This is a genomic window from Bacillus sp. VA13 (assembly GCF_055710085.1).
The window spans coordinates 1-230,686 of record NZ_JBVQPP010000005.1; the positions used below are offsets into that span (position 1 = coordinate 1).

231 protein-coding genes, 1 other RNA gene, 2 pseudogenes and 3 riboswitches are annotated in these 230,686 nt (G+C 45.2%); of the genes and pseudogenes, 173 read left to right on the forward strand and 61 right to left on the reverse strand.

The genetic code is table 11. From position 1 onward, the window contains the following. Positions 1–214: 214 nt before the first annotated feature. Positions 215–748, reverse strand: coding sequence for a GbsR/MarR family transcriptional regulator (locus tag AC0C66_RS17595; RefSeq protein WP_014115190.1), 534 nt, complete (start codon positions 746–748; stop codon positions 215–217). Positions 749–1,032: 284 nt separating this feature from the next. Here AC0C66_RS17595 and opuBA point away from each other — a divergent pair, with 284 nt between their 5' ends. From opuBA to AC0C66_RS17645, 10 genes are all read left to right on the forward strand, one after another. Beyond that, positions 1,033–2,178, forward strand: a complete 1,146-nt coding sequence (gene opuBA, locus AC0C66_RS17600; protein ID WP_090557061.1) for a choline ABC transporter ATP-binding protein OpuBA — start codon at positions 1,033–1,035, stop codon at positions 2,176–2,178. Between the two features lie 14 nt (positions 2,179–2,192). Next, a complete protein-coding gene (gene opuBB, locus AC0C66_RS17605) occupies positions 2,193–2,846 on the forward strand; it encodes a choline ABC transporter permease OpuBB (RefSeq protein WP_072181752.1) in 654 nt (217 codons plus the stop codon). A gap of 11 nt (positions 2,847–2,857) precedes the next feature. Continuing rightward, positions 2,858–3,778: a choline ABC transporter substrate-binding lipoprotein OpuBC gene (gene opuBC / locus AC0C66_RS17610; protein ID WP_472973649.1), complete on the forward strand. Its 921-nt coding sequence runs from the start codon at positions 2,858–2,860 to the stop codon at positions 3,776–3,778. A gap of 16 nt (positions 3,779–3,794) precedes the next feature. Further along, positions 3,795–4,466: an ABC transporter permease gene (locus AC0C66_RS17615; protein ID WP_014115185.1), complete on the forward strand. Its 672-nt coding sequence runs from the start codon at positions 3,795–3,797 to the stop codon at positions 4,464–4,466. 361 nt (positions 4,467–4,827) lie between these two features. After that, positions 4,828–5,319: a NisI/SpaI family lantibiotic immunity lipoprotein gene (locus AC0C66_RS17620; protein ID WP_072181750.1), complete on the forward strand. Its 492-nt coding sequence runs from the start codon at positions 4,828–4,830 to the stop codon at positions 5,317–5,319. Between the two features lie 13 nt (positions 5,320–5,332). Beyond that, on the forward strand, positions 5,333–6,049 hold the full coding sequence (locus AC0C66_RS17625) for a lantibiotic protection ABC transporter ATP-binding protein (RefSeq protein ID WP_014115179.1): 717 nt from the start codon (positions 5,333–5,335) through the stop codon (positions 6,047–6,049). Next, positions 6,046–6,801 (forward strand): lantibiotic immunity ABC transporter MutE/EpiE family permease subunit, encoded by a 756-nt coding sequence (locus AC0C66_RS17630; protein WP_472973650.1) that lies wholly within the window; start codon positions 6,046–6,048, stop codon positions 6,799–6,801. The genes AC0C66_RS17625 and AC0C66_RS17630 overlap by 4 nt, the downstream gene beginning before the upstream one ends. Position 6,802: 1 nt before the next feature. Continuing rightward, the gene (locus AC0C66_RS17635) at positions 6,803–7,573 is read left to right on the forward strand and encodes a lantibiotic immunity ABC transporter MutG family permease subunit (RefSeq protein ID WP_472973651.1); all 771 of its coding nucleotides are present in this window, start codon (positions 6,803–6,805) and stop codon (positions 7,571–7,573) included. A 17-nt stretch (positions 7,574–7,590) separates the two neighbouring features. Beyond that, complete coding sequence (locus AC0C66_RS17640; protein WP_472973652.1) at positions 7,591–8,253, forward strand: response regulator transcription factor; 663 nt, start codon at positions 7,591–7,593, stop codon at positions 8,251–8,253. Beyond that, on the forward strand, positions 8,244–9,614 hold the full coding sequence (locus tag AC0C66_RS17645; RefSeq protein WP_472973653.1) for an ATP-binding protein: 1,371 nt from the start codon (positions 8,244–8,246) through the stop codon (positions 9,612–9,614). The genes AC0C66_RS17640 and AC0C66_RS17645 overlap by 10 nt, the downstream gene beginning before the upstream one ends. 40 nt (positions 9,615–9,654) lie before the next feature. Here the strand turns inward: AC0C66_RS17645 and AC0C66_RS17650 are convergent, their stop codons facing one another. From AC0C66_RS17650 to rghR, 4 genes are all read right to left on the reverse strand, one after another. Further along, entirely contained in the window at positions 9,655–11,355 is a 1,701-nt protein-coding gene (locus AC0C66_RS17650) for a methyl-accepting chemotaxis protein (RefSeq protein ID WP_472973654.1), read from the reverse strand. 134 nt (positions 11,356–11,489) lie between these two features. Next, complete coding sequence (gene catR, locus AC0C66_RS17655; RefSeq protein ID WP_003220037.1) at positions 11,490–11,816, reverse strand: catDE operon transcriptional regulator CatR; 327 nt, start codon at positions 11,814–11,816, stop codon at positions 11,490–11,492. A gap of 91 nt (positions 11,817–11,907) precedes the next feature. After that, positions 11,908–12,327: a helix-turn-helix domain-containing protein gene (locus AC0C66_RS17660; protein WP_061187922.1), complete on the reverse strand. Its 420-nt coding sequence runs from the start codon at positions 12,325–12,327 to the stop codon at positions 11,908–11,910. 28 nt (positions 12,328–12,355) lie between these two features. Continuing rightward, positions 12,356–12,763, reverse strand: a complete 408-nt coding sequence (rghR, locus tag AC0C66_RS17665; protein ID WP_003220034.1) for a transcriptional repressor RghR — start codon at positions 12,761–12,763, stop codon at positions 12,356–12,358. Positions 12,764–12,914: 151 nt separating this feature from the next. On the opposite strand from rghR, the gene AC0C66_RS17670 reads away from it, so the two are divergent. Beyond that, positions 12,915–13,148 (forward strand): helix-turn-helix domain-containing protein, encoded by a 234-nt coding sequence (locus tag AC0C66_RS17670; protein ID WP_003220031.1) that lies wholly within the window; start codon positions 12,915–12,917, stop codon positions 13,146–13,148. A gap of 38 nt (positions 13,149–13,186) precedes the next feature. Here AC0C66_RS17670 and AC0C66_RS17675 read toward each other — a convergent pair whose 3' ends face one another. Continuing rightward, complete coding sequence (locus AC0C66_RS17675) at positions 13,187–13,957, reverse strand: alpha/beta fold hydrolase (protein WP_061187923.1); 771 nt, start codon at positions 13,955–13,957, stop codon at positions 13,187–13,189. A 150-nt stretch (positions 13,958–14,107) separates the two neighbouring features. Here AC0C66_RS17675 and secG point away from each other — a divergent pair, with 150 nt between their 5' ends. The 13 genes from secG (at position 14,108) to azoRB (ending at position 25,645) form a co-directional block, all read left to right on the forward strand. Then, entirely contained in the window at positions 14,108–14,338 is a 231-nt protein-coding gene (secG, locus tag AC0C66_RS17680; protein ID WP_003220028.1) for a preprotein translocase subunit SecG, read from the forward strand. A gap of 130 nt (positions 14,339–14,468) precedes the next feature. Then, on the forward strand, positions 14,469–15,209 hold the full coding sequence (locus tag AC0C66_RS17685) for an alpha/beta hydrolase (protein ID WP_472973655.1): 741 nt from the start codon (positions 14,469–14,471) through the stop codon (positions 15,207–15,209). Positions 15,210–15,227: 18 nt separating this feature from the next. Next, entirely contained in the window at positions 15,228–17,567 is a 2,340-nt protein-coding gene (rnr, locus tag AC0C66_RS17690; protein ID WP_472973656.1) for a ribonuclease R, read from the forward strand. Between the two features lie 144 nt (positions 17,568–17,711). Further along, positions 17,712–18,182 carry an SsrA-binding protein gene (gene smpB, locus AC0C66_RS17695; RefSeq protein WP_003220025.1) on the forward strand — a complete coding sequence of 157 codons (471 nt, stop codon included), beginning with the start codon at positions 17,712–17,714 and terminating at the stop codon, positions 18,180–18,182. Between the two features lie 176 nt (positions 18,183–18,358). Beyond that, positions 18,359–18,720: a transfer-messenger RNA gene (gene ssrA / locus AC0C66_RS17700) on the forward strand. A gap of 183 nt (positions 18,721–18,903) precedes the next feature. Then, complete coding sequence (locus AC0C66_RS17705; RefSeq protein ID WP_472973657.1) at positions 18,904–19,698, forward strand: SDR family NAD(P)-dependent oxidoreductase; 795 nt, start codon at positions 18,904–18,906, stop codon at positions 19,696–19,698. A 110-nt stretch (positions 19,699–19,808) separates the two neighbouring features. Beyond that, entirely contained in the window at positions 19,809–20,381 is a 573-nt protein-coding gene (locus tag AC0C66_RS17710; protein ID WP_061187926.1) for a TetR/AcrR family transcriptional regulator, read from the forward strand. Next, positions 20,378–20,737, forward strand: a complete 360-nt coding sequence (locus AC0C66_RS17715) for a DMT family transporter (RefSeq protein ID WP_014115165.1) — start codon at positions 20,378–20,380, stop codon at positions 20,735–20,737. The genes AC0C66_RS17710 and AC0C66_RS17715 overlap by 4 nt, the downstream gene beginning before the upstream one ends. After that, entirely contained in the window at positions 20,734–21,135 is a 402-nt protein-coding gene (locus AC0C66_RS17720; RefSeq protein ID WP_461845732.1) for a YvaD family protein, read from the forward strand. The genes AC0C66_RS17715 and AC0C66_RS17720 overlap by 4 nt, the downstream gene beginning before the upstream one ends. A 99-nt stretch (positions 21,136–21,234) precedes the next feature. Next, the gene (locus AC0C66_RS17725; protein ID WP_461845733.1) at positions 21,235–22,182 is read left to right on the forward strand and encodes an EamA family transporter; all 948 of its coding nucleotides are present in this window, start codon (positions 21,235–21,237) and stop codon (positions 22,180–22,182) included. Between the two features lie 7 nt (positions 22,183–22,189). After that, the gene (locus AC0C66_RS17730; protein ID WP_326198564.1) at positions 22,190–22,846 is read left to right on the forward strand and encodes a GntR family transcriptional regulator; all 657 of its coding nucleotides are present in this window, start codon (positions 22,190–22,192) and stop codon (positions 22,844–22,846) included. A gap of 105 nt (positions 22,847–22,951) precedes the next feature. Next, positions 22,952–24,850, forward strand: a complete 1,899-nt coding sequence (locus tag AC0C66_RS17735; RefSeq protein ID WP_461845734.1) for an FUSC family protein — start codon at positions 22,952–22,954, stop codon at positions 24,848–24,850. A gap of 159 nt (positions 24,851–25,009) precedes the next feature. Continuing rightward, positions 25,010–25,645: an FMN-dependent NADH-azoreductase AzoRB gene (gene azoRB, locus AC0C66_RS17740; RefSeq protein WP_014115159.1), complete on the forward strand. Its 636-nt coding sequence runs from the start codon at positions 25,010–25,012 to the stop codon at positions 25,643–25,645. A gap of 37 nt (positions 25,646–25,682) precedes the next feature. On the opposite strand, the gene AC0C66_RS17745 is transcribed toward azoRB, so the two are convergent. Next, positions 25,683–26,759: an oxidoreductase gene (locus AC0C66_RS17745; protein WP_461845735.1), complete on the reverse strand. Its 1,077-nt coding sequence runs from the start codon at positions 26,757–26,759 to the stop codon at positions 25,683–25,685. Positions 26,760–26,885: 126 nt separating this feature from the next. On the opposite strand from AC0C66_RS17745, the gene csoR reads away from it, so the two are divergent. The 11 genes from csoR to AC0C66_RS17800 all read left to right on the forward strand — a co-directional run bounded on the left by csoR (position 26,886) and on the right by AC0C66_RS17800 (position 42,753). Further along, on the forward strand, positions 26,886–27,191 hold the full coding sequence (gene csoR, locus AC0C66_RS17750; RefSeq protein ID WP_014115157.1) for a copper-sensing transcriptional repressor CsoR: 306 nt from the start codon (positions 26,886–26,888) through the stop codon (positions 27,189–27,191). A gap of 74 nt (positions 27,192–27,265) precedes the next feature. Beyond that, the gene (gene copZ, locus AC0C66_RS17755) at positions 27,266–27,475 is read left to right on the forward strand and encodes a copper chaperone CopZ (protein WP_014115156.1); all 210 of its coding nucleotides are present in this window, start codon (positions 27,266–27,268) and stop codon (positions 27,473–27,475) included. Between the two features lie 83 nt (positions 27,476–27,558). Beyond that, complete coding sequence (gene copA / locus AC0C66_RS17760) at positions 27,559–29,970, forward strand: copper-exporting P-type ATPase CopA (RefSeq protein WP_472973658.1); 2,412 nt, start codon at positions 27,559–27,561, stop codon at positions 29,968–29,970. Between the two features lie 157 nt (positions 29,971–30,127). Next, positions 30,128–32,236, forward strand: a complete 2,109-nt coding sequence (locus AC0C66_RS17765; protein ID WP_472973659.1) for a heavy metal translocating P-type ATPase — start codon at positions 30,128–30,130, stop codon at positions 32,234–32,236. Between the two features lie 120 nt (positions 32,237–32,356). Continuing rightward, entirely contained in the window at positions 32,357–33,025 is a 669-nt protein-coding gene (bdbD, locus tag AC0C66_RS17770; protein WP_072565263.1) for a disulfide bond formation protein BdbD, read from the forward strand. A gap of 4 nt (positions 33,026–33,029) precedes the next feature. Next, positions 33,030–33,446 carry a disulfide oxidoreductase gene (locus AC0C66_RS17775; RefSeq protein ID WP_003235152.1) on the forward strand — a complete coding sequence of 139 codons (417 nt, stop codon included), beginning with the start codon at positions 33,030–33,032 and terminating at the stop codon, positions 33,444–33,446. A 184-nt stretch (positions 33,447–33,630) separates the two neighbouring features. Beyond that, positions 33,631–34,239: a trimeric intracellular cation channel family protein gene (locus tag AC0C66_RS17780; RefSeq protein ID WP_409509180.1), complete on the forward strand. Its 609-nt coding sequence runs from the start codon at positions 33,631–33,633 to the stop codon at positions 34,237–34,239. A gap of 192 nt (positions 34,240–34,431) precedes the next feature. Beyond that, positions 34,432–36,756 (forward strand): RNA polymerase recycling motor HelD, encoded by a 2,325-nt coding sequence (helD, locus tag AC0C66_RS17785; RefSeq protein ID WP_472973660.1) that lies wholly within the window; start codon positions 34,432–34,434, stop codon positions 36,754–36,756. 170 nt (positions 36,757–36,926) lie between these two features. Further along, positions 36,927–38,744 (forward strand): assimilatory sulfite reductase (NADPH) flavoprotein subunit, encoded by a 1,818-nt coding sequence (locus AC0C66_RS17790; protein ID WP_079288373.1) that lies wholly within the window; start codon positions 36,927–36,929, stop codon positions 38,742–38,744. 25 nt (positions 38,745–38,769) lie between these two features. Further along, positions 38,770–40,485 (forward strand): assimilatory sulfite reductase (NADPH) hemoprotein subunit, encoded by a 1,716-nt coding sequence (gene cysI / locus AC0C66_RS17795; protein WP_079288372.1) that lies wholly within the window; start codon positions 38,770–38,772, stop codon positions 40,483–40,485. A gap of 255 nt (positions 40,486–40,740) precedes the next feature. Continuing rightward, complete coding sequence (locus AC0C66_RS17800; protein ID WP_061187937.1) at positions 40,741–42,753, forward strand: Na+/H+ antiporter; 2,013 nt, start codon at positions 40,741–40,743, stop codon at positions 42,751–42,753. 43 nt (positions 42,754–42,796) lie between these two features. On the opposite strand, the gene yvgO is transcribed toward AC0C66_RS17800, so the two are convergent. Beyond that, the gene (gene yvgO, locus AC0C66_RS17805; RefSeq protein WP_472973661.1) at positions 42,797–43,282 is read right to left on the reverse strand and encodes a stress response protein YvgO; all 486 of its coding nucleotides are present in this window, start codon (positions 43,280–43,282) and stop codon (positions 42,797–42,799) included. A 222-nt stretch (positions 43,283–43,504) separates the two neighbouring features. Here yvgO and pgoN point away from each other — a divergent pair, with 222 nt between their 5' ends. Then, a complete protein-coding gene (gene pgoN, locus AC0C66_RS17810; protein WP_003221597.1) occupies positions 43,505–44,335 on the forward strand; it encodes a glyoxal/methylglyoxal reductase in 831 nt (276 codons plus the stop codon). A gap of 29 nt (positions 44,336–44,364) precedes the next feature. On the opposite strand, the gene modB is transcribed toward pgoN, so the two are convergent. After that, complete coding sequence (modB, locus tag AC0C66_RS17815; RefSeq protein WP_133058570.1) at positions 44,365–45,057, reverse strand: molybdate ABC transporter permease subunit; 693 nt, start codon at positions 45,055–45,057, stop codon at positions 44,365–44,367. Continuing rightward, a complete protein-coding gene (gene modA, locus AC0C66_RS17820; protein ID WP_072181909.1) occupies positions 45,029–45,811 on the reverse strand; it encodes a molybdate ABC transporter substrate-binding protein in 783 nt (260 codons plus the stop codon). The genes modB and modA overlap by 29 nt, the downstream gene beginning before the upstream one ends. A 110-nt stretch (positions 45,812–45,921) precedes the next feature. Here modA and AC0C66_RS17825 point away from each other — a divergent pair, with 110 nt between their 5' ends. After that, positions 45,922–46,848: a substrate-binding domain-containing protein gene (locus tag AC0C66_RS17825; RefSeq protein WP_072181928.1), complete on the forward strand. Its 927-nt coding sequence runs from the start codon at positions 45,922–45,924 to the stop codon at positions 46,846–46,848. Positions 46,849–46,874: 26 nt separating this feature from the next. On the opposite strand, the gene AC0C66_RS17830 is transcribed toward AC0C66_RS17825, so the two are convergent. Together AC0C66_RS17830 and AC0C66_RS17835 are read right to left on the reverse strand one after the other, a co-directional pair. Continuing rightward, entirely contained in the window at positions 46,875–48,728 is a 1,854-nt protein-coding gene (locus AC0C66_RS17830) for an LTA synthase family protein (RefSeq protein ID WP_072181910.1), read from the reverse strand. Positions 48,729–48,827: 99 nt separating this feature from the next. Further along, positions 48,828–49,310 (reverse strand): metal-dependent hydrolase, encoded by a 483-nt coding sequence (locus AC0C66_RS17835; RefSeq protein ID WP_061187941.1) that lies wholly within the window; start codon positions 49,308–49,310, stop codon positions 48,828–48,830. 168 nt (positions 49,311–49,478) lie between these two features. Here AC0C66_RS17835 and sspJ point away from each other — a divergent pair, with 168 nt between their 5' ends. Both sspJ and AC0C66_RS17845 read left to right on the forward strand, forming a co-directional pair. After that, positions 49,479–49,619, forward strand: coding sequence for a small acid-soluble spore protein SspJ (sspJ, locus tag AC0C66_RS17840; protein WP_003240697.1), 141 nt, complete (start codon positions 49,479–49,481; stop codon positions 49,617–49,619). Between the two features lie 118 nt (positions 49,620–49,737). Next, positions 49,738–49,917, forward strand: a riboswitch (Lysine riboswitch). A gap of 104 nt (positions 49,918–50,021) precedes the next feature. Continuing rightward, a complete protein-coding gene (locus AC0C66_RS17845) occupies positions 50,022–51,431 on the forward strand; it encodes an amino acid permease (protein ID WP_072181911.1) in 1,410 nt (469 codons plus the stop codon). A 354-nt stretch (positions 51,432–51,785) separates the two neighbouring features. Here the strand turns inward: AC0C66_RS17845 and AC0C66_RS17850 are convergent, their stop codons facing one another. Next, complete coding sequence (locus AC0C66_RS17850) at positions 51,786–52,733, reverse strand: iron-hydroxamate ABC transporter substrate-binding protein (protein ID WP_061187944.1); 948 nt, start codon at positions 52,731–52,733, stop codon at positions 51,786–51,788. A 204-nt stretch (positions 52,734–52,937) separates the two neighbouring features. Here AC0C66_RS17850 and AC0C66_RS17855 point away from each other — a divergent pair, with 204 nt between their 5' ends. The 6 genes from AC0C66_RS17855 (at position 52,938) to AC0C66_RS17880 (ending at position 59,080) form a co-directional block, all read left to right on the forward strand. Next, positions 52,938–53,984 (forward strand): FecCD family ABC transporter permease, encoded by a 1,047-nt coding sequence (locus tag AC0C66_RS17855; RefSeq protein ID WP_014115136.1) that lies wholly within the window; start codon positions 52,938–52,940, stop codon positions 53,982–53,984. Beyond that, positions 53,984–54,994, forward strand: a complete 1,011-nt coding sequence (locus AC0C66_RS17860) for a FecCD family ABC transporter permease (protein ID WP_014115135.1) — start codon at positions 53,984–53,986, stop codon at positions 54,992–54,994. Before AC0C66_RS17855 ends, AC0C66_RS17860 begins: the two co-directional genes overlap by 1 nt. 15 nt (positions 54,995–55,009) lie before the next feature. Beyond that, positions 55,010–55,819, forward strand: coding sequence for an ABC transporter ATP-binding protein (locus tag AC0C66_RS17865; RefSeq protein ID WP_061187946.1), 810 nt, complete (start codon positions 55,010–55,012; stop codon positions 55,817–55,819). Between the two features lie 172 nt (positions 55,820–55,991). Further along, the gene (locus AC0C66_RS17870) at positions 55,992–57,185 is read left to right on the forward strand and encodes an efflux RND transporter periplasmic adaptor subunit (RefSeq protein ID WP_072181912.1); all 1,194 of its coding nucleotides are present in this window, start codon (positions 55,992–55,994) and stop codon (positions 57,183–57,185) included. Further along, a complete protein-coding gene (locus AC0C66_RS17875) occupies positions 57,169–57,858 on the forward strand; it encodes an ABC transporter ATP-binding protein (protein WP_014115132.1) in 690 nt (229 codons plus the stop codon). Before AC0C66_RS17870 ends, AC0C66_RS17875 begins: the two co-directional genes overlap by 17 nt. Further along, positions 57,851–59,080 (forward strand): ABC transporter permease, encoded by a 1,230-nt coding sequence (locus AC0C66_RS17880; protein WP_061187948.1) that lies wholly within the window; start codon positions 57,851–57,853, stop codon positions 59,078–59,080. Before AC0C66_RS17875 ends, AC0C66_RS17880 begins: the two co-directional genes overlap by 8 nt. A 33-nt stretch (positions 59,081–59,113) precedes the next feature. Here the strand turns inward: AC0C66_RS17880 and AC0C66_RS17885 are convergent, their stop codons facing one another. From AC0C66_RS17885 to AC0C66_RS17895, 3 genes are all read right to left on the reverse strand, one after another. Continuing rightward, positions 59,114–59,524, reverse strand: a complete 411-nt coding sequence (locus AC0C66_RS17885) for a regulatory YrvL family protein (RefSeq protein WP_014115130.1) — start codon at positions 59,522–59,524, stop codon at positions 59,114–59,116. 60 nt (positions 59,525–59,584) lie between these two features. Then, on the reverse strand, positions 59,585–60,742 hold the full coding sequence (oxdC, locus tag AC0C66_RS17890) for an oxalate decarboxylase (RefSeq protein ID WP_014115129.1): 1,158 nt from the start codon (positions 60,740–60,742) through the stop codon (positions 59,585–59,587). Between the two features lie 120 nt (positions 60,743–60,862). Continuing rightward, positions 60,863–61,018: a YvrJ family protein gene (locus AC0C66_RS17895; protein WP_003221632.1), complete on the reverse strand. Its 156-nt coding sequence runs from the start codon at positions 61,016–61,018 to the stop codon at positions 60,863–60,865. 203 nt (positions 61,019–61,221) lie between these two features. Between AC0C66_RS17895 and sigO the strand changes: the two genes are divergently transcribed. From sigO to AC0C66_RS17920, 5 genes are all read left to right on the forward strand, one after another. After that, on the forward strand, positions 61,222–61,758 hold the full coding sequence (gene sigO, locus AC0C66_RS17900) for an RNA polymerase sigma factor SigO (RefSeq protein WP_072181930.1): 537 nt from the start codon (positions 61,222–61,224) through the stop codon (positions 61,756–61,758). Then, positions 61,755–61,991: a sigma-O factor regulator RsoA gene (gene rsoA, locus AC0C66_RS17905; RefSeq protein WP_003221636.1), complete on the forward strand. Its 237-nt coding sequence runs from the start codon at positions 61,755–61,757 to the stop codon at positions 61,989–61,991. Before sigO ends, rsoA begins: the two co-directional genes overlap by 4 nt. Positions 61,992–62,145: 154 nt before the next feature. Next, the gene (gene yvrH / locus AC0C66_RS17910; protein WP_472973662.1) at positions 62,146–62,859 is read left to right on the forward strand and encodes a two-component system response regulator YvrH; all 714 of its coding nucleotides are present in this window, start codon (positions 62,146–62,148) and stop codon (positions 62,857–62,859) included. Continuing rightward, positions 62,856–64,598: a two-component system sensor histidine kinase YvrG gene (gene yvrG / locus AC0C66_RS17915; RefSeq protein ID WP_072181914.1), complete on the forward strand. Its 1,743-nt coding sequence runs from the start codon at positions 62,856–62,858 to the stop codon at positions 64,596–64,598. The genes yvrH and yvrG overlap by 4 nt, the downstream gene beginning before the upstream one ends. A gap of 68 nt (positions 64,599–64,666) precedes the next feature. Next, positions 64,667–65,545, forward strand: coding sequence for an SMP-30/gluconolactonase/LRE family protein (locus AC0C66_RS17920; protein WP_014115125.1), 879 nt, complete (start codon positions 64,667–64,669; stop codon positions 65,543–65,545). A gap of 37 nt (positions 65,546–65,582) precedes the next feature. Here the strand turns inward: AC0C66_RS17920 and AC0C66_RS17925 are convergent, their stop codons facing one another. Continuing rightward, entirely contained in the window at positions 65,583–66,374 is a 792-nt protein-coding gene (locus AC0C66_RS17925; RefSeq protein WP_072181915.1) for an SDR family NAD(P)-dependent oxidoreductase, read from the reverse strand. 154 nt (positions 66,375–66,528) lie between these two features. Continuing rightward, positions 66,529–66,668: riboswitch (cobalamin riboswitch) on the forward strand. A gap of 105 nt (positions 66,669–66,773) precedes the next feature. Between AC0C66_RS17925 and AC0C66_RS17930 the strand changes: the two genes are divergently transcribed. The 10 genes from AC0C66_RS17930 (at position 66,774) to pdxA (ending at position 79,226) form a co-directional block, all read left to right on the forward strand. After that, positions 66,774–67,721, forward strand: coding sequence for an ABC transporter substrate-binding protein (locus AC0C66_RS17930; protein ID WP_072181916.1), 948 nt, complete (start codon positions 66,774–66,776; stop codon positions 67,719–67,721). Further along, positions 67,684–68,748, forward strand: coding sequence for a FecCD family ABC transporter permease (locus AC0C66_RS17935; RefSeq protein WP_080376102.1), 1,065 nt, complete (start codon positions 67,684–67,686; stop codon positions 68,746–68,748). Before AC0C66_RS17930 ends, AC0C66_RS17935 begins: the two co-directional genes overlap by 38 nt. Beyond that, entirely contained in the window at positions 68,741–70,024 is a 1,284-nt protein-coding gene (locus AC0C66_RS17940; RefSeq protein ID WP_072181917.1) for an ABC transporter ATP-binding protein, read from the forward strand. Before AC0C66_RS17935 ends, AC0C66_RS17940 begins: the two co-directional genes overlap by 8 nt. 188 nt (positions 70,025–70,212) lie before the next feature. Further along, positions 70,213–71,115 carry a 4-hydroxy-tetrahydrodipicolinate synthase gene (gene dapA / locus AC0C66_RS17945; RefSeq protein WP_019715693.1) on the forward strand — a complete coding sequence of 301 codons (903 nt, stop codon included), beginning with the start codon at positions 70,213–70,215 and terminating at the stop codon, positions 71,113–71,115. 4 nt (positions 71,116–71,119) lie between these two features. Then, a complete protein-coding gene (locus AC0C66_RS17950; protein ID WP_072181918.1) occupies positions 71,120–72,292 on the forward strand; it encodes an iron-containing alcohol dehydrogenase in 1,173 nt (390 codons plus the stop codon). 68 nt (positions 72,293–72,360) lie between these two features. Further along, complete coding sequence (locus tag AC0C66_RS17955; protein WP_019715691.1) at positions 72,361–73,764, forward strand: sodium:solute symporter family protein; 1,404 nt, start codon at positions 72,361–72,363, stop codon at positions 73,762–73,764. Continuing rightward, the gene (locus tag AC0C66_RS17960; protein ID WP_072181919.1) at positions 73,764–74,942 is read left to right on the forward strand and encodes a sialidase family protein; all 1,179 of its coding nucleotides are present in this window, start codon (positions 73,764–73,766) and stop codon (positions 74,940–74,942) included. The genes AC0C66_RS17955 and AC0C66_RS17960 overlap by 1 nt, the downstream gene beginning before the upstream one ends. 155 nt (positions 74,943–75,097) lie before the next feature. Beyond that, positions 75,098–76,882, forward strand: a complete 1,785-nt coding sequence (locus AC0C66_RS17965) for a sigma-54-dependent Fis family transcriptional regulator (RefSeq protein ID WP_072181920.1) — start codon at positions 75,098–75,100, stop codon at positions 76,880–76,882. A gap of 20 nt (positions 76,883–76,902) precedes the next feature. Next, the gene (locus AC0C66_RS17970) at positions 76,903–78,243 is read left to right on the forward strand and encodes a four-carbon acid sugar kinase family protein (protein WP_072181921.1); all 1,341 of its coding nucleotides are present in this window, start codon (positions 76,903–76,905) and stop codon (positions 78,241–78,243) included. Then, a complete protein-coding gene (gene pdxA, locus AC0C66_RS17975) occupies positions 78,219–79,226 on the forward strand; it encodes a 4-hydroxythreonine-4-phosphate dehydrogenase PdxA (protein WP_072181922.1) in 1,008 nt (335 codons plus the stop codon). The genes AC0C66_RS17970 and pdxA overlap by 25 nt, the downstream gene beginning before the upstream one ends. 240 nt (positions 79,227–79,466) lie before the next feature. Here pdxA and AC0C66_RS17980 read toward each other — a convergent pair whose 3' ends face one another. Beyond that, positions 79,467–80,213: an SDR family NAD(P)-dependent oxidoreductase gene (locus AC0C66_RS17980; RefSeq protein ID WP_072181923.1), complete on the reverse strand. Its 747-nt coding sequence runs from the start codon at positions 80,211–80,213 to the stop codon at positions 79,467–79,469. A gap of 192 nt (positions 80,214–80,405) precedes the next feature. On the opposite strand from AC0C66_RS17980, the gene AC0C66_RS17985 reads away from it, so the two are divergent. The 8 genes from AC0C66_RS17985 to liaR all read left to right on the forward strand — a co-directional run bounded on the left by AC0C66_RS17985 (position 80,406) and on the right by liaR (position 87,307). Further along, positions 80,406–80,969, forward strand: coding sequence for a cob(I)yrinic acid a,c-diamide adenosyltransferase (locus tag AC0C66_RS17985; protein WP_072181924.1), 564 nt, complete (start codon positions 80,406–80,408; stop codon positions 80,967–80,969). Positions 80,970–81,161: 192 nt separating this feature from the next. Continuing rightward, a complete protein-coding gene (locus AC0C66_RS17990; protein ID WP_072181925.1) occupies positions 81,162–82,430 on the forward strand; it encodes an MFS transporter in 1,269 nt (422 codons plus the stop codon). Between the two features lie 365 nt (positions 82,431–82,795). Next, positions 82,796–83,176 carry a cell envelope stress-induced membrane anchor protein LiaI gene (liaI, locus tag AC0C66_RS17995; RefSeq protein WP_003221659.1) on the forward strand — a complete coding sequence of 127 codons (381 nt, stop codon included), beginning with the start codon at positions 82,796–82,798 and terminating at the stop codon, positions 83,174–83,176. 26 nt (positions 83,177–83,202) lie between these two features. Next, positions 83,203–83,883 carry a stress responsive protein LiaH gene (liaH, locus tag AC0C66_RS18000; protein WP_061187958.1) on the forward strand — a complete coding sequence of 227 codons (681 nt, stop codon included), beginning with the start codon at positions 83,203–83,205 and terminating at the stop codon, positions 83,881–83,883. Positions 83,884–83,983: 100 nt separating this feature from the next. Further along, positions 83,984–84,856 (forward strand): LiaG family protein, encoded by an 873-nt coding sequence (gene liaG / locus AC0C66_RS18005; RefSeq protein WP_072181926.1) that lies wholly within the window; start codon positions 83,984–83,986, stop codon positions 84,854–84,856. Between the two features lie 33 nt (positions 84,857–84,889). Next, on the forward strand, positions 84,890–85,615 hold the full coding sequence (gene liaF, locus AC0C66_RS18010; protein WP_088679738.1) for a LiaRS two-component regulatory system accessory protein LiaF: 726 nt from the start codon (positions 84,890–84,892) through the stop codon (positions 85,613–85,615). After that, on the forward strand, positions 85,612–86,694 hold the full coding sequence (liaS, locus tag AC0C66_RS18015; protein ID WP_072183664.1) for a two-component system sensor histidine kinase LiaS: 1,083 nt from the start codon (positions 85,612–85,614) through the stop codon (positions 86,692–86,694). The genes liaF and liaS overlap by 4 nt, the downstream gene beginning before the upstream one ends. Beyond that, positions 86,672–87,307, forward strand: coding sequence for a two-component system response regulator LiaR (gene liaR, locus AC0C66_RS18020; protein ID WP_072183665.1), 636 nt, complete (start codon positions 86,672–86,674; stop codon positions 87,305–87,307). The genes liaS and liaR overlap by 23 nt, the downstream gene beginning before the upstream one ends. Before the next feature lie 7 nt (positions 87,308–87,314). On the opposite strand, the gene AC0C66_RS18025 is transcribed toward liaR, so the two are convergent. The 3 genes from AC0C66_RS18025 to gerAA are packed head-to-tail and all read right to left on the reverse strand — an operon-like array spanning position 87,315 to position 90,947. Further along, positions 87,315–88,436 carry a Ger(x)C family spore germination protein gene (locus AC0C66_RS18025; RefSeq protein ID WP_072183666.1) on the reverse strand — a complete coding sequence of 374 codons (1,122 nt, stop codon included), beginning with the start codon at positions 88,434–88,436 and terminating at the stop codon, positions 87,315–87,317. After that, positions 88,433–89,530: a spore germination protein gene (locus tag AC0C66_RS18030; protein WP_072183667.1), complete on the reverse strand. Its 1,098-nt coding sequence runs from the start codon at positions 89,528–89,530 to the stop codon at positions 88,433–88,435. Before AC0C66_RS18030 ends, AC0C66_RS18025 begins: the two co-directional genes overlap by 4 nt. Continuing rightward, the gene (gene gerAA, locus AC0C66_RS18035; RefSeq protein ID WP_072183668.1) at positions 89,499–90,947 is read right to left on the reverse strand and encodes a spore germination receptor protein GerAA; all 1,449 of its coding nucleotides are present in this window, start codon (positions 90,945–90,947) and stop codon (positions 89,499–89,501) included. The genes AC0C66_RS18030 and gerAA overlap by 32 nt, the downstream gene beginning before the upstream one ends. A 116-nt stretch (positions 90,948–91,063) precedes the next feature. On the opposite strand from gerAA, the gene AC0C66_RS18040 reads away from it, so the two are divergent. Together AC0C66_RS18040 and fumC are read left to right on the forward strand one after the other, a co-directional pair. Then, positions 91,064–91,249 carry a YvzF family protein gene (locus AC0C66_RS18040; RefSeq protein WP_014115109.1) on the forward strand — a complete coding sequence of 62 codons (186 nt, stop codon included), beginning with the start codon at positions 91,064–91,066 and terminating at the stop codon, positions 91,247–91,249. A 66-nt stretch (positions 91,250–91,315) separates the two neighbouring features. Beyond that, positions 91,316–92,704 carry a class II fumarate hydratase gene (fumC, locus tag AC0C66_RS18045; RefSeq protein ID WP_014115108.1) on the forward strand — a complete coding sequence of 463 codons (1,389 nt, stop codon included), beginning with the start codon at positions 91,316–91,318 and terminating at the stop codon, positions 92,702–92,704. Between the two features lie 38 nt (positions 92,705–92,742). Here the strand turns inward: fumC and AC0C66_RS18050 are convergent, their stop codons facing one another. Next, positions 92,743–93,618 (reverse strand): TetR/AcrR family transcriptional regulator, encoded by an 876-nt coding sequence (locus AC0C66_RS18050; protein ID WP_061187963.1) that lies wholly within the window; start codon positions 93,616–93,618, stop codon positions 92,743–92,745. Between the two features lie 168 nt (positions 93,619–93,786). Here AC0C66_RS18050 and spxO point away from each other — a divergent pair, with 168 nt between their 5' ends. Continuing rightward, positions 93,787–93,951, forward strand: coding sequence for an anti-adapter protein SpxO (gene spxO / locus AC0C66_RS18055; RefSeq protein ID WP_003221681.1), 165 nt, complete (start codon positions 93,787–93,789; stop codon positions 93,949–93,951). Positions 93,952–93,979: 28 nt separating this feature from the next. On the opposite strand, the gene cssS is transcribed toward spxO, so the two are convergent. Beyond that, entirely contained in the window at positions 93,980–95,335 is a 1,356-nt protein-coding gene (gene cssS, locus AC0C66_RS18060; RefSeq protein ID WP_061187964.1) for a two-component system sensor histidine kinase CssS, read from the reverse strand. Beyond that, positions 95,332–96,009: a two-component system response regulator CssR gene (gene cssR / locus AC0C66_RS18065; protein WP_003221685.1), complete on the reverse strand. Its 678-nt coding sequence runs from the start codon at positions 96,007–96,009 to the stop codon at positions 95,332–95,334. Before cssR ends, cssS begins: the two co-directional genes overlap by 4 nt. 277 nt (positions 96,010–96,286) lie before the next feature. On the opposite strand from cssR, the gene htrB reads away from it, so the two are divergent. Beyond that, complete coding sequence (htrB, locus tag AC0C66_RS18070) at positions 96,287–97,663, forward strand: serine protease Do-like protein HtrB (RefSeq protein ID WP_014115104.1); 1,377 nt, start codon at positions 96,287–96,289, stop codon at positions 97,661–97,663. 42 nt (positions 97,664–97,705) lie between these two features. Here the strand turns inward: htrB and mrgA are convergent, their stop codons facing one another. Continuing rightward, complete coding sequence (gene mrgA, locus AC0C66_RS18075) at positions 97,706–98,167, reverse strand: metalloregulation DNA-binding stress protein MgrA (protein WP_003221689.1); 462 nt, start codon at positions 98,165–98,167, stop codon at positions 97,706–97,708. 76 nt (positions 98,168–98,243) lie between these two features. Further along, positions 98,244–99,098 carry an oxidoreductase gene (locus AC0C66_RS18080; protein WP_014115102.1) on the reverse strand — a complete coding sequence of 285 codons (855 nt, stop codon included), beginning with the start codon at positions 99,096–99,098 and terminating at the stop codon, positions 98,244–98,246. A 133-nt stretch (positions 99,099–99,231) separates the two neighbouring features. Between AC0C66_RS18080 and AC0C66_RS18085 the strand changes: the two genes are divergently transcribed. The 4 genes from AC0C66_RS18085 (at position 99,232) to AC0C66_RS18100 (ending at position 102,986) form a co-directional block, all read left to right on the forward strand. Further along, positions 99,232–101,040 carry a M3 family oligoendopeptidase gene (locus tag AC0C66_RS18085; RefSeq protein ID WP_472962884.1) on the forward strand — a complete coding sequence of 603 codons (1,809 nt, stop codon included), beginning with the start codon at positions 99,232–99,234 and terminating at the stop codon, positions 101,038–101,040. A 149-nt stretch (positions 101,041–101,189) separates the two neighbouring features. After that, positions 101,190–101,627, forward strand: coding sequence for a YusW family protein (locus AC0C66_RS18090; RefSeq protein ID WP_041906010.1), 438 nt, complete (start codon positions 101,190–101,192; stop codon positions 101,625–101,627). A 217-nt stretch (positions 101,628–101,844) separates the two neighbouring features. After that, the gene (locus AC0C66_RS18095; protein WP_079288351.1) at positions 101,845–102,672 is read left to right on the forward strand and encodes an ABC transporter ATP-binding protein; all 828 of its coding nucleotides are present in this window, start codon (positions 101,845–101,847) and stop codon (positions 102,670–102,672) included. 26 nt (positions 102,673–102,698) lie between these two features. After that, positions 102,699–102,986, forward strand: a complete 288-nt coding sequence (locus tag AC0C66_RS18100; protein ID WP_014115097.1) for a YusU family protein — start codon at positions 102,699–102,701, stop codon at positions 102,984–102,986. Between the two features lie 20 nt (positions 102,987–103,006). Here the strand turns inward: AC0C66_RS18100 and AC0C66_RS18105 are convergent, their stop codons facing one another. Beyond that, a complete protein-coding gene (locus AC0C66_RS18105; protein WP_087987503.1) occupies positions 103,007–103,894 on the reverse strand; it encodes a LysR family transcriptional regulator in 888 nt (295 codons plus the stop codon). 133 nt (positions 103,895–104,027) lie between these two features. On the opposite strand from AC0C66_RS18105, the gene AC0C66_RS18110 reads away from it, so the two are divergent. Together AC0C66_RS18110 and AC0C66_RS18115 are read left to right on the forward strand one after the other, a co-directional pair. Then, positions 104,028–104,768 (forward strand): SDR family NAD(P)-dependent oxidoreductase, encoded by a 741-nt coding sequence (locus tag AC0C66_RS18110; protein ID WP_087987502.1) that lies wholly within the window; start codon positions 104,028–104,030, stop codon positions 104,766–104,768. Positions 104,769–104,786: 18 nt separating this feature from the next. Then, the gene (locus tag AC0C66_RS18115) at positions 104,787–105,170 is read left to right on the forward strand and encodes a tautomerase family protein (RefSeq protein ID WP_072183517.1); all 384 of its coding nucleotides are present in this window, start codon (positions 104,787–104,789) and stop codon (positions 105,168–105,170) included. Between the two features lie 36 nt (positions 105,171–105,206). On the opposite strand, the gene mdtP is transcribed toward AC0C66_RS18115, so the two are convergent. From mdtP to AC0C66_RS18135, 4 genes are all read right to left on the reverse strand, one after another. Then, positions 105,207–106,823 (reverse strand): multidrug efflux MFS transporter MdtP, encoded by a 1,617-nt coding sequence (mdtP, locus tag AC0C66_RS18120; RefSeq protein WP_014115093.1) that lies wholly within the window; start codon positions 106,821–106,823, stop codon positions 105,207–105,209. A 1-nt stretch (position 106,824) separates the two neighbouring features. Continuing rightward, positions 106,825–107,295: a MarR family transcriptional regulator MdtR gene (gene mdtR, locus AC0C66_RS18125; RefSeq protein ID WP_072183518.1), complete on the reverse strand. Its 471-nt coding sequence runs from the start codon at positions 107,293–107,295 to the stop codon at positions 106,825–106,827. A gap of 160 nt (positions 107,296–107,455) precedes the next feature. Then, positions 107,456–107,788 carry a spore coat protein gene (locus tag AC0C66_RS18130; protein WP_003222766.1) on the reverse strand — a complete coding sequence of 111 codons (333 nt, stop codon included), beginning with the start codon at positions 107,786–107,788 and terminating at the stop codon, positions 107,456–107,458. A gap of 12 nt (positions 107,789–107,800) precedes the next feature. Further along, complete coding sequence (locus AC0C66_RS18135) at positions 107,801–108,046, reverse strand: hypothetical protein (RefSeq protein ID WP_014115091.1); 246 nt, start codon at positions 108,044–108,046, stop codon at positions 107,801–107,803. A 94-nt stretch (positions 108,047–108,140) separates the two neighbouring features. Here AC0C66_RS18135 and AC0C66_RS18140 point away from each other — a divergent pair, with 94 nt between their 5' ends. Next, a complete protein-coding gene (locus AC0C66_RS18140; protein ID WP_014115090.1) occupies positions 108,141–109,049 on the forward strand; it encodes a proline dehydrogenase family protein in 909 nt (302 codons plus the stop codon). 24 nt (positions 109,050–109,073) lie between these two features. Here the strand turns inward: AC0C66_RS18140 and AC0C66_RS18145 are convergent, their stop codons facing one another. Next, positions 109,074–109,220, reverse strand: a complete 147-nt coding sequence (locus AC0C66_RS18145; RefSeq protein WP_003240817.1) for a YuzL family protein — start codon at positions 109,218–109,220, stop codon at positions 109,074–109,076. Positions 109,221–109,395: 175 nt separating this feature from the next. On the opposite strand from AC0C66_RS18145, the gene AC0C66_RS18150 reads away from it, so the two are divergent. From AC0C66_RS18150 to AC0C66_RS18250, 21 genes are all read left to right on the forward strand, one after another. Then, the gene (locus tag AC0C66_RS18150; RefSeq protein ID WP_472973663.1) at positions 109,396–111,765 is read left to right on the forward strand and encodes a 3-hydroxyacyl-CoA dehydrogenase/enoyl-CoA hydratase family protein; all 2,370 of its coding nucleotides are present in this window, start codon (positions 109,396–109,398) and stop codon (positions 111,763–111,765) included. 10 nt (positions 111,766–111,775) lie between these two features. Further along, positions 111,776–112,951, forward strand: a complete 1,176-nt coding sequence (locus AC0C66_RS18155; RefSeq protein WP_061187974.1) for an acetyl-CoA C-acetyltransferase — start codon at positions 111,776–111,778, stop codon at positions 112,949–112,951. 14 nt (positions 112,952–112,965) lie between these two features. Beyond that, positions 112,966–114,750, forward strand: a complete 1,785-nt coding sequence (fadE, locus tag AC0C66_RS18160) for an acyl-CoA dehydrogenase FadE (protein WP_472973664.1) — start codon at positions 112,966–112,968, stop codon at positions 114,748–114,750. A gap of 108 nt (positions 114,751–114,858) precedes the next feature. After that, a complete protein-coding gene (locus AC0C66_RS18165; RefSeq protein ID WP_003222779.1) occupies positions 114,859–115,215 on the forward strand; it encodes an arsenate reductase family protein in 357 nt (118 codons plus the stop codon). Between the two features lie 66 nt (positions 115,216–115,281). Then, positions 115,282–115,665 carry a glycine cleavage system protein GcvH gene (gcvH, locus tag AC0C66_RS18170; RefSeq protein WP_072183522.1) on the forward strand — a complete coding sequence of 128 codons (384 nt, stop codon included), beginning with the start codon at positions 115,282–115,284 and terminating at the stop codon, positions 115,663–115,665. Positions 115,666–115,720: 55 nt separating this feature from the next. After that, positions 115,721–115,957 carry a YusG family protein gene (locus AC0C66_RS18175; RefSeq protein WP_003222783.1) on the forward strand — a complete coding sequence of 79 codons (237 nt, stop codon included), beginning with the start codon at positions 115,721–115,723 and terminating at the stop codon, positions 115,955–115,957. A 77-nt stretch (positions 115,958–116,034) separates the two neighbouring features. Then, positions 116,035–116,397: a toprim domain-containing protein gene (locus AC0C66_RS18180; RefSeq protein ID WP_014115086.1), complete on the forward strand. Its 363-nt coding sequence runs from the start codon at positions 116,035–116,037 to the stop codon at positions 116,395–116,397. Between the two features lies 1 nt (position 116,398). Then, positions 116,399–116,719 (forward strand): thioredoxin family protein, encoded by a 321-nt coding sequence (locus AC0C66_RS18185; protein WP_014115085.1) that lies wholly within the window; start codon positions 116,399–116,401, stop codon positions 116,717–116,719. A gap of 107 nt (positions 116,720–116,826) precedes the next feature. Next, a complete protein-coding gene (locus AC0C66_RS18190; RefSeq protein WP_014115084.1) occupies positions 116,827–117,171 on the forward strand; it encodes an SCP2 sterol-binding domain-containing protein in 345 nt (114 codons plus the stop codon). Between the two features lie 114 nt (positions 117,172–117,285). Further along, positions 117,286–117,392: riboswitch (SAM riboswitch) on the forward strand. A gap of 105 nt (positions 117,393–117,497) precedes the next feature. After that, on the forward strand, positions 117,498–118,523 hold the full coding sequence (gene metN, locus AC0C66_RS18195; RefSeq protein WP_014115082.1) for a methionine ABC transporter ATP-binding protein MetN: 1,026 nt from the start codon (positions 117,498–117,500) through the stop codon (positions 118,521–118,523). Then, positions 118,516–119,184: a methionine ABC transporter permease MetP gene (metP, locus tag AC0C66_RS18200; protein WP_014115081.1), complete on the forward strand. Its 669-nt coding sequence runs from the start codon at positions 118,516–118,518 to the stop codon at positions 119,182–119,184. The genes metN and metP overlap by 8 nt, the downstream gene beginning before the upstream one ends. A gap of 13 nt (positions 119,185–119,197) precedes the next feature. Next, on the forward strand, positions 119,198–120,022 hold the full coding sequence (gene metQ / locus AC0C66_RS18205; protein WP_472973665.1) for a methionine ABC transporter substrate-binding lipoprotein MetQ: 825 nt from the start codon (positions 119,198–119,200) through the stop codon (positions 120,020–120,022). Positions 120,023–120,106: 84 nt separating this feature from the next. Then, positions 120,107–120,484, forward strand: a complete 378-nt coding sequence (locus tag AC0C66_RS18210) for a carboxymuconolactone decarboxylase family protein (RefSeq protein ID WP_003222796.1) — start codon at positions 120,107–120,109, stop codon at positions 120,482–120,484. Positions 120,485–120,676: 192 nt separating this feature from the next. After that, a complete protein-coding gene (locus tag AC0C66_RS18215; RefSeq protein WP_014115079.1) occupies positions 120,677–120,814 on the forward strand; it encodes a YuzK family famiily protein in 138 nt (45 codons plus the stop codon). A gap of 193 nt (positions 120,815–121,007) precedes the next feature. Then, positions 121,008–121,793, forward strand: coding sequence for a Fe-S cluster assembly ATPase SufC (gene sufC / locus AC0C66_RS18220; RefSeq protein WP_003151872.1), 786 nt, complete (start codon positions 121,008–121,010; stop codon positions 121,791–121,793). Positions 121,794–121,810: 17 nt separating this feature from the next. Beyond that, on the forward strand, positions 121,811–123,124 hold the full coding sequence (gene sufD, locus AC0C66_RS18225) for a Fe-S cluster assembly protein SufD (protein ID WP_014115078.1): 1,314 nt from the start codon (positions 121,811–121,813) through the stop codon (positions 123,122–123,124). After that, positions 123,124–124,344 carry a cysteine desulfurase SufS gene (gene sufS, locus AC0C66_RS18230; RefSeq protein ID WP_072183527.1) on the forward strand — a complete coding sequence of 407 codons (1,221 nt, stop codon included), beginning with the start codon at positions 123,124–123,126 and terminating at the stop codon, positions 124,342–124,344. Before sufD ends, sufS begins: the two co-directional genes overlap by 1 nt. Then, on the forward strand, positions 124,334–124,777 hold the full coding sequence (sufU, locus tag AC0C66_RS18235) for a Fe-S cluster assembly sulfur transfer protein SufU (RefSeq protein WP_003222809.1): 444 nt from the start codon (positions 124,334–124,336) through the stop codon (positions 124,775–124,777). The genes sufS and sufU overlap by 11 nt, the downstream gene beginning before the upstream one ends. Positions 124,778–124,797: 20 nt before the next feature. After that, positions 124,798–126,195, forward strand: a complete 1,398-nt coding sequence (gene sufB / locus AC0C66_RS18240) for a Fe-S cluster assembly protein SufB (protein ID WP_003228608.1) — start codon at positions 124,798–124,800, stop codon at positions 126,193–126,195. A 453-nt stretch (positions 126,196–126,648) separates the two neighbouring features. Beyond that, positions 126,649–126,927 (forward strand): ArsR/SmtB family transcription factor, encoded by a 279-nt coding sequence (locus AC0C66_RS18245; RefSeq protein ID WP_061187981.1) that lies wholly within the window; start codon positions 126,649–126,651, stop codon positions 126,925–126,927. Between the two features lie 110 nt (positions 126,928–127,037). Then, complete coding sequence (locus AC0C66_RS18250; protein WP_072183528.1) at positions 127,038–127,421, forward strand: VOC family protein; 384 nt, start codon at positions 127,038–127,040, stop codon at positions 127,419–127,421. Between the two features lie 163 nt (positions 127,422–127,584). On the opposite strand, the gene AC0C66_RS18255 is transcribed toward AC0C66_RS18250, so the two are convergent. After that, complete coding sequence (locus AC0C66_RS18255) at positions 127,585–127,857, reverse strand: hypothetical protein (protein WP_003222817.1); 273 nt, start codon at positions 127,855–127,857, stop codon at positions 127,585–127,587. Further along, the gene (locus AC0C66_RS18260) at positions 127,857–128,006 is read right to left on the reverse strand and encodes a hypothetical protein (RefSeq protein WP_003240873.1); all 150 of its coding nucleotides are present in this window, start codon (positions 128,004–128,006) and stop codon (positions 127,857–127,859) included. The genes AC0C66_RS18255 and AC0C66_RS18260 overlap by 1 nt, the downstream gene beginning before the upstream one ends. Before the next feature lie 158 nt (positions 128,007–128,164). On the opposite strand from AC0C66_RS18260, the gene AC0C66_RS18265 reads away from it, so the two are divergent. The 7 genes from AC0C66_RS18265 (at position 128,165) to AC0C66_RS18295 (ending at position 135,017) form a co-directional block, all read left to right on the forward strand. Next, entirely contained in the window at positions 128,165–129,289 is a 1,125-nt protein-coding gene (locus AC0C66_RS18265; protein WP_072183529.1) for an NAD(P)/FAD-dependent oxidoreductase, read from the forward strand. A 95-nt stretch (positions 129,290–129,384) separates the two neighbouring features. Continuing rightward, positions 129,385–129,759, forward strand: coding sequence for a nucleotide excision repair endonuclease (locus AC0C66_RS18270; protein WP_472973666.1), 375 nt, complete (start codon positions 129,385–129,387; stop codon positions 129,757–129,759). A gap of 212 nt (positions 129,760–129,971) precedes the next feature. After that, the gene (frlB, locus tag AC0C66_RS18275) at positions 129,972–130,958 is read left to right on the forward strand and encodes a fructosamine deglycase FrlB (RefSeq protein WP_326198190.1); all 987 of its coding nucleotides are present in this window, start codon (positions 129,972–129,974) and stop codon (positions 130,956–130,958) included. A gap of 80 nt (positions 130,959–131,038) precedes the next feature. Further along, positions 131,039–132,307: an ABC transporter substrate-binding protein gene (locus AC0C66_RS18280; protein WP_014115071.1), complete on the forward strand. Its 1,269-nt coding sequence runs from the start codon at positions 131,039–131,041 to the stop codon at positions 132,305–132,307. A 57-nt stretch (positions 132,308–132,364) separates the two neighbouring features. Further along, complete coding sequence (locus AC0C66_RS18285) at positions 132,365–133,243, forward strand: carbohydrate ABC transporter permease (RefSeq protein ID WP_003222831.1); 879 nt, start codon at positions 132,365–132,367, stop codon at positions 133,241–133,243. A gap of 3 nt (positions 133,244–133,246) precedes the next feature. After that, complete coding sequence (locus AC0C66_RS18290) at positions 133,247–134,149, forward strand: carbohydrate ABC transporter permease (protein ID WP_472973667.1); 903 nt, start codon at positions 133,247–133,249, stop codon at positions 134,147–134,149. A 13-nt stretch (positions 134,150–134,162) separates the two neighbouring features. Further along, positions 134,163–135,017 (forward strand): fructoselysine 6-kinase, encoded by an 855-nt coding sequence (locus AC0C66_RS18295; RefSeq protein ID WP_061187988.1) that lies wholly within the window; start codon positions 134,163–134,165, stop codon positions 135,015–135,017. 24 nt (positions 135,018–135,041) lie between these two features. On the opposite strand, the gene frlR is transcribed toward AC0C66_RS18295, so the two are convergent. Beyond that, positions 135,042–135,770, reverse strand: coding sequence for a transcriptional regulator FrlR (frlR, locus tag AC0C66_RS18300; protein WP_472973668.1), 729 nt, complete (start codon positions 135,768–135,770; stop codon positions 135,042–135,044). A 180-nt stretch (positions 135,771–135,950) separates the two neighbouring features. On the opposite strand from frlR, the gene AC0C66_RS18305 reads away from it, so the two are divergent. Beyond that, positions 135,951–137,054: an ABC transporter ATP-binding protein gene (locus AC0C66_RS18305; RefSeq protein ID WP_472973669.1), complete on the forward strand. Its 1,104-nt coding sequence runs from the start codon at positions 135,951–135,953 to the stop codon at positions 137,052–137,054. A 32-nt stretch (positions 137,055–137,086) separates the two neighbouring features. Here the strand turns inward: AC0C66_RS18305 and AC0C66_RS18310 are convergent, their stop codons facing one another. After that, positions 137,087–137,953 carry an endonuclease I family protein gene (locus AC0C66_RS18310; RefSeq protein ID WP_014115066.1) on the reverse strand — a complete coding sequence of 289 codons (867 nt, stop codon included), beginning with the start codon at positions 137,951–137,953 and terminating at the stop codon, positions 137,087–137,089. 81 nt (positions 137,954–138,034) lie between these two features. Beyond that, the gene (locus tag AC0C66_RS18315) at positions 138,035–138,463 is read right to left on the reverse strand and encodes a hypothetical protein (RefSeq protein WP_472973670.1); all 429 of its coding nucleotides are present in this window, start codon (positions 138,461–138,463) and stop codon (positions 138,035–138,037) included. 196 nt (positions 138,464–138,659) lie between these two features. Here AC0C66_RS18315 and allC point away from each other — a divergent pair, with 196 nt between their 5' ends. From allC to pucE, 7 genes are all read left to right on the forward strand, one after another. Continuing rightward, positions 138,660–139,898, forward strand: coding sequence for an allantoate deiminase (gene allC / locus AC0C66_RS18320; RefSeq protein WP_472973671.1), 1,239 nt, complete (start codon positions 138,660–138,662; stop codon positions 139,896–139,898). Between the two features lie 16 nt (positions 139,899–139,914). After that, on the forward strand, positions 139,915–141,165 hold the full coding sequence (gene pucG / locus AC0C66_RS18325) for a (S)-ureidoglycine--glyoxylate transaminase (RefSeq protein WP_090557126.1): 1,251 nt from the start codon (positions 139,915–139,917) through the stop codon (positions 141,163–141,165). A gap of 229 nt (positions 141,166–141,394) precedes the next feature. Next, entirely contained in the window at positions 141,395–142,387 is a 993-nt protein-coding gene (locus AC0C66_RS18330; RefSeq protein WP_327816455.1) for an XdhC family protein, read from the forward strand. Next, complete coding sequence (gene pucB, locus AC0C66_RS18335; RefSeq protein WP_079288336.1) at positions 142,384–143,001, forward strand: xanthine dehydrogenase accessory protein PucB; 618 nt, start codon at positions 142,384–142,386, stop codon at positions 142,999–143,001. The genes AC0C66_RS18330 and pucB overlap by 4 nt, the downstream gene beginning before the upstream one ends. Beyond that, a complete protein-coding gene (pucC, locus tag AC0C66_RS18340) occupies positions 142,998–143,831 on the forward strand; it encodes a xanthine dehydrogenase subunit C (protein ID WP_061187996.1) in 834 nt (277 codons plus the stop codon). Before pucB ends, pucC begins: the two co-directional genes overlap by 4 nt. Next, positions 143,832–146,069 carry a xanthine dehydrogenase subunit D gene (gene pucD / locus AC0C66_RS18345; RefSeq protein WP_088679751.1) on the forward strand — a complete coding sequence of 746 codons (2,238 nt, stop codon included), beginning with the start codon at positions 143,832–143,834 and terminating at the stop codon, positions 146,067–146,069. After that, a complete protein-coding gene (gene pucE, locus AC0C66_RS18350) occupies positions 146,060–146,581 on the forward strand; it encodes a xanthine dehydrogenase subunit E (protein WP_072182705.1) in 522 nt (173 codons plus the stop codon). Before pucD ends, pucE begins: the two co-directional genes overlap by 10 nt. Before the next feature lie 310 nt (positions 146,582–146,891). On the opposite strand, the gene AC0C66_RS18355 is transcribed toward pucE, so the two are convergent. Then, the gene (locus AC0C66_RS18355; RefSeq protein WP_003222857.1) at positions 146,892–146,990 is read right to left on the reverse strand and encodes a YjcZ family sporulation protein; all 99 of its coding nucleotides are present in this window, start codon (positions 146,988–146,990) and stop codon (positions 146,892–146,894) included. Between the two features lie 1,081 nt (positions 146,991–148,071). Between AC0C66_RS18355 and AC0C66_RS18360 the strand changes: the two genes are divergently transcribed. Then, positions 148,072–148,452 (forward strand): hypothetical protein, encoded by a 381-nt coding sequence (locus AC0C66_RS18360; protein WP_041521061.1) that lies wholly within the window; start codon positions 148,072–148,074, stop codon positions 148,450–148,452. A gap of 38 nt (positions 148,453–148,490) precedes the next feature. On the opposite strand, the gene AC0C66_RS18365 is transcribed toward AC0C66_RS18360, so the two are convergent. Further along, on the reverse strand, positions 148,491–149,204 hold the full coding sequence (locus AC0C66_RS18365) for a cytochrome c biogenesis CcdA family protein (RefSeq protein ID WP_014115057.1): 714 nt from the start codon (positions 149,202–149,204) through the stop codon (positions 148,491–148,493). Positions 149,205–149,244: 40 nt separating this feature from the next. On the opposite strand from AC0C66_RS18365, the gene resA reads away from it, so the two are divergent. Further along, a complete protein-coding gene (resA, locus tag AC0C66_RS18370; protein ID WP_014115056.1) occupies positions 149,245–149,784 on the forward strand; it encodes a thiol-disulfide oxidoreductase ResA in 540 nt (179 codons plus the stop codon). Between the two features lie 32 nt (positions 149,785–149,816). On the opposite strand, the gene AC0C66_RS18375 is transcribed toward resA, so the two are convergent. After that, positions 149,817–150,581, reverse strand: coding sequence for a hypothetical protein (locus tag AC0C66_RS18375; protein ID WP_240510054.1), 765 nt, complete (start codon positions 150,579–150,581; stop codon positions 149,817–149,819). A 258-nt stretch (positions 150,582–150,839) separates the two neighbouring features. Here AC0C66_RS18375 and AC0C66_RS18380 point away from each other — a divergent pair. Continuing rightward, a pseudogene (locus tag AC0C66_RS18380) lies at positions 150,840–151,157 on the forward strand (aspartate phosphatase); the annotation flags it as partial. A 356-nt stretch (positions 151,158–151,513) separates the two neighbouring features. Here AC0C66_RS18380 and AC0C66_RS18385 read toward each other — a convergent pair. The 6 genes from AC0C66_RS18385 to pucR form a co-directional block, all read right to left on the reverse strand. Continuing rightward, a complete protein-coding gene (locus AC0C66_RS18385) occupies positions 151,514–151,630 on the reverse strand; it encodes a YjcZ family sporulation protein (protein ID WP_003240909.1) in 117 nt (38 codons plus the stop codon). A 299-nt stretch (positions 151,631–151,929) separates the two neighbouring features. Beyond that, complete coding sequence (gene uraH, locus AC0C66_RS18390) at positions 151,930–152,280, reverse strand: hydroxyisourate hydrolase (protein ID WP_072182305.1); 351 nt, start codon at positions 152,278–152,280, stop codon at positions 151,930–151,932. Next, positions 152,280–153,764, reverse strand: coding sequence for a factor-independent urate hydroxylase (gene pucL / locus AC0C66_RS18395; protein ID WP_472973672.1), 1,485 nt, complete (start codon positions 153,762–153,764; stop codon positions 152,280–152,282). Before pucL ends, uraH begins: the two co-directional genes overlap by 1 nt. Positions 153,765–153,776: 12 nt before the next feature. Continuing rightward, complete coding sequence (gene pucK / locus AC0C66_RS18400) at positions 153,777–155,069, reverse strand: uric acid permease PucK (protein WP_472973673.1); 1,293 nt, start codon at positions 155,067–155,069, stop codon at positions 153,777–153,779. A gap of 5 nt (positions 155,070–155,074) precedes the next feature. After that, the gene (pucJ, locus tag AC0C66_RS18405) at positions 155,075–156,424 is read right to left on the reverse strand and encodes a uric acid permease PucJ (RefSeq protein WP_072182308.1); all 1,350 of its coding nucleotides are present in this window, start codon (positions 156,422–156,424) and stop codon (positions 155,075–155,077) included. A gap of 146 nt (positions 156,425–156,570) precedes the next feature. Beyond that, positions 156,571–158,166, reverse strand: a complete 1,596-nt coding sequence (gene pucR, locus AC0C66_RS18410; RefSeq protein WP_014115048.1) for a purine catabolism transcriptional regulator PucR — start codon at positions 158,164–158,166, stop codon at positions 156,571–156,573. Positions 158,167–158,341: 175 nt separating this feature from the next. On the opposite strand from pucR, the gene AC0C66_RS18415 reads away from it, so the two are divergent. The 7 genes from AC0C66_RS18415 to yunB all read left to right on the forward strand — a co-directional run bounded on the left by AC0C66_RS18415 (position 158,342) and on the right by yunB (position 164,471). Further along, positions 158,342–159,682, forward strand: a complete 1,341-nt coding sequence (locus AC0C66_RS18415; RefSeq protein WP_072182302.1) for an allantoinase — start codon at positions 158,342–158,344, stop codon at positions 159,680–159,682. Positions 159,683–159,777: 95 nt separating this feature from the next. Then, positions 159,778–160,125, forward strand: coding sequence for a YunG family protein (locus AC0C66_RS18420; protein ID WP_072182301.1), 348 nt, complete (start codon positions 159,778–159,780; stop codon positions 160,123–160,125). A 37-nt stretch (positions 160,126–160,162) separates the two neighbouring features. Beyond that, positions 160,163–161,011: a DUF72 domain-containing protein gene (locus tag AC0C66_RS18425; protein WP_072182307.1), complete on the forward strand. Its 849-nt coding sequence runs from the start codon at positions 160,163–160,165 to the stop codon at positions 161,009–161,011. A gap of 17 nt (positions 161,012–161,028) precedes the next feature. After that, positions 161,029–161,850 carry a sulfite exporter TauE/SafE family protein gene (locus AC0C66_RS18430; protein ID WP_014115044.1) on the forward strand — a complete coding sequence of 274 codons (822 nt, stop codon included), beginning with the start codon at positions 161,029–161,031 and terminating at the stop codon, positions 161,848–161,850. A 19-nt stretch (positions 161,851–161,869) separates the two neighbouring features. Beyond that, positions 161,870–163,258, forward strand: coding sequence for a bifunctional metallophosphatase/5'-nucleotidase (locus AC0C66_RS18435; RefSeq protein ID WP_072182300.1), 1,389 nt, complete (start codon positions 161,870–161,872; stop codon positions 163,256–163,258). 64 nt (positions 163,259–163,322) lie between these two features. Next, on the forward strand, positions 163,323–163,628 hold the full coding sequence (locus AC0C66_RS18440; RefSeq protein WP_072182299.1) for a YunC family protein: 306 nt from the start codon (positions 163,323–163,325) through the stop codon (positions 163,626–163,628). Between the two features lie 69 nt (positions 163,629–163,697). Then, a complete protein-coding gene (gene yunB / locus AC0C66_RS18445; RefSeq protein ID WP_072182298.1) occupies positions 163,698–164,471 on the forward strand; it encodes a sporulation protein YunB in 774 nt (257 codons plus the stop codon). Positions 164,472–164,498: 27 nt separating this feature from the next. On the opposite strand, the gene lytH is transcribed toward yunB, so the two are convergent. After that, positions 164,499–165,479, reverse strand: a complete 981-nt coding sequence (gene lytH / locus AC0C66_RS18450; RefSeq protein WP_041521059.1) for an L-Ala--D-Glu endopeptidase — start codon at positions 165,477–165,479, stop codon at positions 164,499–164,501. Between the two features lie 234 nt (positions 165,480–165,713). On the opposite strand from lytH, the gene lipA reads away from it, so the two are divergent. Further along, positions 165,714–166,610 (forward strand): lipoyl synthase, encoded by an 897-nt coding sequence (gene lipA / locus AC0C66_RS18455; protein WP_003222888.1) that lies wholly within the window; start codon positions 165,714–165,716, stop codon positions 166,608–166,610. Between the two features lie 15 nt (positions 166,611–166,625). Here lipA and AC0C66_RS18460 read toward each other — a convergent pair whose 3' ends face one another. Continuing rightward, the gene (locus AC0C66_RS18460) at positions 166,626–167,261 is read right to left on the reverse strand and encodes a YhcN/YlaJ family sporulation lipoprotein (protein ID WP_472973674.1); all 636 of its coding nucleotides are present in this window, start codon (positions 167,259–167,261) and stop codon (positions 166,626–166,628) included. A gap of 113 nt (positions 167,262–167,374) precedes the next feature. On the opposite strand from AC0C66_RS18460, the gene AC0C66_RS18465 reads away from it, so the two are divergent. From AC0C66_RS18465 to nucF, 3 genes are read left to right on the forward strand one after another with little or no spacing between them, the layout of a single operon-like run. Continuing rightward, positions 167,375–167,650: a YutD family protein gene (locus AC0C66_RS18465; protein WP_003228682.1), complete on the forward strand. Its 276-nt coding sequence runs from the start codon at positions 167,375–167,377 to the stop codon at positions 167,648–167,650. 23 nt (positions 167,651–167,673) lie between these two features. After that, entirely contained in the window at positions 167,674–168,108 is a 435-nt protein-coding gene (locus AC0C66_RS18470; protein WP_072182297.1) for a DUF86 domain-containing protein, read from the forward strand. 28 nt (positions 168,109–168,136) lie between these two features. Beyond that, positions 168,137–168,907: a 5' nucleotidase NucF gene (nucF, locus tag AC0C66_RS18475; protein WP_072182296.1), complete on the forward strand. Its 771-nt coding sequence runs from the start codon at positions 168,137–168,139 to the stop codon at positions 168,905–168,907. 25 nt (positions 168,908–168,932) lie between these two features. Here the strand turns inward: nucF and AC0C66_RS18480 are convergent, their stop codons facing one another. After that, positions 168,933–169,433 (reverse strand): phosphatidylglycerophosphatase A family protein, encoded by a 501-nt coding sequence (locus tag AC0C66_RS18480; RefSeq protein WP_014115036.1) that lies wholly within the window; start codon positions 169,431–169,433, stop codon positions 168,933–168,935. Positions 169,434–169,585: 152 nt separating this feature from the next. Here AC0C66_RS18480 and cotNH point away from each other — a divergent pair, with 152 nt between their 5' ends. From cotNH to AC0C66_RS18505, 5 genes are all read left to right on the forward strand, one after another. Then, the gene (gene cotNH / locus AC0C66_RS18485) at positions 169,586–170,614 is read left to right on the forward strand and encodes a spore coat-associated protein CotNH (protein WP_072182306.1); all 1,029 of its coding nucleotides are present in this window, start codon (positions 169,586–169,588) and stop codon (positions 170,612–170,614) included. A 167-nt stretch (positions 170,615–170,781) separates the two neighbouring features. Next, positions 170,782–172,083: a homoserine dehydrogenase gene (locus AC0C66_RS18490; RefSeq protein WP_061188012.1), complete on the forward strand. Its 1,302-nt coding sequence runs from the start codon at positions 170,782–170,784 to the stop codon at positions 172,081–172,083. Further along, a complete protein-coding gene (thrC, locus tag AC0C66_RS18495; RefSeq protein WP_061188082.1) occupies positions 172,083–173,141 on the forward strand; it encodes a threonine synthase in 1,059 nt (352 codons plus the stop codon). The genes AC0C66_RS18490 and thrC overlap by 1 nt, the downstream gene beginning before the upstream one ends. After that, entirely contained in the window at positions 173,138–174,067 is a 930-nt protein-coding gene (gene thrB / locus AC0C66_RS18500) for a homoserine kinase (protein WP_072182295.1), read from the forward strand. Before thrC ends, thrB begins: the two co-directional genes overlap by 4 nt. A 108-nt stretch (positions 174,068–174,175) precedes the next feature. Next, positions 174,176–176,149 carry a S9 family peptidase gene (locus AC0C66_RS18505; protein WP_072182294.1) on the forward strand — a complete coding sequence of 658 codons (1,974 nt, stop codon included), beginning with the start codon at positions 174,176–174,178 and terminating at the stop codon, positions 176,147–176,149. Positions 176,150–176,190: 41 nt separating this feature from the next. On the opposite strand, the gene AC0C66_RS18510 is transcribed toward AC0C66_RS18505, so the two are convergent. Further along, entirely contained in the window at positions 176,191–176,526 is a 336-nt protein-coding gene (locus AC0C66_RS18510; RefSeq protein ID WP_171017000.1) for a NifU family protein, read from the reverse strand. 98 nt (positions 176,527–176,624) lie between these two features. Between AC0C66_RS18510 and AC0C66_RS18515 the strand changes: the two genes are divergently transcribed. After that, complete coding sequence (locus AC0C66_RS18515) at positions 176,625–176,951, forward strand: YuzD family protein (protein ID WP_072182293.1); 327 nt, start codon at positions 176,625–176,627, stop codon at positions 176,949–176,951. 223 nt (positions 176,952–177,174) lie between these two features. Here AC0C66_RS18515 and AC0C66_RS18520 read toward each other — a convergent pair whose 3' ends face one another. After that, positions 177,175–178,242 carry an NAD(P)/FAD-dependent oxidoreductase gene (locus AC0C66_RS18520; RefSeq protein WP_061188016.1) on the reverse strand — a complete coding sequence of 356 codons (1,068 nt, stop codon included), beginning with the start codon at positions 178,240–178,242 and terminating at the stop codon, positions 177,175–177,177. A 262-nt stretch (positions 178,243–178,504) separates the two neighbouring features. Here AC0C66_RS18520 and AC0C66_RS18525 point away from each other — a divergent pair, with 262 nt between their 5' ends. The 6 genes from AC0C66_RS18525 to paiB all read left to right on the forward strand — a co-directional run bounded on the left by AC0C66_RS18525 (position 178,505) and on the right by paiB (position 183,225). Continuing rightward, a complete protein-coding gene (locus AC0C66_RS18525; protein ID WP_003222913.1) occupies positions 178,505–178,741 on the forward strand; it encodes a YuzB family protein in 237 nt (78 codons plus the stop codon). Positions 178,742–178,879: 138 nt separating this feature from the next. Next, positions 178,880–180,094: a NupC/NupG family nucleoside CNT transporter gene (locus AC0C66_RS18530; RefSeq protein WP_014115028.1), complete on the forward strand. Its 1,215-nt coding sequence runs from the start codon at positions 178,880–178,882 to the stop codon at positions 180,092–180,094. A 122-nt stretch (positions 180,095–180,216) separates the two neighbouring features. Next, a complete protein-coding gene (dapF, locus tag AC0C66_RS18535; protein WP_072182289.1) occupies positions 180,217–181,071 on the forward strand; it encodes a diaminopimelate epimerase in 855 nt (284 codons plus the stop codon). Positions 181,072–181,149: 78 nt separating this feature from the next. After that, positions 181,150–181,512, forward strand: coding sequence for a HesB/IscA family protein (locus AC0C66_RS18540; RefSeq protein WP_003222918.1), 363 nt, complete (start codon positions 181,150–181,152; stop codon positions 181,510–181,512). Positions 181,513–182,059: 547 nt separating this feature from the next. After that, positions 182,060–182,578: a spermidine/spermine N(1)-acetyltransferase gene (paiA, locus tag AC0C66_RS18545; RefSeq protein ID WP_072182288.1), complete on the forward strand. Its 519-nt coding sequence runs from the start codon at positions 182,060–182,062 to the stop codon at positions 182,576–182,578. 23 nt (positions 182,579–182,601) lie between these two features. Beyond that, positions 182,602–183,225, forward strand: a complete 624-nt coding sequence (gene paiB, locus AC0C66_RS18550; RefSeq protein ID WP_061188019.1) for a protease synthase/sporulation negative transcriptional regulator PaiB — start codon at positions 182,602–182,604, stop codon at positions 183,223–183,225. A 72-nt stretch (positions 183,226–183,297) separates the two neighbouring features. Here paiB and guaC read toward each other — a convergent pair whose 3' ends face one another. After that, positions 183,298–184,278, reverse strand: a complete 981-nt coding sequence (guaC, locus tag AC0C66_RS18555) for a GMP reductase (RefSeq protein WP_014115023.1) — start codon at positions 184,276–184,278, stop codon at positions 183,298–183,300. A gap of 277 nt (positions 184,279–184,555) precedes the next feature. Between guaC and AC0C66_RS18560 the strand changes: the two genes are divergently transcribed. After that, positions 184,556–184,696: a hypothetical protein gene (locus AC0C66_RS18560; RefSeq protein WP_003220614.1), complete on the forward strand. Its 141-nt coding sequence runs from the start codon at positions 184,556–184,558 to the stop codon at positions 184,694–184,696. A gap of 38 nt (positions 184,697–184,734) precedes the next feature. On the opposite strand, the gene yumC is transcribed toward AC0C66_RS18560, so the two are convergent. Then, entirely contained in the window at positions 184,735–185,733 is a 999-nt protein-coding gene (gene yumC, locus AC0C66_RS18565; RefSeq protein ID WP_003220618.1) for a ferredoxin--NADP reductase 2, read from the reverse strand. A gap of 331 nt (positions 185,734–186,064) precedes the next feature. Here yumC and AC0C66_RS18570 point away from each other — a divergent pair, with 331 nt between their 5' ends. From AC0C66_RS18570 to spsC, 4 genes are all read left to right on the forward strand, one after another. After that, on the forward strand, positions 186,065–187,285 hold the full coding sequence (locus AC0C66_RS18570) for an NAD(P)/FAD-dependent oxidoreductase (RefSeq protein WP_472973675.1): 1,221 nt from the start codon (positions 186,065–186,067) through the stop codon (positions 187,283–187,285). 172 nt (positions 187,286–187,457) lie between these two features. Then, positions 187,458–187,601 carry a YuiA family protein gene (locus tag AC0C66_RS18575; RefSeq protein WP_003220621.1) on the forward strand — a complete coding sequence of 48 codons (144 nt, stop codon included), beginning with the start codon at positions 187,458–187,460 and terminating at the stop codon, positions 187,599–187,601. 52 nt (positions 187,602–187,653) lie between these two features. Continuing rightward, entirely contained in the window at positions 187,654–187,974 is a 321-nt protein-coding gene (locus tag AC0C66_RS18580; RefSeq protein WP_014115020.1) for a YuiB family protein, read from the forward strand. 103 nt (positions 187,975–188,077) lie between these two features. Then, positions 188,078–188,734, forward strand: a complete 657-nt coding sequence (gene spsC / locus AC0C66_RS18585; RefSeq protein ID WP_072182286.1) for a stationary phase survival protein SpsC — start codon at positions 188,078–188,080, stop codon at positions 188,732–188,734. Positions 188,735–188,964: 230 nt separating this feature from the next. On the opposite strand, the gene AC0C66_RS18590 is transcribed toward spsC, so the two are convergent. After that, the gene (locus tag AC0C66_RS18590; RefSeq protein ID WP_072182285.1) at positions 188,965–189,441 is read right to left on the reverse strand and encodes a divergent PAP2 family protein; all 477 of its coding nucleotides are present in this window, start codon (positions 189,439–189,441) and stop codon (positions 188,965–188,967) included. Positions 189,442–189,598: 157 nt separating this feature from the next. Here AC0C66_RS18590 and AC0C66_RS18595 point away from each other — a divergent pair, with 157 nt between their 5' ends. Together AC0C66_RS18595 and AC0C66_RS18600 are read left to right on the forward strand one after the other, a co-directional pair. Continuing rightward, positions 189,599–191,101 carry a leucyl aminopeptidase gene (locus AC0C66_RS18595; protein WP_072182284.1) on the forward strand — a complete coding sequence of 501 codons (1,503 nt, stop codon included), beginning with the start codon at positions 189,599–189,601 and terminating at the stop codon, positions 191,099–191,101. 144 nt (positions 191,102–191,245) lie between these two features. Then, on the forward strand, positions 191,246–192,574 hold the full coding sequence (locus AC0C66_RS18600) for a Na+/H+ antiporter family protein (RefSeq protein ID WP_072182283.1): 1,329 nt from the start codon (positions 191,246–191,248) through the stop codon (positions 192,572–192,574). A 69-nt stretch (positions 192,575–192,643) separates the two neighbouring features. On the opposite strand, the gene AC0C66_RS18605 is transcribed toward AC0C66_RS18600, so the two are convergent. Beyond that, positions 192,644–193,246, reverse strand: coding sequence for a biotin transporter BioY (locus tag AC0C66_RS18605; RefSeq protein ID WP_014115015.1), 603 nt, complete (start codon positions 193,244–193,246; stop codon positions 192,644–192,646). 102 nt (positions 193,247–193,348) lie between these two features. Between AC0C66_RS18605 and AC0C66_RS18610 the strand changes: the two genes are divergently transcribed. From AC0C66_RS18610 to AC0C66_RS18645, 8 genes and pseudogenes are all read left to right on the forward strand, one after another. Further along, positions 193,349–193,945 carry a sulfite oxidase-like oxidoreductase gene (locus AC0C66_RS18610; RefSeq protein ID WP_014115014.1) on the forward strand — a complete coding sequence of 199 codons (597 nt, stop codon included), beginning with the start codon at positions 193,349–193,351 and terminating at the stop codon, positions 193,943–193,945. Between the two features lie 213 nt (positions 193,946–194,158). Further along, on the forward strand, positions 194,159–195,025 hold the full coding sequence (gene besA / locus AC0C66_RS18615; protein WP_072182282.1) for a ferri-bacillibactin esterase BesA: 867 nt from the start codon (positions 194,159–194,161) through the stop codon (positions 195,023–195,025). A gap of 201 nt (positions 195,026–195,226) precedes the next feature. Then, a complete protein-coding gene (locus AC0C66_RS18620; RefSeq protein ID WP_014115011.1) occupies positions 195,227–196,012 on the forward strand; it encodes a 2,3-dihydro-2,3-dihydroxybenzoate dehydrogenase in 786 nt (261 codons plus the stop codon). Between the two features lie 25 nt (positions 196,013–196,037). Beyond that, complete coding sequence (gene dhbC, locus AC0C66_RS18625) at positions 196,038–197,234, forward strand: isochorismate synthase DhbC (protein ID WP_072182281.1); 1,197 nt, start codon at positions 196,038–196,040, stop codon at positions 197,232–197,234. A gap of 28 nt (positions 197,235–197,262) precedes the next feature. Continuing rightward, positions 197,263–198,876 (forward strand): annotated as a pseudogene (locus tag AC0C66_RS18630) ((2,3-dihydroxybenzoyl)adenylate synthase); the annotation flags it as partial. A gap of 37 nt (positions 198,877–198,913) precedes the next feature. Continuing rightward, positions 198,914–199,849 carry an isochorismatase gene (locus AC0C66_RS18635; protein ID WP_072182280.1) on the forward strand — a complete coding sequence of 312 codons (936 nt, stop codon included), beginning with the start codon at positions 198,914–198,916 and terminating at the stop codon, positions 199,847–199,849. 19 nt (positions 199,850–199,868) lie between these two features. Then, positions 199,869–207,008 (forward strand): amino acid adenylation domain-containing protein, encoded by a 7,140-nt coding sequence (locus tag AC0C66_RS18640; protein ID WP_461845895.1) that lies wholly within the window; start codon positions 199,869–199,871, stop codon positions 207,006–207,008. Positions 207,009–207,022: 14 nt separating this feature from the next. Next, the gene (locus tag AC0C66_RS18645; RefSeq protein WP_014115006.1) at positions 207,023–207,232 is read left to right on the forward strand and encodes an MbtH family protein; all 210 of its coding nucleotides are present in this window, start codon (positions 207,023–207,025) and stop codon (positions 207,230–207,232) included. Positions 207,233–207,481: 249 nt separating this feature from the next. On the opposite strand, the gene AC0C66_RS18650 is transcribed toward AC0C66_RS18645, so the two are convergent. From AC0C66_RS18650 to adeR, 3 genes are all read right to left on the reverse strand, one after another. After that, entirely contained in the window at positions 207,482–208,159 is a 678-nt protein-coding gene (locus AC0C66_RS18650; protein WP_072182278.1) for a YukJ family protein, read from the reverse strand. Between the two features lie 111 nt (positions 208,160–208,270). Then, on the reverse strand, positions 208,271–209,407 hold the full coding sequence (gene ald / locus AC0C66_RS18655; RefSeq protein WP_014115003.1) for an alanine dehydrogenase: 1,137 nt from the start codon (positions 209,405–209,407) through the stop codon (positions 208,271–208,273). Between the two features lie 101 nt (positions 209,408–209,508). Beyond that, on the reverse strand, positions 209,509–210,738 hold the full coding sequence (gene adeR, locus AC0C66_RS18660; RefSeq protein ID WP_250540705.1) for a sporulation transcriptional activator AdeR: 1,230 nt from the start codon (positions 210,736–210,738) through the stop codon (positions 209,509–209,511). Positions 210,739–211,309: 571 nt separating this feature from the next. Here adeR and AC0C66_RS18665 point away from each other — a divergent pair. From AC0C66_RS18665 to AC0C66_RS18705, 9 genes are all read left to right on the forward strand, one after another. Beyond that, a complete protein-coding gene (locus AC0C66_RS18665) occupies positions 211,310–211,603 on the forward strand; it encodes a WXG100 family type VII secretion target (protein WP_003220661.1) in 294 nt (97 codons plus the stop codon). A gap of 70 nt (positions 211,604–211,673) precedes the next feature. After that, on the forward strand, positions 211,674–211,913 hold the full coding sequence (gene yukD / locus AC0C66_RS18670) for an ESX secretion system protein YukD (protein ID WP_010329928.1): 240 nt from the start codon (positions 211,674–211,676) through the stop codon (positions 211,911–211,913). A gap of 14 nt (positions 211,914–211,927) precedes the next feature. Continuing rightward, the gene (gene essB / locus AC0C66_RS18675; protein WP_072182276.1) at positions 211,928–213,259 is read left to right on the forward strand and encodes a type VII secretion protein EssB; all 1,332 of its coding nucleotides are present in this window, start codon (positions 211,928–211,930) and stop codon (positions 213,257–213,259) included. A 60-nt stretch (positions 213,260–213,319) separates the two neighbouring features. Beyond that, positions 213,320–217,807 carry a type VII secretion protein EssC gene (essC, locus tag AC0C66_RS18680; protein ID WP_072182275.1) on the forward strand — a complete coding sequence of 1,496 codons (4,488 nt, stop codon included), beginning with the start codon at positions 213,320–213,322 and terminating at the stop codon, positions 217,805–217,807. Next, a complete protein-coding gene (gene esaA / locus AC0C66_RS18685; RefSeq protein ID WP_461845896.1) occupies positions 217,804–221,055 on the forward strand; it encodes a type VII secretion protein EsaA in 3,252 nt (1,083 codons plus the stop codon). The genes essC and esaA overlap by 4 nt, the downstream gene beginning before the upstream one ends. Positions 221,056–221,086: 31 nt before the next feature. Further along, the gene (gene essA / locus AC0C66_RS18690) at positions 221,087–221,542 is read left to right on the forward strand and encodes a type VII secretion protein EssA (RefSeq protein WP_072182292.1); all 456 of its coding nucleotides are present in this window, start codon (positions 221,087–221,089) and stop codon (positions 221,540–221,542) included. A gap of 63 nt (positions 221,543–221,605) precedes the next feature. Further along, positions 221,606–222,337: a (S)-benzoin forming benzil reductase gene (locus tag AC0C66_RS18695; protein ID WP_072182273.1), complete on the forward strand. Its 732-nt coding sequence runs from the start codon at positions 221,606–221,608 to the stop codon at positions 222,335–222,337. Between the two features lie 196 nt (positions 222,338–222,533). Next, a complete protein-coding gene (locus AC0C66_RS18700; protein ID WP_014114996.1) occupies positions 222,534–223,064 on the forward strand; it encodes an HD domain-containing protein in 531 nt (176 codons plus the stop codon). A 186-nt stretch (positions 223,065–223,250) separates the two neighbouring features. Continuing rightward, positions 223,251–223,487: a YuzF family protein gene (locus AC0C66_RS18705; RefSeq protein ID WP_014114995.1), complete on the forward strand. Its 237-nt coding sequence runs from the start codon at positions 223,251–223,253 to the stop codon at positions 223,485–223,487. A 40-nt stretch (positions 223,488–223,527) separates the two neighbouring features. Here the strand turns inward: AC0C66_RS18705 and AC0C66_RS18710 are convergent, their stop codons facing one another. After that, a complete protein-coding gene (locus tag AC0C66_RS18710) occupies positions 223,528–223,914 on the reverse strand; it encodes a DUF2283 domain-containing protein (protein WP_072182272.1) in 387 nt (128 codons plus the stop codon). 113 nt (positions 223,915–224,027) lie between these two features. Here AC0C66_RS18710 and AC0C66_RS18715 point away from each other — a divergent pair, with 113 nt between their 5' ends. The 7 genes from AC0C66_RS18715 to pdeH all read left to right on the forward strand — a co-directional run bounded on the left by AC0C66_RS18715 (position 224,028) and on the right by pdeH (position 229,704). Next, positions 224,028–225,137, forward strand: coding sequence for an AI-2E family transporter (locus AC0C66_RS18715; RefSeq protein WP_014114993.1), 1,110 nt, complete (start codon positions 224,028–224,030; stop codon positions 225,135–225,137). Between the two features lie 59 nt (positions 225,138–225,196). Continuing rightward, complete coding sequence (locus AC0C66_RS18720) at positions 225,197–225,418, forward strand: spore germination protein (protein WP_014114992.1); 222 nt, start codon at positions 225,197–225,199, stop codon at positions 225,416–225,418. A 72-nt stretch (positions 225,419–225,490) separates the two neighbouring features. Then, positions 225,491–225,739, forward strand: coding sequence for a YueH family protein (locus tag AC0C66_RS18725; RefSeq protein WP_014114991.1), 249 nt, complete (start codon positions 225,491–225,493; stop codon positions 225,737–225,739). A gap of 71 nt (positions 225,740–225,810) precedes the next feature. After that, complete coding sequence (locus AC0C66_RS18730) at positions 225,811–226,209, forward strand: YueI family protein (protein WP_072182271.1); 399 nt, start codon at positions 225,811–225,813, stop codon at positions 226,207–226,209. A 96-nt stretch (positions 226,210–226,305) separates the two neighbouring features. Next, on the forward strand, positions 226,306–226,851 hold the full coding sequence (locus AC0C66_RS18735; protein WP_088679774.1) for a cysteine hydrolase family protein: 546 nt from the start codon (positions 226,306–226,308) through the stop codon (positions 226,849–226,851). Positions 226,852–226,866: 15 nt separating this feature from the next. After that, entirely contained in the window at positions 226,867–228,339 is a 1,473-nt protein-coding gene (locus AC0C66_RS18740; RefSeq protein WP_014114988.1) for a nicotinate phosphoribosyltransferase, read from the forward strand. Positions 228,340–228,474: 135 nt separating this feature from the next. Beyond that, positions 228,475–229,704 (forward strand): cyclic di-GMP phosphodiesterase, encoded by a 1,230-nt coding sequence (gene pdeH / locus AC0C66_RS18745; RefSeq protein ID WP_014114987.1) that lies wholly within the window; start codon positions 228,475–228,477, stop codon positions 229,702–229,704. Here pdeH and AC0C66_RS18750 read toward each other — a convergent pair. Continuing rightward, a complete protein-coding gene (locus AC0C66_RS18750) occupies positions 229,680–230,048 on the reverse strand; it encodes a YuzC family spore coat inner layer protein (RefSeq protein WP_014114986.1) in 369 nt (122 codons plus the stop codon). The genes pdeH and AC0C66_RS18750 overlap by 25 nt on opposite strands. Positions 230,049–230,162: 114 nt before the next feature. Then, positions 230,163–230,288 (reverse strand): hypothetical protein, encoded by a 126-nt coding sequence (locus AC0C66_RS18755; RefSeq protein WP_133063238.1) that lies wholly within the window; start codon positions 230,286–230,288, stop codon positions 230,163–230,165. 221 nt (positions 230,289–230,509) lie between these two features. Between AC0C66_RS18755 and degQ the strand changes: the two genes are divergently transcribed. Then, the gene (degQ, locus tag AC0C66_RS18760) at positions 230,510–230,650 is read left to right on the forward strand and encodes a degradation enzyme regulation protein DegQ (RefSeq protein ID WP_003220708.1); all 141 of its coding nucleotides are present in this window, start codon (positions 230,510–230,512) and stop codon (positions 230,648–230,650) included. The last annotated feature ends 36 nt before the right edge of the window (positions 230,651–230,686 follow it).

Sequence of the window (230,686 nt, forward strand, 5' to 3'; positions counted from 1 at the left end):
TAATATTCAATTTCTGCATGATCTCTTTCATAGGCACGCCTGCCAATCTCATTTCTACAGCCTGCTGTTTCACTTCAACCGGATAACTCACTCTTGTCCCCATAGAAAAAACACCTCCAAGTCTAATTTCGGATAACAATCATCCGTTTTCAAACTTGAAGGTGTTTTTATTTGTCTCATCTTATGGGGTCAGTCCCAATGACAGGGCGTTTTTTTACGGCTTCGGCACATATTTAAAAATCTCTTCGCTTTCAAAAAACTCAATCAATCGCCCGAGCCAATTATAATAATCGAGCCATTCTTTTAATTCCTTCAGAAGCTCATTCACTTTTTCTTCCGCTTCAGGGGTAAGCTCTTCATCCAAGACGCTGAGCAGTTCCCGATTGAGTTTTTTATGCATCATTTTGTTTTTGCTGACGACTTTGCTCCAAGTGGCTGTAAACAGCGTGATAAACGTTTGGTAGTAGTCCTGCTCAACCTCATATAAATCTTTTCTCACGCCCTTTTCGAACACTTTTTCGGCAATGTTGGCATCTAGCATTTCCCGCACAACCTGGCTCATGCGTGTTTTGCTCATGCCGGTCGCTTCAGACAATTCGGTCAGCGTCATCGGTTTTCGATTCATATAAATAATGCCCAGCACACGTCCGACGGTAGAGGGCATTCCAAATGCATGCATGTTTTCTGCGATTCTTTCTATTAAATGGTCCTCAGCTTGTTCAATGATCGTTAACGGATCTTTCTCCAACGGTTTCAATCCTTTCAGCTAACAATTCCGATGTCAATATACCACATTTTTGATACGGCGGAAATGCTGCAACAAGAGAATTTGGCAGGAAATTGGAGCAATAAGGAGATCATCACAGGTCAATGCGGGTAAATCAGCGCTTACACATACTTTATAAACAATATGAACAAATTGTAAACTTTTTATTTTATAAACTTTATTCTATAATGGGAAGCATTCAATTGTCTGAAAAATTAAATATAAACTGAACGAATTGAATAAACTTAATTTTGGAGGTGCGATGTTTGCTGACATTAGAAAATGTCTCGAAAACATACAAGGGCGGCAAAAAAGCCGTGAACAACGTGAATCTTAAGATTGCAAAAGGCGAATTTATCTGTTTTATCGGTCCGAGCGGCTGCGGGAAAACGACAACAATGAAAATGATTAACCGATTAATTGAGCCTTCCGCCGGCAAGATTTTCATTGACGGCGAAAACATCATGGAACAGGACTCTGTAGAGCTTAGGCGTAAGATCGGCTATGTCATTCAGCAGATCGGCCTGTTTCCCCATATGACCATTCAGCAGAACATTTCTCTTGTCCCTAAACTGCTGAAATGGCCGGAGCAGCAGCGGAAAGAACGGGCGCGTGAGCTTCTGAAATTGGTCGATATGGGGCCAGAATATTTAGACCGTTACCCTCATGAATTAAGCGGGGGACAGCAGCAGCGAATTGGTGTATTACGGGCACTTGCCGCGGAGCCGCCGCTTATCTTAATGGATGAACCGTTTGGGGCACTCGACCCGATTACGAGGGATTCCCTTCAGGAAGAATTTAAAAAACTGCAAAAAACCTTACATAAAACCATCGTATTTGTTACCCACGATATGGATGAAGCGATTAAGCTGGCAGACCGGATTGTGATTTTAAAAGCGGGAGAAATCGTTCAAGTTGGAACGCCCGATGATATTTTGAGAAAACCGGCAGACGAATTTGTTGAGGAATTTATCGGCAAGGAGCGGCTGATTCAGTCATCCAGCCCGGATGTGGAACGGGTTGACCAGATTATGAACACGCAGCCTGTAACGATTACCGCGGATAAAACGCTTTCTGAAGCGATTCAGCTGATGAGGCAGGAGCGTGTCGATTCATTGCTTGTCGTTGATGACGAGCACGTTCTCCAAGGCTATGTGGATGTTGAAATCATTGATCAATGCAGGAAAAAAGCCAATCTCGTAGGAGAGGTTCTGCATGAAGATCTTTACACAGTATTGGGCGGCACATTGCTGCGCGACACGGTCCGCAAAATTTTAAAACGGGGTGTCAAATATGTCCCTGTTGTAGATGAAAATCGGCGCTTAATCGGAATTGTGACTAGAGCAAGTCTGGTCGACATTGTGTATGACTCCCTCTGGGGAGAAGAAAAGCAGCTCGCGGTATTGTCATAGGGAGGCGATAAGTCATGCATCAAATTATTCAATTTTTGCAAACCAACGGGGGCGAACTCCTTTATAAAACATTTGAGCATATCACGATATCGCTCATTGCTGTTATCTTAGGCGTGCTCGTTGCCGTTCCCCTCGGGGTTGTCCTTACTAGAATGAAAAAGGGAGCCGGCACCATTATCGGCATCGTCAATATCATTCAAACGCTGCCGAGTCTGGCGATTCTCGCCTTCTTTATTCCGCTACTGGGTGTCGGGAAGGTTCCAGCTATTGTGGCATTGTTTTTCTACTCCGTTCTGCCGATTCTGCGCAACACGTATACCGGCATTCGCGGTGTCAACAAAAATCTGCTCGAGTCTGGCAAAGGCATCGGAATGACGCCGGCTGAACAAGTCCGCCTGGTGGAGCTGCCGCTTGCCGCACCTGTCATTATGGCGGGAATCAGAACATCGACGATTTACTTAATCGGCTGGGCTACGCTTGCTTCCTTTATCGGAGGAGGCGGATTGGGTGATTATATTTTTATCGGACTGAATTTATATCAGCCGGAATATATCATCGGGGGCGCGGTGCCCGTTACAATATTGGCAATTGTGATTGATTATGTGCTGGCAGTGACTGAACGAAAACTGACACCTGCCGGCATGCAGAGATTGAAGGAAGTTTCATAAGGAGGCGGCTCATGAAAAGAAAATATCTCAAATGGATGATCGGGTTAACGCTCGCAGCAATGCTGACGTTGAGCGGCTGTTCGCTTCCGGGGCTCAGCGCCGCTTCAGACCAGACCATTAAAATCGGCGCGCAAAGCATGAGCGAATCAGAAATCATCGCCAGCATGCTTGGCCAGCTGATCGAACACCATACTGATCTTAAAACAACAACCATTAAAAATCTCGGCTCCAACGCGGTACAGCAGCAAGCCTTAATGAACGGGGAAATCGACATTGCGGCCACAAGATATACGGGAGACGCGCTGCCAGGAACGCTGCGAATGGAACCTGAGAAAGATCCGGAGAAAGCGCTGGCGCTAACACAGCGGGAGTTTAAAAAAAGATATGATTTAAAATGGTATGACTCCTACGGGTTTGATAATACGTATGCCTTTACGGTCAGCAAGGAGCTGGCGGATCAATATCATTTAGAAAACGTATCAGATGTGAAAAAATGGGCACCGCAATTAAAGCTGGGTGTCGATAACTATTGGATGAAGCTCAAGGGAAACGGCTATCAAGATTTTACAAAAACCTACGGCATGACATTCGGCGGCACGTATCCAATGCAGATCGGGCTTGTGTATGATGCGGTAAAAAGCGGAAAAATGGACATTGTCCTCGCGTATTCGACTGATGGAAGAATCAAGTCCTATGTTCTCAAAATGCTAAAGGATGATAAGCAATTTTTCCCGCCGTACGATTGCTCTCCGGTTGTTCCGGAACAAGTGCTCAAAGAACATCCTGAGCTTGAAGGCACCATCCAGAAAATGATCGGGAAAATCGACACAGCCACAATGCAGGAGCTTAACTATGAAGTCGACGGCAATCTAAAAGAACCGTCTGTCGTTGCCAAGGAATATTTAGAAAAACACCACTACTTCGAATCGTGAAAGGAGGACGAAGCCAATGAACGTGCTTGATCAGTTAATGACATATTACGCGCAAAACGGCAGCTACGTCATGGATGAATTCGGCCGCCACTTTCTCATGTCGGTTTACGGCGTATTGTTTGCTGCTGTCGTCGGGGTTCCGGTCGGAATCCTCATTGCGCATTATCGCCGCTTATCAGCCTGGGTGTTCGCCGTAACAAATGTCATCCAGACAATCCCTGCGCTCGCGATGCTGGCCGTTTTAATGCTTGTCATGGGGCTCGGCGCAAACACCGTGATTGTATCATTATTTCTGTATTCCCTCCTGCCGATTATCCGAAACACGTATACAGGCATTGTCAGCATTGAACACGCCTACTTAGAATCGGGAAACGCAATGGGCATGACGAAATTCCAGGTGCTCCGGATGGTTGAGCTTCCGCTCGCGCTTTCTGTTATTATGGCAGGCTTGCGCACGGCTCTCGTCATTGCCATCGGGATTACAGCAATCGGTACATTTGTCGGCGCCGGGGGGCTCGGGGATATGATCGTCCGTGGCTCAAATGCGACAAACGGAACTGCGATTATTCTCGCTGGCGCGATCCCGACTGCGGTGATGGCCATAGGAGCAGATCTGATAATGGCCTGGATTGAAAGGTTGTTGAATCCAGTGAAACAAAAAAATAGAAAAAAGTTAATAAGTGTATAGAGTTAAGCAAAATGGATTCTTTTCTGAGAGGGAAAAGAGTCCTTTTTTTATGAGGCTTAATAAATAATCTTGATGAAAAAATTGAGGGGATCTGCAAATGTATTTTAAATTGTCGGACTCTGGCATTAGTGCATTCCCTGCCCTTATTTATCTAAACAACGGTGATCAAAAAATGAGATTGATTTTAATGTGTGGAAGTGTCACCAATTGCACTCTTTTTTTATCGCTTATTTACCTGCTAATGTATTTTGATTAAATTCTGATAAAAGTATTTTACAATGATCATCATTCAGAAAGTGAAGTTCTGTCATGTAGATAAAAGAACTCTATTTTTATAGAAATGTAATAAGTGGAGGGGTGTATGTTGAAAAGATGTATATACATTTTAGGCTGTTTTATTGTTTTATTTATGTTATCTGCTTGTCAATCATTAATAAAGTTTAAAGATAAAGTTGTTGAAGAAACAAAAAAAACAATGCATTTTACTGATGATAATGAAAACGATACATCTGAAACAATGGAGAGCCTGATTGATAAGGGAAAACTCGATCAAGTGGTCTATGACGATAAACTTTATCAGCTGAAAGATAAAGTTGATGAAGACAAAAAAGGAAAAGTAATAGGGGCAATAGGCCAAACTTTCTTTGTAGATGGTGATGGAAAGAGATGGTCGGAAGAAGAACTGAAAGAACCGTATATCTCTAATGACCCGGATGAAATCAGAGAGAAAAAACCATTACGCTATGGGAAGGTTTACAGTACAAACGAGGATCCTGATGCCAAAAATGAAATCATTGTTGAGTTTAATCGTGAGTATTATCGAGCGGTTTTAATAAAGAATGAAAAGGAATAAGGGAGAGAGTGACATGAGTACAGTCCTATTAGAAACCAAAAGCCTTACAAAAAAGTTTGGCAAAGAAACAGCTGTTTCAGATGTTTCATTAACTGTTCAAAAAAACAGCATTTATGGTCTGCTGGGACCAAATGGAGCTGGAAAATCGACAACACTTAAAATTTTAACAGGAATTTTACGGAAGACTTCTGGTGAGGTTTTCTTCGACGGACATAAATGGAAACGATCTGATTTACAAAATATCGGATCGTTAATAGAAACTCCACCACTTTACGATAATTTAACTGCATTTGAAAATGTGAAAGTCCATGCCACGCTGCTCGGTCTTTCTGAAGATCGCATTCACAGTGTGCTAAAGACTGTGGATATGGAGCATGCTGGAAAGAAAAGAGCAGGGCAGTTTTCGATGGGAATGAGGCAGCGGCTTGGAATTGCAATCGCCTTATTAAATCATCCTAAATTATTAATTCTTGATGAACCTACAAACGGGCTAGATCCAATAGGTATACAGGAGCTTAGGGACCTAATTCGCTCATTTCCTCAGGAAGGAATAACGGTGATTTTATCTAGCCACATTCTTTCAGAAGTCGAGCAAATAGCAGATCATATTGGGATTATTATCGGCGGTCACCTTGGGTATCAGGGTGAAATAAACAAGGCTGATGATTTAGAGCACTTGTTTATGGAAGTTGTAAAGTCAAGCCGTGAAAAAGAAGGTGTAGATAGATGATGAATTATATAAAAGCCGAAAACCTGAAGTTTAAGAGGACGTTTTCCAGAAAAATGATTATCTTTGTACCTCTTCTTAATATAGGTTTTTCTTTTTTAATGAACATTCAATTTTTTGTATCCGGTACTTTTAACTGGTGGTCTATTATATTTATGCCGGTGATGATTGCTTTATTTTGTTCTTTATCTCATCAAAAAGAAAAAAAGGCTTCTAATTATAATGGTACGTATTCATTACCTATAGATTTAGGGAGATTATGGTATGCAAAGATTATAATTATCATGTTTTATTCGCTATTATCTCAGATTGTATTTTTAGTTTTTATGTTACTCATGGGATTCGTCATAGCTGATTTTGCCATTATTACGCTTTCTACAATTGCCGCGAGTTTGTTACTTTGGATGACAAGTCTTTGGCAAATTCCACTCTGTTTATTTGTGGCCAAAAAGTGGGGGCTTACAATAGCGGTAATGTTAAATCTTATAGGAACCTTCGTTCTGGGCATTATGCCGGCATCTCGTTCCTTTTGGTGGTTTATTCCTTGGAGCTGGCCAATTCGAATGATGAGTCCAACTATTGGTATTCATCCTAACGGCCTGTTGCTTGAAAAAAATGATCCTTTGTTGAGTTGGCTGGTCGTCCCTCCTGCTATATTGATTTCTATTCTATTATTTTTGATACTGTCATTTTTAAACAGCCGTTCATTTGCCCCTTCAATCGATTACAGAACAAAAAAGCAGGGGGCGATGTAAGGTGAGATTGCTTTTGAGGTGTTTACAAGCTGATTTCCAGAAAAGCAAGCACACCTCCTTTATGTGGCTGCATTTTATTATTCCTATAGTTTGTTCATGTGTATTGATCTTGTATTTTTATGGGAGAGATCAAAGCCAATTTCACTTGTATAAATCTTTTATGGAAGCTGTTGCAGTAGCATTGCCGCTGCTCATCGGGGTGCTATGCGGAATGACTGCATCCTTAGAAGAACAGGCAGGGAAATTTCAAGTGTTACTAGGGAGCACATCTCCGAAAGTCATTGCTTATGTGAGTAAAATGTTAATGCTGCTTTTCATGGGGTTGTGCTCTATTGGTTTAGCGCTATTCATCTATATAATAGGATTAAAGTTTATTTTAAAAGTGCCGGATTTGTCTTACGGTATTTTTATAATGGGTGGTGCCTGGCTAGTTGCGGGCAGTGTAGTCCTGTATTGTATTTACTTTTTTATCAGCTGTATGTTTGGAATGGGGGCTTCTGTCCTGATAGGAGGAGCCGGCCTGCTCATGACAGCTCTAATGAACACTGGATTAGGGGATATAATGTGGAAATTTAACCCGTGGGCTTGGGGGATTCGATTGTCAGGTTTAAATGGAGTACTTCACTTTAAAGAAGTAAATCAAGGTGATAATCCTTTGTTAATGCATGAAATGAATTCAGGGGAATTGATTATGGTTTTTGGTATAATATGTACAATCATTGCCAGTCTTATATGGTTTAGTATATGGGAAGGCAGAAAAACGTTTGAATAGTATGAGGGGGCCGGGAAATGGCAAAAATCCTTGCTATCGATGATGAAAAAGATATTCTTGTACTGATACAAAATATTTTGCGCCGTGATCAGCATCAAGTTGACACTTTAGATCGTGTTAAAGGCCAGCCGCCTGATTTATTTCAAGGGTATGATTTAATTTTGCTTGATGTTATGATGCCGGATATTGACGGTTTTGAGTTATGTAAACAGATACGGCCTTTGGTTGATTGTCCAATTTTATTCCTCACAGCTAAAACGGAAGAGGAAGCGATAGTAAAAGGCCTCATTACCGGCGGAGATGATTATATTACTAAGCCGTTCGGCGTTAGAGAGCTTAGTGCCCGAGTTAATGCTCACTTAAGAAGAGAACGGAGAGATAAACATCAATCGAAGAGAGTTATCTCCGGTTTTTTATTTCATTTTGATAGTAAAGAAGTATTTATTAATCACAACAAACTCAACCTAACAAAAAATGAATATAAAATCTGTGAATTTTTAGCTCAACATAAAGGGAGAACTTTTTCAAGAGAACAAATTTATGAGGAGATATATGGATTAGAGGGGAATGCCTTGTATTCAACAATTACTGAATTTATTCGAACGATTCGAAAAAAATGTAAAGAGCATAATGCAGACCCCATTAAAACGGTATGGGGCGTTGGATACAAATGGGAATAGGTTTTAAGGGGCAGAAAACACTTCTTAGAGAACTGATAAAGTATATGGTGACTCTATGTATTAGTTTGGTCATACTTGCTCTGCTATATTTATTTATGAATACGATCGCAATGAATACAGGTTTCTCACACCCAGCGAATTATAACGAACGAGAAGCAGAAAAACTGGCGGTGAAGCTGGAAAGCATCGACAAAGTAACTGCTGATATGATTCCTGATACAATGTCATATGCCATCCTTGATAAAGAAACAAAACAAAAAACAGCTGGAAATATTAAAGAAAAAGATTTGCAGCTTGTAAAAAAGAAGATTGAAAAAAAACCGTATGTCAATTATAAGCAAAAAGGATATTTGGTTATAGAAAGAAACGATGAATATTGTGTTTTGCAATATTCATTGCGTGCAGATTTCACTTCGCCTTTACTAAGAAAATACCTTCCTAATTATGAATTAACGAGTATTTGTATATTGATTATCTTGCTCATTATAGTTATCTCTATTATAACAACTTACTTTGCGAATAGATTAAGAAAACATTTTGAGACATTGAACTTAATCACTCGATATATAAAAGAGCAAAATTTGCAATTCACTCCCGAATTTACACATATTAAGGAATTCGATGATGTGATTGACTCCTTGATTGAAATGAGAGATGCCCTCCAGTCCTCACTTGAGGCACAGTGGCGTTTAGAAAAAAACAAGAAAGAACAAATAGGTGCTTTGGCACATGATATCAAGATTCCGATTACCATTATTAAGGGGAATGCTGAATTACTCAGCTTGTCAATACAAAACGAGGAACAAGCTGAGTATACAAAGTATATTCTTGGAGCAGGAAATCAGATTGAACAATATATTTATCAGCTGATTCATCTTTCGAAAACGGAGGATGCCTTAACTGTTCATTTGGAGAAAGCATCTGTAGATAAGTTGACAGAAACCCTACTGAAAGATATATCCGCCTATAAAGGAAATAAAAATATAAACATTTCGCTCAAAAAAGAAAATCTAATGAAAGAAGCGAAAATAGACTGGCAATTGTTACATAGGGCATTATTGAATATCTTAACAAACGCAGTTGATTATACACCGGAAGGCGGCACTGTCTCGGTACATGCAGAATGCGATTCTGAGATATTTTATTTTTTTGTAAAAGACACGGGAAATGGATTTTCGGAAATGGGATTAAAAAAAGCCACAGAACTTTTTTATATGGATGACAAGAGCCGTCATTCTAAAGGTCATTATGGAATGGGATTGACTTTTGCAAAAAATGCAGTGAATCTACATAATGGAGAACTTACTCTTGGGAACACTATAGCGGGTGGAGCAGAGGTTCGAGTAAAAATACCCTTATGAAACGAATAAAGCCCACGTCCTATCTGGACGTGGGTTATTTTTAAATGGTAAACTGATTCATCTTCTCATTAAGCTCTTTCGCCAGCTGCTCAAGCTCTTCGGCATTCTGGAGCACTTGATCCATGGAATGGGCGGATTGCTCGGTAATTGAAAATGTTTCTTCAATGCCAGCGGCCGACTCTTCAGATACAGAAGCGATATTTTCAATCGATTGATTGATGGTAATCGATTGGTTTGTTAACTGTTTCAGGCCATCCGTTACTTCCTTAATGCTGTCTGCAACATGAGTGACGGAGTGTTTGATATGCTGCATAGCTTGTCCGGTGTCTGTCAGGTTTTCCGTTCCTTTTTCGACTTCTGTAAAGCTGCTTTCCAAGTATTCAATAACGGTGTAGATTTCCTGCTGTGTGCCGTTGACAATCCGGGTAATATCCTGCACGGAATCAGAAACGCCGTCAGCCAGCTTTCTGACCTCCTCTGCCACAACAGCGAAGCCTTTGCCGCTTTCTCCTGCGCGGGCAGCTTCAATCGCAGCGTTAAGTGACAGCAAATTCGTTTGCTCGGCAATGCCGTTGATGACCTGAACGAGCTTGTTGATATCCTGAGAATGCTGTTCCAGTGATCTCACTTTATGCACGGCTTCCTGAACGATATGATGGATGGTTTTCATTTGCTGTAATGACGTATCCATATTTTCGTTTCCGCTCACTGCGAGTTCGAGAACGTTTTGAGACGTATCGCTGATTGTGATGCCGTGATTATAGGCTTTATCAATGCTTTCTGTAAACTCATTCATTGATTCGGCAATTGTCACCGCGTCTTGGGCCTGCTGTTCAGAGCCCTCAGCCATTTCGTTCATCGTCTCGGTAATATGTTTGCTGCCGGATCTTGTTTCATTCGTTGCAGTTGCCAGCACTTGTGAAGAAGAAAGCACCCGGCTTGATATTTCTTTGGAGTATCCGACAATATCTCTCAGATTGCCTACCATTTTTTGCAGCGCTTCGTTCAGATCACCCAGCTCGTCTTTTGAATTGAGCGGCTTTATGTCACTCGACAGATCTCCCTCGGCAATATGATTGGCAGATTCCTTCATACGAATGATAGGCTTTACAATGTTTCGCGTGATATAAAGCCAGATGAAAATGCTGATAATGATCGAAGCTGCCACAAGCGAAGCCGTGTAAATGAGCCCTTTATGGTATACATCCTTCGTTTCTTTTACCGCTGTGTTGCTGCCTTCTTTATTAAAGTCAACGAGATGAGTGACTGATTTTTTCATATTCTCAAAGCTGGCCTCAGTCTGTACCAATAAACCTCTTGCTTTGTCCATGTCATTCGTGCGGCCGCTTTCTATAATTTGCGCATGAATATCAGCATAGGTATTCACTTCATTTTGAAGCTCCTCGAACAGTTTCTGTTCTTTATCATTGGAAATCGTTTTTTCGTAGCTATCAAGCTTTTGATTGATGTCTTCAAGGATCTGATTCATTTCTTGATCAAGCGTATCCATTTTGCTTTTGTCTGTGAAAATCAGAAAATCCTTTTCTTTAGAAGAGAGATGCTCGGTCAAATAATTAATCGATGTAATTTCTTTGATGCCGTCAATCCATTTTGTGTTGATTTCATCTGTCTTTTGAATGATATGCTGCATATTAAAAGCGCCTATTCCGCCGACAAGTAAATTGATCAGGATCAGTGTCAAAAATACCAGGCTGAATTTGCGGGAAATCGTCAGTCGCATATAAGTGGTCTCCTTTAAAATCGTAATGTGTGTGGATGTACTATATATCGGCTGAGAAATCGTTTTTTTACCTGGAAAATGAAAAATAAAAAACGGCTCTTTTCTCGCCTTTGAGATCAGAACCGTTTTAGCAATTAGTCAAGAAAGGAAGGGTCAATCCAATCCGTCGCCCATTTAGAAATCTCACCCAAAATGGGGGCTAACGCCTTTCCTTTATCGGTCAATGAATATTCGATGCGAACCGGAGTTTCAGGGATGACATCCCGCTTCACCACTCCTTCAAGCTCAAGTTCTTTCAGCCGTTCTGACAGAACTCTGCCGCTTAGATTTGGAAGTGCTGCTTCAATTTCGCTAAATCGCTGCGACCCGTTCAAGAGCTGAAATACGATCAAAGCGACCCAGCGTTTACTCAAGATGTCGACTGCTTTTTCAAATCTAGGACACATTTCTGATTGGTTCATACTTTTCACCTCGTCTGACACTATTATAACGCAAATAACGAGGGAAGGTATGCAAGCGTGATTGATAAAATGCAGAAAGAGATACAGGGGATTATGAAGAAGAGGTTCGTTTTTTTGCTTCCGAGGCTAAAAAATCGAAGTATTTGCTGAGATTTTCAATATCCTGCTTTGAGAGATATCCCCATTTTTGGCTATTGAAAATCGGGAGGTGCTCCGCTCCTCGAGTGACAGCCGTTTGGTAAATTTCATATATGGACTGATAGCTTTCCGAAGCTTCGCGGATTTCTTCTGGAAAGGCCCGAATATGGCCTGCGGCAGCCATCAGGTTTTCGTAGGGAACTTTCAGTACGGCCGCCAATTTTTTGATAGTGGCAGGTTTTGGCGTGCCCCGCTTGCCGTTTTCAATTTTTGAAATGGTGGCTGAGCTGATGCCTGAGTACACCGCAAGCTGATTCACTGTCAGTTTGCGGGCGCGGCGCAGCTCTCGTAATTGCTGTCCGAACGGTGACATGGTGATCGCCTCACATTTCTATCAAGAGTTAGTCATCAGCAGACCGTTTTTTGGCTTCGTCTGAAATAAACGAAAAATAATGATCCAGCATGAGCAAATCTTCTTTATTGAGATATTGCCACTTTTCGTTCTCAAGAAGAGCAAGGTTTTTCAGATCATAGGCCTCCGCTTTTTCAAGCAGCTTGCACTTCGTTTCATAAGGAGCCCTGGCTTCATGCACTTCTTCGATGTAACCAGCCTTATACATAAGCCCTTCATAAGGAATTTTTAAAGCTTCCGCCAGTTTTTTTATGGTGGCAGGTTTGGGAACGCCCCGTTTGCCGTTTTCGATTCTGGAGATGCCGGCTGCGCTGACGCCTGAATAAGTCGCCAGCTGGTTGACTGTTAATTTTCTCTCTTCACGCAATGCCCGCAATTGTTCGCCGAAGCTTTCCATGTATCTCACCCCGTCCCTCACTGTTACTCATATTTTAGTATGTTTATTGACTAAAGGGAATAGGTAGGCTGGAAAAGTATTGACAAAAGTTAACATAAGCCGTAATGTAAAAGTATAGAAAAAAGTTTTCCAGGAATGGAAGGTGAGGAAAGTGCCAGTAGAAAAGATACAGATTAGACGTGATTATGTATTGCAGTATATGGTCAATAACGATTATTCCCTTAATCAGCTTGCGCTGGAAATCGGAGTCTCACCCGCCACACTGAGCCGCGTGCTGAATGGAGAAAGACGGCCGGGGCAGCTTGTGATCGGTAAAATGCTTCACTATTTTAATTTGAAATTTGAGGATCTTTTTTACTATGATTTTATTGACAAAAGTCAATAAACAGCAGAAAACGCAAGGAGACCAAGCGTTTTCTATCCCTATGAATGATGTGTCAACACAAACCCTGTCACCAGTTCGTTGCATGTTTTATATTGTTTTGTCGGCAGCTGATGCCCCTGATATTCCAATCTGAAAAATTCGGCATGGCTGCAAGCTTTGCGGTAATAGCCTGAGGCTGAGAAGGTCCAGTCCCGAAGGCCGCCATACATAAACAGCATTGGCATGTGTAAATGAGGCAGCTGTTCAATGCAGTTGTAGCGGAGCGAATCCTGATAATATTGATGCCAATGGGCAAGGTCCGCTTTTTTCATATGGCCTGTTAATAGGTTTCGAAGTTCTTTGTTTTTTGTGTGGCTGACAGCAAGGATTTTGATGAGCAAACCGGCGTTTTTCTCGAGCAGATACATCCCCGTCTTGTGAATCTTCTCTCCGATTACGTTATGAACAGCGGGGTAAGCGCCGGACAGAACAAGATGAGATACTTTGTCCGGGCGGGTAAAGCCGATATGCTGCGCAATTAAGCCGCCTGCGGAATACCCAAATAACACAGCCTTATCAATGTGCAGAGCGTCTATGAATTGCACGATCTCGTTTGCGTAATAAGAAATAGAGGCGGGCTGATCCGCGTGATCACTGTCGCCGTGGCCGCTTAAATCGGGAAAAATCACCCTGAAATGCTCGGAGAGAAGGCGCTGATAATAAAAAACCTTGCGTCCCATGCCCGGCGGATGGATAAAAATGATAGGAATTCCCTGTCCATATTCCTCATAATAAAGATGTTTTCTGCTGGCTATGCTGATAAGGGGCATTGTTTTTCTCCTTTTGACCTTTTCATATGAATAGGGTAACCAAGATAATACGTCTTATCCCGCCTTTTGGCGTCTGATACAGCGTGACATGCCAACCCTTTTCATGTAAAATAGAAGTAATGTAGGCCAGTGAGTCTGGAGGTGTGAGGGATGCACGCGGTTTTGATTACCTTATTGGTTATCGTCAGCATTGCACTTATTATTGTCGTTTTGCTTCAATCCAGTAAAAGCGCCGGATTATCTGGTGCGATTTCAGGCGGAGCGGAGCAGCTCTTCGGGAAACAAAAAGCAAGAGGTCTTGATTTGATTTTGCACCGCATCACGGTTGTGCTGGCAGTCTTGTTTTTCGTGTTAACGATTGCGCTTGCTTATATCCTATAGGGCAATGTTTGTATAAGGTCTGATGTGAAGTCAGGCCTTTTTCACGTTTCTGGTGATATTCAGAGCGTTTTTTTCTGATCAAACTGTGGAAAACTAAAATGATCGTGCAGATAGAAAGGGAGACATGAGCATGAAAGTTGTGACACCAAAACCATTTACATTTAAAGGCGGAGACAAAGCGGTGCTTTTGCTGCATGGCTTTACAGGAAATACAGCGGATGTAAGAATGCTGGGGCGTTACTTGAATGAACGGGGCTATACGTGCCACGCGCCTCAATATGAAGGACACGGCGTGCCCCCTGAAGAACTAGTACATACGGGGCCTGAAGACTGGTGGAAAAACGTGATGGATGGCTATGAATACTTAAAATCTGAAGGCTATGAGAGCATTGCTGCCTGCGGACTGTCGCTTGGCGGGGTTTTTTCGCTGAAATTGGGTTACACTGTACCCATAAAGGGAATTGTTCCAATGTGCGCACCGATGCATATTAAGAGTGAAGAGGTCATGTATCAGGGCGTCCTTTCATACGCTCGCAATTACAAAAAATTCGAGGGGAAAAACCCGGAGCAAATTGAAGAGGAAATGAAGGATTTCGAAAAAACGCCGATGAACACTCTTAAGGCGCTGCAAGACTTAATTGCCGATGTGCGGAACAATGTCGATATGATTTATTCACCGACATTTGTGGTGCAGGCACGTCATGATCACATGATTAATACTGAAAGCGCCAATATTATTTACAACGAAGTGGAAACTGATGATAAACAGCTGAAATGGTACGAGGAATCTGGCCATGTCATTACGCTAGACAAAGAACGTGACCTCGTCCATCAGGATGTGTATGAATTTTTAGAGAAGCTCGATTGGTAATCAACAGGAGGTTGGATAATGGAAAAAGAAGCATTTATGGATAAGCTTCTCTCGTTTATGAAGGAAGAGGCATACAAGCCTCTGACTGTTCAGGAACTTGAGGAGATGTTAAATATTACGGAAGCTGAGGAGTTTAAAGAACTCGTCAAAGCGTTAGTCGCCTTGGAAGAAAAAGGGCTTATCGTACGGACGAGAAGCGACCGCTACGGCATTCCGGAGAAGATGAATTTAATAAAAGGTAAGATTTCAGCACATGCAAAAGGATTTGCCTTTTTACTGCCTGAGGATACGTCGTTAAGCGATGTGTTTATTCCGCCTAATGAGCTCAATACGGCAATGAACGGCGATATCGTTATGGTTCGTCTGAATTCACAGTCAAGCGGCTCCAGACAGGAAGGAACCGTCATCCGCATTTTAGAAAGAGCGATTCAGCGGGTTGTCGGTACGTATACTGAAACAAAAAACTTCGGCTTTGTCATTCCGGACGACAAAAAAATCACGAGTGACATCTTTATCCCGAAAAACGGGAAAAACGGAGCTGCGGAAGGGCATAAGGTTGTTGTCAAGCTGACGAGCTATCCTGAAGGCCGCATGAACGCAGAGGGCGAGATTGAAACCATTCTCGGCCACAAAAATGATCCGGGGATTGATATTTTATCGGTCATTCATAAGCACGGCCTGCCGGGAGAATTTCCTGCTGATGCGATGGAACAGGCATCAAGTACGCCTGACACAATTGATGAAAAAGATCTGAAAGACCGCCGTGATCTCCGTAACCAGGTGATTGTCACCATTGATGGTGCGGACGCGAAGGATTTGGATGATGCAGTTACCGTGACGAAGCTTGATGACGGAAGCTACAAGCTTGGCGTTCACATTGCGGATGTCAGCCATTACGTAACCGAAAACTCGCCGATTGACAAAGAAGCGCTCGAAAGAGGGACGAGTGTGTATTTGGTTGACCGTGTCATCCCAATGATTCCGCACAGACTGTCAAACGGCATTTGTTCCTTAAATCCAAAGGTTGACCGCCTAACACTTTCTTGTGAAATGACAATTAACAGTCAGGGACAGGTAACAGAGCACGAGATCTTCCAAAGTGTCATCAAAACAACGGAAAGAATGACGTATTCAGATGTGAATAAAATTCTTGTTGACGATGATGAGGAGCTGAAACAAAAATACGAGCCTCTTGTTCCAATGTTCAAAGACATGGAGCGTCTGGCTCAAATTCTGCGCGATAAGCGGATGAACCGCGGCGCCGTTGATTTTGATTTCAAAGAAGCCAAAGTGCTTGTCGATGATGAAGGCGCGGTTAAAGACGTTGTCATCAGAGAACGTTCAGTCGCCGAGAAGCTGATTGAAGAATTTATGCTTGTGGCGAATGAAACGGTAGCGGAGCATTTCCATTGGATGAACGTACCGTTTATATACCGGATTCACGAAGAGCCGAATGCTGAAAAGCTGCAAAAGTTTTTAGAGTTCGTAACGACCTTTGGCTATGTGGTGAAAGGAACCGCAGGAGATATTCATCCGCGCGCGCTTCAAAGCATTCTGGACGCTGTGCGTGACAGACCTGAAGAAACAGTTATATCCACTGTCATGCTCCGTTCGATGAAACAGGCGAAATACGACCCGCAGAGCTTGGGGCACTTTGGCCTGTCAACGGAATTCTATACTCATTTCACATCGCCGATCCGCCGTTACCCGGACTTAATCGTCCACCGTCTGATCAGAACGTATTTAATCAACGGCAAGGTCGATGAAGCGACACAGGAAAAGTGGGCTGAACGCCTGCCGGATATCGCCGAACATACATCAACGATGGAGCGCCGTGCAGTTGACGCCGAGCGTGAAACGGATGATCTGAAAAAAGCGGAATACATGCTTGATAAAATCGGTGAAGAGTTTGACGGCATGATCAGCTCTGTGACAAACTTCGGAATGTTCGTCGAGCTGCCGAATACAATCGAAGGACTCGTCCACGTCAGCTTTATGACGGATGACTACTACCGCTTTGACGAACAGCATTTTGCGATGATTGGCGAGCGGACAGGCAACGTCTTCCGCATCGGGGATGAAATCACAGTCAAGGTCGTCGATGTCAACAAAGACGAGCGCAACATCGACTTTGAAATTGTCGGCATGAAGGGCTCTCCGCGGCGTCCGAGAGAACTGGACAGCAGCCGGAGCCGAAAACGCGGAAAACCTGCCAGAAAACGCGTCCAAAGCACCAATACACCTGTTTCTCCAGCTCCGTCTGAGGAAAAAGGGGAGTGGTTCACTAAGCCGAAGAAGAAAAAGAAAAAACGCGGCTTTCAAAACGCGCCGAAACAGAAACGGAAAAAGAAGAAATAGCAGCTCAACCAGCAAATAGGGCCGCAGCGCTCTATTTGCTTTCTTTCGGAAACAGCTTTTCATTGTAGCAGTACGTGTCATTTGGTAAAATAGAGCGTATCGCAAAAGGTGGACAGTTTTTCCTTAGAGAGAGGGGGTTCTGGCATGCCAAAAGGGTCAGGAAAAGTATTATCTCAAAATAAGAAAGCCAATCACGATTATTTTATAGAAGAAACCTATGAAACAGGCATCGTTCTGCAAGGAACCGAAATTAAATCGATTCGCGCCGGCCGCGTAAACCTTAAGGATTCCTTCGCCAAAATCGAACGGGGAGAAGTGTTTCTCCACAATATGCACGTCAGCCCGTATGAGCAGGGAAACCGCTATAACCACGATCCGCTCCGGACGAGAAAGCTGTTAATGCACCGCAAGGAGATTAATAAGCTGATCGGATTAACAAAAGAAAAAGGCTATTCTCTCGTTCCGCTGAAGCTGTATTTGAAAAACGGCTTTGCCAAAGTGCTTCTCGGCCTTGGAAAAGGGAAGAAGAACTATGACAAACGGGAAGACCTGAAGCGCAAGGACGCGAAGCGTGAAATCGAAAGAGCGTTCAGAGACAGTCAAAAAGGCTTCTAAAGGCATAGTGCTTGATTCAAAAATCAGGCCTGTGCTATACTGTGTTCACGAACAAATCATAACGCTTTTCTTTTGAAGGATTTGACAATTGAAAAGAGACGTGATCATGTTATAATAAGACTATAGCCAGTTTGAGTGAGAGCTTGATATTTTCTCCCGTATTTCCCTTATAACAAGGGGACGTTACGGATTCGACAGGGATGGATCGAGCTTGAGCTGCGAGCCGAGAGGCGATCTCGTAAACACGCACTAAATATAACTGGCAAAACTAACAGTTTTAACCAAAACGTAGCATTAGCTGCCTAATAAGCGCAGCGAGCTCTTCCTGACATTGCCTATGTGTCTGTGAAGAGCACATCCAAGTAGGCTACGCTTGCGTTCCCGTCTGAGAACGTAAGAAGAGATGAACAGACTAGCTCTCGGAAGGCCCGCCCGCAGGCAAGAAGATGAGTGAAACCATAAATATGTAGGCTACGCTCGTAGACGCTTAAGTAATCGATGTTTCTGGACGTGGGTTCGACTCCCACCGTCTCCATACATACTGACAATAAAGCAGAACCTCTTAAGGGGTTCTGCTTTATTTTTTCTCCAGATCACAGGCACCAAAAAGTGCGTACTTCCATTTCAATCCCAGCTGTTTCATACTGATTGCAGAGCAGATGTTTAGACCAATCAGATTTCTGTCAATAAATAAGAGGAATCAAAAACGGAGGGATGAAAAATGAAGCTGAATTTACAAGGAAAAACCGCACTGGTGACCGGTTCGACATCGGGGATCGGGAAAGCCATTGCCTCTTCGTTAGCTGAAGAAGGCGCGGCGGTGATCATTAACGGACGCCGGGAAGAGAAAGTGAATCAGACGATAGAAGAATTGAAAACACAACATTCTGAAGCGGTCCTTTATCCGGCTGCATATGATTTGGGAACAGAAGAAGGCTGTAATGAGCTGTTTCAGGCATATCCAGAGGTTGATATTTTGGTCAACAATTTAGGGATTTTTGAACCGGCGGAGTACTTTGATATTCCTGATGATGAATGGTTTCGTTTTTTTGAAGTGAACATTATGAGCGGGGTAAGGCTGACACGCAAATATTTGCACAACATGATAGAGAAAAAAGAAGGGCGTGTGATTTTCATTGCCAGTGAAGCGGCGATTATGCCGTCACAGGAAATGGCCCATTACAGTGCGACAAAAACGATGCAGTTGTCCATTTCCCGCAGTTTGGCGGAGCTGGCAACCGGTACGAATGTCACGGTCAACACCGTCATGCCGGGCTCTACCTTAACAGAGGGTGTGGAAACAATGCTGAATTCGCTGTATCCTGGTGAAAACCTGACTGTTAAAGAGGCTGAGGCACGTTTTATGAAAGAAAACCGGCCGACATCCATTATTCAAAGACTGATCCGTCCGGAAGAAATCGCCCACTTCGTTACATTTTTAAGCAGTCCGCTTTCCTCTGCGATCAATGGCGCGGCACTTCGGGTGGACGGCGGTTTGGTCCGCAGTGTCTTTTAAACCTCTCCTTTTGGAGAGGTTTTTTTATATGATGTTGATTTCCATAAATTGCTGTCGTATAATTTTGGTACCAACATAGTTTTTTTAGTACCGGAAGCGAGGGGATTGATTTGGAAAAAAGAATTCTTGAGGAAACCATCCGGCTGATCCGGCAGAAAGGATTTTCATTTACGATGAATGATTTGGCGGCAGCGCTGGGAACGAGCAAGCGGACGCTCTATGCGCATTATTCATCAAAAGACAAACTTGCGGAAGCGGTTGTCGAGCAATTTATCGCAGAGATGAAGCAAATGGAAAGAGACATTTATGAGAATGAAAGTTTAGATGTGCTTGAAAAAGTGAAAAAAATGCTGATCGGTCTTCCGCAGGGAATGGAACTGCTGAACATGGGATTATTAAGTGAACTGAAGAAATACCATTACGAAGCGTGGCTTACATTAGATACGTTTATTAAGGAAGAATGGACGGTTGTCCTAGAGTTATTAAACGAGTGCAAACAGCAAAAAAGAATCAGAAACATCAATCCGGACTTGTTTGTTCATATGTATATAGGAAGCATCAACCAAGTGTATGACCCTGAATATCCGCTCAAACATCAATTCACGACAGGAGAGGTTCTTGAATCAATTGTAGATGTATTGTTTAACGGCATAACAGCTGATGAGGAGGCTGATGCGACGTGAATTGGGTGTTTCTATGCTTAGCGATTCTGTTTGAAGTTGCCGGAACGGTCAGCATGAAGCTATCGTCAGGTTTTACAAAGCTTACTCCCAGCGTGCTGTTGATTTTCTTTTATGGCGGCAGTCTTTTCTTTCTGACGCTTACACTAAAATCCATTGATGTATCTGTTGCTTATGCTGTATGGTCAGGGATGGGGATTGTCCTGATTACAGTCGTTGGTTTTTTGTTTTTTCAAGAACATGTTAGTGTCATGAAACTCATTTCAATTGGATTGATTATTGCCGGTGTTGTGTCTTTAAATCTGATCGAGCATGCTGCGGTGTCTGAGCCGGTACATAAAAGCGGGCAGTACAAATGAGATATATGAAACCGTTTTTTCTCGTGACTGATATCGGTTTTATCTTGTACTGGCTGTCAGCCGGGTTTTCACTGATACCGGAAAGCTGGGCTTTTAAACATCATGACCATCCGTTTATGATCGCCTGGAACTGGTCTTTTTTTCCACTGGATATCTTAATCTCTTTAACAGGGTTGTACAGCTTGTACTTACATCGGGTGAATCGTGCTGACTGGAAGCTGATGGCGCTGATTTCACTTGTGCTGACCTGTTGTTCAGGCCTTCAGGCGATTTCATTCTGGACATTCAGCAGGGACTTTGATCTTGTTTGGTGGCTGTTTAACGGATATCTGTTAATTTATCCTTTATTTTTTATTCATCTTCTCTTAAAGGAGAGTAATGCAACAAAGCAGTGCTGACAGGCACTGTTTTTATGTTTGTAAAAAACCTTTGTTTTCTGAAAAGTGAAACGATATAATATGTAATATATTGCATATTACCTGTCAGGAGGATGTACGTTGGCGACTCAAAAACAACGGATGTACGGATTTTTTATGGTCATTGTTGGAGCTGCTTTTTGGGGATTATCGGGAACTGTTGCCCAGCATTTGTTTGAAACAAGTGATGTGTCGGTAGAGTGGCTTGTCACCGTGCGTTTGCTTTTATCTGGCTTGCTTCTGCTGATGATCATATCTGCCGGTAAAAACAGACGTGCTGTGTGGGAGATATGGAAAGATCAAAAATCGGCTATCCAGCTGATTGTTTTCGGGATTGTCGGCATGCTGGGCGTTCAGTATACATTTTTAGCTTCAATCGGAACTGGAAATGCAGCTGTAGCTACGCTTCTTCAGTACTTGGCACCCGTGATGATTGTGCTGTTTATGCTTGTGACACGGAAGAATTCCTTTCAGTCTGCAGATATTTGCGCACTTGTGCTGGCTATGGGAGGCACTTTTTTATTGCTGACCAATGGAAGTATTAATAATTTAACTGTCTCGCCTTTGTCTGTCATATGGGGCTTGCTTTCTGCTGCGGCTCTTGCCTTTTATACGCTGTACTCCAGTTCTCTCTTGAAAAAATGGGGATCTGCTCTCGTGATTGGCTGGGGAATGCTGATCGGAGGCATTGGCATGAGCTTTATCCATCCCCCATGGGACGTTGATGCACAGGGATGGACGATTTCTGAGAACGTATCAGTCGGTTTTATTGTCATTTTCGGAACGCTATTGGGTTTTTATATGTATTTGACAAGCTTGAAATACTTATTTCCGCAAGAAGCGAGCATGCTTGGGTGCTCTGAGCCGGTTGCGGCAGTGGCATCCTCCATTCTGTGGCTCGGTGTGTCCTTTGGATTATATCAAGCGGCAGGAGCAGCATGTATTTTGGTAATGATTTTTGTTTTATCGCAAAAGAAGAGTGCCGGCAAATCGGCGACGTTAAAAAAACAAACCAATATTCAGAGGTGATGCTTTTATGCCAATCCCGTCAAATACCCCGAAGCCTGTCAGGCAGACAGCTAAAACGATTGCATTGGAACAAATTCAAAAATGGATCGTGGAAGGCATTCTTGCTCCTGGAGAAAAAATCAATGACGACAAGTTAGCGAAAGCGCTTGGCGTCAGCAGAACGCCAGTCAGAGAAGCTCTGCAATTATTGGCAGTACAAGGCTTTGTTGAAATGTCACCGGGGAAAGAAACAAGAATTTCACAAATTGAAAAAAACGATGTTTTCAAGGTGTATCCGCCAATGGCGGCTCTGCAATCCACCGCTGCCGAACTGGCTATTGAAAACATTCAGTCATCCCACTTGGAGGAGATGGCGGCGATCAATCAGCAAATGAAGGCGGCTATTGACCGAAATGAAATCTATGAAGTGCTTGGGCTTGATAAAACGTTTCATGATGTCATGATTGATGCGGCCGATAATGAATATATCCGCAATTTCACATCTGTTCTTCATATGCATATTCTTCGGCTCGAATATCTTTTTTTCAAATCGCCGCAAAATTCGATTGAAGAGCATGAACAAATCATTCAGGCATGTAAGGAGAAGGATCGAAAAAAAGCGGCCGAGCTGACGTACAGCAACTGGATCAAGCCAATTCAGGATATTGCGAATAAATTGATGTAAGACAGGCAGAGACGGTACGGTCTCTGCTTTTTTAACGTTTTTTGGGCATACTATAGCGGATAAACGGGAAGAGTTCTACACATTCATTGAAAAGGATTTTGTCATATGAACAAGACTGCTGAGAACAATCAAAGAACCATGCCAAGCATCGTGAAAGATGCCTTTCGCATTCATGCACATCCCTTTCCATGGAAAAAGGCAATCGGATCAGGCATCGCTTCGGGGTTTCCTGTGCTGATCGGCGCATTGGCGGGTCACACGGATTACGGTTTAACTGCAAGCATCGGGGGCTTTGTTTATTTATATGCGGGCGGTGAATCGTATAAAAAGCGCGCTTTGAAGCTGCTCTTGGTTTCCATTGGGATCGCCCTTTCATTTGGATTAGGCACACTTTTGTCCGATACGGTTTGGATGATGGCGGCTGTTCTGGCGCTGATCGGTACAGCGGCGATGTTTATTTTTAGCGCGCTCGGTATACAAGGCCCTGCGCCGATGTTTTTTGTCCTTGCTTTTTTAGTTAGCTCAGGGCTGCCGGCCGACCCTTCACAAGCGCTGTTCAGAGCGGGATTGACGTTTCTCGGCGGCATTTTCGCCATGAGCATCGCCTTAATCGGGAGGTTAAGGAACAAACATGGACCGGAGGAAGCAGTGCTGCAAAAAACATATCATCAGCTGGCAGCATGTCTTTCGGCCGTTGGGACATCAGGATTCCATAACGCGCAGCATCAGACGGTGCTCATGCTCAGAACAGCTCGTCAAACGGTTCTCGGCAAGGGGAACAGGCGGAAAAAATCACAGCATGATGAACGATTTTTCCGCCTGCTCGAAAAAGCTGACAACATATTCCTTGCCATCATTCATTTTTCAGCTGAAACGCCAGACGGAGAGAAGGCACAGATTGAAAAGACACTCCGCCAAACCGGAGATATGCTTGGGCATGCCCGTGTTTCCAGTGCATTTCAGATTAACGAGAATGAATCAGAGCCAAGCCGGAAGCTGTTTGGAGAAATCAATGAGGCTTTGCATATCGCTTTAGGGCGGTTTGATAAGCAGCTGGACGGGGAACCGAGCCGCCTGCCATCCTCTTTCTACTTTTTGAGAAATGCCTTTGACTGGCAGTCTCCCGTTTTGATACGGTCGTTAAAGTACGGGATTGTGCTGTTTGCCGCCGATATGTTTGCCCTTACATTCGGTTTTGCACGCTCCTATTGGATTCCGCTTTCGGCAGCAGCGGTCATGCTTGGCACTACTGTTGTCTTTACGCTTCACAGGGCCATTCAGCGTTCGGCCGGAACTGTGATCGGTGTGGGGCTGGCAGGCGCAATCCTGTTTGTTAAACCGGGCGGTGTTTATATTGCGTTATGTATTGCAGCGCTGCAATGTCTTCTTGAGATGCTGATTGTCCGCAATTATGCGCTGGCCGTGCCTTTTTTGACCGCAAATGCGCTTGTCATTACAGAAAGCATGCATGGCGGCGCGGACGTCGGTTATTTTATGATAGCGAGGCTGACGGATGTAGCTGTTGGCAGCGTGATCGGACTATTGGGAACGATGCTTTTGTGGAGGCGGTTTTCAACGAAGCGGCTGCCTGAACTGATGCGGGACGTAATCCGGATGGAAGGGCTTTTTATGGAGAAACTGTTAACCGGGCAGAAAGCAGATGAACACAAGTTAAGGGTGAGCCTGGTCAGGCTTCGGGATGCGTATGACAAGGCGCTTGGGGAATTTCCCAATACTCATGCGGATGCGCTTTGGCCTGCCATTTCCGGTGCTCAGCACTTAGGGTATTATTTGCTTTCGGCACAAGCCCATCATCGACCGCCTGCTCCGTTTTCTGAAGAAGAGATGAAGCAGCTAAGGGCATTTTTTGAACAGGCTGAACAATCCGCTTTGATGAAAAGGATGCCTGCGGACATACAAGTACCGAATGTTCCTTATTATCCGCGGATCAGCAAGGAGCTCTCTGCACTGTATTCCGGCTTGCGGACCGCTTTTGAAAAGTGAACAGTTTGGAAGAGTTAAATAATCTTTAATTCGAGATATTTTACTTGAAAGTAATTTTTGTTGTCTCTATAATAAAGCGTAAGAGAGAAAGAATAATGGCAGTGCATCTGTATGATAATAATTGATGTGTGATTTTTAAAAACGAAAGGGCTGGTTAAAATGGCAAAAGTATTGTATATCACTGCTCACCCGCATGATGAAGCAACTTCTTACAGTATGGCAACAGGTAAAGCATTCATTGAATCTTACAAAGAAGCGAATCCAAATGATGAAGTTGTACATATTGATTTGTACAATGAAGACATCCCGCACATTGACGCAGATGTATTCAGCGGCTGGGGCAAGCTTCAATCAGGAACAGGCTTTGAAGAGCTTTCTGAAAGCGAAAAAGCAAAAGTCGGCCGTCTGGGAGAGCTTAGCGATCAATTTGTATCTGCCGATAAGTACGTATTCGTTACTCCTTTATGGAACTTCTCATTCCCGCCAGTAATGAAAGCGTATCTTGATTCTGTTGCAGTTGCAGGAAAATCATTCAAATACACTGAACAAGGCCCTGTCGGATTGTTAACTGATAAAAAAGCGATTCATATCCAAGCACGCGGCGGTTACTATTCTGAGGGTCCTGCGGCTGAAATGGAAATGGGCCACCGCTACATCGGCATCATGATGAACTTCTTCGGTGTACCATCCTTCGATGGCATTTTCGTAGAGGGACATAATGCGGAGCCTGATAAAGCACAGCAAATTAAAGAAGACGCGATTGCGCGTGCAAAAGAAGCAGGAAAAACATTTTAATGAAAAAGCCTCCCCTAATTAATGGGGAGGCTTTTATTTAGTGCTCCAGCATAATGGTTCGTTTCTCTTCACTGCTTTTCATCGCGGCTTCAATGATGCGGATGACATCAATACCTTCTTCAGCGGTGACTGGCAGCGCTGCGCCTTCCCGTATGCTTTCCGCTATTTTGCGGTAATAGGTAAGGTAGGAGCCATTTACTGATGGGATGGTTTCTGTTTTTTTATCCGTGCCATGAACGGTTGTCAGCTGTCCATAATACTCCGGATCATCCGCGCCCCAGCTGTCATCCTCCGGTTTTCTGCCCGCTCTGAGTGCGTCTTCCTGTCCGTCGATTCCGTATTTTATAAAACTGGAATGCTGTCCGTGGATTTGATAACGAGGGCCGTTTGCCGGAACGATCGATCCTCCGTATAGAATGGCTTGGAGCTTGCCGTAATCTAGAGTTAAATGAAAATAGTCAACTGTTTCGGCATTTTCACGCTGGGCCATCACGTTTGCAGTAACGGCTTTAGGCATCCCGAACAAATGCAGGGCTTGGTCAATGACGTGGGAGCCGAGATCATACAGTGTACCAGTGGCAACGCCTTCTTTTTCCCGCCACCGTGCTTGAACCTCAGGTCTGTAGCGGTCATAGGAGACTTGATATGTATTGATATCTTCAAGCGATCCGTCAGCGATCAGCTTTTTAATCGTTAAAAAGTCGTTATCCCAGCGCCGATTATGATAAACACTTAACAATACACCTTTTTCATCAGCAGCCTTCTTTAATTTCTCCCCCTCTTCGGCCGTTGCTGTCATCGGTTTTTCCATCACAACATGTTTTCCGGCCTGTATGCATGCCATAGCATGCTCGTAATGAAGGCCGCTCGGGGTGGTGATAATGACAAGCTCAATGGCCGGGTCATTTGTGATTTCCTCAAGCTCATGCACAACTTCAGCATCCGGGAAATCCCGTATCACTTCTTCTGTCCGCGATGTCATGACTTTGCTGATGTGATACTCATCCAGAACAGCAAGCAGCGGTGCGTGAAACACAGAACCAGAAAGTCCGTATCCTAATATTCCAACCTTTATCGTATCCACTTTTCTTCTCCCCTTTAAAAGCGTTTTCACAAGAAGTATATACCCTCCTGATTAAATGGTAAAACCTAACTGATTCATTTTTTGCCGCGGCATGCTTAGACAACAGTTTGGACAATCAGTATAATGGGAATTAATATAAGGAACAGAGGTGTACGTATGGAGAAACATAACGAACATAAAGCATTAAACCATAAAAGCTCGAAAGAAAAGGATCAAATCACAAACCGGCTGAAGCGGATAGAGGGCCAAGTCAGAGGCATTCAAAATATGGTGGAAAACGATAGATATTGTGTAGATATTCTTGTGCAGATTTCGGCTGTTCAGGCGGCAATGAAAAATGTGGCGCTTCACTTGCTTGAGGACCACGCCCATCATTGTGTAGCAGATGCAATCAAAAGTGGAGACGGGGAACAGGCCATTTCTGAGCTTTTGGACGTATTTAAAAAGTTCACAAAATCATAAAGTCTTTTTTTATTGTAATACCCTACGGGGGTATGGTAGGATGAAAACAGAAAGAATAAACAGGAGGAATTCATATGGAACAAAAAACATTGCAAGTTGAAGGAATGTCTTGTCAGCACTGCGTCAAAGCAGTGGAAACGAGCGTGGGAGAACTGGATGGCGTCAGTGCTGTTCATGTCAACCTAGAAGCGGGAAAAGTCGATGTTTCGTTTGATGCTGACAAAGTATCAGTCAAAGACATTACGGATGCGATAGAAGATCAAGGCTATGATGTAGCCGATTGATTCAAGGTATCGCGCCTTTATGAAGGCGCGATATTTCTTTCATTTTTATATACCCCCCGGGTGTATATAAAGGAGTGAGTATGTTGAGTGAACAAAAGGAAATCGCGATGCAGGTATCTGGGATGACCTGTGCGGCATGTGCATCCAGAATTGAAAAAGGCCTCAAGCGGATGCCGGGTGTCACAGATGCCAATGTCAATCTGGCAACCGAAACGTCAAATGTCATCTTCGATCCTGCTGAAACAGGGGCTGCAGCGATTCAGGAAAAAATTGAAAAGCTGGGCTATCACGTTATAACAGAAAAAGCTGAATTCGATATTGAAGGCATGACCTGTGCGGCCTGCGCAAATCGGATTGAAAAGCGGCTTAACAAAATAGAAGGCGTCACCAATGCTCCTGTAAACTTCGCTCTAGAAACCGTTACAATCGAGTACAATCCAAAAGAAACGTCTGTCACCGATTTCAAAGAAGTGGTAGATAAGCTGGGATATAAGCTTCAGCCCAAGGGCGATGAGGAACGTGAAGCAGCAGCTTCTAAAAAGAAAGAAGAACGGAAGCAAACGGCGAGACTGATTTTTTCAGCGGTTCTGTCATTCCCATTGCTTTGGGCGATGGTGAGCCATTTTACGTTTACATCGTTCATTTGGGTGCCGGATATTTTCCTCAATCCGTGGATGCAGTTTGCGCTGGCGACACCAGTCCAGTTTCTGATCGGCTGGCCGTTTTATGCGGGGGCGTATAAGGCGCTCAGAAATAAGAGCGCCAATATGGATGTATTGGTTGCGCTTGGAACGTCGGCTGCTTACGCTTACAGTCTTTATCTTACGATTCAAAGCGTTGGTTCCCATGGGCATACAGATGGTCTTTACTATGAAACAAGCGCAATTTTGCTGACGTTGATTTTATTAGGCAAGCTGTTTGAAACAAAAGCAAAGGGCCGTTCTTCGGATGCCATTAAGAAGTTGATGAAGCTTCAAGCGAAAACAGCGACTGTCGTAAGAGACGGACAGGAGCAAATCATTCCAATTGATGAAGTGCTTGTCAATGACATTGTTTACGTCAAACCGGGCGAACGAATTCCTGTCGACGGAGAAGTAGTTGAAGGCCGCTCGGCAGTAGATGAATCCATGATTACAGGAGAAAGTCTTCCTGTTGACAAAAATCCAGGTGACAGCGTGACAGGTGCAACCGTCAACTCAAACGGCTTCCTGAAAATCAAAGCTGTCAACGTTGGAAAGGATACGGCACTTTCTCATATCATCAAAATTGTCGAGGAAGCACAAGGATCAAAAGCGCCGATCCAGCGTCTCGCTGATCAGATTTCCGGCATTTTTGTACCCATCGTATTAGGGATTGCCGTTCTCACTTTCCTCATTTGGTATCTTTGGGCGGCTCCCGGCGATTTTGCCGAAGCGATCAGTAAGTTTATTGCCGTTCTCGTCATTGCCTGCCCGTGCGCCTTGGGCCTTGCCACTCCGACGAGCATTATGGCTGGATCTGGGCGCGCTGCTGAATTCGGGATTCTTTTTAAGGGCGGCGAGCATTTAGAAAAAGCACATCATCTCGATACGATTGTTCTCGATAAAACCGGAACTGTGACAAACGGGAAGCCGCGACTGACAGATGCCATTCCGTTCGGCCGTTTTGAAGAAACAGATCTGCTTCAATTTGCGGCGGCAGCTGAAATGGGATCGGAGCATCCGCTCGGTGAAGCGATTGTTGCCGGCGTGAAAGAAAAAGGGCTTGAGATACCGAAGATGACCCGCTTTGAAGCAAAAATCGGCGCAGGCATTTTGGCTGAAGCCGGAGGAAAAACCATTCTCGTTGGCACAAGAAAGTTAATGGAGAGCGAACAGGTTGAGCATGGAGCCCTTCTTGCCCAAATGGAAGAACTTGAGGCAGAAGGGAAAACAGTTATGCTTGTCTCCATTGATGGTGAAGCCGCGGGCCTTGTAGCGGTTGCCGATACGATAAAAGACACGTCACGGGCGGCAGTAGCCCGTCTGAAAGAGTTGGGCCTGGATGTCATCATGATGACAGGAGACAACCGCAGAACCGCTGAAGCCATCGCCAGGGAAGCGGGGATTACGAGTGTCATTGCGGAAGTCCTTCCTGAACAAAAGGCAGCAGAAATTTCCCGCTTGCAAAAAGAAGGCCGCCAGACGGCCATGGTAGGCGATGGAATTAACGATGCGCCGGCGCTTGCCACTGCCGATATCGGCATGGCGATTGGAACAGGCACGGACATTGCTATGGAAACAGCAGACATTACGTTGATTCGCGGCGACCTGAACAGCATTGCCGACGCAATCCACATGAGCAGACTGACAATGAAAAACATTAAACAAAACTTATTCTGGGCGCTTGGCTATAACAGCCTCGGCATCCCAATCGCGGCGCTCGGATTTTTAGCGCCATGGATAGCGGGAGCAGCAATGGCGTTTAGTTCCGTTTCCGTTGTTCTGAATGCGCTGCGTCTGCAGAAAGTAAAATAAAAACCGGCTATATGCCGGTTTTTGTTTTACATTGACACTTTCTTGGAAAACGACATATAATAGATGTAACCGATATATGAGTATGTGCTCATATATAAAAACAATACCAACACTCATTGATACGCTTTGAAGAGGGAATCCTAAATCGGAAGGTAAGGTGAGACTAGTGAAACAGGAATACGTTCTGGACGGTTTGGATTGCAGCAATTGTGCTCAAAAAATCGAAAATGGAGTCAAAGGCATAAAAGGCATTGACGGATGCGCGGTAAATTTTGCGGCAAGCACCTTAACTGTCTCAGCCGATGGGAAAGAAGAGCAATGGGTCACCAATAAAGTGGAGAAAAAAGTAAAATCAATCGATCCGCATGTAACGGTTCGTCAAAAGCATAAAAAGAAATCAGCTGATGACGGCTATCGTAATCGAATGATCAATATGCTGATCAGAATGGCAGCGGCTGTCATTCTCGGGGCAGCGGCATATTTGGTTCATTCCGGAACAATCGAATTTTTCCTTTTTCTCGCTGCCTATTTGATCATTGGCGGTGACATTATCATCCGTGCGGTCAAAAACATCAGCCACGGTCAGGTATTTGATGAGCATTTCTTAATGGCTCTTGCCACGATCGGCGCTTTTCTGATTCAGCAATACCCTGAAGGCGTCGCAGTTATGCTGTTTTATCAAATCGGTGAGCTTTTTCAAGGAGCCGCTGTCAGCCGGTCCAGAAAATCAATCAGTGCGTTAATGGACATCCGGCCTGATTACGCCAATGTCAAAACAGAGAACGGCATCGAACAGGTTTCTCCGGAGGACGTAAAAACAGGAGACATCATTGTAGTCAATCCGGGAGAAAGCATACCCCTTGACGGTAAGGTCGTGCAGGGATCAGCGATGGTTGATACGTCTGCTTTGACAGGTGAGTCCGTTCCGAGAAAAGCTGCAGAAGGACAAGATGTGATGTCAGGCTTCATCAATCAAAACGGCGTTCTGCATATTGAAGTCACAAAGGGCTACCAAGAGTCTGCAGTATCAAAAATATTAGACTTGGTTCAGAATGCGAGCAGCCGTAAAGCCCGGACAGAAAACTTTATCACGAAGTTTGCTAAGTATTATACACCTGCTGTTGTAATCATCGCGGTATTGCTGGCCTTTGTCCCGCCGCTTGTTCTTCCTGGCGCCGCACTTTCTGATTGGGTGTACCGCGCACTTATTTTCTTAGTGATTTCTTGTCCATGTGCGCTTGTTGTCTCTATTCCTCTTGGTTTCTTCGGCGGAATCGGAGCAGCCTCAAAGGCCGGAGTACTTGTGAAGGGAAGCAATTATTTAGAAGCCTTGAATCAAGTCAAATATGCTGTGTTTGATAAAACAGGAACATTAACAAAAGGCAGCTTTGAAGTGACAGAAATCAAACCTGCTGAAGGATTTACAAAGGAAAGTTTACTTGAAGCGGCGGCATATGCTGAGCTTCATTCCCAGCATCCGATTGCCGAATCTGTGCGTAAAGCTTACGGGAAAATGCTCTCCTCTGACGCAATAGAGTCATATGAGGAAATATCCGGCCACGGCATTGTTGCAAAAGTAAACGGAACAGAAATCCTTGCTGGAAATAAAAAGCTCATGGAAAGAGAACAGATTGAGAGCGTCCCGGATGAATATGCCGGAACAATCGTACACATTGCTGTTGATCAACGCTATGCCGGAGCAATCATCATAGCGGATGAAGTAAAAGAAGATGCAGCACAGGCGATTGCTGATCTGAAATCGTTTGGAATCAAACAGACAGTTATGCTGACAGGTGATTCGAAACAAACGGGAGAAGCCGTCGGAAAACAGCTTGGCATCGACGAGGTATATGCGGAGCTGCTGCCGCAGGTTAAAGTCGCACGGGTCGAAGCATTAGAAGCCAAGCTTTCGCCAAATGAAAAACTCATTTTTGTTGGTGACGGCATCAATGATACGCCGGTGCTTGCGCGCGCAGATATCGGAGCGGCCATGGGCGGCCTTGGCTCAGACGCCGCGGTAGAAGCCGCAGACGTCGTGCTGATGACAGATCAGCCGTCAAAAATAGCAGAAGCGATTCGGATTGCGAAACGGACACGGCGAATCGTGTGGCAAAACATCGGCTTTGCTTTAGGTGTGAAAGCGATCTTTCTCATTCTTGGAGCATTTGGAATTGCAACCATGTGGGAAGCGGTTTTCTCAGATGTCGGCGTTACACTGCTCGCTGTGGCAAACGCGATGCGCGTCATGCGTCTCGAAAACAGATAAATTGTCGGAGAGAATTCATTTTTTCGGGGTTTTCTTATAGGCACTTGTCTTGTTAAAATAAAGAAGTGGGTCTATTGCGATCCGCTTCTTTTTTTAATTTTAAAACGATGAGGTGTCGGAGTGAAAAAGAAACAGCAGTCTTCTGCGAAATTCGCGGTCATCCTTACGGTAGTGGTTGTTGTCTTGCTAGCAGCCATTGTCATCATTAATAACAAAACGGAACAAGGCAATGAAGCGGTTTCCGGACAGCCGTCTATCAAAGGCCAGCCTGTGCTTGGCAAGGATGATGCGCCGGTAACTGTAGTAGAATTCGGAGATTACAAATGTCCGTCTTGCAAGGTGTTTAACAGTGACATCTTTCCAAAAATACAAAAAGACTTTATTGATAAGGGCGACGTGAAATTTTCCTTCGTGAACGTCATGTTCCATGGAAAAGGTTCGAGATTAGCGGCTCTTGCATCAGAAGAAGTATGGAAAGAAGATCCTGACTCTTTCTGGGCATTCCATGAAAAGCTGTTCGAAAAACAGCCGGACACAGAACAGGAATGGGTGACCCCAGCCGTTCTCGGTGATCTTGCAAAAAGCACCACAAAGGTAAAACCTGAGACGCTCAAGGACAATCTTGATAAGGAAACATTCGCTTCTCAAGTGGAAAAGGATTCTGACCTAAATCAAAAAATGAACGTAAACGCAACACCGACGATTTACGTAAATGATAAAGTGATCAAAAATTTTGCGGATTATAATGAAATCAAAGAAACGATAGAAAAAGAGCTGAAAGGGAAGTAATCATATGAAAAATAGAATTGTATTTTTATATGCTTCCTGGGTTGTGGCTCTTGTCGCTATGCTGGGCAGCCTGTATTTCAGTGAAATCAGAAAGTTCATTCCATGTGAACTGTGCTGGTACCAGCGTATCCTCATGTATCCGCTCGTTCTGATTTTAGGCATTGCCACCTTTCAAGGGGATACACGCGTGAAAAAATATGTGCTCCCGATGGCGATTATCGGAGCATTTATTTCGATCATGCACTACTTAGAGCAAAAAGTGCCCGGCTTTACCGGCATTAAGCCGTGTGTAAGCGGTGTGCCGTGCTCAGGCCAATATATTAACTGGTTTGGTTTTATTACCATTCCATTCCTGGCCCTGATTGCTTTTATCCTGATTATTGTATTTATGTGTCTGCTGAAAGGCGAAAAATCTGAATAACAAAAAAGCGCCCGCGTATGCCGGGCGCTTTTTTAATTTCGCAAACTCATGTCCATCAGCAATAGCGGTATTCCCTCTAAATTTATCTTTTTTTCTCATAAAAATGTTATTGCTTTTACGCTGGAGCGATTATAAAATCTAGAGGTCGTCAGAAAATTTAACAAACATAAAGGGAGTCATCAGAATGGCTTGGGAGCTGCTCAGTGTGATAGGCATCATTGCGTTTGCAGTCAGCGGCGCAATTGTTGCGATGGAAGAGGAATATGATATTTTAGGAGTTTATATATTAGGGATTGTCACAGCTTTTGGAGGCGGAGCGATCCGCAATTTGCTGATCGGTGTTCCGGTGTCAGCACTATGGGAGCAGGGAGCATACTTTCAAATCGCGCTCTTATCCATTACGATTGTATTTCTGTTCCCGAAGCTGCTGCTGAAGCATTGGAATAAGTGGGGAAATTTATCAGATGCGATCGGTCTCGCAGCCTTCGCCATCCAAGGTGCACTGTATGCCGTCAAAATGGGCCATCCGCTTAGTGCTGTCATCGTGGCTGCGGTGCTGACGGGAAGCGGCGGCGGAATCATCCGTGATCTTCTTGCCGGACGCAAACCGCTTGTGCTGAAAGCAGAAATTTATGCAGTCTGGGCGGCTCTCGGCGGTTTAATCGTCGGCTTGGGTTGGCTGGGAAACTCATTTGGCTTGTACGTCCTGTTTTTCGTGCTCGTTGTTTGCCGCGTTTGTTCTTATATGTTTAATTGGAAGCTGCCAAACCGTCCTTTTCGTTTAGATAACTAACATCAAAAAAACCGATTTCAATTTGAAATCGGTTTTTTTGCATATAAATAACCCAAACCTTGATTGATATTGGGTGAATGTGCTAAGATGAATTGTATTTGCCTATTTTCATCATATATTTTATATATGTATCCAATTATATTTTACAGTATTTCATCTGTGTTTGTCAACTATTTTCTGGAGGTGCCGTTCATGAATCAGCAAGATAAGGAATGGAAGGAAGAGCAGTCAAGAATAGATGAGGTGCTGCAGGAGCTCGGCAAAAAAGAGCGGTTTCTCGAAACGTCTGCAGGCGGGTTAAAGCATGACATTATCGGATTAAGAAAAAGCTTTTGGGAGGATGTTACGGTTAATCTTGATGATGCCCATGAAGCGGTTGAAACGATGGCAAGCATTAAGCAGCAGGCAGAGCTGCTGTCTGATCGGGAACGGAATCATCGGCGTATGGATCAGCAGCTCAAACGAATTCATCGATTAAAAGCATCGCCTTATTTCGGGCGGATTGATTTTATTGAAAACGGCGAGGAGCGGGCAGAGCGAATTTATATCGGTTTAGCTTCTTGTATGGATGAGAAGGAGGAACAATTTGTAATCTATGACTGGAGGGCGCCAATATCAAGTATGTACTACAATTATTCCCCAGGAAAAGCGGAGTACGAAGTGCCCGGCGAAACGATAGAAGGGGAAATGGTGCTGAAACGCCAGTTTATCATTAAAAACGGCGCTCTTAAGGCGATGTTTAATACTGATATGACGATTGGCGATGAAATGCTGCAAGAGGTATTAAGCCATCAGTCTGATACTCAAATGAAAAACATCGTGTCTACGATTCAGAAAGAACAAAATCAGATTATCCGTAATGAAAAAAGCAAATTCCTGATCGTGCAGGGAGCGGCCGGGAGCGGAAAAACATCGGCAGCGCTTCAGCGTGTCGCTTATTTGTTATACAGGCACCGCGGCGTCATTGATGCCGGACAAATCGTTTTATTTTCTCCTAACTTCTTATTTAACAGCTATGTCTCCTCAGTTTTGCCTGAGTTAGGAGAAGAGAATATGGAGCAGGCGACGTTTCAGGAATATATCGAGCATCGGCTTGGCCGCAAGTTTCAATGTGAAAGCCCCTTTGACCAGCTTGAATATTGCCTGACCGAAACAAAGGATGACGGTTTTCCTTCAAGGCTTGCGGGAATTACATGGAAGGCGGGCTTATCTTTTCAGCAATTCATTGATGAATACGTCAGCCGGCTGTCGTCTGAAGGGATGATTTTTAAAAATATCATCTTCCGCGGGCAAAAACTGATCACAAAGGAACAGATTCAATCCTATTTTTACTCACTGGATCAAGGCCAGTCCATTCCAAACCGAATGGAGCTAACGGCGAGGTGGCTGCTGAGTGAGCTGAACAAGCTTGAGAAAAAGGAACGGCGTAAGGATTGGGTCGTTCAGGAAGCTGAGCTGCTCGACAAAGAGGATTACTTGGACGTGTACAAAAAACTGCAGGAAAGGAAACAGTTCAGTGAGAGTACTTTTAACGATTATCAAAGAGAGCAACAGCTGCTTGCCGCCATCATTGTGAAAAAGGCCTTCAAACCGTTCAAACAGGCGGTCAGACTCTTTGCGTTTCTTGATGTTACACAGCTGTATCTGCAATTGTTTTCTGGCTGGGGAGGGAAATGTCAGCATGAGGAGACGGCAGCGATAGGAGAGCTGACCCGATCGGCATTCGCGGAAAATAAATTGCTCTATGAGGATGCGGCACCGTTTCTTTATATGCAGGATCTGATTGAAGGCAGAAAGAAAAATACGAAGATCAAACATCTTTTTATCGACGAAGCTCAGGACTATTCACCGTTTCAGATGGCTTACATGAGAAGTATTTTTCCATCTGCCAGCATGACGGTGCTCGGTGATATCAATCAGTCCATCTACGCCCACTCCATACATGGCGTAAAGCGTATGGATGCGTGCTTTGAAGGTGACCCGGCTGAATATGTTCGTTTAAAGAGAACGTACAGATCGACAAAGCAGATTGTCGAGTTAACAAAAGCGATGCTTCAGGACGGAGCGGATATTGAGCCTTTTAACAGAAACGGGGAAATGCCTCTCGTTTTCAAAACCGAAGGACATGAGGACCTTTGTCAAAAACTCACGAAAGAAATTGACCGTCTCAAGAAGCAAGGGCACGAAACGATAGCCGTCATTTGCAAGACTGCGCAGCAATGCATACAGGCGCACGCTCACATGAGCGAATATATAGATGTTCGTCTGATTCATAAAGAAAATCAAACATTCCAAAAGGGAGTTTGTGTCATTCCAGTATATTTAGCGAAGGGAATTGAGTTTGACGCAGTGCTTGTCTATGATGCATCAGAAGAACATTATCAAACAGAGCACGACCGCAGGCTGTTATACACTGCCTGCACCCGAGCAATGCATATGCTGACGGTATTTTATACAGGTGAAGCCAGTCCGTTTGTAACAGCTGTGCCGCCTCATTTATATCAGAAGGCTGAATGAAGAGAAGGGAGTCCTTCTCTTTTTCTATTTATAATGAAACAAAGCGGTTTTATCATTAGGATTCCTAATAGTTATCATCATGTAAATATATTTTACTTAAGCCTAGTATTCCGGTAAAGTTCAATTAGATGCAATTTTCGATCAGTTTATAACTTTGTGAGGTGGATACGTTGCAACTTCAGGTAATGAACAGTCCGTTTAATCAGGAGCAGGCAGAGCTCCTTAACCGCCTTCTGCCAACCTTGACCGAATCTCAGAAAATCTGGCTGAGCGGATATTTATCCGCGCAAGCTGTTTCCGCCCAAGAAACAGCGGAGGCGCCGGGGGCTGCTGTGTCTGCGGAAGTGGCGGCACCAGCCGTTTCAAAAGAAGTGACCGTTCTTTACGGTTCACAGACGGGAAACGCACAGGGTCTTGCAGAAAATGCCGGCAAGCAGCTTGAGCAGCGCGGTTTTCAAGTAACCGTCTCATCCATGAGCGATTTTAAGCCGAATCAGCTGAAGAAAGTAAACAATCTTTTGATCGTCGTCAGTACGCACGGTGAAGGCGATCCGCCAGATAACGCACTGTCGTTTCACGAATTTCTGCATGGTAGACGGGCGCCTAAGCTTGAAGATCTTCGTTTTTCTGTTTTGGCGCTTGGTGACAGCTCGTACGAGTTTTTCTGCCAGACAGGGAAAGAATTTGATCAGCGCTTAGAAGAACTCGGCGGAAAACGGATTTCTCCGCGCGTTGATTGCGATCTTGACTATGATGAGCCGGCAGCTGAATGGCTGGAAAGCGTTTTTGATGGCTTAAGTGAAGCTGAGGGCGGAAGTGCCGCGCCTGCGCCGGCAGCAGTGCCTCAAACAGTTGAATCTGCGTATTCAAGAACAAACCCGTTTCGGGCTGAAGTGTTAGAAAATTTAAATTTGAACGGCCGCGGATCAAATAAAGAAACACGCCATGTGGAGCTGTCTCTTGAAGGATCTGGCCTGACTTATGAGCCTGGTGACAGCCTCGGCGTCTATCCGGAAAACGATCCGGAGCTTGTCGAGCTGCTGCTTAAGGAAATGAATTGGGACCCCGAAGAAATTGTGACGCTTAATAAGCAAGGTGATGTCCGCCCGCTGAAAGAAGCGCTGATTTCTCACTATGAGATTACCGTTCTCACAAAACCGCTTCTTGAACAGGCAGCCCAGCTGTCTGGGAGCGATAAGCTTAGAGAGCTTTTAGCCCCAGGAAATGAGGATAATGTAAAAGCGTATCTTGAAGGGCGCGATTTGCTTGATCTCGTTCGTGATTATGGCCCGTTCAGTGTATCGGCGCAGGAGTTTGTTTCGATTCTGCGAAAAATGCCGGCCCGCCTCTATTCGATTGCGAGCAGTTTATCAGCTAATCCGGATGAAGTGCATTTAACGATCGGTGCAGTCCGCTACGATGCGCATGGCCGTGAACGAAAAGGCGTCTGCTCAATTTTATGCGCGGAGCGTCTGCAGCCGGGAGATACACTGCCGGTTTATGTCCAGCATAATCAAAACTTTAAGCTTCCGAAAGATCCTGAAACACCGATTATCATGGTCGGCCCTGGGACAGGCGTTGCTCCGTTCCGTTCCTTTATGCAGGAGCGTGAGGAGACGGGAGCGGAAGGAAAAGCATGGATGTTCTTTGGCGATCAGCACTTTGTGACAGATTTCCTTTACCAGACAGAGTGGCAAAATTGGCTCAAAGACGGTGTGCTGACAAAAATGGATGTGGCGTTCTCACGTGATACGGAAGAAAAAGTATATGTGCAGCATCGCATGCTTGAGCAGAGCGCAGAATTGTTCGAATGGCTTCGAGAAGGCGCGGTTGTTTACATTTGCGGCGATGAAAAGCACATGGCGCATGACGTCCATAACACATTGGTTGAAATTATCGAGAAAGAAGGCAATATGAGCCGCGATGAAGCGGAAGCTTATCTTGCCGATATGCAGCAGCAAAAACGCTATCAGCGTGATGTATATTGATTTGACTTGAAAGGAGTTTTTCAACATGGTGACCAAAATCTTAAAAGCACCGGACGGCTCTCCAAGTGATGTTGAACGCATTAAAAGAGAAAGTGATTATTTGCGCGGCACACTGAAAGAAGTCATGCTGGATCGGATCAGTGCCGGAATTCCGGATGATGACAACCGCCTGATGAAACACCACGGCAGTTATTTGCAGGATGACCGTGACCTCCGCAACGAACGCCAAAAGCAAAAGCTGGAGCCTGCATATCAGTTTATGCTGCGCGTGCGTATGCCAGGAGGCGTTTCAACGCCTGAGCAATGGCTTGTCATGGATGACCTTTCTCAGAAATACGGGAACGGCACATTAAAACTGACGACACGTGAAACGTTCCAAATGCATGGGATTCTGAAATGGAACATGAAGAAAACCATTCAGACGATCCACTCAGCTCTTTTGGATACGATCGCAGCCTGCGGAGACGTAAACCGCAACGTCATGTGCGCATCGAATCCTTATCAGTCTGAAATCCACTCTGAGGTATACGAGTGGTCTAAAACATTAAGTGATGATCTGCTGCCGCGGACGAGAGCATATCATGAAATTTGGCTAGATGAGGAAAGAGTGGCCGGCACGCCTGAGGAAGAAGTTGAGCCAATGTACGGACCGCTCTATCTGCCGCGGAAATTTAAAATCGGTATTGCAGTTCCGCCGTCTAATGATATTGACGTCTTTTCACAAGATCTGGGATTCATTGCGATTGTTGAAGAGGGCAAACTGATTGGTTTTAACGTGGCGATCGGCGGCGGTATGGGAATGACGCACGGTGACACAGCGACATATCCGCAATTAGCCAAGGTGATTGGGTTCTGCCGTCCTGAGCAAATGTATGACGTTGCTGAAAAAACGATTACGATTCAGCGCGATTACGGAAACCGTTCTGTCCGCAAAAATGCGCGGTTCAAATACACGGTTGATCGCCTCGGTTTAGAAACCGTAATAGAAGAATTGGAAAACCGTCTTGGCTGGAGCTTGGAAGAAGCGAAGCCGTATCACTTCGACCATAACGGCGACCGTTACGGCTGGGTGGAAGGCATTGAGGATAAATGGCATTTTACACTGTTTGTCGAAGGCGGCCGTGTAACGGATTACGATGATTATAAGCTGATGACAGGCTTGCGGGAAATCGCCAAGGTTCATACAGGCGAGTTTCGTCTGACATCCAATCAGAACTTGATTATTGCGAACGTTTCAAGCGATAAAAAAGATGAAATTAGTGCGTTAATCGAGCAATACGGACTCACTGATGGCAAGCATCATTCAGCGCTCCGCCGCAGCTCTATGGCGTGCGTCGCTCTTCCGACCTGCGGATTGGCAATGGCTGAAGCAGAACGTTATTTGCCGACCCTTTTAGATAAGGTTGAAGAGATTATTGACGAAAACGGCCTTCGTGATCAGGAAATCACCATTCGCATGACAGGCTGCCCTAACGGCTGTGCACGCCATGCGCTTGGTGAGATCGGATTTATCGGAAAGGCGCCGGGCAAATATAATATGTATCTTGGCGCTGCATTTGACGGAAGCCGTTTAAGCAAAATGTACCGTGAAAACATCGGTGAAGAAGACATTTTAAGCGAGCTGCGCGACCTTCTTTCCCGTTATGCGAAAGAACGTGAGGAAGGCGAGCACTTCGGTGATTTTGTCATCCGCGCAGGCATCATTAATGCAACGACTGACGGCACAAATTTTCATGATTGATAAAGAAAGACGAGAGATAGGGGATAACTCCCTGTCTCTTTTTTTCTAGAATTTGCTCTGCTGCAAAAAAGTTCACTATGAGCATTTCATGAGAAATAATACCCTAAAAAGGGTACTATAAAAGAAGACAAGTGTGGAGAGAACTCCTGCGAAATCACATAATGGATGCAAGGCCATCCTATCCTCAGCCTCTTATAGACAATCAGACATCGAGTCATCATGCACGAAACACAACAGACGAAGGAGGTCATGCATTTGGACATATTTTTAGTTGTTCTCGTTTTATTAACGATTATTGCGATATCCAATATCGTGAACCGGTTTATTCCATTTATTCCAGTGCCTCTTATTCAGGTGGCGCTAGGGATTCTTGCGGCCTCATTTCCACAGGGGCTTCATTTTGAATTAAGCACCGAATTGTTTTTTGTTTTGTTTATTGCGCCTCTTCTATTTAATGATGGGAAGAGAACGCCGCGGGCAGAGCTTTGGAATTTACGAGCTCCAATTTTATTGCTAGCACTCGGCCTTGTATTTGCGACTGTGATTGTAGGAGGCTACACGATTCACTGGATGATTCCTGATATTCCGCTGGCAGCGGCTTTTGGACTTGCGGCCATTCTTTCACCGACTGATGTTGTCGCTGTCAGCGCATTATCAGGAAGAGTGAAAATGCCAAAAGGGATTCTTCGATTGCTTGAAGGGGAAGGGCTGATGAATGACGCATCAGGTCTGGTGGCCTTCAAGTTTGCGATTGCAGCTGCAGTGACCGGTGCATTTTCATTAGCACAAGCGGCTGTCAGCTTTGTATTTATTTCTCTCGGGGGATTGCTGTGCGGGGTTGTCATTTCGTTTTTGATTATTCGTTTTCGCCTATTCTTGCGCCGCCTTGGTATGCAGGATGTCACGATGCATATGCTGATTCAAATTCTGACGCCGTTTGTGATTTATTTGGCAGCGGAAGAAATCGGCGTTTCCGGCATTTTAGCCGTTGTAGCGGGAGGCATTACCCATGCGGTTGAACAGGATCGTCTGGAATCAACGATGGTCAAACTGCAAATCGTCTCCTCAAGTACGTGGAACATTATTTTATTTATTTTGAACGGTCTTGTCTTCGTTATTCTCGGGACGCAGATTCCGGACGTCATTTCTGTCATCTTTAACGACACCGCAATCAGCAACTTGAAGGTGATCAGCTATATCCTTGTGATCACATTTACGTTAATGCTTCTCAGATTTCTGTGGGTGCTGTTCTTCTGGAATGGCAAATGGTTCTTTAATAGGGATCAGAACATCTATAAACCGGGTCTTCGTTCAACGCTGTTACTTTCGATTTCCGGTGTGCGCGGAGCTGTAACGCTTGCGGGTTCTTTCTCCATTCCGTATTTTCTGGAGGACGGCACACCGTTCCCGGAAAGAAATCTGATTCTTTTTTTAGCAGCCGGCGTCATTTTATGCACACTTGTCATTGCCACTGTTGTACTCCCGCTTCTGACTGAAAAAGAAGAAGAGGATGAGAAACGAAATGAAAAGCTGCTGACGGCAAGGCGCAAATTGATTAAAACAGCTCTCCGAACGATTAAAGAGGACATGAACGATACAAACAAAACAGCCTCTCTTGCGGTTATAGCTGAATACAATGAGAAAATGAAAAATCTTCGTTTTCAGCAGTATACATCATCTAATCGGATCAAAAAGCAAGAGCGAAAAGTCCGTGCGCAAGGGGTTAACGCTGAGCAAGAGGCACTGGTGAAAATGCTGGAGCGGGGAGATATCCCAGAAGAAACGGCAAATGTGCTGCAAGAACGGTTTAACGAATTAGAAATTTTGTATGGCAACCCATTTAAAGTCGGATTATCAAAAACAAGGCTCAAGCGGCTGATGTATTGGATTTTCTTCGGTGAACATAAAAAGCCGGAGATGTCGATTTTAAATGAAGCGGGATTGATACGGGCAACGAGAGTGAAAACAGCAAAAGCAGCGATAGAATACTTGGAAAAACATAAGACGGAAGAACATAAAGAAGTGTTTTTATCTGTCATTACGTTTTATAAACAATTAATTTTCAGGCTGGAGCACAGCCATCATGAGCTGAAATCAAGCGCTCATTTTGAAAATCAGAAGCTGGAAGTGAAGCTGAAGGCTGTGCAGGCGATCAGAAATGAAATTCAAACGCTCTTCGAGGAGCGGGAAATTTCCCGGGACATCTCCCATGAGCTTCGCCAATACATTAATGATGTGGAAGCCGCCATGCTTGAAGGCGGCGAATAAATACAGCAAAAAAGCTGGCGTCTAACGCCAGCTTTTTTCTATATTAAGGGCGATGGAATTCGACAGTGCTGCCATCCCGGTCGAACCAGCCTCTGAAGGCCCAGTTGATCCAGCCGCCATCACCTTCGTTTGTAAAGGTTCCGTCTTCAAATACCCAAATGCCGTACGTAATGCCGTCGTAAACGGCTGAACCGTAAAATTGTACACCGTTCAAGTGATCTTCATACTCCTGGCTTAAATTAAATACCATGACGTTATATTTTTGGCCGGATGCGTAGAAGGAAGACTCCATGAGGTTTTTCACAAATCCATCCCGGTTCTGTGAGGATTTGATGGCATCGGCAATCTGATTGGCAATGCCAAGCACATCAAGGTTTACATTTAAACCGACCTCAGCCGCAGTTGCTTCGGCTGTTGTTGTCTGCGAGATCTTCGGAGCGGGGGTTTCTTCAGCGGAAGCAAAGGACAAAGGGGCAATTGTCAAAGCGGCACCAAGAGCAAGTGTCATTGGGATACGAATCCGTTTCAAGTTGTTTCCTCCTTTGTTTTTATGTGGTTACACTACACGCATACCCTGCTAAATGTATTGATAATCTCAATATTGTTAAAATAGGAAAAAAATAGTGTTTGGGTTTGCCTGTGCTGTGAAAAAAGAAGCAAAAAGAGGCTCTTAAGCGTATTATTGGTATCGGCTGAGAGGAATGTGAGATAATATAGACGCTTACATTTCAGTGAAAGGGTGGATGTTCAAGTGCCAACAAGTTTAAAAGATACTGTAAAGTTACATAACGGAGTGGAAATGCCTTGGTTCGGTCTTGGTGTTTTTAAAGTAGAAAATGGAAGTGAAGCGACTGAATCAGTGAAAGCGGCGATTAAAAACGGCTACCGCAGCATTGATACAGCAGCTGTCTACAAAAATGAAGAAGGCGTTGGCATCGGGATCAAGGAATCCGGTGTGGCAAGAGAAGAGCTCTTTATTACATCAAAAGTATGGAATGAAGATCAAGGCTACGAAACAACGCTTGCTGCCTTTGAAAAAAGCTTGGAAAGACTTCAGCTTGATTACTTAGATCTATATTTGATCCACTGGCCTGGCAAGGATAAATATAAAGATACATGGCGTGCGCTTGAAAAGCTGTATAAAGACGGCAAAATCCGCGCAATTGGTGTCAGCAACTTCCAAGTTCATCATTTAGAAGAACTGCTGAAAGACGCAGAAATCAAACCGATGGTGAACCAAGTAGAATTTCACCCTCGTTTGACGCAGAAAGAATTAAGAGATTACTGCAAAGCGCAAGGCATTCAGTTGGAAGCGTGGTCTCCGCTCATGCAGGGACAGCTTTTGGATAACGAAGTGCTTGCACAGATTGCTGAAAAACACAATAAATCTGTGGCTCAAGTCATTTTGCGCTGGGATCTGCAGCATGAAGTGGTAACAATTCCAAAATCCATCAAAGAACACCGTATCATCGAAAACGCTGATATTTTTGATTTCGAATTGTCTCAGGAAGACATGGACAAAATTGACGCGTTAAACAAAGATGAGCGTGTCGGTCCAAATCCCGATGAGCTCCTGTTCTAATGAAAAACTCCCCGTCACGGGGAGTTTTTTTAGTGTGTTTTTTTCTGTTGAATGAAAAACAGCATCAAAAAGGAAATGACGACAATACAGACGACCCACGCCCAGGCTAGGGTATTGTTGCCGGAATCCAATGCGACATAAATGGCCGTCGGCAGTGTTTGCGTAACATCGGGGATGTTCCCTGCAAACATGAGTGTTGCGCCAAATTCTCCGAGCGCCCGCGCAAGGCTGAGGATGCTTCCGGTCAGCAATGAAGGATAGGCGAGCGGGACTGAAATATGGATAAATACCTTCCATCTGCTTGCGCCGTCTAGCATTGCCGCGCCCTGTATATCGGGATCAATGTCAGCAAATCCGGTTTTGGCGGATTGATACATGAGCGGAAAGGCTACAACCGCCGAGGCGATTACAGCGGCCCACCAGGTGAAAATGACAGGCTGCTGAAAGACCCACTCGATGGCTTGACCGATAAAACTGTGCTTTCCGAAAATGACGATCAAGATAAAACCGACAACAGTAGGCGGAAGAACGAGCGGAAGCATAAAAAATGTTTCGAGCGCCGTTTTTCCGAAAAATGATGCCCGCGACATCCATGCTCCAGCCAGTGTTCCGAGAATAATGACAACAATTCCGGCAACTGCCGCCACCTGAAAGGAAAGCAAAACAGGTGTGAAAAACTCTGAAGCGCTTATGCTACTCAGCAGTAAAACCATATTTCTCAAATACTTTCATTGCTTCATCAGATTGCAGGTACTCGTAAAATTCCTTCGCTTCCTTACGGTGTTTTGTATCTTTTACAATTCCTAACGGATAGACAATCGGGCTGTGTGTATCTGCTTTTGCCTCGTCAATGATTTTAGCCTTTTTTGAGATCAGAGCGTCTGTTTTATAAACAACGCCTGCGTCTACATTGCCTGTTTCAACATAAGAAAGAACTTGGCGAACGTCTTTTCCGTATACGATCTTATCCTTCACTTTGTCCCATAGAGACAGCTTTGTCAGTGATTCTTTCCCGTAAGCTCCTGCCGGCACGGATTCCGGCGTTCCGAGGGCGATTTTTTCTGAATCAGCCAGATTGCTGAAGCGAGTCACAGGCGAATCGCCGTTTTTCGGCACGACCAGCACAATTTCATTGCCGACTAAATCAGTGCTGTCTTTTTTGGCGATATCCCCATCATCCACCAGCTTTTGAAATTTATCCTCAGCAGCTGAGAAGAACAGGTCAGCTCCTGCTCCTTGAGAAATCTGTTTTTGCAAGGCGCCGGATGAGCCATAGTTATCTTGGATTGTAATGTTTTGATGTTCTTTTTCGTAATTCTTTTGGATTTCCTCAAGTGCATCCTGTACACTGGCGGCAGCTGAGATGGTTAACGTAACTTTTTTCTCGCTGTCCGTTGAAGACTGGTTTGAAGAACAGCCTGCTGCAAGCAGAAAAGCGGTTAAGGCTGCGATTAAAATAGAATACTTCTTAAACATGATTGCACCCCTTATCATTAGATATAACTAATTATAACTGATTATGTTTGGTTTATGTGGGTTTTTTTACATTCGACGAAAAGGTATAATAAAATAGGAGAGTGATGATGATGAATGAAACCTCTTCCTATACGATAGAAGAAGTTGCAGGTCTGCTGAAGGTATCAAAGCTGACCGTTTATGATTTGATTAAAAAAGGCGTGCTGCCTGCTTACCGTGTCGGAAGGCAGATGCGTGTGGATGAAGAAGATTTAAAGCAATATAAAACGAATATGAGAATGTCTCAGCCCATCGCTGCAACAGAAGCGCTGAAACAGGTGCAGGAGGCTGAGCCGGACGGCAGACCGAATGTCATGATCAGCGGACAGGACATTTCGATGGATATGCTCAGTAAGCATTTGGAGAATGCCATTCAGGAGACGCCGCTCCGCAAATACAAAGGAAGCTTAAACAGCCTGATTGATATGTATCAAGGAAAGTGTGACATTGTCAGCCTCCATTTGTACGATGCAGAAACCAGCCAGTATAACGCGCCTTATGTGAAACGGATTTTGTCAGGTGAACCGTTTTGTCTGATCAATGTCGTTCTCCGCAAAGCAGGACTGTATGTTCAAAAAGGGAATCCGAAAAACATTCAAGGCTGGGAAGACTTGAAAAGGACCGATATCCGGATTATCAACAGGGAAAAGGGTTCGGGCGCAAGGGTGCTCCTTAATGAACAGCTTGGCTTGCTTGGTGTGAATCCGGCTGATGTAAAGGGATACGGCGAAATCGTGACCGATCATTACGCTGTCGCTTCACAAGTCTCAAGCGGACAGGCTGACGCAGGAATCGGGGCGCAGCACGCGGCACATATGGGCAGTGTTGATTTTATCCCGCTTATCGACGAACAATATGATATCGTCGTTTTGAAAAAACATGAGCAGCTGCTGAAGGCAGTGATGGAGATCTTGAATTCTGAGGAATATAAGGCGAATCTGTCTCATTTAAACGGCTATCACACAAAGCTGACCGGTAAAGTAATGTTTGAAACGTAAAAAATCCCTCTGTACAGAGGGATTTTTTATTCATAAAAACGGAGCAGGTCGCCGTTTAAGATTTTATCAGAGAAAGACAGCTCTTCGTTTGCTTTCTCCTTATAAGGGAGGCACTCATTCTGATCTTCCAGCGCTTCACCTGTTTTTTGGCTGTAGCACGTGTTTTTCGTGTATACATAGTCGTTCGTTATAAAACTGCCGTTTCTCAGCACGGCGAATGGGGTGCGGTCATCTGACAGCAAATCGTTGCCGAATTGAATATCGCCCTTTGTTTCAATGCCTAGCAAATGCATCAGTGTCGGCCTGACGTCGACCTGCCCTCCGGCGTCAGAGATGGTTTCCGGCTTTTGATCGGTAATTCCCGGGATATGTATAATAAACGGTACCCGCTGGAGCTGAACGTTGTCATACGGCGTGATTTCATCTTTCCCTAAAAACTCAGCCATCGCATCGTTATGGGCTTCTGAAATCCCGTAATGATCTCCCATAAACACGATCATCGAATTTTCGTATAAGCCCTCGTTCTTCAGTTTTTTGATAAAATGCTTCAATGCCTCATCTTCATAGCGAACCGTTGTCACATAACGGTTTAGCAGGTCGCTGCTTGAATCGTATTCATCAATCAGCTGATCCTTTTCATCAATCTCAAACGGAAAATGATTCGTTAATGTGATGAAACTGCTGTAGAACGGCTGCGGCAGGCTTTTCAGCTTTCCGGCTGACTGCTCTAAAAATTCCTTATCCTTTAAGCCCCAGCTTGTTGATGTTCCGGGAGTGACATGGAAGTCATCAACATCAAAAAAGCGGTCAATCCCAAATGTATCGTACATCACATTTCGGTTCCAAAATGTTTTATGATTGGCGTGAAAGACGGCTGAATAATAATCATGTTGTTTCAGCGATTTGTACATCGTATGAAATTGATGGTCGCTTTTCGTGAAAAAGACGGCGCCGCTAAGGGAAGGATACAGCGAGTTAGCGACGATGAATTCTGAATCAGATGTTTTGCCTTGTTCGGTTTGCTGATAGAAATGATCAAAGTAATAGCTTTTTTTGATGAAATCATTCATAAACGGGGTAATTTCTTTTCCATTTACCTTTTCATTCAGAACAAAGCTTTGGGTCGATTCAAGCGTCACAAAGATGACGTTGCGCCCCTTTGCCAGCCCAAACTTGCTTTGGTCAGGCTTGCTGTAATCAGCCTCTGTGTAGTTTTTAATGGCAGTCATGCTGTCTTCATCTGCAAATGCTTTCGCGCTTATATTCACAGTCTGAGATATCGTATCGTAGATATGAAATTGAAACAGACCGATGCTTTTGACGAGCATTTCCCGGTCAAAGGAATGTGCCAAAAGCCTCGGCTGCTGTACTTCTGCAAGTGCCAGGGTGCATAAAATCATGCCGCAGGAAGCTGCATAGTACCGTTTGACCGTGCGGGATGCGGCTTTTGTCTGCGAGTGTTTCTCTTTTCGGGCAAGCAGCAGAAGAAAAACCAAATCCGCAAACAGGGCGATAAACAGAGGGTTGAACAGTTCTTTTACACTGCTGCCCATATCGCTCATGTTACTGGCCTGAAACAAAACCGGGATGGTAATAAAATCGATATAAAAGCCGTAAAAAATCGTGTTGGAAATCAAGATTACAGTCAGAACCAAATTGGCAATCAGCAAAAAGACCCGCTGCTTATTTTCTTTCAGAAGCAGGCCGATCCCGAATAAAGGAAGGATAAAGCTGAGCGGGTTGATCAGCAACATCAGCTCCTCCAACAGAGAATCGATCTGCAAATCAAAGCCGAGTTTATAGATCGCATACGTTTTGATCCACATGAATACGATCGAAATACATAAAAACCGCTGATTGTGAAAAAAGGTTCCTTTCATTAATATGACTCCTCACGTTTTCTTGATCATCTGCATGAAATGCTTCTTATGTAAAACCTACTAAAAACAGCCCGTTCAGACAAGTGTCAGCACTCACGTTTAAAACATGCGTCCATGAAACAGCATATAAAAGTAGTAACATGAAGCAATTGTCAGCCCGGCTAACACGAGCTGCTCGGAAAAACTGCCTGTCTTCATATATAGTGGGAGCCGCACGCGGATCGTTGAAGGGAATAATAATTTGATTCCGTTCACCGTCCAAGCGTCAAGAATCAAATGGCTCGCCATTCCGATCATCAGTCCGGTTGATATGTTTTTATCTGGAATATATGTGCCTGTGATAAAAAACATGATGAGCAGAAACAGCAGGCTGTGCGTAAAGGTTCGGTGGCCAAAAACGGAGCTGACCACTTTCGATAAAATAGGAAATCTTCTCCCGATTTTGCTTTGCGTGTGGCAGATATCGGGTATCAATGCCCCAACCGCGCCTGACGCAGCCATAAGCACTGGATCAAATCCATAATAATAAGCCACTGCCGTACAAGAAGCGATGCCTCCCATGATGTGTGTTTTTCCTGTCATTTCCCGCTTCTCCTTTTATCTTTTGCAAAAAATCTCTGAATTACAAATATATCAAGAGAATGTATGTTTGATCAACAGGACTTTGTACGATAAAAAATTTCCCGCATAATTTCTCAAGGAAAAAGGCATCTTAAACATGTACCTATTTTCTATAAAGAGGTGATACGAATGGGTTTCTTTAATAAAGATAAAGGAAAACGTTCTGATAAAGAAAAAAACGTAATCCAGGGAGCTCTTGAAGATGCCGGTTCAGCTCTAAAAGATGATCCGCTTCAAGAAGCTGTGCAAAAAAAGAAAAATAATCGATAAACCACAGTGCGGATAGGGCTTGTCTCTATCCGTATTTTCCATCTGTTCCCTTTGACAGATCATCCTTTCTTTGATAACCTTCTGGGAGTAACTGAATATTTAAATCCTCACTCTTTCTCAGTGAGGTAGAGGTTGCGCGGATGATGAGTCACACATGCTAGGCTGACAGGAGCTGTTAAACATGTGTAAAAGGCATCAGCGCCGAAGTGTGGAGAAAGCCGATCCTTCTCTATGCTGGGACTGTATCTGAATAAGTGCAGGACTGCCGCGTGCTTTTTCGCGGAGGGCTATCCGGAGATCAAGGGTGTGTGTTTCTTTAAGCATGGACTTTTGTTCAGGCTTTTTTTGCGTTTATATGATCTCGGGGTCTGGTCCGTACAAAGAATCATTGGAGGTACTGGAATGGAACAGACGAAAAAATGGGGTTTTTGGTTATTAACGGCGTTTGTCGTTGGAAATATGGTTGGATCAGGAATTTTCTCCCTGCCGAGTTCGCTTGCTACGATCGCAAGTCCGCTTGGCGCTACGTCCGCCTGGCTTTTGACGGGTGCCGGCGTGCTAATGATTGCGCTTGTCTTCGGGCACTTGTCCATTCGCAAGCCTGAGCTGACAGCGGGACCGCAAAGTTATGCGAGAGCGCTGTTTTCTGATCCGAAGAAAGGGAACGCTGCCGGATTCACAATGGTGTGGGGCTACTGGGTGGCGAGCTGGATCAGTAACGTGGCGATTATTACAAGTCTTGCCGGTTACTTGACTTCGTTCTTCCCGGTCTTGGTTGATAAACGTGAAATGTTTTCAATCGGCGGGCAAGAGGTGACACTCGGCCAATTGCTGACGTTTGCTGTATGTACAATTTTGTTATGGGGAACGCACACGATTCTTGTTTCAAGCATTAACGGTGCAAGTAAATTAAACTTTATCACAACGTTTTCGAAAGTATTAGGTTTTGTCTTCTTTATCGTTGCCGGATTGTTTGTATTTCAAACGACATTATTCGATCATTTTTATTTTCCAATTCAAGGCGAAAACGGCACAAGCATCGGAATTGGCGGCCAGGTTCACAACGCCGCAATTTCTACTCTTTGGGCGTTTGTCGGAATTGAATCAGCGGTTATTCTGTCCGGACGCGCGCGTTCTCAGCGTGATGTAAAACGTGCGACAATTACCGGATTGCTGATTGCATTGAGCATTTATATTATTGTGACTTTAATTACGATGGGCGTTCTGCCGCATGATAAGCTTGTCGGCTCTGAAAAACCGTTCGTTGATGTGCTGTATGCGATTGTCGGGAACGCGGGAAGCGTGATCATGGCCCTATTGGCGATTCTTTGCTTATTCGGAACGATGCTCGGATGGATTTTGCTTGGCTCTGAGGTTCCTTACCAAGCTGCTAAAGCAGGAGATTTTCCGGCATTCTTTGCGAAAACGAATAAAAAGGGAAGTCCGATTAATGCGCTGATTATTACAAATGTGATGTCACAGGTCTTCATTTTCTCTGTTATTTCCCGGACAATAAGTGACGCATTTACGTTTTTAACGACAGCGGCAACACTTGCGTATTTAATTCCGTATTTGGTATCAGCGATTTACAGCTTGAAGCTTGTCATCAAAGGTGAAACATATGACCAGCTAAAAGGCTCCCGCGTAAAAGACGGATTGATTGCGATTTTAGCGTGCGTATACTCATTGTTTGTGATTGTAACAGGCACAGCGGATTTAACGACATTTATTCTCGGCATCGGTTTATTCTTTGTCGGGTTGATCGTTTATCCATTTGTGGTTAAAAAGTTCCAGAAAGAAAAACAAGCATAAACAAAAGACACCTGATTTTCAGGTGTCTTTTTTATCGAAATGCAATTTCTCCTGTTAGTAATCCGATCGTTAAAATAGCTGACAGGAAAGCTGAAATAGAGAGAAAAACCTTTGCGGATAATCGCATATGCAAAAACCGTTTTTTCAGTCTCTCCAGAAAACTAAACACGACTAACACTATGATGAATACCAAGAGCACATGATAAAAAGGTTTTCCGATATAGAGCCTGTTAAAAAAACTGATCGCGATGATCATGCAGCTAAATATGACGCAAGAAAATATCCGATATGGTTCAAAATGAGCCGCTCCTTTTAATGGATGGAAAAAGAGCCGCAGGCAGGCGGCTCTTTTGTTTATTTTGTTAAGCTTTCCGTAATAAACTTCAGCTGGCCCTCTAATGAAATCGGGTCTGTAAAATAGAAGCCAATTGGGTCAATCTTATAGACATGGTCATTTTTAACGGCGCTTAGGTTCTTCCATATGGAGCTGTCAAAAACGCCGCCATCATCACCGCCTGATTGCCATGGTCCTGCGAAAATATAATCTCCGGCGAAGTCAGGGAGCTTCTCTAATGAAATACTTGTATATCCAGGACCCTGGTCAATGGCTTTTTCTTTTGTCAGCTTTGTAGCCTGCAGGCCGAGATCTTTGTAAATAATGCTTCCGCCTCTTCCAAAATCTTTACCGAATACGTAAATGTCTTTTCCATTCGTTTGCATAATGGAAATTGTTTTGTCACCGACGGCTTTTTTGATTTTTGTTTTAGCTGCCGCAACTTTGTTATCCCACTCAGCCAGCCATTTTTCCGCTTTATCTTCAGTTCCCGTCATTTTTGCGAATTCTTTCAGCTGTTCGATATTGTCGAGCTTATCGTATTTTACCGCGACAGTCGGCGCGATTTTCTCAAGCTTTTTAATATCAGCGCCTTGCGTTGTCCAGACAATAATCAAGTCAGGATTCAAATCAATGACTTTTTCAATGGACGTGCCGTCTCCGATGTTTGTGACACCATCGGTTTTTCCTTTGTAGTAAGGGTTTTTAAATACATTCTCAGGCGCACCGACGACGTTGATGCCCAGTGTTTTGAAGTAGCCGTAGTAGCCGTCAGCCATGACAACCACCCGTTTAGGATGTTTAGGAATTTTCACATTTCCGTTTTCAGCCTTGTATGTAATGGTTTCTTCGTCTTTTGAATCAGAGGAAGAGCCTTTGCTTTCTGAGTTATTTCCGCAGGCTGCCAGCGCTGCAATTAATAGCATGGCAAAAAATGCGGCTCCGAGTTTCTTATAGATATGGGTCATATCTCATACCTTCTTTCTGGAAAATAGGTGATAAAGAGAATCATTATCAATGTGATTATACCATCGCAAGAGCCAGTTGACACGATATTTTTGCAATTATATTCTCATTTTTGTTTAAAACGCTCTATTAAATCAGCGGAAAAAAGTGATATACTGGAACAGCAATTGATAATCATTATCAGTATCGGAAAGGAAGTACGGCTGTTGAGTCAAAAGAAAAATAGACAGACCACATCAGAAGAAATCCAATGGACGTCAAGGTCATATGGCGCGGTCATTGTCCTTATTGCAGGGATATGCTTACTATGCCTTGGCGCGCTTTTATCCATATCTCTCGGTGCAGCGGATATTCATTTGCGCACTGTGTGGGACGCCATCTTTCATTTTCAGCCGACAGAGACGTCCCACCAAATTATACACGATCTTCGGCTGCCAAGAACGGCTGCTGCCGCACTTGTCGGCGCATTGCTAGCAGTGTCGGGAGCGATCATGCAGGGGATGACGAGAAACCCTTTGGCAGAGCCTTCGATTATGGGCGTTACATCGGGCTCCGCGTTTGCCGTTTCGATTGCGTTTGCCTTTTTCCCCGGACTTTCTGCTATGGGGCTTGTGCTATGGTCCTTTGCAGGAGCGGGGCTGGGGGCATCGACGGTAATGGGTATCGGCATGTTTTCAAGGGGCGGACTTACGCCTGTAAAACTTGCTCTCGCGGGAACGGCTGTTACTTATTTCTTTACGGGCATTTCAACCGCCATTGCAATCCGCTTTGATGTCGCTCAGGATATCAGTTTTTGGTACGCAGGCGGAGTAGCGGGCGTGAAATGGTCAGGTGTCCAGCTTTTGCTTCTCGCAGGGGCTGTCGGTTTAACGCTGGCGTTTATCATCGCCCGGTCTGTGACAGTGTTAAGTCTCGGTGATGAGCTGGCGAAAGGGCTTGGACAATATACATCAGCGGTAAAACTGGTTGGCATGCTTGTCGTTGTGATTTTGACGGGAGCTGCGGTTTCCATAGCTGGCACCATCGCATTTATCGGACTGATCATTCCGCATATTACCCGGTTTTTGGTCGGTGTAGATTATAGGTGGATTATTCCTTGCTCGGCAGTGCTCGGCGCTGTTTTGCTTGTGTTTGCTGACATTGCGGCAAGACTCGTAAATGCGCCCTTTGAAACGCCTGTCGGCGCGCTGACTTCTCTAATCGGCGTTCCCTTTTTCTTTTATTTGGCACGCCGTGAAAGGAGAGGGCTGTAATGAAAACAAAAACGAAAAAGCCATTCTTTGTGATGGCTGTGACCTTTCTGCTCATCGTGCTGGTATTTTTTATCAGTCTAAATTTGGGCGTCATCAAAATTGCACCGCTTAAAACGCTTCAGGTCTTTTTCGGCCAAGGAACGGCGCGTGACGAGCTTGTTTTATTTGAGTTCAGGCTTCCCCGGATCATCCTTTCCTTGCTCGTTGGGGCAGGAATCGCTGTTGCTGGAGCCATTTTGCAAAGCGTGTCTCAAAATGATCTGGCTGAGCCCGGTATTCTCGGAATTAACGCCGGCGGCTCTCTTGCTGTTGTGCTTTTTATTTACTTTTTTCAAGAGTCAGCTTCAGACCTCAGCTTTTTCGGTACATTTATGCTGCCGTTCAGTGCGTTGGCGGGTGCGATCCTCGCCGCGTTTCTCATTTATCTTCTGGCTTGGAAAAAAGGCGTGACCCCGATTCGCCTGATTTTAGTCGGCATTGGTGTGAATGCCGGATTTAACGCCCTGTTGCTGATTTTTCAGCTCAAGATGGACCCTCATGATTTTATGCAAGCCGCGGTTTGGATATCCGGCTCGATATGGGGGGCGAACTGGAATATGATCTGGGCGATTCTCCCTTGGATTGTGATCTTGCTTCCGTTTACTTTATATAAGGCACGCTATTTGAACATTTTACAGCTTGGAGACCAATTAGCGACCGGGCTGGGCACTGCTGTGGAAAGGGAAAGACGGATTCTTCTTCTGGCAGCGGTCACACTTGCCGCTTCATGCGTGGCAGCTGCAGGGGGCATTGCGTTTCTCGGATTGATCGCGCCCCACGTGGCAAGAAGGCTTACCGGTCCCCGTCACCAGACGCTGATACCGGTCTCCGCCTTCATCGGCGCATTTCTGTTTTTGCTCGCAGATACGCTGGCGAGAAATGTATTGGCACCGTCAGAAATTCCGGTTGGACTTGTCATTTCCGTGTTAGGTGCGCCTTACTTTATTTATTTATTGATGAAAGCGAATTAGAGGAGGGGGCCGAATATGAATTCATTATCAACAGATCAGCTTGGAATCGGTTATGGCGACAGGGTGATTGTAGAAGAGTTAAATATATCGATTCCTAAAGGGAAAATTACCACCCTAATCGGCCCGAACGGCTGCGGGAAATCAACGATATTAAAAACAATGTCCAGAATTATGCGTTCACATGCAGGGACCGTCTATTTAAACGGCAAAGCGATTCATAAAATGTCTACAAAGGACATTGCGAAAGATATGGCGATTCTGCCGCAGACACCTGAAGCGCCGAGCGGTTTAACGGTGTATGAATTGGTATCGTACGGCAGGTTTCCGCATCAGTCAGGATTCGGCAGATTAAATGATGAAGACCGCCGGATTATCAAATGGGCGCTTGAAGAAACAGGCATGGCTGAATTTGCTGAAAGGCCGATTGAGGCACTGTCAGGCGGACAGCGTCAGCGCGTGTGGATTGCCATGGCGCTTGCACAAGGGACTGAATTGCTGCTGCTGGATGAACCTACAACGTATCTTGATCTCGCACACCAGCTTGAAATTCTTCAGCTGCTTGACAGACTCAACAAAGAGCAGGGGCGGACGATTTTAATGGTCATTCATGATCTTAACCACGCAGCCCGTTTTTCTCATTATATGATCGCGCTCAAAAAAGGCACGGTCATCAAGGAAGGCACCGCACTGGAGGTCATGACACCGGACATTTTGAAGCAGGTATTTCAGATTGATGCCGAAATCGTGACTGATCCCCGTACAAATAAACCTGTATGCTTGACCTATGATCTGATTAAAAATGAAAAAGCGCTTGTTTCTGTGTAAGAAAAATCCCGGTTCAGAGCCGGGATTTTTTTATTTTCGGCCGTGAAAATACAATTTTTCTATTTGATCCCATCATTTCAATAAAAAGATTGCAAGTCTTTTTGAATTAATAGATAATATTGGTTAGAATGTTTCGAAAATATTACATAGTTTACAGAAAGAGGAGATCGTTGTGTCCAAGAAGAAAAAATGGCTTATTGGCGGTGCGATATGTGCCGGTGTGCTTGTATTAGCTGGGATCGGTGCCGGCGGTTTTTACTTTTTTACCCACATGAACCAAATTGCCGTATCATCGGAGCCCTATGCTGAATCGGTAGCGGTATACATGGGAGGAGAATCAGAATCAGGCCAAACGTTTTCTGGAAAGGTAGAACCTGAGAAACAGCAGAAAGTATACATAGATTCAGAAAAAGGCAACATTAAAAAAACATACGTCAAAGAAGGCGATCAGGTCAAAAAGGGCGATAAACTTTTTGAGTATGAGGGTGAGGATCATTCTGACGAAGTTGAGCAAGCCAATTTGCAAATTGAAATGACCAACCTGCAAATCGGCCGTTTACAAAAAACAATAACGGAAACGGAAAAGCAGCTGAAATCGGCCGGAAAGGAAGAGAAATCCCAGCTTCAAGATGAGCTTGATCAGGCCAATTTCGAATTAAAAACAAGCCAGCTTGAGCTGAAGCAGCATCAAAAAGAGCTGGCTGCCCTGACGAAAAACAAAGGTTCCAATGTCATTACAAGCAAGCATGATGGGATCGTTCAAAGCGTCAATCAGGATATCGCTGACGGAGCAACAGGTGACCAGGCAGCAGGTCCGTATATCCAGATTGTTTCGACGGGCAAATATCTAGTCAAAAGCCAAATCAATGAGCTGTTAATGGACACAATCAAAAAAGGCAGCAAAGTCAGAGTCACGCTGAAAACAGGCGGTGAAGGCGAGTGGAAAGGAAAGGTCACCTCGATCGGCAAGCTTCCAGCAGGAGCAGGCGAGGGTGAGGAATCAGAAAGTTTTGCTGAAGAAGAAATGAACCCTCAATCCTCTAACTATCCTTTCTCAATTTTATTAGATAGCCATAAAGGTCTCGAAGTCGGCTATCATGTCAACATCGAAGTGATGAGTGATGAGGCTGATGCGGATAAGATCAAGCTGCCGTCTGACATGGTCATTCAGGATGACGGCGAACCGTACGTGTGGAAAGCTGATGAGAAGCAGAAAGCGGTCAAACAGCCTGTTGAAATCGGGGAAACTGATGAAAATGATATGGTGGAAGTCAAGAGCGGCCTGACGCCGGAAGATTATGTAATCTATCCTGACCCCGCAGTCAAGGAAGGAAAGCAGGTTACAGTCAATGCTGACACTGAATAATATTTCGAAATCGTACAAGCTGGGAAAAGAAGAAGTTCCAATCTTGAAACATATCAATCTGACTGTCCAGGCTGGTGAGTTTCTGGCGATTATGGGGCCTTCCGGTTCTGGAAAGTCGACGTTAATGAATATCATAGGCTGTTTGGACAGGCCAACCTCCGGAACCTATACGCTTGACCAGATAGATATATTGAAAGGGAAAGACGGTGCCTTAGCCGAAATCCGCAACGAATCAATCGGGTTTGTGTTTCAAACCTTTCATCTGCTGCCGCGTCTCACCGCGTTGCAAAATGTCGAACTGCCCATGATCTATAATAAAGTGAAGAAAAAAGAAAGAAGGCAAAGAGCCTATGAAGCGCTGGAAAAGGTCGGTTTAAAAGACAGAGTCGCCTACAAGCCTCCGAAGCTGTCCGGCGGGCAAAAGCAGCGGGTGGCGATAGCGAGGGCCCTTGTCAATCAGCCGAGGTTTATTTTAGCTGATGAACCGACCGGGGCGCTTGATACCAAATCAAGCGAACAAATTTTGTCGCTGTTTTCTGAACTGCATCAGGAAGGCAAGACAATTATTATGATTACCCATGACCCGGACGTCGCCAGAAAAGCTGACAGAACGGTTTTTATCAGGGATGGAGAATTGGTATTAGATGAGAGAGGGGATATCAGCCATGCTTGAACATATTCGAATCTCCTTTCAATCCATTTTCTCTCATAAATTAAGATCCATACTGACAATGCTTGGGGTCATTATCGGCATAGCGGCAATCATTGCAATTGTTTCGATGCTAAAAGGCCAAAGCGAACAATTAAAGCAGAGCATGATCGGCATGGGAAATAACGCGATCAATGTTGTCTACCAGCCGTCGGGCGGAGAAGAGGAGGGCGGAGGCTACCAAGTTTCCTATACGTCCGCGCCGCCTGTAGCAGAGGAAACAGTAAAGGCGATCAAATCTGATCCTATGGTCAAAGGATTATCCTTATATTACTTGTCTGAAGGCGCGAGCGTTTTTCATTTAACAAACGTTTCGTACCCCCAAGTGTACGGAGTCGACGGTGATTACTTTGATATGTTCCCAATCCGTATAACCGAAGGGAGAAAGCTGACGGAAAACGAACTAAACAGCACACACCAAGTGGTGATGATCAATGAAGCTGCCAGAGATGAACTGTTTCCAGACGGAGACGCTCTGCATCAAAACATTGAGATGAATGGTGTGCCGTTTAGGGTTGCTGGTGTTTTTAAAGAAAAAGATCAGCAGGAAAGCATGTTTGAAGGCGACTACGCGAACCCGGTTTTGTACGTGCCGAAAAAAGTGTGGCCGCTCATTGAAGGCTTTGATGCGCCAACGCAGATTGCCGTGCAGGCTGATTCTTCTGAGCATATTCAAGAAGCCGGTGTAATGGCTGCGGATCTTTTAAATCAGGGACTGTCTGAAGCTGAGTTGGAAAAAGCAGAGTACAGTGTGATGGATCTTCAGGAGATCGCGCAGGAAGTGGAGTCCTTTAATCAGTCATTTGCATTGCTGCTTGGCGGAATCGCCAGTATTTCACTTTTGGTAGGCGGTATTGGCGTCATGAACATTATGCTCGTTTCCGTCACGGAGCGCACGAGGGAAATCGGGATTAAGAAAGCGCTCGGGGCTAAGCGGCGTGTGATTTTATTTCAGTTTTTAACTGAGGCTGTCGTGCTGACAAGCATTGGCGGAATACTCGGTGTGCTGGCGGGCTTCGGCATCGCTAAGCTGCTGACGGTCGTTTTTCCGATGCCTTTTATCGTCTCCGTTCCGGCTGTTGTCGGAGCACTCATCTTTTCAATGGCAGTCGGCATTATTTTCGGCTTGCTTCCGTCCATCAAGGCATCTAAGCTTCAGCCTGTAGACGCGCTTCGCTATGAATAAAAAGAACGCATCCATTTGGAATGCGTTCTTTTTTTAGCTGGGAATGGCCGAATTGCATTTATCTAAAATAAGAAAAACGGCTGCGACGATCATTTCTTCTGTGGTGGACAGCCAGATGTCGCTGATCATTTCGTCTGTTGTATGAGCAGTCATCCACAAAAACAGCAGCTGTACGATGCCAGCAAGGAGAATGAATAAGCGTTTGTCTGTCTTGAAAAAAGTAAAACTATGTACCATCAGGCGTTCAAATGGTTCTAAGAATAGCCCAAGGACAAGAAATAACACGGCAAAAAGCAGGACATGAGCTACTGAACGGTAGCTCGTTCCTGCTAAAGAAAACAATATAAACATGACGGCAAAATAGGTGAACACTACTGCTGTCGCGGCCAGCAAGTACTTTATAAAGAGCCGCAATAAGCGTTTGGAAGAAATTTGATATTTCACTGGTACATCTCCTTATAAAGGCTTGCAGAGAACGATTGCTCTCTGCAAGCTGGTCGTTTTTTATTTACTGCTTTTCTTTTTCACAACCGGATGCTTTTCTTTTGAAAGAATATCAGTAAAGTCTTTTCCTAAATCAAGATGCTGTTGAACTAATGTTTCAGGAAGCATTGCAAGCCATTGGTTTAAAGATACATCGGCATAATGATCGTCTTTAAAGATTTCTAAAAAGACAAGCGGTTCGTCCCCGATGTTTTCAACGTAATGACCCATTGCAAATGGAACATATCCGACATCACCGGCTTGGTAGTTAAATGTTCTGGCATGGCCGTCAGAAGCAAAAACGGTCATTCTTGCTTTGCCGGAGATGTAGTATTGCCATTCGTGAGTATTCGGATGCCAATGCAGCTCTCTCATGGCGCCGGGTTCCACTGTTACGAGCGCAGATGCAATCGTTTTAGACACTTTGAAGTTTGTTGAATCTGCAATGTATACTTTTCCTCCCTCTGATTCAATTGGCTTCTGTTCAAGAAGGCGGTAAGTAAACGGATAAGGCGCTTCGCCGTTCGGTCCTTCTACAATGTCATCTTTCAAACATCCTGGGACTGGTTCTTCAAAAATATATTTCTCTTCCCCTGGCAAATTAGCAATATCTTCTTGTGTTACGCCAAAGTTCGCAGCAATGACTTCTTTAGGCGTGTGGGCAAGCCAGTCTGTCAGCTGGAACGTGCTGTTTTCAGAGAATGAGCCATCGTCAAACACGAGCAGGAACTCGGCTCCTTCATCCAGCGCTTGAATGGAGTGCGGCAGGCCTGACGGGAAGTACCAAAGATCTCCTTCGCCAACATCATCAATAAAGCTGCGCCCTTTTTCATCCACAATTGTGACTCTTGCACTTCCGTAAATCATATAAGCCCACTCTGCTTCTTTATGCCAATGCAGCTCGCGAATGGCACCTGGCTTCAGCCGCATATTTACAGATGCAAGGTTTTCTGAAATTGGCAGCTCCCGTACTGTCACTTCACGGGCATATCCGCCTTTTTCTAAGCGGTTATGAGTATCAGAGAACGAAAACTTCATATTGCTTACGGTACCATTATCAGTCTCCGGCGGAACAAGCATGTCCGGATTTTGGCGGTCTCTTTCAATATTGCGCGGAATTTTTACTGTTGCTCCTTCGTCTCCTCTAATTGGCTGTGGAATGTCATTTTGTTTTTTCATGAAATGTTTCCTCCTTGAAATTTAAATGTGATAGCAGAAAGAGAAGGTGAAAGGCCTTTCGTTTTCCCTTCTGCCTTGTTAAGTGAAAAAAAACAGTGAAAAGTCAACTTCGATTGAAAATTAATTTTTTGCTTTCTGATCTTTCAACTCTGTCATCAGTTCGATAAGCTGATCAAACTTTTTTTCAAATCGGGTCAGCAGGTACATTGCAATTAACGCAGGAAACCCCAGATTGCCGATCTGTTTCACGACTTCCTCTATAAAAACCTGATCCATAGGAAAATACCTCCCTTCTTTTTTTGCAGTCATGTATGTAAGTGAAGGAAATCCAAGAAAACGTAAACTGCGGCTGGAGTATTTAAGACAAGCGCTAGTCTGAAAGTAGTAGTTTACTTTTTTTTGCTTTCCTTCATTTAATTTAGTAGGGAGGCGGTTTGATGGACTATCAAGGTCTTTTACGGTCAAAATGTAAGGAGATAATGAAGCATCCCATCGTGAAGCATTTTTTGAGCAATCCTCAGCATTACCGTTTGTTCAAAAACGTAATGGAAAGCCCGAACGAAAAAGATGCAAAATCATTGGACGAGCAATTTAAGCAATTTTATAAGGAAATCCGCATCGTCAAGTATATGAATTCAATGATTCGGATCTTTTCTATTGATTTTGATAAGCGGGTTCGCAAAAACCAAAAACGGTATCCGCTGACGGTCGATCATCCGGATGCAGGAGAACGACTTCCTTCCGAAACTGGAAGCGATGCGTTTGAAGCATTTTTAGATATGCAGGATGATTTGAGCCAGCATGTTCAGGATTATCAGCTCTACCAAGCGATCCAGAAGCTGACTGACAAACAAAAAAGCGTGCTGACGAAAGTCTATCTTCATGGTGCCACGATGCAAGAGATTGCCGATTCACTAGGAGAGTCCCGGCAAAACATCTCCAACATCCATAAAAAAGGGCTTGAGAATATCAGAAAACAGCTAGCGGCGCAAAAAAAGGGGGAAAGTAAGCTGTGAACGGCCAGTTTGAACAAAAGAACCAAAAAGACGATAAATTTGACATTGAACATCTGATTGAATGCTTTTCACCGATGATCAGAAAAAAACTCTGCAATACGTCCTATCAAGAAAGAGAAGATTTAGAGCAAGAGCTGAAGATCAAAATGTTTGAAAAGGCTGATATGCTTTTGTGCCAGGACGTTCCAGGGTTTTGGGAGTTTATTTTGTATATGGTAGACGAGAACTCATAACCATTTATCATCTGAAAATACGAAAAACGGGAACTGCCACGTTCCCGTTTTCTATTTGTTTCTGCCCGGCAAGACTCTTCCCATTCAAAAATGTACCAAAAATAAACGATATAATGATAAGATGAAAAAAACAGTGACAGAAAGGAACATAAAAGTGGAAAATGCGTCAATTTTAATCGTAGACGATGAGAAAGCGATTGTGGACATGATCAAACGCGTTCTCGAAAAAGAAGGTTATCGAAATTTACTGGATGCGGCAAGCGCAGAAGAAGCGATTCCGGTTGTGAAGGCCAATAAGGTTGATTTGATTGTGCTTGATGTCATGATGGGCGGAATGTCCGGTTTTGAAGCCTGCACGCTGATCAGAGAGTATTCAGACGCTCCGATTTTTTTCCTGACGGCAAGATCATCCGACGCGGATAAATTGTCCGGCTTTGCGGTTGGGGCTGATGACTATATCACAAAACCATTTAATCCACTGGAATTAGCGGCGCGGATCAGGGCGCACCTCAAGCGGACATATCAATCGAAAGAAACGAATTCAAATCAAACCTATACATATGATTATTTTACATTTTCTCCGCAAAATGCCGAGCTGATTGTAGGCGGGGAAACCGTCGCTTGTTCAGCCCAGCTTTTGCAGCTTTTGCAGTATTTTTGTGAACACCCCAATGTGGTGCTTTCCAAAGATCAAATTTATGAAAAAGTTTGGGGCTATCCTTCTTACGGCGACAACAACACCGTTATGGTTCATATTCGCAAGCTTCGGGAAAAAATTGAGCGCGATCCGAGCAATCCGGAGTATATCGTAACCGTTCGCGGTCTCGGCTACCGTTTTATCCCGAATCCTGAAGGCAAGCGGTCATGAGATTAAGATGGAAGTTTTTGTTTCACTTTTTTGGGCAGATGCTGATTGTGATCCTGCTACTTACGGTTATGCTTGTCGCTTCATTTTTCTATTTAGACGCTCGATTTAGCGATGCGGAATCGAATTCTGGGCTGACAAAGGCAACCACCGACACACTTGAGGCATATCTCGATGTAAACGAAAACGGGACATGGGAAGTCGATAATTTTCTGAAGAAATCTGTCGATAAACAGCATGGCTGGATGCAAATCATTGATTCCGATGGGAAAACCGATTATTCCTACAGCGTGCCGAAAGACGTGCCCGGCACCTATACCAAGAAAGAGCTCTTGTCTATTTATAAAACCAAAAAGCTTAATAACTATAAGCTGAATTATTGGGCCATCAATATTGAAGATAAGTCGTATCTTCTATTGTCCGGCTGGAAATCAAAGAGCGAACAGCTGTTGACTTCCGTTGAAAAGCGCGAACAAAAGATAGATTCTCTAGCACATTATCAGTCCAGCACCATCGACTATATTAAGCGGGAAAAAGGAGCCATTTACTTATTAGACAGCGATGGAAACATTCTCGACAGCATTAACAGCACAAAAAGTGAAAGAAAAACGATGAACCAGCTGGAGCTGCTCAAATACAGCTCTAAACCTTGGAACTATAAACGGGAAATTTCCGTTAAGATCCTCAATAAAGACAGATGGATGGTCGCTACGGTGCCAAACCCTGTCTATGTAACCGATCAGGAGTTTAATAAATCGTTTCTGAAGGTTGTGCTAAAGGCGATGTTCCTGATTATGGGTGTCCTGTTCCTGTATATCATTTGGATGACCGTTTGGTATATGTTCCGGTTCGGGCTGCCGATTTTTCACACGATTAAATGGCTGGTCAATCTATCAAAAGGGAAGCTTGAGGAACCGAAAAACCGGAAAGGCCTTCCTGTCAGCAAAAACAAAAAGGGGAAAATCAAACAGCCGTACCGCTTCTTCGGTGAGATATTTGAATCAATGGATCAGTTGACTGAAACGCTGAGACGGGATAAAAGAAACAGAGAAAAAATCCAGGCGACAAGAGAAGAATGGATTGCCGGTTTGTCGCATGACTTAAAAACACCGCTCAGCAGTATTTACGGTTACAGCATGATGCTTGAGTCGAAGCAGTATGATTGGTCGCCGGAAGAAGTGAAAGAAATGGGACAGGTTGTCAGAGAAAAATCCGAATACATGTCCAAGCTGATTGAAGACTTAAATTTAACGTATCGGCTGAAAAATGATGCTCTTCCAATTGAGAGAAAGCACACAAACCTGATCCCGTTTTTTAAAAATGTCATTGAGGATTTCAAGAAAAATCCGTTTTCTGAAGGGTATGATATCTCCTTTGTATCCAAAGAAGAGCATATTGAATTTGCGCTTGATGAAGCATGGTTCAGGCGCATATTAGAAAATCTGCTTGGGAATGCCGTCAAGCACAACGACAAAGAAACAGAAATTCAGGTCATTCTGGAACAAACAAAAAATCATATTTCGTTGAAGGTTAAGGACAATGGGAAAGGAATGGATGAAGAAACGATTACCCATTTATTTAACCGTTACTACAGAGGGACGAACACAAAAGATCCATCTGCCGGAACGGGCCTCGGGCTCGCCATTGCCAAGGAGCTTGTCCACCTGCATAACGGGACGATTCATGTAAACAGCAGAATGAACATTGGAACGGTCATTACCATCCTTTTCAAAAAACAATAAACATGTGGTTTGGACACCTTTTTGCCGGGAATAACAATATATAGACTGAAGCTAAAGAGGTGTAACACATGGACGCAGTATTGGAAGCAGACACTCGGGCAGTGATTGGTGAAGGCCCGTTATGGGATGAAGAAAACGGCCGCTTATATTGGGTCGATATCTTAGGGAGCGAGCTCCACATCTTCGATCCTGAAGAAAAAATCAACCGGTCGATCAAATTCAAGTCCTTTGTGACCGCGCTTGCGAAATATACAAAGGATGAGCTGATTATGACGATGAAGGACGGGTTCTACCTGTATCATGTTCAGGATGACAGCTTGGAAAAGATCAAACAGCCGAAGGATATGGATGAGAGCCTGCGTTTTAATGACGCGAAATGTGACCCGTACGGAAGACTTTGGGCGGGGACGACGAGCATGGAAGGCGAACAAAAACAGGCTTCGTTATACCGTTTGGATCCAGACGGCAGACTTATCAAAATGAAAGATCAAGTCTCCACCTCGAACGGTTTGGATTGGGATCGCGAGCGGAATTTGATGTATTACATCGACACGCCGACACAGGAAATTGTGCGCTACAGGTATGATCCTGAAAGCGGAGATGTCTCAAATCCAGAACCCGTCTATCGTTTTGATCAATCAGAAGGATTGCCGGACGGCATGACAATCGACCAAAATGGCATGCTGTGGGTGGCGCTGTTTGGCGGCAGCCGCGTGGTACACATTGACCCGTTTCAGAAAAAAGAAATCGATTCAATCAGCGTGCCGGCTAAATATGTCACGTGCTGCGCGTTCGGAGGCAGAGACTTAAAAACCCTTTACATCACAACGGCAACGGAACAAATGACAGAAACAGAAAGATACGAGCAGCCTCACGCGGGAGGATTGTTTTCAGCAAAATTGGAAACAGGCGGCTATCAGCCGGTTCCATTCGCTGGAGATGTATAAAAAAACGCATCCGAAACACGGATGCGTTTTTTGTATATTACAGAGAACGGATAATGCCGCCTTCCACACGCTGTGCCGTGCCGTTGATGGCGGATGCGGCGTCAGATGCGAGGAATACGATCGTGTTGGCGACTTCTTCTGCTGTCGCGTATCGCTGAATAAGAGAAGTCGGCTCATTAACTTTAAAATAGTCTTTGATGAATGTATCTGTATCCTGGCCGGCTGCTTTTGCGGCACCTTCCATATAGGATGCCACGCCCTCTGTCCAAGTAGGTCCCGGAAGCACTGAGTTGACTGTCACATTCGTGCCTTTCGTCATTTCAGCCATCCCTCTTGAAAGGCTGATCAGCGCCGTTTTTGTCATGGAGTATGGAATCATTGTTGGAAGCGGTTTGATGCCTGCTTCACTTGCGATATTTAAAATGCGGCCGCTGTTTTTGGCAAGCATTTTTGGAAGGAAGTGACGGCTTGTCCGAACCGCGCTCATCACGTTCACTTCAAAATATTGATTCCACTCCTCATCTGTCACATCTGCAAAGTCTTTTACCTCGAAGAAGCCAAGGTTGTTGACAAGGATATCGATATCACCGATTTCATTTACTTTTTCAATAAAAGCCGCTGCTTCATCTGTTTTTGACAAATCGGCTGCCACGCCGTGCACCGTTCCGTATCCAGAAAGCTCTTCAATCGTGCGATCGACAGTCTCCTGTTTGCGTCCGTTAACAATTACTGCCGCTCCCTCTTGCAGAAAGCTTTTTGCTGCGGCTTTCCCGATGCCGGAAGTCGAGCCGGTGATTAAGACGAGTTTGTCTTTTAGCTTTAAATCCATAAGAATCATTCCTTTTTATAGATGATGGTATTAAGTATACAAGAACAAAATTAGTGTTTACGAGGATTTTGCTTCCATACATATACCGGGGGAAAAGTCATTCAGGGCGCATATACAAGCCTGTCAGTCATATAGTATAATTACTCCGAAAAAAGGATACGAATGTCAAATAGGTGCCGGTCCGTGAACAACAGCCGGCTTAATAGGGAAACCGGTAAAAGCCGGTGCGGTCCCGCCACTGTAATTGGCCATAGCGTCAAGAGCCAGGATACCTGCCTATTTGATCAGCACGAAGTCTGCGAGGACAGATGATGTGTAAACAATAGGCTTTTTTGTGTTGTTTACAGCATCTTTACCATCGTAGAGATGCTTTTTTTAGTTCACTTAGGAGGAAAGGTTATGAAAAAACTAGCCGGAATATGGACTGCGCTTCTGCTGGCTGCCGTTATGATGGCAGGCTGCGGCAATACTGCGGATCAGAAGGATTCCAAGGCAAAACAAAAGACAGAAGTGTTCCCTGTCACCATTGATGATGCGTCAAATCAAGATGTGACCATCAAAAAGGAGCCGAAAAAGATTGTTTCATTAATGCCGAGCAACACAGAAATCACATACGCTCTCGGACTCGGTGACAAAGTGGTCGGTGTCACCACGAACGATACATATCCAAAGGAAGTCAAAAAGGTTGAGAAGGTCGGAGACATGAATGTAAACGTTGAGAAAGTCATTTCTCTAAAGCCGGATCTTGTTCTTGCCCATGAGTCTTCCATGTCAGCGTCAGCGGATGCCATCAAACAGCTGAAGGACGCGGGCATTACTGTACTGACTGTCAATGATGCACAATCATTTTCCGAGGTGTACAAATCAATCGAAATGATCGGAGAATCTGCCGGGGCAGAGAAAAAAGCCGATCAGCTCGTAAAAAGAATGAAAACAGACTTGGCTGCTATAAAAGAAAAGGCCACCGGCATATCTATTGCCGATCAAAAGAAAGTATTTGTCGAAGTGTCTCCGGCTCCGGACATTTATACGACCGGGAAAGGCACCTTTATGGATGAAATGCTTGAAGCGATCCATGCGGAAAATGCCGCTTCCGCTCAGAAAGGCTGGGCTAAGATGACCGAAGAAGCGATCGTAAAGCTGAACCCCGATGCGATTGTGACGACAAACGGTGAATCTGCTGTCAGCGAAATAAAAAAACGAAGCGGCTGGAGCGGTGTAAAAGCCATCAGACATCACGAAGTATACGACGTGGACCCTGACCTCGTGACCCGTCCGGGACCGCGATTGATTAAAGGGGTCGAAGAGCTTGCTGAACATATTTACCCTGATGTTTTTAAAAAATAAACGCTTTGTGGCATATGCCCTCAGCCTGATGTTTTTGTCGGTATCTGTTCTTTTGGGAATCTCTATCGGGTCTTTGGAGATTCCCATTCCTGCTATTATCAAGGTTTTTTTGGGAGAATCGTTTGGCATTCAAGGGCTAAATCTTGATCCGATAGAGGGGAACATCATCATGAAAATTAGGCTGCCGAGGGTGATATTGGCCGCTCTTGTCGGCGCGGGGTTGGCTGCTGCGGGAGCCGGTTTTCAGGGGCTCTTGAAAAACCCGCTCGCAGATCCGTATACGCTCGGCATATCGTCAGGCGCTGCTGTCGGTGCAGTGGTCACATTGTTTTTCGGGATTGAGTTGCCGGTGATCGGAAGTTTTACACTGCCGTTTTTAAGCGTTGGAGCGGCTGTTGTCGTGATTTTTTTGGTTTTGTTCTTTGCGCGGCTTGTTCACCCTTCATTGACCCTGTCTGCATTGATTTTAACAGGGATCATCTTCAGTTCGTTTTTGGGTGCGCTTACTTCTCTCATGATCGCATTGTCCGGCGATGATTTAAAACCGATCGTCCACTGGCTGCTCGGCAGCGTATCAATGAGGGGCTGGGGCTATGTTGCACTGTTTCTGCCCTTTTTTGCTGCGGGCGCTGCCGCGCTTTTGATCAGCGGCAGAGAACTAAATGTGATGACTTATGGCGAGGAAAAAGCGAGGCTGCTCGGTGTGAATGTGAAGCGGAGTAAATATGTCGTTCTGTTGGCGGGAGCTATTTTAACTGGCAGTGCGGTTGCGGTATCTGGAACCATTGGATTTGTTGGTCTCGTCATTCCGCATTTTATCCGGCTTCTGTCTATTACGGATCACCGGCATCTTCTGCCGCTCTCGATGCTGAATGGCGCTTCGTTCCTTGTGCTGTCAGATCTTTTGTCAAGAACCATCATTGAGCCGTCGGAGCTGCCGATCGGCATTATTACTGCACTGGTAGGAGCACCAGTTTTCGGGTTTATATTGATTCGGCGTTACCGGGGAGGGCGAGTTCATGATTGATGTCATCAGAGTGTCCGGCGGCTATGGAAGAAAGGATGTCTTACAGGACATCAGCTTTGCAGTAAAACCGGGTGAATTTTTAGGAATCCTTGGTCCGAACGGCAGCGGAAAAACCACCTTGTTGAAAATGCTGTCGGGAAGCATCACGCCTCGAAGCGGGGAAGTGCTGCTTGAATGCCGTTCAGTCGGGTCGTACAAAACGAAGGAGCTCGCCCGCAAAGTAGCGGCCCTTCCTCAGAAAACGGAGCAGGCCTTTTCCTTTACGGTGGAGGAAACGGTACAGTTTGGCCGCTACGCTTATCAATCAGGTCTTTTTCGGCAGCTCACAGGGGAAGACCACGATATCGTAAAAAGGGTGATGAAGCAGACAGACATCCTCCGCTTTGCCAAAAAATCCATTCATGAGCTGAGCGGCGGAGAGCAGCAGCGGGTATATGTGGCGCAGGCACTTGCCCAGGAACCCCGATATTTGTTGCTTGATGAACCGACAAGTTTTCTCGATTTGTCATTTCAAAAAAGTCTGCTAGATTTAATGAAACAAGAAACGGTCGCGTCAAAACTCGCAGTCATTGGGGTGTTTCATGATGTGAATATTGCGAGTTTATACTGTGATCGTTTGCTGTTATTAAAAGATGGAAAAGCAGAAGTGCTTGACCGCCCGGAAGCTGCCCTCTGCGCCGACCGTATTGAGCGGGTGTATCATACTGACATCACAGCGCTGGACCATCCAGAACGTGCAAATCCGCAATTTACGATCAAGGCGAAAACCATCCCGGAGAAAGCCGAGCCCCTCTTTCTAAAAGAACGAATTGAACAATACTTGCCGCGTGGCATCACATTTTCAGCAGACCGCCCGATGCGCGTTCTGTCCTCTGAAGAGGGCTTTGCTTGGAGACGAAAACTTGTTTTCGACAGCGGAAACAACTCTGGATGGCCGCATGACTTGTCAACCGTTGAACAAGAAGCGCTGTTTATCCAACATGATTGTAAATTGGCTGCCTGTCATATTGTGTCGGAAAGCAATGATCTCTGCATCATCGGAATGAAAGATGCGAAGGGGCGTTTCATCATGTGGGTGGTAGTCAGCGGCTGTTTGCACGATGGTCAATTTGTGAAGGTGATAAGCGCTACAGCAAAAGCTGCAGCTCAGCACCGTGTTTTCTGCAGTGATGTGCTCATCGCGGCCACTCACTCCGGCCGGTTACCGGATCAAACCATTTTATTGACACAAATACAAGATCAAACAGCGGCTTGTGTGAAAGCTTTAAAAAATTAATTCGACCTGTCTTTGGACAGGTTTTTTTATTGTTTTAAAACGCATCAGATGAGGGTGAGACGTCATTTTTTTATCCTAAATACGAAAAATATGTTGCTAAATGAATCAGTATAGATTTATAATTATTACATGAAAGCGTTTTATTATATATGATTGTTTAAAAATGCAACAGATGGGAGCGGAATCATTTGAAAGTAGAGGGGATTATTCCAGCCATACTGACACCGATTACAAAAGAACAGGACTTTCATCCAGGTGTAGCCGAAAAGCTGGTGAATCATTTAATTGATTCAGGTGTCCATGGCATTTTTGCTTTAGGGACAAATGGCGAATTTCATTTATTCTCGCAAGAGGAAAAGCTTCAAATTGCGGAAACTGTCGTGAAAGCGGTTAATAAACGTGTGCCTGTTTTTATCGGAGCAGGAGAAAACAGTACTGAGGCAACCATTTCCTTATCTAACCAAATGGCGGATATTGGAGCTGATGTTCTTTCGATCATTACGCCATACTTTGTCGCACCTTCGCAGGAGGAATTGTATCAGCATTTCCGCACGATATCTGAAAATGTCGCGCTTCCTGTCCTGCTCTATAACATTCCGTCGAGAACAGGTGTATCACTTGAGCCTGAAACCGTTGAAAGGCTGGCGGCATTGCCGAACATCATCGGCATTAAAGACAGCAGCGGCAGCTTCGACAATATTAAGGCGTATCTTGAGCGTACAAAAGACCAGTCCTTTTCCGTTCTGGCAGGAACCGATTCATTGATTTTAGACACATTGAAGGCGGGAGGAACAGGGGCTGTGGCTGCAACAGCAAATGTGCTTCCGCAGACCGTTGTTTCAATCTATGAATCTTATAAACAAGGAAACATTGAAGAGAGCGAGCAGTATCAAAAGCAGCTAGACCCGCTTCGTGCCACTTTTTCACTCGGTTCACTGCCAGCGCCGCTAAAAAAAGCAACGGAGCTTGCCGGAATCGACGTCGGACCGCCTAAACATCCAATTGCAGAGCTGTCAGGAGAGGGTTTGCAAAAAGTGAAAAAGATGCTGGAAGGCTACGGAATTGAAACAAAACTGGCAAAGGAGCAGTGAGGATATGAAGACGCTTTATCATTTTCAAACGGCCGCCCGAATTGAGGCTGGCGCACATTCACTCAATTTCCTTGGTGATCATTTGGATCAGACAAGCGGATGGAATCAGATCCGTTCGGTGTTTATTTTAACTCAGCCGTCGATCGTTTCTCTCGGTTATGCAGACCAAATCAAAGAGGTGCTGGCTGAAAAAGGCATCTCAAGTGAAATCAATACGGACATACAGCCGGAGCCGACGGAACAAAATATCGAAGAGGTTTTTCAGCTTTTTTCTGCAGGAAGCCATGACGCAATTCTAGGAATTGGAGGAGGCAGTGTGCTTGATGCGGCTAAAATCCTCTCTGTTCTGAAAACAAATAAAAAACCGATTTCCGAGTTGGTTGGCACGAATCTCGTTGAAAAGCCCGGTGTTCCGCTTGTGCTGATTCCGACAACATCTGGAACAGGGTCGGAGGTGACGCCGAATGCGATCGTGACATTCCCTGAGAAAGAATTAAAGATTGGTATGGTCAGTCCCTATCTGTTGCCATCACTTGTGATTTTAGATCCGGTTTTGACGACTGGTCTTCCAAAGGCGATCACGGCCGCAACCGGAATGGATGCATTTACACACGCGCTCGAATCCTATATTTCCAACAAAGCAAATCCATTCAGTGACATGTTTGCGCTTGAATCTATGAGACTGATTTCCTCCAGTATTCAGGAGGCTTATCACCATGGAGATAAACTAGAAGCGAGAGAAAAAATGCTTATTGGCGCCATGTATGGCGGAATGGCTTTGACAAGCGCAGGGACAGCGGCGGTTCATGCGATGGCTTACCCGCTTGGGGGGAAATACAAAATGTCTCACGGTGTGGCCAATTCCATGTTGCTTCCGCATGTAACGGCCTTTAATGCGGATCATGTGACTGACCGCCTTTCGGATGTCGCTGGTGTAATTGGAATCGAGCAAAAAGGTTCGAAGGCCAGCCAAGCAGAGCGGGTCATACAGAAAATTGAAGAGTGGACCGCCAATTTAAATATTCCGCAAAATTTAAAGGCATTCGGAGTATCAAAAGAGGATGTGCCGACGCTTGCTGAGGCGGCAGCCGACGTCAAACGGCTCATGGACAACAATCCAAAGCCGATGTCTGTTGCGGAAATTGAAGCTGTCTATTTGAAATTGCTTGAGGTGTAGGTCATTGGGATCTGTACTTGTTTTCACCATGAGCCTGTAGGAGGCTTGCAAACAAAGGGGGAGTTTGGGTGGATGTCTTAAGCGGTTCGGTCATAACATTTATTTTGGCAGTGATTGTGGTTTACATTCTTTTTACGACGTGGCTGACGATGCGCTTTCGCAGTAAATCCAGTGCGGAATTCAACAATGCCGCCAAAACACTGCCGGCCATTGTTGTCGGCATTCTGCTAATGAGTGAATTTATCGGCACCAAATCGACAATTGGGACCGCTGAATCAGCTTATACACATGGTTTGGCAGCTTCATGGTCGATTGTAACGGTCTCTATTGCGTTTTTTATTTTTTCCTACTTCTTAGTAGGGAAATTTTATAAAACAGGCCAATATACGATTTCCGGTATTATTAGTGACAAGTTTGGCCGATCGACCAAACTTGTCGTTTCTACTATTATGATTGTGGCTCTTTTACTAGTGAATCTAGGGAACTATTTAAGCGGATCGGCGGCGATTTCGTCTATTTTAGGTCTTCCGCTCATGACGTGTGCCATCATTACAGCGATTGTCAGCACCTTTTATTTTACATTCGGAGGAATGAAGGGCGTTGCCTGGGTGACGATTCTGCATTCTCTTGTTAAATATGTGGGGGTTCTAATTACATTAGGGGTTGCACTCTATTTGACAAAAGGCTGGGAGCCGATGACGCAGCAATTGCCCGAGCATTTCTTCACATGGGACGGCAGTATCGGATGGGGGACAATCGGTGCTTGGTTTATCGGCAATATGGGGGCGATTTTTGCAACGCAGTTTATTATTCAGGCCATTACCTCATCGAAAAGTGAGAAAGAGGCAAAGAGATCGACGCTGTATGCGGCACTGCTTTGTCTGCCGCTTGCGATTGCCATTGGAGTCATCGGCGTTGCCGCACGGTATTTGTACCCGGACATTGATGCCATCTATGCATTCCCGGTATTTATGCAACAAATGAATCCCGTGCTGAGCGCCATTGTGGCAACATCGCTTGTGGCGTCCATTTTCGTCGGCGTCTCGACTGTTGCGCTTGCGACAACAACTTTGATTATGGATGACTTTTATGTGCCTAAAGCAAAACCGACACCGGAACAGCGCATGAAAGTTACGAGATATGCATCCATTATCATCGGTTTTATTCCGTTGCTCGGTGTTGCATTGGCGCCAGAATTGTTAACGCTTTCTTTCTTTACGAGGGCGCTTCGTACATCAATTGCCGTTGTGGCGGCGATGGGTTTTTATTTGCCATACTTTAATTCAAACCGCGGGGCAACCATAGGCCTGGTGCTTTCCGGAATGGCGACAACGGTCTGGTATTTGTTAGACAATCCGTTTGGCATTGATAACATGTACATTGCCATCATTGTTCCGTTTGTTGTGCTCGTATTAGACCGTCTGATCAGCTCGCCTGCGAAAAAAGAGTCAAATGTAAAGGAGGAATTGTAATGAAACAAAGTGAAGTTTCCTTGCTGATAGATGGGCGCATTAGAAAAAATGAAACAGATGAGGCCAGAAAGGATGCTTTTTTGCCGACAGACTGTCCGCAAAACCATGCAGCCAACTTGCTGGAGCTGGACAATGGTGATCTATTGTGTGTCTGGTTTGGGGGTACGCAGGAAGGCATTGCGGATATATCGATTTACATGTCAAGGCTTGCAAAAGGGAGCAGTGAGTGGACACAGATAGAAAAGCTGTCGGATGATCCTTCCCGTTCCGAACAAAACCCTGTGCTTTTCCAAGAGCCGTCCGGCCGGCTCTGGCTCATGTATACGGCACAGGTGTCCGGTAATCAGGATACAGCTATTGTCAGATACCGGACATCGGATGACAGAGGCCATACATGGAGCGGCATTGACACATTGTTTGGCGAAGCCGGCACCTTTATCCGCCAGCCGCTCGTTGTCCTGGATAACGGCGATTGGCTGCTTCCCGTCTTTTACTGCATCACCTTGGCGGATGTGAAATGGACTGGAAACCGTGACATCAGCGCGGTGAAAATTTCATCTGATAAAGGCAAGACGTGGGAGGAAGTGAAGGTGCCGGGCAGCATGGGCTGTGTTCATATGAATATTGAAAAACTGCATGACGGGACATTGCTTGCGCTGTTTAGGAGCCGTTTTGCAGACTCGATTTATGCGAGCCGCTCTATTGACAACGGCCGCACCTGGTCAGAGCCTGAGCCGACGGAGCTGCCGAACAACAACTCTTCCATTCAATTTACAGCGCTTCAAGATGGGACGCTCGCTCTCGTATACAATCATATGAAAGCGAATGAAACGACCGAAAGAAGAGCATCTCTATACGATGAAATTGAGGATGAGGATGATACAAGAACAGGTGTAGACACAGAAGCGCGTCCAGCCTTCTGGGGAGCGCCGAGGGCGCCGATGACACTGGCGCTTTCACATGATGGCGGTGTCACATGGCCTGTCAAAAGAAATATTGAAGTCGGCGACGGGTATGCGATGACGAACAACTCAAAAGACAAGCTCAACCGCGAGTTTTCTTATCCATCGATCAAGCAGGGGAAAGACGGCGACCTGCATATTGCCTTTACGTATTACCGTCAGGCAATTAAATATGTACGCGTACCGCAAATGTGGGCCTCGGCCGATCAAGAATAAAGCCGTTTGAACGGGCGCACCGCACTGGACAGAATGAATTGTATCCCTATATCGCATCATTTATAATTTAAGTTCGAGGGGCTGTCCCAATGTTTGAACGGACTCCCTCACTGTCTCATTGACCTGAGGGAGAATGAAAGAGGGGGTCCATTTTCATGAAAATTAAAGTGCTTGGCATTGCGCCATATAAAGGTTTAGGGGATTTATTGACAGAGCTCGCGAAGGAAGAACAAGATATTCAATTTCAGTTGGAGGTCGGCGATTTGCGCTCCGGCGTCGCGATTGCAGAGCAAGCGGTATCACAGGGGATCGATATCATGATGAGCCGCGGCGGTACAGCCTCGCTCATTCAAAAACACGTGCGCATCCCTGTCGTAGATATCCCTGTTTCCGGGTATGATCTGCTGCGGGCGTTGACACTCATTAAAGATTATCAAGGGAAAGCAGCCGTCGTTGGCTTTGAGAATATTACCCAGGGGGTTCGCACCATCAGCGAGCTTTTTGGAATAGAAGTTGATTTATATACGATTAAAGAAGAAATGGAAGTATGGGATCTGCTGAGGGACATTCAACAGCAGGGGACACAAATCGTATTAGGAGATGTGATTACTGATAAAGCGGCAAAGGAGCTAGGCATGCAAAGCATGCTGATCACGTCCGGCCGTGAATCGGTTAAGGAAGCGTTTCACACTGCAAAGCAAATGTACCGGCTCTTTAAGGAGGCATCCGAGGAGCAGCGGATGTTTAGAGACATGATTGATCAGGAAGAAAAAGGGATGCTCGTCATTGATGATAACAGCCGGGTCCGCTTTGTAAACAAAATGGTAAAAAATTGGATGAAAGAAGGTCTTCTTGAGCCTATAGCACCCGCCGCCGCTGTCAATGAATGGTGGGATGAGCTGGCTTTTGCCGTACAGTCAATAAGAGAAGGCAAACTAAGCGGGTATTTTCAATTAGAAACAGGAGAAGTTGTCTGGCATATGAAAGGTTCCTTTCTTTCAAAAGGAGAGTTGTTGATTGCCATTGAACAATCGTCGTCATCACGCGATGATCGTAACCATCCTGTATGGTCGTTTGCGGCGCCCGTCCATTCATTGCATCCATTCTCATCATTTACACAACAAAGCAGTTCTATGAGGGACACCGTTCAGCAAGCGCAGGCATTCAGCCAGACGCATAAACCTATTTTGCTGTACGGAGAGGAAGGAACGGGGAAATCAGACCTCGCCTTAGCGATTCATCAAATGAGCCCTCGGCGGCAGCATACGTTTATGACCATTCATTGCAGCAAGGTGAAAGAGACCTCATTGCTGAAGGCCCTTCCGGCTGTTCAAAACGGGACGATTTTTCTTCGGCATGTCGAGCATCTGCCGCTTGAAGTCCAGCATGATCTCGCCTTGCAATGGATGAAGCCGGATCAGCAAATACGCTGGCTCGCCTCTTCCTCTGCCGATTTATGTGAAGAAATGAAAGCAGGGCGATTTGACCCTGATTTATACAGTTGTTTACAAGGATTGACGCTTTATGTCCCGTCGTTGTCAGAGCGGGTGGAAGACATGGAGGACATGAGCAGACTGTTTATTGCTGAATTTAATTCAGTTTATGGCACACAAGTGGTCGGACTTGCGCCTGAGGTGATGGACGCGTTTCGCAATCGGACATTTCGGGAGAATGTTCGGCAGTTTAAGCGAGTACTTGAGGAACTTGCGCTGACGGTGAAAAGCGGATATATCACATTGGCTGAAGCCGCGCCGCAGCTTGACCGTCTGTCCAATGAGAAAAAGGAAGAGAGCTTAAAGGGCTATACTGAAGGGACGCTTGAGGACATCGAACGGCGCATCATTCAAGCGGTGCTGCAAGAGGAGAATATGAACCAATCCAAAGCAGCGAAGCGATTGAATATCAACCGCACCACCTTGTGGAGAAAACTAAAAGAATAGCATGAGACCGAGGTGTCGATATGACAAACATACGATGCAAAAAAGGAGCAAACATCAGCCAAAAAATATTGATTGTCGCCGACGATTTAACGGGTGCTAATGACACAGGCGTTCAGTTTGTTAAAGCAGGAATGAGCGCCGCTGTTCTTTTTGACCGGTCTGGTGCAAATCCAGGGGATATAAAAGAAGATGTCATGATTTTAGATACGGACACGCGCGGTGTGTCGCCGAGCGAGGCTTACAAAGAAGTCAGTTCAGCATCGCATCCGTTCGCCCGCCTTGAATCACACCTTTTTTTAAAGAAAATTGACTCCACATTAAGGGGAAACATCGGGATCGAAATCAAGGCGCTGATGGATCTGGGGCGTTTTGATGTAGCAGTCATCGCCCCTGCTTTTCCTGATGCGAGGCGGATTACTGTGGATGGCATGCATTATGTCAATGGCCTGCCTGTTCATGAAACTGAAGCAGCCGTTGATCCGAAAACACCGGTTGCCGAATCGCGGATCGCTGATTTGCTTTTCGGGCAGACGAATATACAGCCAAAAACGATAGGCATCAAACAGCTTCACAAACCTGATGAGCAAATACAACAAGACCTTAAAGCGTGGAAAACCCAAGGACATGAATGGTTTGTCTGCGATGCAGAAACAAATGAGGATCTGCGCCGCATCGTGCAAGTGTTTATGAACAGCGGGCAGTCCGTTTTATGGGTCGGCGCTGCCGGACTGGCCGGTGCACTTGCCCAGCATGTCAGAAAGAGGGCATTGCAGACAGGCAAGCGGAATGAACCGGTAATGATCGTATCTGGCAGTGCATCGAACACAACAAATAGACAGCTAGCATATGTAAGAGAGCAGCGTGACCTCCTTGACGTGCGCATCAATCCGCTGAACGTATTGAATGGATGTGAAGCATGGGAGCATAAGCGCGCGATCGATCAAGTGGTGGTTCATCAAGGGAAAGATGTTCTGCTTTATACTGATGCGAAGCCGGAAACCGTACAGCGCATCATCGCTCTTGGGAGAAAACAAGGGCTTGACCGGCAGGCTGTAGGCGAAAAGCTCTCACTATTTCTTGGTGCAGTCACGAGTGAAATCGTCAAGTTGACAGGATTAAAACGCCTTGTGTTGACAGGAGGAGACACTGCGCGCGCGATTTGCAACGAGCTTGGCGCAGACGGCATTCAACTGCTGGGTGAAATTGAAGCGGGGATACCGCTCGGCAAGCTGCTCAACGCAGATATATATGCGGTGACAAAGGCGGGCGCATATGGTCAAACCGATTCTGTTCTAAGAGCCGTTGAGGTGCTGAGAAATGTAGAGGAGGAAGACAGATGGCAAAACCAATCATTGCGTTGACGATGGGGGATGCGGCCGGTGTCGGCCCGGAAATTATCATCAAGGCATTTGAGCAAACCAATTTGCATGAAAACGGGACATTGTTTGTCATTGGGGATTACAGCATTTTAAGCAGAGCAAAGACGTTCATTGGCTCAGATGCAGACATTGTAAAAATCAACGAACCGGAAGAGGCGGCAGATGTAAAGCCCGGCGTCATTCCTTGCCTGGACCTTCAGTTGCTAACCGATGAACTGAGAGTGGGAGAAGTATCGGCTGAAGCGGGAAACGCAGCGTTCCGCTATCTTGAAAAGGCGATTGCCCTTGCCAACGAGAATCAGATTGACGGCATTTGTACAGCGCCTTTAAATAAAGAAGCCCTCCATAAGGCGGGGCACATGTACCCGGGCCATACCGAAATTTTAGCGGAATTGACGCAAACAAAGGACTATGCGATGATGCTGGCTGCACCGAACCTGAAGGTGGTGCATGTCACAACCCATGTCGGTCTGCTTGACGCCATTCATCTCATTGATGCGAAACGGGTATACACGACAATACAATTGGCGCATGATACGCTCATTCGCTCAGGCATACCACAGCCTAAAATCGCGGTATGCGGTATTAACCCTCACGCCGGTGAGAATGGTTTGTTTGGACATGGAGAAGAAGAAGAGAAAATTGTCCCTGCCGTTGAACGCGCGCAAAGTGAAGGTATACAGGCATTCGGCCCGCTGCCTGCTGACACGCTATTCTTTAGAGCAGTGAGAGGCGATTTTGATATGGTGGTGGCGATGTATCATGATCAGGGACACGGACCGATTAAGGTGCTCGGTCTTGAAGCCGGGGTGAACATTACAGTCGGCCTGCCAATTATCCGTACGAGTGTTGACCACGGAACAGCTTTTGATATTGCAGGAACAGGCAAAGCCGATCCCGCGAGTTTAGAAGAAGCGGTGAGACAGGCAATCATGCTGTCTGGAACGCGTAATCGGCATGCATAAAAAGAAGAGCCTTCTATCATAAACGAGCACCTCCAAATTTCAAATTTGGAGGTGCTTTTCTTTTAGCGCATTTTTAAGTGCAGATAAGATCAAGGCGATCTTATCTGCATAAACGAAAGTGAGACTACAATCAAAAACGAATAAGACAAAACGGCATGAGTCCGATTCCATACCGGACTCATGCCTCAGCCTCATGAGAATCCTCAAATTTAAGAGTCGTCTCATAAAATAGCTCTTTTTTTAGTTCATGTAGGTGCCGCCGTTAATATTAATCGTTTCGCCCGTCATAAAGTCAGATTTGTCAGAGGCTAGGAAGGCGACAACGTTTGCGACATGCTCGGGTGAGCCGATCATTTTCAGCGGAATCCGTTCGACGACTGCTGCACGATACTCCTCGCTCCACTGCTTGCTCATATCCGTTTCAATCGGTCCCGGGCAGACAGCGTTGACATGAATGCGGTGTGCAGCAAGCTCCTTTGCCAAATGCATCGTTAAATAGTTGATGCCTGCTTTCGATGCACCATAAGCAGGAGAGGCGTTGTGATGCGGTGTTTTGCTGGTAGTTGAGCTCATGTTTACGATTTTTCCGCCGCCCTGCGCGGTCATTTCTGGGATGACGGCCTGACACATGAGGAAAATACCGGTTAAATTCAAATCTATCACTCTTTTCCACTCTTCAAGCGACGTATCAACAGTTGTTTTGCGCAAATTGATGCCGGCATTGTTGACCAAAATATCGATCTGCCCAAACTGCTGTTTTGCCTCAGCTATGAGAAGCGAGGCTGTTTCTGGCAAACTTGCATCACCAGCAACATAAGAAGCGCACTTTCTCTCAGTATTCAATTCTGTGCACATGGACTTGAGCAATTCTTCGTTTGTCCCATTGATGACGACATTTGCTCCTTTATCCGCAAGCGTCTCCGCAATGGCTCTGCCGATGCCGCGGCTTGCACCGGTGATAATGGCCGTTTTTTTGTAAAATTCCATCCCCATCCCACCTTCTTTGAATAAAGCGTTTACATTTAAATTATAAAAGCTAGTGTTTCTTTATTCAACAATACTTTTTTGTAATGATGATGCAAGGACTTTATGTTTCAAAATGAAACAGATGTAACAGCTCTATGCCGCTGTTAAAACAGGGTATACTATAGGGACAAGTGATAAAGGGAGGAGAACAAAATGAAACTATATACCAAAACAGGCGATAAGGGACAAACGAGCTTAGTCGGAGGCAGAACGGACAAGGACAGCCTCCGCATTGAAAGTTACGGCACGATTGACGAGCTGAATAGCTTTGTCGGGCTAGCTTTGGCAGAGCTTTCCGGGCAGCCCGGCTTTGAAGATTTGACAGCCGAGCTGCTGATCATCCAGCATGAGCTGTTTGACTGCGGAGGCGATCTGGCAATTGTCACAGAAAGAAAAGACTATAAACTAACGGAAGAATCCGTTTCCTTTTTAGAAACGCGCATTGATGCCTATACATCAGAAGCGCCGGAACTAAAGAAATTTATTCTTCCAGGCGGCTCGAAGGGTGCTTCGCTTCTCCATGCGGCGCGCGCCATAACAAGGCGGGCGGAACGCCGAGTGGTGGCGCTGATGAAATCGGAGGAGATTCATGAAACAGTGCTGCGTTATCTCAATCGTCTTTCCGATTATTTCTTTGCTGCCGCACGGGTTGTGAATGTGAGAAGCGGCATTGGAGACGTGGAATATGAAAGAAGTGCTATTGTGTTTCGGGACTAAAACAGCAGCGAATCATAAAAAAAGAAAATGAAAGCCGGCGTGTTCTCTACATGCCGGCTTTTTTGTTTTTCATTCTGTCAATCTCCCATTTTACGACAAAAAATGAACCTTATGAATTATTGACTGAAAAGTGGGAAAATGAGATATTGTAACAAATAGATGTAAAAAATAGGCAGTGGGGGGCTCTGATAGATGGTGAATTTAATTGAAAGTGATAGCATCTGGAAGAGAAATTTCAATTATCTTTTTTTCTCAAGAATAGTCAAGATATCCGGCGATATGTTCGCATTTAATTCGATATTATGGTTTTTAATTTATGACGGTAAAGGTGCGATCGGCACTGCTTTATTGATTGCTGTTACTTTTTTGCCGGAAGCTGTGCTGGCGCCTGTGACGGGTCCTTTCATGAAACAGAATACGCTGAAATTTTGGATGTACTTTTCAGATCTGACAAGGGCTGCGATTGTCTTGATTATTCCTCTTTGTCATTTTGCGGGCTTCTCTCCGCTGTGGTTTGTCATGACACTTATGATTGTCCATTCTGCTACAGGGGCTGCCTACAATCCCGCCTCCATAGCTTTAATTCCCCAAATCGTAAATGAACAGGGCATTCAAAAAGCAAACGCCGTGCTGCAATCCTCCGCTCAAATTGTCCGGCTCGGAGCTGTCACGTTATGCGGCGCTTTTCTTACATTTATCAGCCCTTCTTATACAATGCTTATCGCACTTTTTCTCTATTTGGTTTCTGGTTTTCTCGTCCTTTTTATTAAGTACACTGCGGTTGAATCCCAATCAGAGTCTGCTGTCGTTACGCAGAGAGGCACATATACCGGCAGACTGAAACGCGGTTTTACGCTCGTGAGAAGACATCAAATTTTATATCCACTCGCCATTTATTGTATCTTTATGAATTTCGCGGCTGCCCCTTGGGAAGCGCTCTCAGCAGTTTACGTTGCGGAAGATTTAAATGGCCAGCCGATCGTTTACTCGCTTTTAAAGGCCACCACCGCCGCAGGCGCGTTTTTATTGGGATTTGTGCTGGCGAAAGTCAAAGTAAACAGATACGGCCTGTTATTCGTAACTGCCGGCATTATTGAAGGATTCGCTTTCTTTATTACCGGTATGAATACCTTTTTGCCGCTCGTCTTTCTCGCTGCGTTTACCTTTGGCGCCGCAGTCAGTGCTGTTAATGTTCCAGAGTACACGATTATCCAGACCTCTGTGGATAGTGAGGATCAGCCGCAGGTATATGCCGTTATACATATGATCTCTAATATTTCCATACCTGCCGGAGCTGTCATTTGCGGGTATGCTGCAAACGCTTTTGGCTCAGGAACTGTGATCGCTGTCGGAGGGGTTGTCGAAATTATTGCGGGTATTGGCATTTTGCTGTTCACAAAGCTGGCTAAAGCAGAACGGTCCGACCTGATCAAAGAAAGGGAAGCAAGTGTTCATCTGTAAAGGGTTTTGAAACGCCATGCCCCGTGCATGGTGTTTCAGCGTGTAGACAAACCCTCACATTCGTTGTCAAGCCTGCGCTTCGGTGCTCGCGAATTCCAACATTCGCTGTGCTCCGATGCTCGCCTTTCCTAAACTTCAAGGGTTTTCAATCACGCTGAAAGGATGACAAAATCCTAAAACTATAAACCGTTTTAGAATTTTGTCAACAATCTTAAACGCCATGCCTCGTGCATGGTGTTTTTTTGTGTCCATAGGTCCGGCACGAGATACGACTCCGGTCTTATATAAAAATCAATCTCTGATTCGTTTTGCGCAATTGCCAATTTGTTTAAGATGAAGACAAGGAAAACGAAAGGAGGATCTGCATGAAGATAAACAAGAAAACAATAGGCGGATTCTTATTAATTGTATTTGGGATCTCCGTCTTTTTTGGAGGAGGAAGCTTCGGCTTTATCATCCCGCTCGCCATAGGGAGCTTGATGACATACGCAGGAATGAAAAGATTTGCCGCAGGGAAAACGATCACAGGAATCATCTTGGGCGGTATCGGAGCGATCATGCTCATCTGTTCACTTCCGTTTGTCGTCGGAATTGCGCTGGCGGCCGCTATGGTGTATTACGGCTGGAAGCTCATGAAAAACGGATCAGCTGATAACGGTGTGTCATCTTTTGATCCTGAACCGGCTTCGGCTGCCTACCAATCTCACTTTGATGACGAATGGGAAGAATTTTTGAAGAAAAAATAATATCAGCATATTAGGAGGAATCAGGTATGGTATTAAAAAGAATGAGAGACATGTTTGTTGCGTCAGTTCATGAAGGTCTTGATAAAATGGAGAACCCAAAGGTGATGCTGAATCAATATGTCCGTGATATGGAAAGCGACATTGCAAAAGCAAAACAAACAATTGTGAAACAGCACACGATTGCCTATCAATTTAAGAAAAAATATGAAGAAGCAGCTGAAATGGCTGGAAAACGCCAAAATCAGGCACAGCTCGCATTTGACGCAGGCGAAGAAGAGCTGGCGAAAAAGGCGCTGACTGAAATGAAGTATTTAGAAGAGAAGGCGGCTGAACATAAAACGTCCTATGAACAAGCGAACAGTCAGCTGGCTGATCTGAAAGAACAGCTGGCTGCACTTGAAACAAAGCTACAGGACGTAAAGGATAAAAAGCAGGCGCTGATTGCCCGGGCAAATGCCGCGAAAGCAAAAGAGCATATGAATACGACATTTGACAAAATTGACAGCGAAAGCGCGTATCGTGAATTTTTGCGTATTGAAAACCGTATTGAAGAAATGGAAATCCGCGCGAATTATTCAAAGTCAGCGGAAGCCGGCACAGAACTCACGCGCAAAGAATTTGCAGACGATGTGGAAGCGGAGATTGAAAAAATGCGGGCGCTCTCACTGCAAAAAACAGATCAGACATCACATGCAGCAAATGAATAAGCGGAACGGGGAAGGATTTGCGGTCAAGTCCTTCCCTTCCGCACGTATCAATTCACAGGCTTTTCCTTTATAATAGAATGAATGAGAAGGATGAAATCGAATGAAAAAAATGCTGGGCAAACTGTTGATCACTGCCGGTATTCTTATATTTTTCGCCGTCGTCGTAAAAGACGTGTTTGCTGCAGGCTTGGGTTTCGTAAACGGCACAGAAGCCGATTCAGCCAGCGCATCGCCGCGAGACATCGACAGCGTAGTCATTGAGTCAGATAACAAGGATGTCCAGATCATAGCAGAAGAGCGAAATGACATATCGGCAGGCATTTCAGGAGACTCAGGAAAGTTATTTGTTACTGAAAACAGAAGAAAACTGGAGCTGACCACAAAGGAAAAAGAATTTCAATTTTTGAATGGGTTTAATCGCTCTTCCCTTATTGTCCGGATTCCATATGAGTATAAAGGGCATCTGACGGTGCGAACCTCAAGTGGTGACGTGTCAGTGGACGGGAATCATCATCTTGTGCTTTCCGGGCTGAACGCAGTATCTGCGAGCGGAAATATGAGAGTGACGGACGTCCGCCTTAAAGACCTGAAAGTAAAGGGGTCATCCGGAGATGTTACCATTTCAAACACCATCTCCAAAACAACCGGCATTGACTTAGCTTCAGGAGACGCAAATCTGGCTGATGTATCAGGCTCTCTTGATGTAAGGATGACTTCAGGAAACCTAGATGCTGCATCGAAAAAGGTAACGGGTCCTTTATCTGTCACACTGACAAGCGGTGATGCGGATTTGAGCCTTCCCCAAAATGGCAGCTTTACAGTCAACGCAAAATCAACGAGCGGAGAGGTTAGTTCGCCGTATTCATTTGCTGATACAGCACATAAAGAACATCATCAAATCACAGGCTTGCAAGGAAGCGGCCGGCATCAAATCGATATCAAAACGGACAGCGGGGATCTAACGATACGGTAGCACCAGGCAGAAGAAAGGAGGCGGACACCAGGAATGACAAAAAAACAGCTTCTCGGATTTATCATTGCTTTATTCGGCGTCAGCATGTTTTTGCAAATTATCGGAATAGGCGATCTGCTGTTTTGGCCGCTCTTTTTTCTGATTGCCGGCTATTTCTTGAAAAGATATTCCCGTGATTGGCTCGGTTCCGTCATGTACATCTTTGCCGCATTTCTATTCTTGAAAAACCTCTTCAGCATCACCTTTAATTTATTCGGCTATGCGTTTGCCGCATTTCTGATTTACGCCGGCTACAGGCTTGTCAAAGGAAAGCCAATATTTGAATCGAATGAAAAACGGATCGATCTCACTAAAAAAGAACGGCATGAGCCGCCAAAAGATGAGAAACATCCTGACATGCGCAGCTTTTTTATCGGAGAGCTGCAAATGATGAAGCAGCCGTTTGACCTGAATGATTTAAATGTCTCTGGTTTTATCGGTGATATCAAAATCGACTTGTCTAAAGCGATGATTCCCGAGGGAGAAAGTACAATCGTCATTAGCGGAGTCATTGGAAACGTTGATATTTATGTGCCATCAGACCTTGAAGTGGCTGTCAGCTCGGCTGTTTTTATCGGAGATATCAATCTGATTGGCTCGAAGAAAAGCGGATTAAGCACGAAGGTATATGCCGCGTCATCCGATTTCAGCGAGTCAAAGCGCCGAGTCAAAGTGTCCGTTTCCTTATTTATCGGTGATGTGGATGTGAAGTACGTATGAGAAAAAAACTGCTTGCCAGCCTTCAGTGGCGCGCCATCCGCATGACAACGGGAATCAGCCTGCTCCTTTTTGCCTGTTTGATTTCCTTTATGATGTTTTATTATCGGCTCGATCCGCTTGTTTTGCTGTCATCAAGCTGGTTCGGAATTCCGTTTATCCTGATATTGCTTCTGATCAGTGTGACGGTTGGTTTTGCCTCAGGGTATATGTACGGCAACCGGCTGAAGACAAGGGTTGATACATTAGTCGAATCGATTTTAATCTTTGAAAACGGTAATTTCGCTTATCGAATACCCCCGCTTGGAGATGATGAAATCGGCCTGGCCGCCGATCAGCTGAATGAAATGGCGAAGCGCGTGGAGCTTCAAGTCGCTTCCTTGCAAAAACTTTCAAATGAACGTGCGGAATGGCAGGCGCAAATGAAGAAGTCAGTCATCTCAGAAGAACGCCAGCGATTGGCAAGAGATCTTCATGATGCAGTCAGCCAACAGCTCTTTGCAATATCAATGATGACATCAGCTGTGTTGGAACATGTCAAGGATGCTGATGATAAAACGGTCAAGCGGATCCAGCTGGTCGAGCATATGGCAGGTGAAGCCCAAAATGAAATGAGGGCGCTGCTGCTCCATTTAAGGCCTGTTACCCTTGAAGGAAAAGGACTGAAAGAGGGGCTTACGGAGCTTTTGGACGAGTTCCGGAAGAAACAGCCGCTTGATATTGAGTGGGATATTCAGGACACGCCGATATCTAAGGGGATGGAAGATCATTTGTTCAGGATCGTTCAGGAGGCCCTTTCGAATGTATTTAGACATTCAAAAGCCTCAAAAGTATCCGTGATTCTGGGCGTAAAGAACAATCAGCTCCGGCTAAAGGTGATTGATAATGGAAAAGGCTTTAAAAATGATCAGGTGAAAGCATCCTCATACGGCTTGAACTCTATGAAAGAACGTGCAAGCGAAATCGGTGGGGTCGCCGAAGTGATTTCAGTAGAAGGAAAAGGCACACAAATCGAAGTGAAGGTTCCGATTTTCCCGGAAGAAAAAGGAGAGAACGAACGTGATTCGAGTATTATTGATTGATGATCATGAAATGGTCAGAATGGGGCTCGCGGCTTTTTTGGAGGCACAGCCCGATATTGAAGTCATCGGCGAAGCGTCTGACGGCAGCGAAGGCGTGCGGCTTGCTGCGGAACTGTCGCCAGATGTCATTTTAATGGATCTTGTCATGGAGGGCATGGATGGCATTGAAGCCACAAAGCAAATTTGCCGGGAGCTTCCAGATCCGAAAATTATAGTGCTCACAAGCTTCATTGATGATGACAAAGTGTATCCGGTCATTGAAGCTGGTGCGCTCAGCTATCTATTGAAAACCTCAAAAGCTGCGGAAATCGCCGATGCCATCCGCGCCGCAAGCAAGGGAGAGCCAAAGCTCGAATCAAAAGTGGCGGGAAAAGTATTATTCCGGCTGCGCCACACAGGTGAAAACGCGCTCCCGCATGAATCACTTACGAAACGGGAGCTCGAAATTCTCTGCCTGATCGCAGAAGGAAAAACAAACAAAGAAATAGGCGAGGAACTGTTTATCACCATTAAAACAGTCAAAACCCATATCACCAATATTTTATCAAAACTGGATGTCAGTGACCGGACGCAGGCGGCGGTGTACGCACACCGAAATCACCTCGTGAAATAGGCGTCTGCTATTTGTTTGCGCCTTTCGTCCCGAAGTCTCTGACAACCACATTGACCCGGTAGTCTATTTCCGCATTGCTGAAATAATCATCATCCCATTTTCTTGCAATCTTTTTCCACTTTTGAGGATAATGAATTCTGACCTCGTTTCCCAGCCCGGTGACATCTGCTTTGATATCTTTCTGCAGTTTGCCTGTAATAAATGCTGTTACTGTTTTGTGTAATCGTTTTTCGACTGTCTTTTCAATATCTTTGATATATGAATCCTTAAATGAATCTTCATTCGGATTCCAGTCCTCTGATAAACGGCCTTCAATATTGCGTGTGACGGTGAATTTGAACGTTCCGTCCTTGTAGTCTGTCTTGATCTTGCGATTGCTGGAGTACACTTCATAAGAAAAAAGATTGCCATTATGCCTCATATCAATGACGCCTCCCTCGACAGTGCCTGTAAATAAGTTGATATTTTGAACCTCAACCGGTGTTAAATTCCGGTCCCATAATTTATTTTTGATGATAGCAGCACCGTTTATTGCGAGTTTGCCGTTTTCCTTACCGACATGAGGGATGAGGAACGAATCGTCAGAGGTCAAGTGTTCTGAGATCTCCCCCAATGTAACAGGTTCCATCATTCTGATCGTTACCGCATTATTCTCTGTCAGATCATAAATTACATTGGATGCGGGCTCGCCTTGATCATTCATTTTAAATATATCCTTAGTTCTGCCATCGGTGACAAAGACGTACGAACTCCTCCTTGTTCCGTTGTCTCTGACAAACTGGTTAATGATCGCGTCCATTCCAATATGATCCGCAATCACGCTCTTGGAAAGCAGAATGAGACGCAAATGCTGTGAAAACGTAGGGTTATGTTTTAATGCAGATGTTCTCATCATTTGATGGACAGTTTCCCCCTTTGTGATAGCAAGCTGTGTCGGGTCAGATGAAGAGCCTTCCTTGGAGCTGATTTTTTTCGGGACGAGAATCTGCTGTGTCAGTTCTAAATTTTTATCATCAGGCTTGTCTAGACCTACTCCGATCACCAAGCTTAATTCCTCAATATTCCGGCTGTCCCAGCATCCGGCCAGTAATAGGGTGCATATGAACATACATAAAATCCGGATTTTCATTTTGCTGTAATCCTCCTTTTGAGAGCGACAATGAAAAAGAGAATGAAGGGAAGCAGAAACAGGCAGACGAAAATGTATCCGAGATAATCGCTGTACATCATGACCTGATTAGAGTCATCCGGCCATAAAGAAAAATAATAGACAGCCGCACCGATGATCACCATGCTTTTTTTAGTCGATAATCCAAACGTCTTCTTCAGCCCGTTAGCGGCAAAATACCCGTAAATGACAAAAGTTGTAAAAAATTGAATGATCCAGACGACCAGTAAAAACGATTCAAACCTTTCAATGAATATTCCTTTGAGCTCAAAGGACTGAAAGAGAGAAATCGTCGGCCAGATCAGCGTTTTTACCTCAGGAGCGGTCAAAGCCCCAACAACGATGATATACGTCAGGATATATAAAATAATCGGGATCGAAAAGCCGACAGCCGCGTATCTGAATGTGTATTTCTTTTTCTTCATATGTTCAGGAAGAAACAGCATCACTTCCATTCCTAAAAAAGAGATGGAAACGACAGTAAGGGAGTTTGCAACGGGTCCAAGGCCCTCACCTAAAACAGGGCGCAAATTATTGATGTCAAAAATTTTAAAACTGATCCCAAATACAACAAGCAAAATAATAATCGTTATCATTAAATAAAAGGGAAACAGCCGCGATACATCACTTAACCCCCCAACAATTAAATAGATGCCACAGCATATAAACGTTAAAATAATGATCTGAATCGGCGTCCTCTCCAGCAGGAAAAACTTTACCATTTCAGCCATTGCCCTGGTTTCAAAGCTGGCCACTCCGATAAAATAGCAGCTGACCAAAAGGCCGAGAATGCTACCGATCCATTTACCAAGCCCTTCCTGCAAATACTCAAACAGAGAGGGGTATTGATGTTTCTTCTGAATGAGCGTGTTTAAATAAATAAAAAAGATAAAAATGATACCTTCTAATATCAGCACGATCCAGCCGTCAGGAGTATTAGCCTTACTGGTCAGCGCTCGCGGCAATGTTAAAAGACCGGCCCCAAGCATCGTATTTGCAACAATAGATATACCTTGAAAGGTATTAAGTTTTAGTGGAGTCTGTTTTTGGCTCATTTGGATTATTCGCCTCTTTTGGTTTGTTTTTAATTGGGAGACGGATAATGGAATCCTCCTTGTTTTTCAGGCTGAAGAATCCGTTTGGCGAAAAATAAGGAGATCCAAAGCTCGTTTGTCTCGTTAAGTGCGTATAAATGACAAGCATAAACAAAATAATCCCGTACAGCCCAAGAATAGCAGCGGAAAACATCGAAATAAAACGCAGGACCCGAAAAGACAGACCCATTCCGTATTGAGGAACGGTAAAGGATGCAAGGGCAATGACGCTGACAACGATGACCATAATCGAACTGACGAGATTCGCCTCTACAGCCGCCTGTCCGATGACAACGCCACCAACGAGCCCGATTGTCTGGCCGAGCGGGTTTGGAAGACGCAGCCCGGCTTCTCTGAGCAGCTCGATGGTTACTTCCATCAGCAGGGCTTCAAATATCGGCGGAAACGGCACGTTTTCCCTGTTTGCCGAAATCGTGACGGCGAGCGCGGTCGGCAGCAGCCCCTGATGGAAGGAAACGAGTGCAATATAAATCGATGACAAAAACAAGGTAATGAAGATAGAAGCAAACCGCAGCGACCGGATAAGAGATGCTGAAATCCAGCGTTCATAGTAGTCATCCGGGGACTGCATCAGGACACCGAGAGAAACCGGCACCAGCAGCACAAATGGTGAACTGTCGACCAAAATCGCCACACGGCCGTTAAACAGGGCCGACGATACCTTATCGGGTCTTTCCGTATTTTGAATCTGCGGAAACGGCGAATATTTATTATCTTCAATGAGCTCCTCAAGCGTTCCGCTGTCCTGGATATCCTCGAGTTGAACATTTTTAAGCCGCGCTTTTACTTCTTTTATGACGGACTTTTTTGCTTTGCCCTCAATGTACATAATGGCCGCCGACTTCAGCTTGTTTTTGCCGATCATGATTTTTTTTGTAATGAGTTTTGGATGGGGGGTCCGTTGTCTAATCAGAGCCATATTTGTATCGATATCCTCTACAAACGCAACTTTTGGTCCGCGAACCACTTTTTCTGTTGTCGGCTCTGCCAGGCTTCTTGTTTTTTTCTTTTCTGTGGACAGGATGTAGGCTTTGTCCAAACCGTTGACAAATACAGCACAATTTCCGCTGAGAATCTCCTCGACCGTTTTTTCTGCTGTTTCAACGGGTCTTGCGTCAAGCTGGTCAAGGCGTTTTTTGACTTGGTCAAGCGTGAGGGTCTCTTCATCTTTGATTAAGGTTTTAATCGATTCTGCAACCTTCTTCTGATCATTCAGTTCACTAAAATAGAGATAGTAAAAAACAAGACCGTTGGAGAGCATTTTTTTATTTTTCACCAGATCATCGTTTTCTTTTAATTTTGGAAGCACCAATGCTAAATTATCGTGTATATATTCCTTAAACTCTGTTTGTTCCAACAAGGTCACCTCTTATCCAAAACCTTAGTAGAGGTTATCTTTTCCTGTTAAAAAAATGATATACTGTGTTAGAGTATTTTATGGTGTAAGTTTTTTATGAAAGCGGAGGATACAAAGTGGCACAGGTAAGGCTTGCTGGAAAACAAGAAGAAATAGAACAGCTCATCAAATCATTTGAAAAGCATTATGACGTCTCTTATACATCAAAGGAGTACGGCAGGACGAATCCGAAGTACAAATATTCAAAGGATTCCCGCGTATATCTTGAATTAAAATTAAAATCTGCCAAGATCGAAAAATAAAAAGGATTTTTTGTACCACTGGCGAATTATGATCTATTGAAGCAACCGTTATGGAGGGATACATAAATGGAATACAGAATTGAACGAGACACCATGGGAGAAGTAAAAGTTCCTGCTGATAAATTTTGGGGCGCCCAAACACAGCGAAGCAAGGAGAACTTTAAGATCGGTTCTGAAAAAATGCCGATGCGTGTTGTGAAGGCGTTTGCAATATTAAAACGAAGCACAGCTCTCGCTAATAAACGCCTTGGCAATCTGGATGCAGAAAAAGCGGAAGCGATTGCAGCGGTTTGTGATGATGTGCTCAAAGGCAAATACGATGACAACTTCCCGCTTGTCGTATGGCAGACCGGAAGCGGCACACAAAGCAATATGAACATGAACGAAGTGGTAGCCAACCGCGCGACTGCTTTATTAAAAGAAAAGAACTCAGATCAAACGATTCATCCAAATGATGATGTGAACCGCAGCCAAAGCTCAAACGACACATTCCCGACTGCGATGCATGTTGCCGCTGTTTTGGCTGTTTACGAGCAGCTAGTGCCTGCGCTTGACCAGCTTCGCAATACATTGGATGAAAAAGCGAAAGCATACAATGATATTGTCAAAATCGGACGCACGCACCTTCAGGATGCTACGCCTCTGACGCTTGGACAGGAAATCAGCGGATGGGTTTACATGCTGGACCGTTCGAAGGAAATGATATTGGAAGCGACAGATAAAATGCGTGCGCTTGCAATCGGTGGAACGGCTGTCGGAACGGGGATCAACGCTCATCCAGAGTTTGGAGAGCTTGTCTCAGAAGAGATCACAAAACTGACCGGCCAAACGTTCAGCAGCTCGCCGAATAAATTCCACGCGCTGACAAGCCATGATGAAATCACTTATGCGCATGGCGCATTAAAAGCGCTTGCGGCTGACTTAATGAAAATCGCGAACGATGTCAGATGGCTTGCAAGCGGGCCTCGTTGCGGCATCGGGGAGATCGTCATTCCTGAAAATGAGCCGGGCAGCTCCATTATGCCTGGTAAAGTCAACCCGACACAAAGTGAAGCATTGACAATGATCGCAGCGCAAATCATGGGGAACGATGCGACAATCGGCTTTGCGGCGAGTCAGGGGAACTTTGAACTGAACGTGTTTAAGCCTGTTATCATTTACAACTTCCTGCAATCTGTGCAGCTGCTGAGTGACGGCATGAATTCATTCCATGATAAATGTGCTGTCGGTATTGAGCCTGACAAAGAAACCATCCAAGAAAACCTGTCAAATTCATTAATGCTTGTTACGGCGCTGAACCCGCATATTGGATATGAAAACGCGGCGAAAATCGCCAAGCTCGCCCATAAAGAGGGATTGACGCTGAAAGAAGCGGCTTTGAAGCTTGAATTGCTGACAGAGGAGCAATTTAACGAAATGGTTAAGCCGGAAGATATGGTAAAACCAAAGGCGTAAGAGAAAGAAAAACGGCTGCTTTTTAAGCAGCCGTTCTTCTAAATATGTTGCTGTTTTAATAGATATTTAAGCTGCTCCGCATCTTTGGCGAGAGCTTCAGACTCCGTCAGGTTATGGATCATTCCTTTTATGATCGCCAGCTTCGGTGTTTTTTTCTTCATTTCTGCTTCAAGTATGTCCAAGCTCTCCGATAATTCAAGAGAGGAGTTTGTGTTTAAGCTGTTAATTTTGTCACGAAGGCTTTTCACAATCGATTCAGTCAGCGGATCAGGCCGTCCGTGCGTAAGAGGCCCAAATAAAGAGCTTGCCTCTTCCAATGTGATGAAAGGCTTATCGTTTCGTTCAGACATGCCTTTTACCATATCATCAATTCTATTAATAATGATATCGGCTAATTGATCCGGCTTCACATTATAGCCGAACAAAATCATGCATTCCAGGTAAATCTGGCTGATGCCCTCTATTAAAAAACAAAGCTCTGCAGTATACGGTTCCGCTTTTTTTCCGTAAATGTTCAGCAGGCTGTCGATATGAAATTGAAGTGAGGACTGGCGGATTTTTTTGGCGCATTGCTCCACTTCCTCCGTGTAAGGCAGAGAACCTTCCTTCATCTGCATGCCGATAAAATCCTTGTGTTCAAGGATGTTTTCATAGAGCACGCTCAGCTGTTTGCGGTAAGCCGTTCTGGGGCTGTCGCCCTTCGTTTTAATATTTAAAATTCGGGTAAACGTTTTATCATAATAGTAGTTCAGCATAGACAGAAGAAGCGCTTCTTTCGAAGGAAAATAAATATAAAAAGCGCCTTTAGATATTTTGCATTCTTTTGCGATTTCCTGAACTGATGTTGAGTTGTATCCTTTTTGGGCAAATAGTTTTAAGGCTGTTTCAATAATCAGCTTTTCTTTTTCCTTCAATGGTTCCACCCTTTCGGAGCCCGGAGGCCTGCACAGGATATGACCATATAGTCACACCTTCTGTTATAAAATTAACCTTATTGTAACTTGTTTTTTTATCATGTATTATTTATATTATAAATTGAGATGACCGAATGGTCAAAGCTCAAGCGAAAGGGTGAATCTAGAATGAGAGAATTGGACGAAATGATCAGCCGCTTGCGAAACAGAGGAATTAAAGTGGAGAAAGTCAAATATCCGAAGCAGACCTTGTCAGAGAAAAAATGGGTTCATCAATGCAAACAGCCGCTCAAAACAAATTATAGAGATTTTAACGGCTATTCTTTCACATAAAAAAATAGACTGCAAAAACATCTACAGTCTATTTTGGCACTGCTATGCGGTATGTTACACCCGTTTTGTCATTTTCAATTGAGATAGACGCCTTATGAAGAGTTAAAATTCGTTTTACGATGCTTAGACCAATGCCGAATTCGCCTTTCTTCCCTTTATTAAAAGGCTCATAGAGGCTGGAGAGCATCTCATCTTCAATATGCGGTCCGTCATTTTTAATGGTGATCACAATATTCCGATCATCTTGTTTCATGCTGATTTCTATCTTTGTCTCAGCATAGCGGATTTGATTTTCCAGAATATTTTCAAGGAGTTTGTTCCATTGCTCCGGATCGCCCGGCATCAGAATGTCTTCTTCTACATCAATTTCCCACAATAATTCTTTCCGCGCCCACTTCAGTCTTTCGATGACTTCTTCTGTCACTTCTACGATACTGAACATGTCGTGCTGCACTTTTTGCTTCGCTAAATAATCCAGCTTCGTTAAATATAATAAATCCTTTATTTTCTTCTCCAGCTTAAGAGCTTCGCCTTCAATGACATCTACTGTATTTTCAAGATCTCCTTTAGGGAAAATTCCGTCTTTAATCGATTGCGTATAGCCTCTGATGACCATAACCGGCGTTTTCAAATCGTGAGAGATATTTTGCAATAGGGTTCTTTCTGTTTCGTCCTTTTGCACAAGCTTTTGGCGCATCTCTTCGATGGTATGGCCCAATTTGCCGATCTCATCTTTCCGATCCACTATCACTGGGTCATCCCAATCCTGTTCGGAAATCCGTTTGACGTGCTTTTCAAATGACACGAGAGGCCTTGATAAATACTTCGCAAGCCAAATGGCCGGAATCCAGCTTAATAAAATGACAACAGCTATAATAAACAGAAGCTGTTTGAACAGGGTATAGGCCAGATCGTCCCGATAAGAATCAAGCGCGTAAGAGAGCATCATAGCTGATTGCCCATTGACGGAAAGCCCCTTTTTAATGACAAAAAACACTTTCTCTCCATTGACGTCGGCGCTATACCGTTTCTTTTTGGCCTCCTGTTTATCGGCCAGCTTGTACACTTTATGGATAAACGAAGACGAGAGAATGCTTAAATCCCTGTCTGAAGAAGCATCTTCATTTTCAGGCAGAAGCACGTGCTGTACGGATCGAACGGTTGTCGGTGCCGTGGCTTCTTCGCTGTAATAGCGCCGTTCAATTGAACCCGGCAGGCGGTATTCCGTCAGAACATGCTGCTCATTTTCAATCGTCGTATACGTTTCATTGGTGAAGAAATCGCGCAGTGTGTTTGAAAATAACACAAGCAGTAAAAGGGATATCCCTAACAGAATGCCGGATATGACAACCCATATTTGAAACGAGAGCGGCTTGTTTTTCATGATGTCATCATCCTGTAGCCGAACCCGTAAATCGTCTCCACCTTCAATTCAGGCATCTTTTTGCGCAGTCTCCGGACGAGGTCATCAACGACCCGGTCTGTTCCGAAGTAGTCATGCCCCCATACTTTTACGAGAATATCCTCACGTGAGTATGGATGTCCTTTATGATGGATAAATAATAGCAGCAGATCAAATTCCTTCGACGTCAAATTGATGATATTTCCGTTTTCATCATAGACCTCGCGAGCGTCTTCAGCGACCCGATACGAGGAGACGGCGATTTCATTTTTTTGTACAGGCGGAGCTTCCTTATAAACGAGCTGCAGCAGTTTTTGCACACGTATGATCAGCTCCCGCGGCAGAAACGGCTTTGAAATGTAGTCATTGCTGCCAAGCTCTAAGCCAAGCACTCTGTCAATATCTGCATCACGGGCGGAAATAAAAATGACCGGTACGTCAGGATCTTTCGCTTTGATTTCTTTTATTAATGTATAGCCGTCGGTATCCGGCAGCATGATATCGAGAATCCACAGGTGGGGAGACGGCGTCATTTTCTTTCTGGCGTCTTCACCTTTCGTAAAAGATGTAATGTTCCAGCCCTCATTCTCTAAATACTTCGTCAGCAGTTCATTCAGGTTATCCTCATCTTCAACTAGATAAATGGTGTATGACAAGGCTCTTCACATCCTTTCAACGTCATTATAAACTAGTTTTAACATACGGCAGGCAATTTTCATAATTTCACATATTCTTTTCATTTTTATCCCACAATGTTTGTTTATGATATGTATAAGGGAAGAAAGGAAGAGAAAAAGAGCGAGGAAGATGTAGGATGATCAAACATATTCTATTTTGATGCTTTGCTTTTCTCCTCATTATTGGGACAATTGAACTTGTACATGCGATGAATATGTAACGATAAATGAAAAACCGTTAAAGGAGTGTAAGAACATGGATTATCGACGTGATGACCAAAACGATCAACATCAAACAGAATCTTCACATACAGAACATCAGAATACAGAAAACCGGCAGCTGATTGAACATCCCGAACAGGAATTGCTTGACGAGCCGGTTTCGTATGAAGCGGGAAAACAAGAAACAGCTTCTTCTTTAGAAATGGAAAAGACAGAAACGGCTGTGAAAAAAGAAAAGAAACGGAGAGCCGCATGGCTTAGCCCGATTTTAGGCGGGATTATCGGCGGGGGCCTGATGCTCGGCATCGCGCCTTATCTGCCATCAGACCAAGATCAGGCGACCGAGGCCGTTTCTGCAAATAAACAGGTGCAGTCAGGTAATTTTAAAACGACACCGATAACGAACGCTTCAAACGTCGCTGATATGGTGGAGGATTTAGAGCCGACGATTGTGGGAATCTCAAATATCCAAACCTCGCAAAATAACACATTCGGCACGGGAGGCGGCTCCAGCTCAGAAAGTGAAAGCGGAACGGGGTCAGGCGTCATTTTCAAAAAAGACAGCAATAAAGCGTATATCATTACAAACAACCATGTCGTTGAAGGCGCAAATAAATTGACTGTCACGCTTTACAACGGAGAAACGGAGACTGCCAAGCTGGTCGGCAGCGATACGATAACGGATTTGGCTGTTCTGGAAATCAGCAGCAAGAACGTCAAAAAAGTGGCGAGCTTCGGTGACTCTTCACAGCTGCGCACAGGCGAAAAGGTCATCGCTATTGGAAATCCGCTCGGACAGCAGTTTTCCGGTACGGTGACACAAGGCATCATCAGCGGACTGAACCGGACGATTGATGTGGATACAACACAAGGTACGGTGGAAATGAACGTGCTGCAAACTGACGCAGCGATCAACCCGGGGAACAGCGGAGGCCCGTTAATCAATGCAAGCGGCCAGGTCATCGGCATCAACAGTTTGAAGGTGAGCGAAAGCGGCGTGGAGTCACTTGGATTTGCGATCCCAAGCAATGATGTCGAACCCATTGTTGACCAGCTGCTGGAAAACGGGAAGGTAGACCGTCCGTTTTTAGGCGTGCAAATGATTGATATGTCTCAAGTTCCTGAAACGTATCAGGAAAATACACTCGGCATGTTTGGAGATCAATTAGGAAAAGGTGTTTATGTAAAAGGAGTTCAAGGAAATTCACCTGCGGCAAAAGCCGGCATCAAATCTGAGGATGTCATTGTCAAACTAAACGGTAAAGACGTGGAAAGCAGCGCGGATATTCGTCAGATCCTATACAAAGACTTGAAAGTCGGAGATAAAACGACAATTCAAGTGCTGCGGAACGGAAAAACGAAAACGCTAAACGTGACACTGACCAAGCAGACAGAAAGCAGCTCAAGCTAAGCGGTAATCAAAAAGCTGAACCCGAAAAGGGTTCAGCTTTTTTTATCCTAAATAAGCGGAAAGCATCCACACTTGTTTTTCAACTTCATCAATTAATCCGACAAACAAGTCCGCTGTCGCATTATCTTGATTTTCTTCAGCCAGGCCGATCACGAATTTAGATTCGCTGCTGATTTGTTTGTAGTCGTTTACCAATGCTTGTACCATTTCTGACGCTGATGTTTCGTTTCCGCCGTCTGTGATAGACGCATGCTCAGTGTATTCTTTCAATGTGGCAACAGGCTGTCCGCCGATCGCCAGCAGGCGTTCAGCAATGGTATCGACTGTTTCAGCCGCATGGTCATACAGTTCTTCAAATTTCTCATGCAATGTAAAGAAATGCGGCCCTTTTACATACCAATGGAAACGGTGGAGCTTAGAGTATAAAAGGAACCAGTTTGATAATTGTGTGTTCATTGAATTCTCAACTAATGTTTGATTTGTTTTTGCGTTTTCAGTTTTCATAAGTTACGTCCTCCTTGTGATCTGTTAATTTAATTATACCACGTATTAATTAAAAATCAATACTAAATTATAATAATTATAATTTAGATGAACTGAATAGTTTTTTCTTCAGGATAGATTCCCACGCAGACCAGGGAAAAAGCGATCGGAATAACAAGGTAAGCTTGATGCCTTTTCCGATCGGGTATCGCAATTTCTTTACGTGCTGTTTTGTTGCCAATTGATAAATGAGGTCGGCAACCTCTTGGGGATCTCCGCTTTCATCTGCGTTTTTTTCAACGTAGGAAAGGATCTTTTTATAGTATTGATGATAAGCTGAATCGTCAGCAGGCACCGACATATAATTTGATAATGATGTGGACCAGATCGATGTCTTGTATGAGCCTGGCTCGATCAAAGCGGTTTGGATACCGAACGGAAGCAGCTCCACACGCAGGCTCTCAGAAAAACCCTCCAATGCATGCTTGGAAGATGCATAAGGCGACATCGCAGGGAATCCGGTCAGACCGCTGATGCTGCTCACGTTTATAATCTTTGCTCCGCTATGCTTTCTTATGTAAGGCAGAACGGTTTTTGTCACATGGATCACTCCGAAGACATTCGTTTCAAATTGTTGTCTGAAATGTTCCATCGGCACATCCTCGACAAATCCTCCGTAAGCCGTTCCGGCGTTGTTGACGAGAAGATCAATAGGACCGTAAGCGCTAATGGCTTTTCCGAATGAGGCTATGGATTGCTCATCTGTGACGTCGAGAGCGGTAATGTGAATAGAATCAGCCACATTGTGTGCTGCGGCCAATTCCCGAAGCTGTTCAGCTTTCTCAGGCTGTCTTGTTGTAGCAATCACGAAAAATGACTTGGCGAGCTTTACGGCTGCCAGCTGACCAAAGCCTTTTGACGCTCCTGTTACGATCGCGATTTTTTTATTCATGATATACCTCCTATTTAACTGCTACAGCTATTGTACAATCATGAACGGAAAATGACGCCTATAAAAGAAATTTTTATACAATAATTCAGAATTGTTCTATAATAAAACGAAAGAAGGAAAGGGGTTTTGTATTATGGCGTTGCAAGGGGTAGACCAAAGATGGGATCTTGATTCATTTTTTAAGGGCGGGAGCCAATCAGAAGAATTCAAGAAATATATCGAGAAGCTGTCACAAAGTCTGAGTGCCTTTCAAGACATGACTGAGGCGTTTCAGGTGCCTGAATCGCCTGAAGATGCTGAAGGACTGATTGCTTTGCTTGATTTATTCGAACAGACATCTGTCAAGCTTCAGCAGGCCGGCGCTTTTGTTGCTTGCCTTCAGGCCCAGAATATCAGTGATCAAAAGGCTACTGAGCATCAGTCACTCATGAATCGGCTTTCCGCAGATTTTCAATCATCCCTCGTCACATTAGATCATAAACTGGTGGCCATTGAACAAAACGTGTGGAATGAATTATTAACAAAGCCGGGGTTACGCGATGTATCGTACATATTAAATGAAAGAAGACAGAGGGTTGCCGAAAAGCTCAGCCCGGGTAAAGAAAAACTGATTGGAAACCTTGCGGTGGACGGATATCATGCTTGGAGTGACTTATACAATATGGTTGTCGGAAAAATGACAATACCGTATGAGGAAAACGGTGTGAACAAGCAATTGTCTGTCGGTCAGGCTGAAAATGTGATGGACCATCAAGACCGCGCTGTCAGAAAAACAATATATGAACGTTTGCATCAAGCTTGGGAAAGCAAACAGGATATTTTCAGCAACACGCTCAATCATTTGGCGGGGTTCCGGCTTGAAACCTATAAAGCGCGCGGCTGGGAGAATGTCCTGAAGGAGCCGCTGCAGATCAACAGAATGAAAAAAGAAACACTGGATACGATGTGGCAGGTCATCACTGAAAACAAGCAGCCGTTCGTTCAGTTTTTGAACCGGAAAGCATCCATGCTCGGCCTTGAAAAGCTTAGCTGGTACGATGTTGAGGCCCCAATTGGTTCTGATGGAAAGGTCTATTCATATGATGAAGCTGCAAATGTCATTGTCAGCCAGTTTTCAACGTTTGGCAAAAAGCTGTCCTCTTTCACAGAAAAAGCGTTTCGGGACCGCTGGATTGAAGCGGAAAACAGGAGCGGAAAAAGAGTCGGCGGCTTTTGCACGAGCTTTCCGGACAGCGGAGAATCGCGGATTTTCATGACGTTTTCGGGAAGTGCCTCAAATGTCTCAACGCTTGCACATGAGCTCGGACACGCGTTCCATCAGGAATCGATGCTCAACGTCAGGCCGTTAAACCGTTCCTACGCTATGAACGTCGCGGAAACGGCCTCGACGTTCGCAGAGATGATTGTGGCGGACGCGACTGTCCAGCAAGCGGAGACGAAGGAAGAAAAGCTTGTCCTTCTTGAGGATAAAGTGCAAAGAAGCGTTGCGTTCTTCATGAATATACATGCAAGGTTCTTATTCGAAACGAGATTTTACGAAGAACGAAAGCGGGGAGTCGTCCCGGCCGGCCGTTTGAATGAGCTGATGGAAGAGGCGCAAAAAGAGGCATACTGCAATTCGTTAGGAGAGTACCATCCGCTCTTTTGGGCATCAAAGCTGCACTTCCATATCACGAGGGTGCCATTTTACAATTTCCCTTATACGTTCGGCTATCTGTTTTCTCTGGGCATTTACGCACTGGCGCTTGAAGAAAAAAACGGGTTTGAAGAGAAGTATATCGCACTATTGCAGGATACGGCTTCTATGACTGTGGAAGAGTTGGCGATGAAGCATTTGAGTGCTGATATCACGAAGCGCGATTTCTGGGAGAATGCCATCAAGCTAGCCGTGCGTGACGCGAAAGACTTTTTGCAACTGACTGAATCTTTTGAGCGTGAATGAAAACCCTTGAAGTCTAGGAGGGCGAGCATTTGTCGACACGCTGAAGCCGTGGCGTTATACACGCCCCGGCTTTTTCAATTCTCCTCTGAATGAGGATTTCATTCTCTGGATATACCTAAAATAAATGGAATCCTACAGGGGGGAAACATATGCGTTTGATCAGAGCAGCCGGGGCTGTTTGTCTCGCAGTGGTTCTGATTGCGGGCTGCCGTCTCAATGAAGATCAGCAGCAGGCAGAAGGAGAAAATACAGCCGTCACCCAGCAAAAGTCCGTTCCTTACAGCAATTTCTCGCTTCGCGTGAGCTACGGAGATGGTGAGCATAATCGTTATGAAAGTATATATACAAAAAATGGGACTCAGGAAACAGCGGAAATACAGGATAAGCTCTCCGGCGTCAAACAGGAGGGAGAAGAAGCACTAGATGAGATGAAAATGATCCTGAGCGAGCTTTCCGTGACAGACCAAATGGCAGAAACAGAAGTGATCCACAGTGTACTGGCAGCATTTAATCTGGACAGCCATTATGATCATATCAACTTAAAGCTGAAGCTGAAGAACGGCTCAGTCAGAGAAATTAAGAAATAACCTTGTGCTAAATACCCCATAAACGCCAATTATGTCCAAAAAACTAATTGAAAATGATTTTCAAAGTCATTGTTTTCTGCTACAATGAGGGATATATGACCATATCAAATGGCTGAATATCGAATCACTTGCATTGATGACAATTGACTTAAAACGCATGTATATAGAAAACGTGCAATACATAGTGCTGCTAAAAAGCCAGCAAAAAGGAGCGGTTATGGGTATGAGTGCAATTTCTACAGAAACGCTGAGCTTAGGATACGGGGATGCCGTTATTATTGATGAGTTGAATTTAACAATTCCCAAAGGTGAAATTACCGTATTTATTGGCAGCAACGGCTGCGGAAAATCGACACTTTTACGTTCATTAGCGCGATTGATGAAGCCGAGAGGCGGTTCAGTGCTGCTGGAAGGAAGAGCGATTGCCAAGCTTCCGACAAAGGAAGTCGCAAAAGAGCTCGCAATCCTGCCGCAGGGTCCTTCGGCTCCAGAGGGGCTGACAGTACATCAGCTGGTGAAGCAAGGAAGATATCCTTATCAAAATTGGCTGAAACAATGGTCAAAAGAGGATGAGGAAGCAGTTGAGCGAGCGCTTAAAGCAACAAAGCTTGAGGACATGGCTGACCGCGCCGTCGATTCTTTGTCAGGCGGACAGCGCCAGCGGGCTTGGATCGCGATGACGCTTGCACAGGAGACTGACATTATCCTTTTAGACGAGCCGACGACGTATTTAGACATGACGCACCAAATTGAAATTCTTGATTTGCTGTTTGAGCTGAATGAAAAGGAAGAGCGGACGATTGTCATGGTTCTCCATGACTTAAACTTGGCATGCCGCTATGCGCATCATCTTGTGGCCATAAAAGATAAACAGATTTATGCTGAAGGCCGTCCGGAAGAGGTCATCACTTGTGATCTTGTGCAAAATGTGTTTTCTATGAACTGTCAGGTCACACAGGACCCGCTGTTCGGAACGCCTCTTTGCATTCCTCATGGCAGGGGCAGATGCATTGTCCAGGAAGCGGCTTTCACATCACATGGATAAATAACGCCAGCGAAAGGAGCTTTCACTTGAGAAAGCTCCTTGCTGTTTTTTCGAAAGGAAGATGGAAAATGGAACAAAAACTTCAGGAGCAGCTGGATGGATTGCTGGAGAAGTATACTGAGCTTCTGCTTGGTGACACAAACAATGAGCTAAAAGAAGAAGTGAAGCAATGGATTTTGTACACGCATATAGCCAAAAGCATGCCGCCGCTCGCTAAACATTGGAATGCGACATATCCTGACGCGAAGCAGGGCATTAAAGATATCATTCAGCATATTAAGGAATTAAATGAAGCGCATCGAAACAAACAATAGCTAAAAAAGCAGTCTGCCAATTATAGCAGTCTGCTTTTTTGTGATTCTGGCGTTTTATCTGGCGCAAAGGAATCCATAAAGGTCCGCAGCGCGCTGCTGATAAACGAATCCTTTCGGACAATAAATTCTGTTTTCATCTGTCTGAGAGCTTCGGGCAGCGGGTACAATCGAATCGACCCTTCAGCCTCGTGTTTCTGTACAACCGTTCTCGGCAGCAACGAGATGCCAAGACCTGCTGTAACCCCACCGATAATCGCTTCAAGCGTACCAAATTCCATAATGACCGGCTGTGTGACACCGACAGTTCGCAGCCATTTTTCAAGTGTCTCTCGATAGGAACAGCCTGTGCTGTAAACGAGAATCGGCTTTTTGATGGCTTCCTCTGCATCGGATATGGAGGCAGCTGAAACAACTACTGGTTCTTCCTCAAATGCAGGGTAGGATTCGAGCTCAGGATGATTGCATTCGCATCCGATAAATGCGCCATCTAATTCATACCGGAGAACTTTATCAAGGAGGAATTGTGTATGTCCTGTTGTTAAAGACAACTGGACGTTTGGGTGTTCTTCATAATAAGAAGCCAGAAGTTTCGGAAGCCTTACCGCGGCTGTTGTCTGAGTGGAGCCGATCATAAGCGGTCCGCTTGGCTCTACAGTAGATAAGAGCGCTTTAGACGCTTCATCCAGCAGGCCGATAATTTTATTTGCGTAGTTGAGCAGCAGTTTTCCGCTTGCAGAAAGTGTCATACCCCGATTGTGGCGCAAAAACAGGATGGTGCCCAGCTCAGCTTCCAATTGCTGAATTCTGGCTGTGACATTCGATTGCACATAGCCAAGCTGCAGGGCTGCTTTCGTAATGGAGCCTTCACGGGCTACCATTTGAAACACACGTAAATCTCCACTTTCCATTTTGAACTCCTCCGTTCGCTTGCTATCAATCTGAGTGATAGCAAGTATCTTTAACAATCATTATACGTAACACCTGACCTGGATTACAATGGAATCAGCAAGATATGTTAATTAACTGCGAGGAGTGGCGGCGATGAATGTAATGAACAAAATTGCTCTCGTAACAGGGGGCGGCACAGGAATCGGACGAGCAGCCAGTATGGAATTGGCAAAACGCGGAGCGATTGTTGCGGTGAATTATTCACGTTCACAATCCGAAGCGCAGGAAACAGTGGATATGATTAAAAAAGCTGGCGGGCGAGCCTTCGCCATCCAAGCGGATGTATCAAAAAACAGCGAAGTGCAGGACATGGTTCAATCAATCGTGAAAACATACGGCACGATTGATGTTTTAGTCAATAATGCCAGCATTACACGGCACATTCCAATGGATGATCTTGAAGCTGCGACAGAAGACATCTGGGATGAGTTATACGCTGTCAATGTGAAAGGGATGTTTTTCTGCGCGCGGGCAGTGGTTCCGTTCATGAAAAAAAGCAAGGCTGGAGCGATCGTAAATGTCGGCAGCATCGCAGGGTTAACCGGGGCGGGTTCATCTATGCCTTATGCAGTGTCAAAATCGGCGGTGCACGGTTTAACGAAATCATTGGCCCACGCCTTAGCGCCCGAAATCAGGGTGAGCGGTGTAGCACCGGGAGCTGTCGCAACGAGATGGTGGGCTGGCCGGGAAGAAAAAATGAAAAGCATGATCGGCACTTTGCTGTTACAGCGTATCGCTGAACCGGATGAAGTCGCCAAATTGATTTGTTCGCTTGTTGAACAGGAATCACTCACAGGCCAAATCATCACAATTGACAGCGGACAGACGCTGTAAAGAGAGGAGATGCGGGGGATGCCATTTGTACAGATTCATTTACGGGCGGGAAGAAGTGAAGCGTGGCTTCAAAAACTAAGCAGGACCATTCACCAATCGATGATCGAAGAAATTAATGTGCCGGAAGATGACTACTTTCAAGTCATCAGGCAATATGAAAATAGTGAATTTTTTTATGATCCGTCTTATCTGCAGGTCGAGCGGACCAATGAACTGATATACATTCATTTTACCTTGAAACAGTCAAGAACAACTGAACAGAAAAAAGCCCTTTACCACTCAATCGCAAGCCGGATTCATTCCCAGCTTGGCGTAAGAAAAGAAGATGTGTTTATTATGCTGGCCGGAAATCAGGATGAGGATTGGTCCTTCGGAAATGGAAGGGCTCAGATGATCGAATAACAAAACCCCGCGGATTGGTATCCGCGGGGCACTCTATTAATGGGAAGGTGATTCAACGGCTTGTGCCGCTTTCTCCTTTACTTGTTCTCCCGTTTTCTTATTTGATAGCTTGATAGGTTTTAAGAACAATGTAAATACGGCTCCGACGGCGATAAAGATCAGGCCTGTATAAAACACGCTGTGGAGTGAATCCATCAACGATGTTTTTAATATCGGCATAATATGGGATGAGAAAGCCGCAGGGATTTGTTTGATTGCGTCCGGGCTGAACAGTGATTGCAGCAGCCCTTGCGGATTTGTATCAATCATACCCTTTAGCTGGGAGGCAAATGAGCTTGCCTGTGCCGGAAGTGAGTCTAAGTACGGCACCAGTTTATCTGTTAATAAACTTCCTGATCTTGCATTCATTACGGCTCCCAGCATGGTAATGCCGAATGTTCCTCCGATCGAACGGAAGAATTGGCTGGAAGAGGTGACAACCCCAAGCTCCTCCTTCGAAAAGCTTTCCTGTAAAGCTAGTGTCAGAATCGGCATAACCAGACCCATTCCTAGACCAATAATTGCCATATACGATGTAGCAACAAGCTTACTCGTATCAAGGTCCAAAGTCGTTAACAGCAGGAATCCTCCGGCCATAACTATCATGCCTGTAATAATTTGCGGTTTAATGCCGACTTTGTAAACAAGCTGGCCGCCGATAATACTTGTAATAATCATAGAGATCATCATCGGTGTCATAATTGTACCTGATTCAGACGCGCTGACTCCGACAATTCCCTGCATAAAGAAAGGAACAAACGTAATGGCACCAAACATTCCGATACTCATAAAGAAGCCGATCAGGTTTAAAAATGTAAACGTTCTGTTTTTAAATAAATACATTGGCAGGATTGGCTCTTTTGCTTTTGATTCTACGATAATAAAGCTGACAATGCCGATCAGCGCGAGTGCGAACAAGCCAAGAATCTGCCATGAGCCCCACGCATAATCTTTTCCGCCAAAGCTTAGGGCGAGAAGGAGGCTGACAACCCCGACAATCATCGTGAAAATACCAGCGATATCGAAGTTGATCGGACCAGTCTGCTGACGGCCCTGCAATCCTCTGGCAATAAAAATAACCGCAATAATGCCGACTGGAAGGTTAATATAGAAAACCCATTTCCAGTTTAGTGAGTCTACAATCCAGCCGCCGATTTGCGGCCCAATCACTGAAGCTAGCCCGTAAATCGCGCCAAAGACCCCTTGGAATTTAGCACGCTGTTTTCCTGTGAACAAGTCACCGATGACAATCATCGCCATCGGCATCATAATGCCCCCACCGATTCCCTGCAGTCCTCGGAAGATAATCAATTCTGTCATATTGTTGGCCATCCCGCACAAAGCAGAAGCTGCCATAAAAATAATCAAACCTGATACATAGACAATGCGGCGTCCCAATAAATCGGCCAGTTTACCGGCAATTGGAACAATGGTTGTTGATGTTAACAAATATGCAGTTGTCAGCCAGGTCATCATGCTCAAACCGCCCAGATCACCGACAATTTTCGGCATGGCCGTTCCGACAATGGTACCGTCAAGAGCTGAAAAAAACATGGCAATAATTAAGCCTGTTATTAATAACGTTCGTTTTGATTGTTTGCCTTCATTACTCATTTCATCCGTTTCCTTCTTTCATGTTTTGCTTTTCATCAGTTTCCGCTGCAGCCTTTGCGAGCTTTTCTGTAATATGCGCCGCCTGAAGCATTTCCTCCTCCGTCAAGAAGGAAAGGTATCGCGCCATAATGGCTTTTCTGCCCGCCAAAACCTCCTCGAATTTTCTGTCTCCTTCATCAGTAAGACTGAGATCAATCACTCGCCTGTCTTTTGTGTTGTGTGTTCTGGCGATAAGATTTTTTTGTTCAAGGCGATCAGCCATTAGCGTCACCGCGCTTGGCTTAACCTCCATACGCTCGGCAATTTCAGAAATCTTGAGGCTGCCGTGTTTCTTTAAGCTGGCCAGCACAAACAGCTGCGCTGGAGTGATACCTTGTTTTTCCATGCTTTCTAGCATTTCAGGCTGTATCTTTTGAAAGAGCGCCTGAAGCGATAATTGGATATCGGACATTAACTGATCCGCACTCTTCATATTCATTTCCCCTCTGTTACATACACTGTATATATATTTTAATAACAAAATAGTTAATGCTTATTAAATATAAATAAGTGTTAATGAAAAGTCAACTGATTTTACGCACAAAAAAAGGATAGATGCCCGGAAGAACATCGTATCCTTTTTGCTGATGTTGTTACTGCTGATATGGAGACTGCTGCTGAATGGTCTGCTGGAATTTTTGATAGGATTGCTGCAGCTTTTGGGCATCCTCCGCTTCAACAGAATACCATCCATATTGGAACATGAGGTCATACAGTTTTCTTTGCGCTTTTTGTGACTCATCAAAAATGGATTGAATATCCTGATAAAGAGACTCGTGGCTGAATTCGTGCAGGGCTGTGCAATAAGCTGTTGTCATGTATTTTTCTGTTGTCAGCAACTCATTGACGAAATCTCTGTCATTCATTTCCGAAGTTGTCGGTACAGGTGTCTGCGGATTGCTGATTTTCTGATTTTGCTGATTCATTCTGGCGCCTCCTTATTGGATGTAGCCGGACTGCTGCTGGCCTGGCTGCAGGTGCTTTAATATTCTTTGATAGTGATCATGATGCATGTGTCCGACGCGGTCGAGTTCTTGTTTTAACGATTGATCCTGGCACTGCTGCGCCATGAAATGCGCTTTTTTCATCGCGAGCAAATTCCAGTTCAGCATGTCATTCAGATACAAATGATCCTTTGTCGAAATAACGGAAGGCGGCATTTGAGATTGCTGCTGATTTTCCATTGTGATCCTCCTTTGATTTCTGTTCATTTTATAGTTTCCTTCAGGCTGGGAGTTATATACAGGTGTTTTGAAGATGAAGGCAGGAGGGAGTCGGATGTTGAGACATGTGTTTTTATTCTTATCTCAAAATAAAACACTTACCAAGTTCGCCAAAGCATACGGAACGCGGCTTGGGGCACGAAGGTTTGTTGCCGGCGATACAATTGAGTCGGCGGTTAAGACCGTCAAAAGGCTAAACAGATCCGGTTTATGCGCAACAATTGATTATTTAGGCGAGTATGCCGCTTCAGAAAAAGAAGCAGATCAAGTCGCAGAGGAATGCAAGAAGGCCATTCAAGCCATTGCCAAACATCAATTGGACTCAGAGCTTTCATTAAAGCTGACCTCGATCGGGCTCGATCTTTCAGAAGAACTTGCCCTATCTCATTTGCGTGCCATTCTATCCGCTGCGAAGCAATATGGTGTTGCTGTGACCATTGATATGGAAGACTATTCTCATTATGAACAGACACTCGCTATCTACAGGCAATGCAAACAGGAATTTGAGATGCTCGGCACGGTGATTCAGGCGTATCTGTACCGGGCGGCAGAAGATATCAGAAATATGCGCGACTTAAAGCCGAATCTCAGACTTGTGAAAGGCGCTTATAAAGAATCTGCGGCTGTAGCGTTTCCAGACAAAAAAGGAACAGACCTTCATTTTCAGAGCCTAATAAAGCTGCAGCTGTTAAGTGGGAACTACACGGCTGTCGCTACACATGACGATGACATCATTGCGTTTACGAAACAGCTCGTTGCTGAACATCATATCCCAGCGTCACAATTTGAGTTTCAAATGCTTTACGGCATCAGGCCGGAGCGGCAGAAGGAACTCGCCAAGGAAGGGTACAGAATGCGTGTGTATGTCCCATATGGAACGGACTGGTTCAGCTACTTTATGAGAAGAATTGCCGAACGGCCCGCCAATGCAGCGTTTGTGTTAAAAGGGATCTTGAAAAAGTAAAAGCAGCCGCGGGAAGCAGCTGCATTATGATTGTTCCATGTTATGTTTTTTATACTGCTGATTTTGACTTGTCCGTTTTCCGCCGCCGTAATGCTGAGTCGGACCGGCATCTCCCTTTACGCTCGCCGCGCTGACTGCCGCTGAAGACGGATTTTTTTTCTCTCGCACCATTCCCTTCACCTCCGGGCTTAAGTTGCCCGTCTTTTATAAGCTTCATACAAAAAAATAACAAATTAGCTATTGAAGTCGAACCGGAAATCTTTTAAGATGAAAGAAGAAACGGGTTTCATTTTTTTTTGGTCAAAAAATGAATGACTATTCATTCAATGTTCAAGGGGGATATCTCATGCACAAACACATTCGGAAGGCAGCCGTTTTAGGATCGGGGGTAATGGGTTCCGGGATTGCGGCGCATTTGGCTAACATCGGAATTCCTGTCCTGCTGCTTGATATTGTGCCGAACGATTTGACAAAGGAAGAGGAAAAAAGGGGACTGACGAAAGACAGTCCGGAGGTGCGCAGCAGGCTGAGCCGGCAGGCGGTGAAAAAACTGCTGAAACAAAAGCCCGCTCCCCTCACATCAGCAAAAAATACCTCCTATATCACACCAGGCAATCTGGAGGATGATGCAGCAAAGCTCAAAGAAGCAGATTGGATTATTGAAGTCGTTGTCGAAAACCTTGAAGTTAAAAAGCAAATTTTCGCACTTGTGGATGAACACCGGAAGCCTGGGAGCATTGTCTCAAGCAACACCTCCGGCATATCAGTGCAGGAAATGGCTGAAGGCCGGTCGGATGATTTTAAAACCCATTTTCTTGGAACGCACTTTTTTAATCCCGCCCGCTATTTAAAGCTGCTGGAGATCATTCCGATTAAGGAAACTGATCCTGATATTTTAAAGTTTATGACAGTCTTCGGTGAAAATGTCCTCGGCAAAGGCGTTGTTACAGCAAAGGACACACCGAACTTTATCGCAAACCGCATCGGAACATATGGACTTCTCGTCACAGTCCAAGAAATGCTGAAAGGCGGCTATCAGGTTGGGGAAGTTGATTCGATCACAGGCCCGCTAATCGGCAGACCGAAAAGCGCGACCTTCAGAACGCTTGATGTTGTCGGACTCGATACATTTGCCCACGTCGCCCGAAATGTGTATGACAAAGCGGATGGAGACGAGAAAGAAGTGTTCCGCCTGCCAGTTTTCATGAACGATATGCTGGAAAAAGGGTGGATCGGAAGCAAGGCAGGACAAGGCTTTTATAAAAAAGAAGGAAAAACGATTTATGAGCTTGACCCAGTGACGCTTACTTATGGCGAGCGGACAAAAATGAAATCACCGGCACTTGAAGCGGCAAAACAGGCAAAAGGGACAAAAGCGAAAATGAAAGCGCTTATTTACTCAGACGACAGAGCCGGCAGGCTGCTGTGGAATATCACATCTCAAACCCTGCTTTACTCAGCCGAACTGCTTGGTGAGATTGCTGATGATATTCATGCGATTGACCAAGCAATGAAGTGGGGATTCGGCTGGGAGCTGGGCCCGTTTGAAATGTGGGATGCCATCGGCCTCAGGCAGTCGGCAGAAAAGTTTGAGCAGCTTGGAGCAGATATGCCTGGCTGGATCAAAGACATGCTGGACAAAGGGAATGAAACCTTCTACATCAAAGAGAACGGAACGGTATTTTATTATGACCGCGGCGAATATAGAGCCGTGAAAGAAAACAAAAAACGGATTCATTTACAAGCACTTAAAGAAACAAAAGGCGTGATTGCAAAAAATAACGGAGCAAGCTTGATTGACCTTGGAGATGATGTGGCCCTTCTTGAATTCCATTCGAAAAGCAATGCGATCGGCCTCGATATCATTCAAATGATCAACAAAGCGTTAGAGGAAACAGAGCGGAACTACAAAGGCCTTGTCATCGGCAACCAAGGAAAAAATTTCTGCGTCGGCGCGAATCTTGGCATGATCTTAATGGAAGTCCAGGATGACAACTTTTTGGAAGTTGATTTCGTGATACGCCGTTTCCAAGAGACGATGATGAAGATCAAATACAGTGCGAAACCGGTTGTCGCCGCGCCATTTGGCATGACGCTCGGCGGAGGAACGGAAGTGTGTCTGCCGGCGGCTCGTATTCAAGCAGCAAGCGAAGCCTATATGGGGCTTGTGGAATCCGGCGTCGGCCTCATCCCTGGCGGAGGTGGAAACAAAGAGCTGTACATCAACCATCTTCGCCGCGGTCTTGATCCGATGAATGCGGCAATGAAAACATTTGAAACGATTGCGATGGCGAAAGTATCCGCTTCCGCCCAAGAGGCTCGTGAGATGAACATCTTAAAAGAAACAGATCACATCAGCATGAATCAGGACCACCTGCTTTACGATGCAAAACAGCTGGCCGCATCTTTATACGATACCGGCTGGCGGCCGCCTGTAAAAGAAAAGGTTAAGGTGGCGGGAGAAACCGGTTATGCGGCACTCTTGCTTGGCGCTGAGCAAATGAAGCTGTCCGGCTATATATCAGAGCATGATTTCAAGATCGCGAAAAAACTCGCTTATGTCATTGCCGGCGGAAAAGTGCCGTTCGGTACAGAGGTTGATGAAGAGTATTTATTGGAGATCGAGAGAGAAGCGTTTTTGAGTTTGGCAGGAGAGGCGAAATCTCAAGCGAGAATGCAGCATATGCTTGTGAAAGGTAAACCTTTACGGAATTAGGAGGGAGCTTATGAAAGAGGCAGTCATAGTGTCAGGTGCAAGAACACCGGTTGGGAAAGCAAAAAAAGGATCGTTGGCCACCGTTCGTCCGGATGATTTGGGAGCGATTTGCGTAAAAGAAACACTGAAACGGGCAGGCGGCTACGAAGGCAATATTGACGATTTGATTATCGGCTGTGCAACACCTGAAGCGGAACAGGGGCTAAATATGGCGAGAAATATTGGCGCGCTTGCGGGACTGCCGTACACGGTCCCGGCAATTACAGTCAATCGCTACTGCTCTTCAGGTCTTCAGTCCATCGCATATGCGGCAGAAAAAATTATGCTCGGCGCCTATGATACAGCGATCGCCGGCGGAGCAGAATCCATGTCTCAGGTTCCGATGATGGGGCATGTGACCCGTCCGAACCTCGCATTGGCAGAAAAGGCGCCGGAATATTACATGAGCATGGGCCACACAGCCGAGCAGGTCGCGAAAAAATACGGCGTCTCCCGCGAGGACCAGGATGCGTTTGCCGTTCGCAGCCACCAGAACGCGGCCAAAGCTCTTGCAGAGGGGAAATTTAAAGATGAGATTGTTCCCGTCGAAGTGACGGTGACAGAAATCGGAGAAAACCATAAGCCTCAGGAAAAACAGTTTGTGTTTTCTCAGGATGAAGGCGTTCGCCCGCAAACGACGACAGACATCTTAGCGACATTGCGACCCGCTTTTTCCGTTGACGGAACGGTTACTGCGGGCAATTCCTCGCAGACGAGTGACGGAGCGGCGGCAGTTATGCTGATGGACCGAGAAAAAGCTGATGCACTGGGCTTAGCGCCGCTTGTGAAATTCCGCTCCTTTGCAGTAGGCGGTGTGCCGCCGGAAGTGATGGGCATCGGACCGGTGGAAGCCATTCCGCGTGCCTTGAAGCTTGCCGGGCTTCAACTGCAGGACATCGGCTTGTTTGAACTGAACGAAGCTTTTGCATCACAGGCTATTCAAGTGATAAGGGAACTGGGAATTGATGAAGAAAAAGTGAATGTCAACGGGGGCGCAATCGCGCTTGGACATCCGCTTGGTTGTACGGGTACAAAGCTTACACTCTCACTGATTCATGAAATGAAACGGAGAAACGAGCAATTTGGAGTCGTTACAATGTGTATCGGCGGCGGGATGGGAGCGGCCGGTGTATTTGAATTATGCTAAAGGGGGAAAAACAAATGGCAAAAAAAGCGGCTGAAGTACAAAAAGGCGGCGGTTTCTTAATCGAGGATGTTCCATACGATCAAATGTATACACCGGAAGATTTCACTGACGAGCATAAAATGATTGCGAAAACAACTGAGGACTACATTGAGCAGGATGTTCTCCCTCATATAGATGACATCGAAAACCATCAATTCGAGCATTCCGTCAGGCTGTTGAAGAAAGCGGGCGAACTTGGGCTGCTTGGCGCTGATGTGCCTGAGGAATACGGAGGGCTCGGTCTTGATAAAATCAGCTCGGCACTCATCACTGAAAAATTTTCGCGTGCGGGAAGCTTTTCTCTTTCTTATGGGGCGCATGTCGGCATCGGGTCCTTGCCGATCGTCTTTTTCGGATCAGAAGAGCAAAAGAAAACATATTTGCCAGGACTCGCTTCAGGCGAAAAGATCGCTGCTTATGCACTGACTGAGCCGGGCTCTGGGTCTGATGCGCTTGGAGCAAAAACAACAGCCGTGCTAAATGAAGCAGGAACGCATTACGTGTTAACCGGGGAAAAACAGTGGATTACCAACTCTGCCTTTGCTGATGTATTTGTTGTTTACGCTAAAGTGGATGGCGAAAAGTTCTCGGCCTTTATTGTGGAAAAAAATTTCCCGGGTGTATCCACGGGTCCGGAAGAAAAGAAAATGGGAATCAAAGGATCATCGACAAGAACGCTTATTTTAGATCAGGCTGAAGTGCCAAAAGAAAACCTGCTTGGAGAAATCGGCAAAGGGCATGTCATCGCCTTTAATATTTTAAACATCGGCCGCTACAAGCTGGCGGTTGGCACAATCGGTGCATCTAAGCGGGTAATCGAGCTGTCTGCGGCATACGCAAATCAGCGGCGCCAATTTAAAACGCCGATTGCTAGCTTTTCGCTGACCCAGGAAAAAATTGCGACAATGGCATCAAGGCTGTACGCGATGGAAAGCTCTGTGTACAGAACTGTTGGGCTGTTTGAAGACAATATGAGCCAGTTTACAGCCGAAGATCTCAAGGACGGCCGGCAAATTGCCAAGTCAATTGCCGAATATGCCATCGAATGCTCTCTGAATAAGGTATTTGGCTCTGAAACGCTTGATTATATCGTAGATGAAGGCGTGCAGATTCATGGAGGCTACGGTTTTATGCAGGAGTACGAAGTAGAAAGAGCCTACAGGGATTCAAGGATCAATCGGATTTTTGAAGGCACAAACGAAATCAACCGGTTAATCGTGCCAAGCACCTTCCTGAAAAAAGCGCTCAAAGGCGAACTGCCTCTATTTGAAAAAGCGCAATTGCTGCAGGAAGAACTCATGATGCTTATGCCTGAAGAGCCTGGCAGCGGCGTGTTAGAGCAGGAGAAATATATCGTTAAGCAAGCCAAAAAAATCGCGCTGTTCGCTGCCGGTCTCGCCGCGCAAAAATACGGAAAAGCCATCGATCGCGAACAAGAAATTCTCGTCAACGTCGCGGATATCGTCAGCAATGTGTATGCAATGGAATCAGCCGTGCTCAGAACGGAAAAGGCCATTGCCGCGCAAGGCGAAGAAAAAGCGGCGCAAAAGGTGCTGTATACAGAAATTTTCGTTCAAGAAGCCTTTAATGAAATTGAAGCGCACGCGAAGGAATCCCTCATCGCAATGGAAGAAGGAGATTCACTCCGCATGATGCTTTCCGCTCTGCGCAAGCTCACGCGCGTAACACCTAAAAACGTCATTCAGAAAAAACGTGAAGCGGCAGCGGGCGTTTTTGAGGCTGAAAAATATATTGTCTGATTGGCCAAGAGCTCCGCATGCGCGGAGCTTTTTTAAGAAGCACTGTTTTAGGTTTTTAAAACAAACTGTGTTAAAATAACCTCGATTATTTTATTGAGGGGGAAGAAGATGTCGTTAACTTTTTACTGGTACCCTAAATGCGGAACGTGCCGCAAAGCAAAGAAATGGCTTGAAGAGCATGGGAAAGAAATAAACGAAATACATATTGCAGAGCAGCCTCCAAGCAAAGAAGAACTAAAAGCGCTTTATGAAAAAAGCGGGCTGGATCTCAAGAAATTTTTCAACACGAGCGGCATGAAATACCGCGAGCTGAATCTCAAGGAAAAGCTGTATCACATGTCGGAGGACGAGCAGCTTGAACTGCTGGCTTCAGACGGAATGCTGATCAAACGCCCGCTTACAACAGACGGCGAAAAAGTGACAGTCGGATTTAAAGAAGACCAATTTGAAGAAAACTGGGCTTAATGTAAATTTTTTTTGAAAAGTATGTTATCTTCTTATTGTAGTGCTGTAAAAAATGGAGGGATTCAATTGAGCATACCTAAAGATTTGCGTTACTCAGAAGAACACGAGTGGGTAAAAGTTGAAGGAGAAAAAGCTAGAATCGGAATTACGCATTTTGCCCAGTCTGAGCTAGGCGACATCGTGTTTGTCGAACTTCCTGAAGTCGGCGCTGAAATCAAAGCGGACGAGCCATTTGGCAGTGTTGAATCCGTTAAAACGGTATCTGAGCTTTATGCACCGATTAACGGAACTGTTGTGGAAGTAAACGAAGATCTTGATGACAGTCCGGAATTCGTCAACGAATCTCCGTACGAAAAAGCATGGATGATCGTCGTTGAGCCGTCTGACGCTTCTGAAATTGAAAAACTGATGACAGCAGAGCAATACGAAGAGATGACACAAGAAGACTAAAACAGGATAGCTGTAAAGGCAATTGGACACGCTAACGTTATGGGAGGTGTCCAATATGGCTTTCAGCAAACAAAAGCTCGATGTCACCAATGATGTGACAGGCCGCTTTCAAAATGGCCGGCTCTCGTTATATCATGAAAATGAGATGATCGGCCAAATGACAAGCATGAATGAATATGAGCTTAAGTCCGGTTATTCCTTTGAAAATGAGAAATTTTATAAGACAGCTGATGTGGTCTCAGGAAACGACGAAAAATACGTGGATTGTGACTACGAAAACGGCTGGTGTTAATGTTGGCGGTGAATTTCACTGCCTTCTTTTACAATCTGAACGTTTCAAATATGACGCGGCAGGTGAAGAAGATGAAGATGGATGAGCTGGAAAAGGTTATGATTGTCGAAGGGAAAACAGATAAAGAGAAAATCGAAAGCGTCCTGAATGAACCAGTGCGCATTATCTGCACAAATGGAACAATCAGCCAGCTGAAGCTTGAGGAATTGGCTGACGAGCTTTACGATAAAGACGTCTATATATTAGTTGATGCTGATGAATCAGGCGAGAAATTAAGAAAACAGCTGAAAAGAGAATTTAACGAAGCCTGCCATCTCCATATCGACAGAGCCTATAAGGAAGTAGCGGCTGCACCCAGGCACCATGTCGCCTCTGTATTGCTGCGTGCGAATTTGAATGTCCATACTATTTTTCTTGAAAGAAAATCCCGAGGTGTATAGCATGAAAGAACTCCAAGAATATGAGCTTGAGCACATTGAAGATGATGTGTATCTCCTTTATTTATATACTCCGTTTTGCGGCACCTGCCAGCTTGCAAGCAAAATGCTGACAGTGGTGAAAGAAATGCTGCCTGATGTCGCCTTCTATAAAAACAATGTCAATTACTCTCCGACATTCGCAAAAGCATATCAAATTGAAAGCGTCCCTTGTTTTCTGCTGTTTAAAGGCGGAAAAGTGGTCGAAAGAGGATATGCGTTTCACTCTGTTTCTTATTTATATGAGCTGATCAAACAAAAATCATCTTCCGCATCCCATTTATGACATATTTCTCTGCACAATCCAATGAAATTGTCGTTCGTTTTATAAAGGGGTTCTTGCGCCAGAAAGAGAAATGTGTATGTATGACCAACAAATAGGAGGTTGTACATATGGAGAAAGCGGAAGTTTTAGAAGATGAGTATCAGCATCTGTTTTTAAAACCCCTTTTGAACGCTTCGACATTGCTCATTACCTTCCAAGGAGAAACAGAAGCCTTAACCGTCTCAATAAACGAACAGGGAGAAATGAAAAAAATTTCTTCGCCCCAAACGTCCAACCTGACCTTTTACGGAAACCAAACAGAAATTATTGACTTATTGCACGGAGACATTTCCCTTCAGCACCTTATTCAGAGCGGAAGCCTCAAAGTAAAGGGGTCATTCAGGGCCCTGTTAAAACTAGAAGCCATACTCTGGCTGACGAACGGATTTTTTCAGAGGATTTTAAAGAATTAAAAAATAGGTAATTATTATAATAGTAAAAGTTGACATCATTTATTTTATTGACATTTAATCATTCGCCATGCTATTCTACATTAAGAATTTCCGGACGAAAAAGACTATATATTTCTCTTATCAAGAGAGGTGGAGGGAAGTGCCCTATGAAGCCCGGCAACCATCAACGCTGTTGAAATGGTGCCAATTCACACGAAGCGTTCAGCTTTGAAAGATGAGAGAAAGGCATTTTATATAAGCCTTTCTGCTCAAGTGTGCAGAAAGGCTTTTCTTTTGCAGAAAAACCCGGAAGATTTCTTAGAATAGTGTTAAGGCAGGTGATTGCTTTGATCAATCTTCAAGATGTTTCAAAAGTTTATAAGTCGAAACACGGAGATGTCAATGCTGTCCAAAATGTCTCGCTTTCCATTAAAAAAGGTGAGATTTTTGGAATTATAGGATATAGCGGAGCTGGTAAAAGTTCCTTAATCCGTCTGCTGAACGGCCTTGAGAAACCAACCTCAGGAACCGTGGAAGTGGCGGGAACCAAGATTAATGAAGTGAACGGACGCGCTTTAAGAAATGCACGCCATGAAATCAGCATGATTTTCCAGCATTTCAATTTGCTTTGGTCGCGGACCGTTAGAGACAATATCATGTTTCCTTTAGAAATTGCCGGGGTGAAAAAGAGCGAACGGATCAAGCGCGCCGATGAACTGATTAAACTGGTAGGTTTAGAAGGAAAAGAAAAATCTTATCCGTCTCAGCTGAGCGGCGGGCAAAAGCAGCGTGTCGGAATCGCCAGAGCGCTTGCAAACAATCCGAAGGTTCTCCTTTGCGATGAAGCGACATCAGCATTAGATCCGCAAACGACAGATTCAATTTTGGATCTATTGTCCGATATTAATGAAAGACTCGGTTTGACGATTGTGCTGATCACACACGAAATGCATGTCATCCGCAAAATCTGCAACAGAGTCGCTGTCATGGAAAACGGAAAGGTTGTGGAAGAAGGCGAAGTTCTCGATGTCTTCAAAAATCCGAAGGAAGACATGACAAAACGATTTGTTCAGCAGGTGACAGAGCCGGAAGAAACGAAAGAAACGCTACAGCACCTTCTTGATGAAACAGCATCAGGAAAAATGGTTCAGCTCACATTTGTCGGTGATTCTGCTGAACAGCCTCTGATTACAGAGATGATCAGAAACTTCAATGTCAGCGTCAATATTCTGCAAGGGAAAATCTCTCAGACGAAGGATGGAGCTTACGGTTCACTGTTCATCCATATTGATGGAGACGAGGAAGAAGTGCAAAACGTGATCCGGTTCATTAATGACAAACAGGTGAAAGCAGAGGTGATCACGAATGTTTGAAAAATACTTTCCGAACGTTGATTTAACTGAGTTGTGGAACGCGACATATGAAACACTTTATATGACGCTGATCTCTTTATTGTTTGCTTTTGTCATCGGGGTGATCCTCGGCTTGCTGCTTTTCCTGACAAGCAAAGGGAGCCTTTGGCAAAATAAAGCGGTCAACTCTGTGATTGCGGCCATTGTCAACATATTCAGATCGATTCCATTCCTTATTTTAATTATTTTACTGTTAGGGTTTACGAAGTTCTTAGTCGGCACGATCTTAGGGCCTAACGCCGCATTGCCGGCGCTGGTGATCGGTTCGGCACCGTTTTACGCGCGCCTTGCTGAAATCGCATTGCGCGAGGTTGATAAAGGTGTGATAGAAGCCGCTAAATCAATGGGCGCTAAAACGTCTACGATTATTTTCAAAGTGCTGCTTCCGGAGTCTATGCCGGCTCTTATTTCTGGGATCACGGTTACGGCCATCGCTTTGATTGGCTCAACGGCAATTGCCGGAGCCATCGGTTCAGGCGGCCTTGGAAACCTTGCGTACGTAGAAGGATATCAGTCTAATAATGCTGATGTTACCTTCGTTGCTACTGTGTTTATTTTAATCATCGTCTTTATTATTCAAATCATCGGTGATGTAATAACAAATATTATAGACAAACGATAAGGGAGGATTTACATTGAAAAAGCTATTTTTGGGTGCATTACTGCTTGTGTTTGCAGGGGTTATGGCTGCCTGCGGTTCAAATAACGGCGCTGAATCCGGCAAGAAAGAAATTGTGGTTGCAGCGACAAAAACACCGCATGCGGAAATTTTAAAAGAAGCTGAACCATTGTTGAAAGAAAAAGGCTACACGCTGAAAGTGAAAGTGCTTAGTGATTACAAGATGTACAACAAAGCTTTAGCTGATAAAGAAGTGGATGCGAACTACTTCCAGCACATTCCTTACCTTGAGCAAGAAATGAAAGAAAACACAGATTACAAACTTGTGAATGCCGGAGCTGTTCACTTAGAGCCATTTGGTATTTACTCTAAAAAATACAAATCACTGAAAGACCTTCCAAACGGTGCGACAATTATCCTGACAAACAACGTCGCTGAACAAGGCCGTATGCTTGCAATGCTTGAAAACGCAGGATTAATCACACTTGATTCTAAAGTGGAAACAGTTGACGCAACATTGAAAGACATTAAGAAAAACCCGAAAAACCTTGAATTCAAAAAAGTAGCGCCTGAATTAACGGCAAAAGCATATGATAACAAAGAAGGAGACGCGGTCTTCATCAATGTAAACTATGCGATCCAAAATAAATTAAATCCTAAAAAAGACGCGATTGAAGTAGAATCAACGAAAAACAACCCATACGCTAACATCATTGCGGTAAGAAAAGGCGAAGAAGATTCTGCAAAAATCAAAGCGCTAATGGAAGTTCTTCACTCTAAAAAGATCAAAGACTTCATCGAGAAAAAATACGACGGAGCTGTGCTTCCTGTATCTGAATAAGACTGAAACCCCGGATGAGAAATCCGGGGTTTTTTTCGGGTATTTTCCTAAAAGCTGTTCATAATAAAAAGGAATGTTAAACAGATGGAGGGATTTTCTTTGAATCAAGACAGAGGAAGCATGCAGGACGCGCTAAAACAGTATAAATTAGGTTTAGGCACATTTGAACAAAAGATGCCGCTGATGGGAAGAAAGTTTAACGAGTTTACTGAACAATGCTTTGCCGGCAATTCTCTGACTGAAAGAGAAAAACAGCTGATCGCCCTCGGAATCGCCATCAATGCCCAGGATGAATATTGCATGATCTATCACACAAAAGGCTGTCTTGATGAGGGAGCGACAGAAGAAAATATTCTCGAAGCCGTCAGTGTGGCGGCGGCATTTGGAGGCGGCGCGGCTCTCAGCCAAGGCGTGACAGTTGTCCAGCAGTGCATAGAGGAATTTGGAAACACCACGCATTAAGAGAAGGAATATTCCGAAAAACCATTCTCATTTGATCTAAAAGGATGCCTTCGTCTCATCTGCCGTTATTTCAAGCCATATCCTTTTTGCGGTATCCATTGCAGCGTTGATACAATAGAAGCAAATATATGAAGGGATTGATTCATTATTTGCAGCAGCCAGGATAGACTGGACCTCGATTATACGTCAGAAATGGAAAAAGCAATGCTTCTGTCTCACGGAATTGGATACGAGGAATACGGACGCCGGCTGGAAACAAGAATGAAAGTAGAGCGGCAGAGAGAGCTTGATTATGAAAAGAGCAAGCGGATTTCTGCGGGAGGTTATTGAGAAAATCAATCTTTTAAAAAAGGGTGGGAATCCACTCTTTTTCTTTTTCAATCGCTTTAATAAAGTGCAGATCTTTGTTAAACTTGAGGAATGTGCAAGGCACGATAAAAAGTTGTATTTACTTTTCATTTGTTATAAAATTAGAATGAGAATAAAATGAGAATAATGATTATATATTTTTGGAGGTATAGATATGGCTGCTTCAACATTAACGATCAAAGATCTTCACGTTGAAATCGAAGGGAAAGAGATCTTAAAGGGTGTAAACCTTGAAATAAAAGGCGGAGAGTTCCACGCCGTAATGGGACCGAACGGAACAGGTAAATCCACTTTGTCAGCTGCTATTATGGGGCATCCTAAATATGAAGTAACAAAAGGAAGCATCACGCTTGACGGCAAAGATGTACTGGAGATGGAAGTGGACGAGCGTGCGCAGGCAGGTTTATTCCTTGCGATGCAGTACCCAAGTGAAATCAGCGGTGTGACAAATGCCGACTTCCTTCGCTCAGCAATCAACGCGCGCAGAGAAGAAGGCGATGAAATTTCTCTTATGAAATTCATCCGCAAAATGGACGAAAACATGGAGTTCCTTGAAATGGACCCTGAAATGGCCCAGCGCTACCTTAACGAAGGCTTCTCAGGCGGGGAGAAAAAACGCAACGAAATCCTTCAATTAATGATGATTGAACCGAAAATCGCCATCCTTGATGAAATCGACTCAGGTCTTGATATTGATGCACTGAAAGTTGTATCTAAAGGAATCAACAAAATGCGCAGCGAAAACTTCGGCTGCCTGATGATCACTCACTATCAGCGCCTGTTAAACTACATCACTCCAGATGTTGTTCACGTTATGATGCAAGGCCGTGTTGTAAAATCCGGCGGTGCAGAGCTTGCACAGCGTCTTGAAGCAGAAGGTTATGACTGGATCAAACAAGAACTTGGTATTGAAGACGAAACTGTAGGTCAAGAAGCGTAAGCGTTAGGGGGATTAACATGACACTAGGTACAAAACTATCCGTAGATCAGGAGTATCTCAAAAGCTTTTCCGAAAAGCATCAAGAACCTGCCTGGCTGAAAGACCTGCGCTTACAGGCTCTTGAACAAGCTGAGGATCTGCCGATGCCGAAGCCTGATAAAACAAAAATCACAAACTGGAACTTCACGAATTTCGCGAAGCATACAGTTGATAACGAACCGCTTTCTTCATTGGAAGATTTGACTGATGAAGTAAAAGCGCTGATCGATGTTGAAAACGAAGATAAAACATTATATGTACAGCGTGACCAGACGCCGGCATACCTTTCTCTTTCTCAAGAATTGAAAGACAAAGGTGTCATCTTCACTGATATTCTGACTGCCGCACGCGAGCACAGCGATTTGGTGGAGAAATACTTTATGAAGGACGGCGTGAAGGTTGACGAGCATAAATTAACTGCACTTCACGCAGCTCTTGTTAACGGAGGAGCATTCCTTTATGTTCCGAAAAATGTTCAGGTGGAGACGCCGGTTCAGGCTGTTTATGTCCACGAAAGCAATGATACGGCTCTCTTCAACCACGTACTGATTGTGGCTGAAGACCACAGTTCTGTAACGTATGTAGAAAACTACATCAGCACTGTAAACCCGAAAGACGCAGTCTTCAATATTATCAGTGAGGTCATCACAGGTGATAATGCCAGCGTGACATACGGTGCGGTGGATAATCTGTCTAGCGGTGTGACAACATATGTGAACCGCCGCGGTGCTGCTCGCGGACGCGACAGCAAAATCGAGTGGGCTCTCGGCCTGATGAACGATGGTGACACGATTTCCGAAAACACAACAAACCTTTACGGTGACGGCACATACGGCGATACGAAAACGGTTGTTGTCGGAAGAGGAGAGCAAACAGAGAACTTTACAACACAAATCATCCATTTCGGTAAAGCTTCAGAAGGATATATCTTGAAGCACGGTGTGATGAAGGATTCTGCTTCTTCTATCTTTAACGGAATCGGCAAAATCGAACATGGCGCTTCTAAAGCGAATGCGGAACAAGAATCACGTGTGCTGATGCTTAGTGAAAAAGCACGCGGAGACGCAAACCCTATTCTTTTAATTGACGAAGACGATGTAACTGCAGGACATGCGGCATCTGTCGGCCGTGTAGACCCTATTCAGCTTTACTACCTGATGAGCCGCGGAATTGCGAAAGAAGAAGCAGAACGCTTAGTCATCTACGGATTCCTTGCGCCGGTAGTAAACGAACTTCCGATTGAAGGCGTTAAGAAACAATTAGTTTCTGTTATCGAAAGGAAAGTGAAGTAATGAATATCACAGATATTCGTGAACAGTTCCCGATCCTTCATCAGCAAGTGAACGGACATGATCTCGTTTATCTCGACAGCGCGGCGACTTCTCAGAAGCCGCGTGCTGTCATTGAAACACTGGATAAGTATTATAACCAATACAATTCCAATGTTCACCGGGGCGTCCATACACTTGGAACCAGAGCGACAGACGGTTATGAAGGAGCGCGTGAAAAAGTCCGCAAGTTTATTAACGCGAAGTCAATGGCTGAGATTATTTTCACAAAAGGCACGACCACATCACTGAATATGGTGGCGTTAAGCTATGCGCGCGCCAACCTGAAACCGGGTGATGAAGTGGTTATCACCTACATGGAGCATCATGCGAATATCATTCCGTGGCAGCAGGCTGTCAAAGCGACTGGCGCCACATTAAAATATATTCCGCTGCAGGAAGACGGAACGATCTCTTTAGAAGACGTCAGAGAAACGGTCACAAGCAACACAAAAATTGTTGCGGTGTCTCATGTATCTAACGTCCTCGGCACGATCAACCCGATTAAAGACATGGCGAAAATCGCTCATGACAATGGTGCTGTTATTGTGGTGGACGGTGCGCAAAGCACGCCTCACATGAAAATTGACGTGCAGGATCTCGATTGCGACTTCTTTGCGCTTTCTTCCCATAAAATGTGCGGCCCTACCGGTATTGGTGTGCTGTACGGAAAGAAAGCCCTGCTGGAAAACATGGAGCCTGCCGAATTCGGCGGTGAAATGATCGACTTTGTCGGGCTTTATGAATCAACTTGGAAAGAGCTTCCGTGGAAATTCGAAGCGGGTACGCCGATTATTGCAGGAGCAATCGGTCTCGGTGCCGCAATTGATTTTCTCGAAGAAATTGGTCGTGATGAAATCTCCCGCCACGAGCACAAGCTTGCAGCTTATGCACTTGAACGCTTCAACCAGCTTGACGGCGTAACAGTTTACGGACCGGAAGAGCGTGCCGGACTTGTCACATTTAATCTTGATGAAGTTCATCCTCACGATGTGGCAACCGTGCTTGATGCGGAAGGGATCGCTGTCAGAGCCGGCCATCATTGCGCGCAGCCGCTGATGAAATGGCTGGATGTAACTGCTACTGCAAGAGCAAGCTTTTATCTGTATAATACAGAGGAAGAGATTGATAAGCTTGTGGAAGCTCTTCAAAAGACAAAGGAGTATTTTACAAATGTCTTTTAATGCAAACTTAGATACATTGTACAGACAGGTGATTATGGATCATTACAAAAACCCGCGCAACAAAGGGGTTTTGAATGACAGCATCGTCGTGGATATGAACAATCCGACATGCGGCGACCGAATCAGACTGACAATGAAGCTTGACGGAGACATCGTGGAAGATGCGAAATTTGAAGGGGAAGGCTGTTCCATTTCAATGGCATCCGCTTCGATGATGACTCAGGCGATTAAAGGAAAAGATATTGAAACAGCCCTTTCCATGTCTAAGATTTTCTCGGATATGATGCAAGGGAAAGAATATGATGATTCTATAGATCTCGGGGACATTGAAGCCCTTCAAGGCGTTTCAAAATTCCCGGCCCGTATCAAATGTGCAACCCTGTCATGGAAAGCACTTGAAAAAGGAGTCGCAAAAGAAGAAGGCGGCAATTAAAAGGATTGGAGTGAAAATGGATGGCTAAAAAAATGCCTGATATTGGTGAATACAAGTATGGTTTTCACGACAAGGACGTTTCCATTTTCCGTTCAGAGCGCGGATTGACAAAAGAAATCGTAGAAGAAATTTCTCGGATGAAAGAAGAGCCTCAATGGATGCTTGATTTCCGCTTGAAATCACTTGAGCATTTCTACAACATGCCGATGCCTCAATGGGGCGGAGATTTAAACTCACTGAACTTTGACGAAATTACGTACTACGTAAAACCGTCTGAGCGTTCAGAGCGTTCTTGGGATGAAGTTCCTGAAGAAATTAAGCAAACATTCGACAAGCTCGGTATTCCTGAAGCTGAACAAAAATACCTTGCGGGTGTTTCTGCTCAGTACGAATCTGAGGTTGTATACCACAACATGAAAGAAGATCTTGAAGCGCAAGGCATCGTCTTTAAAGACACTGACAGCGCGCTGAAAGAGAATGAAGATATTTTCCGTGAGCATTGGGCAAAAGTGATCCCGCCGACTGATAACAAGTTTGCGGCGCTTAACTCAGCTGTTTGGTCCGGCGGATCTTTCATCTACGTCCCTAAAGGCGTGAAGGTTGAAACACCGCTTCAAGCTTACTTCCGTATCAACTCTGAAAACATGGGTCAGTTCGAACGTACACTGATCATCGTTGACGAAGAAGCAAGCGTTCATTATGTTGAAGGCTGTACTGCGCCTGTTTACACAACAAACTCACTTCACAGTGCAGTTGTTGAGATCATCGTGAAAAAAGGCGGCTACTGCCGTTATACAACGATCCAAAACTGGGCGAACAACGTTTACAACCTAGTAACGAAGCGTACAGTCTGTGAAGAAAACGCAACAATGGAGTGGATCGACGGCAACATCGGTTCTAAACTGACAATGAAATATCCGGCTTGTATCCTAAAAGGCGAAGGCGCGCGCGGTATGACGCTTTCTATCGCTCTTGCGGGTAAAGGCCAGCATCAGGATGCAGGTGCGAAAATGATTCACCTTGCACCAAACACATCATCCACAATCGTATCAAAATCGATTTCAAAACAAGGCGGAAAAGTAACATACCGCGGCATCGTCCACTTCGGACGCAAAGCGGAAGGCGCCCGCTCTAACATCGAGTGCGATACGCTCATTATGGATAACAAATCAACTTCAGACACAATTCCTTACAATGAAATCTTAAATGATAACATTTCATTGGAGCACGAAGCGAAAGTGTCTAAAGTATCTGAAGAGCAGCTCTTCTACTTGATGAGCCGCGGTATTTCTGAAGAAGAAGCGACTGAAATGATCGTAATGGGCTTCATCGAGCCATTCACAAAAGAGCTTCCAATGGAATACGCAGTTGAAATGAACCGTTTGATTAAGTTCGAAATGGAAGGTTCTATTGGTTAATGATGAAAACCTTTGTTTATCAAGGGTTTAAGGGATTATTATAAATTGTAAAATTGTCGGCGTGCCGATTTCGTGTGTAGAAGACGAACTTTTGAAGTTCGTCTTCTTTTATTTTTTCAGTGATATCAAGTTAAGTATCCACTATTTTTTTGATGGTTAAATATCCTAATCGAAAATACATATGTCAGACTTGCGATTCTTTTGTCAAAAGCCTATCCTGAAAAATATTGAAGTCTAATGAAAAATCAGGATAAATTTGTTCTTGTTGCGATAATGACCACATGATGTCTATACAATCGGGACAATATCTCCTGCTTGCACAAATAAACTTTTCTATAAGATTCAAACGACTATTATGTGACTTTAACGGCTGCATGATACGGTTCCTTTATCAAGCAACCATACAGTTGCTTATACTTGACACGCAACCATGTAGTTGCTTATACTCGATATATGAATTGGGACAAAGACGCTATATTCAAAGCACTCGGCGATTCGACTCGTCGGCTTATATTAGACGAACTATCCGAACGAAACGAGCTGACGTTGTATGAACTTACGGTACGTCTCATTACGAAGCACAACCTCTCCATTACGCGACAGGCGATAGCTAAGCATCTTTCTGTCCTGGAAGATGCAGAGCTCGTAAAATCAAAACGAAAGGGAAAATATCGAGTACTTATATTCAACAACGAACCCCTTAAAAATTTGCTCAAAGGATGGGTAGAATAATTTTATAAAATCAGAACAGGACTTCTGACAAATGTGTGGGTTGTTTTGCTTGTAGCCAGATTGTTAGCACAGTAACATGCGTCATTCATATCAAAGGAGGGAAAAACAGTATGAAAATCATTGTTACCAGTATATTCGTACAAGATCAAGACAAGGCACTGGAGTTTTATACAGAAAAACTGGGGTTTGTAAAAAAGGAAGACGTTCCTATGGGGAAATTTAGGTGGATAACGCTTGTTTCTCAAGATGATCAAGAGGGAACCGAGCTTTTACTCGAACCGAATGAACATCCTGCCGCCAGGGAGTATCAAAAGAAGATATTCGCTGAAGGCTTCCCAGCAACAATGTTTGGCGTTGCAGATATTCAAAAAGAGTACAAACGATTAAGGGAAAAAGGCGTGAAGTTTACTATGGAACCGACAAAAATGGGCGAAGTCACAATAGCTGTCTTCGACGATACTTGCGGCAACCTTATTCAAATTGTACAGAAGTAACCGATGCGAGTTTAAGTTCAGTGAAGTGGTTTTCATCCAAAGATAAAACTGTTTTATTCACAATTAATTAAGTGAATTTTTTCATAAAAAAGGACGTGTCTATTTTTAATCGCGTCCTTTTTGTATGCAGAAGAAAAACCGCTGCCCGAGGGGCCGCGGTTTCTTATTCTTCGATCTCCTGATTGATGATTTGTTTTACAGATGTATTGCTGTTATGTTCCCTATTCATCTCTTGTAAACGAGTATAAGCCGTGTCAAATTCCTCTTTTGACATCTGTTTTGCGGCTAATGCAGAGCATAAAATGGCAAAGGCGATCGGCATTGTATCAATGTGGATATCGATATGGACCTCTGAGTTGCCGCTGTTTTCGATCATAGATCCATTGTTAGGCATCTCTTGAGTATGTCTGTTGATAGGAATGATATTCTCGTTCATTACTCTTCTCCGTCTTGAGACTGTGCCTGTGCCTGATCCTGATCTGTATTCACGTTGACTACGACTTTTGCATTGCCGCTGTTTTCAACTTTAGCAACTGATACATTGCGCTTTTGGTTTTCTTCATTTTCATGACGATTTTCGCTCATGGTATCATCCTTTCTCTATTGATAGTGATAGGATATTCGATAGGAGAGTGAAGAGATTGGACGAACTTCGCGGTTTTTTCACATTGGGGCTAAAGGTCGAAGGGAAGCACTCTATTTGGTAAAATGAATAGACATTATAAAAGAAAAGGTGTTTGCATATGAAATCGTACATCATCGTCGGTGCAGGGATTCTTGGCGCGTCGACGGCTTATCATCTTGTCAAATTGGGTGCCCGGGTCATGGTGATTGACCGGAAGGAACCTGGTCAAGCGACTGATGCGGCAGCAGGGATTGTCTGTCCTTGGCTTTCGCAGCGCCGCAATCAGGATTGGTATCAGCTTGCCAAGGGAGGAGCACGGTACTATACGGATTTAATCCATCAATTGGAGGAAGACGGAGAAACGGATACAGGATATAAGCGTGTCGGTGCCATCAGCATTCATACTGATGCGGCAAAGCTTGATAAGATGGAGGAGCGGGCGTATAAGAGACGGGAGGATGCGCCGGAGATCGGCGACATTACCCGCTTGTCCGCAAGTGAAACGAAAAAGCTGTTTCCGATTTTAGCTGACGGTTATGAATCAGTTCATATCAGCGGTGCCGCCCGTGTGAACGGAAGAGCGCTGTGCGGGTCCCTTTTAAGCGCTGCAGAGAAACGCGGCGCAAAGATCATCAAAGGAAATGCGTCCTTGCTTTTTGAAAATGGAATGGTCACCGGTGTACAAACAGACACACAGCAGTTTACGGCTGACGCGGTAATTGTGACAGCGGGGGCATGGGCCAATGAGGTCATGAAACCTCTTGGCATTCATTTTCAAGTGTCCTTTCAGAAAGCGCAGATTATGCATTTTGAAATGACGAAACCGGATACAGGATCGTGGCCGGTTGTGATGCCGCCGAACGATCAGTACATTCTTTCGTTTGATAACGGCAGAATTGTAGCTGGCGCCACACACGAAAACGATGCCGATCTAGATGATCTGCGTGTGACAGCCGGAGGCCAGCACGAAGTATTGAGTAAAGCGCTAGCGTCAGCACCGGGTCTTGCTGATGCTGCTGCCATTGAAACAAGAGTGGGCTTCAGGCCGTTTACACCAGGGTTTTTGCCGGTTGTTGGCGCTGTACCGGACGTTCAAGGCCTTTTTGCCGCTAACGGTTTAGGCGCTTCGGGATTAACGATGGGGCCGTTCTTGGGATCAGAGCTCGCAAAGCTAGTTCTCGGAAAACAGACAGAAATCGACCTTAGCCCTTATGATCTAGCCGGAGCGTTGCATAATAAGTAAAAGCATAACAAACAAATATAGTAAAGCTGTTCTAGCTTTTCTTTTCTGTCTGTGTTAGCATTTACCTTTAATGAAAAAGAGGACGTGAACTGATTTTGATAAAAATTGATATACCTGCACCGAATGTCACCATCACCGAACGACAGCAGTCAGCTAATGGTAACGAGCCGAAAATAAAGGCGATTTACGGATTCATCGACTTTCACCAGATACCAAGGGATAAAGGCGGCATCTTCATGTTTTATAACATTCATGACGAGCTGCTGTTTGTCGGTAAAGCTAGAAAGTTAAGACAGAGAATTAAGAAGCATTTTGAAGATACTGTCTCACCGATCAAACATCACAGAGACGAAGTATATAAAATTGAAGTATGTGTAGTTGAAGATCCAATGGAAAGAGAAATTTACGAAACATATATCATCAATACACAGCACTCGAAGTACAATATAGACAAGGTATTTTTTAAATAAGAAGTCAGTCTGCGGATTGAACAGCGAAGCCAGAGCTTATGTGAAGTTCTGGCTTTTGATTTGGGCATTTTTCCGCAGATAGACCTTTCTATCATCTGAGTAAATTATTGAGAAATTTCAGAAAATAATATTGACAATCATAGCCGTGGACTTTAATATAACAATATATAATGTTATATAACGTTATATAATAAAAATGAGGAGTGAAGGATTTGAGTCAGGCCACAGCAAAAGTAAATCGTGAGGTTCAAGCTTTCTTGCAGGATTTGAAAGGGAAAACCATTGACCATGTATTCTTTGTCGCATGCGGAGGGTCTTCGGCCATTATGTATCCGAGTAAATATGTGTTTGACAGGGAGTCAAAATCAATCAACTCCGACCTTTACAGCTCTAATGAATTTATTCAGCGCAACCCTGTTCAGCTTGGTGAAAAGTCTCTTGTTATTTTGTGCTCGCATTCGGGAAATACCCCGGAAACAGTCAAAGCTGCTGCGTTTGCAAGGGGCAAAGGCGCACTTACGATTGCGATGACGTATAAACCAGAGTCTCCTTTAGCGCAGGAAGCACAATATGTTGCCCAGTACGATTGGGGTGACGAGGCGCTTGCGATCAATACGAACTATGGCGTTCTGTATCAAATCGTTTTCGGCACCCTGCAAGTATTAGAAAACAATACGAAATTTGAACAAGCAATTGAAGGTTTAGATCAATTGCAGGCTGTGTATGAAGAAGCCCTTAAGCAGGAAGGTGACAACGCACAGCAATTCGCAAAAGCTCATGAAAAAGAAAGCATTATTTATACAATGGCAAGCGGTGCAAACTACGGTGTCGCTTACTCCTACAGCATCTGCATTCTCATGGAAATGCAATGGATTCATTCCCACGCCATTCATGCCGGAGAATATTTTCACGGACCGTTTGAAATTATTGATGAATCCGTGCCGTTTATCATCCTGCTCGGTTTAGATGAAACTAGACCTCTTGAAGAGCGGGCGCTTACCTTCTCGAAAAAGTATGGCAAAAAGCTCACAGTGCTTGATGCCGCATCTTACGACTTCACTGCAATTGACGATTCAGTTAAAGGCTACCTTGCTCCGCTCGTTCTCAACCGTGTACTGAGAAGCTATGCGGATGAGCTGGCAGAGGCGAGAAATCATCCTTTATCTCATAGAAGATACATGTGGAAAGTTGAGTATTGATCTGAAACTGAGGAACCATTATGCATTAGACTATAATGTTATATAACATTATAGTCTAATGTCCAGAGGAGGCCAACCCTTTGAAGAAAATGTTGTTGTTTTTGATCATTGCAGCTGTCAGTATGCTCACCATTGCGGGCTGTTCGAGCCAGGGCAGTTCATCGGACGGAAAGGTGACATTGAAATTTTTCCACAGATGGCCGAAGGAGCCGGAAAAAAGTTATTTTGAAGAGGTTGTTAAGGAATTTGAAAAAGAACATCCGGATATCGACATTCAAATTGAAGCCGTTTTGAACGACTCTTATAAAGATAAAATTAAGGTCATGCTGGGAACCACCAGCCCTCCTGACATTTACTTCTCTTGGAGTGACGAGTTTGCTTTTAAATTCATCAGAGGCAATAAGGCACTTGATCTTTCGTCCTACTACGAAAGTGATACAGATTGGTCATCACAGCTCGTTCAATCGCAAGTTACACCATTTACTTATGAAAACAAGCAATATGGCGTGCCATGGCAAATGGACGCTAAATCATTCTTTTATAATAAAGACATTTTTAAAAAGCTGAACCTTGATCCTCCGAAGACATGGGATGAATTAATCGATGTGTCAAAGAAGCTGAAAGAAAATGGCTACACACCAATTAGCTTCGGAACAAAGGCGACTTGGACAATCTCGCACTATATCGGCACGCTCAATCAGCGGATGGTCGATGAAAAAACACGGGAAAAGGACTATAACGCCAAAACGGGTGAATTTACTGATGAAGGCTATGTAAAAGCACTTGAAAAGCTTCAGGAGCTGATGCCTTACTTCAATAAACATGTAAACTCCGTCGACCACGAATATGTAAGACAGCAATTTAAGAGCGGAAAGTCGGCGATGATATATGCAGAAACAGCGGAAATCAAGCTGGTTGAACCGGTGAATCTGGGGATGTTCCCATTCCCTGAAATCAGCGGGCAAAAAGGATCATCAGAAGCGTTAACGGGAGCGCCGGAAGGGTTCATGATTGCCTCAAAAACAAAACATCCGAAGGAAGCGATGGAATTTTTGCAGTTTCTGACGTCGAAAAAAATGGGTGAAAAGCTCGTCAAAGATGTCGGGAAATACAGCGCGGTGCAAGGAACGGCTACCGAAGAAAATTCTACAGCCATTCAGCGTGAAGCGGTTCAGCAAATTGTTGATGCCAAATCAATGGTTCCATGGTTTGATATGGATGTCGATGTTGAAATCGCAGATGCGTACTTAACGAGCGTCCAGCAAATGCTTGGCGGCGACATGACACCGGAGCAGGTGATGAAAGCTGTTCAAAAAGCAGCGAAGCAAGTGAGAGCGTCAGCTGAATAAATCAAAGAAAAGGTGAAACTTCGCACCTTTTCTTTTTATAAAGGAGATGAGATATCCTTGGTCAATCAGAATAAAATAATCCCCTATTTGTTTTTGGTGCCCGCTCTCGTTTTTTTACTTTTTGTTTATATCCCGATTTTTGAGAATGTCTTCCTCAGCCTGTTTCAGTGGAGCTCTTTTTCTCCGGAAAAAACGTTTATCGGATTGAAAAACTATGTTGAATTATTTCATGATCCTGTCTTCTATCAGGCACTTACCAATAATGTGCTTTACGCAGTGATCTCAATTGTATGCCAGGTATTTGGCGGTTTGATTTTGGCGGCGGTGCTTGAGGATAAGCTGGTCAGAAAATGGTCGCCGTTTTTTCGTACTGTTTTCTTTTTGCCGGTTGTCATCTCAATGACGGTGATCGCGCTTTTGTTTGATTTTATTTACAACCCTGAGACGGGGCTTTTGAATCAGTTGCTTCAGGCGGTCGGTCTTGATCAGCTGACGAGAGCCTGGCTCGGGGAGGACAGCACGGCTATGCTTTCTGTTATTTTTGTGTCTCAATGGCAATCTGTCGGTTATATTGCGATGCTGTACATTGTGTCGATTCAAAAAATACCGGATGAACTGTATGAAGCGGCCCGGCTTGACGGCGCGGGGAAAATTCAGCAGTTTTTTCATATTACCGTTCCCCAGACGAAAGAGATGTCTTTTGTTGCGGTGGTCATGACGCTGACCGGCGCCTTTACGGTATTTAATGAACCGTACATATTGACAGGCGGCGGGCCGGGAAACGCTTCAGAAGTTTTAAGCACGTTTTTATATAAAAGCGCCTTTACAAAGGATATGATGGGCTATGCCTCAGCGATAGCCACCGTTGTGTTAATCATTACGCTCGCATTGTCGCTCATGCAAATGAAGTTCTTTAAAACTGGAAAGGAGGAGTAACAGATGCTGCCTCAGAAGAAGACAGATTCGTTCAGATTGGAGCCTGTGCCTGACCGGCACATTGAGATGAAAAGAAAGCCTAGACGAAAATGGTACATCGGAGAAACGTCTGTGTGGGTTTTTCTGTTTCTTTATCTGATTGCGATCGCCTATCCGCTTCTATGGATGGTGATGAGCGCCTTTAAAAACTCGGACGATATTTTTGAACATAGCTGGTCGCTGCCGTCTTCGTGGCATCCGGAAAATTTTGTGTCCGCCTGGAATCAGGGGATTTCTTCTTATTTTATGAACAGTGTCATCGTCACGTCGCTTACGTGTGTGATCACCGTCTTTATCAGTGCATGGGCGGCGTACGGCCTTTCCCGGTTTGAGTTTAAAGGAAAAGGATTCTTTTTGGTGCTTTGTCTTGGCGGTTTGATGCTGACGCCGCAGGTCAGTCTTGTGCCGCTTTATTCTATTATTCAGTCGCTGGGCCTTTACAATACGTATTGGGCGTTAATCCTGCCGTATGCTGCTTACCGGATCCCGTTCACCATCATTTTGATCCGCTCTTATTTTCTCTCTATTTCCAAAGAATTGGAGGAGGCGGCTTATTTAGATGGCTGTACGAGTTTTGGAGTATTTTTCAGAATTTTCTTACCAATGGGCGTGCCGATTTTGGTGACATCCGGCATTTTGACGGCTTACCATACGTGGAATGAGTTTATGTTTGCGATTATTTTCATAGATGATGAGAGTTTGCGGACCATTCCAGCCGGGCTGATGCAGTTCAGAGACGCACTGCAGACAGACTGGGGCGTCCTGCTGGCGGGATTAACGATTTCGGCTGCGCCGATTATTATTCTATTTTTATTTATGCAGAAATATTTTGTCCGCGGGATTGCAAGCGGAAGTGTAAAAGGATAAAGGAGGAAGCACAATGAAATTGATTGCGGTTGGAGATAACGTTGTAGATTACTATCAGGACCAAGAAACGTTCTACCCGGGAGGAAATGCCTTAAACGTCGCAGTGCTTGCCAGACGGCTAGGGCACGAGGCTTCCTATATCGGAATCGTCGGCAATGACGAAGCCGCGGCACATCTTTTGAACGTACTGAAATTGGAGAAGGTCAATGCGGATTATATTCGCCAGGCGCACGGAGAAAACGGAATGGCGATTGTCACCCTTGATGAACAGGGGGACCGTATTTTTGTCAGATCAAATAAAGGCGGCATTCAGTCCCGGCTCCGGCTTGTGTTTCAGGAGAAAGATGTATCCTTTATCAGCGGGCATGATCTGCTGCATACCAGCGTGTACAGCAGACTTGAGAACGACCTTCCGCAGCTGTGCAGCCTGATCCCGGTCTCCTTTGATTTTTCAACCAATCGGGAGGATAATTATTTGAGGAAGGTCTGTCCTTATGTGACGTATGCGTTTTTTTCAGGCAGCGATTTGAGTGAGTCAGAGTGCGGAGAGCTTGCTGAAAAAGCTCATAAGTATGGAGCGAAAGTTGTATGTATGACCCGCGGGGGCCAAGGGGCGATCTTGTCTGCGGGTGATCGAATCTATCATCAGCCGATTGTGGAAACTGATATAATAGATACACTTGGAGCGGGAGATTCATTTATAGCGGGTTTCTTGACTGCTTTTTGCGAGAAGCAGGATATGACACATGCTTTGCGCCAAGCGGCGGAAACGGCTGCAAAAACATGCGGCGTGTACGGGGCTTTCGGCTATGGCCATCCTTTTCGCTTGGAGGATGGGGGAAGCAGTGAAAAAACGAGAATACTATAAGCAGTGTCTCGTTTTTTATGCCTGTTATGTGTAGGGGCTGTTGATGGTAAAAGTAACACGGTTTGTGTGCATCAAAAACAATGAGCAGTAGATTGGCTGGTCGTTTGATGTAAAAGCCGTTTTATCGATTTCAAATAGCGCATCCCCTATATCGCAATCCAGGTATTTGCTTTCCTCCTGCTGGGCATATACAACATTTAATAGCTTCGTATTGTGTGTGGGCACAACTTGGTATTGCTGTCGCAAAATATCATGCATGGATACGCCGTCAGCAATAAAGGTATCAATGCCGGGAAACAAATCCAGCGGATAATGTGTCACTTCAAAGGTGAGCGGCTGATCATCGTTATATAAAATCCGTTTTAATTCAACGACAGGGCTCTCGGGATTGATTTGCAGCTTTTCGGCAATGGGTTTTGCCGCCGGAATGACCTCATGGGACAACACCTGATGCTTCGGTTTTTTGCCGGTTGATTCCATAAATTCCGAGTAGCCGTTTACTGCAATCAGCTCTCGTTTTAATTTAGGGCTTTTAACGAACGTTCCCTTTCCTTGCTGCCGGATCAGATAGCCTTCTTCAACTAAATCGAGAATGGCTTTCCTGACGGTAATGCGGCTGACATTATACTTGCTGCAAAGCTCGTTTTCAGTAGGCAGCTTGGCGGTTGGGGAATACACGCCCTTTTTGATGTCATCAGTGATGATTTGTTTTAGCTGAATGTATAAAGGTGTAGAACTTCCGTTGTTTAACAAAGGGTAGCCTCCTTTTAACCTATTATTCATATTATAATGTATTATGACGTTATAATACAAATTTACATTTTTTATTTTAGAAATATAGCAAAAATAGGAATCGATTACTCTAAAAATAACAGAAAGACCAAGTTGTTTCCAGTGACGAAATAACAGATCAAAAGATAGGGGGAATTTCTGATGGCTGCATTATCATTTGAACATGTCAAAAAATCATATCACTCCCAATTAACGGTGAAGGACTTTGATTTAGATGTAAAGGATAAGGAGCTTTTGGTGCTGGTGGGGCCGTCAGGATGCGGAAAATCGACAACGCTGCGTATGGTGGCGGGGCTGGAAAGCATCTCTGAAGGAAACCTCCTCATCGATGGGGAACGGGTCAATGATCTCCCGCCGAAAGAACGTGATATTGCGATGGTATTCCAAAACTATGCGCTTTATCCGCATATGACGGTATTTGATAATATGGCGTTCGGATTAAAACTTAGGAAGATGGCGAAACAGGAAATTGCTGAGCGGGTTCATGCGGCAGCTAGAATTTTAGAGATTGAACATTTGCTGAAGAGAAAACCGAAGGCGCTCTCTGGCGGACAGCGGCAACGGGTGGCGCTTGGCAGATCGATCGTAAGGGAGCCGAAGGTCTTTTTAATGGACGAGCCGCTTTCCAATCTGGATGCAAAACTGAGAGTGACGATGCGGACAGAAATCAGCAAGCTGCACCAGCGTTTAGAGGCAACCATCATTTATGTCACGCATGACCAGACGGAAGCGATGACAATGGGCGATCGGATTGTCGTGATGAATGATGGGGAAATCCAGCAGGTGGCGAAACCTCATGACATTTATCATTACCCGGCAAATCTGTTTGTCGCAGGCTTCATCGGCTCCCCCGGAATGAACTTTCTGACAGGCGCCATTGAAGAGCACCATGGCGAGCTGTTTTTCACAAACCCTTCGATCCGGCTTCATATTCCTGAAGAAAAAGCGAAGCGGCTTAAAGAAAAGGGATATGCCGGCGAGCAGATGATTGCCGGCGTCCGGCCGGAGCATATCACACATATGACTGAAAATGATCAGCTGTTTGATTCAGTGTTTAAAGCGAAGGTGGAAGTGAATGAAAATCTGGGATCAGAGCAAATTGTACATGTCACGTCTGGGGGCGAGCGGCTCAAGGTCCGCCTGGACGGAAACACGCGAATCGCCGCAGGCGATTCGATCCAGCTGGCAGTGAAAATGGATCACGCCGTCTTTTTCGATGCGGAGACAGAAGAGGCTGTGTATTAGAAAAGGTGCTCCTAAACAGGAGCACCTTTTTCTTACGGCCAAATGTCGTCAGCCCATTCAGGGTGGTCAATAAATGGATTGCGGTTATGCTGATATTTCTCATAAATGATTTCATTTCTTTTTCTCTCGCGGTCATCAACCGGGTCCTGCCTATTCCATTCAAGCAGGACAGATTGTTTTCCGTGATAAGGGGCTGAGCCGTTGCCTGTTTTATCATTAAGCTCAAGGTCAGGGTAGCCGTCATCACCTTCGTAACGGACAGCCATGTAAAACAGCATGCGCGCCACATCGCCTTTTACATCATCGCGAGGCTCCCATGAATCTCCATCATAATAATTTCCTGGCGCTTTTGCATATTCAGTGCCGCCGTTGTCAAAATCCATATTTCCTCTGGCGCTGTTGACTTGAACGTCAGCCGGGCGCAAATGGTGAATGTCGGTGCCAGGTCCCTTGCTTGTACCAAAATTGCCATGAGATTTCGCCCAGACATGCTCGCGGTTCCAATCGCCGACATTGCCGCCGTTCAGGTTTTTCGACCGCGATTCATTCGTATAGAGCAGGATGACGTTATTCGGGTTTGCCGGATCTTCATCGGTTTCTTTCAACGCGTTCCATACTTCGCTGTAGGACAGCATCGTGTGTCCGCTGACGATGCGGTGCAGGGCGCTTTTTAGCGATTCTCCTGTTTTTCCTTCAGCCCCTTCATAATAGGTATCTGTGTCAGTGTAGGGTGCAGCGGGAGCGGCTAATGAGAGAAGGCCCACGGTTCCTGAAGGGGAAGATGCTAATCGGTCATTCAGGCTCAATGCGGTTTGCGGGCTTGCTGATGCGGCGGGCGCAAACCATCCGGAAATCAGTAATACACAGACGAGCGGCAGAAACCTTGTTCTTTTTGTCATCACTTGCCCTCCTTTTATCAGATCATGTCTATTATCTAAAAATGAAATCAAGGATAGAAGTGTCATTTTGTATATTTTTCATTAAAATTGTAAATTAGTTCCTTTGGAGGGGGCGGATATCCACTGTTCCAATATCTTTAGGCCCCGTTTTTGCTTCAGCTGAGATTTGGCAAGGTCTGTTCCTTCTTCAATTGATGTGGTATGTCCGAATAAATAGTAACGCAGTCCCGCATTCATGATGACTTGCTTTCTTTCATAGTCTAATCCGGCTTCCTCGCTGCCGCTGAGAATCGTCTTGATTTTTTCTGCCTGTCCGGCCGGGCTCATTGTTTGATCCACTGCTGCTTCGTCCGACGTTTCTGTTTTGATCCGTTCTGCGACCAGAAATGCCGCGATTTGTACATCGCTTGCTTTGCCGGAAAACATCGCTTCTCCCGCAAGCTTGGCTTGTTCATATGAAAGGTGTTTTGCCCCCTTTCCTCTTGCTGTTTCTTTAATCCATTGTTGCATTTTGGCTCTCTCCCTTACTGTGTTTTCTTTTGACTTTAATGAAAATGGCACTGCGAGGTAGGGAGGTTTCTGTTTGCTATGGTGCTGGATAGATACTGTGACTAAAAAATAAACGTTTTTTTGGTTATTCTGTCAATGAACTATCGAGTTCCTCCTTCTATAATGAAGTCACCATAACGGCCAGAGGGGGGAGTACATGGAAAAGCAGAAGCTATCAGTCAAAAACAGCATCACAGATTATATTGAATGGCTCGCCCAATACGGCGCATCTGCGGACGGCGGCGTAACGAGGCTTTTGTATACAAAAGAGTGGATGGACGCGCAGCTCGCAGTCAAAACGGAAATGTCTTCATTCGGGCTTGAAACAAGATTCGACGATGTCGGCAATGTTTTTGGAAGGCTTTCGGGCACCCAGTCTCCGGATGAAGTGATTGTAACCGGTTCACATATCGATACTGTCATCAATGGGGGAAAGTATGACGGCGCCTATGGCGTTCTAGCGGCGATGCTCGCGATAAATCAGCTCAAAGAAACGTACGGAGCGCCGAAAAAAACACTCGAAGCGGTCTCCTTATGTGAGGAGGAGGGGAGCCGTTTCCCGATGACCTATTGGGGATCGGGGAATATGACAGGCGTTTTTTCAGTACAGGATGCGGGAGAACCGAGAGACGAATCAGGAGTTTCACTGCAATCTGCGATGTATGAGAACGGCTTTGGCAAAGGCGTGTTTCAGTCAGCGTATAGGACAGATATCAGTGCTTTTGTTGAGCTTCATATTGAACAGGGGAAGACATTGGAAATGTCAGGACGGGATCTCGGCATTGTGACAAGTATTGCGGGGCAGAGGCGATATCTCGTCACGCTGGAGGGGGAATGCAATCACGCGGGAACCACCTCCATGAAATGGCGCAAGGACCCGCTTGCAACCAGCAGCCGCATCATTCATGAACTGCTGCTGCGGTCGGAAGAGCAGCCGGATGAGCTTCGTCTGACATGCGGAAAAATAACGGCAGAGCCCAATGTAGCCAATGTCATACCGGGCCGCGTGCAGTTTTCAATCGATATTCGCCATCAGCATCAGCACGTGCTGGAGCAATTTCATGAAGATATGGCTGCTTTGATCAACGGCATTTGCCATCAAAAAGGAATTCGCGCCATGATCGATGAATATATGCGGATAGAGCCTGTGCCGATGGATGAAAGGCTGAAGGCTGCGGCTTTTGAAACAGCGGCAGAAAACGGGATCAGCTGTGAAGAAATGGTGAGCGGAGCAGGGCATGATGCACAAATGATCGGAAGGTGCTATCCGGCTTGTATGCTGTTTGTGCCAAGCCGCGGCGGCATCAGCCACTCTCCGAAGGAATATACTTCAGCCAGACAGCTTGAGATCGGCGTCCGCGCATTGACTGATTTATTATACAAACTGGCTTATTGATAAAGGAGGAATGGCTGTGTCAGGCAGAAAAGAATTATGTACCCCGTTAAGAACGATTATGACGCCGGGGCCTGTTGAGGTTGATCCGCGTGTATTAAGAGTGATGAGTACCCCGATTGTTGGGCAATTTGATCCAGCGTTTACCGGTATCATGAATGAAACAATGGAGATGCTTCGGGAGCTGTTCCAAACGAAAAACCGCTGGGCATATCCGATTGACGGTACTTCACGGGCGGGAATCGAAGCGGTGCTGGCGAGTGTGATTGAGCCGGAAGATGATGTGCTTATTCCAATTTATGGCCGCTTCGGTTATTTGCTGACTGAAATTGCCGAGCGGTATGGGGCGAATGTTCATACGCTTGAGTGTGAATGGGGAACGGTTTTTGACCCAGATGACATCATACGGGAAATGAAAAAAGTGAAGCCGAAAATTGTGGCAATGGTGCATGGGGAAACATCGACAGGGCGGATTCACCCGCTAAAAGCCATCGGCGAAGCCTGCCGAGCCGAGGATGCATTGTTTATTGTCGATGCAGTTGCGACGATTGGCGGCTGCGATGTTAAAGTCGATGATTGGAAGATTGACGCGGCTATCGGCGGCACACAAAAGTGCTTGTCTGTTCCATCGGGAATGGCGCCGATTACATATAATGAGCGGGTGGCGGATGTGATTGCGGCGCGTAAAAAGGTGGAGCGCGGGATTGCGACACAAGCTGACAGGACAACGCTTTCGGGAAACCGGCCAATCACAAGCAATTATTTTGATTTGAGCCAGCTTGAGGATTATTGGAGCGAAAGACGGCTCAATCATCATACAGAAGCGACGACGATGCTGTACGCCTTGCGTGAGGGTGTCAGGCTGGTGCTTGAAGAAGGTCTTGAAGCCCGTTTTGAGCGGCATCGCCACCATGAGACCGCATTAGCAGCTGGGATTAGGGCAATGGGGCTGAAGCTGTTTGGAGATGACAGCTGTAAAATGCATGTTGTCACTTGTGTAGAAATCCCCGGCGGCATTGACGGCGAGTCTGTCCGCCACATGCTGTTGGCGCAATTCGGCATCGAAATCGCCAGCTCATTCGGCCCGCTGGCGGGAAAGATCTGGAGAATTGGCACGATGGGCTACAGCTGCAGGAAAGAAAACGTGCTGTTCGTGCTTGCCGGGTTAGAGGCTGTACTGCTGAGACATGGCGCAGGGATCGAAGCAGGAAAAGCCCTCCAGGCAGCCCTTGATGTGTATGAAAACGCTGGCCGCCAGGCAGCGGTATAAAGAAAAGCTTGCGGAACGCCGCAAGCTTTTTTAGTGATTTGATTTCGCTTTTTCTCCAATCTGTTTTTCTTTGTTTGACTCTTTTTACAAATCCTCTTTCTCTGTGTTGCATTTTCTGACGAAGCATGAGTCATTTCTCCTTCCATCATCTATTCTTTATACAAGTTACCTATAAAACCATGCTGAACTTGTTGTTTCTTACAGCGATTTTTGAGAGGGGGATGCAGCATTGGGAAATTTGCACATGGTGTTAGATGCGCTCCTGGAAGATCAGGATGAGGCTGTGCTTGCGACAATTGTTCAAGTGGAAGGCTCATCGTATCGAAAAGCAGGCGCTTCTATGCTCTTTAAGAAAAATGGCGAACGGGTCGGATTGCTGAGCGGCGGGTGTGTGGAAGAAGATTTGTTCCACAGAATTAGTGAACTGGGCGATCAGCTGACGTCAGTGCTGATTCCATATGACATGCGGGCGGAGGACGATCTTTCCTGGGGAATGGGAGCCGGATGCAACGGCATAATTCATATTCATGCGGAGCGAATCACTCAGGAAAAAAGACGGCACTATGAAAGAGTGAGGGACTGCCTTCATTCAGGCAAAGCTGTCACAGCCGTTACGCAGCTCGACTCCTCCCGTTATATATTTCTGTCGGAGAACGGGCAATTTGGGAACTGGCCGGACGCGCCTCCGCAAGACATTCAACGTACCGCTTCAACGCTTCATTTACCGCATTTTGATTCATCAACCAACATGTTTATTCGGCGAATTGAACCGAAGCCGCGTCTCATTCTGTTTGGAGCAGGGCCGGATATTGTGCCGCTTGCCAATTTGGCGGCTGATACAGGGTTTTCTGTTATCGTGACAGATTGGCGCCCCGCTTATTGCACATCCTCTCTATTCCCAAAAGCGGATCGGCTGATCACTGCTTTTCCGGAACAAATGCTGAGTGAATTTCAGTTTTACCCGCATGATGCAGCTGTTGTGGCAACCCACCATTTTCAGCACGATCAAGCGATCATCGACTTCTTATTTTCTCAAAATCTTCATTATATCGGACTGTTGGGTTCGGCAAACCGTACGAAGCGGCTGCTGAATGAAAAACAGCCACCGGCTCACTTTTACAGTCCGGTCGGGCTGAAGATCGGTGCGGAAGGCCCCGAGGAAATTGCCGTCAGCGTTGTCGCGGAAATCATTCAAACAAGAAAACGGCTGGCGGTTGTATGAGAAGCCCCTATATGATCGGAGTGTTTCTCGCTGCCGGCAAAAGCAAAAGGATGGGGCAAAACAAGCTGGCTTTGCCGTTAAAGGGAGAAACCATTGGGTCGCTTTCTTTGAAAACCGCTCTCTTGTCCCGCCTTGATCACGTGCTGATCATCGAGAGAACTGAACGTGCTTCCCATGAGTGGATGGGGGCGCCATATCACGCGCCGCCTTTTCGAAAACGCTGGAGCCTGCACGTTTGTCAAGAAGCTGAAAAAGGGCAAGGGCATTCAGTCAGCAGCGGGGTGAGAAAAGCAGAAAGCATGGGAGCGGACGGGGTTGTCATTTTATTAGCCGACCAGCCGCAGCTTTCCGTCAATCATCTCAATGCCCTTGTGGCAATGGCTCCTGAGTCATTTGCCGTGTCTTCGTCTTTAGGCGCGTTCGCCCCGCCAATCTATTTCTCATCGGCTTGTTTTCCTTATGTAAAGGAGTTAAAGGGAGATGAGGGGGCTCGCAGTCTTTTGAAAAGCGGGCAGCTCGGAACAGGAGCCGTTTTGGAGGCAAAGGCAAGCTCGGAGTTGAAAGACATTGATACACCGGAGGAATACGACATGGTGAGGAGGTTGATGGTTTGAATGGCCAAGTGACAAAAGCAAGGATGAATATTCAATTATGGAGGCCGGCAGCGCTAGATGAAGCCTACTCACTTTTGGAGCAGCTTGCACCAGATGTGTGTGCCGTCTCGGGCAGCACGCTGCTTCAGCTTCAGTGGGACAAAGGGATTCTTCCGAAACAGCATCTCGTCAGTCTTGAAGGAATCAACGAGATGAGAGGAATCAGCGCCAGTGACACCCACCTGTCGATCGGGGCGCTTACAACACTGAGTGAATGCAGAAAGAACTCCCTAATTAAAAGTGCGCTTGGTTGTTTCAGCGAAGCTGCTTCCGCTGTTGCTGCACCCGGAATCCGCAGCCGGGCCACGCTTGGCGGCAACATCGCGAGTAAAATCGGGGATTTGCTTCCCCTCCTGCTTGTGCTTGATGCTGAGCTTATCGTGTACCAAAAGGAGCTGATGAGGCTACCGCTTGGCGATTGGCTCATAGATGAAGACTTTGAAACTGCCATCGTTACGCGTGTCATCATCCCTCGTGCGGAGGGAGAGCGAGTGTTTTACCGCAAGCTTGGGAGGCGCCAGGCTTTTACTGGAGCTGTTGCGGTTATAGCTGGACGTTTTTTGAAAGACGGCGGCATTAGCCTCGCCGCTGGCCATGCCGATATTACACCGGAAAGATTAATGGAAAGCGAAGCGATATGGATGGCGTCAGGGTGGAATCCGCACGAGCTTTACGAAACGCTTATCCGTGAGCTGCCGTTTGCCGCAGATGCTTTTATGTCAGCGGCATACAGAAAAAAAGCCGCTGCCAACGTCATCATGGCAGAGCTGATGGCTGAGGGAGGGGAATAAATGATGATCAACAAACCGTCAAGAATCAGGCCGGATGGAAGAGGAAAGGTCACAGGGGAACTGAAATATATGACCGATCTCAGCTTTCCAGGAATGCTGTATGGCAAAGTGCTGAGAAGCGCTTATCCTCATGCGGAGATCGTGTCGATTTGCACCATGAAAGCTGAAGAAATGGAAGGTGTGCGGGCAGTTGTCACTCATAAAGACGTTCCCGGTTTAAACCGATTTGGCATTGTCATCCCTGATCAGCCGGTTTTATGTACGGATAGGGTACGGTACGTCGGAGATGCGGTCGCCGCAGTTGCTGCGGAAACGGAGGAAATCGCGGAAGCGGCGCTGGAGCTGATTCGTATTGAGTATAAAGAACTGGAGGTCATTGATTCACCAGAAAAAGCGCTTCGGCCGGACGCGCAAAAACTGCACGAGGACGGGAATATCCTGCATCGCGCATGTTTTTCACACGGCGATGTTGAAGAAGGATTTCAAGCATCTGGCACGATCCTTGAAGAAACCTACGAGCTGCCGCGGCAGATGCATACGTATATGGAAACGGAAGGAGGCGTAGCCGTTCCTGAAGACAATGGTGGCTTTACGATGTATGCAGGAACGCAGCATGGCTATAAAGACCGTTTCCAGCTTGCCCGTATTTTTGACATTTCTGAAGAAAAGATCAGGGTTGTGTCGAGTCCGATGGGCGGCTCGTTCGGCGGGAAGGATGAGCTGAATATCCAGCCGTATGCCGCTCTTTTAGCACTGAAAAGCGGACTTCCCGTCAAAATTCATCAGACCAGAAAGGAATCTGTACGTTCTGGCATTAAACGCCATCCGATGAAGATTACGATAAAAACGGGTGCGGATCATGCGGGGAAACTTTTGGCTCATGATGTGAAAATTGTGGCGGACACAGGCGCTTACGCTACACTCGGACCGGCTGTTCTTGACTTTTCTGTCGAGCACGCCGCGGGGCCTTACCGTATTCCAAATATCCGGACTGAAGGGATATCTGTGTTTACGAACAACGGGGTGGCGGGTGAATTTCGGGGCTTTGGCGGCAACCAAATCACATTTGCCCTCGAAACCCATCTAGATCGTCTCAGCGGCATGCTCGGCATCGGCCCGCTGGAGCTGAGAAGAAAAAATATCAGAAAACCGCATGACTTGGGGCCGCTTGAGCACCGGATTGCACCGACTGACGGAGCGGCGCAGGTGTTGAATGCCATTTCTGAATCTCCCATTCTTACAAGAAAACACCAGAACTCCGGGTGTATACGGAGAGGCACGGGAGCGGCAATCACAATGCACGGCGGCGGGCTGGGGTATGGACGAATGGATGCGGCAGGAGGCCGTTTGTCCCTTTCAAGTGACGGCAAAATTACGGCTTCGTTCGGATTTGAAGAATGCGGACAGGGTATTATAGCAGCAATCGAACATATTGTCACCGAGGAGCTGGGCTGTGCTGCGGAGGATATTTCCATTGTCATTGGGGATACCGCAATAGTACCAAAATCAGGCTCATCCACAGCATCCCGCGGCACAAGCATGGTATGGCACGCGATCCGGCGTTTGAAGAAGCCGTTTCTTTCTCAGCTGAAAAAACGGGCGGCAGAATGGAGCGGCTGTTCAGCGGAAAACCTTATTCTTGGTGCCGAGGGCTTGCGTGACCAAAACTCAAAGAAGCTCGTGGTGACGTATATAGAGCTGGCTGAAGAAGGCCCTTTGGTAGAGGAAACAGCATTCGATTTTCCGACAACGCCTGATCCTGTGGTAGGCGGCCATTTTCTCTACTCATTTGGCGCGGCGGCTGTTGAGGTGGAGGTTGATCTATTAACAGGCGATGTCAAATTGATAGATTGTGAGCACGCTATTGCGGCAGGGCCGGTTGTCAGTCCGCAGGGCTATCGAGGGCAAATCGAAGGCGGCGCTGTTATGGCACTCGGCTATACGCTGATGGAGGAGGCTAAAATGACGGACGGCCGTTATGCGGCGGAAAATCTCGATCAGTATATCATTCCCGGCGTGAAGGATGTTCCCGAAATGAAGCTGACTGCGTTAGAAGAGCTGATGGAAGGCGATTCCCACGGCCCGCGCGGTGTAGGCGAAATCGGAACGATTGCCATCACCCCAGCGATTGTAAAGGCAGTGCACGATGCGGTCGGATGCTGGATAAACAAGCTGCCGATTTCAAGAGAAGAGCTGCTTGACGAGATAGACAGAAAGGGGATGAAGCAATGGACGTAAAAGAAGCTGGACCATTTCCTGTAAAAAAGGAACAGTTCCGAATGACCGTGAATGGGCAGGAGCGGGAGGTTGCAGCCGTTCCTACGACACGTCTGAGTGACCTGCTTAGAATGGAATTTCAGCTGACCGGGACAAAGGTGTCCTGCGGAATCGGCCGCTGCGGAGCGTGCTCCATCCTAATCGACGGAAAGCTGGCCAATGCGTGCATGACCATGGCTTATCAAGTGGACGGCCATTCCATTACAACCATCGAGGGACTTCAAAAAGAAGAACTGGATATCTGCCAAACCGCTTTCCTGGAAGAAGGGGGCTTCCAATGCGGCTACTGTACCCCTGGCATGACGATTGCCCTCAAAGCGCTGTTCGAGGAAAACCCGCATCCCACAGATGAAGAAATAGAAGAAGGGCTGGCGGGGAATTTGTGCCGCTGCACCGGGTATGGCGGGATTATGCGGTCTGCTTGCAGGATTAGAAAAGAGTTGAGCTGCGGGAAAAGGGAGTCCGGTTTTTAAAAGCCGGGCTTATTAGTCTAATCAATTTATTTTCGAATTGTCATATATGTAAAGAGCAGCCGAAGGATCAATTGCCGGTCTCTTGCTGGAGCGTTGTGGACTCACCCAGTGGGAACAAAGATTTTCAAAGCGGTTATATTAGGGTGAACACTGTGGATATTTTAAAGATGCAGATTTGTAGCAAATGTTTATATTTCTCTGATTAAGAAACATTTGTCAGATAAACGAGCAAAACGCCATAAAAATTTTTTATGGCGTCTATCGAACAGGGAGGTGCTCATAAAACGGAGGTGCTAGGCAAAGTTAAAGCTTAAAAACCACCAAAGAAAGAAGTACCAACAATGATTAACAAAATGAATAGCACCACGATTAAAGCGAAGGAGCTACCATAACCATTAGAGTAACCCATATTGCCACCTCCTTTAGTGAGGATAGTATAAGATATGCCAAACGATCATTTTCGACATAGATTTAAGTCTAAAAAAGAGAAAATGAATATTTTGTCTAAAAGTGTAAGAGAGAACGCATAATCAATCACTATCTCAAATGCTGCTGCACCCCAGGAATGACGATTGCTCTCAAAACGCTGTTTTTAGAAAACCCGCACCCTACAGGTGAAGCATAGAAGAAAGGTTGCAGGCAATTTGAGCGGGTATACCGGGATTATTTATGCGGTCAGCTTGCAGGACTAGAAGAATAGAATGGTAGAAAAAGGGAGTCCAACTTTTAAAAGCCGTACGTAAAAATTGATTTCTCATACTGTTAGACGATCGAGAGGGTATTCCCTTATTTCTTTCTCGACTATTATGGAGTTATTGAATCATTATAGAAGTTAGTGAAAGGTATACATATCGTATAAGAGTTGTTGGATAGCACTGTAAAAACTTATGGGTCATATAAATCGGAAAACTCTGTAATATAATGAATAAAAGGGAGCGTTGCTCCCTTTTAGGGTTACTATAAGATTTTTCTGGGCAATAGTAATGTCCATCTCAAGTTTATAGCTTCGTCAGGGTAAATCGTAGGAACAATGTTTCCTCTTTTGCTTTTATTTCCATCAAGAATAAACCAATTTTTCATCTTTTAACCACCTTTCAGAAGGTGAGTTCAAACTCAACTTCTTCCTCTTAAATATTATGTCCAAGAAATACTATAGATCCACGTTCCCTTTCCGGTTACATCATGAAATTCTCCTAATCTCGTCTCTTTAAAAAGTATAGAATCATCTATTTTGACTCCTTTTAATGCATCTTATTGGTAACTCGCCTCAAATTAGAATTGCTATTTGAATTTTCTGAACATACTTCGGACGGTAATAGTTGGGCTGTAACACAATAATATATGATCAATGAACTTGTAGAAGAATTGTATATTTTGTGGAAAATACAGAATCCTCTGGAATAATGGTGTTTAAAAATGATAGAGTATACATATTCAAGTATTTTACATACTTGTAAAATTATATTAAAAATCGAAAGGGTGTTAGAGTCATGAAGAAATTTTTAGGTTCTGTAGTAATTGGTTGTGCAGTTTTATTCAGTTCATTTATGGTGCATCAAGAGTCAGCTTCGGCAGCTTCACAAGTGGAGACTATTCTCCAAAAATCACAAACTTCAAACTCTACGAAGAGAATTAAAGTTAAAGCAGGTCAAAATTTACAAGTTCGTGTTTTCCCTTTCAACAATAAAACGATTAAGTTGACTGTATTCAAAAACGGTAAAGCTTGGACCAGTAACCTAACCAGTTCTCCATCCATCTATGACTATACTTATAAAAATCCTGGTGCGGCAGAATATTCACTAAGGTTATATTGTGGGAAAAATGGCGGTCAAAAAGGTTGTTATGGTCAAGGCCTACTTACTGTGAGATAATGCAAAGTAAAAGACGCCAATAGCTTGGCGTCTTAATATTAACTTTGAAATAAAGTCGTAAGGTTTGAAAACCATATGTTTATCCATATCATTTTATTGGTGTATAAGAGTACGCCGATAATAACAAGTAAACCTCCACCTATCTTTAGTAGCAGGTTTGAATATTTGAGAAACACTCTTGCCTTTCCGATGAAAAATGCCATTAGAAAGAAAGGGATGGCAAAACCTAACGAATATCCGGTTACGTTAATAAAAGTATCTATCGTGTTTGGGTTGTTAAAGTTTGCGTACATGATCGTTCCGAAAATCGGGCCAATACATGGAGTCCATCCTGCTGCAAAAATGATGCCAACTAATATTGAATTTAATACGCCAATTTTGCCTCTTCGAAAAGTAAATCTTTTTTCCTGCATCATGAATTTTGGTTGAAAAATGCCTAGTAAAAAAAACCCCATTGTACACACAAAAATTCCGCCAAGCATTCTAATAAGATCTTTGTACTCGGTGAAAAATCTTCCAATTGAACTAGCAGAGAATCCTAATATGTAAAAAATGATTGAAAATCCTAATAAAAATGATGCTGCATGAATAGCAATATTTTTATTAAGTGTTTTAGAATTTCTATTTTTTAACTCATTGACAGAAACCCCTGTAATATAAGATATGAATGAGGGGTATAAAGGGAGACAGCAGGGTGAGATAAATGATAATAACCCTCCACCAAAAGCTAACCATACAGTCACATTTTCCATTGAATCAGCTCCTATTTAATAAAATTATAGAGGTGAGGACATGAAAAAAAGAAAAAGATTATTGCTTAGAATGTTAATTTTGTTTCTCCTTTTTACGGCAATTGGATTTGCACTGTATCAAAACTTATTTGCAGCAAACAGCGAGGAAGCCGTACAAGTCAACAAGCCGGCGGCAAACTTTAAACTAGCTCAATTTAATGGAGAACCCATTGAATTAAAACAACTTAAAGGAAAGGCTGTACTTGTTAATTTTTGGGGATCGTGGTGTGAACCGTGCAAAAATGAAATGCCTGCCATGCAAGATGCATATAATCATTATAAGAAAGATAAGTTTGAAATAGTTGCAATTAATGTTCAAGAATCTGACATTACTGTGAAAAATTTTATAAAAAGTTACGACTTATCATTTCCGATTGCTTTAGACAAGCAAGGGGAAGTGTACCGATCATGGGAAATTTTTAATCTTCCAACGTCCGTCTTTATAAATCCTAATGGAACCATAGAAAGGACCTATGAGGGTGAAATGAAAATGAAACAATTAGACCAGTGGATAAGAGATATATTACCTAATAAATCTTAGTAACTCAAAAAACCCCTTAAAGGGGTTTAGTATTAATTAATTTTAGCAGTCAAAACTCTATATGTCCCACTACCATAAAGGCCAATAACTACTCTTGTAGTATATTCAAAAGGGGTATATTTCAACGCTTTAAATGTCCCGGAACTCCTAATCTCCCAAACACTAGGATCTAATTTAGAAACTGATGTTGAGTGAGATTTTGAGTAAAGTGGTCCGGTTAAATAGACATCGTAACTGTTTCCTTTAATTTTACCTTTTTCATAAGTGAATTTACCACTAACAGAGTGCTTAAATCCTGCCCCTGGAAAGGTATTTGCGATGTAGCCAGAATATGATTTCTGTTGTACTGCTTTGATGGAGCCTTCACCGGATGTCTTAGTATTGACACCTAGTTCAATTCCGTCACCCTGTACATTCAGTGCTTTTTTGACTACAACATTTGTTTTGCCAGATGCAAGTTGCTTGTTTACTTCTTTTTTAGCCTCACTAAGAGCTTGATTTGCCTTATGAATAGTGAATGTATTTTCAGTGTAAGCGGGTTCTTTTGGTGTCTGGGCATTAACGTCAACAGGGCTAAGGGCTAATGATAATGCAGTAACCGGAAGCAAAAGGGACGAGAACAAAACTTTTTTACTTAATGATCCAAAACGCATATTGCTCAACTCCTCTTCACGTGATAAAGTACAATACAATGGTACCATTACATATAATGGGTTGTCTACTATAATATGGTAATATTTATAAAAAGGAGGAATGAAGTTGTTGAGCATCATTTTTGCAGTTGTTACTTTATTCATCATCTTTTATCTAATCAATTATATTGGACAGAAGCTAGTGAAAACGACAATAAACCAAACATTTCTACTGTCGCTTTCTATAATAGAGGCAGTTATCGTGTTAGGTTTGTTTTATTACAGGCCATTCTTTCTTTAAGCTATAACAGCTGTTGCGTGTTTATGGAATCTGCCGCAAATTAATTTGCGGTTTTTTTGCGGACATACATATTATCGGAAATGTTAGGATATTACATAAAATGGTATATGAGGAGGGATCTTGTGAATCCGGTATTGCCATCATCAAAAGTTGACGTAAAGATCAATGAATGGTATAAAATGATTCGTCAATAGTATTTACTAATTTACTTCTCTCTCATGAAATTCCGGCATCAGCTCTTGCTAGATTATTTGGAACCAGTTACAACACGAATTAGGCCAACTATTGATGAACTGCTTGAAAAAATAGAGGCATCAAATAAAGGCATATCTGGTCTTTTGTCGTATTATTCTCTGTTTTTCCGAGGGATGTATGAGTTTGATCAAAAGCAATATATGAAAGCCATCTACTATTATAGAGAAGCGGAGAAACAGCTTATAGCATGATCCATATTGCTTCTGACCGTTTTCAAACGTAAAAAAGTGTGTTCATAATTCTTGGGCTGTCATTGACTTTAGTGGATGTGGTTTCATAGTTAACTTACCAGAGAACCAAACCCAAAACACATTTCATATTGCTTCAGATCGTCTTCAAACCTGAAGAAAGATTACTCCTATAATCCCTTCTAACGCGGAGGGTCTTTTTTATGTCTCAAAAACGATTGAACCTAATACGATGTTTATATTTCCCTGGTTCAGAACCTTTGTCAGCACATCGTTAGTTAATAACATAGCAAAACGCCATAAAGACTTCTTATGGCGTCTAGCCCGAACAGGGAGGTGTTTATAACATACTGTTAAATTGGAACGCCTTCTGGATAACCTCCAAAGAAAGATGCTCCAACAATGATTAATAGAATGAATAGCACTACAATCAAAGCAAAGGAGCTACCATAACCGTTAGAGTAACCCATATTGCCACCTCCTTCAGTGAGGATAGTATAAGATATGGCTAACGATCATTTTCGACATAGATTTAAGTCTAAATAAGAAAAAATGAATATTTTGTTTAAAGGCTAGACAGAATACGCATAATCAAAAACTATTAAACAGTTAGGATAAAGCTTAACAGAAATCAAACATGTAGTATGACTCATACTGCTTCTTACTGTTTTCAAACCAGGAACCTTCTCAAGTAGAGAAGGTTTTTATTTATGCAGTATTGCCAGCCGCCTAAACATATTAAAGCCCGCCTCACCGGCGAGCTTCCTCCTTAACTCCCCCTATACACCTGATAACCAAAAGGCGACAGCAAAAGCGGGATATGATAATTCGCATCTGGATTTGCAAGCTGAAAACGGACGGTGACAATGGTTAAAAACGGCTTATCGGGCGTGTTCACTTTTTGACTCGCAAAATAGTCTCCTGCATGAAATTCCATCACATACTCTCCAGACACCAGCTCTTCCCCTGCCAGCAACGGAGCATCGACTCGGCCGTCATTGTTGGTGAATGTCTCTTTAACAAGGATGACCTCTTCCCCCAGCCGCTTCAATTCAATTTTTACGTTCGCCGCGGGTTTGCCGCAGGTTAAATCTAAGATATGGGTTGTCAGCTTTCCCATCAGGCCTTCAGGCTCCCTAATGCTTCAGCGGCTTTTTGTTTTTCTTTCTCGGCGTCTTCTCTTGTCACGGTAAAGCGCTGGAAACCGAATGGCGGGCGCGGTTCGGTGTAGACTTTTCCTTTGGACCCTGGGATCTCTTCAACGACTGTATCCCATGTGTGGTTTTGAGATTGGAAGCTGACATCAGTGAGCTGCGGGAATCTCGTTAATATTCTGCAGCCGATATGATGGATTAAATTTTGAATTGAAGGGGTTTCGAGTTCGTGAAAAACGGTGCTCGCCAAGTCACGAACTTGCTCAGCCGCGACGTAGCGGGCGGGATCGGTAGCACGTGCGTCATCTGTGTTTTCATACTGCCAGCTGATGTTTAAATAGACAAACAGCGGGCGGTTGCCGTCCTCCGGGAGCGTCGTATATTCGTCCCGGATAAAGCCAACGAAGGAGTTGCCGCTCACCTTGAGGAGCTGAAGATCCATGATTTCGCTGTACTGCTCTTTGATCGTTATTGTATCCCCGGTTCGTTCCGCTTTCAGCACAGACCGGGCGCGTTCATTGCGTGATCTTCTAAAGACGAGGTGGCTTGTGCCGAGTTCTTGCTCCTCGTATGCAGGCATCGCCTCAAACGGAATGTCTTCGCCTGTCAAAGTGATCGTGTCCATATGAGAATAGGTATCTAAAAATCGGTGAGCCACATAGTGTAAGAATCCCTCGGTTGTCGTCCCTTCATAGGAAGCGAGATGGCGCTGAATAAAGTTTTTCATTGAGTCTGTAGCCACGACGAGTGTATTATCTCCGTCTATAAATGATGGCAGAAAGGCATCTCCGCCAATTTCGCATGTCACATCAATGCCGACAACAGTATTGTCTCTCCCTGTAAAAGAAGACTCTGGGATTTGCCGTACTCCTGTGAGCGGCTTTAAAAACGTTCGGTATGCAAATACATTTCCTTTGCCATAAGACATGGTTCTTTTCATTTGCGTCTCTCCTTTTTCAGTTATGATGTCCACCAGCCGAAAACGGGCGATGCGGTAAATTTCTTCAAGAGCCTGCTGGAACTCCGTTTCTCGTTCGTTCTCAAGCCTTTCCAGCAGGGCTTGGTGAATGTCCTGTTTCGTCTTTCCCTTTACCGCTAAAATAAAAGGAAAGCCGAAGCGTTCATAATAGTGCTCATTCAGCTTGAGAAATTCCTCGTATTCCTCTTGTTCAAGTTTGCTGAGCCCCGCGTTTTGCTGCTCTCTTACTGAGGTAACGCTCATTGTTTTCTTTGTTCCGAGTCGGGGGTGCTTGTTGATTAAATCAAGCTGTGTCCGGCGGTCCGCGGCTTTTACAATGCCGGCCATTTTGTGGTGAAGGTCAGAAAGGGAAGAAAACGGGCGCAATGCCGCGGCTTTCTCCGCAATACATGAAGAATGTTCAAAAATAGATCCAAGCGTGTCTGTCAGTGTTTGTATGTCCATTTGGTTCAGGTCATCCATTGTGAACATGGGCATCTTCCTTTACGTTTTTATTTCAGCGCCATTAGACTGTTTGGTTTGAAAAAAAGCGTGCAGTGCAATTGCCGTCAAACTGCCGATCACAATTCCGCTTTCAGCCAAGACTGTGGCCGAGCCCGGGAGAGATGAAAACAACGCGGGAACTGTTGTGGCGCCGAGCCCTAAGCTGACGGAAGAGGCGATAATCAGTAGGTTGCCTTGCGAATCGAAATCAACGCTGGAAAGCATTTTGATCCCGTAAGAAATGACCATGCCGAACATGACAATCATCGCGCCGCCGAGAACTGGGGTTGGAATCACTGTTGTCAATGCTGCGGCTTTTGGAACCAGTCCGATCGCCATGAGCATGATTCCTGTGATGGCGATGACATTGACACTTTTCATTTTTGAAAGCTGAACGATACCGACATTTTGCGAGAAGGCTGTATAGGGAAACGCATTAAATAAGCCGCCAAGCACAATCGCAAGCCCTTCCGCCCGGTAGCCTTTTTCCAGATCCTTCTCCGACAGCCTGCGGTTTGTGATATCGGCCAGAGCAAAGTAAACACCTGTCGATTCAACCAGGCTGACAATGGCAACGAGGAGCATCGTAACAACAGCCGGCAGCTCAAAGGTTGGCGGGCCAAAATAAAACAGAGACGGAACATGAAGCCAGGACGCCTCTATGACGTCGGAAAAATCGACTTTTCCCATAAAGAATGCAGCCGCTGTTCCTGCGATAAGGCCGAGCAAAATCGCAATGGAGCGTATAAAGCCTTTAAAGAAATAAAGTAGCAATAAGATAAAAGCTGTGACGCCAAACCCGAGGAGTACGTTGTCCAGTGAGCCGAAGTCTTTGCTTCCTTCACCGCCGGCCAGGTTATTCATTGCCGTCGGAATCAGGCTGATGCCGATGATCATGACGACTGAACCGGTCACGACAGGCGGAAAAAAACGGACAAGCTTTCCGAAGAAGCCCGCGGCTAAGACGACAATCAGCCCTGCGGCGATAATGGCGCCATATATCGCTGAGACACCGTATGTGCTGCCGATGGAAATCATCGGGCCGACCGCGGTAAACGTACATCCGAGCACAACAGGGAGGCCGATGCCGAAGTATCGGTTTTTCCACAGCTGCAAAAGAGTCGCGGCCCCGCACATGAACAAATCGATCGCAATTAAATACGTCAGCTGCCCCGGATTCAGCCCGATCGCCGCTCCGACGATCAGCGGAACGAGAATTGCTCCCGCATACATGGCGAGCATGTGCTGAAGTCCGAGCATCATCAGCTGAAAGACATTGTGCTGTTCCTTCATTTTTTTTACACCTCTTTTTCTAATGCGAGTGTATGGTCTAATACCGGAAGTTCAGTTTTCTGAGCGGTTGTTTCTTTTTTGCCGCGCAAACTGAAAAATAGATTCAAAAAGATGGCGGTCAGGCTTCCGGTGATGGTTCCGTCACTAACCAGAATCCGGATCGGAGCGGGGAATTCAGCGAAAATCCCGGGCACCGTGCTTGCGCCGATGCCGAGTGCGATTGAGCATGCGATGGTCAGCAGGTGATATTGATTTTTGAGATCCGCTGTGCTGAGCATTTTGACGCCTGACGCAATCACCATGCCGAACATGACTACGGTCGCGCCGCCAAGCACAGCCGCAGGAACGGCAGAAGCAAGGGCTGCAATCTTCGGAACCAGTCCGAGACAGACAAGGATACAGCCGGCGGTAACGACGATGTTTCTTGTTTTCACTTTCGTCAGCTGTAGTAAGCCGGCGTTTTGCGCAAAGGTGTTATAGGGGAAGGCGTTGAACAGTCCACCGATAAGAATGGCGATTCCTTCCGCTCGATAGCCTTTGACAAGGTCTTTTTCGGTTAAAGGTCTGCCGCATATTTTTCCGATTGCGTAGAAAACGCCGGTTGATTCGACAATAATGACGATTCCGACGATCAGCATCGTTAAGATCGGGCCGATTTCAAATGAAGGGGCTCCGAAGTAAAACAGCTTCGGTACTTGAAAGAGCGGGGCTTCAGTGACAGCAGAAAAGCTGACCTTGCCCATGATGGCTGCTGCCGCTGTCCCGGCAGCGATTCCAACCAGAACGGACAGCGTTCGGGCAAACCCTTTGAGAAAGCGGTTAAGGACTAAGATCAGGACAAGGACGCCGACAGAGAGAAGAAGGTTTTCGAGCGAACCGTATTCGGGGTTGGCGCTGCCGTTTATTTTTTCGCCGCCAGCCATATTTTTCACACCTGTCGGAACAAGTGAAAGGCCGATTAAGGTGACAACGGTACCTGTTACGACAGGAGGGAATAACACGGTCAGCTTGCCGAAAAAACGTGCAAACAGAAAGATAAATAACCCTGTCACGATGATTGAACCGTAAATCGCGTGAACGCCGTAGTTCGCGCCGATTGCGATCATCGGGGTGACGGCCACGAATGAACTGCCGAGCATGACGGGAAGCCCGATGCCGATGAATGCTCCGCGCAAGGTTTGCAAAAGCGTCGCCACACCGCACGTTAACAGGTCAATCGCCAACAGGTAAGACAGCTGTTCAGATGTTAGATTCAGCGCCCTGCCGACAAGCAGGGGCACTAAAATCGCACCTGCATACATGGCCAGCACATGCTGAAGGCCAAGAGTGAACACCGCGAACGATTTTTGTTTCACCATAGTCCCTCCTTTTATATGTGAACTTTAGTAACATGATAGCGTGCCGATTGCCGGGTGTCATTGGATACTGTAGCCGAAAAAGACAGGTGTTATTGATGAAAGTGACGAAAAACGATTCAGTTTGTAAGAAAATGTGACAAACATTAGCTGATCAGCCGCTGCATCCGTAAGGCAAGCCGCAAACGCATCGTCGTCTCAGGATCTTTTAAGCTTTTGCCCAGCAGCTCCTCACATTTTTCAAGGCGGTAGATGACGGTATTGCGATGAACGTACAGACGCTTTGCCGTCTCGGAAATTTGGCAGTGTGTCTCTAAATAGACGGACAGCGTATGAAGCAGGCTTTGATCCTCCTGCTGTTTTTCAGCGAGGCTTTGAAGCGTGGAGTTGTAAAATTTCTTCAAATCCTCAACCGGGAGAAGGCGGAGAAGCTCAGGCACATCTTTGGCATGATACACCTGAATAAACTCCGTGCTTCTTGACAAATGCCCTGATTGCAGAGCGTCTGAAGCTTCGGTGAACGCGTCGGGAACGTCAATGAGCTTTTGGCATATGTTGCTGATGCCAAAGGACACAGTCCGTTTAAATTGAGCTCTGACCTGTGTTTGAAACTGCTCTAAAAAGCTGATCACCGAGGCGTGCATTTCACTCCAGCTGTCTGTCGCCTCGATCAGAATAATGCCGACATTTCCTTTAATAAAGAGGTGGGGCGGAAACGGGAAGGCCGATAATTCGCCTTCAAGAAATTCGAATACGCCATCGGAGGCGAGCTGATTTTCTGTAAAGCTGATCGATTCGTCATTCCGGTCGAGTTTTCCCGCAATGCACATGTATTTTTGATCCCAGCGCAGCTTAAATTCCTTTGCCCGGTTTTTGATTTCGTCGTCTGAAGAAAATGAGCGCTCAATAAAATTGCTGAAAAACTCATTGCGCGCCCGCCGGCCGAATTGCTTCAGCGCATTTTCCTTCAGCAGTTCAAAGGAAATGACGTTTGCAGCTTGTTCAATGGTGAGAATCAATCCTTTGTCTCCGGCCTGCACCATGTCGGGTATCAGCAGGTAGCCGCAGTTTTTTTCGTGATTATAAATAGGAAGGACAGAATACGTTTTTCGATCTGAGAACGTAGAGAAACAAGTGAAAAACGGCCCGGATACGGTATTCAGGGTGCCTTTCAGCTTTTCGGTCTCAAATGAAATCTGATGGGACGCAGAAAGCATTTTGGCATGCTGGTCAAGAAGCAGCACGGGAAGCTGAAGGAGGTCTGACACCTTTTTGAGGAGAGATTGCAGCCCCTTGCCGCTCATAATGTGGTTTGTGAATTTTTTGTGCGCGTAAATGGCTTGCTGCAGCTCGTTAGAACGCATATCGAGAATGTGGCTGAGTGTTGCATTCACAATATCGCCGAGGCGGATGTGTTCTGGAAGCTCGATGATCGGAAACGCGTATGAATCGGCCAGCTCGATGATTTCTTTCGGGATATCCTCCAGGTAGCGCTTTGTTTTAATGCCGAGGCCCGCGCAGCCGCGTTTTGCCATTTGCCGAATCAGCTCAGATAACTGGTGCGGGTGATCCTTCAGGTGATACGCGGTGGTGACGAGCAATTCATTCTTATGCAGAAAGTCTGCGATATCCGGAGCGTCCATCATATTGACATGCTGAACCTCTCTTTCTCCTCCTGCTTTTCCTGCGATTAAATTGGCGTTTTCATAAGCCGGTATTTTCATCACATCAAAAATATTCATAGCGCATTCTCCTTTTCTATAAAAAACATTGGTTAAGATGAATAATTTTCAATAGGAATTCTAGCGGTTTTGCTAATGTAATACGATCATAGTAGCAGTAAACTGTTGAAAATAGAACTGGTTGTGTTACATAAACTGACATGAAAAATCGTCAACCTTACATGGGAGGATCAATATGGCTTACGATATGGTGATAAAAGGTGCGAAGGCAGTTACGCCAGATGGCGTTAAAGAAGCTGATATTGCAGTTCAAAACGGTGTCATTACCGAGATTGGTTCAGACATTGAAGCGAGCGGGGCAGCAATGATCCAGGCAGAAGGCCAATATGTGTTTCCAGGTGCGATAGACTGCCATGTTCATTTCAATGAACCGGGCAGAGAGGACTGGGAGGGGTTTGAAACAGGTTCGCAAATGATGGCAGCAGGCGGCTGCACCACCTATTTTGATATGCCGCTCAATTGCATTCCATCAACCGTGACGGCAGAGCATCTTCTCGCAAAAGCCGAACTCGGCAGGCGAAAATCAGCTGTGGATTTTGCACTATGGGGCGGGCTTGTGCCAGGTCATATCGATGACATCCGCCCAATGGCTGAAGCGGGGGCGATCGGGTTTAAAGCGTTTTTATCAAAATCAGGCACAGACGAGTTCCGCTCTGTTGATGAACGTACCTTGCTCAAAGGCATGACAGAAATCGCGGCTGCAGGAAAAATCCTCGCTCTTCATGCGGAGAGCGACGCAATCACAAGTTATCTGCAGATGGTTTTGGCCAATAAAGGAAAAGTGGATGCGGATGCGTACGCCGCCTCCCGTCCGGAGGAAGCCGAAGCTGAAGCGGTGTATCGCACGATCCAGTATGCGAAGGTGACAGGCTGTCCGGTTCATTTTGTCCATATCAGCACGGCGAAAGCGGTCCGGCTGATCAGAGAGGCGAGACAGGAAGGGCTTGATGTTTCGGTTGAAACATGCCCGCATTATGTCTTGTTCAGCCATGACGATTTACGGGAAAAGGGCTCTGTCGCAAAATGTGCGCCCCCGCTCCGGTCACAGCAATCGAAGGAAGCGCTGATCGAGGCGCTCATTGCGGGGCACATTGACATGGTTTCCTCAGACCATTCCCCTTGTCGTCCGTCTTTAAAGCGGGAGGATAATCTGTTTTTATCATGGGGCGGAATCAGCGGCGGACAGTTTACTTTATTAGGAATGCTGGAACTGGCGCTTGAGCATCAAATTCCGTTTGAAACCATCGCTGAATGGACAGCAGCGGCCCCTGCGAGACGATTCGGCCTTCAGCAAAAAGGGCGGCTTGAAGCGGGATGTGATGCGGATTTTGTGCTCGTCAGCATGGAGCCGTACACTGTCACAAAAGAATCGATGTTTTCAAAGCATAAAAAAAGCATTTACGAAGGACATACATTTCCCTGCAGCATTTTGGCCACTTACAGCAAAGGCCGGTGCGTGTACAATGATGGGGAAGAAGTCAGCGAAATTGATGGAGCACTGGTCGTTCCTTCGTAAGCCCGGCGATTTTACCGCCGGGTTTTTTGATTTCCTCCGTTCTTGTTTTTAAAATGAAATCAACGTGGTATCTTTTTTAAAAGGAGGCGGAGGCAATGGAACATATCACATACATACTAAAGCAATCTTGGTTGCGCCATACGAGCTCTAAATGGACGGAAGAATGCCCGGCATGCGGACAATGCGGTGTGACGGCATTGGTGATTCAAGATCAATTCGGCGGCGCCATTTTCAAAACCAAAGTCGGTGAGAGCTGGCATTTTTATAACAGCATCAATGGCGTGATGTACGATTTTACGAGTGAACAGTTTCAGGCGCCGATTGAATATCAGCATATTCCTTCTTCAAGAGAAGAGGCGTTTTTAGATACGAATGAGGAACAATACCAGCATCTTCGTTCAGCATTTTCCCGCCATATGAACAGCATTTCCGAGGAAACCTGAAAACACGTGTGATAAACTGGGAGAGAGGTGAATGATTGTGATTTATATCGGACTGACGGGATGGGGGGATCATGACAGCATCTATCCGCCGAAAACGGCCAGCCAGAAAAAATTGCAGGCCTATTCCTCCCATTTTCCGATCGTTGAATTAGACGCGAGCTTTTACGCAATTCAGCCGGCGCGAAATAATGAAAAGTGGGTGAAGGAAACGCCGGAAACCTTTCAATTTATCGTGAAAGCGTATCAGGGCATGACAGGGCATCAGCGCGGAGAAATCCCCTTTGATTCAAAAGAGGAGATGTTTGACGCGTTTAAGGTGTCTTTAACGCCATATTTACATAGCAATAAGCTTGCCATGGTGCTGTTTCAATTTCCGCCGTGGTTTGACTGCAAGAAGGAGAATGTCGCTTATTTGAGATGGTGCAAGCACCAAATGGGAGATATTCCATGTGCGCTTGAATTCAGAAACCGTTCCTGGTTCTCGCCGCCATTTTATGAGCAGACGCTTTCATTTATGAAAGCGGAAGGCTGGATTCACAGTGTCTGTGATGAACCGCAAATCGGGGAAGGCAGCGTCCCGACTGTGTTGCGCGCGACCGATGAAAACAAAACGCTCGTCAGGTTTCACGGACGCAACAAGCAGGGCTGGATGAAGCCTGACGGCGGGAAAAACTGGCGGGAGGTCAGGTACTTATACCGCTACAATCAACAGGAGCTGGCGGATTGGAAACAGCACCTGAATGAATTGCAGCAGCAATCTAAGGATGTTTTTGTCCTGTTCAACAACAATTCCGGCGGAGACGCCGCGGATAATGGCAAGCAGATGCTTGAACTGCTTGATATCGAGTACAGCGGACTTGCTCCGAGACAGCTCGATTTATTTTAGAAAAGAGGTTTTGATTGATGTCGTTGGTGATTTTGGTCGTACTGGGATTAATCGCAGGTACGGTAGGAAGCCTGATTGGGCTTGGCGGCGGAATTGTGATCGTGCCGTCTCTGATGTTTCTAAGCACAGTGACGCCGCTGTTTCAGGATGTGACGCCGCAGGTCGCAATTGGAACTTCGCTTTTGGTCATTATTTTTACGGGTCTTTCTTCAACTTTGGCTTATATTAAATATAAAACCGTTGATTATAAGAGCGGGCTCATTTTCTTTATTGGTTCAGGTCCCGGCAGCATTATCGGGGCTTACGTGTCAAAGCTGTTCAATTCAAACTCGTTTTCCATTTGGTTTGGCATTTTTATGATTCTTATTTCATTATCCTTAATGCTCAAAGCGAAAGCCCGGCCGATCAACAAAGCGCACAAAGGGATTATTCGGACATTTCAGGATGATGCCGGTGAGCCTTATACGTACTCATATCAGGCGCCTATCGGCATTGCGATTGCCTTTGTTGTCGGCTTTTTAGGGGGGCTTTTCGGAATAGGCGGCGGATCGCTCATGGTTCCGGCGATGATGCTGTTATTCCTGTTCCCGCCGAAGGTTGCGGTGGCAACGTCCATGTTTATTATTTTCCTGTCCTCTATGACAGGGTCTGTTTCACATGTTATTTCCGGGCATGTCAATTGGCTGTATGCCCTCGCACTTGTGCCCGGCGCCTGGTTCGGCGGAAAGCTTGGCGCCGCCATCAACAGAAAAATGCAGACGAAAACGATCGTAATGATCATGCGGATCGTATTGATTTTGATCGGCTGCCAGCTCATTTATGAAGGCATTTTCAGCTGAACGATTAGGGAGAGATAATATGAAGGAGAAGCTCCGCTTATATCATACAAATGATTTGCACAGCCATTTTGAAAACTGGCCGAAAATTGTAGATTATATCGAGCAGAAAAGAAAAGAGCATCAATCAGACAGCGAAGAGACGCTCGTTTTTGATATTGGCGATCATCTTGATCGTTTTCAATTCGTGACAGAGGCGACTTTCGGAAAAGCGAATGTCGATCTCTTAAACCGTCTTCACATTGATGGAGCGGTGATCGGCAATAACGAAGGGATTACGCTTCCGCATGATGAGCTCGCAGCCTTATATGATCATGCTGAATTTCCCGTTATCGTCTCTAATCTATATGACAAAAACGGAAGCCGTCCGTCCTGGGCGGTTCCTTACCATATCAAAACATTGAAAAACGGTATGTCCATTGCTTTTTTAGGTGTAACTGTGCCGTATTATCCCGTTTATGACAAGCTGGGATGGACAGTAACCGATGCTTTTGAAAGCATAAAAGCAACCATTCAGGAAGTGAAAGGGCAGGCTGATATCATCGTTCTGCTGTCACATTTAGGCATTCTAGATGATCAGGCAATGGCTGAAGCGGTACCTGAGATTGATGTAATCCTCGAATCGCACACCCATCATTTGCTTGAAGATGGACAAGTGGTAAACGGCGTGTTGCTTGCCAGCGCCGAGAAATACGGGCATTATGTGGGCTGTGTAGAAATCACGGTGGACAGCATACAGCGAAGCATCATCAGCAAAACAGCGTCTGTGCAAAACATGGCGGAATGGACAGGAGAATCAGCAGAAACAAAAGCGTTTCTCAAAGAAAAAGAACGTGAAGCCGAGGATAAGCTGTCCGATGCTGTTGCGGAGCTTGCGCAAGATGCCGAGGTGAAGTGGTTTGAAGAATCAGAGCTGCCTTTGCTTTTGGCGTACGCGTTAAAGGAATGGTGCGGGACGGACATCAGTATGGTGAATTCCGGTGTCATTCTCGGTCCGCTGAAAGCGGGTCCGGTGACGAAGCTGGATCTGCACCGCATCTGCCCTCATCCGATCAACCCAGTGGCTGTCCGACTGACGGGAGAAGAATTGAAAGAAACCATTGTCCATGCCGCTTCAGAACAAATGGAGCAGCTCCGGATCAAAGGGCTCGGCTTCCGCGGAGAAGTAATGGGAAAAATGGTGTACGCGGGTGTTGCTGTAGAAACGAAACGGCTGGATGACGGAATCACGCATGTCACACGAATCACGCTGAACGGGGAAGAGATTGAAAAACATAAACAATACTCTGTTGCGGTGCTTGACATGTTTACCCTCGGCAGACTGTTTCCGATCATCCGTGACGCCGCAGAAAAAGAATATTTTATGCCGGAGTTTTTGCGGGATCTGCTCGCTTGGAAGCTCGCGCAATAAGAAGGTCAGCCCACAACAAGCTGTGCCCTTCATCATAAAGTGATGAATGAAGGGAGTGGTTGACGTGGTAAATCTGACACCAATCATGATAGAAGGACAGCCTTTTACAGCTGTGACAGTGAAGCTTCCAAAAACGAATTTTATGGCTGTCACAAATGAGCACGGATACATTATGTGCGGCGCGCTTGATGTGGCGCTGCTGAATGAAAAATTAAAGGAGCGGGGCATTGTGGCGGGGCGCGCAGTTGGTGTACGCACCATTGACCAGTTGTTAGACGCACCTTTAGAATCCGTCACGTACGCCGCGGAAGATATCGGCATTCATGCCGGCATGAGCGGCAGAGCAGCGCTTTTGAAAATGGTGAAATAAAAATTTGGCCCGGCTATTACTATGTCCCCTCTTACAAGCATACATTGTGATATGTAAGGGGGGATTTTCTTGCCAAGATATCGCGGCCCTTTTCGCAAGAGAGGACCTTTGCCTTTCCGGTACGTGATGCTTCTGTCAGTTGTCTTTTTTATCCTGTCAACAACAGTCAGCCTTTGGATGATCAATGGCTCGATCAAACCTGTTTTAATGGACATCGGCGAGATGGAAACGAAGCGTATAGCGACAGAGGTGATCCAGGATTCGATTGAGGATTATATGTCTGACAGTGAAAATATGAAAGATATGTTTCAAATGAATTCTGATGAAAACGGAAACTTAACGACAATCGATTTTAATACACAGGTTGTAAATAGTGTCAAAACAAAAGTGACAAAGCAGCTTCAGGCTCATCTAAAAGAGATGGAAACCCACTCCGGACACAGCGGCGCCAGTGAAAATATTATGATCAACATTCCGCTGGGACAGGTAACCGGCAACAGCCTCCTCGGAAACCTAGGGCCGAAAATCCCAGTCCGGTTCAATTTAATCGGTGACGCTTTTACAGATGTCAAAACCAAAATCAAGCCATATGGCATAAATAATGCACTTATTGATATAAGCATCTTTGTCGAAATTAAAGTGAAGGTCATCATTCCATTTGCAAGCAAAACCGCTGTCGTCACAAATAATGTTCCTGTATCGATTAAAGCAGTGCAGGGCGAAGTGCCCCAGTTTTATAACGGAAGCGGCGGCTCAGGTGTCACGCCTTCTGTCCAGCTCCCAAGCAGTAAAGATGAGGACAGTGCCGAATCGAAATCGAAAAATGAAAAAAGCAGCAAATAAGCCGCCCGTTGAAGAGGCGGCTTTTCGTTATTTCTTTTTTTTGTATTCATATCGCTCCCACGCTCTCAAGTGCGGGTATGGATCAAACGACCATTCGGTTTTTCCGTTATCTTTGTACATGCCGTAGTGAAGATGCGGCGGGAACTTTCCAGCTGTTCCCGGCGGGCCGTATCCGGAGCTGCCGACTGATCCGATCACTTGGCCGGGCTCAACGATCTGTCCTGTTTTAATCCCTTTGGCAAACCCATTGAGATGGGCAAAATAATGATACGTATTGTTAATGTCTCTGATGCCGATTCTCCATCCTCCGAAGCGGTTCCAGCCCTTCATTTCAACTATGCCGTAACAGGTAGATTTGACAGGAAGGCCATAATGGGCAAAGATATCCGTGCCTTCATGAATCCGTCTTCCTCCGAAGCCGCGGGCATCTCCCCACGTGCTGCGATAGCTGTAATCGGTTCTGATCGGAAGCGGAAACGCATGCTCGCCCAGATCAATATGGCCGTAAGCTTTAAACAGCTTCATGAATTCAGATATGATCCCGACTGTCTGATCGCGTCGGTAATAATTCCAAAGCCCGATACGGATGTTGTCCTCATCTGTGCCATACGACAGCAAGTATTGGCTGAATGTATACAAAATATCTTCATCATTGCTGACCTCGGCTTTTCCGTCTCCGTCACCATCCATCCCAATCCCATCAAATACTTTGATGCTTAACGGTGCATCGTCTTTCGGATTCGGGTTTTCAGGCCCGCTCCAGATTTCATCCGGTATATAGATGCTGATGATTCCCGCTTTGTCAGGCAGATCTTTTCGGTTACTCCGCACATTTTCCTCGTACTGGTCTACTGCGGCGAGCGCATACCAAGGAATCTGCGTCACAGCCTCGACTTTATGATATAATTCCATCCGTTTCGACAGCACTGGATCTGAAAGCTTTTTTCCAGACGCAGAAGGCTCAAACGCAAACAAAAGGAGAAGAAGAGCGGATAACAAAACTTTCACAAAATAATCTCCTTTCATATTGAATACACATAGTTTGCGGCAAGCCGGCTTAAAAATGTCAGTAATCATCTTCCCTTGTCGAGAAATTTTTCCTATGTTAAAGTGTCTAAAGAAAAGACTTTCTTTAGTTAGAAAAACATTATTTTTGTTGCAGAAATAAAACCTGCACCTTTCTCGTTTTCAGAATGTTTCGTGTCAGAAATTGAGTATATTGGATATTGGAGATGATGGGAATTGGCAAAGAAAGACGAACACCTCAGAAAGCCCGAATGGCTCAAAATCAAATTAAACACAAATGAAAACTATACAGGGCTCAAAAAACTCATGCGTGAAAACAACCTGCATACCGTATGCGAAGAAGCAAAATGTCCGAATATTCATGAATGCTGGGCGGTCAGACGTACAGCTACATTTATGATTTTAGGTTCTGTTTGTACAAGAGCATGCCGTTTCTGTGCTGTCAAAACGGGCCTTCCGACTGAGCTAGATCTGCAAGAGCCGGAACGCGTAGCGGATTCTGTCGCGCTTATGAATCTGAAACACGCGGTCATTACGGCTGTTGCGCGTGACGACCAGAAAGACGGCGGGGCAGGCATTTTTGCGGAAACTGTCCGTGCGATCCGCAGAAAAAGCCCGTTCACAACAATTGAGGTGCTGCCGTCTGATATGGGCGGAAACTATGATAACCTGAAAACCTTGATGGATACACGCCCAGACATCCTGAATCACAATATCGAAACGGTTCGCCGCCTGACGCCAAGAGTCCGCGCGCGTGCGACGTACGACCGTTCGTTGGAATTTTTGCGCCGTGCGAAAGAAATGCAACCTGACATTCCGACAAAATCAAGCATCATGATCGGACTCGGCGAAACGAAGGAAGAAATTATTGAAGTCATGGACGACCTCTTGGCAAACAACGTGGATATTATGGCAATCGGCCAATATCTGCAGCCGACGAAGAAACATTTGAAAGTTCAAAAGTACTATCACCCTGATGAATTTGCAGAATTAAAGGAAATCGCGATGCAAAAAGGCTTCAGCCACTGCGAAGCCGGCCCGCTTGTCCGTTCTTCTTACCATGCGGATGAACAAGTGAACGAAGCATCTAAAAAGCGCCAAGCACAAGCATAATGCCAAAACGCCAGATCATCTGGCGTTTTTGTCATTCCTATCGGTTTTCATGTCCTGTCGGGTTTCTCCGTTGGCATTTTCATTCTCTGAGACGGGGCTTCCTTGCGGGGAGGTTTTCATTTCTTGAATCGTCCCCGACATGATTTCTCTGATATCCCTTGAACCAGAGCCGAGACTGCTGAAATTTTCGATCGACTGCATATGGTTTGGATTATCAGAAATATACACATGATAGTATCGCGGTATTACAGAAGCAGCCGTTTTTTTCACCTGATCGGCGGTCAGCCCGCGGTTTTTAGAATCGGTTTTGTATACGACAAGCGCTTCTTGATCGGTGACCAATGTTGCAGCATCTTGAATATGGGGGAGCTGAACCGTTAAACTTGATATGATGTGAGCGGTTTCTTCCCGGTTCATTACCGGCGTTTTCTGCTGTTCGCCGTCAAATTGTTCTTTTTGATAGCGGACATAGCCAAATTGTTCGTTCTCATCATGCCGGTTAAAAGCCTCGTTGCGGTCAGACACATGAATGGGTCTGGTTTGATTCTGCGCCTGATTTCGGACATTTTGCCCGGCATTGTCCAATCCTGCGCCTCCGCACCCGGATAAAAGCCCGGTCAGCAGGCAGAGGCTGACAGCAGTTCGTTTCATTTGTAAATCCCTCCTCATGTGTAGGGTAGCCAAATCGCATGATTTATTCTTTAGCAATTGATGGGGACGGGGCAATGAATTATGATAGGAATGAGTGAAAAAGAGGTGAGATCATGATTCTTATTCAAAATGCCGAATTTGAATTGGTGCACAATTTTAAAGACGGCTTCAATGAAGAGGCTTTTAAAGCCCGTTACTCCGATATTTTAAATAAATACGATTATATTGTGGGAGACTGGGGATACGGTCAGCTCAGGCTCAAGGGCTTCTTTGACGACCAGAATCAAAAGGCAACCTTCGAAACGAAAATCAGCACATTAGATGAATACATTTACGAATACTGCAATTTCGGCTGTGCGTATTTTGTCTTGAAACGGATCAGAAAATAAACATACACAAAGGGGATGCTGTCATGTATTTTGTTGACAGAAACAAGATCGAGCAAACACTCAGGTTCTATGAGCACCAGCTGGCGCTTTTTAACTCACAAACAGACTGGCAGTTTGAAATCGGGGGACTGGCGCTTCAGCGTATAGGCCATTTGTTAATCGAATGCATCCTGGATACAGGCAATGACATGATTGACGGTTTTATTATGCGGGACCCGGGCAGCTATGATGACATTATGGACATACTTGTTGATGAAAAAGTTGTCACGGAACAAGAGGGAAGTGAGCTCAAGCAATTGATCGCCTACCGCAAAACATTAGTTCAGCAGTACCTGCTCGCTGACAGCGCCGAGCTTTACAGGCTGATCACGGCACATCAGACAGCTCTGCAAGACTTCCCGCAACGGATCAGAAGCTACTTGGAAACAGAGCTTGGCCCTGTTTCTGCGTTTAAATAACAACTGGAAAGCCACAGGAGTGTTGGAAATGAAAACATATAAAGGGTATTTAATTGATTTAGACGGAACGATGTACAATGGCACGGAAAAAATCGAGGAAGCGTGTGAATTTGTCAGAATGCTGAAAGATCGCGGAGTTCCTTATCTTTTCGTGACAAACAACTCTTCGCGCACACCGAAGCAGGTGGCGGACAAGCTCGTGTCTTTTGATATTCCCGCAACAGAAGAGCAGGTCTTCACGACCAGCATGGCGACTGCCCAGCATATCGCTCAGCAGAAAAAAGACGCGTCTGTGTATGTGATCGGGGAAGAAGGAATCCGCCAGGCAATTGAAGAAAATGGCCTGACGTTTGGCGGGGAAAACGCGGATTTTGTCGTTGTCGGTATTGACCGTTCCATTACATACGAAAAATTTGCTGTCGGCTGCCTGGCAATCAGAAATGGTGCCCGCTTTATTTCCACTAATGGAGATATTGCGATCCCGACTGAAAGAGGCCTTCTGCCTGGAAACGGTTCACTGACATCTGTATTAACTGTATCCACAGGCGTACAGCCGGTATTTATCGGCAAGCCGGAATCAATCATTATGGAGCAGGCGATGCGCGTTCTTGGCACGGATGTGTCCGAAACACTCATGGTCGGCGACAACTATGCGACGGACATCATGGCCGGCATTAACGCCGGTATGGATACGCTGCTCGTTCACACAGGCGTAACGAAAAGAGAGCATATGACAGACGATATGGAAAAACCGACTCACGCCATTGACTCTCTGACCGAATGGATTCCATACATTTAAAAAAGGGCGCCCGAAAAGGGTGCCCTTATTCTGTATGCCGCGCGCGGTGTGCGAGCCTGCTTGAGGCCGCGGCGGAAATCGCGCCGACGATGTCATCTAAAAAGGTATGGCATTCGCCGGTTGATTTATCATTTAAATGTTTAAGGATGCCGGGTTTTTCTTTGTCGATGTAACCGTAGTTCGTAAACCCGATTGATCCGTAAATGTTCACGATGGAAAATGCCAGAACTTCATCTACCCCATATAGGCTTTCATCTGTTTCCAGCATCGTTTGCAGCGGCTCAGACAGTTTTTTCTGCTCAGCAAGAATATCCAATTCAATGCCCGTTAAAATCGCATTTTGCACCTCGCGTTTTGCGAGAACGCGATTGACGTTCAACGTGCATTCATCAATGTTTAAATCCGGATGATATTTTTTCTGAAGAAAAAAGACAAGCTCGGCAATGTCTGATACCTCAACGCCGCGCTCCTTCATCCGTGCTCTTGCTTTTGCTTCCATCTGACTGATTTGTTCGTTTTCTGACATCAGCTTCACCCAATCTTTTTTACTAGTTTATACAAAATGTTTGAGATGTTTACGACTTTTTCTTGCGCCTTCGTCGGATTAAAATATGTATTCATAATTCCGGACGTGTATGACTACGATGTGATGAGCCCTAATTCAACAGGCAGGTGATCATTGTGAAAGGTACAATAAAAGAAAAATACGGTATTCACATTAGGCAGCTTTCCATGTACCAGCACACATATCAATGCTTTCAGACGCCGAATTCATTTTTTCTGATTGTCCCCGTTTCCCAATTCTCAGAGACAGAACTGGCAGAGCTTTATTACATGAGTCAGTATTTACAAGAACAAAGTGACCCATACGTTTCGGTTTTTATCTTTACAAAAGAAGGTGAGCTGACGTTTGAACATGAGGGGAAAACGTACGCTCTGCTGAAGGCGGCACCCCCTTTTTCAAACCGTGCGTTCTCCATTGGACAGGAGCTGGCGGAATTTCACCGAAAAGGCAGAGGGTATCCGTATGAAGTGAAGGCAGCCGGAAGAATCGGCCAGTGGAAGGATCTGTGGGGAAAACGCATTGATCAGCTGGAGGTGTTTTGGCAGCGAAAGGTTCATACCCCGCCTCACGAGCCATTCGATAAAAAAATGATCGAATCATTTCCATATTATTTAGGACTGTCAGAAAACGCGATACAATATTTAGTGGACACTGAGCTGGATGACAAGCCTCAAGCCGCCGATTCAGGAACGATATGCCATCAGCGGATGGAAAGGCATACATGGTCACCCGAATCACTGATCAGGATTCCTGCGGATTGGGTATTTGACCACGCCTCACGCGATTTGGCTGAATATATGAGGCATACGTTTTTGCATCATAGACAAGATTTTCATCAGCAGGGTTTTCACTTTTTGCAGGAATACGAGCAAGTTACGCCGCTATCTTCGTTTTCAAAACGTCTTTTATACAGCCGTCTGCTCTTTCCGCTTCATTATTTTGAAATCGTGGAGAGCTACTACATGTCATCAGAATCAGAAAAGCATTATTATGAAGAGCAGCTTGACTTCATTCTTAGTGAGTGCGAACGCTATGAGCAATTTCTAAATACGGCGCAGGAATTCATGAACATGCGGGCGCAGAAACCGTTTGTTCCCCGCGTGAGCTGGCTCGGCAAAGGCGGAAAAATAATTAGAAAATAAAGAATCTTGTCATATCAATGGGTTAAGCGGTTACATTCATAAAATTCAGCCGATTACTGTCTTGTCAAAACAGGAGTGGGCTTATATAATGTTTGTAACTTATATGTCTGTGTTGAGTTAACAATTGTCTTTTTCAAGAGGACAATTAAAAGAAAGGTGGAGTTTTTTTGAAAGCAATTCGTGTAGGGCTTTTAGGTTTAGGTACCGTCGGAAGCGGTGTCGTTAAAATTATTCAAGACCATCAGGATAAGCTGATGCATCAGGTCGGCTGTCCGATTACGATAAAAAAAGTGCTTGTAAAAGATCTAGAGAAAAAGAGAGAAGTAGATTTGCCGAAGGAAGTGCTCACGACAGAAGTGTATGATGTCATCGATGATCCAGATGTTGATGTCGTCATCGAGGTGATCGGCGGAGTTGAGCAGACAAAACAATATTTGGTCGACGCGCTGAGATCGAAAAAGCATGTTGTCACAGCAAACAAGGATTTAATGGCTGTGTACGGTTCCGAGCTGCTTGCTGAAGCGAAGGAAAATGGCTGCGATATCTACTTTGAAGCCAGTGTTGCCGGCGGGATTCCGATTCTGCGCACGTTAGAGGAAGGCCTCTCATCAGACCGGATTACAAAGATGATGGGGATCGTGAACGGAACAACGAACTTTATCTTAACAAAAATGATCAAAGAAAAAAGCCCATATGAGGAAGTGCTCAAAGAAGCGCAAGATCTTGGCTTTGCCGAAGCAGATCCGACTTCAGACGTGGAAGGGCTTGACGCCGCACGGAAAATGGCGATATTGGCGCGCCTCGGCTTCTCGATGAATGTAGATTTGGAAGACGTCAAAGTAAAGGGGATCTCCCAAATTACAGACGAGGACATCAGCTTCAGCAAACGTCTCGGCTATACGATGAAACTGATTGGGATTGCACAGCGTGACGGAAGCAAAATTGAAGTCAGTGTTCAGCCGACACTTCTTCCTGACCACCATCCGCTTTCTGCTGTGCATAATGAGTTTAACGCCGTTTACGTTTACGGAGAGGCTGTCGGTGAGACGATGTTCTACGGGCCTGGAGCCGGGAGCATGCCGACTGCGACATCCGTTGTTTCTGACCTTGTCGCGGTCATGAAAAATATGAGGCTCGGCGTAACCGGCAACAGCTTTGTTGGGCCGCAATATGAGAAAAACATGAAGTCGCCGTCTGACATTTACGCACAGCAATTTTTAAGAATTCATGTAAAAGATGAGGTCGGTTCATTCTCGAAAATTACGTCTGTGTTCTCAGAACGGGGCGTGAGCTTTGAAAAAATCCTTCAGCTGCCGATTAAAGACCATGATGAGTTGGCAGAAATCGTGATTGTGACACACCATACATCAGAAGCTGATTTCAGTGATATCCTGCAAAACCTAAATGATTTGGAAGTCGTTCAAGAAGTCAAAAGCACATATCGTGTAGAAGGGAACGGTTGGAGCTAATGTGGAAAGGTCTTATCCATCAATATAAAGATTTTTTACCTGTAACAGATCAAACACCGGCGCTTACTTTACATGAAGGAAATACACCTCTTATCCATCTGCCGAAGCTGTCTGAGCAGCTCGGAATTGAGCTTCATGTCAAAACAGAAGGTGTCAACCCTACGGGATCATTCAAAGACCGCGGAATGGTTATGGCTGTGGCGAAAGCAAAAGAAGAAGGCAACGATACGATTATGTGCGCGTCAACAGGAAACACGTCCGCTGCTGCGGCTGCTTATGCAGCCCGCGCTAACATGAAATGCATCGTCATCATCCCGAACGGAAAAATTGCGTTTGGAAAACTTGCTCAAGCTGTCATGTATGGAGCCGATATTATAGCAATTGACGGAAACTTTGACGATGCGCTTAAAATTGTCCGTTCCATCTGTGAGAAATCACCGATTGCTCTTGTCAACTCAGTCAACCCTTACCGCCTTGAAGGCCAAAAAACAGCTGCCTTTGAAGTGTGCGAGCAGCTGGGCGAAGCACCGGATGTTTTAGCGATCCCGGTCGGAAACGCAGGCAATATCTCAGCGTATTGGAAGGGCTTCAAGGAATATCATGAGAAAAACGGCACAGGCCTTCCGAAAATGCGCGGATTTGAAGCGGAAGGCTCGGCGGCAATCGTTCGCAATGAAGTAATTGAAAATCCGGAAACAATAGCAACAGCCATTCGTATCGGAAACCCGGCTAGCTGGGACAAAGCTGTAAAGGCAGCTGAGGAATCCAACGGGAAAATTGACGAAGTCACTGATGATGAAATCCTTCACGCGTATCAGCTGATCGCCCGTGAAGAAGGCGTGTTTGCAGAACCGGGATCCTGCGCTTCCATTGCTGGCGTTCTGAAACAGGTGAAATCCGGAGAAATTCCGAAAGGCAGCAAGGTCGTCGCAGTGTTAACAGGAAACGGGCTGAAAGATCCGAATACAGCAGTCGACATTTCAGAAATCAAGCCGGTCACATTGCCGACGAATGAAGACAGCATCCTTGAATATGTAAAAGGAGCGGCCCGTGTATGAACGAAGCCGACATGCTGTTCACTGTCACTGTTCCCGGAAGCACAGCTAACCTAGGCCCCGGCTTCGATTCAGTTGGAATGGCGCTCAGCAGATATTTGAAGCTGACCGTCTTTGAAAGCGACAAGTGGTCTTTTGAAGCTGAAACAGAAACAGTCGCCGGAATTCCGGCGGGTACAGATAATCTGATCTATCAAGTGGCAAAACGGACAGCAGATTTATACGGTAAAGAAATGCCGCCTGTCCATGTGAAAGTGTGGAGCGACATTCCGCTCGCACGCGGCCTTGGCAGCAGCGCCGCGGCGATTGTAGCGGCCGTTGAACTGGCTGATGAATTATGCGGCTTAAAGCTCTCTGAAGCGGACAAGCTGCATGTAGCCAGCCTTGAAGAAGGACACCCGGATAATGCGGGCGCTTCTCTCGTTGGCGGACTTGTCATTGGCCTGCATGAAGATGACGAGACACAAATGATCCGCGTCCCGGATGCTGACATTGATGTTGTCGTTGTCATTCCTTTTTACGAAGTGCTGACAAGAGACGCAAGAGACGTGCTTCCGAAGGAATTTCCATATGCCGATGCCGTAAAGGCAAGTGCCATCAGCAATATCCTCATTGCTGCGATCATGTCTAAGGATTGGCCGCTCGTCGGGAAAATCATGAAGAAGGATATGTTCCACCAGCCATACCGGGCGATGCTTGTGCCTGAGCTGTCCAAAGTAGAACACGTCGCCGAGATGAAGGGCGCATACGGAACGGCTCTCAGCGGGGCAGGCCCGACGATTCTTGTTATGACTGAAAAAGGAAAGGGAGAAAAGCTCAAAGAACAGCTCGCGCTTCATTTCCCTCATTGTGAAGTCGACGCTTTGACCGTTCCGAAAGAGGGAAGTATAATAGAGCGAAATCCTTTATACCAAGTAAAAAGTGTATAGATCATGCCAAGCGTCCCTCAGCATCAGCGGAGGGCGCTTTTTTTCTGCTGGAGATAAAGGAGTTTTTATTTAGAAAAACGAAATAGTTGTTAAAAGGAGGAGATGAACATGAAAAAGCTGATAACCGCAGAAGACATCACAGCGATTGTCTCTGTAACCGATCCTCAATACGCCCCAGATGGCATCCGTGCCGCATATGTCCAGTCACAAGTGAATCAAGAGAAAGATTCGTATACATCAAATATATGGATCTATGAAACGAAAACAGGCAGGTCTGTTCCTTGGACACACGGAGAAAAGCGGTGCACGGACCCAAGATGGTCTCCGGACGGGCGCACGCTTGCCTTTATTTCTGATCGTGAAGGCGATGCAGCACAGCTGTATATCATAAGTGCTGAAGGCGGGGAAGCAAGAAAACTGACTAATATCCCGTATGGCGTGTCAAAGCCAATATGGTCCCCGTATGGCGAGTCGGTGCTTGTCACTGTCAGTTTGGGAGAGGGAGAAAGGATTGATGACCGAGAAAAAACGGAGCCGGACAGTTTTGAACCTGTTGAAGTTCAAGGTCTAGCCTATAAACGGGACGGCAAAGGGCTGACGAGAGGTACGTATGCCCAGCTTGTGCTTGTCAGCGTGAAGTCTGGTAAGGTGAAGCAGCTGACAAATCACAAAGCCGATCATGGCGACCCTGCTTTTTCTCCTGACGGCAAATCGCTTGTTTTCTCAGCTAATTTGACTGAAACGGACGATGCCAGCAAGCCGCACGATGTCTGCATGATGTCGCTGGATACTGGAGATCTCAAGCAGATTACGTCTCATCGCGGCTCATTCGGACCAAGCTCATTTTCACCGGACGGAAGGTATCTTGCTTTGCTTGGACATGAAAAGGAATATCAGAATGCAACGTTCGAAAAGGCGTGGCTCTATGATATCGAACAAGACAACCTTACATGTCTGACTGAAATGCTTGACGTTCATTTAGCGGATGCGCTCATTGGAGATTCACTGATCGGAGGTGCCGAACAGCGCCCGGTTTGGACGAAAGACAGCCAAGGGTTTTATGTCATCGGCACAGATCAAGGCAGTACGGGAATCTATTATATTTCGATTGAAGGCCTTGTGTATCCGATTCGTCTCGAAAAAGAGTACATCAATAGTTTTTCCATTTCACCTGACGAACAACACTTTATTGCCAGTGTGACAAAGCCGGACAGACCGAGCGAGCTTTACAGCCTCCCGCTTGGGCAGGAAGAGAAAAGGCTGACTGGCGCGAATGACAAGTTTGTCGGCGAGCATACGATTTCAATACCTGAAGATATTCAATATGTCACAGAAGACGGCGTGACGGTGAACGGCTGGCTGATGAAGCCTGCACAGGCGGAAGGTGAAACCTCATATCCTCTTATTCTCAACATACACGGCGGTCCGCACATGATGTACGGGCATACATATTTTCATGAATTTCAAGTGCTGGCGGCGAAAGGATACGCAGTGGTTTATGTCAATCCGAGAGGAAGCCACGGTTACGGGCAGGAATTTGTGAATGCCGTCAGAGGAGATTATGGAGGAAAGGATTATGAGGATGTGATGCAGGCTGTGGATGAGGCTATCAAACGAGATCCGCAGATTGATCCTAAGCGGCTCGGTGTCACGGGCGGAAGTTATGGAGGATTTATGACCAACTGGATCGTTGGACAGACGAACCGCTTTAAAGCCGCTGTCACCCAGCGCTCGATTTCAAACTGGATCAGCTTTCATGGCGTCAGTGATATCGGCTATTTCTTTACAGATTGGCAGCTAGAGCATGACATGTTTGCAGACACAGAAAAGCTCTGGGACCGTTCCCCTTTAAAATACGCAGCAAACGTGGAGACACCGCTTTTGATTCTGCATGGCGAGCGAGATGACCGGTGCCCGATCGAGCAGGCGGAGCAGCTATTTATTGCTCTGAAAAAAATGGGCAAGGAAACGATCCTTGTCCGTTTTCCGAAAGCGTCGCACAATTTGTCACGCAGCGGACACCCGGTACAGCGGATCAAGCGCCTGAATTATATAAGCTCATGGTTTGATCAATATCTCTAATAAAAAAGCCAGGCTGATTAACGATCAGCCTGGCTGCTTTATTAAAAGACTTGTTCTACTTCAACGACACCCGGCACTTCTTCAAGAAGAGCGCGTTCAATTCCGGCTTTCAGCGTAATTGTTGAACTTGGGCAGCTGCCGCATGCGCCTAGAAGACGAAGCTTAACGATACCTTCATCTACGTCTACAAGCTCACAGTCACCGCCGTCACGAAGTAAAAACGGACGAAGTTTGTCCAGTACTTCCTGCACCTGTTCTTTCATTTCAACTTCAGTCATGACATTCGCTCCTTTCGTCATCATAAAACCATTATATTCAGTGTAACAATAAAAATCTATTGTTTGGTTTGCAAAGTTGCTTTCCCTATTATAGCACATTAAGACTTGAACACAAAAACGGTTTTTTTCTATAAAAACGTCTTTTGGCTCTGTATACTGAAAGAAAGGACATACATAGGGGGAAGGAGGCGTTTCCAGTGACAAAACCTGTCGTGCTCAGCGTGTACGGGGCAGAAACCGTTTGTGCAAGCTGTGTCAATATGCCGACGGCCAAGGATACATACGAGTGGCTTGAGGCTGCGCTGAAAAGAAAATATCCAAATCAGCCTTTTGCGATGCAATACATCGATATTTATGAGCCGCCTGACAATGAACTTGCAAAAGAGCTTGCGGAAAAAATCAGAAATGACGAGTATTTTTATCCGCTTGTTCTTGTAGAAGACAAAATTGTTGGTGAAGGCAATCCGAAATTAAAAGACGTTTATGAGGAAATGGAGAAGCATGGGTATACAGAAAACCGCTGACATGATCAGCAGTTCCAGCGTGTGGACAAACCCTCGCATTCGTTGTCAAGCCTGTGAGTTGGTGCTCACGAATTAAAACATTCGCTCCGCTCCAATGCTCGCCTTTCCTAGACTTCAAGGGTTTTCAAACACGCTGAAAAGATGAAAACGGCTAAAACTAAAACCGTTTTAGCCGTTTGTAATCATTTAAACCGCTGATAAGATCAGCGGTTCTTCTCTATCATTAACCGTTATGATGTTTGTACATCCACAGCAAGCCGGATTTCAACATGCGCGGAACACGGCCGATCAGCGGGCGGTCAGCAACAAGACCGAAGCCGGCTTTTTTTCCGAGTGAACCGAGGACGCCTTTCAGCTTAAACTGCGGCATTGATTCTGGAAGGGCTTCTCCATTCCAGCGTTTTTGCAAGATTTGGACAATCTGCTCTGCTTGAGCCTCTGCCAGCTGGGCGCTCGGTGCATGAGGGAGGCTGGCGCAATCGCCGACAACGTACAGATGTTCATCACCAGGAAGATTGTGATGAGGCGTTAATACGATACGCCCTTGTGCGTCCTTTTCCACATCTAAGTCTCTGACGACTTTGTTCGGCTGTATGCCGGCTGTCCACACGATGGCGTCTGCAGAAATCGGTTCATCGTGGTTATACACAATGCCTTCTTCAACTTTTGTGATATTTGCCCTGTTAATAATGCGGACACCGTGCTCTTCGAACCAATTTTGCACATATTTGCTCAAACGCTCGGGAAAGCTTGATAAAATGAGATTACCGCGGTCGAACAGAATGATGTTCAGGTCATCACGGCTTTCTCTCAGTTCACTTGCAAGCTCAACGCCGCTTAAGCCCGCTCCGACAATGGCGACAGTGGCATTAGCGCTCAGGTTATTCAGCTTTTGATAGGTTTCGCGGGACTGGTCGATGGTTTGAATGCTGTAGGTGAATTCAGGCGCTCCCGGCACGTTGTGATATTTATCCTCGCAGCCGAGCCCGATTACAGCGTCATCGTAAGAAATCGGTTCACGATCTTGGAACAGCACTTGTTTTTGTGCAATATCAATTGATGAGATATCACCATATTGGACATCCAGGCGAGGGTGCTCTGGGAATGACACTCTGATATGATGGTCAGAAATTGTGCCTGCGGCAAGGGCATAATATTCTGTTTTCAAGCAGTGATAAGGATTTCTGTCAATTAACGTGATTGAAACATCATCAGGCAGCTGGTTTGGCAATAAGCGATGAAGAACACGCATGTTCCCGTAACCTCCGCCGATCAAGACCAATTTTTTCATTTGAATTCCCCTTTAATCCGAAGAGTATGATAGACACATTGAAGAAAATACGAACTATGTAAAATAACATCTAGAATTATATCGAATTTGATCTAAAATCACAATAATAGTTTGAAAATAACCTACAAATTAGCCTGAAAGTACAAATTAGTAAAACGTTATTGGAGTAATGATATGTTACGATAATAAATTTTGAACAATCCATTGTCTTTGACGAATGGTGAAAAATTCGCGATAATGGACATATGTGAGGTGAAACCGCATGAATCCAATGATTGAATTTTGTGTCAGCAATCTGGCTCACGGCTCTCAGGAAGCCCGGGCGATTTTGGAGAAGGATCCAAACCTGGATGTCCTTGAATACGGCTGTTTAAGCTACTGCGGGACATGTATGGAGTCGCTTTTCGCTCTTGTAAACGGAGAAGTTGTCATGGGTGAAACGCCTGCTGAGCTTGTTGAGAATATATATACATTTATTGAAGAAAATCCAATGTTTTAAAAGAAAAGGGCCTGGGACAGGCCCTTTTTTATTTTGTCGTCCAAAAGAACTAAAAAATGTGTAGACATCAAAAAATATTATTGTTATCGTATAAAAGATATTTTTTTAAATAAAATTTTAAGAGGTGTAGGTGTATTCATGAGTGTTCTGTGGGGACTGCTCGGCGCAGTTGCGATCATTGCTATCGCGTTTTTATTTTCAGAAAAGAAAAGCAATATTAAGATAAGAACCGTCATCGTTGGTTTATGTACACAGGTGGCGTTTGGATACATCGTGTTGAAATGGGAAGCGGGACGCGCTGTTTTTTTATGGTTTTCAAGCCGTGTACAGCTTCTGATTGATTATGCGAATGAAGGCATCAGCTTTATTTTTGGACCGCTTCTGAAAGTCGGCGACAGTCCGGCATTTGCATTAAGTGTACTGCCTGTTATCATTTTCTTCTCAGCACTGATTGCAGTTTTATATCATTTGAAAATTATGCAGCTCATATTCCGTGTCATTGGCGGCGGATTGTCAAAGCTCCTTGGGACAAGCCAAACGGAATCTCTTGCGGCTGCTGCTAATATTTTTGTAGGACAATCAGAATCTCCGTTAGTGATCAAACCCCTGATAGCCGGGCTGACGCGCTCTGAATTATTCACGATTATGACGAGCGGTCTATCGGCTGTTGCGGGTTCTACCTTGTTTGGGTACGCGCTTCTCGGCATTCCGATTGAATACCTGCTTGCGGCCAGCTTTATGGCTGCTCCGGCGGGTCTTGTCTTTGGTAAACTGATTATTCCCGAAACGGAAAAGCCGCAAACCGTAAAAAGCGATTTTAATATGGATGAAGGCGAAGGCGCTGCCAATGTCATTGACGCAGCTGCAAAGGGAGCGTCAACAGGTCTGCAAATTGCCTTAAACGTTGGAGCGATGCTGCTTGCGTTCGTTGCATTAATCGCCGTAGTAAATGGTATTCTCGGCGGAGTTTTCGGCTTGGTCGGTTTAAAAGGCGTCACATTAGAATCCATTCTCGGTTATGTGTTTTCCCCAATCGCCTTTTTGATTGGCGTGCCATGGCATGAAGCGTTGCAGGCGGGAAGCTATATCGGCCAAAAATTGGTGCTGAATGAGTTTGTCGCTTATTCTAACTTCGGTCCGCACATCGGCGAGTTTTCTAAGAAAACCGCTACCATTATCAGTTTCGCGTTATGCGGATTCGCCAATTTTTCGTCAATTGCAATTATGCTCGGTACGCTTGGCGGTTTAGCACCTAGCCGCCGTTCGGATATCGCACGCCTCGGCTTGAAGGCTGTTCTTGCGGGAACATTAGCCAATCTGCTTAGCGCAGCCATTGCCGGCATGTTTATATAAACAATAAAAGCTCCTTGCGACAGTGCAAGGAGCTTTTATGTATGAAAAACGGGGGATAATTGTATTGTGTCCGTTTATAATAGCTTTTATACTAAGAAAAAGAAAAAAAGTTGGAGGCACCTATGAACTCATTTCGATTTACCAAAATGCACGGCCTGGGAAACAGCTATATTTATGTGAATCAATTTGAAGAACAGCTTCCGGAAGAAAAACTGTCTGAGATTGCAGTTCAGGTTTCTTCTGTTTATACAGGGATCGGTTCCGACGGAATGATCCTAATATGCCCTTCAGATCAAGCGCCTGTCAAAATGCGCATTTTTAATAATGATGGGTCTGAAGGGAAAAACTGCGGCAACGGCCTGCGCTGCGTCGCAAAATATGCGTATGAGCATAAGCTGGTTAAGGAAACATCTTTTCTGATTGAAACCCTCTCCGGGCTTGTGAAAGCGGAGGTTCAAGTTGAAAACGGAAAAGTAAATGTGGTCACTGTCGATATGGGTGAACCGCGCCTGACAAAAGCCGAACTCCCGATGCTTGGCGGCGGAGAAGAGCACACGATCAATGAAACCATGACATTTGGTGAAGCTGAACTAATAGGCACTGCTGTTTCAATGGGAAATCCCCATATCGTTTTTCCGATCGCTGACATTGAACAGGCACCCTTGACGACACTGGGGCCGGTGATTGAGAAAGATCCGAGATTTCCGGAAGGCGTCAATGTGGAATTCGTCGAAACCGTGAATGAACATGAACTGCATTTCCGCGTCTGGGAACGGGGATCAGGCATAACTCAGGCATGCGGGACAGGAGCTTGTGCAGCAGCCGTCGCATCTGTGTTAAACGGCGTATCAAAACGAAATCAGGACATTACGGTGCATTTAGCAGGCGGAGATTTGGTGATTAACTGGAAAGACAACGGCCATGTGATGATGACAGGGCCGGCAGAGACCGTTTGTGAGGGTGTCTATTTCTTGTAAAACACCTTGTTTGAGAATTGGACCAATCATGTTTATAATAAAAGACAACATCCGGTTTTTAAAAGGAGGTTCACAAAGATGAGCAACCCGGTAACAATTACAGAAGCAGCAGCTTTGCATATAAAAGATATGATGAAAGAGCATGAAGAAGAAAATGCGTTTCTGCGTGTCGGCGTCAAAGGCGGCGGCTGCAGCGGCCTTTCTTACGGCATGGGCTTTGAGCATGAAAAGGGCGAATCAGACAGCATGTTTGATCAGCACGGCATTACTGTTCTTGTTGACAAGGAAAGCCTTGATATCATGAACGGTACCGTGATTGATTATAAGCAATCCATGCTCGGCGGCGGCTTCACTATCGACAATCCAAACGCCATCGCTTCATGCGGCTGCGGTTCTTCTTTTAGAACAGCGACGAATACAGGTACGCCTGAAGAGTGCTAGGCGCTATCCGATATTTCGAGATATGAATTGATCATCTCACCTGTTTCTGTTTCGGAGGATTGCGTGATTGCATTCCACGATTAACCGTAAGATTGTTCATGACGCTTTTCTTAGCGATAAACCATCGTTAAGGAAAGCGTTTTTTATTATGGCGTAAAATCAGAACGATCAAGAGTTATGAGAGTTTCAGCAGATAAATTTTACTTTAACTCGACCTCCTTCATCTGTATTTTTATTGTAAATGCAACAAAGTTGAGTTATATTTAACGCATGGTACTTTTATTGCATTTACAACAAAATACACGTTTGAGGAGTTGATGGTGAGAGAGATTCTTCGTGAAAAGGAGTGGTAGCAAGTGCAAACCCAGGAGTATCAAGAAAAGTTAGCTGAAATGAGATTAGTAGATCGAACAAAAGCATTTTGTACTATAAAAAAACTTTTTCCAACAGAGAAAGGAAAAATGTATTTCCATTTATAAATAGAAAAGGACTGGAAATTTAGTAAACACGAGAAACTATTGATTATATAAAGGAGCGACATTTTTAAATGACGATAAATATAAAAAAGTGCAGCCGTGAAGATTTAAAAATACTCCAAGAACTTAGTATTGAAACATTCAACGATACATTTAAAGATCAGAATTCACCTGAAAATATGAAAGCCTATTTGGAAAGTGCATTTAACGCTAAACAGTTGGAAAAGGAATTATCCAATACGTCTTCACAGTTCTTTTTTGTTTATTTTAATCATGAAGTCGCTGGATATTTAAAGGTCAACACCGATGATGCTCAGTCTGAAAAAATGGGTGATGAATCACTTGAAATCGAGAGGGTTTATATAAAGAACAGCTTTCAAAAACATGGGCTTGGCAAACATCTGCTGAATAAAGCTATAGAAATTGCGCTGGAACGTAATAAAAAGAACATTTGGCTAGGTGTATGGGAAAAAAATGAAAATGCCATTGCTTTTTATAAGAAAATGGGGTTTGTTCAGACCGGCGCCCACTCTTTTTATATGGGTGATGAAGAACAAACGGATTTAATCATGGCTAAAACACTCATATAATATTTTTCGAAGGATGGATGATGATGTATATTCCAAAATATTTTAAGGTCACAAATGCGGAAGAAATTTGGAATTTTGTACAAGAAAACTCCTTTGGTACGATTGTCACAACAGAACAAGGAAAACCAATTGCCACTCATTTGCCGTTAGGATTCAATAAAAAAGGCGATCATTACTATATTACTGGGCATTTTGCTTATGGAAATTCTCAGTGGAGAACGTTTGAAGCCTGTGAAAAAGTGCTTGTCATGTTCCAGGGACCGCACGCTTATATTTCTTCTTCCTGGTATTCGCGTGAAAATGTTCCGACGTGGAATTATCAGGCTGTTCACATGTATGGAAAAGCAAGTATCCTAGAGAAAGATGAATTAGTAGAAGAATTAACAATGATGCTGGAGAAATACGAAAAACATCGTGAAAATCCTGTTTTATGGGATAAACTTTCTCCAAAACTCTTAGAAAGTGAATTGAAAGGTATCGTTGGATTTAAGATTAAGGTAGAAGACATTCAAGCGGCATATAAATTAAGCCAGAACCGAAATGAAACGGATTATATGAACATCATTGAACAGTTACAAAATGAAGAAAATCCAAATGCAAAACAAATGGCAGAACTGATGGAAAATAAATTCAAAAAGCAAATATAAGCTTACTTTGCTGAAGAAGTAGCAGAAAACGCCAACTCAAGCGGAGAACCGCTGACTTGGCGTTTTTTATTTTTAATACTTATCCCCATTAAAAATCGAATTCTTCACAATCACATAATCCACATTGCGGATGGCGTCAAGTTTCGTTCCGCCTGCATAAGAAATAGAAGATTGCAGATCCTGTTCCATTTCAATCAGCGTATCCTTAATTGAGCCTTTATGTGCCACGTGCATTTTCTTGCCTTCTACATTTTTCTTTTCGCCTTTTTGGAATTCAGAGGCTGAGCCGAAGTACTCTTTGTAGAGCTTTCCGTCTTTTTCGATCGTTTGGCCTGGTGATTCTTCGTGCCCGGCAAATAGTGAACCGATCATGACCATCGTTGCGCCGAATCTGATTGATTTTGCGATGTCTCCATGTGTACGGATGCCGCCATCCGCGATAATCGGTTTGCTGGCAGCTTTGGCACACCAGCGCAGTGCCGCTAATTGCCAGCCCCCTGTGCCGAAGCCGGTTTTGATTTTCGTAATACAGACTTTTCCCGGTCCGATGCCGACCTTAGTGGCATCCGCTCCCGCATTTTCAAGTTCTCTGACCGCTTCCGGCGTTCCGACATTGCCAGCAATAACAAAGCTGTCCGGCAAATGTTTTTTTAGGTGCTGAATCATTTCAATGACAGCATTTGAGTGCCCGTGGGCAATGTCTATTGTCACGTATTCAGGAGTCAGATTTTCTTCTGCCAGCTGGCAGACAAATTCATATTCCTCTTCTTTGACGCCCACGCTGATAGAAGAGAATAATCCGCGTGCGTTCATATCTTTAATAAAATCAATTCGTGTTTCAGGTTCAAATCGGTGCATCACATAAAAGTAGCCATTTTCGGCTAATTGAATTGCTAGCTTTTCATCTATAATCGTCTGCATATTGGCAGGAACGACGGGCAATTTAAATGTACGTTCGCCTAAACGTACGGATGTATCACATTCTGAACGGCTGTTTACAATGCATTTTGCAGGAATTAGCTGAATATCTTCGTAATCAAATACGTTTTCCATAGTTCTCACTCCTAAAAACGAATATTTAAAACAATAATATATGAAATGTTCGCCTTCTATAATGTACTCTGTTTTATTTAGGATGTCAAACGTTTTTATTTGCTGGCATGTACGTTCAAGTGTCGAAGCTTGTCATGCTCGGTGAGTTTGGGTATCATAGTCTTAACGAAAAGTCTTAGAGAGCGGATTAAAACGCGAATGATATACGTTCAGCAAAGCTTGGTCGTTCAGCACCAGGCTTTCTTTAAGAGATGGACATGTGAAAGGAGCGAATCAAATGACTCAAAACGAAGGAAAAACACCGAAGTCCCAAAAGATCCAAGACCGCATTATCATGACAATGATCTGGATCGTCGCAGCACTTGTGATTGCGCTGGTCATTGGAACTGCGATGAATTATATAAATATCTTCAAATAAAAAAGGAGCTGTGTCGCTGACACAAACTCCTTTTTTTATTACTTATTTTCAAAAAGACTTGTTGAGTGAAGAGGCTGTACGCGGGCTTTCGGATCCATGTAAGCTTTGGCGTTGTTCACTGCTGTCGGTGCCTCGCCGAAGCCGCTTGCGATCAGGTTGACTTTTCCTTCGTATGTGCAAATGTCACCTGCGGCAAAGAAGCCTTCGATGTTTGTTTCCATTGTTGATTTGACAACAATAGAATTTTTCTCGATGTCCAGACCCCAGTTTTTGATCGGGCCAAGAGATGAAACGAAACCGTAGTTGACGATTAAGTCATCGATTTCTAAAATCTCTTTGCGATCGCCTTTGACTTCTTCAAGCACAAGCTGTTCAATTTTGTCTTCCCCGATCAGCTCCGCAGGGACGAATGGTGTCAGGACATTAACCTTCGACGCATGAAGGTTTTCCACACTGTGCTCGTGCGCGCGGAACTTATCGCGGCGGTGAATGATGGATACTTCTTTTGCGATCGGCTCAAGCATAAGCGCCCAGTCAACCGCTGAATCTCCTCCGCCAAGGATCGCAACGCGTCTGCCGGCGAATTTTTGCAAATCGTCAACGAAGTAGTGAAGGTTTTTGCCTTCATACTGCTCGGCATTTTCAAGTTCCAGCTTTCTCGGTTTGAATGCGCCGTTTCCTGCAGTGATGATGACTGTTTTAGAATAGTGAGTTTCTTCATTTGTCACAAGCTTAAACACGCCGTCCGCTTGTTTTTCAACAGATTCAACCGCTTGCTCCAGACAAATGGTTTGGTCGAATTTCGCCATTTGCTCTTTTAGGTTATTGATAAGCTCTTGTGCGCGGATTTTCGGGAATCCCGCTACATCGTATATATATTTCTCAGGGTATAGGGCGCTAAGCTGTCCGCCGAGCTGAGGCAGGCTTTCGATAATTTTGACGCTAGCCTGTCTCATGCCTCCGTAAAAAGCGGTGAATAAGCCGACCGGTCCCCCGCCTATAATTGTAATATCATAAACCTTTGTATCCTCTCGCATACGAAAAATGCCTCCTAAATGAAAATTGTTATTAATTATACCATATTGCCGTTCAAATTGACGAGTCAGCAGAAAAAATCGTGAGTGTATCGCGTGCGCATCCATTCTTGAAAATATTTCCGCAGGCCGATACGATGATAACCAAATGATTTGATCTTTTTCTGAATGTTTCCTGGGCCAGCCGGATAAATATGATAGTAGTGCTATGCGTGAGGACTTCACAAAAAACTTTTCAATATATTTCATAAAATCCCGCCAATAAGCTGAAGCTAACACAAATGATGTTTTTATTATGAGTCTAACAAAAGCAAAAAAAGAGAAGGTGGATGTGATGGCATTGAATAAGCCCAAAATCGTGATTTTAGGTGCAGGATATGGCGGATTGATGACGGTAACTAGGCTGATAAAGTTTGTCGGGCCGAATGATGCTGATATTACGCTTGTGAATAAACACAATTATCATTATGAAACGACATGGATGCATGAAGCGAGCGCGGGTACGCTCCATCATGACCGCTGCCGTTATCAGATAAAAGATGTAATCAACCAGTCGCGGGTCAATTTTGTACAGGATACCGTAAAGGCAATCAAAACTGATGAGAAAAAAGTTGTGCTTGCGAATGGAGAGCTGCAGTACGATTATTTAGTCATCGGACTCGGCGCGGTGCCCGAAACGTTCGGTATTAAAGGTTTGAAAGAATATGCGTTTCCGATTGCCAACATCAACACGTCGCGTCTACTGCGGGAACATATTGAGCTGCAGTTTGCGACTTATCATACGGAAGCGGAAAAACGGCCGGACAGGTTAACGATCGTTGTAGGCGGAGCCGGATTTACGGGAATTGAATTTCTCGGTGAGCTGGCAGCCCGCGTGCCTGAGCTCTGCAAGGAGTATGACGTTGATAGGGGTCTCGTCCGCATTATTTGTGTAGAAGCAGCGCCGACCGTTTTGCCTGGCTTTGATCCTGAGCTTGTTGATTACGCCGTACATTATCTAGAGGAAAATGGAGTTGAGTTCAAGATCGGCACGGCTGTACAAGAATGTACACCGGAAGGAGTCAGAGTCGGCAAAAAAGATGAAGAACCAGAGCAAATCAAATCGCAAACCGTTGTATGGGCAGCAGGTGTCCGCGGCCATCCGATTGTGGAGGAAGCCGGTTTTGAAAATATGCGCGGCCGGGTCAAAGTCAATCCTGACCTTCGCGCACCCGGACATGACAACGTCTTCATTCTCGGTGACAGCTCGCTATTTATGAATGAAGATACGGAGCGCCCGTATCCGCCGACGGCGCAAATTGCGATGCAGCAGGGAATAGCGGTTGCTAAGAATCTTGGCAGGCTCATTAAAGGCGGAGAGCTTGAGGAATTCAAGCCGGACATTAAAGGAACGGTGGCTTCTCTTGGCGAGCATAACGCGGTAGGGGTCGTTTATGGCAGAAAGCTGAAAGGCACACCGGCTTCGTTTATGAAAAAAGTCATCGATAACCGCTCGCTGTTTTTGATCGGCGGACTCGGACTGACGCTAAAAAAAGGCAAGTTCAAGTTTTTCTAAAAACCCGCGGAAGCGGGTTTTCTTTATTAAAAAACGTTAAAATAAAAAGATAACGTGAGGAAAACAAGTATGTTTCCGCTTACATCAGAAGATTTGTCACATGATCTGACTTTATTGTTGACAGTATGATATGATATATTATCAGAAAATTAAGAAAAAGGGTGATGATCAGATGAAAACTGCAACGACAACCGCTTCACATGCATGCCCATTTTGCTCAGGGAAAGGGTATTTTCAATTGATCCTCGGTGGTTCAGAAACTTGTCCGTCTTGCCAGGGGACAGGAAAAGACAATCATTCTTTTTCCAGCCGTTGACTTTATTTGAGCCCCCGCGTTACACTAAAAATAACGCAGGGGGTGGGATAGGTTGATTAGTCTGCCAGTCGTAATCATCTCAATTGTTTTATTTTTTGTCTTGTTTTTTGGAATCGGTTTCTTATTAAACATGCTGCTGAGAATGTCTTGGATTATGGCTGTGATTTATCCGATTGTATGCCTTTTCATTATTAGCAAGGAAAGGCTGGTCAGCTATATCCAGTCGCCGGGAGAATCCTTTGCCGGCCTGTTTCATCGTATCGTATCATTAGCGGCTGCTGATGTGCTGATTTTAGCCAGCGGTTTGGCTGGCGCCATCGTGTCCGGTATAGCGATCAACATGCTCAGAAAAAGAGGATATCAAATGTTTTAAATGCCGCTTTCTTCTAAAGAAAGCTTTTTTTGTGCTTTCTGTTCATTCGCCATTTTGAATATTGCTCTCTCCAATTGGGAACAATGATTCGGAGGAGAGGTGAATGATGTTGAATATGATCAGACGTTTGCTGATGACCTGTTTATTTCTGCTTGCATTTGGCACGACATTTTTATCAGTGTCAGGAATCGAAGCGAAGGACTTGTCAAAATGGGTGCAGGAACATCAAGAAAAGCACTTGAAGCATGCAGGACTGACATTAAAAGCATTGCAGCAGAAAAAAACACAAACCATGTCAGCGGACAAGGATAAAACAAAACCGTTAGAAGAAGCATTTGACTGGGACGAGTATCCGGTCCAAAGAGTAACAGCAACAGGCTACACAGCAGGAGTTGAATCGACGGGAAAAAAGCCCGGCGATCCATTATACGGGCTTACATATTCAGGTGTGAAAGTGAAACGGGATTTGTACTCCACGGTTGCTGCTGATCCGTCCGTTTTTCCGATCGGCACGATTTTATTCATTCCGAACTACGGTCTCGGAGTTGTGGCCGACACAGGATCAGCTATTAAGGGAAACCGCCTTGATCTGTACTTTGATACCGTCAAAGATGTGTACAATGAGTGGGGCAAAAAAACCCTTGATGTATATGTGATTAAAAAGGGAACGGGAAAGGTCACCGAGGATGAGCTTGAGAAGCTCAATGAAACAAAATCTTTGCAGGTGTTCAGAAATCAATATAAAACTGTAAAAGAATAAAACGCTCCAGCGGAAGCAGGAGCGTTCAGCGTGTTGACAAACCCTCGCATTCGTTGTCAGGCCTGTGCGTCGGTGCTCACGAATTAGAACATTCGCTGTGCTCCGATGCTCGCCCTTCCTAGACTTCAAGGGTTTTCAATCACGCTGAAAAGATGACAAAATCCTAAAACTTAAATCGTTTTAGGATTTTGTCAACAATCTGAGCGCTCCAGCCATGGCTGGAGCGTTTTTTACATGAAAAAGTAAGCGAGTATCAATGTTAGTAAAATACCTGTTAAGCCTCCGAAAAAAACCTCGATTGGCTGATGTCCGAGAAGCTCTTTCAGCTTTTTTTGCTTTTCTTTATTTTCAGCCTTCGGGAAGTCCTTTGCTTCATTTACGAAGTGGTTAAAATCAATGACAAGCTTATTGATGACTGTTGCCTGCTCACCGGCGTGACGTCTGACACCAGTAGCGTCAAACATGGTAATGACGGCGAAAATGGCGGAAACCGCAAAGAGAGAGGAGCCTAATCCATGATCCAAAGCGATGCCTGTAGAAAGTGCGGTGACCGCCGCGGAGTGAGAGCTCGGCATGCCGCCTGTGCTTGTGACCAGCGACCAGTCCAGTTTTCTGGACACGATAAACTGAATGGGCACTTTGATGACCTGAGCAAAAATAATCGCGGCCAGGCTTGATAATAAAGGGAAATTCGTTAAAAGTTCCATAGGCGACATCCTTTCTATTTAAAAAATCCTTCGTGTTTCAAAAGAAAAAAGCAAGTCTTAGACTGTTGTTTGATAAAATAAGTGTAATGGAAAGAATGTTTTTCCTATTATACCATTGTTCATTACAAATACCCATTACGTTAGGAGTGTAAGCCTCATGTTTTATGCGGTTCAGCAATTAGAGCATACAGAAACCCTTGTGGTCGGGCTTTTTCAAAAAAGCCAGTTGACAGGCAAAGCATTGGAAATTGATGAAATGCTGGAAGGCCATCTGACACAGCTTTTAAAAGATGGTGATGTCTCTTCGAAACCGAATCAAGTATCAAAAGTATTCCCTCCATCTTCTGCGGGTATGAAACGGATTTATTTCGTTGGTCTGGGGAGAGAAGCAAATTATTCGTTTGAACAGGCGAAGGAACGTTTTGCCCATGTTTTTCAAGCCATTCACAATGACCGAAAACAAGAAGCAGCAGTCCTGCTTGACACGTTTATTTCGGAAGACGTACCTCCAGCCGATGCCGCTCATGCTTTAGCTGAGAGCTGCCTGCTTGCGTCCTATGAGGTGCAGGATTATAAGCACAAATCAAATGAGCCTGACAAACAAATTGAAGCTGTGTATGCCGTCACAGATGAAGATATACAAGAAGTGCAGGCGGGACTTCGCGTCGGCCAGGCATACGGGCAAGGGGCAAATTCGGCTAGAACGCTTGTAAATATGCCGGGAAACATGCTGACAGCGACTGACCTCGCTTCTTATGCAGAAGAGCTTGCGGCGAAATATGATTTTGAGTGTGAGATATTAGAGAAATCAGAGATGGAAGAGATTGGTATGGGCGGGATACTTGCAGTAAACCAAGGCTCGACCGAACCCCCAAAAATGATTGTTTTGAAGTACCAGGGCAAAAATGATTGGGAAGACGTCGTCGGACTTGTCGGAAAAGGGATTACCTTTGACACAGGCGGCTATTCCATTAAAACGAAATCTGGAATTGTCGGCATGAAATCTGATATGGGAGGAGCAGCTGCGGTTCTCGGTGCTATGGAAACCATCGGAGAGCTTCGTCCCGAGCAAAACGTGCTGGCTGTTATTCCGTCAACCGATAATATGATCTCCGGCGGGGCGATGAAGCCTGATGATGTCATCGTATCATTAAGCGGAAAAACAATTGAAATCCTCAATACGGATGCTGAAGGAAGGCTTGTACTAGCAGATGGCATTACATACGCGAAACAGCATGGCGCGTCAGTTCTTGTTGATGTGGCTACGCTTACCGGCGGCGTCGTTGTGGCATTAGGAACAGAAACGACTGGCGCTATGACAAATGATCAAAGCTTTTATCAGCAGGTAGCTGATGCTGCACAAGAGTGCGGCGAGGCGATCTGGCAGCTGCCGATAACAGAGAAGGATAAAAAGCGTGTGAAAAGCAGCCAAATGGCGGATCTCAGCAATTCGCCGGGACGTGAAGGACATGCGATTATGGCAGGAACGTTTCTTGGTGAATTTGCTGAAACAACGCCTTGGGTTCATCTTGATATTGCGGGCACAGCTACTTCCAATAAAGCAACCTGCTTCGGGCCGTCCGGGGCTACCGGCGTAATGGCCAGAACACTGGCCACACTTGCGGAACGATTTACATTGGAAGAAGATAAAAGCGAATAATGTGAAATCCCTGCTGCGGAATGCAGCGGGGATTTTTTCTTCTGAAATCTTTAGTTGACTAAAGTGCATCGGTTATGATAAGATACGTTCGTACTTTATTTATCTACTACATTAGCAAACTAAAGGATTTTTTGGAGGGTTATCATGAATGCAGTCGTCATCGCAGTGCTGCTTATGCTTGTTTTAAGCATGCTGCGTGTTAATATTGTTATCGCATTAATTATAGGTGCCTTGGCCGGCGGGTTAACAGGCGGTCTCGGGCTTGGCGAAACGGTTAAAGCTTTTACGGACGGGCTTGGCGGAAATGCTACCGTTGCAGTCAGCTATGCCATGCTTGGCGCGTTTGCTGCGGCTTTAACGAAAACAGGTCTTCCGGACGCAATGGTGGAAGCCTCCGTTAAATTAATCGGAAATAAAGAAGACACCCGCAAAAAAGCACTGTCCAAAGTGCTGATTGTGCTTATTATTTTAATCATATCTTGTTTTTCGCAAAACGTGGTTCCGGTTCACATCGCATTTATCCCGGTGCTGATTCCGCCTCTTTTGAAAATCTTTAATGAACTTGAAATGGACCGCCGTCTGATCGCGTGTGTGATTACATTCGGTTTAACGGCACCTTATATTTTAGTGCCGGTTGGTTTCGGCCAAATCTTCCAGGGGATGCTGAAGGACAATATGGCGGATGCCGGATTAAACGTATCTCTCGGTGATATTCCTTACGCCTTAATGATCCCGGTTGCGGGTATGGTTGTAGGTCTGATTTTATCAATCATCGTATTTCGTAAACCGAAAACATACGAAACAAAAGAAATATCTGGTGCGAATGCTTCTCCATATACGAAAAAAAGCCTGGCTATCGCGGTGCTTGCCATCGCAGTGTCACTCGGCGTCCAGCTCTACTTATCTCAGACATTGGGAGTAGAAGGGATGATTATGGGGGCGCTGGCAGGTCTGATTATCCTGTTTGTCAGCGGTGTGATGAAGCGTGATGAAGCGGACTCACTGATTACTGACGGAATGGTTTTAATGGCCTTTATCGGTTTTGTCATGCTCGTTGCAGCCGGATTTTCAAATGTATTGACCAAAACCGGAGATGTCGAGTCACTGGTTAAAACAGCAGCTGGCATTATGGGGCACAGTCAGTTAGTGGGCGCATTGCTGATGCTTATTGTCGGCTTGTTCATTACAATGGGAATCGGATCTTCTTTTGCGACGATTCCAGTGATCACAACGATCTTTGTGCCTCTTTGCATGCAGCTCGGATTCAGCCCGATGGCAACGGTTGCGATTATCGGAGCGGCTGCTGCGCTTGGCGATGCCGGTTCACCTGCCAGCGACAGCACACTTGGGCCGACTTCAGGTTTAAGTGCAGACGGCCAGCATCACCACATTTGGGATACTTGTGTGCCGACATTTTTATTTTATAATATCCCGCTTATCATCTTTGGCTGGGTTGCGGCGCTTGTTTTATAGGAAAAAGGCTCCCCTTTACTGGGGAGCCTTTTCTCGTTATGATAAAAAAACCGTCCAATAGAACGGTTTTTACGTGGATGATATGTGATTTCTGTTAAAGCCAGTTGCTTTATGAATTGAGCGGTAGATCGCAGGTGCGATAAACGCCAGTACCACAGCCATCGCCGTGTCTTTTACCATAAACCAAGTCATAAAGCCCCAAGCCGTGCCGTAGCTCACTGGCGTATGAATCCACAGCTTCAGTGCAAGATACATATAGGTAGTCCCGATGATATACATGATGGCTGTTCCAATAAGAGAAGCAGTCAGAAATCGGATTTTACTCGGCTGAATTTTGCGTTCTAAGAACCATCCAGCTGCAAATGCTGCAGGGATGTAGGAGATAATAAACCCGCCGCTTTTTCCCGCAAACGGTGCGAAGCCTGCCGAAAATTGAGCAAACACAGGTGCTCCGGCCAATCCGACAAGTGCATATACAATCATGGCAATACCTGCTCGTTTGCTGCCGAGAAGCATGGCTGCCAAGAGACAGAAAAACGGCTGCATTGACAGCGGAATGCCGGCTACTTGTAAAAAGGGTGCCACTGATGTAATGTTGGCGCCGACAGCCATAAGTGCGGCGAACATGCCGATCAGCGCCATATCGCCCGCACGAAGTTTATGTTGTTTCATTGTTGTTCCCCCTTAGGTTTACATACACAATCATAGAGTAATAAAGAACGGAAATATTGTCAACATAAAATAAAATAAGGTTAACAAAAAGGAGGGTTCTGTATGTATTTCGGAAAAACAAAACAATCCGATCAATCTGGGAGAGTCCCGCCAAACCAAAACGTCACAACCTCATTTCCTGTGCTTCATACGGGAAATGTACCGTATTACGAGGATATGGCTAAATGGAATCTTCAAGTATACGGATTGGTTGACCATCCGATGCTGCTAAGCTTTGAAGATGTCAAAGCCTTTCCTCAGTACGAATCGAAAAATGACATCCATTGCGTCACTGGCTGGTCAAGGCTTGATAATGTATGGCAAGGCGTGCGGGCTCGTGATATAGCGGAAAAAGCGGGTGTAAAAGAAGAAGCGGGCTACGTCATTTTACATGCGGAAGAGGGCTGGACGACCAATCTGCCGCTTGCTGATTTTTTGGCTGAAACTTCACTTTTGGCTTATGCGCATAATGGCGCCCCTTTAACGCCTGAACATGGCTTCCCGCTGCGGGGCGTGTTTCCGCATCTATATTTTTGGAAAAGCGCCAAGTGGCTGCGCGGCATCCAATTTACGAAAGAGAATCACCCCGGTTTTTGGGAGCAGAACGGCTATCACATGAGAGGCGATCCTTGGCAAAATCAAAGGTTTACATGGGATTAAGGTTCTATTTCAAGTAGGATAATATGCATCTTTATCAGGTTTTCATTTCCATATTGATAGTCTTCAGGTACCTTATTTGATGAAGGTGCCTTTTTTATTTAGGAAAAAGTTGACTTTCTCTGGAAGAAAACCTATTATTTGAGGTGTCTAGTTGATAGTGAAAATCATTATCATATATTGTGATTTAGTTTAAGGAGAGGAATGTCGTACTGCATGAATGAGAAAACAGATCGGGCGAAAGGCGGGACACAAAACGCATTTACCATTCCTGGTACGGAAGTGCGTATGATGTCTTCACGCAATGAAAACCGTGCCTATCAAATTTTTATCTCGAAACCGAATACGCCGCCGCCGCCCGCTGGTTATCCGGTTATTTATCTGCTGGATGCCAATTCTGTCTTCGGAACGATGGCGGAAGCCGTTCGAATACAGGGGCGCCGTCCTGAAAAAACCGGGGTGATCCCTGCTGTGATCGTCGGCATTGGCTATGAGACAGCAGAACCGTTCTCCTCAGCGCGTCACCGGGATTTTACAATGCCGACAGCTCAATCGAAGCTGCCAAAAAGGCCCGACGGAAAAGATTGGCCGGAACATGGCGGAGCAGAGGGCTTTTTCAGATTTATTGAGGAGGATCTAAAACCGCAGATAGAACGAGATTACCAGATCGACAGCAACAGACAAACGATCTTTGGTCACTCACTTGGCGGGCTGTTCGTGCTGCAGGTGCTGTTAACAAAGCCGGGTGCGTTTCAAACCTATATCGCGGGAAGTCCGTCCATACATTGGAATAAACCGTTTATTCTCGAGAAAGCGGACCATTTCGCCTCCCGCTTCAAGGAAAACAATCAGCCTATCAATCTTTTGATTGCGGCAGGAGAATTGGAGCAGCACCATAAAAGCCGGATGAACGATAATGCGAGGGAGCTTTACGAGCGGCTGGCCGTTTTATCTGAACAAGGCATACGGGCAGAATTTTGTGAGTTTTCAGGAGAAGGACATATTTCGGTTCTTCCTGTTTTGGTCAGCCGGGCGCTGCGTTTTGCGCTTCACCCTGACGGACCGCATATTTCAATGGGCTGAGACATTCTCAGCCTTGCTTCTAAAAATAAAATATTAGTCACTGAAATTATATTTGACTGTCACATGACATTTGGATATGATTATTTTTATAATTGATAATGATAATCATTATCAACAAATTGCGTTTTTCTTTTCAAGACGCAACAGTCTTTTTCGCTGGATGTCAGTACGGCATCTGAAGCGAAGAAAGGAATTGATGACATGAATGCAATGGGTATAAAGGGCAAAATTGCTTTTATAACAGGGGCTGCCCAAGGGATAGGTGAAGCTGTTGCGCGGAAGCTTGCCGATCAAGGCGCACACATTGCGGCAGTTGATTATAATCCTGAAAAGCTGGAAAAGGTTGTGAGCAGCCTCAAAGCGGAAGGTTGCCGTGCGGAAGCCTTTCCCGCGGATGTGAGAGACAGCGCGGCGATTGACGAGATCACGGCGCGTATCGAACGTGAAATGGGGCCGATCGATATTTTGGTGAATGTAGCGGGTGTCCTTCGCCCGGGATTGATCCATTCACTCAGTGACGAAGAATGGGAGGCCACGTTCTCGGTGAATTCGACTGGTGTATTTAACGCCTCGCGTTCAGTCAGCAAATATATGATGGACCGGAGATCGGGTTCGATTGTAACGGTCGGATCGAATGCTGCCGGTGTGCCGAGGACATCAATGGCGGCATATGCCTCTTCAAAGGCTGCGGCTGTGATGTTTACGAAATGCCTTGGCCTTGAGCTTGCAGAATATAATATTCGCTGCAATATTGTGTCTCCCGGATCAACGGAAACAGACATGCAGTGGTCATTATGGGCCGATGAAAACGGAGCGGAGCAAGTCATAAAAGGATCACTTGAGACATTTAAAACAGGCATCCCGCTCAAAAAACTGGCTCAGCCTTCGGATATTGCGAATGCCGTGCTCTTTTTGGTTTCTGGCCAAGCAGGGCATATTACGATGCATAATTTATGCGTAGATGGCGGCGCGACCTTAGGCGTGTAACTCATTTTAAAGGAGGTTCATGAGAATGTTGGAACAAAACGTTATATCACAAACAAAAGCGGAGCATTTGCTTCATGAGTATCAGCCGGGGGCTTTTTTCTTAGCTTCTCCTCACCGCGTACTGTTAGCGAAAGGCATATGTGAAATCGTACCGGAAGCAGACGGGCAAAACCAAATAAAAACCCTTTCTGGCCGTATTGCAGAGACGCTGAATCAAGCAAAGCAATCAGGGCAAAGCCGTCCACTTGTTGTCGGAGCTGTTCCTTTTGATCATGTAAAAGCAGCTCGGCTCGTTGTTCCTGAAGATGTGCGCTGGTCAGGACCGCTACAATTTGATCATGCGGAGAAGGAACAGCAGCCTGAGCATACATACCACATAAAACCTGTTCCTGCACCAGAGGGGTATAAAAATGGTGTCGAACAAGGACTGGCACGCATTGCCGATGGGACTCTCAGCAAGATCGTCCTGTCCAGATCGCTGCATTTGACATCGTCTGAACCGATTCAGACAGATGAACTGCTTCGCCATCTGGCGCAGCATAACACACATGGCTACACGTTTGCCGCGGACGTGTCCAGCGAAGCGGAAACGCCTTCCCGCCGAACATTGCTTGGTGCAAGTCCGGAGCTTCTCGTTTCAAGAATGGGAACTCAGGTCGTTTCCAATCCATTAGCTGGCTCAAGGCCTCGCAGTAACGATCCTGCTGAAGACCAGCGCCGGGCTGATGAATTGCTTTCTTCCGCAAAGGATCTCCACGAACACGCGGTTGTAGCTGACGCGGTTGCGGCAGCGCTGCGGCCTTTCTGCCGGACGCTGGATGTACCGGAAAAGCCTTCACTCATCAAAACGGAGACGATGTGGCATCTGTCCAGCGTGATTAAGGGAGAGCTTTCCGATTCGTCTGTGACCGCACTGGAATTGGCAGCGGCGCTCCATCCGACGCCGGCCGTCTGCGGAACACCGACTGACCTTGCAAGAGAAGCGATTCTCAGCATTGAACCATTTGACCGAGGTTTCTTTACCGGCATGGTCGGCTGGTGTGACGATGCAGGTGACGGAGAATGGATCGTGACGATCCGTTGTGCAGAGGCAGAAGAACGCTCACTCCGCCTGTATGCAGGAGCTGGTGTTGTTGCCGGGTCAAAACCCGAGGACGAGCTCCAGGAGACATCCGCGAAGTTTCGGACAATGCTGCGGGCAATGGGCGTGAATCACATATGATCAGAATGAATTGCTGGAGGGATACAACATGCTGAATGGATTTACTCCTTGGCCTGAAGAGTTAGCTGAGACATATCGGAAGAACGGCTGCTGGGCGGGCGAGACGTTTGGAGATTTGTTAAGGGACCGGGCTGCTAAACATGGCGATCGCATTGCAATTACATGCGGAAACACCCATTGGAGCTATCAGGAGCTTGACACAAGGGTTGATCGCCTGGCTGCCGGTTTTCAGAAGCTCGGCATTCAACAGATGGATCGTGTCGTGGTGCAGCTGCCGAATATCGCAGAGTTTTTTGAAGTCATTTTCGCACTCTTCCGTTTGGGGGCGCTTCCGGTTTTCGCACTGCCTTCTCATCGAAGCAGTGAAATTACATATTTTTGCGAGTTTGCTGAAGCGGCTGCTTATATTATTCCCGACTCTTATTCCGGTTTTGACTACCGTTCACTTGCCAGACAGGTTCAAAGCAAACTGCCATCTTTAAAACATGTCATTGTTGCAGGTGAGGCAGAGGAATTTTTGCCACTGGAGGCTTTGCATACAGAACCTGTAAAACTGCCTGAAGTCAAATCTTCTGATGTGGCGTTCCTTCAGCTTTCTGGAGGAAGCACCGGCTTATCAAAACTGATCCCGCGGACTCACGATGATTACATATACAGTCTGCGGCGGAGTGCAGAGGTTTGCTGGCTCGACAACAGCACGGTGTACTTGGCAGCATTGCCGATGGCGCATAATTATCCGCTGAGCTCGCCCGGGGTACTCGGCGTGTTATACGCCGGAGGAAGAGTGGTATTATCTCCTTCTCCAAGTCCTGATGATGCATTTCCTTTGATTGAACGGGAACAAGTCACGATTACCGCTCTTGTTCCGCCCCTGGCAATGGTATGGATGGATGCGGCATCCTCACGCGATGACGGTCTATCCAGCCTTCAAGTGCTGCAGGTCGGCGGCGCCAAGTTCAGTGCTGAAGCTGCGCGCAAGGTTAAAGCTGTATTCGGCTGCACGCTGCAGCAGGTGTTCGGAATGGCAGAGGGTCTCGTCAATTATACGAGACTGGATGACTCTGAGGAAGTCATTGTCAACACCCAAGGAAAACCGATGTCCCCATATGATGAAGTACTTGTTTGGGATGATCAGGATCGTGACGTAAAACCTGGTGAAACAGGGCATCTGCTGACACGGGGGCCGTACACGATTCGGGGTTACTATAAAGCAGAAGAGCATAATGCTGCTTCTTTTACTGAGGACGGTTTTTACCGCACGGGTGATATCGTCAGGCTGACATCAGACGGCTATATTGTCGTTGAAGGCAGGGCGAAGGATCAAATTAACCGCGGGGGAGAAAAAGTGGCGGCTGAAGAGGTAGAAAATCATCTTCTGGCGCATCCGGCTGTCCATGATGCCGCAATGGTCTCAATGCCTGACCAATTTCTTGGCGAAAGATCTTGTGTGTTCATTATTCCCCGGGATGAAGCCCCGAAAGCCGCAGAGCTCAAAGCTTTTTTGAGAGAGCGCGGACTGGCGGCATACAAAATCCCCGATCGCATTGAATTTGTCGAATCCTTTCCGCAGACAGGGGTAGGAAAAGTCAGCAAAAAAGCGCTTCGTGAAGCCATTGCCGAGAAGCTTCTTGCAGGATCAAAAAATAAAACAAACAACAATTTGAGAGGGAGTGTTCTAAATGGCTATACCTGCCATTCAGCCGTATCAAATGCCGACGGTGTCTGATATGCCACAAAACAAAGTTACATGGGTGCCTGATCCAAATCGGGCAGTTCTGTTAATACACGATATGCAAAACTATTTTGTCGATGCTTTCACAGCGGGAGCCTCTCCGGTGACAGAGCTTTCAGCAAATATACGGAAGCTGAAGGATCAATGTGCTCAGCTTGGGATTCCTGTTGTCTATACTGCGCAGCCGGGAAGCCAAAATCCGGCTGATCGGGCGCTGCTGACTGATTTTTGGGGTCCGGGATTAAACAGCGGCCCTTATGAGGAGAAAATTATAACCGAGCTGGCACCGGAAGATGCTGATCTTGTGCTGACAAAATGGAGATACAGCGCGTTTAAGAGAACGAATCTGCTGGAGAGTATGCGCAAAGAGGGACGCGATCAGCTGATCATTTCCGGGATTTACGCCCATATTGGCTGTCTCGTTACAGCATGTGAAGCATTTATGGAGGATATCGAAGCCTTTTTTGTGGGAGATGCAGTTGCTGATTTTTCATTAGAAAAACATCAAATGGCGCTGGACTATGCGGCTGGCCGCTGTGCGTTTACCGTGATGACTGACAGTCTTCTCGATCAGCTGAAGAATGCGCCGGCAGACGCTCAAAAAACGTCAGTAAACACTGGCAAAGAAGTGTTTACATGTGAGAATATCCGTAAACAAATTGCTGAGCTTCTTCAAGAAACACCTGAAGATATTACAGATCAAGAGGATTTGCTCGACCGGGGGCTTGATTCGGTAAGGATCATGACATTGGTAGAACAATGGCGCCATGAAGGAGCCGAGGTGACATTCGTGGAACTGGCTGAACGCCCGACGATCGAAGAATGGCAGAAACTGCTCACAACCCGCAGCCAGCAAGTGCTGCCAAACGCGGATTATTTATAAAAGGAGGGTAAACAAACGGATGCCTGATACAAAAGACCTTCAATATTCTTTGACCGGAGCGCAAACCGGCATATGGTTTGCTCAGCAGCTAGATCCGGACAATCCAATCTACAATACAGCGGAATATATAGAAATCAATGGATCAATCAATATTGCTCTTTTTAAAGAAGCTTTGCGGCACGTGATAAAGGAAGCGGAATCGCTGCATGTTCGCTTCGGTGAAAATATGGACGGGCCTTGGCAGATGATAAACCCGTCTCCGGATGTACAGCTGCACGTCATTGACGTCAGCTCTGAGCCTGATCCGGAAAAAACAGCATTAAACTGGATGAAAGCAGATTTGGCAAAGCCGGTCGATTTAGAATATGACCCTTTGTTCAATGAAGCTCTGTTTATAGCCGGGCCTGATCGTTTCTTTTGGTATCAGCGCATTCACCATATTGCGATTGACGGCTTCGGCTTTTCCCTAATTGCCCAGCGTGTGGCAAGTACGTATGCCGCGCTTATGAAAGGACAATCAGCTACAGATCGTTCCTTTGGGTCGCTCCAAGCCATTTTGGAGGAGGATACAGATTATCGCGCATCAGAGCAGTATGAGAAGGATCGCCAATTCTGGCTGGATCGTTTTGCTGATGGACCAGAAGTTGTGAGTTTAGCTGATCGGGCGCCAAGAACATCTAACAGTTTTCTTCGTCAAACGGCGTATTTGCCTCTATCTGATGTGAACGCATTAAAAGAATCGGCGCGCTATTTCTCAGGAAGCTGGCATGAAGTCGTGATTGCAGTGTCAGCTGTTTATGTGCACCGGATGACCGGCTCTGAGGATGTTGTGCTCGGTCTGCCTATGATGGGACGGATAGGGTCCGCATCACTGAATGTGCCGGCTATGGTGATGAACCTTCTCCCGCTCCGGCTGTCTGTAAGCTCTTCAATGAGCTTTTCTGAACTTATTCAGCAAATTTCCCGGGAAATCCGCAGTATTCGGAGACATCATAAGTATCGCCATGAAGAGCTTCGGCGTGATCTGAAATTAATAGGAGAAAACCATAGATTATTTGGCCCGCAAATCAACCTCATGCCGTTTGATTACGGTCTTGACTTTGCCGGGGCCCGAGGAACAACGCATAACCTTTCAGCCGGTCCTGTCGATGATCTATCAATCAATGTATATGACAGAACGGACGGCAGCGGGCTGCGGATTGATGTAGATGCGAATCCTGAGGTATACAGCAAGTCAGATATTAAACTTCATCAGCAGCGGATCTTACAGCTGCTGCAAACGGCTTCTGCCGGGGAGGACATGCTGATTGGGCAAATGGAGCTTCTATTGCCAGAGGAGAAAAAACAAGTCATTCGTGAATGGAATGAGACGGCAAAATCTGAGAAGCTGCTCAGCCTTCAGGACATGTTTGAGAAGCAGGCAATCCTTACGCCGGAACGTATCGCTCTCATATGTGATGACGTTCAAGTTAACTATCAAGAGCTGAATGAAAAGGCAAACCGCCTCGCGCATCTGTTGATCGAAAAAGGGCTTGGTCCGGAGCAATTTGTCGCTTTGGCGCTGCCGCGTTCTCCAGAGATGGTGGCTTCGATGTTTGCTGTACTAAAGACGGGTGCGGCGTATCTTCCGCTTGATCCGGAGTTTCCGGCCGACCGAATTTCTTACATGCTCGAGGACGCGAAACCTTCATGCATCATAACGACTGAGGAAATAGCAACCCGTCTGCCTGATGACCTGTCTATTCCGCAGCTTGTGCTTGATCAGACTGTTACACAGGAGGTTGTAAAACGCTATTCGCTTGACAATCCGAATCTATCGGTTTCTCTTGATCATCCTGCGTATATCATCTATACCTCAGGATCAACAGGAAGGCCGAAGGGTGTCGTTGTTACGCTGAAAAGCTTGAGCAATTTTCTGCTGTCCATGCAGGAGGCATTTTCTCTAGGAGAAGAAGACAGGCTGTTGGCTGTGACGACTGTCGCTTTTGATATTTCAGCATTGGAGTTATATCTTCCGCTTATCAGCGGGGCGCAAATCGTGATTGCAAAAAAAGAAACGATCCGTGAGCCCCAGGCATTAGCTCAGATGATTGAATATTTCGATATCAATATCATGCAGGCGACACCGACACTATGGCATGCTCTGGTGACGAATAAACCTGAGACACTTCGGGGGCTCAGAGTGCTTGTCGGAGGCGAGGCGCTGCCGAGCGGCCTTTTGCAGGCGCTTCAAGAGCTTCATTGTCCAGTCACGAATTTATATGGACCTACTGAAACAACGATTTGGTCTGCAGCAGCTTTTCTTGAAGAAGGGCTGAAGGGCGTTCCGCCAATTGGCAAACCGATTTGGAATACGCAGGTGTATGTGCTTGATAACAGTTTGCAGCCGGTGCCGCCGGGAGTTGTCGGAGAGCTTTATATTGCAGGGACAGGCTTGGCTAGAGGTTATTTCCGCCGCCCTGATTTAACGGCTGAGCGTTTTGTGGCAGATCCATACGGACCGCCGGGGGCTCGGATGTATCGGACCGGAGATCAGGCCCGCTGGCGCGCTGATGGGTCTTTGGATTATATTGGACGGGCGGATCATCAAATCAAAATTCGCGGGTTCCGAATTGAACTTGGAGAAATTGATGCCGTGCTTGCCAAGCATCCGGACATCGAACAGGCCGCGGTTGTCGTTCGGGAAGATCAGCCGGGAGACAAACGATTGGTGGCATATGTAGTCGTTGCTTCAGCTATTGATACTGCCGCGCTTCGCCGTTATGTGGGTGCCAGTCTGCCTGATTATATGGTGCCGGTGGCATTTGTGGAGATGGACGAACTGCCATTAACACCTAATGGCAAGCTCGATCGGAAAGCACTGCCGGCGCCTGATTTAAGCACATCTGTCAGCGATCGGGGACCGCGGACTCCTCAGGAAGAGATATTGTGTGACTTGTTTGCCGAGGTTCTTGGTTTGGCACGCGTCGGTATTGATGACAGTTTCTTCGAGCTTGGCGGTCATTCGCTTCTTGCAGCCCGTCTGATGAGCCGCATTCGCGAGGTAATGGGAGCCGAACTCGGTATCGCGAATCTATTTGACGAACCGACAGTAGCCGGACTCGCTGCCCATCTTCATCAGGCGCAGAATATACGCCCCGCATTGCAGAGAGCTGAGCGGCCTGAAAGAATTCCGCTTTCTTTTGCCCAGCGCCGGCTATGGTTCCTCCATTGTCTTGAAGGGCCTAGTCCTACTTATAATATTCCGGTTGCTGTCCGTCTGTCGGGTGAGCTGGACCAAGGAGTGCTGCAAGCGGCACTTTATGATCTCGTCTGCCGCCATGAAAGCCTTCGGACGATTTTTCCTGAATCACAGGGGACATCTTATCAGCATATTTTAGACGCTGATCAAGCAAGGCCTGTTTTACATGTTACAGAAATTACTGAGAAGGAGCTTTCTGAGCGGTTTGCTGAAGCTGTGCGCTACAGTTTTGATCTTGCAGCTGAACCTGCTTTTCGTGCTGAGCTTTTTGTCATCGGTCCTGACGAGTACGTGTTGCTTCTCCTCGTGCATCATATTGTCGGGGACGGCTGGTCCTTAACACCGCTGACCCGCGATCTTGGAGCGGCTTATGCAGCTCGCTGTCACGGAAAAGCTCCTGAATGGGCGCCCCTTACTGTGCAATATGCAGACTATGCGCTTTGGCAGCAAGAACTGCTTGGAAGCGGGGATGATCCAAATAGTTTGATTGCCGGACAGCTTGCTTTCTGGAAAGAAACCTTGAAGAATCTGCCTGATCAGCTTGAACTGCCAACCGATTATTCACGTCCGGCTGAATCGAGTCATGATGGGAATACGATTCATTTCCGCATTGAGCCTGAGCTGCACAAGCGATTGCAGGATCTGGCCCGCGCAAATAGAGTGAGCCTGTTTATGGTGCTTCAATCTGGTCTCGCAGCTTTATTGACAAGACTCGGGGCGGGCACTGATATTCCGATCGGCAGCCCGATAGCGGGTCGGAATGATGATGCGCTAGGCGATCTTGTGGGGCTGTTTATCAATACATTGGTGCTCAGAACCGATACGTCCGGTGACCCAAGCTTCCGTGAGCTTCTTGACAGAGTGCGGGAAGTGAATCTGGCAGCCTATGAAAATCAGGATCTGCCTTTTGAGAGACTCGTAGAGGTGCTCAATCCGGCTCGTTCGCGTGCGACGCATCCTTTATTCCAAATCATGTTTGCGTTCCAAAACACACCGGACGCTGAACTGAATCTTCCTGACATGGAAAGCAGCCTGCAGATCCACAGTGTCGGTTCTGCCAAGTTTGATTTGACGCTGGAAATCAGTGAAAATCGTCTTGCTGACGGGACTCCAAACGGATTGGAAGGACTGCTCGAGTACAGCACTGATCTTTTCAAGCAGGAAACTGCTCAGGCTTTTGCTGACCGTCTGATGCGCCTGCTGGAGGCTGCCGAATCTGATCCTGACCAGCAAATCGGAAGTCTGGACATCCTTGCACCGGAGGAGCGCAGCAGCATGGTGACAGATTGGCAAAGTGTTTCTGAAAAGATTCCGCACGCATGTTTGCCGGAGCAGTTTGAGAAGCAGGCTGCTTTAAGTCCTGATGCCATTGCCGTTGTTTGCGAAGATCAGTCACTGAGCTATGCAGAGCTGAATGAAAGCGCAAATCGGCTTGCCCGAATGCTGATCAGCGAAGGCGTCGGACCGGAGCAATTTGTGGCCTTGGCCATGCCTCGGTCTTTGGAAATGGCTGTCGGGCTATTAGCGGTGCTGAAAGCCGGCGCGGCTTATCTGCCTCTCGATCCTGACTATCCGGCTGACCGAATCGCTTTTATGCTGGAAGATGCGCAGCCTGCGTTTATCATGACGAACACAAAAGCTGCAGAGAACATTCCGCCAGCGGAAAACGTGCCGAAAATCGTGCTGGATGATCCAGAACTGGCAGAGAAACTAAACACCTACCCTGCTGAGAATCCGAGCAATACGGATAGAATTCAGCCGCTTTCTCCTTTGAATACGGCGTATGTCATTTATACATCAGGCTCAACGGGTGTTCCAAAAGGTGTGATGATTCCTCACCAAAACGTAACGCGTTTATTTGCAGCGACTGATCACTGGTTCCATTTCAGCTCAGACGATATCTGGACCATGTTCCATTCCTATGCGTTTGACTTTTCGGTGTGGGAAATTTGGGGTCCTCTGCTGCATGGCGGACGTCTTGTGATCGTGCCTCATCACGTCAGCAGATCGCCAGAAGCGTTTCTGCGCCTGCTTGTCAAAGAGGGTGTGACCGTTCTGAATCAGACACCATCTGCCTTCTATCAGTTGATGCAGGCGGAACGGGAGCAGCCTGATCTCGGTCAGGCGCTCAGTCTGCGCTATGTCATTTTTGGCGGAGAAGCGCTTGAACTCAGCCGTTTAGAGGATTGGTATAACCGCCACCCTGAAAATAGACCGCAGCTTATCAATATGTATGGTATTACAGAAACGACTGTGCATGTGAGCTATATCGAATTAGACCGAAGCATTGCAGCTTTACGGGCAAACAGCTTGATCGGCTGCGGCATTCCTGATCTTGGTGTTTATGTGCTGGATGAGCGCTTGCAGCCGGTTCCGCCGGGTGTTGCTGGAGAGCTGTATGTATCAGGAGCGGGGTTGGCACGAGGCTATTTAGGCCGGGCTGGATTAACAGCAGAACGCTTCATAGCTGATCCGTTCGGTCCTCCGGGTACCCGAATGTATCGCACTGGGGATGTGGCCCGCCTCCGCGCTGACGGTTCTCTTGACTATGTCGGCCGTGTCGATCACCAAGTGAAAATTCGGGGCTTCCGAATTGAACTAGGAGAAATTGAAGCGGCGCTAGTTCAGCATTCGCAGCTTGAAGATGCGGCAGTAATCGTGCGTGAGGATCAGCCGGGAGATAAACGTTTGGCAGCTTATGTCATACCTTCTTCGGAAGACACAATTGATACGGCGGAACTGCGCAAATATGCTGCTGAGAGACTGCCAGATTACATGGTGCCTTCTGCCTTTGTAACGATGAAAGAATTGCCGCTGACACCGAATGGAAAGCTTGACCGTAAAGCGCTGCCCGCACCGGATTTCGCAGCGGCCGTGACAGGACGCGGACCGAGAACGCCGCAGGAAGAAATCCTCTGTGACCTGTTTATGGAGGTGCTTCACTTGCCCCGTGTCGGCATTGATGACCGTTTCTTTGATTTAGGCGGACATTCCTTGCTTGCTGTACAGCTGATGAGCCGCATTCGCGAAGCACTCGGCGTAGAACTCAGCATCGGGAACCTATTCGAAGCGCCGACTGTAGCCGGGCTTGCAGAAAGACTTGAGATGGGCTCAAGCCAAAGCGCACTCGACGTTCTGCTGCCGCTCCGAACAAGCGGAGACAAACTTCCTTTATTCTGTGTGCATCCGGCAGGCGGACTCAGCTGGTGCTATGTCGGTTTGATGACGAACATAGGAACAGAGTATCCGATCTACGGCTTGCAGGCACGGGGAATCGGGCAGCGGGAAGAGCTTCCGAAAACACTTGACGACATGGCTGCCGACTACATTGAACAAATCAGAACAATCCAGCCGAAAGGACCGTACCATCTGCTGGGCTGGTCCCTTGGTGGGAATGTCGTTCAAGCGATGGCCACCCAGCTGCAAAATCAAGGGGAAGAAGTATCCCTATTGGTGATGCTGGACGCCTATCCGAACCACTTCCTTCCTATAAAAAAGGCGCCGGATGATGAGGAAGCGCTTATTGCCCTTCTGGCGTTAGGCGGGTACGACCCAGACAGCTTAGGGGACAAACCGCTTGATTTTGAAACGGCAATTGAGATTCTTCGCCGGGACGGAAGCGCGCTTGCAAGCCTGGATGAATCGGTCATTTTAAATCTGAAGAATACGTATGTCAATTCTGTCGGCATTTTAGGCTCATATAAGCCGAAAACCTTCCGTGGAAATGTCTTGTTTTTCAGATCAACAATCATACCTGAATGGTTTGATCCGATTGAACCGGATTCGTGGAAGCCTTATATTAACGGACAAATTGAACAAATCGACATCGACTGCCGCCATAAAGATCTTTGTCAGCCGGAACCGCTCGCTCAAATCGGCAAGGTTCTCGCTGTCAAACTGAAAGAGCTGAATAAATAAGGGGGAAGAAAGAGATGGCAAATCCTTTTGAAAATGCGGATGGCACATATTTGGTGCTGATCAATGAAGAGGGCCAATATTCCCTGTGGCCCGGTTTTATAGATGTGCCGAGCGGCTGGACAGTCGTTCATGAGCAAAAAGGGCGTGAAGCTTGTCTGGACTATATTCAATCGCATTGGAGCGATATGAGGCCCAACAGCCTAAAGCCTGTTGAAAATGTGTAATCGCGTAAAAAAGAGACTGCTTGCCGCAGTCTCTTCAGCGTGTCGATAAACCCTCGCATTCATTGTCAAGTCTGCGCGTTGGTGCTCACGAATTAGAACATTCGCTCCGCTCCAATGCTCACCTTTCCTAGACTTCAAGGGTTTTCAATCACGCTGAAAAGATGACAAAATCCTAAAACTTTTAAAACGCTTTAGGACTTTGTCAACCATCTTCTGAAGAGACTGCTTGCCGCAGTCTCTTTTTCTATCTTACGCAGACGTTTGGGTATGATCACAATCTCTGACCGGGTTTCCGTTTTCATCCGTACACCAAGATTGGGATAAAAACGCTAAAAACACAGCGGCCCACTGATCGGCGAATTGAATCAGAATACCTCCGTCATGCCAAGAGCCATTGTCTTTTTTCCAGCGGCTATCCATTGCATTCCCTTGATTCATATGGATATTGTGCATGCCGTTGGTCGGGGTAAAACCGAATATTTTATCTGCAGCCTGTTCCGGCCCAAATTTTGAACCGAATATATAAACTGGTGCTTTCTCTTCTTGCGCTTTCTTCATATACGTCTCAATAAAGTCATTTAAATCATTATCAGGCCCCGTGATTTCATGCGGCAAAGGCTTCATTTCTCCCGGGTCAAACAAATTGCCCCGCACATAATCCAGCGCCACTTCACGGTTTGCCTCATTGATCTTTGTATATCCATACGGCATGTTCGGAAGGATGGTAATTGAGCTTGAATCAAACTGATCGTCAGCTAAATACAATACTTCAGATTCCTCGGAACTGGACATCACATTGATGGCGCACCTGTAATACGTATTCTCTTCACCGAGCACTTTGACTTGGAAATGAGGACTGTCATCATCAGTTTCCCGCTTCATATCTAAGACAATGCCTTTTAACACGCCATATTGCTGAACAGCCATATGAATCCTCCTTTATGATCAAGTTTCATCGTTTTAGTTCGTGAAATGGTCTCTTTTTTCCTTTTAAAAAATAAAAAAGCCTGCAGAAATCTTTCTGCAAGCTCAATGTCATTAAGCACCTGCCACAGATGACTCATCCTCTAAAGCTTTCTCGGCAGGAACATACTCATATCCTAAATCCTTTGCCACAGCTTCATAGGTCACGTGTCCGTTTGCTGTGTTTAAACCAGCTTTCAGTGCCGCATTGTCTGCGAGCGCTTTTGCTGCCCCTTTGTTAGCAATTTGCAGCGCGTATGGAACAGTAACGTTAGTCAGGGCGATTGTTGATGTACGAGGGACAGCGCCCGGCATGTTCGCCACAGCGTAGTGGACAACGCCGTGTTTTTCATATGTCGGCTGATCATGTGTAGTAATATGGTCGACAGTTTCGACGATGCCGCCTTGGTCGATCGCAACATCGACAATCACTGAACCCGGTTTCATTTGTTTTACCATTTCCTCAGTGACAAGAGTCGGAGCTTTAGCTCCCGGAATTAAGACCGCGCAAATGAGAAGATCCGCTTCCGCCACAGCATCTGCAATATTGACCGGATTAGAAATTAACGTTTTAATCTGATGGCCGAAGATGTCATCAAGCTGGCGCAGGCGGTCTGCGTTTAAGTCGATGATGGTCACGTCCGCCCCGAGGCCGACAGCCATTTTCGCTGCGTTTGTGCCGACTACGCCTCCTCCGATAATCGTTACTTTTCCGCGAGAAACGCCTGGCACTCCGGCAAGCAGAATGCCTTTTCCGCCTTTAGGTTTCTCTAAAAATTGAGCTCCGATTTGCGCTGCCATTCTGCCTGCAACCTCTGACATCGGCGTCAGAAGCGGCAATGTCCGGCCGTGACTAACCGTTTCATATGCGATCGCCGTAACTCCTTTATCTTTCAAGGCTTGTGTAAGCTTAGGCTCAGCTGCTAAATGAAGGTACGTAAACAGCACAAGCCCTTCGCGGAAGTAGACATATTCTTCTGGCAGCGGTTCTTTTACCTTCATGACCATTTCGGCGTCCCACACCTGTTTCGGGTCAGCGATGATTTCCGCTCCTGCTGACTCATAGGCTTCATTTTCAAATCCGCTTCCAAGGCCCGCGCCTGTTTCAACCAGCACCCGGTGGCCGTTTGAAATGAGCTGAGAAACGCCTCCAGGTGTTAGTGCGACACGGTTTTCATTGTTTTTTATCTCTTTAGGAACCCCTATGATCATATCTGTCTCCTCCTGTATCTGTGATGTTTTTAGTGTAGCTTGATTCTTAAGAAAATTCTTTGTTTGAAAAAGAAAATAAAAAAACATGGATTTGTGAAATTTCACAAATCCATGTGCCGAAGCTTGATATCTAAATAGATGGTGAATTTTTGATTCACATTTTTTAAATCGATTTCAGCAATCTGGCCGATACGCTTGAGACGGTAATTCAACGTATTAACGTGTATATTTAATATCTTGGAGGCTGTATTCACGTTGCTGTCTGCTTCAATAAAACGCTCTAGCGTTTCTACCATATTTGACTGGTGATCTCGATCATACTGTTCCAGTTTGGAAAGCGAATAGTTAAAATATCCAGTCTGTTTCCGTTTTTCATCTAAGATATCCAAGTATTGATAAATGCCTAACTCAGAAAAACTGAAAAGATGTTTTGTCTCTTCTGCGAAACGTTCCTTTGCTTTTAAGACAGACAATGCCTCCTGATAGGAGCGGGAGACAAAAGAAATAGAATGGTATATTCCGCCAAAAGCGATAGAAACGTCTTCTATTTTATAACGTTCTTTCAGCTGTTTTTGCGTACTTAAAGCAAACTGCTTTAAATCTTGAAAAGGGTGATCTGTTTTAGGGGCGGTTAAAATAATGAGTTCATTGGAATCTACGGTTGTCAGCAGCACGTGAACCTGCTGGGTCGTTTCCTGCAAATATTGCAGCTGCTGTTCGATTTTTTCAGTCAGCTCGCCGTTTATCCGGATGATCATAACGGAAAACTCAGAAGGGGCGACCATTCCAAGCTTGTGGAAGCCATCCGCCATGTCATGCTCCTGATGAATGTGTCCGGTCAGCATTTTCCAGAAAAATTCTTGGCTGCGTTCTTCATTTTTCGTTTTTCTGATTTGGAGTTTGAGAAGCTTGTTTCTCACTGCTTCTGCCGCCATTTGCAATGTCATCAGATCATCGTCAGACAATGTTTTTTGGATCTCAAGCGCCCATATGAAGCCAAGCACTTGGTTGTTTTTCCAAATGGAAATTGCAACGCGATTGCTTAGTCCGACTTCATCTATTTGCTTTACTCTGATCGGCTGGTCCGTTTTTAAAAGAGCTGGAATCGTCCCATCTTTCCACAACTTGTTAATGACCTTCTCGGGTACTCTTCTGCCAATGATTGTAGACGTTCGGGCAGGATCTGTGCAGTCGCTGTGTGTGCTGTAGGCAAGCAGCTTGTGGTTAACATCCTCTATGGTGATCGGGCACCGCAGAACGTCGCTGATATGATCAGCTACATCTTCAAGTCTGTCAAAACTGTATTTAAACGGATCATTCGGCATGGTCATAAATCTCCCTACTTTTCATGCTTGATTTCTCTTTGACATCTCATCCCCTTCCTTTTATTATGATTGTTGTTGTTTGGGAAAATCAACAACAAAGAGCGGAAGCCAAAAAAACAAGTACATGGCATATTGAGAGCAACGTCTTAATATATGATTGGCGGTGCATTCGCCTTTTTACAGTACAGTTGTATGCCTTAAATGATACGAAACTTATCCTATTATTCTTCTAAGAAAGTCATCGGGGGGCAAGACTGATTAAGGAAAGAAAAAAACTGAACCTTTCAGAAATGGTGCTGTAGCATCAAATTTTCTGAAAGGTTTTTTTTGGGAGTTGGTGAATCATTTGGGTCTTTTGGATTATTCGGAGAATGAAGAGAATATTAAGAAAATAAACCTACTTGTTTAACAATATATGTCATTTTTGAGCGATTCGGGATAAACCATTGGACTCATTTTGTAAAATTAAAACATATTTGTTTGACTGTACCGAAAAACTGTTTTTATAATAATGACGTTCTAAAAATAAGTGAATTAGCCCATATTTAGGCTGATGGCACAGGAGGTAATGAGGAATATGGCAGGATTAATTCGTGTCACACCCGAAGAGCTAAGAGCGATGGCGAAGCAATACGGCGTTGAAAGCCAAGAAGTATTGAATCAGGTTGATCGTTTAAACCGAATGATCTCTGATTTGAAAAGCATGTGGGAAGGTGCTTCAAGCGAAGCGTTCGCAGATCAATACGAGCAGCTCAAACCTTCATTTATCAAAATGTCAGATTTGCTTCAAGATGTGAATCAGCAGCTTGATCAAACAGCAAATACACTTGAGTCTACTGACCAAGACATCGCAAATCAAATCCGCGGATAACAGTATGAAAGGGAAGGAGCGCCTGATTCACGAGAAGACGGCGCTCTTTCTATGTAAGGGTGATCCTAAAATGTATATTGATATTACAATAGATTTGAAACATTATAACGGCAGTGTCTTTGATCTCAGATTGTCAGATTACCACCCGGTGAAAAAAGTAATTGATATTGCTTGGCAGGCTCAAAGCGTAGCTATACCTCCGCGCGAAGGGCACTGGATCAGAGTGGTTAATAAGGATACGGTGTTTTCCGGAGAATGCAAGCTGTCTGATTGCGGCATTACAAACGGAGACCGGCTTGAAATATTATGAAAGGATCTGGTTGAATGTCGGATAAACAAAAATCATATTTAGAAAACCAATTAGAAGCCGTTGCCGAGAAAACAGATGCCGGCTATACATTTACCTTTCAGCGGGAAAAAATAAAGCTTCTGGACGGTCTCGAAGCCAACGTGATCAAAGATGTAAATCCATTTTTTCATAAAGAGATCGATGTGACGGATGATGAAGTAATCATCACAATCCAACCTCCTCCCTCCTATAAAGCATTCCGCTTCATGAAAGCTAAAGATAAAAAAAGCAAATGGCAGTTCGCCTATCAGCTTGTTCAAGCTGTACAGCAGCACAATCTGTCGAGGCTGAATTTGATTGTCGCTCCTGAAAACATTGTATTCGATAAAGGCCTAACGCCTTATTTTCTCCATTATGGAGTAAAAGAAAGCATTCCTCCTTACGAGCGTGATGAGGAAAGAGTGTGGCGGGAGCTGAAAGCGGCAGCGGCTTTGGCAGTTGACGGCGCGTTTGCATTTGAAGACTACCTGAAATTCAATGATACGCTGACGTTCTCCGCAGAGGCTAAGGCGATATTGGATGCGGCGACCTATGATGACCTGCTCGAGCTGATTCAAACCCATATCGATGAGCTCGAAGCCAAAGCGAAAACATACATACATATCCCGAGAAAGAAATGGAACATCCAGCGATATATCGGCCTGGGGCTCATTGTTTTGCTTGTGCCCGCCCTTATTTATTCGATGTACTCATTATTTTTCGCACAGCCAAAGCACCAGGCGATAGTGGACAGCAACCGTGCTTTCCTAAATAAGCAGTACAGTGAAGTTATCAGCACACTGTCTAAGTACGATGCGGAAAGCCTGCCTGAATCGGTGCAGTATCAGCTTGCTTATTCCTATGTAGAAGTTGAAAAACAGCTTTTAGATTATCAACGGGATAATATTGAGAAGCTAGTGACATTGCAATCTGAACCGCAGCATTTCCTTTATTGGATTGATATTGGTAGAGGGGATTATAAAGAAGCGATCAGTATTGGACATAAGCTCGAGTATAACCCATACATTTGGCTTGGCCTTTATAAATATAAACAGCAGCTCTTAGCTGAGGATAGTAATGATGAAGCAACTCAAAAAGAACTTGATTCTGTAGACAGCGAACTTGATAAAGTGAATAAAGCTAACGCTGAACAGAAAAAAGAATCGAATACTGAGTCTTCAACAACTGATACAACCGAAGAAAAACAACAAGCTGAAGAGAAAGCGGCAGAAGAAAAAGCCGCAGCCGAGGAAAAAGCGAAAAAAGAAGAACAAGCGAAGAAAGAAAAAGAAACAGAAAAGAAAGATGAGAAAAAAGATGACAAATAACGTGAGACATGAAGCGCAGGTCATCGCATGCTGCCATTCGGCCGTTAGGGGGTTCGCCATTTGAGTCTATTATGGGTTTTTTACCAAAATAACGTTCAAAAACTGAAATTGTCTGACCTCCCGTCGTCCCATCCGGTGACCATAGGGCCTGATGTAAAGGATTCCGTGACGATCGGCACCATTCCGTTTGAAAGCGGAGTGATTTCCCTTCAAAGAAAGGAATCCGGCGGCCAATACGAAGTTTTCCTGGGAAATGATTGTCTCGGCACGATTGAGCCTGATACATCATTTACTCTCCAAACGGATCAGCAGGGTATACGCTTGATCTTGATGGGCAGTGAGCCTGAGAAATCCATTTATTTTACGGGGAATCGGGATGAAATTATATGCTCTTCAGAAAAAACAAATGCAGATATTTATTTGAATCCGCAAGATTTTGCTTTTGCAGATCAAAGCACGTTTTCTATGCTTCGTGTCGGCGAAAGCTGGTCGGTTCATCCTGAAAGCGGGACGATCTTCTTGAACGGAGAGAGGATCATCGCCCATACACCGCTCCAGCCGGGGGATGAAATTTTCTGGAACTTTACGCAAATGAGAGTGACGGAACAAGACCTTTTAGAAATTGTCCATTTTGCACCGTTTGAAACAGCATTAACAGAAACGGTCAAACCGAGCACAGAGATGCAGAAAAAATACCCGCAATACAGAAGAACGCCGCGGATGGTGTACGATTTGCCGGATGACCGCGTTTCTTTCAGTTTTCCCTCTCAGGAGAGCGATCAAACCAACAGAGGGCTGTGGCTCGTCATTCTTCCGCCGCTTGTCATGCTGATCGTGATGGGCGTCGTCGCACTCATCCAGCCGCGCGGCATATTCATACTCGTTTCTCTGGCGATGTTTATGATGACCCTTATTACCTCGACGGTACAATATTTCCGGGATAAAAACCAGCGGAAAAAACGCGAGGAAAAACGGGAGCGCGTGTATAAGCTTTACCTAGACAATAAGCGGAAAGAGCTTCAGGCGTTAGCTGAAAAGCAAAAGCAGGTACTTGAATTTCACTTCCCTTCGTTCGAACAAATGAAATACTTAACAAGTGAAATCAGCGACCGGATCTGGGAAAAATCACCAGAAAGCAAGGATTATCTCCAGCTGCGGCTGGGGACGGGAACAGTCCCTTCAAGTTATGAAATCAACATGAGCGGCGGAGACTTGGCCAATCGTGATATTGATGACCTCATGGAAAAATCGCAGCACATGCAGCGTGTTTATAAGGATATCCGCAATGCGCCGGTTACGGTCGATTTGGCGGAAGGTCCGATGGGACTTGTCGGTAAATCACAAATTGTGAAAAATGAGATTCACCAGCTGATCGGACAGCTGTCGTTCTTTAACAGCTATCACGATCTGCGTTTCGTTTTTATTTTTCATGAAGAAGAGTATAAAGACTGGGAGTGGATGAAGTGGCTTCCGCAATTTCAAATGCCCCATATTTATGCGAAAGGGTTTATATATAATGAGCAAACCCGAGATCAGCTCCTGTCTTCACTTTATGAATTGATCAGAGAGCGCGATCTTGAAGATGACAAAGAAAAACTGCAGTTCAAACCGCATTTTGTATTTGTCATCACGAACCAGCAGCTGATCTCAGAGCACGTCATTCTCGAATATTTAGAAGGACAGCATGAGCATCTGGGCATCTCTACAATTGTCGCTGCGGAAACAAAGGAAAGCTTGTCGGAAAACATTACGACTCTTGTCCGCTACATCAATGAGCATGAAGGCGACATTTTAATACAGAAGAAAAAAGCGGTAAGAATTCCGTTCCGCCTTGATCATCATCAACGCGGGGACAATGAACGGTTCTCACGCACACTGCGGACGCTGAATCACCAGGTCGGCATTACAAATTCCATTCCGGAAACGGTATCGTTCCTGGAGCTTTTCCATGCCAAGGAAGTAAAAGAAATCGGCATTCAGCAAAGATGGCTGACGAGTGAATCGTCGAAGTCGCTGTCAGTGCCGATCGGCTATAAAGGAAAAGATGACATTGTGTATCTGAACCTTCACGAAAAAGCCCACGGTCCGCACGGGTTGCTTGCGGGGACAACGGGGTCAGGGAAAAGTGAATTTCTCCAGACCTACATCCTGTCACTTGCGGTGCATTTTCACCCGCATGAAGCGGCTTTCTTATTAATTGACTATAAGGGCGGGGGGATGGCGCAGCCGTTTCGCAACATTCCTCACCTGCTCGGCACGATCACAAATATTGAAGGCAGCAAAAACTTCAGTATGCGTGCGCTTGCTTCCATTAAAAGTGAGCTGAAAAAAAGGCAGCGCCTGTTTGACCAATATCAAGTCAATCACATCAATGACTATACAAAGCTGTACAAGCAGGGGAAAGCAGAAGTGGCGATGCCTCACTTGTTCTTAATTTCTGATGAGTTCGCCGAGCTGAAAAGCGAGGAGCCTGATTTTATCAGGGAGCTTGTCAGCGCCGCGCGTATTGGGCGAAGCCTCGGCGTTCATTTGATTTTGGCGACACAGAAGCCGGGCGGCATCATTGACGACCAGATCTGGAGTAACTCACGCTTTAAAGTAGCGCTGAAGGTTCAGGATGCCACCGACAGTAAAGAAATTTTGAAAAACAGCGATGCCGCAAACATTACCGTGACAGGACGCGGGTATTTGCAGGTCGGAAACAATGAAGTGTATGAGCTGTTCCAATCCGCCTGGAGCGGGGCTCCTTACTTAGAGGAAGTCTACGGAACAGAGGATGAAATTGCGATCGTCACGGATACGGGTCTGATCCCGCTTTCTGAAGTGGATACCGAAGACATCGCGAAAAAAGATGTTCAAACAGAAATCGAAGCTGTAGTTGACGAAATTGAACGCATCCAAGATGAAATGGGAATCGAGAAGCTGTCAAGCCCTTGGCTGCCGCCGCTCGCGGAACGTATCCCGCGCACTCTTTTCCCTTCAGAGGAAAAAGACCATTTCCACTTCGCGTATGTCGATGAACCTGATCTGCAAAGACAGGCGCCGATTGCTTATAAGATGATGGAAGACGGAAATATCGGCATATTCGGCTCTTCCGGCTATGGAAAATCGATTACAGCCGCAACGTTCCTGATGAGCTTTGCGGACGTATACACACCAGAAGAGCTTCATGTCTATATCTTTGATTTCGGAAACGGAACGCTTCTGCCATTAGCGAAGCTGCCTCATACCGCGGATTACTTCCTGATGGACCAGTCAAGAAAAATCGAAAAGTTCATGATTCGAATCAAAGAAGAAATTGACCGCCGTAAACGTCTGTTCAGGGAAAAAGAAATCAGCCACATCAAAATGTACAATGCGCTGAGCGAAGAAGAGCTTCCGTTCATTTTCATCACCATTGACAACTTTGACATTGTCAAGGATGAGATGCATGAGCTTGAATCGGAATTTGTCCAGCTTTCCAGAGACGGGCAGAGCTTAGGCATCTACTTCATGCTGACAGCGACGCGGGTTAATGCGGTCCGCCAGTCATTATTAAATAACCTGAAAACAAAGGTTGTCCATTATCTCATGGATCAATCTGAGGGATATTCCATTTACGGACGGCCGAAGTTCAATCTTGAACCGATTCCGGGGCGCGTCATCATTCAAAAGGAAGAGCTTTATTTCGCGCAAATGTTCCTGCCTGTTGACGCGGACGATGATATCAGCATGTTCAACGGACTGAAATCAGACGTTCAGCATCTTCAGGAGCGCTTTGCTTCAATGGAGCAGCCCGCACCAATTCCAATGCTGCCTGAGAGCCTGTCGACGAGAGAATTTTCTCTCCGCTTCAAGCTGGAACGCAAGCCTTTATCTGTACCGATCGGGCTTCATGAAGAAACAGTCAGCCCAGTCTATTTTGATTTAGGCAAGAACAAGCACTGCCTGATTTTAGGCCAGACCCAGCGCGGGAAAACAAACGTCTTAAAAGTAATGCTTGAACATCTGATTGATGATGAAACCGAAATGATCGGCCTGTTTGACTCGATTGACCGCGGCTTGTCCCAATATGCGAAGGAATCAGATGTCTCATATTTGGAAACGAAAGAAGATATTGAGCAGTGGATCGAAGCAGCAGAAGACATTTTCAAAACAAGAGAAGCCATGTATGTAGAAGCCGTCCGCCAGGGAGACGCGCAAAATCTGCGATTCTCACAAGTGGTGCTGATGATTGACGGGATTACGAGATTCCAGCAGACGATTGATACGAGAATACAAGACCGTCTCGCAAACTTCATGAAATCATACGCGCATCTTGGGTTCAGCTTTATCCCGGGCGGAAATCACAGCGAATTCTCAAAAGGCTATGACTCCTTGACGACAGAGATGAAGCAGATCCGCCACGCAATTCTGCTGATGAAAAAATCTGAGCAAAATGTCATTCCTCTCCCGTACCAAAGACAAGAGCCTGAGATTCAGCCGGGCTTCGGATATGTTGTGGAAAACGGGAAGGAGCAAAAAGTTCAAATTCCTTTATGTTCTGCTGAAAGGGAGAGTGCTAGATGACAGAACAACGAAAAAGCTTGATCAAGTTAATATCCGCCGTCATCATCATTTTGCTGCTGCCGGTTTTGTTTTTCCGCTTTATCGGAGACGATCCGACGAAGAAAGCAGTCAATTCCACGCGGCAAATCGCGGTGGTGAATGAAGACACAGGCGTATTGAGTGATGAGGTAAAATCTGATGAAGAGGACAAATCCGCCCAGTTCGGCAAGGAAGTAGCGGCCTTTTTGGGTGAACGTCCTAATTATTCATGGACGGTCGTAAACCGAAGCGCGGCCGAGACTGGTCTCGCATCAAAGAAATACGATGCGATCGTCTACATTCCCTCGGATTTCTCAAAAAACATTTTGAGCTATGACAAAGATCATCCTCAAAAAGCAACGCTCGAATTCAGCATTCAAGATAACCTGAATGCGGTCAACAAAGAAAAAGTTCAGCGTGAGCTTGAGGATGCGCAAAAGACAATGAACAAAAAAATGTCGGCCTTATACTGGAACTTTGTTTCACAAAAAGTGGACAACATCAGAGGAGAATTTGACAAAATCGTCAATAAAGAATCTGAATTCCAGAATGTCATGTACAACTTTTACAAACCAAGCTCTAATGATTTAGCAGGTGAAATCAAACAGCAAAAAGACTTAATCGATGAGCTGAAGAAATCAATGAACGAAGCGCAGGGTACGACAAAAGAAAAAGCTTCAACAGCGGAGGAAGCCAAAAACACGCTGAAAGAATTCATTGATACCGTTGAAAGATACAAAGAATATCAAGAAAATCAGAAAAAACTGCTTTTGGCAGCCCAGGATTCAACTCAGCAGCAAATCCAGACAGGTCTGGATGCAATCGCAGCACAGCAAAAGGCAAATCAGTTCAGCGAACGCATGAGCGGACTGGCAACTGGGATCAGCCAAGCGAAAACACAGCTTGCACAAACAAGTACAGTGTTGGCAAATGCCCAGCAACTTAGGGAGGGTCAAGTGCCTCAGCAGGAACTTGGTATGGCGAAGATACAAAGCGATTTAATTAATCAATACCAGGTCGCATCAAAACAGACAGCATTAAATCAGGTTTATGAACTGCTTGTCCCAGCGCGTGAGGCACTGACAGTTGCGAAAGGGGACGATCCAGTCAAAGATGATGGCTCTGACAACAATGATCAAGATAAAGACAAAGACCCAAAAGAAGAAGATCCTGAAGAACTGAAAATTGATCTTGAAAAACAGCGTGAAGAACTGAAAAACATTGCGGCGGATATTCAGGATATCTCAGACAATCTGAAGGAGCCTGAAAAAGAGGAGCCGACGCCAGAGGACCCGGGAACTGAAAATCCGGGAACAGACGAGCCATCCACTGACAACCCGGAAAAACCTGATGACGGAAACAACACAAATCCCGATGATACACAGGGAGACACCGGAAACGATGATAACAATAGTGGTACAGGGACTGACGGACAAACGGACGGCGATACTCAGGATCAAGACCAGCAACAGGGAACAGGCGGTCAGGAGCAGAACGGCGATGCCTCTAATGGTGAGTCAGATAGCGGACAAACCGAAACGGGTACATCTGCCGAACAGACTGCTTCATCTGACTCAGCCCTTCAATTTAACAAGCTGGCAAATGAAGGCGGAACCGGAGATTCAGGAGATACTGGAGGCGACGGTGGCGCGGCTCAGCCTGAGGACGAAGAGCAAACAGGAAACGATGAGATTTCTGATATCGCAAAAGCAAAAGAACAGCTCAGCAAAGCGTCTGAGCGAATCAAGCAAATTGAAGAAGAGCTCAAAGAAAAAGAAACTTCCCATAATGAAGAGCTGAAAAAGAAATTAGAAGAACTAAAAGAACAAATGGATGGTCTCAATGATGAAATTGTTGACTTGAAAGACAAAGTGGAAAAGCTAGAAGGTAAACTTGAAAACCTTGAAGCGAAACGGAAGCGGGAATTCGAAGGGATTTACAGCGCGATTCGCGAGCTGGAAAATAAAGATCAGCTTCAATTCTCCGGAGAGATCAATACAGAAAGCATCTCCGCCTTAATGAGATACTATAAATATTTATCAGTTTATGACTCTGTATTATCCGGAACGATAGACAGCGCTGCGAAAACCAATGCAATTAAAGACCAGCAGGGCAACGTCAAATCCGTTCTGGCTCTCTCACCTGCAGAAACAGCCAGCTGGGAAGATCTTAAAAACAACACGATGCAAACCGATGAAGACATTAACAGCTTCATCGATGGTATGACCAAATTTACGGAGGACTACAGCGGCTTCATCCGTGACTCTCAAGCAGGTGTTCTTGACGAACTGACGAAAATCTCTGAAAGTGCCGCAAAAGCGTCAGAACAGCTAGTAACAGGCACAACGCAAGAAGCTGCGACGTTCAGTAACGACGGGCTGTCTGGCACAATGGCATTGAGTGTCCAAGATACGGTCGGCCAGGAAGTGCTGCAAATGTCAGACATGATGGGGGCATTGTCTGATCGCCAGTCAGGCATTATTGATTACACGACGAATATGCAGCAAAGCGTCAATGATGTTCAGGCGAAAGCTGACACCTTAAACAACAACTGGGGGAAAAATGTCGCTTCCACGAAACTCGTGCGCAATGACGTATACGGCATACTCGGAAATACATTAGTAGACGGGCAAAACAACGGCTATGTATATGATTACTTGGCGAATCCGCTTAAAATCAGCGGAGAGGTACCGGAAGAAAAAACTCAGACGGTGCCGCCGGTTGTCATCCTTGTCATTGTATTGATCAGCAGTCTGTTAATCGGCTATTTCAGCTCGTATTACCAAAACGCGCCGCTTCTCGTCAAAGGAGCGCTATTCGGAATTCTGAATATCCTTGTCGGACTCATGATCAGCTTGTTCGGTTTGAATATTTATTCATTGCCGGACGATCAGACGATTAAGTGGTCGGTGTTTACGATTCTATTGCTAGTCGCAAGCTCTGCCTTCATCCGGACAGCATTCAGATTCGGGTCGATCCCTGGATGGGTTGCTTCAGCGGCAATGATTCTATTCTACGTCGCACCGCTTATTGATTTGATTATGCCGAACTTTACATTTGAAGATCCGGTTTCGAAAGTATATATCGACATCCAGTACGGTACAGGACACTTGTTTACAATGGGAATAACGGTTCTGCTGATCATTACGGTGATTGCCGCGGCTCTGCCGCTGATCATCCGGATGATGGCCGAACACACAGCAGAAAGCGATGAAACGTATGAAGCGTAATCGCAGCATGGAAAAGGGGATCATGATTTGTATGCTCTCCTTTTCCCTTTTCATACCCTCTGCCGTAGCAGCCGAAACCGAGGAAAACACAGATGTCGCGCCAAACCAGTATGAGAAAAAAGACATCGAAATTGATACGAATTATTTGCATGAAGATACCTACTATGAAGAGAAAACAGAACTGCCTGAGGAACAGAAGGATATCACTTTTGATAAGCCCGAGGACAAGGACGCCGAGCTGATAAAAGATTTGTTTACATCAACAAATGCCGAGGAATCCAACACGATTGCGGCCCAGTCGAAACAGCTCGGGATTACGTTTGCTGAAAAACCAATGACAAAGACGTCATCCACGGAAACAGAAGAAGGACAAGAAACATCTTCATTGCTGCTTCCGATTATGTATGTTGTGCTGATCCTGCTCGGAATTGCAGGCATTGTGTTTCTCATCCCAAAAGTCACAGCGCAGGAGAACAAAAAGGTATAGGCCCTGTGCTTGTGTTGTGCAAAAGCGGTACCGTACAATAGGAATGGAAGGAGGAGGTTTCCAATGGAACTTTATATCATCACCGGAGCGTCAAAAGGACTGGGTGAAGCCATTGCATTACAGGCTTTAGAGAAGGGTCATGAAGTCCATGCCTTATCCAGAACGAAAGCGGATGTCTCTCACGAAAAACTGACGCAGCATCAAATAAACCTCATCAATCTCGCAGAAACTGAACAGCAATTTGAAACATTGCTTTCATCCATTAATCCAGATCGTTATTCAGGTATTACCCTGATCAATAACGCCGGAATGGTAACGCCGATCAAACGCGCCGGCGAAGCGTCTCTTGACGAGCTTCAGCGCCATTATCAGCTGAACCTGACTGCGCCCGTTCTTTTGAGTCAGCTGTTTACAAAACGGTTTGCTTTATACAGCGGCAAAAAGACGGTTGTCAACATTACGTCAGGCGCCGCCAAAAATCCATATAAGGGATGGAGCGCGTATTGCAGCTCAAAAGCCGGACTCGACATGTTTACGAGGACATTCGGATTTGAACAAGAAGATGAAGAACTGCCAGTGAACATGATTTCTTTCTCACCAGGTGTTATGGACACTGAGATGCAAGCTGTCATCCGTTCTTCATCGAAAAAGGATTTCCACGACATTGAACGTTTCCAGAAATTAAATGAAACAGGAAGCCTTCGCAGTCCGTCCTTTATTGCCGGCACACTGCTTTCTTTATTAGAAACAGGGACAGAAAACGGACGCATTTACGATATTAAAGAGTTTTTGTAGAGCAGACATTTTCTGCTCTTTTTTTTATAAAAAAGTCAATCGCCCTCGCATTCTGTTGAACAGCCGCATATACTGACTGAAACTCTGCTTTTAGGGTATAACAATGATGATTAGAAGACAAAATGATGTGACATAAGAATTGAGTTTCTCTGCAAATTATGTTAGGATTCTAAAAATATCTAAAGGAGGGGTTTCCATGAGAAAGGTTACATTAATGGATGTTTTCACCCATCCAATTGCACAAAAATATCTACAGCGTTCCGGCGTGGCACATGCGATTGCCTGCGCTTACCATGCGTACAGGCTGTCTATAAAGGCTGACATCAACCCTGATTTAGCTGCAAAAGCGGCGCTGCTGCATGACATCGGCCATTATGAATGGTATACAGACGGAAAGTGGGATTATGAGAAATACAAAAGAAATGACATTCATGCCATTAAAGGGGCGGAACGGGCTCATAAGCTTCTGATTCGGCTTGGCGAGGAACCGAAAGCGGCAAAAGAGATTGCCCTTGCCATTTTGCTTCATACCGATTCCTATTTACCTGAAGGCGAATTAGATAAAAACACGCTGCAGCAGATTGTCAAAAAAGCGGACGAACTTGATGAAGAGCCGGGAGGCCACCATCATTACCGCCAAATCGATCCTTCAACTGCACGTAAAAAAATAGAAAAGCTGGACCGATTAATCGACCAAGCCCAGGCATCCATGATAAAGCCTGTATAAGTCCCGTTTTTTCACGGAACAGCGCCAGCTCTCTTCGCTGTCTCTGCTTCATCACCATTTCCTTTACACCCGCTTCCAAACATATTCTCCTAAAATCCCCGCGTTCCTGGTTTTATCAGGTAAGCCTGTGTCATTATCCATAATTGCGGCATAAACTGAGATAAAACATCAAAAGGGGATTGAAGTATGGTCAACCAAGGTAGTCCGCAACTGGTCTCTTTAGTCGATCCTTATGTCTATCAGACCATTAAAAAGCTCATCGGCTCAAGGTTCGTGATACAGACAGTACGAGATACGGTCAGAGGCAGACTGATCGATGTAAAACCTGACCATATCACCATTGAAGGAGCTCGAAATTCTGTTTGTTTGATCAGAATGCAGCACATGATTTCCGTTACGCCAGATTATAGTGAGCGGGTTTAACAGTGCTTGCGCATGAAAAATAGGCGTACACCGGGACGTCCTATTTTTCAGTTAAGCGCTGTAAAAAAGCACTATGATACAATGTATCGTCAAGGTCAAAACCGGCAAATTCTTGATAGTCACCATCTGAAAAACAAAAAGTGACGCCGTACACTGTATAGCAGGAACGGACTGAAGCATGCTGGCGGACACGAAAATGATAACCATCTGAATCTTTTACATATAGCCGGGATTTCCCGGCAAATGGGGCACAGAGCAGTGCTGCCTCACCAAAACATTCGAATCCGGCAATTTTGTCGTCTTGGCTGATATCCAGCAGGATGCAATCATTGACTTTAAGCTCCTCAGACCGTACATTCCTGCTCTTTTTTGGAGGAAGAACATAGATATAAGCCAGTGAATCTCTGTCGTATGTGACTGCCTGCATCATCAATACTCCTTTCATTATATTAAGAGTTCTGATATGAGTTCATTTTTGTTACAATGATGGGTATAAGTCCTTTTATCTGACAGACAAAGAAAAACTAGGAGGAACAAAGCTTGTTGAAATCAAAAGTCCATTTTTGGACATTGCAGATTTTATTTGTTTTGCTGATTATTTACGTAGCAACAAAGGTTTCATTTGTATTTCAGCCGTTTATTGTTTTTATCTCGACATTGTTTTTCCCGATGCTGATTGCGGGAATTTTGTATTTCATTTTTAATCCGGTCGTCCGCCTGCTTGAGAAAAAAATTCCGCGGACATTATCCATTCTATTGATCTATTTACTATTTATCGGTTTGCTGGCCTTCGTTTCGGCGTCAGTCGGACCTGTCATAACATCGCAAGTGACCGGGCTGTTTAACAATCTTCCTGATTATATAAAACAGATTCAGTCGCTCACAAAAGATATGTCCCATTCTCAATGGTTTACCTGGATGATGAATCAGGATTATGTATCGATATCAAAAATTGAACAGTCGTTGACAAGCTTTCTCCAAAACCTGCCGCAAAATATCACGTCCAGTTTATCTGCGGTGTTTGGTGTCGTGACAAACATCACGCTTGTTATTATCACTGTTCCATTTATCCTTTTTTATATGCTGAAAGACGGACACCGCTTTCCGCATCTGGCGGTAAAAATTCTTCCGGCTTCCTATCGGACAGAAGGCTTAAAGATTTTTAAAGATTTATCCGATACGCTTGCGGCTTATTTTCAGGGACAGCTGTTGATCTGTCTTTTTGTCGGAACAGCGTGTTTTATCGGCTACTTAATTGCCGGGCTGCCGTATGCCTTAATTCTTGGGATTGTCATGGCGATTACCAATATCATTCCTTATGTCGGGCCTTTCCTCGGTGCTGCGCCGGCTGTCATTGTTGGTTTTATGGACTCTCCGGCCAAAGCACTGTTTGCGATTATTGTGGTTGTCATCGTTCAGCAGCTCGACGGGAACCTGCTGTCTCCTCTCGTGATCGGAAAGCGGCTGAATACGCATCCGCTTACGATTATTTTGCTGTTGATCGGAGCTGGAAGCTTCGGCGGAATTCTCGGCATGATTTTAGCAGTGCCGGTCTACGCGGTAGTGAAGGCATTCTTCCTGAATATTGTCCGCTTGATCAAGCTTCGCCAGCGGTCACGCCTTGAAGAAAACGCCAAATCCGCTGAATAGGCGGGCACCATTTGCGCCTCTTTGCATATGATGCTGTAAATCAATGCGGAGGTGGGGAAATGCCTGCGATTGTAGGTCCGATTTATATTATGTCCATATCAGGTGATGCAGCGGCCAGCTTTGGAGATGTGTTTGCGATTTCGCCAAAGAGCGTTGATCACACAGGCGCAGGATCGGGTGCGTTTCAATTAGGTGATTATATGAAGGTCAATAATGAACACAGTAAAACGATTTTCAAAGATGCCGATATCATTGATGAAACAGTTTCGTTTAACGGGTAACAGCCTTTTCAGGAGAGGCTGTTGCTTTTTTATTGTATAATATGGGTAGTCTTTGAATAGAGAGGTCATGTTATGAAAATCAGAAAAGCGAATATCAATACGCAAACCGGAATGATCACGGACGTGTATCTGCATGAAAACAGAAAAGAACTGCGCACGTTAGTAGCGGTTCCGCAGCTGGAGTGGAGTACGATCATTTCTTATGAAGAAGATAAAGCATCTCTGCCTGAACGGCTGGAAGCTTCTTTGCGCCGGCATACAGAGGAAGAACCGGCTGGTGAGCTGGCCAAAAAAATCATTCATTGGGTAACAGAAATGTAAACCGCCCTTGAAAGTTTAGCTCCTGCCTGATCAGGTGATAATGAAGACAAACAAGACGGGAGGACAAGCTTTTGAGTGATGAAAAAATGGATCTCTATTTGCAGCAAGGAATGTACGGGCCCTTGGAGACAAAGCCTGACGAGCGCCATTTGTTTTTAGGCTCATTAAGGGAAAGAGTGCTTTTGGCATTGACGAAAGGGCAGGTGCTCAGAATCAAACCGTATGAAGAAGCGGAGCAGGCGCTGAAAAACAGCAAAAACATAACCCTTTTGATTAATGGAGAGCTTCAGTATCAGTCGTACTCTCCCTATATCCAAATGGCGAACCGGAACGGAGTGCACTTCAAGATCGTATCAGATCTTCAGTTTCATACGCCTTTAGGCCTTGTCATTGCGGCTGACATCGCTGTGAATCGTGAATTGATATATATTCAGGACGACATTTTTAACAGGTCAGTGCTGAAACCTTAAGAGACAAACGGACCGTTTGTCTTTTTATTCATGGCAATTCACTTACAACTGGAGATAAGATATAATGTTCTCATACTGATGGCGGGGAGGCCGGCTATGAAAAAAGCACTTATTTGTATTGATTATACGAATGATTTTGTGGCGAGTGACGGAAAATTGACCTGCGGGGAGCCCGGCAGAATGATTGAAGAGGCGATCGTCAATTTGACTGAAGAATTCATCACAAACGGTGATTACGTCGTATTAGCAGTAGATTCTCATGATGAAGGGGATCAATATCACCCTGAAACCCGTCTTTTTCCTCCGCATAATATGAAAGGCACGGATGGAAAAGATCTGTACGGAAAGCTTTTGCCTCTATATCAGCAACATGAACCAAATGTTTACTACATGGAAAAAACGAGATATTCTGCTTTTGCGGGAACTGATTTAGAGCTCAAACTCAGAGAGCGGCAGATTGACGAACTGCATCTTGCCGGTGTCTGCACAGATATTTGTGTGTTGCATACAGCGGTTGACGCTTACAACAAAGGTTTTCGGATTGTTGTGCACAAACAGGCTGTTGCCAGCTTTAATCAGGAGGGGCACACGTGGGCTCTTTCCCATTTTGCAAACAGCATCGGAGCGCAAGTGGCAGAGTAAGGAAGGGGAAAAACAGTGTTAGAGTATGGATTTAAAGATGACAGCCTGTCATTACATACAGACCTTTATCAAATCAATATGGCAGAAACTTACTGGAGAGACGGCATTCATGAAAAGAAAGCCATTTTTGAGCTTTTTTTCAGAAGGCTTCCTTTTGAAAATGGTTATGCGGTGTTTGCAGGTTTGGAAAAAGCCATCGAATACCTGGAAAATTTTAAGTTTACGGATAGTGACCTGAATTATTTACAGGAAGAACTCGGGTATCATGAAGATTTTATTGAATATTTGCGTGGTTTAACGTTTACAGGTTCACTTTACTCCATGAAAGAAGGAGAGCTCGTATTTAACAATGAGCCGATTATGAGGGTGGAAGCCCCCCTTGTAGAAGCGCAGCTGATTGAAACGGCTTTGCTCAACATTGTGAACTACCAAACATTAATCGCAACAAAGGCTGCCCGGATTAAAGGCGTCATCGGCGATGAAGTCGCACTTGAATTCGGAACAAGACGGGCGCATGAAATGGATGCAGCCATGTGGGGAGCGAGAGCAGCCTTAATCGGCGGATTCAGCGCGACAAGCAATGTAAGAGCCGGAAAGCGCTTTAATATCCCGGTATCCGGCACGCATGCGCATGCGCTTGTGCAGGCTTACCGTGATGAATATACAGCTTTTAAAAAATACGCGGAAACGCATAAGGATTGCGTCTTCTTAGTCGACACGTATGACACGCTTCGCTCAGGCATGCCGAATGCGATTAGAGTGGCCAAGGAATTCGGAGACCGCATCAACTTCATTGGCATTCGCCTGGACAGCGGCGATTTGGCGTACCTGTCAAAAAAAGCCCGGAAAATGCTCGATGAAGCAGGATTTACAGATGCGAAAGTCATTGCTTCAAGCGATTTGGATGAGCATACCATTATGAATTTAAAGGCTCAGGGAGCGCGCATTGATGTCTGGGGTGTCGGTACGAAGCTGATCACGGCCTATGACCAGCCGGCTCTCGGCGCGGTTTACAAACTCGTTGCCATTGAAGAAGACGGGAAAATGGTCGACACGATCAAAATTTCGTCCAATCCTGAAAAAGTGACAACACCGGGCAGAAAGAAAGTGTATCGCATTATCAATCAGTCCAATCATCATTCTGAAGGCGACTATATTGCGCTATATGATGAGCAGGTGAATGATCAAAAGCGGCTCAGAATGTTCCACCCGGTTCATACATTTATCAGCAAATTTGTCACGAATTTTTATGCGAAGGATCTTCATGAGCTGATTTTTGAAAAGGGCATTCTCTGCTACCAAAACCCTGAGATCTCAGACATACAGCAGTATGTGCAGGATAACCTCAGCCTGCTGTGGGAGGAATATAAGAGAATCAGCAAGCCGGAGGAATATCCGGTTGATTTAAGCGAGGACTGCTGGAGCAATAAAATGCAGCGGATTCACGAAGTGAAAAGCAGACTTGATGAAGAGCTTGAGGAAGAATAAAGAAAACTGGCCTTTCGTTCGCGAAGGGCCAGTTTTCTTTTTGAATATATTATTTTTCATGTTTAGACAATTTTCGTCAAATTATTTGATATACTTAAGGGTGAAAGCTGCGCGTATTGTAAGGGGGATAAATCAATGAGGGTGTTTGTTGCAAGACAGCCTATTTTTAATAGAAAAGAACAGGTTGTTGCTTATGAACTGCTGTATAGAGAAAGCGAAGAGAATGTATATAGCGCGAAAGACGGCGATCAGGCAACAACAGATTTAGTAATCAACAGCTTTTTAAACATCGGAATTGAGAAGCTGACGGAAGGGAAACGCTGTTTTGTTAATTTTACGGAAAGCCTGATGTTTTCGAACCTTCCTACCTCCTTCAATCCGAAACAGCTTGTCATTGAAATCCTTGAAGATATACCGATCACGCCGGCCCTCATCTCAAGATGCAAAGAGCTGAAAAAAATGGGGTATATGCTGGCACTTGATGATTTTTATGCAATAAACCCGCAAAATGAAGGCTTATTGGAAAAGCTCATGAGCTATATTGATATATTGAAAATTGATTTTCTCAAAACAACACGAATGGAACGCAGAAAAATTTTGCAAACCTACGGCTGCAGAGGCTTGATTTTTTTAGCGGAAAAAGTAGAGACCCGAAAAGAATATAAACAAGCGGCACAAGACGGCTTTCAATTATTCCAGGGCTACTTTTTCAGCGAACCGCGCATCATCAGCGGGCATGATCTGTCGACTCATTTCTATTCTTACTATGAACTGCTTAACGAATTGAGCAAAGAACAGCCTAACATAAAGCGTGTGACCGAATACATAGAGCGGGATTTATCACTGTCCTATCAAATCCTAAAATTTTTAAACTCATCCCACAGCCGTTTGAGCCAGAAAATTGAAAGCATTCAACAGGCCATTATGCTGCTTGGGTTTAATGAAATCAAACGGTGGATATACATTCTTTCCTTTAAGGATTTAAGCAGAAAAGGGCATTCCAGCAAGCACGAGATCATTAAGATTTCTTTGATGAGAGCAAAGCTTTGTGAGCTGCTGGCGAGAAAAACAGCCCGGCCGCAGCCTGCGTCTTATATGCTGATCGGAATGTTTTCTCTCATAGACACCCTGCTGCACCGAGAAATAGAGGAGATTATTCAAGAATTGCCTTTAAAAGATGAAGTTGGGCAAGCGTTATTAGGCCATCAAAACGACTATTACCAAATGCTTGAGCTTGTGAAATTAATTGAAAGCAACAACTGGGACACTTGCACAGAATTAGGAAAAGAACTGGATAAAGAAGAAGCGTATGAATGTTACCTTGAAGCTCTGGAGTGGTGTCATAATCTGATGGACGCAAAATGATTGCGGTCCTCTGACCACCGCAAAGCAAGAATCATTCGGCTTTGCGTCCCGATGAGGGTGATGTAGATGCCGTCGGGATTAAAGACCGTATCCACTTCATGCCGTACGCCCATTTGTTTGATCAGGCGCTTTACAGATTGTTTGTCTGACTGCTCGGCTGCGGTCAGAATGCGGTGCGAGAGCTCCCGCGAGCCCGCAATGCGGCTGAGAACAAGCTGGGCATCGGCGAACAGCCCTGACGCCTCCCTCGCTGAACGGATAAAGACATCTGGATTGGCAGGAGAAGCTGGAGGGCGGCGAATCTCATACGGATAGGCGTAAAACCAAGGATAACGATAACTCATGGGAGCACCTCACACAAAAGGGATGTTTCTATATGTATAGATCCTTAATTGCCGAATATGACAAAGCGAAAAGGCCACAACTTTAGCGTTGCGGTCTTTTTCGGTGTTTGTCGGTCAGGATACGCCAAAAATCGCATATTCATTTTTGAAAATACAGTACCAAGGACTATAGTCTTGCTTAGTAAAAATGTGAAACCCGTTAAAATCAAGGAGATTAAGAATCTTTCTCAATTTCAGCACATATTAACGCTCTTCCGCATAGAAAGATAGTCCCGTTCTCGTTGTGATTCCTTTGAGCATAAGGACCTATTGAGATTTGCGGTGTCACGCAGGACTTTTTTGTATACTTTTCGGTGAAAAATAAGCCGAAAGCAGATACACTATTAGTAACAGATCAAATACCTAGGACTCGTTCACCATACACAATTCATTGATCTTTCAAAAAAAGGAGTGTGGAAACGATGGAAAAGAAACTTGAAGAAGTAAAACAATTGTTATTCCGACTCGAACTTGATATTAAAGAAACGACAGATTCATTACGAAACATTAACAAAAGCATTGATCAGCTCGATAAATACAATTACGCAATGAAAATTTCGTGAAAAAGACTTGGAAACAAGTCTTTTTTTTCGTTCTTC

Bases quoted from the DNA above. Each gene is read 5' to 3' on its own strand.
- AC0C66_RS17875 (WP_014115132.1), top strand. From the start codon at position 57,169: ATGCTGACACTGAATAATATTTCGAAATCGTACAAGCTGGGAAAAGAA.
- AC0C66_RS17825 (WP_072181928.1), top strand. From the start codon at position 45,922: ATGAATGAAACCTCTTCCTATACGATAGAAGAAGTTGCAGGTCTGCTG.
- pucE (WP_072182705.1), top strand. From the start codon at position 146,060: ATGGACGTAAAAGAAGCTGGACCATTTCCTGTAAAAAAGGAACAGTTC.
- ald (WP_014115003.1), bottom strand. From the start codon at position 209,407: ATGATCATAGGGGTTCCTAAAGAGATAAAAAACAATGAAAACCGTGTC.
- AC0C66_RS18165 (WP_003222779.1), top strand. From the start codon at position 114,859: ATGTCGTTAACTTTTTACTGGTACCCTAAATGCGGAACGTGCCGCAAA.
- liaF (WP_088679738.1), top strand. From the start codon at position 84,890: ATGACAAAAAAACAGCTTCTCGGATTTATCATTGCTTTATTCGGCGTC.
- AC0C66_RS18600 (WP_072182283.1), top strand. From the start codon at position 191,246: ATGAATGCAGTCGTCATCGCAGTGCTGCTTATGCTTGTTTTAAGCATG.
- AC0C66_RS17850 (WP_061187944.1), bottom strand. From the start codon at position 52,733: ATGACCCATATCTATAAGAAACTCGGAGCCGCATTTTTTGCCATGCTA.
- AC0C66_RS18645 (WP_014115006.1), top strand. From the start codon at position 207,023: ATGGCAAATCCTTTTGAAAATGCGGATGGCACATATTTGGTGCTGATC.
- rnr (WP_472973656.1), top strand. From the start codon at position 15,228: ATGGAAAAAGAAGCATTTATGGATAAGCTTCTCTCGTTTATGAAGGAA.
- AC0C66_RS17630 (WP_472973650.1), top strand. From the start codon at position 6,046: ATGATGAATTATATAAAAGCCGAAAACCTGAAGTTTAAGAGGACGTTT.
- pucL (WP_472973672.1), bottom strand. From the start codon at position 153,764: ATGTTCACAATGGATGACCTGAACCAAATGGACATACAAACACTGACA.
- AC0C66_RS17925 (WP_072181915.1), bottom strand. From the start codon at position 66,374: ATGGATTTAAAGCTAAAAGACAAACTCGTCTTAATCACCGGCTCGACT.
- AC0C66_RS18430 (WP_014115044.1), top strand. From the start codon at position 161,029: ATGTCGTTGGTGATTTTGGTCGTACTGGGATTAATCGCAGGTACGGTA.
- AC0C66_RS18540 (WP_003222918.1), top strand. From the start codon at position 181,150: ATGAGCAACCCGGTAACAATTACAGAAGCAGCAGCTTTGCATATAAAA.
- AC0C66_RS18375 (WP_240510054.1), bottom strand. From the start codon at position 150,581: ATGAATAAAGTAACAACTGCAAAAATGATGCTCAACAACTTCATTCCT.
- AC0C66_RS18520 (WP_061188016.1), bottom strand. From the start codon at position 178,242: ATGAAAAAATTGGTCTTGATCGGCGGAGGTTACGGGAACATGCGTGTT.
- AC0C66_RS18030 (WP_072183667.1), bottom strand. From the start codon at position 89,530: ATGAGCCAAAAACAGACTCCACTAAAACTTAATACCTTTCAAGGTATA.
- AC0C66_RS18435 (WP_072182300.1), top strand. From the start codon at position 161,870: ATGAAGGAGAAGCTCCGCTTATATCATACAAATGATTTGCACAGCCAT.
- htrB (WP_014115104.1), top strand. From the start codon at position 96,287: ATGGATTATCGACGTGATGACCAAAACGATCAACATCAAACAGAATCT.
- azoRB (WP_014115159.1), top strand. From the start codon at position 25,010: ATGGCAAAAGTATTGTATATCACTGCTCACCCGCATGATGAAGCAACT.
- AC0C66_RS18525 (WP_003222913.1), top strand. From the start codon at position 178,505: ATGAATCCAATGATTGAATTTTGTGTCAGCAATCTGGCTCACGGCTCT.
- guaC (WP_014115023.1), bottom strand. From the start codon at position 184,278: ATGGAAAACGTATTTGATTACGAAGATATTCAGCTAATTCCTGCAAAA.
- AC0C66_RS17920 (WP_014115125.1), top strand. From the start codon at position 64,667: ATGGACGCAGTATTGGAAGCAGACACTCGGGCAGTGATTGGTGAAGGC.
- copZ (WP_014115156.1), top strand. From the start codon at position 27,266: ATGGAACAAAAAACATTGCAAGTTGAAGGAATGTCTTGTCAGCACTGC.
- AC0C66_RS17615 (WP_014115185.1), top strand. From the start codon at position 3,795: ATGAACGTGCTTGATCAGTTAATGACATATTACGCGCAAAACGGCAGC.
- dapF (WP_072182289.1), top strand. From the start codon at position 180,217: ATGAACTCATTTCGATTTACCAAAATGCACGGCCTGGGAAACAGCTAT.
- AC0C66_RS18095 (WP_079288351.1), top strand. From the start codon at position 101,845: ATGGGTATGAGTGCAATTTCTACAGAAACGCTGAGCTTAGGATACGGG.
- AC0C66_RS18265 (WP_072183529.1), top strand. From the start codon at position 128,165: ATGAAATCGTACATCATCGTCGGTGCAGGGATTCTTGGCGCGTCGACG.
- AC0C66_RS17835 (WP_061187941.1), bottom strand. From the start codon at position 49,310: ATGACAGGAAAAACACACATCATGGGAGGCATCGCTTCTTGTACGGCA.
- yvrG (WP_072181914.1), top strand. From the start codon at position 62,856: ATGAGATTAAGATGGAAGTTTTTGTTTCACTTTTTTGGGCAGATGCTG.
- AC0C66_RS17895 (WP_003221632.1), bottom strand. From the start codon at position 61,018: ATGGATCAGGTTTTTATAGAGGAAGTCGTGAAACAGATCGGCAATCTG.
- AC0C66_RS17625 (WP_014115179.1), top strand. From the start codon at position 5,333: ATGAGTACAGTCCTATTAGAAACCAAAAGCCTTACAAAAAAGTTTGGC.
- AC0C66_RS18710 (WP_072182272.1), bottom strand. From the start codon at position 223,914: ATGCAGGCAGTCACATACGACAGAGATTCACTGGCTTATATCTATGTT.
- AC0C66_RS18465 (WP_003228682.1), top strand. From the start codon at position 167,375: ATGATTCTTATTCAAAATGCCGAATTTGAATTGGTGCACAATTTTAAA.
- AC0C66_RS17990 (WP_072181925.1), top strand. From the start codon at position 81,162: ATGGTGAATTTAATTGAAAGTGATAGCATCTGGAAGAGAAATTTCAAT.
- AC0C66_RS17940 (WP_072181917.1), top strand. From the start codon at position 68,741: ATGATTGATGTCATCAGAGTGTCCGGCGGCTATGGAAGAAAGGATGTC.
- essA (WP_072182292.1), top strand. From the start codon at position 221,087: ATGCTCTCCTTTTCCCTTTTCATACCCTCTGCCGTAGCAGCCGAAACC.
- AC0C66_RS17735 (WP_461845734.1), top strand. From the start codon at position 22,952: ATGAACAAGACTGCTGAGAACAATCAAAGAACCATGCCAAGCATCGTG.
- liaH (WP_061187958.1), top strand. From the start codon at position 83,203: ATGGTATTAAAAAGAATGAGAGACATGTTTGTTGCGTCAGTTCATGAA.
- AC0C66_RS18695 (WP_072182273.1), top strand. From the start codon at position 221,606: ATGGAACTTTATATCATCACCGGAGCGTCAAAAGGACTGGGTGAAGCC.
- AC0C66_RS18640 (WP_461845895.1), top strand. From the start codon at position 199,869: ATGCCTGATACAAAAGACCTTCAATATTCTTTGACCGGAGCGCAAACC.
- AC0C66_RS17860 (WP_014115135.1), top strand. From the start codon at position 53,984: ATGAAAACAAAAACGAAAAAGCCATTCTTTGTGATGGCTGTGACCTTT.
- AC0C66_RS18130 (WP_003222766.1), bottom strand. From the start codon at position 107,788: ATGAATCAGCAAAATCAGAAAATCAGCAATCCGCAGACACCTGTACCG.
- AC0C66_RS18510 (WP_171017000.1), bottom strand. From the start codon at position 176,526: ATGTGCTATAATAGGGAAAGCAACTTTGCAAACCAAACAATAGATTTT.
- AC0C66_RS18260 (WP_003240873.1), bottom strand. From the start codon at position 128,006: ATGAGCGAAAATCGTCATGAAAATGAAGAAAACCAAAAGCGCAATGTA.
- AC0C66_RS18145 (WP_003240817.1), bottom strand. From the start codon at position 109,220: ATGGTGCGAGAGAAAAAAAATCCGTCTTCAGCGGCAGTCAGCGCGGCG.
- AC0C66_RS18720 (WP_014114992.1), top strand. From the start codon at position 225,197: ATGCCTGCGATTGTAGGTCCGATTTATATTATGTCCATATCAGGTGAT.
- AC0C66_RS17980 (WP_072181923.1), bottom strand. From the start codon at position 80,213: ATGGAATTTTACAAAAAAACGGCCATTATCACCGGTGCAAGCCGCGGC.
- liaS (WP_072183664.1), top strand. From the start codon at position 85,612: ATGAGAAAAAAACTGCTTGCCAGCCTTCAGTGGCGCGCCATCCGCATG.
- AC0C66_RS17720 (WP_461845732.1), top strand. From the start codon at position 20,734: ATGAGATATATGAAACCGTTTTTTCTCGTGACTGATATCGGTTTTATC.
- cysI (WP_079288372.1), top strand. From the start codon at position 38,770: ATGGTGACCAAAATCTTAAAAGCACCGGACGGCTCTCCAAGTGATGTT.
- sufU (WP_003222809.1), top strand. From the start codon at position 124,334: ATGTCTTTTAATGCAAACTTAGATACATTGTACAGACAGGTGATTATG.
- cssS (WP_061187964.1), bottom strand. From the start codon at position 95,335: ATGAAAAACAAGCCGCTCTCGTTTCAAATATGGGTTGTCATATCCGGC.
- AC0C66_RS18470 (WP_072182297.1), top strand. From the start codon at position 167,674: ATGTATTTTGTTGACAGAAACAAGATCGAGCAAACACTCAGGTTCTAT.
- yukD (WP_010329928.1), top strand. From the start codon at position 211,674: ATGTATATTGATATTACAATAGATTTGAAACATTATAACGGCAGTGTC.
- AC0C66_RS18245 (WP_061187981.1), top strand. From the start codon at position 126,649: ATGAATTGGGACAAAGACGCTATATTCAAAGCACTCGGCGATTCGACT.
- AC0C66_RS18255 (WP_003222817.1), bottom strand. From the start codon at position 127,857: ATGAACGAGAATATCATTCCTATCAACAGACATACTCAAGAGATGCCT.
- AC0C66_RS18385 (WP_003240909.1), bottom strand. From the start codon at position 151,630: ATGGGTTACTCTAACGGTTATGGTAGCTCCTTTGCTTTGATTGTAGTG.
- AC0C66_RS18080 (WP_014115102.1), bottom strand. From the start codon at position 99,098: ATGAATAAAAAAATCGCGATCGTAACAGGAGCGTCAAAAGGCTTTGGT.
- AC0C66_RS18610 (WP_014115014.1), top strand. From the start codon at position 193,349: ATGTATTTCGGAAAAACAAAACAATCCGATCAATCTGGGAGAGTCCCG.
- AC0C66_RS18210 (WP_003222796.1), top strand. From the start codon at position 120,107: ATGGAGGGATTTTCTTTGAATCAAGACAGAGGAAGCATGCAGGACGCG.
- mdtP (WP_014115093.1), bottom strand. From the start codon at position 106,823: ATGAGTAATGAAGGCAAACAATCAAAACGAACGTTATTAATAACAGGC.
- AC0C66_RS18505 (WP_072182294.1), top strand. From the start codon at position 174,176: ATGAAAAAGCTGATAACCGCAGAAGACATCACAGCGATTGTCTCTGTA.
- pucD (WP_088679751.1), top strand. From the start codon at position 143,832: ATGATGATCAACAAACCGTCAAGAATCAGGCCGGATGGAAGAGGAAAG.
- AC0C66_RS18480 (WP_014115036.1), bottom strand. From the start codon at position 169,433: ATGTCAGAAAACGAACAAATCAGTCAGATGGAAGCAAAAGCAAGAGCA.
- AC0C66_RS17685 (WP_472973655.1), top strand. From the start codon at position 14,469: ATGAAAGTTGTGACACCAAAACCATTTACATTTAAAGGCGGAGACAAA.
- AC0C66_RS18175 (WP_003222783.1), top strand. From the start codon at position 115,721: ATGGCTTTCAGCAAACAAAAGCTCGATGTCACCAATGATGTGACAGGC.
- AC0C66_RS18085 (WP_472962884.1), top strand. From the start codon at position 99,232: ATGGCGTTGCAAGGGGTAGACCAAAGATGGGATCTTGATTCATTTTTT.
- AC0C66_RS18140 (WP_014115090.1), top strand. From the start codon at position 108,141: ATGTTGAGACATGTGTTTTTATTCTTATCTCAAAATAAAACACTTACC.
- AC0C66_RS18415 (WP_072182302.1), top strand. From the start codon at position 158,342: ATGGCTTACGATATGGTGATAAAAGGTGCGAAGGCAGTTACGCCAGAT.
- modA (WP_072181909.1), bottom strand. From the start codon at position 45,811: ATGTTTAAGAAGTATTCTATTTTAATCGCAGCCTTAACCGCTTTTCTG.
- spxO (WP_003221681.1), top strand. From the start codon at position 93,787: ATGAGAGAATTGGACGAAATGATCAGCCGCTTGCGAAACAGAGGAATT.
- dhbC (WP_072182281.1), top strand. From the start codon at position 196,038: ATGTTGGAACAAAACGTTATATCACAAACAAAAGCGGAGCATTTGCTT.
- AC0C66_RS18215 (WP_014115079.1), top strand. From the start codon at position 120,677: ATGGAAAAAGCAATGCTTCTGTCTCACGGAATTGGATACGAGGAATAC.
- AC0C66_RS18105 (WP_087987503.1), bottom strand. From the start codon at position 103,894: ATGGAAAGTGGAGATTTACGTGTGTTTCAAATGGTAGCCCGTGAAGGC.
- AC0C66_RS18705 (WP_014114995.1), top strand. From the start codon at position 223,251: ATGGTCAACCAAGGTAGTCCGCAACTGGTCTCTTTAGTCGATCCTTAT.
- AC0C66_RS18355 (WP_003222857.1), bottom strand. From the start codon at position 146,990: ATGGGTTACTCTAATGGTTATGGTAGCTCCTTCGCTTTAATCGTGGTG.
- AC0C66_RS17985 (WP_072181924.1), top strand. From the start codon at position 80,406: ATGAAACTATATACCAAAACAGGCGATAAGGGACAAACGAGCTTAGTC.
- AC0C66_RS17880 (WP_061187948.1), top strand. From the start codon at position 57,851: ATGCTTGAACATATTCGAATCTCCTTTCAATCCATTTTCTCTCATAAA.
- AC0C66_RS17660 (WP_061187922.1), bottom strand. From the start codon at position 12,327: ATGTCACCGTTCGGACAGCAATTACGAGAGCTGCGCCGCGCCCGCAAA.
- AC0C66_RS18750 (WP_014114986.1), bottom strand. From the start codon at position 230,048: ATGAGTTATCGTTATCCTTGGTTTTACGCCTATCCGTATGAGATTCGC.
- thrC (WP_061188082.1), top strand. From the start codon at position 172,083: ATGTGGAAAGGTCTTATCCATCAATATAAAGATTTTTTACCTGTAACA.
- rghR (WP_003220034.1), bottom strand. From the start codon at position 12,763: ATGGAAAGCTTCGGCGAACAATTGCGGGCATTGCGTGAAGAGAGAAAA.
- yumC (WP_003220618.1), bottom strand. From the start codon at position 185,733: ATGCGAGAGGATACAAAGGTTTATGATATTACAATTATAGGCGGGGGA.
- AC0C66_RS18295 (WP_061187988.1), top strand. From the start codon at position 134,163: ATGAAATTGATTGCGGTTGGAGATAACGTTGTAGATTACTATCAGGAC.
- AC0C66_RS18110 (WP_087987502.1), top strand. From the start codon at position 104,028: ATGAATGTAATGAACAAAATTGCTCTCGTAACAGGGGGCGGCACAGGA.
- fadE (WP_472973664.1), top strand. From the start codon at position 112,966: ATGGCAAAAAAAGCGGCTGAAGTACAAAAAGGCGGCGGTTTCTTAATC.
- AC0C66_RS18360 (WP_041521061.1), top strand. From the start codon at position 148,072: ATGAAGAAATTTTTAGGTTCTGTAGTAATTGGTTGTGCAGTTTTATTC.
- nucF (WP_072182296.1), top strand. From the start codon at position 168,137: ATGAAAACATATAAAGGGTATTTAATTGATTTAGACGGAACGATGTAC.
- AC0C66_RS18590 (WP_072182285.1), bottom strand. From the start codon at position 189,441: ATGGAACTTTTAACGAATTTCCCTTTATTATCAAGCCTGGCCGCGATT.
- AC0C66_RS18305 (WP_472973669.1), top strand. From the start codon at position 135,951: ATGGCTGCATTATCATTTGAACATGTCAAAAAATCATATCACTCCCAA.
- AC0C66_RS17775 (WP_003235152.1), top strand. From the start codon at position 33,030: ATGAAAAATAGAATTGTATTTTTATATGCTTCCTGGGTTGTGGCTCTT.
- essB (WP_072182276.1), top strand. From the start codon at position 211,928: ATGTCGGATAAACAAAAATCATATTTAGAAAACCAATTAGAAGCCGTT.
- liaG (WP_072181926.1), top strand. From the start codon at position 83,984: ATGAAAAAAATGCTGGGCAAACTGTTGATCACTGCCGGTATTCTTATA.
- degQ (WP_003220708.1), top strand. From the start codon at position 230,510: ATGGAAAAGAAACTTGAAGAAGTAAAACAATTGTTATTCCGACTCGAA.
- AC0C66_RS18530 (WP_014115028.1), top strand. From the start codon at position 178,880: ATGAGTGTTCTGTGGGGACTGCTCGGCGCAGTTGCGATCATTGCTATC.
- AC0C66_RS18315 (WP_472973670.1), bottom strand. From the start codon at position 138,463: ATGCAACAATGGATTAAAGAAACAGCAAGAGGAAAGGGGGCAAAACAC.
- sufB (WP_003228608.1), top strand. From the start codon at position 124,798: ATGGCTAAAAAAATGCCTGATATTGGTGAATACAAGTATGGTTTTCAC.
- mrgA (WP_003221689.1), bottom strand. From the start codon at position 98,167: ATGAAAACTGAAAACGCAAAAACAAATCAAACATTAGTTGAGAATTCA.
- AC0C66_RS17645 (WP_472973653.1), top strand. From the start codon at position 8,244: ATGGGAATAGGTTTTAAGGGGCAGAAAACACTTCTTAGAGAACTGATA.
- sspJ (WP_003240697.1), top strand. From the start codon at position 49,479: ATGGGTTTCTTTAATAAAGATAAAGGAAAACGTTCTGATAAAGAAAAA.
- AC0C66_RS17675 (WP_061187923.1), bottom strand. From the start codon at position 13,957: ATGCCCCTTATCAGCATAGCCAGCAGAAAACATCTTTATTATGAGGAA.
- pdxA (WP_072181922.1), top strand. From the start codon at position 78,219: ATGGCAAAACCAATCATTGCGTTGACGATGGGGGATGCGGCCGGTGTC.
- AC0C66_RS17830 (WP_072181910.1), bottom strand. From the start codon at position 48,728: ATGAAAGGAACCTTTTTTCACAATCAGCGGTTTTTATGTATTTCGATC.
- AC0C66_RS18310 (WP_014115066.1), bottom strand. From the start codon at position 137,953: ATGACAAAAAGAACAAGGTTTCTGCCGCTCGTCTGTGTATTACTGATT.
- thrB (WP_072182295.1), top strand. From the start codon at position 173,138: ATGAACGAAGCCGACATGCTGTTCACTGTCACTGTTCCCGGAAGCACA.
- metP (WP_014115081.1), top strand. From the start codon at position 118,516: ATGTTTGAAAAATACTTTCCGAACGTTGATTTAACTGAGTTGTGGAAC.
- smpB (WP_003220025.1), top strand. From the start codon at position 17,712: ATGCCAAAAGGGTCAGGAAAAGTATTATCTCAAAATAAGAAAGCCAAT.
- AC0C66_RS18665 (WP_003220661.1), top strand. From the start codon at position 211,310: ATGGCAGGATTAATTCGTGTCACACCCGAAGAGCTAAGAGCGATGGCG.
- paiB (WP_061188019.1), top strand. From the start codon at position 182,602: ATGTATATTCCAAAATATTTTAAGGTCACAAATGCGGAAGAAATTTGG.
- AC0C66_RS18250 (WP_072183528.1), top strand. From the start codon at position 127,038: ATGAAAATCATTGTTACCAGTATATTCGTACAAGATCAAGACAAGGCA.
- AC0C66_RS18735 (WP_088679774.1), top strand. From the start codon at position 226,306: ATGAAAAAAGCACTTATTTGTATTGATTATACGAATGATTTTGTGGCG.
- AC0C66_RS17970 (WP_072181921.1), top strand. From the start codon at position 76,903: ATGACAAACATACGATGCAAAAAAGGAGCAAACATCAGCCAAAAAATA.
- oxdC (WP_014115129.1), bottom strand. From the start codon at position 60,742: ATGAAAAAACAAAATGACATTCCACAGCCAATTAGAGGAGACGAAGGA.
- AC0C66_RS17845 (WP_072181911.1), top strand. From the start codon at position 50,022: ATGGAACAGACGAAAAAATGGGGTTTTTGGTTATTAACGGCGTTTGTC.
- secG (WP_003220028.1), top strand. From the start codon at position 14,108: ATGCACGCGGTTTTGATTACCTTATTGGTTATCGTCAGCATTGCACTT.
- AC0C66_RS18575 (WP_003220621.1), top strand. From the start codon at position 187,458: ATGAAAACTGCAACGACAACCGCTTCACATGCATGCCCATTTTGCTCA.
- AC0C66_RS18090 (WP_041906010.1), top strand. From the start codon at position 101,190: ATGCGTTTGATCAGAGCAGCCGGGGCTGTTTGTCTCGCAGTGGTTCTG.
- AC0C66_RS17965 (WP_072181920.1), top strand. From the start codon at position 75,098: ATGAAAATTAAAGTGCTTGGCATTGCGCCATATAAAGGTTTAGGGGAT.
- liaI (WP_003221659.1), top strand. From the start codon at position 82,796: ATGAAGATAAACAAGAAAACAATAGGCGGATTCTTATTAATTGTATTT.
- AC0C66_RS17650 (WP_472973654.1), bottom strand. From the start codon at position 11,355: ATGCGACTGACGATTTCCCGCAAATTCAGCCTGGTATTTTTGACACTG.
- AC0C66_RS18650 (WP_072182278.1), bottom strand. From the start codon at position 208,159: ATGGCTGTTCAGCAATATGGCGTGTTAAAAGGCATTGTCTTAGATATG.
- AC0C66_RS18700 (WP_014114996.1), top strand. From the start codon at position 222,534: ATGAGAAAGGTTACATTAATGGATGTTTTCACCCATCCAATTGCACAA.
- AC0C66_RS17930 (WP_072181916.1), top strand. From the start codon at position 66,774: ATGAAAAAACTAGCCGGAATATGGACTGCGCTTCTGCTGGCTGCCGTT.
- AC0C66_RS18595 (WP_072182284.1), top strand. From the start codon at position 189,599: ATGTTTTATGCGGTTCAGCAATTAGAGCATACAGAAACCCTTGTGGTC.
- uraH (WP_072182305.1), bottom strand. From the start codon at position 152,280: ATGGGAAAGCTGACAACCCATATCTTAGATTTAACCTGCGGCAAACCC.
- AC0C66_RS17950 (WP_072181918.1), top strand. From the start codon at position 71,120: ATGAAGACGCTTTATCATTTTCAAACGGCCGCCCGAATTGAGGCTGGC.
- AC0C66_RS18155 (WP_061187974.1), top strand. From the start codon at position 111,776: ATGAAAGAGGCAGTCATAGTGTCAGGTGCAAGAACACCGGTTGGGAAA.
- opuBC (WP_472973649.1), top strand. From the start codon at position 2,858: ATGAAAAGAAAATATCTCAAATGGATGATCGGGTTAACGCTCGCAGCA.
- AC0C66_RS18025 (WP_072183666.1), bottom strand. From the start codon at position 88,436: ATGAAAATCCGGATTTTATGTATGTTCATATGCACCCTATTACTGGCC.
- helD (WP_472973660.1), top strand. From the start codon at position 34,432: ATGAATCAGCAAGATAAGGAATGGAAGGAAGAGCAGTCAAGAATAGAT.
- csoR (WP_014115157.1), top strand. From the start codon at position 26,886: ATGGAGAAACATAACGAACATAAAGCATTAAACCATAAAAGCTCGAAA.
- besA (WP_072182282.1), top strand. From the start codon at position 194,159: ATGAATGAGAAAACAGATCGGGCGAAAGGCGGGACACAAAACGCATTT.
- AC0C66_RS17640 (WP_472973652.1), top strand. From the start codon at position 7,591: ATGGCAAAAATCCTTGCTATCGATGATGAAAAAGATATTCTTGTACTG.
- AC0C66_RS18290 (WP_472973667.1), top strand. From the start codon at position 133,247: ATGCTGCCTCAGAAGAAGACAGATTCGTTCAGATTGGAGCCTGTGCCT.
- AC0C66_RS17730 (WP_326198564.1), top strand. From the start codon at position 22,190: ATGCCAATCCCGTCAAATACCCCGAAGCCTGTCAGGCAGACAGCTAAA.
- opuBB (WP_072181752.1), top strand. From the start codon at position 2,193: ATGCATCAAATTATTCAATTTTTGCAAACCAACGGGGGCGAACTCCTT.
- paiA (WP_072182288.1), top strand. From the start codon at position 182,060: ATGACGATAAATATAAAAAAGTGCAGCCGTGAAGATTTAAAAATACTC.
- AC0C66_RS18635 (WP_072182280.1), top strand. From the start codon at position 198,914: ATGGCTATACCTGCCATTCAGCCGTATCAAATGCCGACGGTGTCTGAT.
- AC0C66_RS18420 (WP_072182301.1), top strand. From the start codon at position 159,778: ATGGAACATATCACATACATACTAAAGCAATCTTGGTTGCGCCATACG.
- AC0C66_RS18185 (WP_014115085.1), top strand. From the start codon at position 116,399: ATGAAAGAACTCCAAGAATATGAGCTTGAGCACATTGAAGATGATGTG.
- sigO (WP_072181930.1), top strand. From the start codon at position 61,222: ATGAAGCATCCCATCGTGAAGCATTTTTTGAGCAATCCTCAGCATTAC.
- AC0C66_RS18135 (WP_014115091.1), bottom strand. From the start codon at position 108,046: ATGGAAAATCAGCAGCAATCTCAAATGCCGCCTTCCGTTATTTCGACA.
- AC0C66_RS18190 (WP_014115084.1), top strand. From the start codon at position 116,827: ATGGAGAAAGCGGAAGTTTTAGAAGATGAGTATCAGCATCTGTTTTTA.
- AC0C66_RS17620 (WP_072181750.1), top strand. From the start codon at position 4,828: ATGTTGAAAAGATGTATATACATTTTAGGCTGTTTTATTGTTTTATTT.
- AC0C66_RS18115 (WP_072183517.1), top strand. From the start codon at position 104,787: ATGCCATTTGTACAGATTCATTTACGGGCGGGAAGAAGTGAAGCGTGG.
- AC0C66_RS17780 (WP_409509180.1), top strand. From the start codon at position 33,631: ATGGCTTGGGAGCTGCTCAGTGTGATAGGCATCATTGCGTTTGCAGTC.
- mdtR (WP_072183518.1), bottom strand. From the start codon at position 107,295: ATGAAGAGTGCGGATCAGTTAATGTCCGATATCCAATTATCGCTTCAG.
- pucK (WP_472973673.1), bottom strand. From the start codon at position 155,069: ATGAAGGAACAGCACAATGTCTTTCAGCTGATGATGCTCGGACTTCAG.
- pucR (WP_014115048.1), bottom strand. From the start codon at position 158,166: ATGAATATTTTTGATGTGATGAAAATACCGGCTTATGAAAACGCCAAT.
- pucB (WP_079288336.1), top strand. From the start codon at position 142,384: ATGAGAAGCCCCTATATGATCGGAGTGTTTCTCGCTGCCGGCAAAAGC.
- AC0C66_RS18365 (WP_014115057.1), bottom strand. From the start codon at position 149,204: ATGGAAAATGTGACTGTATGGTTAGCTTTTGGTGGAGGGTTATTATCA.
- sufD (WP_014115078.1), top strand. From the start codon at position 121,811: ATGACACTAGGTACAAAACTATCCGTAGATCAGGAGTATCTCAAAAGC.
- AC0C66_RS18150 (WP_472973663.1), top strand. From the start codon at position 109,396: ATGCACAAACACATTCGGAAGGCAGCCGTTTTAGGATCGGGGGTAATG.
- AC0C66_RS18605 (WP_014115015.1), bottom strand. From the start codon at position 193,246: ATGAAACAACATAAACTTCGTGCGGGCGATATGGCGCTGATCGGCATG.
- sufC (WP_003151872.1), top strand. From the start codon at position 121,008: ATGGCTGCTTCAACATTAACGATCAAAGATCTTCACGTTGAAATCGAA.
- AC0C66_RS18560 (WP_003220614.1), top strand. From the start codon at position 184,556: ATGACTCAAAACGAAGGAAAAACACCGAAGTCCCAAAAGATCCAAGAC.
- resA (WP_014115056.1), top strand. From the start codon at position 149,245: ATGAAAAAAAGAAAAAGATTATTGCTTAGAATGTTAATTTTGTTTCTC.
- fumC (WP_014115108.1), top strand. From the start codon at position 91,316: ATGGAATACAGAATTGAACGAGACACCATGGGAGAAGTAAAAGTTCCT.
- allC (WP_472973671.1), top strand. From the start codon at position 138,660: ATGGAAAAGCAGAAGCTATCAGTCAAAAACAGCATCACAGATTATATT.
- adeR (WP_250540705.1), bottom strand. From the start codon at position 210,738: ATGACCATGCCGAATGATCCGTTTAAATACAGTTTTGACAGACTTGAA.
- pdeH (WP_014114987.1), top strand. From the start codon at position 228,475: ATGAGGGTGTTTGTTGCAAGACAGCCTATTTTTAATAGAAAAGAACAG.
- AC0C66_RS18570 (WP_472973675.1), top strand. From the start codon at position 186,065: ATGGCATTGAATAAGCCCAAAATCGTGATTTTAGGTGCAGGATATGGC.
- AC0C66_RS18180 (WP_014115086.1), top strand. From the start codon at position 116,035: ATGGATGAGCTGGAAAAGGTTATGATTGTCGAAGGGAAAACAGATAAA.
- AC0C66_RS17705 (WP_472973657.1), top strand. From the start codon at position 18,904: ATGAAGCTGAATTTACAAGGAAAAACCGCACTGGTGACCGGTTCGACA.
- sufS (WP_072183527.1), top strand. From the start codon at position 123,124: ATGAATATCACAGATATTCGTGAACAGTTCCCGATCCTTCATCAGCAA.
- AC0C66_RS18725 (WP_014114991.1), top strand. From the start codon at position 225,491: ATGAAAATCAGAAAAGCGAATATCAATACGCAAACCGGAATGATCACG.
- AC0C66_RS17865 (WP_061187946.1), top strand. From the start codon at position 55,010: ATGAATTCATTATCAACAGATCAGCTTGGAATCGGTTATGGCGACAGG.
- esaA (WP_461845896.1), top strand. From the start codon at position 217,804: ATGACAGAACAACGAAAAAGCTTGATCAAGTTAATATCCGCCGTCATC.
- AC0C66_RS18460 (WP_472973674.1), bottom strand. From the start codon at position 167,261: ATGAAACGAACTGCTGTCAGCCTCTGCCTGCTGACCGGGCTTTTATCC.
- AC0C66_RS17960 (WP_072181919.1), top strand. From the start codon at position 73,764: ATGAAACAAAGTGAAGTTTCCTTGCTGATAGATGGGCGCATTAGAAAA.
- catR (WP_003220037.1), bottom strand. From the start codon at position 11,816: ATGAACCAATCAGAAATGTGTCCTAGATTTGAAAAAGCAGTCGACATC.
- AC0C66_RS18620 (WP_014115011.1), top strand. From the start codon at position 195,227: ATGAATGCAATGGGTATAAAGGGCAAAATTGCTTTTATAACAGGGGCT.
- spsC (WP_072182286.1), top strand. From the start codon at position 188,078: ATGATGTTGAATATGATCAGACGTTTGCTGATGACCTGTTTATTTCTG.